Here is a 230,686-nt window from a genome sequence, read left to right as displayed (position 1 = left end):
GCCATACCCATCTCCTCTCCATCCAGCAACCTATTGAGGACGCCCTTGCCGAATCTCCCTGGAATTCCCTTGAACTTAAACCCGATGCAAAACTGGGAGTAATAGGTGCAGGCATTGCGGCAGTGTATGCAAAAGAGGCGCTTGTTGAGCTTGGAATTGAAGCTTCTTTCCTTAAGATAGGAACTTACCCGGTTCCAGGACGGCTCATTCTTGAGCTGCTTGAAACCGTGGATGCCGTGCTTGTGTTCGAAGAACTTGAGCCTGTAGTTGAAGAACAGGTAAGGATGATCGCACAGGAAGCAGGGCTTGCGGTCTCGGTGCTCGGGAAAGCTAACGGGTTTGTGCCAAGGGAAGGGGAACTGGACGTAAGTGCTTTCCTTGAAGCTCTTAAGAAAACCTTCGACCTCGAATCAGAACCCGAATCTCCGGGCACGGAACTTGAGCTTGCTCCCCGCCCGCCTGCCCTCTGTGCAGGCTGTTCGCACAGGGCGACCTTCTATTCCATGAAAAAAGTCTTTGGAAAAGACGCGATTTATCCGAGCGATATCGGCTGTTATACCCTGGGGATCCAGAGCGGTACGGTCGAGACCACGCTCTGCATGGGCTCAAGCATCAGTATTGGCTCAGGGCTTTACCATGCAGGGGAAAAGCGCCCGATCTGCTGTTCCATAGGGGATTCGACCTTTTTCCACACAGGCATGAACTCGCTCCTGAACGCGATTGTCAATAAGGCAAATATCACGGTTACAATCCTTGACAACCGCATTACAGCCATGACCGGGCACCAGCCGAATCCGGGCGTCGGGTTTACGGTAACAGGAGAGCCAACCGTCCAGGTCTCGCTCGCCGAACTCTGCAAAGCAATGGGCGCAGGATTTGTTTCCGTTGTCGATCCGTACAGGCTTGAAGAAATCCAGGAAGCTTTTAAAGCCGCAAAGGAATTTGAGGGTACAGCTGTGGTTATTGCCAGGCAGCCCTGCGTGATTTCAGGGAAAAGGGCAGGCATACGCCGGGTCCCATACATTGTTGACCCTGAAAAGTGTGAGGGCTGCAAACAGTGTATAAAGTTCGGCTGCCCTGCAATTGAGTTTGACGAGGAAAACAAATGTGCTGTGATTACGGCTCTCTGCAGCGGGTGCGGGGTCTGCGCCCAGATCTGCAAGTTTGAAGCTATCCAGGAGGTGAAGCGATGAACCAGGCTGAGCAAAAGAAATTCGACCTGCTTATTACGGGAGTAGGAGGGCAGGGAGCAATCCTTGCCTCGGACATTATCGGAAAAGCTGCCGTTGTCGCAGGGCTCCCAATCCGGGCTGCGGAAACCCACGGCATGGCACAGCGCGGAGGTTCGGTTGTAAACCATATCCGGGTCGGGGAAACCTACGGGTCCATGATCCCGAAAAAAGGTGCAGACCTTATGCTTGCCCTTGAGCCGATGGAAGCCGTAAGGTACCTGGATTTCCTGAAGGACGGCGGAGTTATCATAGTAAATACCCAGCCCGTGTTACCTGTAACGGTTACCTCGGGGCAGGTGAAATATCCTGAGGTCCGGGACATTCTTGACGCCCTTTCCGAGAAATACATAGTCAAAGCCTTCAATGCTGATGAGCTGGCGTTTGAGGCAGGGAGCAGGCTTGCAATGAATGTTGTCATGGTAGGGGCAGTCTCAGGCTACCTGCCGATTTCGAAAGAAACCCTGCTTGAGAGCGTTAAAGCCCTTGTACCGCAGAAAACAATCGAAGTGAACCTGAGGGCTTTTGAAGCGGGAAGGCAAAAGGTAGAGGAAAGCTGATAAGTTAAAATACATGCTAAAAGGTAGAAGCCTGCGTTTTACTTCTACTTTCTTTAACTTTTATTTCTACTTTCTTTAACTTTTAATTCTTTTTTCTGGCTTATTTTTAATTCTTTTTCTGGCTTATTCAACTTTAATTTTCTTTAACTTCAGTTTGCTTCTTCTATTGTTTTGCTCCGGACTGCGCTTAACGCGAGCACGAATACGATTACACAGATTTGCGCAAGTAAGAGCCCAAGCAGGTTCGAGAAGGCGTCTGTCACGCTTGCCGTGCGGTAGGGAAGAAATGTCTGGAAGAACTCGTTCAGGATTCCGTATGAGGTGCCGGTAAGTATGGCAAAGACAGCTGAATATTTTTCCAGGGTTTTTCTTCTTGAGCTTAAAAATACGAAATACAGTAAAACCCCAAGCCCGAAGTATATTCCGATGTGTCCCGGATCCAGAGATTGCCTTTCAACAAAGTGCAGGGAACCTACAAGAAATTTCAGGATAATAGAGAGGTGAGCTTCGGTAAGAAGGCTTATTGCTGCTGCACCCAGGGTGTCATCTATGAGATGTTTGAGGTTTCCTATATTTGAGGTGACTGACAGGTAGAAAACAAAGATTGCATACAGGATCGTAGCCGGGACGAAAACTCTGGAACTTTTTACTCTTAACATTTTATCCATGAGGTTTACGACAATACCTGATTTAAAGTATTTGTTTTGAATACTTCTACTAAATATATTTGGTATGTTTTGCTGGTATGTTTTGCTGGTGTGTTTGCGGTATGTTTTGCTGGTGTGTTTGCTGGTATGTTTTGCTGGTGTGTTTGCGGCATGTTTGCGGTATGTTTGTAATATGTGCTGTATTGAGCGCCGCATAAGTCCGGAATTTTATTCCATTTCAAAATAAATACAAACTTTACGAATTCCCACCGTACTATTGTGAAATATTTCGATAACTATATTTATTACTTTTTTTAAAATGGGTGTGCCGGATATGAAAGTTTGCTTCGTATTTGCAAGAACTTTAACTAACGATAAGGACAGTGAAAAATGGTATTTTTTGGTTCAGTCTCAGCATTTGAAAATTTTATGCTCGCCACCAATATCGGGTTTCCCCTGGTTGTGACTGCGGTATTTATGCCTTCTTTTATAAAAGAATTGCATAAGAACGGGATAGTAGCAAAGGACTTCTATAAAAAAGATGTTCCATTCGTAGCCGACCGGGGCGGAATTGCGATCCTGCTCATTGCCATGCTTTCGCTGTCGCTGAACTCGCTTTTTTTCAGGTTCACGCCCACAAATTACGTAGCCATGATTGTGATTGCGCTTTTCGGGCTCTTCGGGGTGCTCGACGACATGATCAACATCGGCAGGGTTTCCAAGCTGCTCATCATGTATTACTGTTCTTATCCCCTTATCCAGTACACGGGCCATACCTCGCTTTCCATTCCCGAAGTCGGTTATATCTATCTCGGGATAATTTACTTCCAGTTCGTTATCCCGACCTACGTGCTGGTTGCCTCAAACCTTGTCAATATGCATTCCGGGTACAACGGGCTTGCCTCCGGGCTGTCCGTAATCGTCCTCCTTTCCCTTATTATAAAATCCGCGCTCGCACACGATGTCCAGAATATAATCTCGATTGCAGCCATTACCGGCGCCACGATCGGGTTTTACATCTACGACCGAAACCCCTCAAAGATTTTCTGGGGCAATGTCGGCTCCCTTACGGTAGGGGCTGCGATAGGAGCCATTATTGTTATCCAGGGGTTTGTCATAAGCGGGTTTGTCATGCTTATCCCGCACACGGTCAACTTTCTGCTGTATGTCTACTGGAAAATCCGAAAATACCCTGTCGCCAAATTCGGAAGGGACAGGGGAGACGGCATTCTCGAAGTCCCGAACCCCCTTACCCTGAAATGGGTTCTGCCTTACTACTACCCCATGACTGAAAAACAGGCAACCTATGCAATGTATGCGCTGACGTCGGTTTTCTGTTTGATAGGGATTTTTATGCCGGGAAGGATGTAATAAGAATAAAGTAGAAGTGAGAAAAAGTCAATATAATTCTTTTACTAGCTGTAATTTAGCTGCATTAGCTTAAAAATATAATTTTCTAATTATATCTTGAGATTTATATATGTTAATCGAGCGCTTCGAGCTCGATTTTTTTATTATGTCAGCCCTATATATCAGTGTTTTATATTAGAAATTTTGGAATTCTTGCTGACACAACCAGATTTTTTTAATCTTAAAAAAATGTTTTTTGATGCAGTTTTATGTAAGGAATTATAAATCGGAACTGAGTTGGAAAACGTAATAAGATATAATAAATGCAAAAAAATTAAAAACGAACGAAAAGAAAAGAGAATGGTTAGTTCCCTTTTCTACGCTGTGAAATGAAAAGCAATCCCAGTATTGCCACAACTGGAACAGCTACTGAAGGGAACTCTGGTATTTCTTGGACCTCCCCTGTAAGAGGATCATATCTTACTAATGAAGGATCATATAGTGAAGACTCAGTTGGGGAAGACCCGGTCAGGGAAGAATCAGCTGATGAAGACTCAGTTGGGGAAGACTCGGTTGTAGAAGGCTCAGTAGTTGAAGATTCAGTTGATACAAAACCAGCTCGTGAAGAACTGGTTGAGGAAGATTCAGTTGCGGAAGAACTAGTTGATAAAGAATCAGTTGATGAAGAGACAGTTGCGGAAGAACTAGTTGATACAAAACTAATTGGGAAAGATTCAGCTGGGGAAGACTCAGTTGGCGAAGGACTGGTTGATGAGGATTCAGTTGGGGAAGAACTAGTTGATACAAAACCGGTTCGTGGTGAACTGGTTGATGGAGAATCGGTTGGGGAAGAAACAATTGGAGATGACTCAATTGATGAAGGACTAGTTGATGAGGATTCAGCTGGCAAAGATTCAGTTGATGAAGGACTGGTTGATGCGGGTTCATTTGGGGAAGAACTAATTGATGAAGACTCAGTTGATGAAGAATCAGTTGATACATAACCAGTTGATGAAGGACTGGTTGATGAAGAGCCGGTTGAGGCAGAAACAATTGGGGAAGGCTCAGTTGACAAAGAATCAATTGATGAGGCTACGACATTGATTTGAACCGCCTGTGTCGCTGTACTGTATGTTGCAGTATCAACGGGTGTAAACACGACCTGCAATGTCTGTGTACCTGTATTGAGTACAGTTCCACTTACTGGAGTATAGGTAAAAGTTCCCGCTGCTGGAGCGTTAGTTACCGGATCTGCTGCCACTGCATTTAACTGAGCACTGTTTAATGCTGTCCCATAGATTATATCAGCAGGTTTATTCCAGGAGATTGCAGGAATTTTAAGAGGCGCTGCCACGACATTGATTTGAACCGCTTTTATTGCTGTACTGTAGTTTTCAGTATCAGTGGGTGTAAACATAACCTGCAATATCTGCGTACCTGTCTTAAGTACGGTCCCATCTGCTGGAGTATAGGCAAAAGTTCCCTCTACCGGGGCGTTAGTTGCTGGATTTGCTGCCACTGCATCTAACTGAGTGTTGCCCAATGGCGTTTTGTAGACTATGTCAGCAGGGTTATTCCAGTTGATTACAGGAGTAGCTTTGAGGACATTGATTTCAACCGTCTGTGTTACTGTGCTGTATTTTGCAGTATCAGCGGGTGTAAACACGACCTGCAATATCTGTGTGCCTGTATTAAGTACGGTTTCACTTACTGGAGCATAGGTAAAAGTTCCCGCTACTGGAGCGTTAGTTACTGGCTCTGTTGCCACTGCGTTTAACTGAGTACTGTTTAATGTTGTCCCATAGATTATATCAACAGGTTTGCTCCAGGTGATTGCAGGAGTTTTAAGAGGCTCTGCCACGACATTGGTTTGAACAGTTTGTGCTGTCGCGTTGTAGTTTCCAGTATCGATTGGCTCTTCGTAAGCTAAAACCGAAGCGGGGAATAGGGAAAACAGAAGCATTAACGTTACAATTATTGTTCTCAATTCAGTCACTCTGCCTTTTTTCTATAACTTTTAATTTGCTGCCTCTTCCATAATCTTGTTCTGAGATATACTTAGTACGAGCACGAATATGATTACAATGATTACACATAATCGCCCAGGGTATTATCTATGAGATGTATGAGGTCCCCTATGTTTGATATTACTGACAGGTAGAAAACAGAGATTGCGTATAGGACCGTTACCGGGGCAATAACTCTGGAATTTTTTACTCTTAACATTTTATCCATAGAGTTTATGACATATACATGATTTAAAGTATTTGTTTGAATATTATCATTTAAATATACTCAATAAGTCCTCATCAGGTTTTTATCATGTTTTAATCCACTATTTTTTATTAAAACCAATTATGGATAACATATTTTCGGAAGATTCCATCCCTCACACAACACAGAACGTAACTTATAAAGTCCAACGTACTATTGCGAAATCTTTCGATAACTATATTAATTACTTTTCTTAAAATTGGTGTGCCACTATGAAGATTTATTTCATTATTTGCAGGAACTTTAAATAACGAGAAAGGAAGTCAAAAATGATCTTCTTTGATTCGGTCTCACCATTTGATTATTTTATGCTTGCCACTAACATATCGCTTCTATTGATGTGACCGCCGTATCCTAGAGGTCCGAATCCGCTTACTTTGAAATGGGTTCTGCCTTACTACTATCCTGTGACTGAAAAGCAGGCTCTGTAGAAACCCTATGGAACAATGATCTTAATTCATTTGAACTGAATGACCTGATATATTTTTTTATTTTCGAAAAACAAAATTTTTTCACTAATCTCAAGTGGAAAGTTAACCACGGAAAACGCGGAATAAAGGAAATAGGGTACGGTTCGTCGATGCTTTCGGTGTATTCCGTGGTTATGGAATAAGTGAAAGTATTTTTGTTAGAGACTTTAGTTTTAGCCTCTTGAAGCTCATTTTGAAAGGTTTTCTACAAAGCTGAAAAGCAGGCAACTTATATGATGTATGTGTTGACTTCGTTTTTCTGCCTTATAGGGATTTTTATGCAGGGGAGGTGTAAAATGATTAAAGGAAGGATGGGAGAGCCAATATAAGGCTTATAATTACTATAATTTAGCTGCATTAACTCAAAATATCTTATTTAAGTGATTTACTTCCTTTATCCCTCCCTTTCGGAAGGACTTTTTTAAACAAAGCTATATCCTCCTGACCAACCCAGCCCGTGTTATAGAGTATCGCTGCGAACATTAGAACCGATACTGCGGACAGGGGAACAATATTTGCATAATCTCTTGATATCAGCATGAAAGCCGAAATTATTCCAACCCCGATTAAAGGAGAGATTATTTCTTTATACAAATTTTCATGGACAAGCTTTCTGTCAATCCAGTAAATCCCATAAACCATCACAAGAAATTCCGTGATCAGGGTTGCAATACTGGCGCCGGTATAGCTATAAAGTGGGATTAAGGCCAGGTTCAGCCCGATATTCAACAGGGCGGCAAACGCTGAGATTTTAGCCATTACATTCTGGTTTCCGCTTGCAATGTATGTGGAACTCAGAAGCTGGTTTACAAACATTACCGAAGTAGCCCAGATCAGCACCTGTAATGCAGCTATTGAGCCGTAGTAATCTGAGCCGTATATTCCAACTATAATATTTTCAGAGAGAAATGTGATCACGGTTGCAAGCAGCAAGCCCGAAGCAAAAAGCAGCTTGAACGACATTGTGTAAATATAATTGAAAGCTGTATTTTTTTCGTGGAAATATTTCGACATTAGCGGATATATCGAGACCATAAGCACCGAAGGAATAAAAGTCAAAGCCTCAGTCAGGCGGTAGGCGGCACTGTAGAGCCCTACATCCGTGTCGTTTGTCAGAAAGGAGAGCATAACCGTGTCGATCCGGAAATATATCATAACAAAGACTGTGGAGACCGCTATTGGCAGGGCTTCTCGCATGATTTGCTTTATCAGGCTGTAGTCAATTCTGAGCCTGGGTTTTACAAACCGCCCGGAAAATCCGGTCATTAAAATATTATGCACAAAGTCCGCCGCTACGGATACGATAATAAATGAGTATAAACTCGCATTATGCCGGGTCAGGTATAAAACCGAGATGAGGAAAAATAATCTGCCGGTTACGCTGAAAAATAAGGAGTAGTCCATCCTCAGTTTTACCTCATAGACTATGCCAAACCCGCTAAGGCTTACTGCCAGCAAGCCGAACGCTGCAAGATACACGGCGTTTTTCGTGGAAGGCGGATAATCTGTAAGGCTTATGATTAAACAGGAAAATGCAAAAGCAAGTACTGCCAGAACGGATTTGACGACTGTAGCGTTTCCTATAAGCTTATCCATTATTTTCTGGTCTTTCGCGGCTTCACGCACCAGAATTTTATGTATTCCCAGATCCGGAATGAAGCTAAAAAAGTAGATAAATGCAAAAGCAAAGGAATATTTCCCAAAGTCAGCAGGACCGAGATAACGGGCAATATACAATAATATAAAAAAGCTGATTATTTTGGATGAAATGCCGTTGATAAGCAAAAAAGCTGAGTTTCTGGCGACTTTTTTAGCTATTTGCATAATTCTCTTAGGGATCTTTATAAAAAAGGTGAATATAACTCAATCGCTTTAAAGCATATTGTTTGTAAATAATTTTTGCCATTTCTCTTTTTCTGGAAAATTATAAGATATATTTATATCAAGTTCTAAAAAAATAAGGTAAGTAATTATAAAAACATTCGGTATTTTCTCCACGTTTTAAATGTAACTCATTTTTTTGTCTATAATTATGGTGGGCACAGAGAAAGTCATTTTATTTTCTCTATCCATTGAAAATACGGAAATTACAAAAAATATTTTCGCGTGTACTTGTAAAATAAGTCTTTTTGGGTAAATTAAATGTCTTTGCTATAAATCAGTCCGCTTGAACGAGCTAAACAAGTAAAGCATATCCCATGTTCCCGAAGCAGAATTTAGGAATTTTATTAATGAGGTTATTTTTTCATTTGAGATAGTGAAAAAATTAAGTAATTAACTTAGTTTTCTTATTTAATTTACTGCTTCTTCGACGGTCTTATTCTGAACTGAACTTAATACTAGCACAAATATAATTACACAGATTTGCGCGAGCACAAGTCCCAGAATGTTTGAGAACGCATCTGCTACACTTGCCGTGCGGTAGGGAAGAAAAGTCTGGAAGAATTCGTTCAGGATGCCATAACTGGTGCCAGTAAAGACGGCAAAAGCAGCCGCATGCTTTTCAAGGATTTTATTTCTGGAGCTTAAAAACATAAAATATAATAAAACTCCAAGCCCGAAGTAAATTCCTATATGTCCCGGGTCCAGAGATTGCCTTTCAACGAAATGCAGGGAACCGACAAGAAACTTCAGGATAATGGACAGGTGGGCTGCTGTAAGAATCTGTATTATTGCTTCACCCAGGGTATTATCCAGAAGATGTTTGATATTTCCTATATTTGATGTTACTGAGAGGTAAAAAACAAAGATTGCGTATAGGATCGTTGCCGGAACAAATATTCTGGAATTTTTTACTCTTAACATTTTATCTATGAGAGTTTATGACAGTACTTGATTTAAAGTATTCGTTTTGGATACTTCTACTAAAATATATTTAACAAGCCATACGTTATGTGAGATTATAATTCCGAGAATGCGATATTAAGATTAATATCATGGAGATGACTGAGGCAGGCAAAGTAATTGAAACTAACCAAACTGTGGATGGCTTAAATTATTATCAGGTAGCTCATTTACGAATTAGGCAAAAATTGTAAAATATTTAGGTAGCTATATGTTATTTTGAATAAGTGTGAGTGGATATGAGAGTTCGTTTTTCTTATAAGGTTTCTATAAATTAGTTCTGACGCAGGTTTTAGCCTGCGTCACATTTTGAATTTTGATTTAATGTGATTACTATGTTTTTGTCTTTTTAATTTTTATTGTATCTTTCACCAAAGTGATCTTCTGTAATGAGAAGGTCGTCTAGATCAACTGTTCCATTCTGGTTTACGTCCCAATCTAGATAAGGTGCTTTTTTAACGATTCCATAGTTCTGGGCAATCAGGTTTATGTCTGTGAAATTCACCGCATAATCTTTATTAACATCCCATCGAGGGTGGTTGTTGCTCTGGAAGTTCCAGACATGGTTGACAACAGTTCCATCTGTACTCAAACCACTAAACTCGACTGTGCTGACGCTCTCATTTACAGTCCATGTGTAATTAAGAGTCCCTTCAGCTACTTTCACCCCATCAACAGTCCATTTTGACCCTGTTAGGCTTCCATCGGTCCAGATTCTGAAGTTTTTCTTTTCCCCAGGTTCAAATGGATTTTCTGTGCTAGGTGCAAAGCCTATTATGTGAGGACCGTTTGATGAGCAATCAGGAATTATTGCTGTGATGGTGTAGGTTGGAATGTTGGGATCTGGACGGTACCATGAAGAATCAGGATCTATTCCTGTTAATAGTACATTTCCAGAAGATGTTGATACGCTTAAATTATGATTGAAATTAGTTGTTGCCCTACCTAGATAAAAAATGTCGGCAATACCACCTGAATCGTTTCTGCTTTGTGTCGGGAGATACATTCTACCCGATTTTATGTTAAAAGATGCTTTATTTTCGGCGTTTCCATCTGTAGAACTATAAATATCTGAGGGACTTACAGTATTTATTGCTGTAATTATACCGTCGAGTGGGTTACCTGATGCATCTTTTACGGCGATATCAAGATAATAATAATTTGTATGATTGTTTACAGTTGCATCTGTATATCTAGAATTCAGGAATCTATTTCTAGTTCCCTGTTGTGCGCTTATCCTATAGAACGATGTATCAATTATAGAAACATTATAAGCACTTTCAGAGTGCCCCGCCCATATTTGGATTTTAGCTTTTGATTCATTTCCTGAATTTCCTATCATGGTAATATTTTTCAGAGAACAATAATCCGCACTTATTGAGAACACAGCGTTTTCCCCGGTTAAGTTAATGTTTTCAAAATAAAGATGATCTACGCCTGTGTCTATAGCTACAGGCCCATCAATACATGTTGTGTTTTTGACTGTTACATTAGTTGTATGTGGGGAAGTAACATACCCAGCCGTAAATATCATTGTATTTGTGTTTTTGTTTGCGGGATTTGTATAATTTGCAGTTGGGGCGGCTACTAATGTAAGATTGTCAAAATATGAATTGAAGACATTATGACAGTCCAAGTTATTATGTCCTGTGTTTCTTACAGTACAGTTATAATAATATCCATAGTTACCGCCTGGACAGAGAGAACTCCATCCTGTATTATCTATATATATATCGTGAACAGTTGTATGATTACAAGAAACAGTTGAAAATCCTTCGCGCCCCGTATTTTGAGCAAGGTAACTGTCTATTTTTTGGATATCTAATCTATAAGCTTCTGTATAATTGCAGTATTGGATATCCATACCATATTTTGTTGTGTTGTGTAAAATCACATCTCGAGCTATACAATTTGTACTGTTTGAAAGGCAAAACGAGTAGCCAGATGAATGAGTAGGTTGATATAAGTCTCGTACAGTAATATTTGATATTGTTACATTACTAGCGTTATAAACTAGGAGATGGCCGTAACAGTTAACATACGTAATATTGTTAATTATTTGATCAGCAATATTATATAACTTTACACTTCCTACATTCTGAAAAATTGTATTGTTTATATGTCCTTTATAAATCTCCATTCCTTTATTATAAACGTTTGTCATTGGAGCGTCAGCGGTGGAGTTCCAACCCGTAAACGTTACATTATCAATAATAAATCCTGCGTTGCTACCTGCGACTGTGCTATATAGATATTTTACGCCCGTTGTATCCATTCTTAACTCATCAACACCCGTCTCAGGAGAAATGTAAAAATTTGAATTATCACATCCTAAGGCTCTTGTTGTATACCATACTCCGTGACTATCGTTGTATATAATCGAGTTCCCGTAGGTCGGATAGAGATAATCATATAATTTCTGCACTGTATAATTGGATTCATTTTTCACTATAATCGATCCAGTATAAATTGAAACCGAAGCGCATGCGCAACTACATAATAAAGTCATTCCAAAAAAAAGAAAAAAAAGTTTAAAGTATTTCATAACTCCCCCTTAATATCCCAACCTTTTTAAATATACATAAGTTAGTTCATGAATAAAAAACTATCTGCATATTTTTAGATATTATTTAACTTTGTTGGCAAACTCAGTATAAAAATAGATAAATAAGAATGAAGATTTAGGATAGTTGACGATAGGTTTCGTGAAAAAGTGGATAGACGTAAGTAAGCTCATTGTAGAGTTGCAACTTTAATTGAATATTTAATTGAAGCTTCTTACTGAAGATTTTTCAGGATAATTAGTATTATATATACTTCGATGATAAAATTGGCAAATAATTTATCAGACGAGAGTATTTTATTTTACAGTAAGTTAAGAAATAAAGGGAATGTTTAAATCGAAACAGGATATAAAGTTTAATAGAACGAATATGAATAAAAAATGTAATATAATAGGAATAACCTCTGGTGGTTTAAAAGGCTTTTCTGGGGTAAACGCTAAACTATTCGCTACCATTTCCAAAGAACATAATTTAATTGATGTAGTTGACAATAGGCTTTCTGGAATATGGAAATATTATAACGCTTTGTACTGTTTTGTAAAAGTCCCTGGTTTTAGAAAATATATTCATCCGATTAATGAAATTTACAATCGAAGCGTGGCATCTTGCAGATTTCGAAACATGTACTATGTACTGAAAAGAACGCAAGCAGCGGAAAAAGCATTGAACTACGTTAAAGAAGACTATAACATTATTCTTCAGACGGGATGGGTTCCTTGCTTATCAAAAAGAAATAACTCTATTAGATGTATCTATACTGACTTTACAATAAAATTGTCTGAAAGAGAAATTCCTCAATGGGCCAAATTTCTAAATATCCATGATCGCAATAGATGGTTTGAAATGGAAAGGCTCTCTTATCAAAATGCAGATGTCGTATTTACACTCAGTAATCACACAAGACAGTCAATTATCTGTGACTATGGAGTTGATGAAAGCAAAGTCGTAACCGTATATGGTGGTGTGGACCTCAGTAACATACCAAACATCGAGAAAAATTATAGTAATATTATATTATTTGTTGGTATAGATTTCGAAAGAAAAGGCGGATTTGTACTTCTAGAAGCGTTTCAAGTTGTGAAGACACAGATGAAAAACGCTAAATTAGTTATAGTTGGATCTAAGCCGGATATCAGTATTGAGGGTGTGGATGTTCGGGGCTTTGTATCTGAGACAGAAAAGTATAAACTTTACAGTGATGCTTCAATATTTGTTATGCCATCTATAGGAGAGCCTTTTGGGCTGGTATTTTTAGAAGCAATGGCATATAAATTACCATGCATAGGAACAACTGCAGGTGCAATGCCTGAGATAATAGTTAATGGGGAAACCGGCTTTTTAGTAGAACCAAACAATCCTGGTCAACTTGCCCAAAAAATCATCTGTTTAATGGAAAACAAAGACTTAATGGAGAAAATGGGGTCTGAAGGAAGAAAACGTGTGGAAAATTTTACATGGGAAAAAGTTGTTGAGAGAATGACTCTCGAGTTTGAGAAAAGAATTTGATCACTGGACAAAGATTAATTCTGTACTTAACTAATAACAGCTTTCTAATTAACATCGTCATCTGATATCTTCAGTTATACACCAGTTTTGTAAATTTTTGAATTAAATATCCTAAAAATATTTAACCGTATTTGGAAGCTTCATGAAATTACCGTTTTTTAAAAATTAAATTTATTATCTACACCCTCATATAATATAATTGTAGAGAAATATTATCTTATCTTGGCATGAATATTGTTTATTGTTGTAAGCTTATCAAGGATATAGTAAGAATTGTAAATCTTATTATGGAAGGTAATTATTTTTTTATCGGAATAATTTTTTTAAATAACGTTATATCGTCCGAGTCTACCCATCCTGTAATGTAGAGTATTCCTGTGAATATTAATATCGATACTACCGTTAAAGGGATAACATCGATGTAATTCCTTGAAACTATCAAGAAAGCAGATACTATACAAATACTAATTGAAGGATAAATAATTTCTTTAAATAGCCCGATTTGGATAATATTTTTGTTGATCCAGTAAACTCCATAAACCATTAAAATAAGCTCGGTAAAGAATGTTGCAACGCCAGCTCCTGTATAACTATAAGAAGGAATCAAAAGCAAATTTAGTCCTATATTTAATACTGCTGCAATAGCTGACATTTTAGCCATAATGTTTTGATTCCCACTTGCGACATATGTAGAGGTTACAAGATAATTTACAAACATGACTGAGGTAGCCCATATCAATACTTGCAATGCGATAATAGAACCATAGTATTCTGATCCATATATTTTGAGTATTATTTCTTCAGAAAAAAATGTCACAACAGTTCCGATCATCAAACCTGATGCAAATAATATTTTGAATGATTTCACATAAATATAACTAAAAGCCTCGTTTTTTTCGTTAAAATACTTTGACATTATAGGATATGTAGAAACCATAAGAATAGAAGGAATAAAAGTTAAAGCTTCAGTTAGCCGATAGGCAGCACTATAAAACCCTACTTCGGTGTCATTTGTTAAGAGAGAAAGCATAACTGTGTCTATTCTGAAATAAATCATAACGAATGCAGAAGAGATAGCTATTGGTAGAGCCTCTAATATAATCTTTTTTATTAAATTATAATCTATTTTGAATTTTGGCGTTAAAAAGTGTTTAGAGGATATAGTCATTAAAGTGTTGTTTATAAATTCTGCTGCTACGGTCACTCCAATAAATAAGTTTAAGCTTGGATTGTGCCAAGCTAGGTATAAAACTGATACAAGAAGAAACAATCTGTCAGTTATGTTAAATAGTAGAGAATAGTCCATTCTCAGTTTAACTTCGTATACTATACCAAATCCTGTGAGACTTGTTGCTAACAGCCCAATAGCTGCAATGAATACGGCGTTTTTTGTCGAAGATGGATAGTCGGTAACGCTTATAGTTAAACAACACAGTAAAAAAGCAACAACTGATAAAACGGATTTAACAATTGTAGCATTGCCTATAAGTTTATCCATTATTGTCTCATCTTTTGCCGCTTCACGTACCAATATTTGATGTATTCCTAAGTCCGGAATAAAGCTAAAAAAATATACAAATGCAAAAGCAAAAGAATATTTTCCAAAATTAGCTGGACCAAGATAATTTGCAATATATAGTAGTATAAAGAAACTAACTACTTTAGTTGCTACCCTACTGATAAGTAAATAACCAGAGTTCTTCAGAATTCTTTTAGCTATAGACATAATTATCTCAACGTAATTTTGAAATAGAGTTCACCAACTTACTTGCAGCAATAAGTTCGCCTTCTGATTCAGCTCTCTGTTCTGCAACATGAATTATTTCATTAATTATCATCATTTAAAAAAAGATCTTGGTATACTTTTATATATTCATTAACAATTCTATCCCATGTATAATGGCTTGCAAATTCTTTTTGTCTTAAAAATATTTTTTTATCATAGTCATTTTTTAATATTTTTGAGATCATACTTGTGATTTCTTCGATAGATGGATTAAACGTATAAAATTCAAATCCACTTTTTCTAACAAAATCATCAATTCCTATTTTATTGGAATATATTACTGGACCATTAACAATGCTAAACGCTTCTAATACGGAAAGGGAAAAACCATCTAATATTGAAGGGTAAACTGCAATATCTGCTATAGATAAGTAAAATTTTATTTCAGTTTGTGAAAGATTTCCTAAAAAAGTAACATCATTTTCTATTTTTAAGTTATTACATAACTTTTCTAAATAGTTTCTTTGTTTACCATTTCCACCAATAAAAAGCTTTATATTCTCATTTGTTACTTTTAAAACATTACTAAATGCTTTTATTAGTAATTCCACTCCCTTTTCTGGGTCAAGTCTTCCATGATAAAACAAGTATTTTGTGTTTTTTTCATTTTTTTTCAGTTTACTGTTGCTATTAGATGACCATGAAGAATCTATACCGTTTGGAATAACAATTATATTTCTAGCCTTGTATTTAGTTACGAAAAGATCTCTTATCATAAAAGAGTTAACAATAATTACATCAGCACTTCTCATTATATATGGTGTTAATATATAATTTGGAACGTATACTAAACTTTTTAAGTCATGATTTTTTAACTTTATCTTAAATTCAGTGCTAGGTTCTCCATGATAATTTATTATTAGTTTTAGTTTGTTTCTTTTGTTTCTATTCAATAATGCTGCTAAATATAGAATAAATTTTCTATTTGGATATACTAAAGGACTCATAGTAAAATGCATTAATAACTTTTCGTCGTAATTTTGAAATAAGTTATTTATTAAGTATATTTTCGTGTTAGGATAAGTATTCTCCACTATATCTAAAAAATTCTTATTTCTCTTTTGAGGAAAAATGGCTATGTTTAAATGTAGGTTTTTGCTGATTAATGCTGAAAACAATTTTCTTGATACCTCTGACGGTGCGCCACTACCTAAAGGATAATAATACACTAAATTTTGCATTTTTACGCCTAATAAAAAATCTCTTTGTTATAAACTGAACTTATACTCATTTCCATATTGACTAAATATCTTATAGATTCCATATATTTACTCTACCGTTACTGAATATCAAATCCTTTTCATCATTAAGCGAACTTGTCAGTTTTGTAGGACTATACGCTTTATCCTCAACAACGTATTTGATGTTATATTTGTTTATCATACTTTTTACTCTTCCATCATTGATTCCAAACTCAGAATTCCAGTTATAATGTCCCCATACGAGTGTACCTGACTTTTGGGAGTATGCTCCGTCAAAATAATAGTCCTTAGACCATGGGGATACCTCTATGGATGTATTCTCTACATCTTCAAGACTGACATAACCATAAATCAGAGACACTATTGGAAGCAGCGGGACAATAATATGTCCATTTGAAACTGCAGCCATTCTTGTGACTTCAGCATTAGTCGTATAAACGTGGCTATTTTCATTTGTATAATATCTAGACCAGACTCCAGCAGCGTTTGTGTATTCCGACATAGTGAAAGAATTTTCTGATGAGCCTGTTCGGAAGTGGGAGTAAAAACTTGAAAACATAGTTAGTGAACAAATTAATAACACTAGTAAAATATTTAGTGCCATCTTCTTATTAATGACTATATTTCTATTTATTGTCATATTTTTAACGGCAATCGCTACATAAAACACCAATATAGGCAGTGTTATGAATTTTCCATAAATTTCATTATAGAACATAGGTATAAAAAATAAAGTGGAGATTAGAATAAAATTTTCATATTTTGTTTTACTGCTCTTTAGACATAGATATACAAACCCTGGTATTACAAAAATTACTATTGGGCCAAGATATCTTGTCGTAGTTATTACTAAATCAATGACTGCTTTATATTTTGATCCTACGATGAATAATTTAGTGAAGAATGGTATAATGAAAAAAAAACAAGTTAATAGTAAGTACAAATAGTTTTGATATTTATATAAATTTGAGTTTTTAAAAGACGAATTTCCTTTTCCTAAAAGTTCTATGGAAATATATACTAATATCAAAGGTGCTGTAAAGTAACAAAAATTGTGTGTAGCTCTTAAAAACGCAAATAGTAAAACTATTAAGCATAATTTTTTCCACGGTGAAGAAAACTTTTTCAGTAAAATAAAAATAAATAATGGAAATAAAACTAAAAATAGACCCCTAGCGCTAGCATTCCATGATGTAAAAGCTAAAACCCCTGCTGATATAGAATAAAAGAGTGACACCAGATATTTAAATGTAAATTCATTGTAGAAGGTACTCGCCATAATATATGCAGTGCCAGCGCTGAGTAAACCTGTAAATAAAGCATATAGATAAATTGTAATTTCCATATCAATTCCGGTTAACTGAGAGATCCCTGATAAACAAAAGGGGACAGCACTTGCATAGGAATATGTATACATACCAATAACTGATAGCCAGTTAATCCACCATCGTGGTTCACCAAACTGAGTTATTGAATTTGCTATTGTATGCAATTGATAAGTATCTCCACCGATTTCGTGTGGAGCAGAAGGAATTCTTATAACTACATTCAATACTATGAGTAATAAACAAAGCAGTACTCTTTTTTGATGATTGGAATTCACATCCATGTTTTACCCACGAGGTTATTTATAATGAGCGTTTTTTGCTATGGCTGAAATTATTTAAATGTCTAGATGCGATTTCTGTAAATTTTTTGTATTTAAAATAATGTTGTACATCTTTATCCGGAATTTTCTTTTTAAGCGATAATGTATCACCCATATATCCATATACATATGCTAGTCCTGCAATACGCGGGGAGGTAAAACTAAAGTTTATCCCTTTTAATATAGCCAATAATGAGTTATATCCAATATAATAATGGCTTTTTCCCAGTGTAACATACCTCTTCCAATCATTGTCTGCTCCTCTAGCATATCTTGTGGAGTGATGCTCTGCAGAACGAAAACGTTTGACTTCCCATCCGTTTAATCTGGCTTTCACGTTTAAAACGCTATCATACGAATAGGAACAGGGGATTCCTCCGCACACTTCAAAGCAATTCTTACTCACTAACATTGCTCCTCCTGATGGGATTTCTACAGTTTTTGGATAGATTAGTTCCCCACTACATTCTATTACGGGTGTTCCAGATGCAACTCCTAGCTTTGAATTTATTTTGAATTCTTTAATTAAGTTTTCAAAATAATCTTTATCTGGCTGTATATCTCCATCAATATTGCCAACATAATCGAAAGAAAGATTTTTTGATTTACATACTTTATATGCAAAATCAAATCCCTCTTGCATTATCTTAGGAAGGTGGAATCCAAGATCCCTTTCTTTTCTTTCACTAGCTGGTTTTATGCATCTTATCCAAGGGTATTTTTTTTCTGCTTCGGATATATACATGTGTGAATTATCTGTACTGTAGTCATTTATTACAACCCACAGAATAGGGCAAATCGTCTGATTTACAATGGAATTTATAAGTGCATTGATATTTTTCTCCTCATTCTTTATCGGAGTTACAAGTATGTAATTTGACGGCATCTTATTCAGTACTCCATAGGAAGTTTTCCCACATTGAATAATGCATCAATAGCTGACATGTTAGGTACAAACCCAGCGTAACACTGAGGGTACTCGGGATGTTTAAAGTTCTGGAATTGTAACTCTATGTCTTTAAATAAGCTCAAATCCATGTAGTCTTTGCCAGCTGGACCTGATAAATATGTATCTCCTCCAACTGCTCTTACAGTATCAATTATTCTCTCTGTCTTTTTTGAAGGTAGATTAAAATCACTCGAAAAAACTATTTTAATTTCAAGATCAAACGCTTTAATTAAAAATTTTATTATTTCTATGTTAAAATTCGCTAATTTATCATGTTTGGACTCGTATATCTTCCTTAAATCGTCCTTGTAAGTCTCAAAGTAAGGTGCATTTTTGTACCAACCCTGGATAATCTCAAAGTGGGCTCTATTCCAGGATCTTTCTCCAATATTTACATCATTTTTGATCATTATTTTATTAATGGGGATCTCCTTTCTTTCTACTGGGACTGTAATCCACTTCCAGCCTTTATACACTCTTATCCTGTTTCGACGCTGAAAGTCTGAATCATTAAACTGTGCGTCATCATGAATAACAAAAATATCTGACTTTAGAACTTTGTCGAAAAATCCTAAGTACGGTAAATGATTTGGTTGATGAATCGCTACAATCATGTAATCCCCTTAATCAGTCCCCTAATATGCTTTCATCCATTCTTATTACTTCAAAAGACTCTGCATATTCATATCCCATGGCCCAGCCCTGAGTTTTAGCCATGTCTATCATTCTCTCAATAAGTTTTTCTCCTCCAAATTTCTCATACTGACTCTTATATGCACGAATAGACTCTATTTTCGTGTCAATTGTTTCAGAGATATCTACGAAAAACTGAGGTCTGTAAGCAAAAATATTCGGACGGTAAGGCAAAGTAGAACCACTTAGCACATTTTTGACCCGTCCCTGCCTGCAGACAGCAAACATAATTTCAGCCGCAGCTTTATGGTCCTGATGAGAATCGAATGGATGATGAGATATGAATATATCCGGCTTTATTTCATCTACAATATTGTCTACCTGCGTGACGATCTCACCGGTAACTCGAAGATTAGTAACAGGATTATCAAAAAATATAGGTTCTTCAGTTCCAAGAATCTCAGCAGCCCTTCTTCCTTCGGTTTGCAGATCTACCCTCGAATGTTCCTTACCGCTCATATCCATATATTTTCCGTTAGTTAATACAAGTAGGTGTACCTTATATCCTCTTTTAGTAAATTTCGCAATCGTGCCTCCTGCTTCAAATTCCATGTCATCAGGATGCGCACTCATTGCAAGTACCTTTTTTGTCAATCTCATCACCAACAGTTTTTTCGTATAAGTAGTTACAATCCTCTTCTCCGTATATAATGAACCCGTTTTTCTTATAGAACTTGATAGCAACAAAATTGAATTTTTTAACTTTTAATGTAATTTTCTCCCCTGAACCAATTCGGTTTTCCAAGGTCCTAATCAAGTTATTTCCTATATTCATTCGCTGATATTCTTTGCAGATTGCTATCCTGTGTATATGGGTATTATTCTCTTTTTTAGAGCATATCATATACCCAACAGCTTTTCCTTCTACGTATGCAGTAAATGATAGTTCCCATTTATCAGGAAGATCTAAGGAAAAGTTGTTTAAACTCCATTTTTCAAGAACACCATCGAGATCATTATCTATGAGTAAAAACTCGTTAAAAGATCTATTTACGTTTAATCGAGTTAATTTCTCAATATGTGAGCGTTTTTTTTCGAATGATCTTATTTTTACTCCTCCCTTCTAGATGATATCTATAACTCATGTATTTTTTTTTAAAGAGCTTATCTCAACTACTTTTTCTTGCTGAAATTATAACCCAAGGGCTTATAAAAGGGAGATATTTTAATCTCAACAAATCTTCTATCATAGCAAAATATGGTATCAAAGAGTTGTTAGAACTACGATTAGCTGGAATCCAGTTAAAACCAAAAGCTTTCTTAGTATCAAATCCTGCTAGTGCCAGCAATCCTTTAAATTTATTATATGTCGTCCAATAAAATTCCGGTCTTTTTCTACGATTTGGATGAAGCATTTTGTAACTTAACCTGTTTAGTATAGTCACAATCAGAATACCCTCTTCTTTAAGCATTTTATGGCAATCTCTTAGAAAATCCTCTTTGTCTGCAATATACTCTATTGTTTCAATGACAAAGATAATATCAAAAGTGCCTGATTTGAACGGAAGTTTTTCCCCATTTCCTCTAATGGTCGGAAGATCACTTTGTTTATTTTTTAATGATGATAGAGCATTAGCGCTGGAGTCTAATACAACCACTTTTCTTCCTTTTAAATGAAGGGGTATAGCAAATCTTCCACTTCCTCCTCCTATATCTAATAATAATGAATTATTTAGGTGCTCTTTTTCTAAAATGAAATTAATAAATTCTTCCTCTTTTTTAGTTAGATATGTACCCATAAGTGTTGAGTTAGCGAAATCCGGATAATACACTTCATTTTCAGATTGCATCCACTTCATTTTCTTTTTCACACCATTAAATTAGCAGTTTACTTTTCCCCGTACTTTTTGGCAATATCTACAATAAACTCAACCGTATCTGCTTTATCTTTTAACATCTTTTCTCGCTTAGACCGCCATATTCCTTTTAAGTTGTCCTGATTTAGTAGAGATACCGCTTTATTTAGTGCATCATTTTTATCAGGAATTGTATATGCCATATCGTATTTTTCTTCAAGTTCATCGAGATATCCTCTTCTGGTGTTAGAAACATATATGGCAGGCACTCCCAGTATAGCACCTTCAGAGGCAGTTTTTGCTCCCTCTCCGATATACATTGTCGCATAGTAGAGAAAATCATGCCATTTGTCAGAAGGTACATTCAGTTTATATTTTTCGAATTTACTTCCAATTTTAACTTCTGAGGTAATAACTACTCTCTGAAACTCTTCGATCTTTTCTATAAATTCGAGTACTTCGCTCTCATTCTTGAACTCAAATCCCTTTGCTGATAGGTCATGGTGCGAGTTCAGAGCTGAAAATCTGATGAGAACGTAGCGATCTTTTTCAAGCCCTAGCTTTTTTATAATACTCTCATCGGGAGTGAAATAGTTGGGGTGTAAATAGGTTAATTCATTGAAGCTATTGAAGCGTGTCTGCTTTTTGCCAAGGTCTCTTTTAAAAAAAGTAGGGGTGCATATCAGGTCGGTAAAGGGTTTACTTAAGTATATCGCAAGTTTAGCGTGCTCAGTATTGGGAAACGCAATATGAGGTTTTCCTAACATTTTGCTGACCTGTGCAGCATAAGGAGTTCCAGCACTGACAAATACATCAGGGGAGAATTTTTTTGCTACTTTATATACAAAATAGTCAGCTCTTGGAAGCCCTAGAGCTTTGTTCAGCATTCCTTTATAGTGTGGGCTAACTTCATAATCTAAACCATAGGTTTTGAGCAACTCAACAGTATTTTCCTTATCTCTTGCGGTTACTTTTGTTGAGTGTCCTTCTTCCTCTAATTTTTTTATGACATTCCTGAATACATTAACATCTGTTGGATGTCCGACATCAAATAAAACCCTCAAACCTGATTCACCCTGCCATTTTTTATTGCGTCTACTATCTGGTCAAGCTCTTTTTTATTGAGCGTATAATAATTAGGAATCGTGAATATCCTGTCTGCAACACTTTCGGTATTTGGACAGTCTCCTTTATATCCGTAATTTGCTCTCGCTATAGCTGGTGTTTTGCTGAATAATTTGGTTGTATCTATTCCTTTTGTTCTCAAAAGCTCGCAGATTCTATCCCTTTCGGGCTCGTTTTTGGCTTGTACTGGAAAAAGGTAATAGTTACAGTAGGTATTTTTAGTTTCAAAGGGTAATTTTAGACCACTATCTTTCAGGTTTTCAAGCAAATATTGAGAATTTTTTCTCTGCTGTTCTACCTTCTCCTGAAAGTCAAGCAGCTTTTTAGTGACAACCTGAAGATCCGTATTTCGAATTTTTGTAGTCTTAAATGAGTATTTGTTCATCAGGTCAACTTTGTCTTCAACCCTGCTCCCGAGTGGCAGAGATACCATTCCGAACCAGGGTCTGTGGTATAATGTGGAGCGTGCACAGGTTTTTACTGTATGTTTGATTTCATCGCTGTCGGAAGGGTCCGGAAGTTTCTGTATTTCTTCTCTAATGTTTGCTGCAAGCTTCGAATCTCTGGTGATTACCATCCCGCCTTCTCCGGCTGAAATATACTTTCCGGTGCGGAAGCTGAAGAAGCCTGCAGTTCCAATCGTTCCTGCCAGCTTTCCTTTATATCGGCTTAAAAGCCCGTGAGCGCAGTCTTCAATAATCGGTTTTTTGCCTGCGATCTTCTTTATCCTGTCCAGATCCGCAGGCCTTCCGAAAGTATGTATTACAATCACGGCTTCAATTTCATCAATCTTCTTTTCCAGATGCTCAGGACTTATTGTATAGTTCTCAGGATCTGTATCAAGAAAGAGCGGTCTGTGGCCAGCGTGGATTATAGCATCAAATACGCTGGGACAGCAATAGAGCGGCACTCCAACGTTTGAGTTCTCTGGCAGGTTCAACGCTTTCAGTATTACATAAAGAGAAGTTCTTCCGCTGTTAGTAAATGCTATTGATGAGCTACAAAAAAGTTCTGTTAAAGGTGTGATATCGGCTTCAGATTTAAGATTTGTCAGAGAGTGCACGAAATCTTTCATATTATAATCTATGTTGAATCGCGGAATCAGCATTGGATCTGGTTTAATGGAACTCATGCTTGTTACTCCCTAAGATTCTTTAATGCTCTCTCTTGCTCTCTTAACGGGATGATTGTTTTTCAGAATCAGATCCCTATGTTAATGTATTTCCCAACCGTTTTGTAAACTTTTAATCCTGACTTCATAACTTCGTCTCTGGCTTTGCTGTGGATCTTTTTGTATCTCCCGAAATTGACTTCCTCGCCGCCAAAGCGTTTTTTGAATTCCCTTACTCCGTAGGGCTTGTCAGGGTGGCCTGCTCCTCCGAAGTCGAAAACCTTTTCCTTTTCGGCGTATTCCGAGAGCATGTGCCAGACAACGGCTTCGTTTACGTAGTTTATTTCCGGCTTTGAGCCTGCGTACCAGTCGTGCACCAGGCCCCTGTACTTTAAAACCACCCTTGAGCCGACAGCCTCGCCGTCCAGGGCCGCAAGGTAGAAGTCCGCCAGGCCAGCCGGTGCGAGTTTTTCATAGGCGTTCTCAAGCAGGGAGATGTCCGCCAGCGGGAGCCTTACGTTTTTATAGGTCTCCTCGACCACTTTATAGCAATCCGCGACTTCGGCTTTCGTTTCGATTTTTCTTATCGTGATCCCGGCTTTTTCCGCTCGGTTAATCCCTTTTTTGCGGGGCTTGTGGATGTCGGCCCAGATCGCTTTTGCGGGGCGGTTGAGATTTATCAGGTAATTCAGGTGGGGCTCGTACTGGTATCCCAGGGATTCCAGTTCGGTTTTCGAGTTTTCGGTGTCCCACATGTTGCGGATCTGGGTGTAGATTGCCCGGCTGTGCAGGAACTTCTCGTAGTAATTTAACAGCTTTTCAAGGGCTTCAAGCCCTTTTCTGCCTTCCGCAAAAAGAGGGCCGCCGTTGATTATTGATCTTGAGGAAATCGATCCCACCAGGCCAGGGGCATCCCTGATTATAACAGCCTGGAGGACTGCAAGTATATCTCCGTTTTCGGAATCCGTAGCTGCGAGGGAAATGGGCTCGTAATTCTTCGTTGCCCTGTACACGTCAGCAAGATAGCTGCTCTGGAAAATGTTTCCATATGGATGGTTATATACAAACTCATCCCACTTTTCCCGGTCAACCGAATCCGTAATTTCAATCATTTTAAAGCCCCGCAGTCATAGCATCTTTTTTCCGGGTCCTGCTCCTGTACCACACGATCCCTGCCTTCCCGACATTCTTTATGTTCTGGAAAACAAGTTCCTTTGCCCAGCCTCCAGGATCCTCGCACCACCGGTTCGGGTGCACGAGCAGGCAGATCCGGGGAAGTTTCTGGCTCTCTACCAGGCGGATTACATCATCCGTAGAAGCAATGTCTTTAACGCCGGCAGCCGCAAGGGCTGTATCTCTGAGATCCGACCCTGAGCATGAATCTGAACCTGAACCTGTACGCTCAATACCTGCATTTACGCCTTGCCTGGCATTTGCTTTTGACCTGCTGTTTGCTTCAGGTCTGTCAATCGTATCCTTGACCCGGATTTTCAGGTCTGCCCAGGTTCTGCCCGTGTCGGTCAGGTAAAAGACTTTGCTGTAATCGATTGAAAAATAGGGCTCTCCTTCTATCCCGAAATCCCTGAAATCGTACTTTTTCCAGAGGTCACGGTTCGACCAGGGCTTGAGAGGGTTTCCGTGCATGCAGGCTGTGCGGATCTCGGTAACGCCTCTGGTAATTAGCCTGAGGTCTTCGAGTTCCCGTTTGAAGATCTCGATTGCTTTTTCCGGGTTCCCGTTCGCTTTGTCCATCACTTCGTAGTGGAAGCCTATTTCGTGCCCCATGTTTGCGATCTGGAGAATGGCTTCGGGCTTGAAGGTCTCTTCCACATGCCTGAAGTAGTAGGTCGACCTGATGCCGTACCTGTATTCGAGTTTTGCCATTTCGAGGTTCCGGTTGACCGCCCGGTCCACGTCATGCCTCAGGATAATGCATTTTTTCGGGGCAGTTTCCAGGAAACCGTGCACTGTACTTACCGCATAGTCCGTGCTTTTGATCGCCTGTAAAAGAGACTCGTATTTTTGTAAGGTAAAATCTCTCACACTCTGCCCCCGTTGTATTATTTTTTACTTTACACCTGTTTTTGCAGGAAATCCGCTTTTTTTAAGCCCTTTTTAAACCCATACACCGGATCGGTTTTTACGGCTGCATCTGCCTCTTTCTGCCGCGTTCCGAACAATCGTTATGCTGCTGTTCTTACTGCATGCCGTAAGCTGCTATTTTCCAGGTTCCGTTCAGTCCTGCCGCCCGCCAGAAAAGTTTAAAACAGGCTCAGGTGCCGTAAATACTCTTCTTTTTGAATTTTATAAATAGCCAATAGTTAAAATTAGTATATTTAGTTTGTGTTTTTGAACTGATAAATATTATAAAAGTTCCCTTTTCAGAGAAACACATGCCTGAACCTTTTTATACAAAATTTTTCCTGGGATTCCGGGCTTGTTTTTTGCGCTCTATGAGGATAAAATTTAAAAGGATTTACCAAAAAAAGATACATAAGTATAAAAAGAGAGTTATTAATGGCGAAAGAAAACAAAAATCTTGTGCTTATTTTGCTTGTGCTCGCAATGTTCACGGGCATGGCAGTTGAAATCAGCGAGGGCTCAACGACTGTAGGAGTTTTGCTATTCCTGGGTTCGGTTTTCCTCCTGACAAGAATCAACTTCAAAAGCCTTGGCGACCTGGACTCGCTGGAGAAATCAAAGGTACGCCTTCTTGCGGGAATTTTCATAGTTTTCGCTGACCTCTACTATAATTTCAGGAGAGGCGGAGAACTCGGGACTCTTGACATAATGACCGTTTTCTTCGGGCTTTCGCTCATAGGCACTCAGCTCCGCAGCTCCGACATCACCCGGGTGTCCGGGTTTGGAATGTACATTTCATCCGTTTTCATAGTGCTGTACCTTATCTTCTATTCCCTGTTCGCATACCTGGACATTGATTTCCTGCATAAGTTCGACCATTACCTTATCCTTCTCCCAACCGTGCGTCTGCTTGGCCTGGCAGGAATCCCTCTTGAGGTGGTCGCCACCGAAACCGTCCGGGTAAGCGGGGTCGAGGAAATGCTTGTAGTTATCGGAGGACCCTGCTCAGGACTCTATTCCATGTTCCTTTTGATCGGAATCGTCTCCGGATACAGCCGGATCGAAAAAATGGAATTCAACAGGACCCTGAAAATGCTCGGGTTCTGCATAGCCATTGCCTACATCTCAAACCTGTTTCGGGTAATTGTCCTTTATCTGACAGCCTACCTGTACGGTCAGGAAGCAATGATGACCGTGCACACCCACATAGGCTGGATCATATTTGCAGGTGTTGCAGCCCTTATAATGTATTTTATAGACCGCAAGAAGTGAGCCGCCCGGATTTCCTTCCGGATTTCGCTGCCCGAGTCCTGCCTCGGGGAAACAGCCCGAATTCCGCTCTGAGACAGAAAAATCTCTGATTTTTTCTTTTAGTGTGTAACTGTAACAGCACGGGTCCGTTTTACCCGCTTCCCTGCTCAAACACTAATCCATACATAAAGAAACCGAGTTTTGCCCAGGAGGATGTAATGAGGAAGACGAAAAAACCGGGCGTCAGCTTTTCTTCATGAAGTGTTTAAAAAGCTGCTTTGGGTTCAAAGAGATTTTTTTGCGGGCTGGTCTCATAGCATTGAGATAGTGGCCTTTCCTGCGGTTTTGCCGGGTGGAGTCCAGATAATATCCTTTTCTTGAGAGGGCGGCGGTGGAGCACATGAGAAGAAGCACGGCTCCGATATACAGACCTGCAATTATTCCATTAAGCAGGAAATTGAAGTCTTTTATGGCAAAGGTTATCAGGACTATAATCCCGAAGAGGAGTGATATGTAAGAGATAAAGCTCGTTGCCATGGCAAGTTTCCAGCTCCTTAAATCGAAGAAGCTCGGAACTCTGGAATATTTGCTGCCTGGAATTTCTTTTTCAGGCTGGTTTGAATTCTTCAGGATCTGCATGATCCGGTCTTTAATGTCCGGGTGTGTATCAAACAGTGATATAAAAACGGACAGGTATCCTCTTATCTGCTGGGTATGGGTACTGAACAGGTGAAAATGCCCCGGATTGAACTTGCCTGTAACCGGCTGGAGAGGAATATAATTTTCAAGGAACTCAAGCGTTTTTATCAGGGCTTGCGGGTTTCCGGTAAGTTTCACGGCTGTTCTGTCGGCTTCAAACTCCCGTTTTTCAGGGTCTGTCAGGTGTATTATAACTGCTGCAGGAGGAGCTGCAAGGGCTGTTGCCATAAATTTGAAAAACCTCGGAGCCGGGTCTTCAGGCTGCCCGAAACCCGAAAGCATGGAGCCCCACATTGCAAGGTCCGGGAAGGACATTACCAGCCCTGCCAGAAACGCTGTAATGGTGTTCAGGTACACGTCCCCGTTTTTTATATGGCCTATTTCGTGCGCAAGCAGGGCTTCCATTTCCACGCCGTCGAACATCTCAAGCATCGCCGTTGAAACCGTAATAAAGGATTTGCTTCCGCTTACCACGGTAAAAATTGCAGGGACCTCCGACTCAAAACTCAGCATCTCAGGCGTCTTAATTCCTGCCTTCGCCGAAAGCTCTTCAAGTGTCGAATATAATAGAGTTCTCTCATTTCGTTGAATCTTCTGTGCACCGTACCATTTGAGAATCCACCTGCTGCCCCTGAAATATATGTAACTGAACAGTAGAGTTATCAGGAAAGATAAACCCAGTATGACCAGGACGTTTTTAGTTAACGCCTCTAAAATAAAGGCAAGGACTGAAGGAAATTCAGTAGACCCGGATGCTCCAAACGTACCCATTTTTCTATCCCCAGCAATCATCTGGTTTTTCAAAATAATCTATAATTCTATCAACAATCTGTGTGCAGTTTCGTAATTTCTTTTGTTGCCTGTGCTATAACACTGAGCCCAGGAAAGTAAATAATTTACGAATCAAAATTCCCTGGAAGTTCTCTTTCCAAAATTTCACGATCCTGTCTCTTGAACCTTTCTGGAGATGACAATTTTCTACTTTTTCGGGATGTATTGCGTATTGGATGTATCGCGTATTAAGCCTCAAGCAGTCAAAAGTCTGGCTCCTGCCAATTTCTACATAAACCAGGGTTTTCTAAAAAATTCTTTTTATATAAAATATACTCTTCGCATAAAATTCTTCCCTAACCGTTTTTTTTCAGTCCTTTCCCGGAATAATTCTATTATTATTCAAAACAATTATATCTCTTAATGAATTACCTCAGTACAGGATGCCATACTTCAAAAAATGTGTTTATGTAGATGATTTACTTGCGATAACTTTTTTCTCGTGTCTCGCAGCAGTCTTTGTACTTATAGAACCCTTCAACGAAACTTTTTTCAAAATCCCCCTGGCTCTGTCTCTCTTTTTCTTTATTCCCGGTTATGCTTTCATATCCGCGCTTTTTCCGGGAAAGAAGGAAATCAGCGGGATAGAGCGTTTTACGTTAAGTGTGGGCTTCAGCCTCATTCTTACGGTTTTTGACGGATTTTTAATAAGCCTTCTTCCTTCAGGCTACCGCCCGATCCCGATTGTTGTATCCATTGTCGGAATAACGGCATTCTTCAGCATAATTGCGCTTTTTACGCGAAAGCTTCTGGATGAGGATGAGCAGTTCTCGTTTTCAATCCGGGAATTCATACGAAGTCTCAAATCCGATGCTTCTGAGGAAGGTAGCGAAGCTGCCGATTCCGGCGAATCTGAAAATGAAGAACCGCTTCCTGCCGAACAGAGGCGTTTTCACAGGTCGCGAAGCAAGGTTAAAGCAAAGGGCTTAAGGTATAAGCAGCCCGAAACCGGGGTCAAAATAAAGCCTTTGCCTCCGCAGATTGAAAAGGCACTTATAATTGCCCTTATAGGCTCGATAATCATTTCAAGCGGAATGCTTGCATATGCCAAGATGACCCGGGAAAAAGAGACTTTTACCATGCTTTATCTCCTCGGGCCGGATGGAAAAGCCGAGGGCTATCCTGAAGAGAGCCTGCTCTATGTCCCTATCAATGCCACGGTCGGCATCGAAAACCATGAGCTCAGGGATGTAGTCTATGTCCTCCAGATGAGACTTGACGGGGAAGTTATCAAGGAACTGAATGTTCCCTTAACGAACGGGGAAGCCTGGCAGAAGAATCTTACATATACACGCCAGGAATTGAAGAATGGCAAATCCAAACTTGAGTTTGCGCTGTTTAAGCAAAAACCGGATTATTTCCCTTACCGGTCTGTTCATCTTTATATAGAAAACAATAACAGCTTCAATCATCTGAACGATGAGAACTACAGTATAGTTCCCTCCCTAGAGAACGGAGAGATGGAATCTTCAACAGGCTGGAACTTTACTTCGAACGCCGATGAAATTACAGGTTCCTATGTGAGCGGTTTGGGAGTAAACTCTTCCTCTGCGTATGGGATGAACAATTCCTATAATGGAACCCTTTTCGATTCTCCCGAGCAGTCAGGCGAGATCTCCCAGCGCATAAAATGTGATGAAGAAACCATAACCGTGCTGTCAGCATATGTAAAGGACGACTTTAATTCAAGTTCCAGTGGGGCGGGCGCTCAGGTGAAATATCTTACTGTTAACGGAGAGATTGTCTGGACTGACGGGATAAGCGAATACGAAGACTGGCAGCACATTGAGGTTCCGGTTTCCCTGCATGCGGGTGATAATGTGCTGGCATTCGGCTTGAACCAGACCTCAGGAGAACTGGCACCTGTACAGGTACTCTGGGACAGTATTTCCTTCAAGCCCCTTTCCGAACTTTCCGTGTATGTTTCGAATTCCAATACGGTCGAAACAACCCCTCCGGAATCAAGCGTAGAGGAACTTCCGGCTTTCACTAACCAGGACAGCTTTACGGTCTCCTGGAACGGAACGGATGACAACTCAGGAATTGCTTACTATTCCATTGACTCAAGTACGGACGGGGTTAACTGGGAGCCCTGGATTTCAAGGACTACTGACACCTCGTCGGTTTTTGCCGGAGAGCATGACCAGACCTACTATTTCCGTTCAAGAGCAATGGATAATGCAGGCAATGAAGAACCTGCACACCCCGCGCCGGATACAAAAACCAGAGTCTACACCGGCACTCCCGTAGCCACATTGGACATCTCTCCCAATCCGTGTAAAGGCGCCACAAACATTACTGTTACCTATCCCGTGCCTCTCAGTTCAGTCGTGTGCCGGGTTACCAGGGACGGTTTTAAGCCGGAAACCGGTGAACTGACCTCAACGGACGGGATCACCTGGACAGGCGGTTACATAACAAGGTATGGAAATTACTTCATCGTGGAAGCGATATGCACGGATATCTACGGGAATACGGTACCGGTAATGGGTGAGATTTATGTTGACAATTCCCTGCCCGACTTCGAAATTGAAGCGAACCCGCATAGCATTGATACCGGAGACCTGGAGATCAGGGTTACTCCTTCAACCGCATTGAAAAAGGAGCCTTCGGTATCAATATCCGCTAATGAACAGGTTAATGTCACCTATCTGTCGTACTCGGACGGTGACTATTATTACACAGCGGATATAAAATCCGAAATAGACGAAGGAGATCACAAAATCTCAGTAACGGGTACTGATCTGAACTCTGAAAAAGTAGAAGGGAATATTACATTCGTAGTTGACCATCCTGCTTGATCCCGGCAGGCGCGGTCAACCCTGCCAGCTGCATTTAACTTTTAACAGCAGACTGGAAGAATTTGAAGATAGTATTTTGGGTGCAGGATATTTAGGTACGGATATTGAGGTACAGGAATTGAGGTACAGGATATTGAGGTACAGATATTGAGGTACAGGATATTGAGGTACAGATATTGAGGTACAGGATATTGAGGTACAGGATATTGAGGTACAGGATTTTTTCCTGTACTTCTTCCCGTTAATTCTTTGTTTTTAATTCTCTTATCATACTCTGATTTTTTGCTTTATTTCCGGCTTTGGGCTTCCTTATTTTGCATTCTATTCCGCATTTTTTGTTCTTTCTTTAATATTCTGCCTTCTGTGCTCTTCTCATCTTCTATTTCTTTACAATCCATTGACTTTCTCAGTATCTAAATTTATAAATTAGGTATTTTAAAAATAACCTGGTTAACTGACTATAAATTGTTAATGTGATATCTGGTAGCTTTTGAAATATTAACCTAATATTTGCTTTATCATGTTAGAAAGTTATAGGAATAAGGGTAATATTATAAACATCTATTCGATTAAGAATGTAACACTTTATGATTCATAACTCAAAAAAGAAGCTGCTAAAAAATCCTTAATTAGAATACTCATATATAAACAATATATAAGCTATGGCTTAAAAGAAGGCTTCATTACGAGCTTTTCTCAATACTGGCGTTCAAGTTTTTGTTTTTATCCATTTTTATTTATATTGTTGAATTAATGAAGGATTATCTTATATTATATATTTAGCTTGCACATCCTTATATATTTCTTGATAGATATATCCTATGACATTATAAAATGCTTAATTTCAAGATTGGCCGTGGCCCATTAACTTGTTGTTCTTCTGAATGCTTTTCGCTCCCCCGGAAAGTCTGCTTCCCTGACTTGCATATGTACAGAACCTGGATGTACAGTATGTAAGAAATGAGAAACAGACGTGAGTGATCTAATCAGTACTCAGAAAAAAAGCTCTTTTAGTGGTCTCCCCCGAAATTAAGCGTTCATATAGGTCGAGTTTAATTAACTTCCCAGACAGTGGAGTAAAAATATCTGGAAAGTAGGGGTATAGATTATGAGAAAAATGTTAATATCAATAGTGAGCGGTTTATTAATACTTTGTATGGCCGGATCAGCAGCGGCAAGTCCTTGTAATGTAGATTTCAGTAAGTATTCTTTCAATATTGCATCGGGTACAGATGAGGCGACCGTATACATTAATAACTATGCCGTTGCCGGTGATCGAACAATTTCTGTAACAACTAGCGATCCATCTATTGAAGCACAGATTGGTGGAATGAGTGAATGGGCTAGCGGAACTAACATGAAAAGTCTTAACTACGTTATAAGCGGCACCTCTTCCGGTGGTATTATCAAAGACGCGAATAATGAAGTTGTAGAGAAGACCTTTACTCTACGTGTTAGACATGCAGCCAATATGCCATTAAAAGCCGGTACAGTAACAGTATATGATAATGAAGGAACTGTTTACAAATCAACTACTGTTTCAGATTCCCAACAAGGAAGCGTAGCGATTGACAGCGGGTCAGCATCTGGATCCGCAAACATTCCTGAGTTTCCAACTGTTGCCGCCCCCATTGCAGGCATAATTGGACTCCTTTTCGTATTCGGACGCAGGAAAGAAGGGCTGTGATATTTTCCAACCTTTCTTTTTTATTTTTTAACTTTTAACTCCTGATTCACTTTTGATTTCTTATCCGCTTACTACATTTTTATGTGTAAAACTTCTCACATTAAGCAGTAAATAAAAAATAATTTCTTTTATAACCTCTAAAGATATCAGATTTCTCTCGTGTTAGAATCTATATTTGTCTTTCTAAGCTTAAGAGCTGTATGAGCTTTCTGGCTGCCTGTTTTCAGTACTATTTATCAGAAATTATGATTCTTGATACTATTTACCCTTTTGAGCATACTACTTACAGGCGGAGAAATAAATCAATAGACCTACTTGAACAAAAATAGAATGTGCCGCTGATTAGAAAAACCATCCTTTATTAAATGTATTATTTAGCACGTTATTGAGGAGTTCTTTTGTTCTTGCCTCGGATAAAACGCATGATTAAGTTTAGCAAAGAAACAAATGCCACAGTTTAACGTCAAAAAGCGGTGATGTCTGATGGATTATATAAAGAAAGTTTGTCCGGCTTGCGGGAGTGAATTTATCGTCCTGAAAAACAGGGAGGGGAAAGCTGTTTACTGTACCCTGCACTGTCTTTCAAAATCTCAGGCTGATTCGGGTAGAAATATAGTTTCTCCTTTAATGCCTGCATAATCCTGCTGGATTCCAACAGCGGATCAGGCTTATAATCTCATACGCAGGTGACCGGGATTTAAAGTACGAAAGAAATCTGAACAAAATCTGAACAAAATCTGATCAATAATCCGAAAATCCGGAGTAATGACTAAATTAACAAAACCTATCCGGTTTCAAATGTACCCAGTAACTGGTTATGTATAATATACACTTACACACCTATGTATAATTCTGCTTACAGGCAGATACTCACAGACCGGTTGTATAACGCATTCTCAAGCCGGCCTGTGGGTTCCTGCTTGTTTATAAGTAGGACTCGTATTCCTTCGATTGTAATTCCATGCCTCAATGTTCAGATCGGGGAAATACGAGTTCGGACTCTTTAATTTATTTACTTATTTCTCTTCTGAGGTCGATTCTTCTTTTGTAATTATCTTCTCGCCTGCAAAGGCTTTATATATTAGATGTGCTATTTAAAGGCAAAGTACATCAGAGATGGAAATTTCAGGTATTTAGTGCTTGAAATTATCTAATCAGATCAATGTGATGCTTAATGCTAACTTTCCCGGAAGTTTCCGGGAGATGGGTTTTCTGCCGTGCTTTACGGAAGATTTCCTGCATTGAAGATAAATCCAGTGAGAAAAGTCGGATCAACATGAGTGTCAAAGGGCCAATGCTTTGAAACGCCCGCTTTCGGCGTCGTAACGGCGCCTAAAATCGCACGAAACTGTTCAGGTTTTCGATGAGTCGCGGTTGCAGTCACTGACTAATGAAGTTTCAAATCAGGGAACTGAATTCAAAATCAGGTTACCGAATACTGAAGTTTCAAATCAGGCTACGAATGTTTCAAATCAGGGCCGGATGCCTGGATTTGGGTCTGCCAGGATCGTAAATCGGTCCTTTAAGAGTATGCTCCTGCTAGACAAGCTGGGAAGAGGATCGGATATTTGCAGATACCTGAAGGAATTAGGGTACCGGGAGCAATAGAGCTCTGGTCTGCTCGAGGCATAACTGCCAGGCAGGTCTGAAAGACGTCCCTCCCCACCTGGTAGCGTTCGGGGAATCCAGTGCATTTCTCTTTTGCCACTCATGTTGAGCCGACCGGAGGGGCTGGTATTTCAACTGAAATTTACGGAGTAGAAATATGGCAAGCATACACCGACCAAAACGAGGTTCCCTCGCATTCAGTCCGCGCAAGAGGGCAAAGAGCCACATTCCACGGTTCAGATCCTGGCCGGAAGCCACAGGTGAACCAAGGCTACAGAGTTTTGCAGGGTACAAGGTGGGCATGACCCACGTGATCATGATTGATGACATAAAGAACAGCCTTACCCAGGGTATGGAAGTCTCTGTACCTGTAACTGTCATCGAAACTCCTGCAATAAGGGTCGCAGCCTTCCGGGCTTACGCAGAAGACAGCACCGGAGAAAAGGCAATCGCTGAGGTATGGGCAGCAGACCTTGATCCTGAACTCAAGCGCAGGATCCCTGTACCGGCAGCCGGGAACATGGCTGAAGCCCTTGGGAATATCGGAAAAATGATCGAAGAAGGCAAGGTAAGCGATATCAGGGCAGTTACCTACACCCTGCCAAAGAGCCTTACCGGGGTTCCCAAAAAGACGCCCGACGTCATGGAATCCGGAATTAGTGCCAGAGATCTCAACACCAAATTCGAGTACGCAAAGTCAATCCTCGGCACCCTTGTAAGCGTTACCGACGTTTTCAAAACCGGGATACTTGTCGACACAGCCGCTATTACCATCGGAAAAGGTACTCAGGGTCCTGTCAAGCGCTGGGGCATTCAGCTTATGAAGAACAAGCACTCCAGACAGGGCAGCCTGAGGCAGATTGGTACTCTTGGTCCATGGCATCCAGCCCATGTTTCCTGGAGAGTTCCTCAGATGGGTCAGATGGGATACCACCAGAGAACCGAATTCAACAAGCGTATCCTTAAAATCGGATCCGATGGGGAAGAAGTCACTCCTGAAGGCGGTTTCATCAATTACGGCCTTGTCCGTGGAGACTATGTGCTCATTAAAGGCAGCGTACCCGGACCGTCAAAGAGACTTATCAGACTCAGAGATCCGATCAGGGCAAAGAAAGCCGACCTTGGCGAACCGAACATCCTTCACATAAGCAGGGAATCCAAGCAGGGGTGAACAGAATGGCTACAGCAAAAACAATAGACCTTACAGGAAAGGTTATAAGGGAAATCGAACTTCCCGACGTGTTTGATGTGGACTACCGCCCTGACCTGATCAAAAAGGCAGTGCTTGCGGCACAGGCAAACAGGCTTCAGCCTTACGGTCCCCGTCTCTACGCGGGAATGGACACCTCTGCAAGATCCTGGGGTTCAGGACGAGGTGTTGCCCAGATTCCAAGGCTCGCAAACAGCAGCAAAGCTGCAAGAGTTCCGCACGCAAGAGGCGGAAGAAGAGCTCACCCGCCAAAACCGGAAGCTGACAGGAGCGAGAAAGTTAACAACAAGGAACGCCGCTATGCAATTCGTTCTGCAATCGCAGCAACCAGGGACCCAACTCTCGTAAGCCTGAGAGGCCATATCTTTGAAGCCGAGCTTCCGATCGTTACGGAAAACGCTCTCGAAGACCTGGATAAGACCAAGCAGGTAATAGAATTCCTGCAGGCTATCGGAGTCTACGACGACGTGCTCAGAGCAAAATACGGAAGACACATCAGGGCCGGCCGCGGAAAGCTCAGAGGCAGGAAATACAAGCACAAAAAGAGTATCCTTATTGTTGCAGGGGAAAATGCCCCTCTCGTGAAGGCTGCAAGAAACCTCTCAGGGGTAGACGTTGCAACAGTAGATTCACTCAATGCCGAGCTGCTCGCACCTGGCACTCACGCAGGCCGCCTTACTATCTGGACAGAATCCGCAGTTGAGAAACTGGAGGGTGCATTCCAATGAGTTCCATTAATTATCCTTTTGTTACTGAAAAAGCGATGATGCTGCTTGACGAAAACAAGCTCCAGTTTATCGTGGATACCAGGTCAAACAAAAAGCAGATCGTAGAAGATGTCGAGAAAATGTACGGGTTCAAAGTCAAGTCCATAAGGACCATGACTACCATGAAGGGCACCAAAAAAGCAGTCCTGACATTTGAAGATCCCGAATCGGCACATGAAATTGCAACCCGGATAGGACTAATGTGAGGTGTGATGTATGGGTAAAAGATTAATATCACAGAACAGGGGTAGAGGTACTCCAACCTACAGAGCTCCTTCTCATAAGTACAAGGCAGAACTGAAACACCCTCGTGTTGATGAAAATACTTCGATCCAGGGGAAAGTCATTGATATCGAGCACGATCCTGCTCGCTCAGCCCCGATTGCAAAAATTGCCTTTGAAAACGGGGAAGAGCTTCTCCTGCTGGCCTCCGAAGGAGTTGCAGTAGGGAATACAATCGAGTGCGGAGACGATGCAGATGTCAGGCCGGGAAACATAGTTCCTATCGGAAACGTGCCTGAAGGTTTCTTTATCTGCAATATCGAGTCAAAGCCGAATGACGGCGGCAAATTCGTGCGCTCGTCCGGAGTATATGCAACTGTCGTAACCCATGAGCCTAACAGAACTGCAGTGGCAATGCCTTCTGGTAGCATTAAATGGCTTAATCCGAAGTGCAGGGCAGTTGTCGGTATTGTTGCAGGCGGAGGCCGTGTGGACAGGCCATGGCTCAAAGCCGGGAAAAAATACCACAAACTGAAAACAAGAGCTGCAAAGTATCCCAGGGTTTCAGGTGTTGCCATGAACCCGCGTGACCACCCGTTCGGTGGAGGTGCCTGGAAGCACCCGGGCAAGCCCACGACGGTTAGCAGAAACGCTCCGCCCGGAAGAAAGGTCGGATTGATTGCAGCTAGAAGGACCGGAATGAAGCGCTGATGAGGGGTATTCGTTATGGCTAAAAAAGTATCATCAAGATTACCAAAGAGAAAAGGTGAGTATACCTACCGCGGGAAAACCGTCTCAGAACTTCAGGAATTGAGTCTTGAAGAGTTTGCAGAGCTCCTGCCTTCGAGAGAGCGCAGGAGCATCAAACGCGGGTTCACGGACGGACAGAAAAAAGTCCTGCATGAGTTCAAGGAAGGAAAGAAGGTCAGAACTCACCACAGAGACATGATCATCCTTCCGGAAATGATCGGACAGACTATAGAAATCCACAACGGGAAAGCCTTCATAAGTGTGGACCTTCAACCTGAGATGATCGGGCACCGCTTTGGGGAATTCGCACCCACAAGATCAAGAGTTTCACACGGCAGTGCCGGTGTGGGAGCAACCCGTTCAAGCAAGTTCGTGCCGCTGAAATGAGGTGAGAGGGATGGCAAAAATTGATTATTCAGTTAAGGGAAACCCTGAGACAACCTCTAAGGCTATGGGTTCTGAACTTCATATTTCCCCTAAAAAGTCCCGTGAAGTCTGCTGCAAAATTAAGGGCATGAAGGTCGCTGAAGCAAGAAAGTTTTTAGAAGACGTAATTGCTTTGAAAAAGGCTGTACCCTTCAAAAGGCACCATGACGGAACAGGACACCGAAAAGGTCCTATGGCTGCAGGCAGGTACCCTGTCAATGCTTCGAAAGAGATCCTCAAGGTCTTGAAGAATGCAGAAAGCAATGCCGAATATAAGGGTCTTGAGCCAGCAAATATGTTCATTTCCCATGCAGCAATTCAGCGGGGAAGGACAATTCACGGGTTCATGCCAAGGGCCAGAGGAAGGGCCACTCCCAAAGACACAGACACCGTAAATATTGAGATGATTCTTTCCGAGGTGCGCTAAATGGCAATAGAGAGAAAATTCGTCAATGATGGGTATGTCAAAGCCTCCATGGACGAGTACTTCGCAGAGCAGCTGAACAGAGCTGGATACGGCGGCATGGAGCTTAACAGGACCCCAATGGGCACCCAGATTATTATCTACTCCGAGAAGCCTGGAATGGTAATCGGGAAAGCCGGGAAGGTCATCAGAAAGCTTACCAGGGATGTAGCAACCAAGTACAACCTCGAAAATCCGCAGATTGACGCTCAGGAAGTCAGGAAACCTGAACTTAACGCTCAGATGATGGCATCCAGACTTGCAGCTTCAATTGAGAGAGGCTGGTACTTCAGAAAAGCCGGACACAACACCCTTCGGGCAGTCATGAATGCAGGTGCACTTGGCTGCGAAGTTGTTATTTCCGGCAAACTCACAGGCGCCAGGTCAAGAGTTGAAAAATTTATTGACGGGCACGTAAAGCATTCCGGACATCCTGTAGAAGAGGTCGTAGACGAAGGGTTTGCAGTAGCAGTTAAAAAGCTTGGAACCCTTGGCTGTAAAGTCAGGATCATTCAGCCGGACATTGTCCTGCCTGACTCATACAGGATTAAGGAATTGAACGAGATTGTAGTTGAACCGGTTGAAAAGCCTGCCGAAAAGCTGGCTGAAAAACCCGCTGAAAAACCCGCTGAAGCCCCTAAAAAGGAAGGCGCGGCAAAACCCCGTCCTGCAGCAGCACCTGCAAAACCTGTAGAAGTAGCTGAAGTCGCAGAACCTGAAGAAGCCGAGGAAGAGCCCCAGGCTGAGACCGCAGAAGAAGAAGAGGCTGAGGTCATTCAGGTCGAAGGTTCCGAAGAACTCAGAAGGCAGGTCAATGGAGTCTGGCAGCACAAGCACGAAAGCTACGACTACTGGCATCCCATGGCACGGGTTCACAAGGAGGCTAAGGAATAATGGCAATTCTCAGAACCAGCGAAATCCGGACCATGACGGTCGAGGAGCGGGCTGACGAACTTGAGACCCTGAATAATGAACTGGTCAGGGAACGCGCCCTTACCTCCGCAGGCGGAGCTCCTGATAACCCGGGAAGAATCGGGGAAATCAGGAGAACGATTGCCCGGATAAAGACAATTCAGCACGAGCTAAATGATATCTAAAGTGGAAATTCTGCCTTCGACCCTTATCTTCCATGAACTGATAGGGCTCGAAATTCAGGTGATTCGTTCCACTAATCCAGCATTGACAGGAATCCGCGGCAGGGTAATCGATGAGACGAAAAATATGCTGATCGTAGAAAACTCAAAGTCGCGGGAACTGAAGATTCCAAAGGCGGATTCGGAATTTCTCTTCCGGATCCCTGCCGAGCTCTCAGAAAAAGGCCGCAGATCCGATACATTCGTTAAAATTCAGGGAAACCTGCTGCTCTCACAACCCGAAAATCGGATCAAGAACATCAAAAAGTTACGCAAATGGGGCTAAACTCATGGCAAGAGATATTGGATTAAACATACCGGCGCCATCAGAAGAATGTGATGATTCATACTGTCCCTTCCACGGCACACTCCCAGTAAGAGGTCAAATCCTTGTGGGCACCGTGGTCAGCAGCAAGATGGACAATACGGTAGTTATTGAAAGGCAATACATGAAAATGGTGCCGAAATACCAGAGATACGAGAAGAGACGCTCGAAGGTTCACGCACACAACCCGCCCTGCATTTCAGCAAAAGTCGGGGATATCGTCACAATAGCGGAATGCAGGCGTATAAGCAAGACCAAATCCTTTGTGGTAGTTAAAGCGGAGGTGCCTAAATGAAAGGCATACGCTCCAGCATCCCAAGGGCTCTTAATGCAGGCGCCAAAGTTCCCTGTGTGGACAACACCGGAGCCAAGGTCGTTGAGATTATCTCTGTCAAGAAGTACAGAGGAGTCAAGAACAGAATGCCCTGCGCAGGTATTGGGGACATGTGTGTCGTCTCGGTAAAGAAGGGCACTCCTGAAATGAGGAAACAGATTCTCCTTGCAGTAGTGGTTCGCCAGAAACAGGAGTTCCGCCGCCCGGACGGGCTGCATGTGTCCTTTGAGGACAATGCCATGGTAATTACGGACGAAGACGGAATTCCCAAAGGCACGGACATAAAGGGTCCTGTAGCAAGAGAAGTAGCTGAAAGGTTCCCCAAGATCGGGACCACAGCATCTATTATTGTCTGAGGTGGCGAACATGGTATCCAAACAGCCAAGAAAGCAGAGAAAAGCAAGATACAATGCGCCTCTGCATATCAGACAGAAATTCATGGGTGCAAGGCTCAGTGAAGCGCTCTCCAAGGAATATGGCACAAGAAGTGCTGCAGTTGTCGCGGGCGATACCGTGAAGGTCATGCGCGGAGACTTTAAGGGTACTGAAGGAAAGGTCCAGACCGTTTCTCTTCAGGACGGCAAGATTGCTGTGGACGGAGTTATTTCCACCAAGGTGGACGGTACCGAAGTCCCAAGACCTATCTACCCCTCCAATGTTATGATCACAAAGCTGGAACTGAAGGACGGGCGCAGAGCATCAAGCATTAAGAAGTGAGGCAGGTGATTTTGTGACACACCAGAAAAGATTATCAATCCCAAAAAGCTGGAAGGCCGGGAAAAAAGGTTATAAATGGGTCTCCACAACCCACCCGGGGCCTCACAGCCAGGCACGCAGTCTTCCGCTCGGAATCATAATTCGCGACATTCTCAAGCTCGTAAACAACAGCAGGGAGGGTAAGAGGATTCTTTCGGAAGGCAAGGTTCTTGTAGACGGCATTCCGAGAAAAGACCTCAGGTTCCCTGTCGGGCTTTTTGACGTAATTACACTCCCGCTCATAAACGAAACATACAGAATGCTCCAGGATGAAAAGGGGCGCCTGACCCTTCACAAGTTGAGCGAGACAAACGTCAACAAACTGTGCAGGATTAACAACAAGACTTCCCTCAAAGGAGGAAAGGTGCAGCTTAACCTGAACGATGGGACCAATATTCTTGGCTCCAACGAGTACGGCACAAAAGACTCTCTGATTCTTTCCGTGCCTGACAAGCAGGTAGTAAAGCACCTTCAGTTCAAGGTCGGCAACCTGGCAATGGTTGTAGGCGGCCAGCACTCCGGAGAAATCGGAACGATTAAGGAAATCAAGGAAGTTCAGAGTTCCAGACACAACACAGTTGCGATTTCCGGGGAAACCGATTTCGAAACGATTGAAGATTACGTAATCGTCATTGGCGAGGACAAGCCTGAGATTCGGCTCGGTGGTGAGGTAATTGAGTAATTCTATGCGCACGCCGGTTGTTGAGAAGGTAATTGTCCACATGGGTGTTGGAGAAAGTGGCCAGCATCTCGTAAACGCCGAAGAGATCCTCAGGTCTATTACAGGACAGGAAGTTGTCAGGTGCTTTGCCAAGAGGACTCTTCCGGCTTTTGCGATAAAGAAGAACGAACCCATAGGCTGCAAAGTTACTCTTAGAGGCCAGAAAGCCCAGCAGTTCCTTGAGATAGCTCTGAATATCGTTGAGAAAACCCTGGTCCGGTCCCAGTTTGACTCCCTTGGAAATGTCTCTTTCGGAGTTGAAGAACACACTGATTTTCCGGGTATGAGATATGACCCTAACATCGGGGTTTTCGGGATGGACATAACAGTTGTGATTAAGCGCCCTGGAGAGAGAATCTGCAAGAGAAGGATCGCAACCAGGAAGATCCCGACTAACCACAGGGTTACAGTCGAGGACGCAGTTGCTTTCCTTAACGAAAGCTATGGCGTGGAGGTCATGTAAATGGCAGAGACTATAGATAAGTCCGGAAGAGGAGTAAACGTATGCAAGCGATGCGGTAGAAGGCAGGGTCTTGTCCGCAAATACGATATTTACCTCTGCAGGCACTGTTTCAGGGAGATTGCCCACGAGATGGGTTTTGAGAAGTATTCGTAAGGTGATTAAAATGGTATTACTTGATCCTCTTGCAAACGCCCTTACCACAATTAAAAATGCCGAAGTTATAGGGAAGAGCTCCTGTGTTATCAGGCCTGCTTCCAAGAATATCGGCAATGTGCTGAAGGTTATGCAAGATCTCGGATACATTGGAGAATTCGAGTTTATCGATGACGGAAAAGCCGGAGTCTACAATGTTACCCTTGTGGGAAGAATCAACAAATGCGGTGCAATCAAGCCGCGGTATTCCGTGGGAACTGGCAGCTTTGAACGCTGGGAAAAGCAGTTCTTGCCGGCAAAGAACTTTGGTGCCCTTATAGTAACTACTTCAAGCGGAGTCATGTCCCAGTACGATGCCCGTGAGAAGAAGATTGGCGGGCAGCTTCTTGCTTATGTGTACTGAGCTGGAGGGAACAGGAAATGGTTAAGGAAATTGCAAGAACAATAGAGATTCCTGAAGGAGTTTCCGTCTCTTTATCTCAGGATGTGTTTACAGCAAGGGGCCCTATGGGGACTGTAGAAAGAAAGTTATGGTACCCCGGAATCAAGATCGAAGTCAGGGAAGGCGAAGTAGTGGTGGATGCAGAATCCTCCAGGAAAGAACAGAAAGCCATGGTAGGGACTTTTACTTCCCATATCAAAAACCTGATCACAGGCGTAAATGAAGGCTTTGAGTGTAAGATGACTATCTTGTACGCTCACTTCCCAATGCAGGTAAAAGTTGATGGTAAGATCTTCGTAATCGGAAACTTCCTTGGAGAAAAGAAGCCAAGACTTGCAAAAATTCTTGGTGAGACAAAGGTTAAGGTAAGCGGAAATGAGGTAATTATTTCCGGAATCAACAAGGAAGACGTCGGGCAGACTGCCGCAAACATTGAACAGAAGACCAAAATCAAGAGATTCGACCCGAGGATTTTCCAGGATGGAATCTACATCGTGCAGAAAGCCTGAGGTGATTATGATGGCAGAAGAATTAAAATCAGAAGGTACTCTTGATATGGACCCCGAGTCCAGGCGATTATTCAATGTGAGAAAGGTCCAGAAGGGAAAGAAACCCCAGTTCAAGAGAGCAGCTTATCATAAATTTAAGAGGCTTGACAGCAACTGGAGGCGTCCCAGAGGTACTCAGGGCAAACAGCGCAGAAAGTATATTTCAAAAGGTGCGCTTGCCCAGGTAGGGTATGGAAGCCCTGCCGCAGTAAAAGGCCTGCACCCCTCCGGTTACTCGGATGTACTTATTTCCAGCGCTGCTGAGCTTGAACTTGTTGATCCCTCTTATGAGGCTATCAGAATAGCATCGACAGTAGGCGCAAGAAAGAAAGCTCTTATCATCACAAAAGCCGAAGAACTCGGAATTAAAGTGCTGAACCCTGGAAGGAGTGAATAAAAATGTCAGATCTGGCCAATCAGAGAAAGTTAGCCTCTAAAGTTCTCGAATGCGGGCTTGACAGGGTATGGCTAAATCCGGAAGCCTCCGAAGAGATCGCGTCGGCAATTACCAGGGAAGATATCCGTGGGCTCATCGAGAAAGGCACTATTAAGGCCAAGCCGGTAAAAGGAGTCAGCAGAGGCCGAGCCAGAGCTCTTGCCGCCAAACGTAAGTATGGACACTGCAAGGGTCACGGTTCGAGAAAAGGTAAGAAAGGAGCCCGTACTCCGAAGAAGGAACTGTGGATCAAAAAGATCCGGGCTCTTAGAAGAAGACTCAAGGAACTGCGTGCAGATGGCTCACTTGACAAGTCCGTGTACTGCAGACTTTACAGGAAAGCAAAAGGCGGAGAATACAGAAGCGTTTCCCACCTGAATTCCCACCTTGGGTCCGAAAAACTATTAAAGAAATAACCTGGAGGAGCTAAATATGGCAACAGGACCAAGATATAAGGTTCCTTTTAGAAGAAGAAGAGAAGGACGCACTAATTACCACCTGCGGCTCAAGTTACTGCTCTCAAGGCAGGACCGTGTTGTCGTCAGGAAGAGTGCAAGAAATGTTCAGATCCAGTTAATAGCTCCGACCCCCGAAGGGGATATAACTTATTCCTCAGCCGTTTCGAGTGAGCTTGCCAAGTACGGTTACACAGGGGCTACCGGAAATACAACGGCTGCATATCTTACAGGGCTCCTTTTCGGACTGAAAAGCTTGAAAAAGGGGCATGAGGGAGGCATTCTGGATATAGGACTTCAGGCTTCCTCTGCAGGCTCCAGAGTCTATGCTGCTCTTAAAGGCATTGTAGACTCGGGCTTCGAGATCCCCTGCAGCCCTGAAGTTTTCCCTTCGGATGAAAGAATCCGGGGAGAGCACATTGCTGAATACAGAGAAGAGAGCTCAGATCTGCCAGAGCAGTTTGAAGCAACCAAAGAGAAAATCTTTGCTGAATTTAGTTAAGGTGATTAAATGGCATTCGATCAAGATTGGGTTCCGAAAACCAGGCTTGGAAAATTAGTCGTAGAAGGACAGGTTGCTTCCATGGAAGAAGCAATTAAATCAGGCCTGCCTATCAGGGAACCCCAGATAATTGATATGCTGCTTCCTGACCTGGAAGATGAGGTGCTCGATATCAACATGGTCCAGAGGATGACTGACTCAGGACGCCGTGTAAAATTCAGAGCAACCGTAATCGTAGGGAACAGAAACGGCTATGTAGGACTCGGGCAGGCAAAGGACGTGCAGGTAGGGCCTGCTATCCGCAAGGCAATTGATGCTGCAAAGCTCGATATCACCTATATCCGCAGAGGCTGCGGATCCTGGGAATGTGCCTGCGGACTGCCTCACACTGTTCCTTATGAAGTTACAGGAAAGGCAGGCAGTGTAAGCGTGACTCTTATCCCGGCTCCAAGAGGTCTTGGAATCGCTGCAGGGAATACTGCAACCAAGGTGCTGGAAAAAGCCGGTATCAAGGATGTATGGACAAAGACCTTCGGAACTACCCGGTCTACCCTCAACTTCGCAAAGGCAACCTTTGATGCCCTTAACCAGGTCAATGTTATGAGGCTGCCAGTGAACTGTAAGGAGGAAGCCTGAGATGTATGCTGTTGTAAGGTTGAGAGGCCAGGTTAATGTCCGGTATACCATTGAAGATACCATGAAGATGCTCCGCCTGCACAAAGTCAACCACTGTGTGCTTGTGCCAGAGAATCCTCATTTCAAAGGTATGGTTCAGAAGGTAAAGGACTACGTTGCCTACGGGAAAGTTGATGCAAAAACTCTCGCAGAGATCCTCGAAAACCGTGGAAGGCTCGAAGGCGATACCCGCCTGACCGAGGAATACATCCGGGAAAACACAGCCTATGACTCAATTCAGGCTTTTGCAGAAGCTGTAATCAAAGGGGAAACTACCCTTAAGGCGGTACCCAAACTGAAGCCTGTTTTCAGGCTTCACCCTCCAAGAAAAGGGCATTCCGGGATTAAAAGGACCGTACAGCAGGGCGGCGAACTCGGAAATCACGGCGAGAATATTAATGCGCTCCTGCACAAAATGAGATAAGGTGGTTGGAATGGATACAAAGAAGTTCAGAGGATCCAGGACCTGCGGAGGCGGAACTCACAAAAACAGGCGTGGAGCTGGAAACCGCGGAGGCCGTGGAAAATCCGGTGCCGGTAAACACCACTTCGTAAGAGCTATCTTAAGGGGATACAGCTACGGAAAGCATGGTTTTAAGCGCCCTGCTGAGATTTCCAGAGATGTCTCCATAGTAAATGTGGGAGAACTTGACGAGCTTGCTCCTTATCTTGCTGATGAAGGGCTTGCAGAAGTCAAGGACGGAGCATACCATATTAACCTTGAGAACCTCGGAATCGAAAAAGTGCTCGGAAGCGGACGTGTTACGAAGAATCTTGTGGTTACTTCGGAAGAATTCTCCGCATCTGCCCGCGAAAAAATTGCGAATGCCGGCGGAAGTTGCATCGATGCCGAATAAGTAGTGTCACTCTGACATTACTTATTTCAATTCTTTTGGTAACTTTTTCATATTAGATGTACTATATTACCAATGTCTTACGGTAAAATGTAATCTAATATTTCAAACATTTATAAATAAATTATATTTTAATGGTGTAATCGATGACTCTCAGGGATACGTTAGAACCGTTTTTTAACAAGTTACCTGCAGTAGCAAGTCCGGAAAAACACGTCCATTTTAAGGATAAGCTCTGGTGGACTCTGGGAGTCCTTATGCTGTACTTTGCTCTGGCAAATGTACCGCTTTTTGGGATGTCCCAGGATTCGGTTGACCTTTTTGAATCTTACCGTGCCTTTTTTGCAGGCGCGTCTGGATCTCTTATTCTTCTAGGTATCGGGCCTATTGTCACGGCTTCGATTGTCCTGCAGCTTCTTGTTGGAGCAGATATTATTAAATTGGACCTGTCGGACCCCAGAGACCAGGCATTCTTCCAGGGAGCCCAAAAGTTCCTTGTGTTTGTCATGATCCTGCTCGAGGCTCTGCCGCAGCTACTTGGTGGGTATATCCAGCCTGATCCAGGGCTTGCTTCTGTTCTTGGTGTAGGCCTGGGAGTAATCACCTTCCTGCTCCTTATCCAGATCTTCATTGGAGGCGTACTGATTCTTTTCATGGATGAAGTGGTTTCCAAGTGGGGTATAGGCTCAGGAGTCGGGCTTTTCATTGTTGCGGGAATCTCCCAGCAGATTGTTACAGGTATCTTCAACTGGCAACCTGATGAAACAGGACTTCCACTAGGTCTGATTCCTAAATGGGTTTATATCGCCCAGAATGTCGGGGCAGACTACCTCTTCTCAGGTGAGGGTTTGATGTTCATCCTGATCAGAGGAGGAATTCTGGCACTGCTGAGCACAGTTGCTATCTTCCTGCTTGTGGTGTATGTGGAGAGTACGAGGATTGAAATCCCTCTCGCGCACAGTGCAGTAAGGGGAGCAAGGGGTCGATTCCCTGTCAAGCTTATATACGCCTCAGTGCTGCCGATGATCCTTGTCCGGGCCCTTCAGGCTAATATCCAGATGATAGGAATTATTCTCTCCAGCCGGGGGATTAATTTCCTTGGTGAGTTCAGTGGGTCAACGCCGCTTAACGGGATCATGTATTACCTTGCTCCCATAAACAGCCCTTACGACTGGGTTCCGTCTCTCGTGCGGGAGTCCTTTGCAAGTTATGGAGTTGCCGCGCCTGCTATCTGGCAGATTGGACTTCATGTTTTCATGGATGCGGTTATGCTTATCGGAGGCGGGATTATCTTTGCTCTCTTCTGGATAGAAACCACAGGCATGGGTGCAAAGCCTACAGCCCAGAAGATCTATAATTCCGGAATGCAGATTCCTGGTTTCAGGCGGAATATCGGCAGTATTGAAAAGGTCATGCAGCGTTATATTCCGAAAGTAACCGTTATAGGTGGAGCTTTCATAGGGGTTCTCACACTGGTTGCAAGCTTGCTGGGTACCATTGGAAGTGCTGGCGGTACAGGTTTGCTGCTTACTGTGAGTATTGTATACAGGCTCTACGAGGATATCGCGTCTGAACAAATGATGGAAATGCACCCGATGATCCGTTCCTTCTTCGGGGAGCAGTAAGGATTCATTTCGGGCTGCGAAAAGGGCAAGAAGGAATCAAATCTAAGTGTAGCTTAAAAGGCTTTAAATCGAATCCAGTAACATAAACTAGCAACGTAAACAAACTAAAGGATACAGACACAGGGATCTTCGAATGAATATAATAATCTTCGGGCCCCCAGGTGCAGGAAAAGGCACCCAGGCCAAAAAAATGGTTGATTTCTACGGAATCCCGCAGATCTCCACAGGGGATATCCTGCGGGCGAATGTCAGGGAAGGGACCGAACTTGGGCTTGCAGCCAAGGCATATATGGACAAAGGAGAACTTGTTCCCGATGAGGTGCTTATAGGGATTATCAAGAACCGCCTGAAGGAACCGGACTGTGAAAAGGGCTTTATCCTTGACGGATATCCGAGAACTATACCCCAGGCTGATGCTCTTGCAACCATCCTTGACGAGATCGAGAAGCCCATAGATGTTGTCCTCAATCTTGAAGTGCCTGACGAAGAACTTGTCGAGAGGATAAGCGGCCGCCTGATGTGTAATAACTGCGGTGCGAGCTACCACAGAACTTTTAACCCGCCGAAAAAGGAGGGTGTATGTGATGTTTGCGGCGGTGAACTTTTCCAGCGTGCCGACGACAGAGAAGAAGCTGTCCAGAATCGCCTCAATGTTTATAAAAGGCAGACTCAGCCCCTTATTGACTATTATGCAAAACAGGGTATTCTGGTATCTCTTGACGGCACTAAAAACATAGATGAAGTTTTCGAAGATATAAAGGCGATCCTTGCGAAGTTTGCCTGAAAACTTCATTATTTTTTCTTTTAATTTTATTAAGTTTCTGGATTTTCGATATTTTCTTTCACTCAGCTTGTCTAATAAAAAGCCTCTGCTTCTTTCTCTTCTATTTGATTCAAACAATTAATATTTAAATAATATGCGGCTGTTTATGTCAACAAGAACTATACGACGGAGAAGCTGGGTTAATATGACTGAAAACTCAATCGAAGAACTGGTTAACTGGGTTATCAGTGTTGACCGCCGTTTGATTCTTATGGATTCCATGAAAAGGCATACTTTTGTCCGGGCTTCGGATATTGCCCATGAAGCAAGCCGATCCACACAGAATATCAGCCACGCTTTAAAGGAGCTTGAGAGTAGAGGCTTGATCCAGTGTTTAACTCCTGACAAAACGACCTGGAAAAAATATACCCTGACAGATGAAGGAAAAAAAGTTCTGGAAAAACTGGAAGGTAAATATCTTTAATACCTGGGTTACCTGAATCAGGGAATTGCTGGGGAATCCCTAATTACTGGGAACAATAGTCGAATATTAATCGAAAATGAGCAGAATATCTCGATCTGGATATTAACCGACGTATGAACATCCTGTCAATCAAGTATTACCTCGAAGTATAAATTTACTCTATCAATCAAGTATTACCTCGAAGTATAAACATACTCTATCAACCAAATACTAACCCGAAGTATGAATGAATCTGAAGTATGAATGGAATTTGTAAATAAAAATATTAACCGGAAATGTTCTCAAAAAAATTAAACCGGAAACTTTTTAATCAGGGCTTTCAGGGCTTTGAAGCTCGTCGTTTCCTCTTTCCTGCAACAGGCATCGAGGCAGGGCTTTGCCCTCAAATTGTATATCTTGATACCCTTTTACCAGCTCAAGATTTGCTCTGACAACAGATTTTTTAAACTCTGCAAGGTCAGTTGTAATATCATCAAGTACGCCTGTTATTTTCTGGTCTGTGATGACGGCTCCATCAGGTACCATCTTATGCGGAAGAATTTCGACTCCGCGGACGACCGCCCTGTGAAGAACCGCGGTATCTTCTCCCAGGCTGCAGTCGAATACTACGGCTCCGAATCCGATAAAACAGTTTTTTCCTATCTGACAGGGCCCATGTACAATACATCCGTGAGCAAGAGAGGTTCTGTTACCTATCTTCACTTCTGAATTGGAAAGGGAATGAATTATTACATTGTCCTGAATATTACAGCCGCTCTGGATAACAATTGAAGATCCGGGTTCATCTGCCCTGATTACAGCGTTTGGCCCGACAAATACATTTTCCTCGATAGTTACATCTCCGATTATGAGCGCAGTATCGAATATCCAGGCTTTGCTGCTTACTTTCGGGAACTGCCCACCGGGGTTTGGAAGTTGCATTTTTCAAATTCCTCCTGATACTCCGCAGTATGAGCCCTAACTCCGGCTCTACATACGTTATGTATGGTTATGATAACTTATGAGAACCTATTTAAATATACTTTCTCATTTTTCCACCCACAAACTTTTCACAACCCTTTTACAAAAAAAAGGTGGTCGCAAGCCTTTTACAAAAAATCCTTGACCGCAAGCCTTTTCAAAAAAGGCTTGAGCGAAAACTTTTTCAAAAAAAGTTTTATCAAAAACTATGCTTTATCGAAAATAACGTAGCGGCGTGATCGATCGGCGAAACGCAAGCCTTTTTTGAAAAGGCTTGAGCGAAAAAATCCCCACGTAACGGCGTGATAAACCGGCGCAACGGTTTCGGGTCAACGGTTTCAACGCAAGCCTTTTCAGAAAAGGCTTGAGCAAAAACGCATGCTTTATCTAAACCAACATAACCGGAGCGTGATCGACCGGCGCAACGGTCGCGGGTCAACCGAATTTCATCGAATAGTATAACTTATATATACATCGACACTTATTTACCAGAACAACCTTCGTTATCATTTAATGCCAGCTCCGTAGTCGAGCTGATTTATCAGAACTTTACAATACTCTAAGCTTATCAAGCTTTTATCTATCGGAATTTTCTACATTCTAAAATCTCAGAATAATTATTGAACCTGAATGGTGAGGACGACTTGGTTTCAGAGACATTAAAAACTCAAATAGATCGGTTCCTGCTGGCTCTCGGTTTTTCCCTTATGATAGGGATTATGGTTCTTGGAGAGGGTTTCAGGAACGCTGTAGGGGAAGCCGTCGGGACCTTAATGAATCCCGTACTTGCTCTGGTCGGACAGGAGAATTTCCATCTAATTCTTCTGGTAATGGCGGCTATTACTGCAATTTATGCATCCCTTATCCAGAAATATACAATTGACTGGGAACTCATGAGGAATACCCAGGAACGCATGAAGGTTTTCCAGAAGGAATTCAGGGAGGCGCAGCTATCTCAGAATACCTATATGCTGAAAAAACTTGAAGACCAGCGTAAGGAGATGATGGAAGACCAGATGAAGATGTCCAAGCAGCAGTTCAAGCCAATGGCTTACATCAGTATCATTTCGCTTCCTCTCTTTATGTGGGCTTATTTTTTCATCAGCGGGCACGGGAATGCTACTATGGTTTTTCCTTTCTGGGGTGAACAGTTGCTTACTTCTCAGGCTTTTTGGCCTTTCCAGCACTGGATATACTGGTACTTTATTTCATCTCTCGGAGTTAGCCAGCTTGTCAGAAAGGCGCTGAATATCGGTGGGGTCTGATGCGGATAGCTGTTAGCGGGCTTCCGGGGAGTGGAACGACAACAATTTCGAGGCTACTTGCGGAATATTATGAACTTGAATTGATCTCCTCGGGTGAGGTTTTCAGAAGGATTGCAAAGGAAAAGGGAATGAGCCTGGCAGAATTCGGAGCTATGGCTGAAAAAGACCCTTCAATTGACCTGGCTATTGATAAGAATCAAAGGGCTGTTATTAACAGTCAGGAGAATCTGATCCTTGAGAGCAGGCTTGCAGGCCATATGGCTAAAGATGTCCCGAATGTGCTCAAAATCTGGATAAAAGCCCCATTACCTATCAGGGTAAAACGTATCCTGAGGCGGGAGAAATCAATGTCTTTTGATGAAGAGCTTGAAAAAACAATCGAGAGGGAAAAATCCGAAGCTCTCCGTTATATGAGTTACTACAATATCGATATTGGTGACCTCTCGATTTATGACATTGTTATTGATTCGGATAAGTGGAACCAGTACCAGATTCTTGACATTCTCAGGGTCGCTATTGATTCCCTTGTAGGGCCGGAATAATTCCAGAAAGTCATCTCAAAGGCTGGATTTTTATACAAAGCGTAGAGTTTTATTTGCCGGAACCTGATATACAGGATACCGTCCCGATTACATCTATACATCCAATTCAGGAGTTTTTGAAAAACTATGTCATCTGCCGGCAAATTGCCATCCGAAGCCGAGAGGGTTCTGGTCCGGAAGACTGGTGCCTGGACGAATCCCTCCTACGGCACTTATCCGGAAAAGCGACCTATCCTCGAGTATATTGAGAAAGGGGTTGTAAATATTGATAAACCCAAGGGACCTACAAGCCATGAAGTTGCAGCCTGGGTAAAGGGTATTCTTGGCGTGAGTACGGCAGGGCATGCAGGCTCTCTTGATCCCAAAGTTACGGGGCTTTTGCCAGCATTACTCGGAAAGGCTACAAAGGCTGTCCCTGCTCTGCGCCTTTCGGGAAAGGAATATGTCTGCCTTTTGAAACTTCATAAGGAAATGCCTCAAAAATCGATAAGGCAAGTCTGTGAAGAATTTACAGGCCCTATATACCAGATGCCTCCTATCAAATCGGCTGTCAAGCGAGTTATCAGGATAAGGACGATTTATTACCTTGAAATGCTTGAGATTGAAGGCAGTTCGGTACTCTTCCGCGTAGGCTGTGAAGCCGGTACTTACATCAGGAAACTCTGCCACGATATAGGGCTTGCCCTGGGTTGCGGTGGGCACATGCAGGAACTCAGGAGGACGAAAGCAGGCCCTTTTACCGAGGAAACGCTTGTCACGCTTCAGGATGTGAAAGATGCTTATGTGTTCTGGAAGGAAGACGGGGATGAATCCGAACTCAGGCGGGTAATCATGCCAATGGAAACGGCTGTAGCTCACCTTCCCAAGATTATCCTGAGGGACAGCGCGGTAGATGCAGTCTGTTCCGGGGCTGCTCTGGCAGTTCCGGGCATTACAAGCCTGGACGCAAATCTTGAGAAAGGGGATCTTACAGCTCTGTTTACCCTTAAAGGTGAACTTATCGCCCTTGCAAAAGCTGAAATGAATACGGAAGAGATCCTTAAAGCTTCTTCCGGGATTGCAGCGAGCTTGATCCGGGTTATGATGGAAGCCGGGACCTATCCCAAAGGTTGGACTAAAAAAGAGGATAATGTTATACCTTAACCTCTGAAACTCTTTTTTAAATACCTTTGCTTAGAATAAAGTTTATATATCACTATTCCGTTATGGTATAAGTCGTGCCACAAGCCTTTTCAAAAAAGGTTGAGCGAAAACTTCAAAATTGAGACGGCATAATCAACCGGCACAACGGTTGTGCTTAACCAAAGTCCAGATAATTTCTGTCATAAGTGCCGAGGTAGTCTAGTGGTAGGGCGCAAGCCTGGAAAGCTTGTGGGGCTTAGCCCCTCGGGAGTTCGAATCTCCCCCTCGGCGTCAGACTCTTTCTAATTCACGTTCGTAAGTTCGTAAGTATTTTCTTATTATCCTTCAATACTTTCTACGGACATTGCCTGCAAGGGTTTCCTTTTACTCCGCCAGAAGCATATTCAGTAACAAACCCGATGCAGATATCCTTATATACTGGTAATTGCATGTAAATGAACTCATCAGTATATGCTGTAAAGAAGCTCCTTTAGAGAGCTGCTCCTGACTTTTTCGCGTATTCTTTAAGGGTATTCGATCAGGGGCTACAGGATGCTGTATGCATTCCCCTGGAGGGAGTATATGGTAGAAGAAAAGAATAATGAAGAATTAAGGCATCTTGTTCGGATTATGAATACCGACTTGCAGGGGGCAAAACCCGTAGAATATGCCCTTACAGGTCTCCCGGGAATAGGGAGGCGCACCGCTATCCTTATTGCAAAGGGCGCAGGGGTAGACCCAACTGCTACACTTGGATACCTGCCAGATGAAGAAGTGGCAAAACTCGACAGCGCAATCGGGAAGTTTGAGGAGATTGTTCCTTCCTGGATGTTGAACAGGCAGAAAGACCTGGCAACAGGACAGGACAAGCACCTGCTGGGAACGGATATCTTACTGACTTTCAGGGAAGATATTAACAACCTGAAGAAGGTCCGTGCCTACAGAGGTCTCAGGCACGAAAGGGGCCTTAAGGTCAGAGGACAGAGAACAAAATCCACAGGCCGCCGCGGATCAACCGTCGGTGTCAGCAGGAAGAAGTGATTTTCCGGTTGAGGTGATTGAAAATGGCATATCCAGGTAAACAAAGTAAAAGTTTCGAAACCCCTAAGCACCCCTGGCAGGAAGCCAGGATGGCATCCGAAGTCCAGCTCATAAAGGCATACGGCCTTAGAAATAAGAGAGAAGTCTGGAAAGCAGCCAGTATGCTCAGGATGTACAGGACCGAAGCCAGGAAATTACTCGCAAGCGCTGCAAACTCTCAGGAAGGAGGACTTGAGGGACATCAGAAGACTCAGTCCGAAGAAATTCTTTCAAAGCTTATCCGCTATGGTATAATCAAACCGGATGCAGATGTTGACGACATCCTCTCCTTGAAAACTGAAAATATCCTTGAAAGGAGACTCCAGACCCAGGTTCTCCGTCTCGGGCTTGCCAGGACCGTCATTCAGGCACGCCAGTTTATCACTCACGGGCACATCGCAGTAAACGGCAGAAAGGCTACCATTCCGGGAATGCTTATCTCAAAGGAAGATGAGATGCATATCGGGTACTATGGGACTTCTCCGCTTGTTAGTGAGTCTCACCCTGAGAGGCCTGTGCAGGTGGCATCTTTCCTTGCAGACAGCACAACTACTTTGAAGGCAGTCGCAGAAGCAAAGCAGGCTAAAGAGAGACCTCCTGAAAGAGGCGGCGGAAGGAAAAGGAGAGGAGGGAGGAGATAACCATGGCAGACATGAAATGGGCCGTAGCTCACATCAAATCTTCATTTAACAACACAATTATTACTGTAACTGATATCACAGGGGCTGAAACCATTGCAAAGTCCTCAGGTGGTATGGTTGTAAAAGCTGCAAGAGATGAAAGCTCTCCATATACTGCCATGCAGATGGCAGGCCAGCTTGCTGACCAGCTAAGGGATAAGGGCATCAATGGCATCCACATAAGGGTAAGAGCCCCAGGTGGAAACAAGCAGAGAAGCCCGGGTCCTGGCGCTCAGGCTGCAATCAGGGCTTTTGCAAGAGCAGGAATCCGGATTGGCAGGATCGAAGACGTCACTCCTGTCCCGCACGACGGCACTCGCCCGAAAGGCGGAAGGCGTGTATAAGAGAATTTTTCAGGGAATTCTTTTAAAATTCTCTTTTTTTGAATGCATTAAAATATAAGGGAAATTAAGGTATATGACGATGGAAGTAGACATTCTGGAGTTATCGGACAGATCTGCAAAATTCGTGCTATCAAAAGTTAGTACCTCTTTTGCCAACGGCATTCGGCGTGCCATGATCGCAGATGTACCAACACTTGCGATCGAGTATGTGAACCTTTATGACAACACCTCGGTACTCTATGATGAGCAGCTGGCTTTACGTCTGTCCTTAATCCCGATTGTAACGGATGCGGAGACGTATGTGCCACAGGCAGAATGCGATGTCTGCGGCGGAGAAGGCTGTCCTGCCTGTGAGGTTTCCTTAACCCTCAGTGCAGAAGGACCGGGCACGGTTTATTCGAGAGATCTGATCTCATCTGATCCGAAGATACAGCCTGCTGACCCTACCATACCTATTGTCGAGCTGAAAAAGGGGCAGAAACTTGTGCTTGAGGCTGTAGCTCATATGGGTTACGGCAGGGATAGCGTTAAATGGCAGGCAGGAGTCGCTTGCGGCTACAAGAATGTACCTGTTATAAACATTCAAAATTGTGACGCATGCGGACACTGTGCAGCCGAATGTCCTAAAGGCATTATACGGTTCGAAGAATCAGGGGCTAAAGTTTCAGAGGAAGATATCCTCAAATGCTCGCTTTGCAGACTCTGCGAGCAGGTCTGTGATATTCATGCGATAAAAGTCGACTTCGATGAAAACGCTTTTGTGTTTACAATGGAGTCCGATGGTTCTTATACAGCCAGAGATCTTGCAATTAATGCGGCAAATGTGATCAAAGGCAAAGCCGAAGAAATTTTGAGCATTCTGGACCAGTTCTGAGCCGAAGCTCGGACACGGGCCCAAACCTAATTTTTTTCTGAGGCACCGTAGAGCCCTGAACATTTCAATACATAGTTATATCTATGGACTTTTTACCTCTGATTTATTACCTTTTCTATGCATGTTCTGCGGCTGAGTAACATCGGGGCTGTTTGTCTTAATGGCGTTCTTTTAAAATTTTCTTTTCCTGACTCATGTGACTCGAAATGTTTATATATTATCCACGATATTGTGGGGGAGTGCAAGGCGTAAAGCGCGCCGGATTATCAAAATGAAACCGCTCTGAAACAGGATTAAAACGAGATGCGAGGGTTGCCCAGCCAGGTCAAAGGCGCTAGGTTGAGGGCCTAGTCTTGTAGGAGTTCGTGGGTTCGAATCCCATCCCTCGCACCAAATTTCTTAATCTGTTCGCTTAAAAATCTATTGACTTTAAAAACTTCAATTTTCGTACATTTCTATACGTCCTTTTTGTAAAGAATTTTCACGATTCTTTATCTGTAAATGTCGCTATGCGAGGGTTGCCCAGCCAGGTCAAAGGCGCTAGGTTGAGGGCCTAGTCTCGTAGGAGTTCGTGCGTTCGAATCGCACCTCTCGCATCAAATCTTCTATTCTTTCAATTTAAAACTTTTAACTTATATACCTATTTTTAAAACTTCCCGGATGCTCTTTTTAATTTAAGCGGGGCTCTCGGTTTGGACAATTCAGTTAGAAGCCTTAGATTATAAGAAAAGGGCTGCAGAAAAAAGTATGTATCGGGATACTTTTATAACTAAAAGTAGATAAAAGTAGAAAAATAGAATTAGTTTTATAAATATATGTATATATTAAATAAATTTGCAAGCTTGTTTAGCACAAGTATTAAGACAAGAACTTTTCACTTTTACAGATGTGGTAGAAGGGTATGAGAAGTAACAAGTAGGAGCTCTGTTATTGATTTTATAGGGGAGCCCCTGGGAACAGACTTCTGCCAATTCTACTGGACAAAAGCAAATTTGATGGATTTACCAGTTCCTTTTTTCAAAGTAAATATGGTGGACAACGAGCTGTGCATATTGCCACATTCAAATCCGCCGGAAGCAAGAGAAGCTTTTAGATGGGCTGTCCCTGATCTTGATATTAATCTGGAGTGGGATGTCGCCGAGAGCAAGCGTGCGGAGGATGAATCCGGAAGCGTGTTGAAAAACTCCGTGCAGCAAGCGTGGAGTTGGCTCACTTCAATTGCGCATGGCAGCAGGGAAGTGTGGATAATTGAGTTGAAAGAGGAAACGAACAAACTCTGCAATAAGCTCGGTGAGCCTTTTCTTTGTTGCATCAAAACAGCTTTCAGTAATACGAAGTCCGGATAAAGAGATGTAATGGGCTTAAAATTTTTTACGTCAAACTCTTTTTTGCTTAAAGACAATTTTTGATATAATTAATTTAAAGTAATTTATGTCATTAGTATATTCTGGAGTTGGGGAACAGGAAATAAGGGGTATCATCTATCAATAAAGAATTGCCTGGAGGTCTCTGGTCCTTCTTCGGATCAATATGCTTGGGGGAGCATAATTTGAAGAGACTGTATTGGGGGATACAGTAAACGGATGCAGCGTCTCCGGGCTTCTCTATTAGTTTTTATGATCAGTGGGGCTATTGCCCGGGCATAACGAAAAATACTGAAATTCGCTAACTGGCTGATTTTCTCCTTTGATAAAGAAAATGTACTTCGTTCAATATCTTTTTTCAAAAAGTATCTTTTAGTATTACATTGCAAATATATAATCTTGGGAGATATTGGTTTTAGGAATTAGCGCGGGTTAAAGAAAATCAATGCAGGTTTAAAAGCCAGTGAATTTAGCTGGGTATGGGATTAAGTAACTAATTTTTGATAAGTAAATTATCGGGTCCTGGTGTTATGGCTGAGGCAGATAAAGATCGTGAACTCATGCAGTCCGAGAGAAACCCCTTGCATGAAGAGGAATTTCCCGGATCATGGATAAATGAGGAAAGACAAACTAATCTGGAAGTTATTGAGATCATCGGGTCTCTAATGCAGGATGAGGAATTCTCATTAGAAGATGAGAGTAGCCTTACCATTAATAAAATATTGTCTTTTCTTAACAAAGAAATCGATGAAAATCGAAACTTTACCGAAGCGCTGCTTATCAAAGGCACAGTCCTCTATAAAACCGGCAAATATAACGGTGCAATAGAAGCTTTTGACCGTGCTCTGGAAACTATACCGGAAGAAACTGATGGAAACTTGTCCCTCTGGACAAAAAATGATAGTATAAATTATAAATATGCGTTGAAGTTTAAGGCGCTTGCCCTGTTCAAGCTCGGAAGATATAAAAAGGGACTGGATGCACTTAACGAGATCCTGGCAGTCTATCCGGATGACCTGGAGATTCAGGAATATAAAAATATAATATCTGTACTTGAAGATGAGAGGTTAATCAAAGAGTTGAATAATCTTCCATATATTTATCCAAATGTGTCAGACAATCGGGAGCGTAAAAGTAGACCGGTTTATGATCCTGATAGGTATGTGAGAGCGCTGGAAGAACTTGATAAAGGTCTTGAAATTAATCCGCAAGATGCGGAGATCTGGAGATACCGGGGCTCTGCCCTTTATATGCTTGGTAGGTATGAAGAAGCACTGGAAGCTTTTGATAAGTCCCTGGAAATTAACCCTAAAAATGAAACTGTCTGGAGCTTTAGAGGTTCTACTCTTTATATGCTCGATAGGCCTGAAAAAGCATTAAAAGCATTTGATAAGGTGTTGCAAAAGAATCCGAATAAATTTGAGGCATGGTTTAACAAGGGGTCTATTCTCTTTGAACTCAGAAGATACAAACAGGCACTTTCTGTAGTAGAAAATGCCTTAAGAATTAACGCTAAAGACACAGATGCTTCAAATCTCAGGGATTCTATTCTTTGCAAACTTGACAGAGGTGAAGAATCAATTACCTGACCAGGACGAGGAACCAGTTACCTGACCAGCACAAGGAATTAATATTTCTTAAATAAAGTCCAAATCGACTCTGACAATATTTGAGTTCTAAATTCAGGAATCCTATTCTTTTTCTAATTTTATGTGCTGTTTGTTGTACTGTTTGTTTATTATACTGTTTAAGGGAAAATTCGAGGGAATATTTGCCCCTCAAAACTCAGGATATGAGCTGATCCAGGCCGAAATCGCAGTTTTTTTCTTTTTGTTTCTGATCTTTTTATTTTTGATCTTTTCGTTTCTTGTCTTTTTTCTTTTGATACTGTTTCACTCTAAACAAGAATTATCTGCTCTGAAGCCTGGTTCTGCATTCGTTGATTACATCATCTGGACTGGAATACTCTTTGTCCGGACAGGCTTCAAGAGCCCTTATTATTACGTCGCGGATGTGAAGATTCCTGGCATCGTTGACAAGCTCCTGCTTCGATGCAGGATATTTCCTGGTATGGAAAGCCTCTACAGCCCTTTGAAAGCTTTCGAATTCATCGACGACATCGTCAGAACTGGAGTATTCGCGGTCTGGAATATTCTCAAGAGTTTGCATTGTGTCGCCACTAATATTTTGCCTTCTGGCTTCGCCGATTACTTGTTTCCTGGTTGCAGGATATTTCACATTTCCTAAAATACTCTGAACCTCGGTAACACTTGCTTGCATAACTTTTCTCTCCCACGTTTGATCCTGTTTTCTCATGTGTCCCTCGCTGGTATCAGGTGTTATTTTCTCCTGAACTGCTAAGTTCATCTTCCGGTTTTGAAGCTAAATTTATACTCATCGCCTTGCCCGATTTAATTGCCCACCCTTCATACATTATTACTCTAATATAATAAAAAGAATTCAAACCAAATCTTTACTAAAAGAGAACTCTTCAGGCTGAACTTCGAATTTTATCAATGTTTAAAAACTTCCTGGCTGAGGATTGACGCACATATTTTGCATTTTGAAGGAAGTTCAATATTTAAAAAAAGTTATCCTGAAATGGGTGCATGCATTCCAGGATGTATGTATTTTACCTTTGCCAGTGAGTTTCTTCCATGTCAATAGCCGCAAAAATCTGTACGAGGGGGTGCCTTTTTATAGCTCTCATCAAATCTTCCGGGGTATACTCCATACCATATTCGTAACACGAAAAAAGTCCCATATGATACAGGATTACATCCCGTTCTGTGCGTGTAAGTCTCATGTATTTCTTAATTCTTTCAATGGAAAGAATCGAGTGTTTATTATTCGCAGGATGTCCTTCTAACGTCTTATAGTTACCATAATCCCCAATGTATAACCCTTCCTTGCAGACGTCATGACATAAAGCAATGATTATTAGAGAATCTTCAGGAAGCTGTTCTTTCCTCTTCAGGCGGGAGTTTGATAATTTCAGGGGCTCCAATAAGTTTAAACAATGTTCTGCGAGTCCGCCAGGATAGTCCCTGTGATATTTTGTACTTGCAGGTGCAACAAAGAAATCCGACTTTTCAAGATACTGAATATAATCTCTAATTCCTTCTCTTCCTATCTCCTTCAAAAGCTCGATAATATAGGTCTCGTTGGCAAAAACTTCACCCTCAGTTAACATTCCAACCCCTTCAAGTGCCGAAATATAGAGATTTTACACTCTTATTTTCAGATCAAAGATATTATTTGTTAATAACTGAGAATATATTTAGACTTTAGAGCATACATAAATATAATAGAATAAATTTTCCTTAAATTTAATAATTATAGAAAGCTAAGGAAAATATACAGAAGGGGAACAGGTTTGTTCTAAGATTATCTGGATAAATTTATTCAGGTCTCGTTCATTAATTAACTACCTGTCCTTTATCTTAGTTTCTTTTTTAATGGGTTGCCTTATGAAGGTTTTGAGTTTCTCCGGCTTTTAACTGAGAGAGCACCTTTTCAGATTTCCTTCACCAATTATTACTTTCTACCTGACTTTTATGTCTCAGCATTCTATTAAATCGCCCGGTCTCCATTAAATCAGATACTTATCTAAGCAAATCCTCAAACAAGTTAATGCCCGGATGAATTTAAACATACACATAAATCAGGTTTCCGGACAACATAGGCAACTGCGCAGTACAGGGGGAAATCTGTAGTAGATCAACCGATTAAAAAGCAGGAAATGTGAAATGATTAACTGCTGCAGTAGCAGACAGGATATCCTGTATGACCTTCTAAACTTCCGGCTGGTATCCGAAAGTTTATAGTTTCTCTCAAATACGATTATTTAGAAAACTTTAAGCATCGAAGATACATATTTTTAATTGCTGTTTAACGTGCTGTCCCTGAAAAATTGGGATTAAACGGTATCCTGGGCTGAGTCCGGAAAGATATATCTGCATTTTTACAAATATCCTTTTATTGTAGTCGTGAAAAGTCTAAGCCCATGTAACGAGGTGAACTTCCCACTTATCGTACGGAGGAGTTAGAATCATGCGTGATGCGAAACTGATGAGAGTGCTTGCAGAATATCTCGCAAAATGTACAGAAATCCATGCAAGGAATGAACCGATACCCCCGGAAACTCTGGAAAGGTTTATGATTGATATCGTAAGCTGCCTGGAGGTTGGCGGCATAGGTGATGTAGGAAAAGAGCTGGTTCCGCTTAAAAAAGCACGCGCAACTATCAGACTTGCAAGACGTGAATTTGAGTGGCAATGCGATAATATAGATCATCCCGAAGACTGGGAAACCTGCCTGAGGAATGCAGTTTCCGGAAACGTATAATTTTTTAATTCTCCATGAAGCCCGCAGAATCGCAGGGAATGTTCAGGTTTTACCTCCTCCAAAACGAGGAGTGAATTTCCACATGGGAAATAGAGAAAAATAAGTGAACCAGAAATAAGGAAAAATTGTTTCCGGTATTTCTCACTTCTATGAGGTCATACATTCTTTCCTGGGTTTCGCTGTTCTTTCTTTTTACCATTCTGTAAGGCAAGTTATGCAGTTTAAGTCATAGTTCTCGGTTTACGAATATCAGCATTTTATAATAGCTTATTTCTCCATTTTTCTCCATTTTATAATAGCTTATTTTTCCGGCTCCTGCAGTAATTCGCTTCCTCAGAGCTTTTTCTTGCTTTTCATTTCCTCACTGTATTCCCTGACAAACTCCACATATTCCGCAGCATTTTCCGCTATGGTTTCAATTTCGGATTTCTCGACTTCCCTCTTTACCTTCCCTGGAATTCCAATTATCAGGCTGTTTTCAGGAAACTTCTTTCCTTCGGGGACCAGTGCATTTGCACCTACTATGGAATTTTTTCCTATTTCTGCCCCGTTCAGTACTGTAGAATTCATTCCTATAAGCACATTGCTTTCTATTTTACACCCATGCAGTACAGCTCCGTGTCCCACACTTACCTCATTCCCGATCTGAACCCCGTTTTCAGGGTCTGCATGAATTACCACATTATCCTGAATACTTGTCCGGTTCCCGATTTTTATCCTGTTCCTGTCTCCCCGAAGAACGGCGTTAAACCATATACTTGAGAAATCCCCTATCTCAACATCCCCTATTATGTCTGCAGAATCCGCGATGAAAGCCGTTTCTGAGATTTTCGGGCTTTTACCTTTAAAGTCCATTATCATAAATTTTCTCCTTCTTCCCATATCTTTTATTTACTTTCTGCATTACGTCCTGTAAGGTCTTCAAAATACCGCTTTAACGGTCTTCATATACCAGTATAATGTTATTTGATACCTTTTAATCCAAAAAGCCTGCTCTGTAAGAAGGTGAGCAGAATTAAAACAACCAGAAAGATAAGACAATACTTGATTAAAATCAAAAATAAAAATCGGCACAAAAATTAAAAAGAAAAGAAAGTTTAAGGAAAAGTAAAATCAACAGGAAGTATTAATGTAATTTCTTTTTTAACACACTCTGGGAATAGGGTCTCCTGCAGGCACATCGACATAACGCATGCCTCCAAAGCGGTTTTTCAGGACTACTTCTCCTTTGTTATCTGAAGTAACTTCTCCTATAACGGCTGCGTCCCTGCCGTAAGGATGCTCTCTTAAGATTGAAAGCACTTCTTCTTCAAAGCCGGGTCTGACACCGATAACTGCCTTTCCTTCGTTTGCAACCTCAAGGGGGTCAAGGCCCAGCATCTCACACGCTGCAGAAACAGCTGGCTTGAAAGGAATCCAGTCTTCTTCTATAAGGATGCCTGTTCCGGATTTTGCTGCCATCTCATTCAGGGCGTTCGCAAGCCCCCCGCGTGTTGGGTCTTTCATTGCCGTGATGACGGGCTCCCCATCAGGGGTTCTGAGTCTCAGGAGCGGTTCTATTAGTTTCCAGAGCGGGGCTGAATCCGAGACCAGGTCGGTATCAAAGTCAAAACCTTCCCTGTGAGCCATAAGCGAAATTCCGTGATCGCCAATAGTGCCTGTAACAAGGATCTTATTTCCCGCCTGAAGCCCTGAATCCCTGACAGGGCTATCCGTAATCCCAAGGCCTGCAGTGTTCAGGATAATCGAATCAAGCGCAGTTTTTTCCACGGTTTTTGTATCGCCTGTTATTATGGGCACGCCAACCTCTGCAGCCGTTTTGTCCATTGTCTTGATTATTTCCTCAAATTCCTTGAGTGGAAAGCCTTCAGGAACTACGACCGCACAGGTGAGAGCAAGGGGTTTTGCTCCCATAACCGTAAGGTCGTTAATAGTGCCTGCAACTGCAAGCCTTCCTATATTCGTATTAGGGAAAAAAGCAGGCGTTATTACATGACTGTCAGTGGTCAGTACGAGCTCGCATCCGGCATCAAAGCCCTCAAGCCTGACCGTGGAGCCGTCATCAAGGCACTCAAGCCCGATCGAGCCTGCGCTTTTATTGTGAAAATTTTTAAGAATTATTTCTCCGATCAGTGCCTGCATGACCTCTCCGCCTGCACCGTGTTCAAGAGAAATGGTATTGGGTTTCATATGAGTCTCCTTTTTTTCTCTTTTTAAACCCTCTGGATCTTCTCAACCTGTCGCTACTTTTTACAATTTACTTTTACTTTTTTCAGCCTGGTTCTTATCTTAACTCTCTTTAACCAGCCTTACTTCTTCTGAGCTTCTTTAACTCCAAGCTCGATAAAGCCAATCCAGGTCTCCAGGCTCTCCCAGTCATGCTTCGAGGTCAGGATAACCGGTACTTTCGGGTTTAAGGAAAGGATATCTTCTCGCATTTTCTCAGCATCGACATCGACTGCGTGTGCAATGTCAACTTTGTTTATTATCGCAAGTTCCGCTGTCTTGAAAATCATTGGGTGCTTCAGGATAATGTCGTCTCCCTCGGTCACGCTCACGATTACAACCCTCAGATGTTCTCCCAGTTTGAAGTCTACAGGGCATATCAGGTTGCCTACGTTCTCAATTAGCAGGAGATCCGTATTATTGAGGTCGATTTCATCCAGGGCTTTCTCCACCAGTCTTGCATCCAGGTGGCACTCTTTTCCGGTATTAACAGGGATAGTAGGGACATCAAGTTTCCTGAAACGGGAAGAATCCATCTCTGCGATTACGTCCCCTGCAACCACAGCTATTCTATACTTTTCTTTGAGGTGCCTGATTGCCTCCTCAATAAGCGTGGTCTTTCCTGAGCCGATGGCTCCCATAACGTTTACTGAAAAAACCTTGTGTTTGTCAAGTTTCTTTCTGTTTTTTTCAGCAATTTTGTCATTTGCTTTGTAAACGTCGTGTCCCATATGGATTACATGCATTAACATAAATATCACTTGGGGAATTACTTATTATTACTATCTGCGGTTTGATCTTCTTCCGTTTCTATTTCAATACTTTTGATTACCAGTTCTCTGCCGCCTGTAATATTGGCCTGTTTTCCACAGATAGGGCAATCCATCGCTGCCACATAAGCAAGAAGTTCACTTGTAAGTGTATCGCTCTCACGTATCTGTTTTTCGTCTATCTCTCCCTCATACCCGCACTCGCACTCAAGGGAAGGAGCTACCATTTCTACAACAAAATCGGCATTTTCTGCAATGCTTCCCTCGGCAAGAGTATTGAAGCAGAAGCTGAGCTGTTCAGGATTTGTATGAGCCAGCCTTCCCATTTGAAGCGTTACTTTCTTAACTTCAGTGGCTCTGTTGGCTTTGGCAGTATTAATTACCTGATCAAAAATTTCACAGGCTATAGAAAATTCATGCAAGCTTGCCGCCTCCTTCTCTGGAGTATCTGAACCAGTTGTAGCACATGCCTTCCTGGCTGACCATACATGGGCCTGCAGGACTTTTTGGGGTGCAGTCCTTCCCGAAGTTCGGGCATTGAGAAGGTTTTGCTTTTCCTGTAAGGATAGCTGCACAGATACAGCGTTTTTTATCTTTTCTTCCTGCTTTCTTTCGGACTTCCTCAAGGGCAGAAGCATATAGACCTTCGTGCTTCTTTGCTGCGTCTTTTTCCTCAAATTCCTTCCTGAGTGCAAGCCCCGAGCTTTCGATTCTTCCTATGCCTCTCCACTCCGAATCCGAAGTTTCGAACACCGTTTCCATTATTTTCAGGGCAATCTGGTTTCCTTCAGGCTTTACGGCTCTCGGGTAACCGTTATCCACTGCTGATCTGCCTTCGTCTACCTGCGCCTGCAGAAGGCTTATACCCAGGAGGATATCTGCCGCCTCAAATCCGCTAACAACGACAGGGAAACCCTTTTCGGCAAGCGGTTCAAAAGGTTTCGTGCCTATTATGGTTGCCACATGCCCTGGAGCTATAAAAGCATCAACATTTGAATCCCTGGCGAGGAGTTCAATCGCAGGAGGGGTTTGTTTCTGGGAGGCCAGCAGGCTGAAGTTCTCAGGCGTTTTTCTTAAGAGGGCAGCCGCATTTGCAGGAACTGTGGTTTCAAAACCTATTCCGAAAAATACTACTTCGAGATCCGGTTTTTTCTCTGCAAGGGCAATCGCATCGTCAATGCTGTAGACCATTCTCACGTTTGCCCCTTCAGACTTTGCATCCAGCAAACTTTCGGCTGAACCGGGAACCCGCATCATATCCCCAAAGGTGACAACAGTCACTCCACTTTTCGCAAGGGCGATTGCAAGATTTACATCCTCTTCAGGAGTAACACAGACAGGACATCCGGGACCGCTTATTACCTCTATATTTTCTGGAAGGACACTCCTTAACCCGTATTTTGCTATGGTCCGCTCGTGCGTTCCGCAGACATGCATTATGCGTAGTGGTATTTTGGAGCCCCTGATTTTTTCCAGTAGTCTTTTTTCAAATTCAGGAATATCCGGCTTTGAAGAAGAATTCCCGTTTTCCATTTTTATCAGCGTCCGTTTTTCAGGGGGATTCACTTTCCAAGGTGTCGATCTCTTCAAGCCCTGCGATCTGTTTGAGAAGGCGCATTGTCTCTTCACTTTCTTCTTCGGAGATTTCCGCAATCGCGTATCCTACATGGACAAGGACATGCTTTCCCATTACGGATTCACTGGCACCTCCCAGAAGATCCATGTTTACGTCTCTGCGTACTCCGCCCATATCTACAGTTGCAGTGTTTTCATTTACGATAGACACTATTTTTCCAGGAATAGCTATACACATGTTACCTCGAAATGTTTTCTTTTAAAATTCTGTTAATTATAATGGTAATTATTTGTTTTCCTAATATAAATTCCTGTATTAAGATATTTGCAAGAATTATTTTACAAGAGATATATATTTGTAAGGTATATATATCTACAGGTCTCAACCGGGCAAAAAATCTATCCAGTCTATTTTCTTAACTGGTTAAACAACCTTTTTCGCTTACTGTTTTTAATTTACATTGTGCTGCTTTTAATCGCTCGTTCTTCTTTTCTCGACTTGCCGCAAATAGAAGAATAGAGGTTTCATAAACAGGAACCGAATTCTACGTTTTGAATCAGTATATTGTCGAAAATTGTTTTTTAAAATTCTATGGTTCTATTTTATATTCTTTTTGTTTTCTTATTTCACTTGTATTATTTAATAATGTTTTTTTCGCGATCTTGAACTTGCTTTAGAGGTTTTTTGGAAATGGTTCCGGAATTGCTCTATCTATTTATGAACCCTGAAAGTTTTAAATTGTATGAATAACTGTAACTTGTGTGAAGAATTGTAACTTAAGTGTTACTTCTTCTACAGCTTCATGGAAAAAATAGATTTTTTAGTACTTTCTGGTTTCCATCTTCCTTAACAGCTCTCTTCAGAGCATTACAGTTAAAGTTTATAGGGGGTGTCCAGAGTTATGACCTCTCCATCCTTTATCACGGATAGAATAATCCTGTTTCCAGAAACATAAAACAGGACCATTAGAGACGCTACGATTTAATGTGACGAAATTTCAGTCCCGGTTGAGAAGGCTTAATTAATGAAATGTTCCCTGCGAATGAAGTGACTTCTATTTTTCTTTTCAAAATTCTCTGTATTTACTCAATTTTTATGCATTTTGTTATAATACAGGCAAATTTCTAAATATGAATTATTACTTCACCGGCTGCTTTTAACTCTTGAGATTTAGTTTATTTTTTTAATTCTTTTTCTTCTTCGGAATGCTTTAATTCCTCATATATGTACAATGTTGTCACTCTTCGTACATTTGATTGTTTATTTATTTAGAAAGCTCGATATATTTGTCACCGAATCATAAACTTACAATGCAGCCAATTAATATAATTATCGTATCGTGTAAAAAACCTTAAATACTATTCACACATTGAAAACATTAGTGGTAAATTTATGTATATATTTATATAATTACGGTGGATAATTATTCAAAATTTTCTTCGTATGTATAATTTGGGTAAAATTAAGATGTGGTAGAGATGAGTACTGGAATAAAAAATCTTGTCCGTACACTGGACGGTGTGGACTTTTTAAAAATGGACCGCCGCACTTTCATGAAAGCAGTAGGTATAATGGGAGCATCTGCGTTCCTCGGCACCTACAAGACTGACATTGTAAAGGCGCTTGAATTTGCAGAGACAAAGGTTCTTTGGATCCACGGCTCCGAATGCACTGGCTGTTCCGAATCTGTCTTAAATGCAGGCAATCCTGACCTTGTACAGGCACTCGAAAAGCTCAATGTTAACCTTGCCTTCCATGAGACTCTTTGTGCACAGCAGGGAATCTGGAATGATGGTAAGCTCGTAAACACCTCCGAGCTTAACTCCGAAATCCTCCAAGAAGAAATTTACGAAGAAGGCGGGTATATCCTGGTCGTTGAAGGCGCAATCCCGAACGGTCCTGATGGTTCAGGACGCTATCTGGTGATTGGAAACAAAACTTTCAAGGATACGCTTGGAGAAGCTGCAAAGAACGCAGCTGCTATCGTTGCAGTCGGCACATGTGCTTGCTATGGAGGAATAACCTCTGCAGATAGCGATGTTGCCAAGGATACGGACTACAGAGGAGTAGCCTTCGCAAAGACCGACAAATCAAAAGGTATGCTGCAGGAGTTAAACATCGATAAGCCAGTAATTAATATCCCTGGTTGCCCTGCTCACCCTGACTGGGTTCTTCTGACCCTGGGTGCAGTGATTCTCGGAAAGATCAAAGTACCTGACGATCTTCCGGCCCTTCTTGACGACTATAACAGGCCAAAGGTCTTCTATCCCCCGGACCACACAGTGCATGAAAATTGCCCACGCCGCGGATACTATGACCGTGGAGAATTCGATGAACAGGTAGGCGGAGAAAAGTGCCTGTGGAAACTAGGCTGTAAAGCTCCTTATGCCCACGCAGACTGTGGAATTCGCAGATGGAATGGCTCAGTAAGCATGTGTACTCAGGCAGGAGGACCATGCATTAACTGCGTAGATCCCGGATGGCCAGACACCTCAAGACCGCTGTATGTTGAACGTGAAGATATAGGAGTCGCTGGAGCAAACATTGATACAGTAGCCAAGGTTGCTGTCGGTGCAGCTGCAGTTGCTGCAGGTGTACATGCTGTAAGGAGAATGAAAGGAGAGTGAGTGAAAAATGGTAAACGTTACAGTTGATCCCCTAACCAGAATTGAAGGCCACCAGCGCATATCCACTGAAGTAGATGCTAACGGTGTTATTACCGATGCTCAGTCATCGTCCCTTATATTCAGGGGTTTTGAGCGCATCCTGCAAAAGCAGGACCCGAGAGATGCAGCTTTTCTAACCCAGAGAATTTGTGGTGTTTGTCCCCTTTCTCATGGATTGACAGCCACAAATGCTCTTGACGACCTGTACGGTGTCGCTGAGCACGTTCCTAAAGATGCTCTTGTAATGAGGAACATCTTTCAGGGACTGAACATGATTGCAAGCCATGCGACCCATATCTATGTGCTCTTTGGCCCTGACCTTGCAAACCCGGCGTACAGAAATGTCCTTACTACACTGGGAGATACCGGAAACTCGGTCTGGAAAGAGATGGTTGGAAGGTTTGCCCCGATCAGCTACAAGATGGACGGCGCGGCTGTACCTGCGGGAAGTTCCTACCTTGCAGCACTTCCTGAAAAGAAGCGTCTTCAGGAGGCTATTGCACTTATTGGCGGTAGAATGCCCGGTCCTTCATCCCTTTATCCAGGTGGATATACCTACCCGGCTAATGTTGCAGATATAACCAAACTTTCCACTTATTATCTGGAGGTCATGGACTTCGTATCCAGCCATACTCTGAAGGTTCCATTCGATACCTGGATCGAAAATACCTACAAGGCAAGCTCTCCCCAAAAAGCAGTAAGCTTTGTTACTGAACACCTCCAGGGGCTTGTCGACAAATCAGTGGCTTCAAATGATTTCTCCAAAGAAGCAGGTTGGGGAGATGTGGAATTCTATGCAGCTTTCGGTTCCGAACTCGTAGGAGAAACTCTGCTCGGTCTTCCAGCAAGCCTTAAACATGATACAATCGGTGGGTACAAAGATCCCTCAAAGATCTGCTTCGTTGCATACGGCGGATATTACAAGCCCAAAGACGGATACGACCCGAGGAGCCCGGAAGGAGATCGTATTTTCACCTCAGGTGTAGTATCAGGAAACCTCGAATATCTGAAATTTGATCCGGACAAGATTACGGAGAGTACTGCTCACTCCTTCTACAAGAACAGTGCCGATGACTTCGCACCAGCAGAAGGCGAAACCGTTCCGTTTACGGACCCAGAGAAAATCGTATTCACCGGAGGTTCGGATAGCCAGTACAGCTGGGACAAAGCTCCCAGATACGATGGAATTCCGGGTGAAGTCGGACCCCTTGCACGTATGCTTGCAATTAAAGAGCCACTGGTAACCGGTCTTGCTCTGGCTTTCAATGAGAAAGGATACTCTGCAGCTAATGTTTACACCAGAATGCTGGCTCGTATGCAGGAAACCGCAATTCTCGCATATGAACTGCTTAACTGGGTGACAGTTGACTATGAGCCCGGGGGTAAGATTTCCGTGCCTGTAGACCTTAATGCAGCTAAGAACAACAAGGGAATGGGCCTATGGGAAGCACCTCGTGGAGCTCTCGGTCACTGGATCTCTGCCGGCGGCGACGGAAAGGTCACCAACTATCAGTGTGTAGTTCCGGGTACCTGGTTAATGTCCCCAAGAGACAGCAATGGCGTTCCTGGCCCGCTCGAACAGTCTCTCATTGGTTCAAAAATCAACCCGGTCGGAGATGTCGATTATACCAATCCAGTTGGTATCTACCATATGGGTAGGTCCTACGATCCTTGCATTTCATGTGCAGTCCACACCATTGACCTGACTGGGAAACGCGCTCCAAATACTCTAAGAATACTCTAAGTATAGTACAGGGAGATGACCCACAATGAAATCTAACAACAACCGGTCAATGGTTGTTGAGCGCTATACCGTAACTGACAGGATAGCTCACACTGTCCATGCCGTTGCGATGATAGTGCTCATCGTTACCGGGCTAAAGATCTATACCGGATGGGACTTTATGAGTTTCCATTCTGCCCGTGCCCTTCACATGATAATGGTTCCGTTCCTGCTTGCAGTGAACTGGATCCTTATCCCGTATAACATTTTTTCCGAAGGTCACGGGGTTTTTGGAAAAATTTCACACTTTACGGACCATTACATTTTTGGTCCAAAAGATGCAACTCGTCTGGGCGGTATAATTAAAAACTTCTTCAGGAAGGGCAGGTATCCTGCATTTTCCATCTATGATGAAGAAAAAGGCCACTACGAGACCAAACTTCATCCTGTAATGAAGGTCCTGATTGTGCTTGAAGGTACAGCTATCTTCCTGATTGCAGTTTCAGGCATTGTGCTGTACAAACTTGACTGGTCAGTCCTCGGCCTGCCAATAGGGTCATGGATTCTCTCGATTGGAGGCTTGATTGCGCCTTTATTCGATTTGACTGCTATCCAGTTCTACAGGATCCTTCACCTGCTGATGACCTACTGGTTTGTCTTTGAACTTGTGGTGCATGTTGGTATTCTGGAGTTTGATCCTCATGTCTGGAAGTACTACAAAGCTATCTTCCTGACAGGAAAAGAAGACCTCTCAGACACTCACTATTCAGAGTTTGTTGAGAAATATTCAAGGTTTGATGCTAATAAGAAGGAACACAAGCACTGAAAACTGAGAGTCGCTAAGTAAAAATCTAAACTGGAAAAGGTAATATAGGCATACTCGAAAAACCTGTACGCCTTTTAATTAAGTGAGAATATGTCTATATTACATGCTCCAGTCCGCATCCTGGGATGCGGAAGCCCTTTAATGGGAAACGATGGTGTCGGCCTCAAAATTATCGAGGCTCTTCACAAATCCGAACTCAAAGACCTCAAAAACCTCGATATCGAGGATGCAGGGGTCTGCGGGCTTGATCTTTTAAACCTGATCGAAGGTGCCAGGAAGGTCATTATAGTGGATGCAATTCTGGCAAACAGCCCTCCGGGTTCCGTACACCGTATAGAAGGGAAAGACTTACTCGGAGGTATTGAATTTCACCCTCTTACTTCGATACATGACCTTACAATTACCGATGTATTGAAAATTGGGGAACAGATTCAGCAGCTCCCGGAAGTCGTGGTTATAGGAATTGAAATCGGCTCTCCCGCCAATCAGGTTACACAGGAAATAAGTCCAGAGGTCCTTAAAGGCGTGGACAGGGCTATAAAGCTTATCAGGGAAGAGGTTTTTTCCTCACTCTAATCCTATTTGTCAATTCGCTTTGATTTCGGTTTCGTTCCATTTTTTCCCTGCTTTTACCTGCGTCTCCTTATTATTATTCCCTTCCTGTCTCTATCTTTAATTCCTATTTTCCTCCTGATTTCTGGCTCGTTCCTGTCCCTTTTTAGTTTCACTTTACCTCAGATTTGCTAATTAATCAATTTCGAGCCTTTGCTTGAGAAAGCTATATCTTAAAAAAGGTCCATTTCAATAGAATATATTTAAATTAATTTATACCTCGGGGTGGGAGAATTTCAAAGTTTTTTAATCGAATAATACCTGGGATACTATCTTTTATAGCAATTCTCTATGCAGCGGCACTTATTGCTTCGTGTACATCAATTACCCGGAGGGCTCTTCAAACTGAAGTTATCATCTACTCATCTGCCGCCAGGGTATGGAAAGAGCTTACCGATTTCAGAGCATATCCCCAATGGAATCCGTTTATTCGTAAGGTAACCGGGGTTGTCGGCGAGGGCGAGCGATTAAAGATTCAGATGCATGCAGGAAACCGTACTATGACATTTCGGCCGGTCATTCTTGCAATTAAGCCCGAGAGAGAGCTGCGCTGGCTTGGACACCTTTTGATTCCCGGAATATTCGATGGTGAGCACAGTTTTGTAATCGAGCCTCTTGGCGAAGGTCGGGTGCGTCTGGTTCAGAGCGAAACCTTCAACGGTCTTCTGGTGCAATTTTCGGGCCCTCTGCTTGACGATACTGAGCGAAGCTTCAATCTGATGAATCTGGCACTTAAAGAACGCGTTGAGCAAGCAAGTTGAGCTAACTCTGATATCCTGCCGGTCGGAAATCTGTAAAAAAGGCTGTATATGATTCCAGAAAAGGAGCGAGTTAAGTTTCTGTCTTTTAAGGCAAAGTTCAAAAGAGTCTTCAGTCTAAGGAAAATTTTGTAATCGGGAGTCCGGAACCCAAAAAATCCGATTACTTAAATCAATACAGCTTTGGATTTCAATCCTTATTCCTGTTTAATCGGTTAATACAATCTCTTCTTCCCTCTACGGATTATTCGGATTCTCCCGGCACCCAGTTGCTATAGAGTTTCCACTCGATTAAAGAGTCCTCCTTATCGGTTTCAATATAAAACCTCCAGATAAATGGTTCACCTACTGCGGAAAATTCCAAATCCACAAGGGTGTCAGGTAGAAGCACGGATTCTCTAGTTTCCCCTGTATTTGTTTTTATCCGGACGCCTGATTCAGTGGCATTGAGGTTTCTCACTTCAAGACGTACTGATTTACCAGCCTCCGCTTCAAAAGAAGAATTATTCCCACGCCAGGTTCCTGCAGTATGGAATTTGCGTCCCAGACTATCAACCGTATGGGGTAGTCGGGTTACAGGTGGAGTTATGGGTTTGGTTACCCGAGCCGGGGTTTGTTCGAGCGGAACTGCCTGCGTCGCCATAATTGGAGGTTCTGCTACCGGGGCTGCCGGTGCTTCAGGAGGTTGAGGTATTTGAACTGGTGGTGCTCCTACTCGCGGAGCCCGGGGCGCACGTACTGGCGGGACTTCAGGTGCCCTTACAGGCTCAACCGGAGATGCCCTTGGTGTTCGAACCGGGGATTCCGGGAATAAAGGACTCGGAACATCCGATATCTCTGGTTCAGTTGATGGTAAAACCTCAGGTGCGCCCGCGACAAATTCTTTATCCAGACTTCCTATTGTATCTGGCCCTACTATACCGTCAACCTTCAGTCCGCGTGCTTCCTGGTAGCTTCTCACTGCCAGTTCGGTTTCCCCATCAAAGGTACCACTGGCTCCAGCTCCGGGCACAGGAATACCCAGAAATATCAGAGCCTGCTGGATTTTCCTTACCGCAGAGCCGCTATCCCCTCTCTGGAGAACTCTTTCATTGTCATAACAAGCCTCCAGAATCTCATCGCCTGCAAATCTCGGCGATCTTAAGTCGTGACCATCCCCAATAGTCATATTCTATCCCCCATATTTTGCGGCACATTTCTTCCCTTAAATATGCAGCATTGTTACTAAATGTTACTAACCTTAAAATTTCGATAAATAAACTAGTGGTATTAAAATATATAAGTTTTTAGAAATATTATATTTATTTTAAGTGTATTCTGATGGGTCTTCATCTGAATTTTCATTTTTTATTTTAAAAGCTGGAATCTTTAAGGAACCGGATCTGAACAAATCCTGCTGCTGAGACACAAAAAGCTTTCCTGCAAGGTGGGTTCTTGAAGTTGTGATAGTCTTTAATATATTGGACTCCTTTTTTTATATGTCTTTATATAAAATTATCTGCGATGGGGGAAAATGGAACGAATAATGACGGCTTACTTGAAAAGTTTAAAAATCTTGACTTCATGAAAATGGACCGGCGGACTTTTATAAAGGCTGTGGGGGCACTGGGAGCTTCGCTATTTCTGCAGACGTACAAAAGCGATATCGCAAAAGCCGTTAACGGGCTGCCTGAGACCAAGGTACTCTGGCTTCACGGGGTAATGGATTCGGGATGCAGCATCTCAATGCTGGACGGAGAAAATCCCGATATACTGGAATTTCTCCAGCTTTTTAACCTCAACCTGCTCTATCACGAAGTGCTGATGATGCAGCAGGGCATCTTCGTAGATGGGCAACTTGCAAATACGAGTGACCTCAACTCTGAAATTCTGCTGGAAGAAATTCTGGAACATGAAAGAGGCTATGTACTTATCGCGGAAGGCGCAATCGCAAATGGGCCTCATGGTTCTGGAAAATACATGGTCCTCGGAGGAAAGATTTACAGGGATATTTTTGAGATAGCTGCGAGAAACGCCTCAGTAATTGTTGCAATAGGTCAGTGTGCAACTCACAGTGGAGTAAATGCCGCTGAAAGTGAGATAGATGAACTTATGGACCACCGTGGGGTTGCTTTTACCCTGGAAGACTCATCAAAGGGAATTGTAGACCTGCTCGGGATAGACACTCCCGTTATTAACGTTAACGGTTGCCCTGCCCATCCAGACTGGGTATTTTTAACTGTAGGAGCGATCGCCCTGGGAAAAATCAGAGTGCCTGACGATTTACCTGAAGTGCTGGACAGGTGGCATCGTCCGAAGGTTTTCTATCCCCCAGACCACACCGTGCATGAAAACTGTCCGCGGCGTGGATTTTACGACCGCGGAGAGTTTGAAACGACAGTAGGCGGACCCAAATGTCTCTGGAAACTCGGATGCAAGGGACCTTATTCACATGCCGACTGTGCCACACGCCGCTGGAACGGCCATGTTAACTTCTGTCCGCAGGCAGGCTCTCCTTGTATAGGTTGCGTACAGCCAGGTTTTCCGGACAGCACCAGACCCTTCTATGTGGAGATTGAAGATGCCGGGCTTGCAGATACCAATCTTGACACCGTGGCAGGAGTAGCAATAGCAGGAGGGCTTATTGCTGCAGGTGCCCACGCCTTAAGAAGGACGGTTTTGAAAAAGCCGGAGGAAAAGGAAGGCATTACTGAAGAAGGCACATCAGAGAGAGCTGGAGGTGAAAAATAATGGTAGAGGTAACAGTAGATCCTCTTTCAAGAATTGAAGGGCATTACAGAGTCAATACTGAGGTCAGTGAGGATGGTGTGATCACTGATGCCCAGAGCAGCGGTCTGGTTTTCAGGGGTTTTGAGAGGTCGCTTCAAAACCATGACCCCAGGGATGCAGCCCTTTTTACCATGAGAATCTGTGGGGTCTGTCCGGTTTGCCACAGTATAGCTGCAGCAAATGCTCTGGATGACCTTTTCGGGGTCGCGGACCAGGTTCCCAAAGATGCCCTTGTTATGCGGAATATACATCAGGCAATGAATTTCATAGCCAGTCATGCAGCGCATATTTACATACTCTGGGGTCCGGACCTTGCAAACCCGGCCTATCGTGATATCCTCACACAATACGGGGATGTGGGAAATGCCGTATGGGGTGAGTTATCCGGACGTTTTATGCCTCTTGTAAACCAGGATAGAGGTACACGTTATCCTGCCGGATCTTCTTATGTTGCTGCCCTCAGGGAGTTCCGCCGCCTCCACGAAGGTATTGCTCTTATTGCAGGCAAAATGCCTCATTCCGTCCTGCAGCATGTCGGAGGAGTGGTTTATTCTCCAACTGTTGCAGATATTCAGAAACTTATCTCGTATGTTTCACAGACTTCAAAATTCGTTGAGAACTTTACGCTTGGGGTTCCTCCCGAGACCTGGATTGAAAATACCTACAGGGCTTCCTCTCCGGAAAGTGCTGTGAATTTTGTCATTGAACGCCTGCAAGAGCTTCTGGATGATTCTCTTACAAGCAATGATTTTTCACACGCTTCAGGCTGGGGAGATGTACCTCTTTTTACGGCTTTCGGTTCTGAGCTGGTTGGAGAGACGCTGTTAGGCTTACCGGTTAGTCTGAAGCTGGACCGTTCGGGAGGCTATAATAATCCTGACCAGATTGGTTTTCTTTCATACGGGGTCTTTTTCAAGCCTGAGAACGGGGACGGGTATGATCCAGCAAGCCCGGCAGACGAAAAAGTCATTCCCTCAGGCTATATGAACGGGAGTTTACAGCTTGAAAGCTTTGACCACACGAAGATCTCGGAAAATATCACTCACGCGTTCTATATTGATGAAGAAGCAGACCGTCCTCCCTGGAATGGGGTCACAAATCCTGAGGAAGACCCTGATGAAATTGATTATACAAGGGGTTCGGAAAGCCGCTACACCTGGGTAAAAGCTCCTCATTATGACGGAATTCCCTGTGAGGTAGGTCCCCTTGCCCGTCTTCTGGTTATGCGAGAACCTCTTGTTACGGGACTTGCGAGAGCTTTTGAAGAAAATGGCTACTCTCCTGCAAATAACTATACCCGCATGCTTGCAAGGATGCAGGAGATTCTGGTAGTAATTCCCGAGTTGTTAAAGTGGCTCAGACAGGACCTCGAAGCAGGCGGAAAGGTTGCGGTGCACACTGAACTTTCCATGGCAAGAGATTCCGAAGGAATGGGACTGTGGGAAGCCCCGCGTGGAGCTCTGGGACACTGGGTAGCTACAAACTCGGATTCAATGACAACCCTGTACCAGGCCGTAGTTCCAAGCACCTGGAATCTTGCTCCGCGGAACGGACAGGGAATCCCAAGTCCTGTTGAGCAGGCACTTATAGGGACAAAGATCTCGGCTGCCGAAAATGCCCTTGGAGTAGACTATTCAAACCCTCTCGGAATCATGCATACGGCACGTTCTTATGATCCCTGCCTTGCATGTGCGATCCATACCATTGATAAAACCGGAAAGCACCCGGATCGTATTTTCAGGGTGGTTTAAAAGGAGGCTGGAATATGGTACGATCGGCTGAAAGACCTGCTTCCAGAAGAAAGATAGTTGAACGCTATACGTGGCTTGAGAGGGTCACTCATCTGGTGCATCTCGTCTCCATGTTTGTCCTTCTTATTACCGGATTTAAAATATATTTTATGTGGGGTTTTATGTCCTTCGAAGCAGCCAGAGCCTGGCATATGATTGCAGTACCTTTTTTCCTGGTTTCAAACTGGCTTCTGGTCCCCTATAACATATTTTCTTGCAAAGGAGAGAAATGCAGCGTCAGACACCGTATAGAGCATTTCAAAGAATCCTATATGTTTGGAAAAGACGATGCAGAACGCCTCATCGGTACAATAAAAAATTTCTTTGGAAGGGGCAGGTATCCGGCTTATACGATCTATGACGAGCGTGAGGAGCACTATGTCACGAAACTTCATCCTGCGATGAAAATCCTTCTCGTTTTCGAAAGCCTGGCAATTCTCCTTGTAGCAGTTACCGGAATTGTGCTTTACAGTCTTACCTGGGCTCCGCTTGGAATCCCGATCTCACAGTGGATTTTGTCTGTATTCTGGTTTATCGCATCTCCATTTAATATGAATGCTTTAGCATTAATCCGCATACTGCATCTGCTTGCAGCCTACTGGTTTGTCCTTGAGCTTATAATTCATGTGGGAATCATTGAATTTGATCCGGACGCCTGGAAGTATCATAAGGCAATCTTCTGGTCCGGAGATGAAGACCTTTCAGACAGGCACTTTGTCAAAGTAATTGAAGAGGGCGATCAAAAAATAACAACGGGAGAACGCTGACGCTAAACTTCAGCAGTACAAATATTTGGATGTATATAGATTTACAAATGATTATATACTGTCCATTCATATTTATATATGGGAATCAGGATGTATGAACTGGCAACGGTTCGGACAAAAGTTGGCCAGATCATCCTCAATCTCTTGATTCTTTCTTCAGTAGCAGTGCTATGGTTAATTGTGATTGAGGTTGTTCTCAAATGTTTGGTAATTGAGGGCCTTTTTTGAGAATTCTCGGCTCTTTTTTTATTCCCTTATATTTCCTATTTTTCAGATATTTCCATCCAGAAAGAAAGCCTTCGTTTTATTAACCTGCTGTCTGACGGGTCTCTATTTTCTTGAACTTCTCCTGCAACCGAAATCCTTATTGTAGAGCCCGCGCTATGGCAGGACTATGGAAATGCAAAGGGAAATCCAGATAATCTGCGGGAATATAAATATTTCAAGCCTTTCTGACTTTCTCAAGTCAGTAAATTCGGTAGCTTCCGAGAATGAGGTCATTATCCAGGGCTTGAACGCAGACCTGATCGCAGGTGAAGGACACCTTCATTTTGCAGTGGGAAAGGCTCTCCGGGCAGTTGCTGCGGGCAGAAACATAGCAAAAGATCCCGGAATTGAGATCATGCGTTATGCCTCCGGAGAAAGGCAGATTGAGAGAAGCTTCTCGATAGGGCTGCGTGAAGGAGAAAATAATGCAGTCTTTGTACTGCTCGGAAAAATGGATAATCTGGTTCTGGCTCTCTCTGCAATCCGAAAACTCATTATAGAAAAGCCCTGTTCCGAACTCCTTGCTTATTCGGATTCCAAAAGGCAGGAAATCCTTTCCCTGTTTGGCATTACGGATGCCGAAATCGAAGCCTCAGGGGAAGAACATATTCCCGAACTCGTAATTGAAAGGGTGGCGCTGGCAGATTTCGTAAAGTAAAATCTTATTTCAAGCTGCGTCCGCAGTATCTTATTTTTCACTTACATTCTCTTCAAACCAGTCCATGAGGGAGAAAGCCAGGCTTCCTGAACTTTCAAAAAAGCATTCCTGTCCGTATATCTCTTTCTCGGATTGGATATATTTTCCTGAAACAAGCTCGTGCCCCGAATCCCTGATAAGGTTTCCTACCCACTGCCTGTTTGCCTCGGGATGAAACTGCAGCCCTAGAACGTTTCCATTGTAGATAAATCCCTGATTCGGGCAGGCCTCACTTTCAAAAAGTCTCATTGCGCATGCCGGAATTTCGAAAGTGTCCCCGTGCCACATAAAGCCGGTAAATTCCTGGGACATACAGGCTGGAAGTTTCGGGTTTTTTACCTTGCCAGGATTTTTCCCTTCCACGGACCGTACCGTATGCCATCCTATTTCTTTATAAGGATTTTTCCTGACTTTTCCGCCCAGCACGTCTGCAATCATCTGTGCCCCAAAACAGCTTCCGAGCACTGGTTTGCCGGTTTCTATCACTTTTTTAACAAATTCCTTTTCAGGCTTCAGCCAGGAGTATTCCTCTTCATGGTAAACGCTCATAGTGCCGCCCATTATCAGGAGCAGATCAAACTCCTCCGTATTGGGAAAAAGCGGAGCTTTGCAGGGCAGGGTTTTCGTAAGCCTGTGGCCTTTTCTGGTTATCCACGTCCCTATGTTTCCGAGGGTCTCGTTTTTCAGGTGTTGAAGACAGTGAATTCTCACGTGCTTTTCCCCTTTAAATAATATAGTAAGACTCCATTTTCAACCATGTTTAAAGCTTTTTTTCAGGTCAGGCGTTAAATTAATTCTTTAATAATTTTCTCAGGTTTTTGGCAGCTCAAACCCGGCTTTCCTGTGCTTTAAAGCCAGGATTTTTCAGCCATTTTTTTATACTTCCTATCTGTATGCTTTATTTCAAAGCCTGCGTGAAGGTCTTCCACTTACAGGACTTTCTTTGAAGAATGCTTATAACATAAATACCTGATTCCGGTTCGGCCAATAGATTCTTTAATATAGTATTGAGTTAAGAGATCACATAAACATACAGAGTCTGATGGCGTAAAAGAATTCCGTTATCAGGAAGCAGATCATCGCAAGCAGAAAATGGGAGTTGATTATTATACCTCATCCGAAAACCGTAGAAGAAATGATCGATTGTGCGGGGCCTATTGAGTGTGAGTTATTGCCCAGACTTATTCAGGTAACCGAAGCTGCTGCCATTGCCGCGGCCTACCAGATGGGACGTGGAAATAAGAGTTTTGCCGATCAGGTAGCAGTCGCCTCTATGCGAAGAATGCTGAACAAGCTTGATATGAAAGGTATAATCAAGATAGGGGAAGGAGAAAGGGACGAAGCTCCCATGCTTTACATCGGGGAGCGGGTAGGCACAGGAAAAAGAGACCTGGAAGTCGATATTGCGGTAGATCCCCTCGAAGGAACGAACCTTACGGCAGACGGCAGCCCCGGATCGGTTGCAGTCATGGCAATGGCGGAAAGGGGGGGAATTTTCCACGGCCCTGATATTTACATGGACAAAATTGTTGTCGGGCCTGATGTAGTACAATATGAAAAAGAACATCCCGGTGAAAGAATTGATCTGGATGCTCCTGTCAGGCACAACCTTGAGATAGTCGCCAAGGCTCTCGAAAGAAGTGTTGAAGAGCTCGTTGTTGTAATTCTTGACCGGCCAAGGCATGCCCAGAAAATAACCGAGATCCGGGAAGCAGGCGCCCGCGTAAAGCTGATAGGCGACGGAGACCTCATGCCCGGAGTTTCAACCGCGATTCGCGGGTCAGGCGTTCATATGGTAATGGGTGCAGGCGGCTCAGGCGAAGCTGTGCTTACAGCTGCTGCAATCAAAATCCTTGGCGGAAAGATTCTGGCAAGGCTTGTGCTTCCCACGGTTGCAAACGGAAAAACTCAGGATAAGATCGATAAGGAAATCGAGGAAAAAATGCCAAGGCTGGAAAAAATGGGAATTACTCCTGAGAGCTTCAGTGATATCCTTGATACCGACAAGCTTGTACCCGGGAATGACGTGATTTTTTCGGCAACGGCTGTAACTCCAGGTCATTTTCTGCGGGAAGTCCGCCTGTTCGGCAGTGGAGATGCAAGGGTGCACACGATTTCTATGGGTGCGTCCGGAGCTGTGAGGTTTACGGACAGTATTTATATAAAGGATAAGCAGGACACTCCTCTTTACATGTAATCCTTTATCTTTTTCTTTTTCGTTCTTTTTTAAAAAACATTTTGAAGAAATATAAAATTAAAAAACATAGGATTTAGAGTTAGAGTATGAAGGTCTATCTTGAAAGTTTTGGCTGTTCGGCAAGCCAGGCATCAGCTGAGATAATGAAGGCAAGTATTGAAAGGCTCGGACACAAACTGCTGGGTCCGGAGGCTGCCGACCAGGCAGAGGTCTATATCTGCAACTCCTGCACAGTAAAATACACCACGGAACAAAAGATCCTCCATAAACTCCGCAGGATGGGTGAGCGAGGTGCACAGGTAATTGTATCCGGGTGCATGCCCGAGGTGCAGCTTGAGGATATTCTTCACGCAAATCCCGAAGCCCATATTCTGGGGGTAAATGCGGTTTCCCGGCTTGGTGAGCTCCTTTCCTCGCTTGAGCAGAGAAAAACAAAGTGTCTGTCCGGAGAGGCACGCCTTGAGTTCCGGACTTCCGAGCCTGTTGGCTTCCTCAATGTTCCTCGCGAGCGCTCCAATCCGAATATTCATATCTGCCAGATTTCCCAGGGCTGTAATTTTGCCTGCTCTTACTGCATTGTAAAGCATGCAAGAGGTAAATTGCGCTCTTTTCCGCCGGATGAGATAGTTGAGGATATCCGGGCGGCTGTTGCAGACGGGTGCAGGGAAATCTGGCTGACTTCCCAGGATGACAGCCAGTATGGTATGGATACGGGTGTCAAACTTCCTGAACTCTTGCGCATGATTTCGGAGATTCCCGGTGACTTCAAAGTGAGGATCGGAATGATGAACCCCTTCTCTGTCCTTCCTATTCTTGATGATCTTGTAGATGCATTTGATTCCGACAAGATCTTCAAACTTCTCCACCTCCCGATTCAGTCTGCTTCCCACCCGGTTCTGAGGAAAATGAACCGCCTGCATAAAATGGACGCTGTGGACACTATTATCCGGAAATTCCGTGAGCGTTTCGAAGATCTCTCTCTCTTCACCGACATAATTGTTGGTTTTTGCGATGAAACCGATGAGGACTTCAGAGAAACTGTCGAATGGGTACAGAAATACCGCCCCGAAAAGGTTAACATATCAAGATACTCTCCCCGCCCGCACACGAAAGCTTTTTCTTTCCGTAATCTTGACTCCCGGATTTCTGTTAAACGTTCACACGATTTACATAAAGTTTGCGAGCAGGTCAAGCTTAAGTCGAAGCAGGCGATGATAGGCTGGAAAGGCCGGGCCTTTGTCTCGAAATATACGGAAATAGGGGATGTTCTAACCCGTACGGATTCCTATCGCCCTGTTGTGATAAGCGGCTCAAATCTAAAACCCGGTCAGTATGCTGATGTGGAAATCGTTGCTGCAAAACCCGGATATTTCCTCGGAAAGCTGGTTGGGGATTGATCGGCTTCCGAAACATAAGGATTCGATGAAGGACTGGATACAGGTCTATAAATATAATTTCTATCCTGGCAGTTTAAGGTCTTTCAGGAAACTCTTCCTGAGATCTCTACCGAAAGAGTTTGTTTTTGAATCAAAACTTAAAACCCAGGGCTGAGAACTTTAGCTTCTGCGCTGGCAGGATACAAAACCAGTTCCAGTAGCGAAACTCTTCATGGTTTTGTTCCTGGATTTGATAGTTTTATTTTTTTAATATCCTGTTTTTAAAAGAGAATCGAAGATTTCGGACTTATTCTTTACTTTTTTGTCAGGGAATTATATGCAATCTCGAATAAATGCAATAATTTTCTGCCCAAAAGGAAATATATAAATACTTTCACTCATATGAGAGAAAATAGACTTTCAGAACTCTCGGATATAAATGGTCGCAAGAAAATAGGAGGAGTAAGAAGAATGAAGATTTGCGTAACAGCCAGTAGTGAAGGTCTCGACTCCGAAGTGGACCCCAGGTTTGGGAGATGCAGTTACTTTATAATTTATGACCCCGAGACCGGATCTGTAGAATCCATATCAAATGTAAATGCAGCAGCTTCCGGCGGCGCCGGTATCAAAGCAGCCGAGGTTGTTGCGAATGCAGGGGTCGGTGTACTCTTAACAGGCGGTGCAGGTCCCAACGCTTTTTCGATTTTCGCAGAACTCGGTATTGATGTTCAGGTTGGGGCAAAGGGTACGGTTGGGGAGGCTATCAGGCAGTATGAGGCTGGAGAACTTCAATCAATCCGCAGTCCCAACAGCACTCCGGGTTTTGGTATGAGAAAAGGAGACGGTAAGGGAAAAGGAATGAAGGGGGGTGGCATGGGAAGGGGAATGGGCAGAGGCATGTAAGTGCCAGTCCTGGCAAAGTTAGCAAAACCGAATCTAATAGACACGTTCCTCCATGTATGAAAAACGGCATAATTTTTTTGCATCTTCATAATCTGATAGTTGTATAATATTGAGAATAAAAAACAGTGCAATAATAACACCACTGATTGATAAGGATAATAAGAAATGCAGGTGATTCTATGAAAGTAAGTATTCCTACAAGAGATGAAAATGGTCTGGAAGGAATTGTTGAGCCGCACTTTGGAAAAGCTCCCACCTACACCATAATAGATACGGAAACCGATCAGGTCACAGTAATTCCCAATATCAGCGAGCATATGGAAGGTGCCGGACTTCCTCCTGAATACCTTAACCAGAATGGAGTTGATATCATGCTCTGTGGCGGGCTCGGGTTCAAAGCTGTTTGTATGTTTGAATCCTACGGAATTAAGGTTTTTGTAGGCGCTGGCGGCACAGTAAGGGATGCGTTTGAAGCCTGGAAAACAGGAAAGCTTCAGAATGCAACTGATGAGAATTCCTGTTCCGAGCATGGGCATGAGGAGCATCACCACTGAGATGCGAGTACGGCTTCCAGAGAGTGCCGGAAATGCTTTAATTTTCTGCAACTTCAGTATTCTATACTACGGGATAAACCGAGAATTCGTCTTTAAACGGTCTTCAAATGATTGTACAGGAGAACTTAAAACTCGGGGTTAAAGCATCCAGAAACGCGACTCTGGCGCTTGCATTCCTTGCTTTTCTTAAAGGGGCTGTGGGTATTTACTCCGGGAGTACGGTTTTGCTTGCGGATGCTGTCCATACTGGACTGGATATTTTTGCCTCTCTGGCAGTCTGGGTCGGACTCAAGATAAGCCTTAAAAGCGGCGGAAAACATTTCCCTTACGGCTATTACAAAGCAGAAAACATTGTAGCTCTCTTTGTATCCCTATTAATCCTGTTTTCTGGCTTTGAGCTGCTGAAAGAGGGCTTTACAGGCGTAGATACCACCTCCGAATTTGAATTTCAGGGACTTGCCCTTGCAACAGCCGTCTTTTCCGTGCTTATGATCTATGGGCTTTCAATATACAAACGAAATGCAGGAATCAGGATCAACTCTCAGGCCCTGATAACTGACGCAAGGCATTCTTATACGGATGTTTTTTCTTCCCTTGTTGTGGTTGTGGCAGTGCTGGGCTCCATGCTGGGGTTTTCGAAACTTGACAGCCTCGGCGTTATCGTAATTTCTCTTTTGATCTTCAAGATGGGGATCGAAAGTGCCAGAGATGCCGTGCTTACCCTGATGGATGCCTGGCTTGATGAAGAGGAAAGCGAGAGGATCAGAAAAAACATATACAATATCCCTGGCTTGATAGAGCTTGAGGACCTGAAACTCCGAAAGTCCGGACTTGTGGTTTTTGGGGAAGCCACAGTTGAGGTGGAAGGCGAAACCGACCTGCAAAGAGTTGAGTTGCTTTCGGAGGATATCAAAACGGCTGTTAAAAAAGAAGTGGAAAACCTGGAACATATTGTTGTCAATGTGAAGCCAGTACGCAGGAAGAACTTAAAGCTAGCTCTACCTGTTCTCGAAAGAGGCGGGTTTCAAGCGAAGCTTTCGGAGCACATCGGAAAAGCCCCTTATTTTCTCCTTATAGAGCTTGAAGAAGGCAGGGCGGGAGATTGGAAAATTCTCGAAAATCTGTTTTCCAATTCCGAGAAAAAAAGAGGCGTAAAAGCTGTGGACTTGGTCATCAGGGAAAAGGCAAATGCTATTGCGGTAAAAACGGTTGCCGAGGGTCCCTTCTACATGCTCCGGGATAATTTTATAAAAATTCTGCGAATCCCTGAAGGGGCAGCTACTGTCAGAGATGTCCTTGACAGGTTTCAGGATCTTGAAGAAATCACAGCTCCTATGGAATAAATGGAGACCGAATATGAAGATTGTAATTGCAAGCGGGAAAGGGGGGACAGGAAAGACCACGGTTTCCTTAAATCTCGCCCTTGCCCTCTCCGATGTACAGCTTTTTGACTGTGATGTGGAAGAACCTAATTGTAATCTCTTCCTTGGCTTTGACCTTGAGAAAGTAGAAGATGTTGTTTGCCCGGTGCCTGTAATCAATCAGGAAAAATGCAGCATTTGCAGGCAGTGTTCGGACTTTTGCCGTTATAACGCCCTGGCTGCACTTCCTGGCAGAATTCTATTTTTCCCTTCTCTCTGCCACGGGTGCGGGGGATGCACAGTTCTCTGTCCGGAAAATGCAATTCGGGAAGTTCAGAGGCCCCTTGGAGTGATAGAGAAGGCAAAAGGAGAAAGTTACCCGGAGTTTTACAGGGGGCTTTTGAATATCGGGGAAACTATGACATCGGCTGTTATCAAAAGACTCAAGAAATACATCGATGACAGGAAAATTGCAATTCTCGATGCTCCCCCAGGGACTGCCTGTCCGGTTATCGCCTCTGTAGAAGGCATGAGTTACTGCGTGCTTGTGACGGAATCAACTCCTTTCGGTCTCCATGACCTCAGGCTTGCAGTAGATGTTGTAAGGACGATTAAGATTCCTTTTGGGGTTATCATTAACCGGTATGGGTTAGGTGACTCAAGAGTTGAGGAATACTGTAATGCCGAAGGGATCCCGGTTCTCCTCAAGATTCCAAACGACCGCAAAATTGCAGAACTCTATTCTCAGGGCATTCCCTTTGTTCGAGAAATGCCGGAATGGAGAGAGAAGTTTCTCGGCGTGTCCGAGGCAATAAAACTCCAGCTTGCGGTTAAGGAGGAACTAACAATATGATACAGCTTACTGTAATCAGTGGGAAGGGCGGGACTGGAAAGACAACCCTTACGGCAGCTTTTGCCTCGCTTGCTGAAAACGCAGTTATTGCAGATTGCGATGTGGATGCAGCTGACATGCACCTTATTCTGGAACCCGGAATTCTCAAAAAAGAAGACTATTTTGGCCTTGAGGTCTCCAGGATTGACCCGGAACTCTGTATCGGATGCGGGAAATGCAGAGAATTTTGCAGGTATGGGGCAGTAAACGAAAATTTCGAAGTTGATCCTTACAGATGCGAGGGCTGTGCAGTCTGCACCATTGTTTGTTCCGAAGGGGCGGTTTACATGGGAAAAAGAGTCTCAGGTCAGGTTTTTTATTCTGAAACCCGTTTTGGACCAATGGCTCACGCACGGCTGGGTATCGGGGAAGAGGCAAGCGGAAAACTTGTAAGCGCCGTCCGAAGCAATGCAAAGAAACTTGCAGAACAATACCATAAGGGTCTAATTATTATCGATGGGCCTCCAGGCACAGGCTGCTCAGCTATTGCAGCTATTACAGGGGCAGACCTGGTTCTGGTGATAGTCGAACCAACGGTCTCAGGAATCCATGATCTCAAAAGAGTCCTTGAGCTCGCTGCACATTTCATGATCCCGACCCTTGTCTGCATCAACAAATATGATATAAACAAAGAAAATACCCGCCTGATTGAAAAATTCTGCACCGAGGCTGGTATTCCGGTACTTGGCAGGCTTCCGTATAATGATATCGCAACAAAAGCAATGCTTCACAAACAAACCGTGATAGAGTATGCTGACAACAATGATTACGCAAACGAGAATGAGTTTGCAAATCAGGTCAGGATAATCTGGGCAAGTATAGAAGAGATACTTGCGGATGTTCAGGATAAGCAGGACGGGCCTGAGCCCCTTAAAATGAAGAATTTATAATTTCTGGTAAATCCGGATACGAATTATTATTTCTGAAATCCTGGAGATATTTTCCGGAAATGTCCGTCATTACGCTGATATGGAAAATTATTCCTGCAAAGTCTGGCTGTTTCTGTGGAAAACTTATCAATCAGGCCTCCGGACTTTAACTCCTTTTTCTGATTGAGCGCTTTTGAAATTATACATTTTTATTTTTTGAAATACTCAATTCAGTTTGAAAATTCCAGATTTTTTTTCGCGGGTCATGCATTTATATAATAGCATTTGTATATAAACTTTAGGTATAATATTGTGTAATTTAAGTAAAATGACCCGTAAATCCGGTTATGATAACCGTGAATTTAAGTAAATTAACTGTAATTTGAATATTTGAATAGGAGTATCTAGAATCTGAATGTGGAATAACTACCTTTACTGTAGTTTTGATAAAAGGGTTCTTGCCCATATTCCTTTGATTTAAAGTGATTTACTGCATATGAGGGGGGTTTAAGTACTGAAAGATATTTCTGTCGGAACATGTGTACATCTGCTTTCCCGGATGGATAACGAGGCTCTTAATGAGTTCTGGGGAGAAGTCTCTACAGGAAATTATCCGATAATTGATTTCGAGGGTAATCTGGGTTATTCGCTTTTGAGCCAGGAAGGCCTGTTGTTTATAAGGAATGATTTTACGGCTCCGACTTATGAACATTTTGAGCTGGTCTTCGGAGACCTTTTCCTTCCGGATACGGTCCAGGAACTTCTTTTTAGCGACAGGACGCTGCTTCTTATGGTCTACAGAAAGGGAATGCAGAACTTCCTGTTATCCGAAATTCGTACGGACGTCAAGTTCATGCTTGACCTTCCTCACGGGGAATACTTCTTTTTTGCATTTATTCTTGATGCGGGGGCAGAATCTCTCTTAGAATCCAGAATTTATACCATAGGCTTTCCTTCCAGGAAACATTCGAATGATCCCGAGCTTGAGACCTTCTATCTCAACCACCCTGCTGATACCTGGGAATTCGTCGACCCTTCCCCTGTGGACATTAAACGCGGAGGACCTTACTACATTAATTTGATTATGATAAATATTGAGGAAATCCCGGACTGTTCCATGCTCTTTTCCGAACTTCTGCGGGAAGACGAGTCGACTCCTTCTCTTTGAAGCGGAAAACACCACAATTACACTTTTGCCTCTTCTTTTCTATTTTTTCCTTTTTATCGCTTCTTTTCCATTTGTTTTTTCTTTTTCTTCCTTCTTTATACCTGAAAACGGCAGTAACTTCTCAAAGATGGCTGAATGTAAAATATAATTTAGTTCTATTATTTGAAAGATAAACTCAGTTCACAAATATCTTATTCTTTTAAAGCGCAATAGAGTATAAAGCGATATTCCGGCTTATCTCAAAACTTCTTTTACCTCTCTAAGCCATTAGCGGAGGCGAATATAAAAAACAGGCTTACAACACGCCTACTCCACTGAATTAATTCAATTGTTAAATAAATTCAGGTAAACATGATAGATAAACCGTCTATAGATGAAGATACGACAAAAGAAGGTGTGAAAAACGAAGTTGCGACAGACAAAGAGAGCTTTGCACTCGAGGAATACAAAAGCCTGAGAGGAGAGATCCTGGATAAAATGGAAAAGGACTTTAGAACTCTCAGTCTCGGGGTTGGCGGGATCACTGTTATTTTAGGCTTTGTTTTTCAGTATGAGATCTATGAATTATTTTACATCTTGCCGCTTCTCATAGCTGCAAACGCTTATCGTTACAAGGCGGAAACGGCTTCTATCCTGAACGCCGGTGAGTATATTTGCAGGCTTGAAAATTCGATTTACAGGTAAAACAGCCGCCTCAGCAAATGCGATACTGATAAGGTCTTTGGAGATCTTGGCTGGGAGAATTATCTGCGAAGGGAAGGAAAGAGGAAAATCTATAAACCGCACATGTATACCGCCGATGCCATTTTTGGTAGCCTGTACCTTTTATGCTTAATCGAGTCCTGGGGTAGAAATTTTCAACCGCACCCATACATTACTGTTTTTTCTACGATTTTGTTTTTAATTATAGGTTTTTTCTGGGTACATCTGACATTTCTTGAGTGGAAAATCAGGAATGATAAATAGAAAGTCTCTCTTTCGAACCCGATGGCTTTCTATCAGGCGTTTTAATTTTTAATATATATTCCGTAAAGCTAATGTCTTTTCCATTTTAGTATTGACTATTGTAAGAAGCAATGTTCTCTGGACATTCCCACAGTCGGGTTTTCAGGATTTCCTTCATTTCAATGCCTTCCAGGATCTCAAAAGCTAAATTTGCCACAAATTCGTTTTCTGAGTCAAGTAGAGCCTGCAGGCGTACTTCGTCCTCTTTAGCACAAACTCTTTTGAGAGCTCCTGCTGCTTCGGCTTTTACAAAGCGGTTCCAGTCATAAAGGGTGTTTATGAGAGGCTCGATGGCACTCTTCGCTTTTATCCTTCCGAGTGCTTTTGCGGCAGCCAGCCGCGTGAAGTCATCCGGATCCTCAAGAGCAGCAATAAGTTGATCCACTGCATTTCCGGCTTTAATCCGGCCGAGAGCTTCGGCTGCCCCCGACCTTCCTTCATTGTTTCTATCCATCAGCGCGTCAATAAGGGGCTCTATAGCTTTTCGGGACTTTATTTTTCCAAGGGCTTTTGCAGCTTCCTCTCTCACGGAGCCGTTGTTATCCAGAACCAGAACTTCTATAAGGGGCTGAAGGGCTTCTTTTGATCTTATCCTGCCCAGGGTTGCGGCTGCAAACCGGCGCACAGTTGCGTCTCTGGATTTGAGGGCATTAACCAGTTGGGAAACTGCACTTTCGCAGTCAAAAAGCCCAAGGGACTCGGCTGCAAGTCTCCTGACCTCACCATCTTCATTATCAAGAGCGCTGATAAGGGACTCAAATGCTCTTTCGAGCCTGCTTTCAGATAAATTTCTCAGGGCTTTTGCGGCTTCCCTCCGCACAAGCTTATCTTCGTCTTTAAGCGCGTTATCAATGAAATCAAAGACTTTATCCGATATCCAGTCAGGCACCCCATCGGGATTTATCTGTCCCAGGGCTCTTACTGCCCCCTGCCTTGTAAAACTATCTCCGTACTTAAAAACACGGATAAGCGGTTCAAGGACTTTCTCAGATTGGAGCTGCCCGAGTGCACTTGCAGCTTCCCTCCGGACAAAACGGTTTTCATCCCCCAGTGCAAAAAGAAGCGGTACGATGGCTTTGCGGACCTTGAGCGCGCCCAGGGCTTTTGCAGCTTCCAGCCGTACTAAATGGCTTTGATCGTGGAGTTTATTTATAAGGGTTTTAGCAGCTGTCTCAGCCTTTATCTCTCCGAGGGATTCAGCGGCTGTCTTTCTTACAAACTCATCTTCATCCGAGAGCGCGGAAACCAGAGGATCAAGTGTTCTTTCCGAGCCTACCATACCCAGCCCCTTTGCGGCCTCCCTTCGAACAAAGCGACTTTTATCTCCGAGCATATTGACGAATGTGCCTGACGTTTTGTCCGATCTTATTTCCCCGAGCGCCTTTGTAGCAATCCAGCGTACAAATTCGTCATCGTCCTCCAGAGCATTTATGAACAGTTCAACAGCCTTTTCCGATTTCATCTGACCCAGAGCTTCGGCGGCTCCTAACCGGACAAGCCGGTCTTCTTCCTTAAACGCTTCTATAAGAGCTTCTGCCGCTTTTCTGGAATTTGTCCTGCCAAGAGCCCCTATAGCCCCAATACGGACGAAATCGTCACTGGCTCCAAGTGCAGAAACAAGGATTTCCAGGGCTTTCTCAGATCCTATCTGCATCAAAGCTTCGGCGGCTTCCAGACGAACAGCCCGGTTCTTATCCGCAAATGCGTTCCTGAGAATCTCGATAGCTCTCTCGGACCCTATTATCCCGAGAGACTTTACAGCCTCTATCCTCACAGAGTAGTCTTCGTCTCCAACTGCGGTCTCAAGAGGAGCAAGTGCCATCTCGGACCTTGTTTCTCCAAGCACTTTTGCGGTCTCTCTTTTTACCCCTACATCCTTATCCCCAAGTGCTCCTAAATTGGCTCTGATTCCGCAGGTTCCCAGCCTCCCCAGGCTCTGGACAGCCCTTACTTTCTCTACGGTGTATTTACTATCAAGGTTCCTGGCAAGTAAGGCACACAATTTTCCCTTTGTCTCAGTGCTGGCTCTCGCAGCACATTTTGAAGCTAAATGCAAATTCCCACTTGAAACGATTGAATTTACGAACTCTTCTCCTGATTCTACTAACTCCGAGGTAAGCACTATTACATTTTCCCATCTCGGGTGCCTGAAAGCCTTTGAGATATCCATTCCGCTTTCAAAGTATGTTTTAAGCTTTAAAGCCGCAAAATATTCCTGAAAGGACCGGTTTATTCCAAGCCTTACCTCAGATCTCTTTCTTATAAGGAGCCCGAGCCCCAAGCAGGCCTGAAGGAACCTTGTGGCTCTTGTTTTTCCGGATCTGCTGCATTCCGTGTATTCTTTTGCCACCTCAAGGGCATAACTGTACTTACATGAAACCTTGTTCCTGCACTGGAGCCTGAAAGATAGGTTCATAAGAATATTTTCTATGTCCGTCTTTCCAGTATTCAGTTCCTGAGGATCTATTCTTCCGCGAGGTATTCTTTCAGAGCCTGCCCTTTCATAATCTATTTTCACAGGTAGTCGGCTTCGAGACCTGAAAAATTCCTCTCTTACCCTGCAGCCCTTAAAAAGCTCTGAAATGAATGCCTGGTAGATTTCTGCCCGGCTTGAGGGGATAGAATCGTCAAGGGTAAAGTATTGAATATCTTCAGCTTTTTCTCTCAACCCCATGTGAGCCATTGAAATTTTGATCCAGATATAGAGCAGTAGAGAGTTTCGAAGGATTGGTTTTAAATGAATCTCGTTTAAACACCTGGCTGTTAAAAGCTTTGCCTGTCGCTTATTAGGGACATTCTTTGCTATAAACAGTTTGATTTTTTCATCGGTCAATTTTTCAAGTTCGGAAAGTGCAAATGTACCTTTTAAGCCATCAAGAGGGTCGGGTCTCGAGGCAACAACGTATCTGCAGTCTTCATACTCGGAAATAAAATCCGAGACCTCATCAAAAGGGGAAAAGTTATCAGAAGGTGTGAGCAGGTCAAGCCCGTCCAGCAGCAGCAGGGCTTTTCCTTCGAGCAATTTCTTAAATTCTGCCTCAGAAATGCCTTTTTCCGTTACTTTTGCTTTCAGGTAATTATAAAAAGAGCCTTTAGCATAGGAATCGAGTGCCACATAAATTGGAACACATCCTTCTTTTTGTACAAGGTATTGCCTGGCATATACAGTACTCAGCCACTTAAGAGTGCTTGTCTTTCCCGAACCTGCTTCCCCGTAAATTATCAGGTGCCTTTCTTTTTCCACAATTTGAGAAATTTCGAAGTCGTAGGCGAGGGTAACTCTTTCTTCGAAAAGCCTGCGCGTGATTGGCAATATCTCTCTGGCAGATAGTTCTGCATAGTTACAGATTTTATCCCTGTTTTCCAGTATTACATTTTTCAGGTACTTTTCCAGATTTCCATTTAAGCCGCTTTCAATTACAGGTACAGACATAAGGCCCCCACAATTCATAAATAGTATTACCTATCCCGGTTCTATTCTTTTGTCAGGGGACCTTTTTTATGTTTACTGTTTTCAGCATGTATCCGTGAGCTTCCTGATGATAGAATATGCGTGCTAAGCGTAATAAAGACTAAGCATCCGGCATGGGCGCATCGAGAAATCTTGTAACCAGGGAAGCAAGTTCGGGGGAGGAGAGTAAGTTATAGTGTGTCGTTCCCGGCAGAATGGTTAACCACGCAGTCGGCCTGAGAGAGTCGTCGAGACCTGCGTCCTGCTTGCCGCCCCCGAGCAGTGCGAAGAACTCCGCCATATGTGTCGTACGGACAGCGTCCGCATCCGCGAAGGCGAGCATTATAGGCGCCCTGATCGTTGCCACATCTCTCGACCAGTTGTAGTCCTGCCTGAGCAGATCCTTCAGTTTAGTGAAGAGCACCTCCCACTCAATATCGGGATAGAGCTGGTAGAGTGGAGTCTGCTTCATAGATTGTGCGGCTTCGGGACCCATATGCGCCATACCCTCAAGGACTTCGGGATACCATCCATCCCTGCTGAAGGGTGCCGAGATGACCACAAGTTTGCGAATCGTCTCAGGGTGCCGGATGGCAGTCTGCAGTGCTACGCCTGCGCCGAGCGAATATCCCAGGAGGTCGGCTTTCCCGATTCCAAGAAACTTAATCAGCGCTGCGATATCATCAGCCATTAGCTCGAAGCTTAATGGCCGGTCGATATCTTCAGTCCGTCCGTGAGCCTGCAAATGAACTGTAACAACCCGGGTGTTTTCGGCAAGTTTCGGCAGGATGGGACCGAACATCTCACTCGCGCCGACGCCGCCGTGGAGTAAAATAAGCGGTCTGCCCGTGCCGTGAATTTCATAGTACATGTTTAAACCATTCAACGGTGCAGCACTGCTCTTTGCGCTTTTTCCAGAATGAGTGTGCACAATTTCTCTGTCCTGGTTGGCAGGGGCAGTATAACCCGGATGTGCAGTGAAATCTTCAACTTTAGTTAGCTTCACCTCCATCAGGGGCAGCCAGTTTAAACCGTTATCTGAATGCTCCCAACTGGCTGTTATGGTGTTGCCGTCATCACTAAATGTAACTTTTGAACGTTCTGATCCCCCTAAAAATGTCCAGATGCCGTCGCGTACACTTGCCTGGTATGTGCCTGAGTTTCCCTGGTTGTCGAAGTAGTGCATGGGATAGGTCTGGCTCAGGGCATCATAGCCGATTATCTCAATAGTTTTTATCTCCTCATCGCCTATTTGAACATCTGCGCGGTGGAGCAGGAAAAATCGACCTGGCAGCCACTCGTAGGTATCCGTTCCAGTTATCCTGAGAGCCGGGCTGGAAGAGGTCGCCCAGGTATGTCCTTCCGTAATCCATCTGCCAACAAAAATATCCAGTCGCTTGAGTGCGGAATCTGGCGCCCTTGACTGTTGTATCTCGCTCTCTGTCACGATTATTTCCCCTCTGATTCTGATTGTATGGTTCTCCGGCTCTGAAACAGACCCTCTCAGCCGAAGCCGTATTGTCTTCGATTTCCCGCTTAACCGAATCTTCTTATCCGCTTTCGAGCTCTTACTTCAGGCTTTCGGCTAGCTTATCAAGGGACTCGTTCCAGCCGGCTTCGGCCTGCTCCCGCATCTCTCCTTCAGGCATTCCGGAATGCTTTAAAGTCAGCTTTGTACTGCTGTCGTACTCCTCAAATGTCACGGTCACCAGTAACTCCAGCGGAAAATCCGGACTCATCCCGTAGTCTGTCGCAGGAACCACGTTTCCTTCTGCATCTGCGAAGGAATCGGTCATAACTAGCCGCTCCGGCATAAGAATCTCACGATAAGTACCCGTACTCCAGAAATCTTTGCCTTCGGGACTGCGCATGGAATAAAGATATCTGCCTCCGACACGGAGATCTATCTGGCATACAGGTGTCGTGAAACCTTTTGGTCCCAACCATTTTTTCATGCGCTCGGGATCAGTCCATTCCTCCCATAAACGTTCTCTCGGTGCGTCGAAAATCCTTGTAATGACAAGTTCCTGTTTCTCAGCATTTGTTGTAGTTTCACTTTTTGCCTTGTTTTCCATCCATTAACCCCTCTTGCTTTTGATAGTTTCAATTAGTTCTGGTCAGTTTTCCTTTGGTAAGTTTTCCTATATGCAATCCTGGCTTGTCTTCCCCACTGAGTCGTATCCGTCTCCGATAATTCAAATATCTCTGACCTTCTCCCCCTGGTAAATCCCAATGTGCCGGACCCCATTATTATATTACAGCATCCTGCAAAAAAGCTACTGCTAAAAGAAGGGATTTCAGGCATCTAACGTTAAAAGTTTAAATATCTGTCACAGCCCACCGGGGAGCCCGATTCCGGCTGGAATAGGACTGACCTCGAAGATCTGCTGTCACCTTTCCTGCAAAAAAGTAAATTTCAGCTTTTGGGCTGAATTGTGGACAAAATTTGTTAACAACTTTTTAGTTTTATTTGGTTTAAATGTTTTATTTTTTTGCGATAAGCTCAAGGACATCGCATAACTTTTTTGCGGTCTCAAGCACAGTCTGCATTCCAGTGCTGTCCTCTTCTACAGGATTGCAGGCGATTCCGCCGAAGTGGGCATTGTCCCCGGTAATTATCATCCCATGAATGTGCATCCAGTCATGGATTGACTGAATTGTCTTTTCCTGCCCTCCGTTTCTTGAACCTCCCACTGAGAGAGCTGCTCCGACTTTATTCTTAAGTGCCAGATCTTTACGGCGCAGGAGAACGCTGCGGTCAAAAAGGGCTTTGAGCTGGGCAGGGTAATTCCCCATATACACCGGGGAAGCCACGATTATACCGTCCGAACCTCTCATCTTCTCATAAATCTCTTCCATATCATCTTCAATTATACATGAATCATTTTCTCTGCACGCCCCACAAGCTTTGCAGGGGCTGACTTCGGAAACGGATATAAAAACCGTCTCGGTCTCAAAACCTCTTCCCCTTGCAAGTTCAAGGGCTGCTTCGATCATTTTTTCACAATTCTGGCCCTTTCGCGGGCTGCCTGAAATTCCAAGTATCCTCATTGAAATCATTCCGGAATTCTTTTATATTAATTTATCATTTATATTCAGTAATATTGTCTTAAGTTTGCATGTCTACTATAAAATTATCCCGATTGTTATTTATCTCATGGAAATAACTTTGTATCTAAAAATCTGCTGGTAGTCTAAATATATATCTTTCATTTTTATATATATTACTACGCATTTTACGTAAATTTATATATCAAGACCCAGCTAACTTAAGCTACTCTAATTATATAGGAGGTTGGTTGATTGGTAACATTTTTAGAAAAAATCAGTGAAAGAGCAAAGGTACTTAACAAGACAATCGCTTTACCTGAAACCGAAGATATAAGAACTCTCCAGGCAGCTGCCAAGACCCTCGAAAGAGGTATTGCAAACGTTGTCCTTGTCGGTAAGGAAGAAGATATTAAAGCACTTGCAGGAGATCTTGACCTCTCAAAAGCAAAGATTGTAAACCCTGAAACTTATGAGAGAAAAGATGAATATGTTCAGGCTTTCTATGAGCTGAGAAAACATAAAGGTGTTACACTCGAAAGTGCAGCCGAAATTATGAAAGATTATGTTTACTTCGCTGTTATGATGGCCAAACTCAATGAAGTCGACGGAGTAGTATCAGGTGCTGTTCACTCCTCTTCAGACACGCTTAGACCGGCTGTCCAGATCGTCAAGACTGCTCCCGGTTCAGCGCTTGCATCTGCCTTTTTCATTATTGCCGTGCCTGACTGCGAATATGGGTCCAATGGAACATTCCTCTTCGCTGACTCGGGTATGGTCGAAATGCCCAGCCCCGAAGAAGTTGCACACATTGCTGTGAGTTCTGCAAAAACCTTTGAACTGCTGGTTCAGGACGTGCCGAAAGTTGCAATGCTTTCTTACTCCACCAAGGGAAGCGCAAAGAGCCCCCTGACCGCCGCGACAATCGCTGCCACAAAGCGTGCACAGGAACTTGCCCCTGATGTAGCAATAGACGGTGAACTGCAGGTAGACGCAGCAATTGTTCCCAAAGTTGCAGCTTCAAAGGCACCGGGAAGCCCTGTTGCAGGCCAGGCCAATGTCTTTATCTTCCCTGACCTTAACGCCGGAAACATCGCATATAAGATTGCCCAGAGACTTGCCAAGGCGGAAGCTTACGGTCCTATCACTCAGGGACTTGCCAAGCCGATTAATGATCTGTCCAGAGGCTGCAGCGACGAAGATATTGTCGGTGCCGTTGCAATTACCTGCGTCCAAGCCGCAGCACAGGATAACAAATAATCTCAGACATTTTTATAATTACGAACATTTTAGGAAGCTTTTTATTAACTCCACACATAAAATGTTCTATCATAAAAAAAGATGTAAATCAAAAGCAATGTATGAACTGGGGTTTACATATGAAGGTATTGGTAATAAATGCAGGAAGCTCGTCCCTGAAATATCAGCTAATTGATATGAGCAATGAATCCCCCCTTGCAGTGGGGCTTTGCGAAAGAATAGGTATCGACAACTCCATCATTACTCAGAAGAGGTTTGATGGCAAAAAGCTGGAAAAACAGACTGACCTCCCTACCCACAAGATCGCTCTCGAAGAGGTAGTCAAAGCTCTTACTGACTCGGAATTTGGTGTCATTAAGGATATGACAGAAATCAACGCAGTCGGGCATAGGGTTGTCCACGGTGGCGAAAAGTTCACAGCTTCAGCTTTAATTGATGAAGGTGTAGAGAAGGCTATTAAAGATTGCTTTGAACTGGCTCCTCTCCACAACCCTCCAAACATGATGGGAATCGAGGCATGTGCCGAGATTATGCCTGGAACGCCAATGGTTGCTGTTTTTGACACAGCATTCCACCAGACAATACCCAAATACGCTTTCATGTATGCTCTGCCATACAGCCTGTACGAGAAACACGGGGTCAGGAAATATGGTTTCCACGGCACTTCTCACATGTACGTTACCAAAAGGGCTGCCGCCATGCTGGGAAAACCACTAGAAGAAACAAAGATTATTACCTGCCACCTTGGAAACGGTTCAAGCATTACGGCTGTTAAAGGCGGAAAATCCGTTGAAACCACAATGGGCTTTACCCCGCTTGAAGGGGTCTGCATGGGTACCAGATGCGGTTCCATTGATCCTGCAGTCGTTCCTTTCGTTATGGAGAAGGAAGGCCTGTCAAGCAGGGAAATTGACACCCTGATGAACAAGAAGTCCGGTGTACTGGGTGTTTCCGGAATCAGCAATGATTTCAGGGACCTGGACGAAGCAGCGTCCCACGGCAATGAAAAAGCAGAGCTTGCCCTTGAAATCTTTGCATACAAGATTAAGAAGGTAATAGGTGAGTACACAGCCGTGCTCGATGGTGTGGATGCAATAGTCTTTACCGCAGGCATTGGAGAAAACAGCGCAAGCATCAGGAAGAGAATCCTTTCCGGTCTTGAAGGCTTTGGCATAAAGATTGATGAGGAAAAGAACAAGATCAGAGGCCAGGAAGTCGATATCAGCACTCCGGATTCGAAGATAAAAGTCCTTGTTATCCCAACCAATGAAGAACTTAGCATTGCAAGAGATACAAAGGAAATTGTTGAGACCGAAGCTAAACTGCGCAGCTCAGTACCTGTCTGATAGTAAAGGAGATCTCTCCTTTACCTTTTTCTGTTTTTAATTTAAACAATCTCCTCGGTTTAGAAGCCTGAATAATATTTCCTATTGAAACAAAATTTTTATTAAATTTCATTTCTGCTATTTTTTCTTCTGTCTTCTGCTATTTTGCCGTATTTTAAAGAGTTATCTCCTTAGTTTTTCAGGGCTCAATATCATCACACATTAATACCCTTACAGAGTTTATCACAAAATTAATACCCTTAAGGAATAACTGTCCTCAGGCTATAATATGATCATGGAGCAGGCAGGTATCGTCCCTCATCTACCCGGACAGGATCAGGTTCCGGCAGCAAGGATCTTTGAGGCTGCCAGAGCAGAAAACCGATATGTACTGGGCCTTGAAGCTTTTGATATTCTGAGAGCTTGCGGCATTCCTGTAGTAAAGACAGCATTTGCAAAAACTGCAGAGGAAGCTGTAAATGCCGCAGAAGAGATAGGCTATCCCCTTGTAATGAAGGTTGTTTCTCCGCAGATCTCCCATAAGTCCGATATTGGAGGAATCAAACTCTCCCTGCAAAACGCTGCCGAAGTGAAGGCTACCTTCCTGGATATGATGGAAAGCATCTCAAAGAAAATGCCGGACGCATCCCTTGAAGGCGTCCAGTTGCAGCCAATGCTCTCAGGGGGCAGGGAGGTAATTCTCGGAATGGTCCGCGACCCCACTTTCGGACCTGTGCTGATGTTCGGGCTCGGCGGGGTATATGTAGAAATTCTCAAAGACGTCAGGTTTGCAATCGCCCCGGTTGACGAAAGAGAAGCCCGAGAGCTTATTACTGGAATTAAAACCTATCCGCTTCTTGCCGGAGTCAGGGGGGCAAAGCCTTCGGATATCAACGCGCTTGTTGATGTAATCCTCAGGGTTTCAAAATTTGTTTGCGACTTTCCGGCGATTGAGGAATTCGAGATCAATCCCTTAATGGTTTTTGAAGAAGGAAAAGGTGCTCTTGCTGTGGATATGAGACTGGTTTTGAAACACTGAATCAAACCTGCAGCTTAAAATTGCCTTTTCCGGAAAAATCCTTATTCTCTACCCGATTTATTCTCCGAAAGCCTTAAAATACCCGGTGTCCCACCGGTCAATTCTGGTTAGTTTTATTTTTAGCTTAAGCTTTATTCTCAATTTAATCTTCAATCAGTTCAATAGCATCTTCCGGGCAGGCATCCACGCAGTATTCGCACTCTATGCAATTTTCCGGGCGGGCTACAACTGCCCTTTTTACCCGGTCGATTTCCTCTACATCAAAAACTTCTGCAGGACAAACTTCATAACAGGCAAGAGCTCCGGTACATTTTTTATAATCGATTACTGGGTGCATTTCTTCCTCCGTCTGATCCATTACTTTCCCATATAACCATTTCCTTTCCATATTATCCATTTTCCAGATTGGAAAGCTCAATCCATATTGCTAATAATACTAACTTATGGCGATTTGTTAATCCGGTTTCTTACTGGATTTCAACATTTACAGTTTCTGAGGACTCCATGTAAGGCACTATCACTACGAGTTTCCCCTCACAGTATCTAGCGACCGCTTTTTGAGGGACAACCGGGCAGCAGAATGCATAAGTTCCTGCGTATTCAACCCCTGTTTCTTCTCTTTTTGCTCTTATGAAAAAGCCTTCCTCGACCATCTTTAATTCGATATTCTCTTTCTTCACTCCAGGCAGATTAATTTGAATCTCCATATTTCCCTTGTCATCAGAACATGAAAGTATATCAGGTGTCATTTTTACCATTGCCATACTACCTCTCCCAAAGAATCTTCTTCCGGTTAATTATAGAATAATCAGATGTTATTTGTATATTCGGGAATCTGGCATCAGGCGTTAAGGCATCTGCATTCCAGGCATTTATTATGATACTGGCTATTGATACTGGATGTTTCAATCATTATATATCCATATTGAGCTCTTCACTACCGGATTTCTCGATGCCGGATGCTTTGATTTCAGATGCTCTGATCGTTTTATTTGAATCCTTATCCCTTACCGCCATACAACCCCAATAATAGAGTAAGGATCTCGATATTTATAATTTATGAATCGATATATTACTCATAAACTCCATGAGTAAAATTGAGAAACGTAGCCAGGGTGACAAAACTTGATTCAAGGACCTTCCAGGTGAGGGATTATGAATTGGTTATTCCTGGTCTGGTAAGTTTTTATTACTGTTTTGCAGGGTCGTGGCTATTATCCGGAACTTTTAGCTCCATAAGTCTCTGTTTTTGTCAATGAAAGCACGCTGAACTTCTTTCTTCGAAGCTGTGTAAATGAGGGCTGCAGGATGATAGAATTTCAGGATAGTTCGTCCTTCTTGCTCGACAGGTACTCCCCATTCGAGTTTTCTTCCGGGACAAAAAGACTTTTCGGCTGTATTGCCAAGAAGAATTATAATTTTCGGGTTAAGCAGGATTATCTGGGAAAGGAGAAAAGGCTTGCAGCACTCGATCTCGTTTGTCCTGGGCTTTCGGTTTTCCGGAGGATGGCACTTGACCGTGTTTGTTACCATCCAATCCTCTGCGGAAAGTCCCATATACTCAACCATCCTGTCAAACTTTTTTCCTGCCCTTCCGTAGAACGGGATTCCGGTTTCATTTTCATTTTTTCCGGGGGCTTCCCCTATGAAGAAAACTTTCGGGTTACATGACCCTCTTCCTATAACTCTCCTGATTGCACTTTTATGGAGCGGGCAGCGTGTACATTTAATTATTTCCCTTCCAACAGTTGTATACCCTGCCTCCACCATCATTCTGATCCTTTCCTCAAAATCTCTACGGTTATCTTTTTCGTATGACATCTGGATCTACCCATTAAATTATTTTATTCCGTAACTCGATAGATTCTTAAATTATATAGCTCCTTTCTGCTACTGGCTTTTATACAGAATGCGTAATCCATCTCATGAGATCTGGATACAAACAAACTTATTTATGGAAAAAATCCCATGACAAAGATAACCACTATTTAATGAAAAGAAATTCTTTAAAATTATCTTTAAATTTTATTCTTCAATATATATAAAATCTTATTCACAAAGGTGCGCTGAGGGTATGACTTCTAGAAACTTTCTTACAATTGACGATTTTGACACATACGGAAAGACAATTCTTGTAAGGGTTGACCTTAACTCTCCTATGGATCCACAGGGTAATATTCTGGATGATATGCGGATCCGAAGCCATATTGCCACCTTGAAGGATCTCGAGGATGCAAAAGTTGTTTTGCTTGCGCACCAGAGCAGGCCCGGGAAAAAGGACTTTACTACAATGAAGCCTCATGCCCAGTTGATGTCTAAATACCTGGGCAAACAGGTTCTTTATGTGGACGATATTTTTGGAACTTACGCAAAGACCAGGATTGCTTCGATGGAAAATGGGGATGTCATTCTGCTTGAAAACGTAAGGTTTTATTCCGAAGAAAGCCTCGAAAGAACTCCGGCAGAACAGGCAAGAACGTTTCCTGTTACAAAACTGGCACCCTTTGTGGATATTTTCCTCAATGACGCTTTTGCCGTATCTCACAGGTCCCATCTTTCCGTAGTCGGATTCACTGAGGTTCTTCCTACCGGAGCCGGAAGAGTCATGGAACGGGAGCTCGTATCCCTTGACCGGGGAGTCAAAGGAGGAGAAAGGCCAACAATATTCGTGCTCGGGGGAGCGAAAGTGGATGACTCGCTCCGGGTGGCGGAAAATGTGCTTGTAAAAGGAGGAGCTGACCGGGTACTCCTAACCGGAGTGGTAGCAAATGTGGCACTTGCGGCATCCGGTGTAGATATCGGGAAGGTAAACCTGGACTTTATCAAATCCCAGGGCTATGAAGATCAGATCGAAAAAGCAAAAGGTCTGCTTGAGAAATTCAATGATAAAATCGGTCTTCCCAGGGATGTGGCTTTGAACGATAATAAGAAACGGATTGAAGTGCCTGTATCGGAGCTTAATTCCGATTCTCTCCCTATAAATGATATCGGGCTTGAATCTATCGTAAACTTCACAAGCGAAATCGAAAGTGCAAAAACCGTTGTCTTAAACGGCCCGGCAGGGGTTTCCGAAATTGATGATTTTGCCCTTGGAACGCACGAGATTATAAGAGCTGCCACCAGGTCTGAGTTCTCGATTATTGGCGGTGGGCATATTTCGGCAGAAGTCGATCATCTCGGGCTTGCACACCGTTTCTCTCATATCAGCACAGGTGGAGGGGCATTGATTGATTATCTATCCGGGGAAAAGCTTCCGGGTGTTGAGGCTCTGAGGACTGCAGCTAAAAGATATCAGGAAGCTAAGAAACTTTAATTGTCCTGCTTCCTGTAAGTCACCGCATCAGCAATAATAACTCTTCTATTCGGCAGTAATCTTCTGTCGAATCTTTTAACTTTACTCTTAAAAATCATTTCTTCTCTTTCTCCTCTGGTTCCTATACGCGAGGGTCAGGAGTCTACTTTGACCAGCTCCTACAGACATACTGTTATACTGCTTCCACGTACATATTATCATAATAACCGGTAGCTGATACACAGCCGGCACTTGCGGCAATACTGGTAATGCCGGTAATGTTTGCAGGTTAATGCTGGTTAAGATTTACATGCCGTTGTATCAAAATAAAAGACGAGGTGTTGGTTCATACATGCTTACTGATATCGAAGGCAGGGCTGCGGTAAAACTTGCAAGGAAAACTATCGAGTCGTTCCTATCCGAAGAAAGGCTTCCAGAGCCTCAGGAACTGGATTTTGAGCTTTCGCCGGTTTTCGGGGAGAAAAGGGGAGTTTTTGTCACGCTTACGAAAGATGGGCTCCTGAGGGGTTGTATAGGGCATCCGTTTCCGGATTCCACGCTTCAGGATGCAATTATGGATTCCGCAATTTCTGCGGCAACTCGCGACCCGCGCTTTCCGCCGGTTGGAGAAGACGAAATTGATAGTATAGTTGTCGAAGTAACGATTCTTACCCAGCCTGAGAAAATTAATGCTCCTCCGGAAGAGCTTCCTGAGCGTGTAGAAATCGGGAAGCATGGGCTGATCGTCAGGCAGGGTTACTGTCAGGGACTGCTGCTTCCTCAGGTTGCTCCCGAACACGATATGGACTCTATCGAGTTTCTGGGCCATACCTGCCTGAAAGCCGGTCTTTCGCCTGACGCCTGGCTTAAAGGAGCCGAAGTTTCCTGTTTCGAAGGGCAGATTTTCAAGGAAAAAGAACCAAAGGGCGAGGTTATCGAGGAAAATTTGCATTGAAACCGGATTTTAACTGTTATTATTTGTTATGGCCTGACAGCTATAGAAGGCGCAGATTGAAAAAGAAGCTCTAAAAAAGAGTGCGGGTTATTGAATGGGAGAATAACCCGGCTTCTCTCAATAATTTACGGTTTATAGGAAAGTATTATTCAAAGTTTAGAGGTCACAAAGATTAACCTTTATAGATTAACCTTTATTTTTTTCTTTTGCTTCGTATGATCAGCGATAATTGAGCAGTGAAATTTAAATCGGATTTAAGCAGTTGCCTTCTTTCAGGCAGACCTCTGATTTTTCTTATTATTTTTATGCTAATACATATTTTGGATAGTTATTATTCTTATAATTCTTATAACCTTTATAATATTTATAATTCTTATAATCTTTATAACCCTTATAAATTTTATACCCTTTATAATTTTTATACCCTTTATAATTTTTATATTCCTTCTAATCCTTGCAATGCAAACTGGAAAAACTCTGGTTACCTGTCTCATCCCAAACTGATACAAAATATTTATATTGTTTAAAAGTATCTGTTTTTTATAATGTTAGCAGATTTCCTGAGGGTTCTCTGGCCGAGCCTTTCCAAAAGCAAGTTTGTTCTTAATTATTAAGAGCTTACAGAGTTGCTTCGATATTCATGAATCTAGCTGCTTTTTCAAATACAGGTTTTGAGGAGAAAATTTTGACCTTTTGGATTGGATTTAATCTTAGTAGTAAAAAAAGCAGATCTGACGATATACTATCCAAGTTACAGATTACAACAGTTAATACTGTAAACCTAGCCTGGTAGGCCAGCCAACATCAGTATCTTTCTGGTTAATATGCTTATAAAGGAGATAAATAGATGAAAAATCGAAAGCTGATGCTCTCTTTCCTGATGTGTCTTTCTATACTTATAAACATCCCTACTGTCTTATGTACATCCCCCGCGCCAATTGTCTATATTGCGGGAGATGGTAGTGGTGATTTTAATTGCAGTGGAATAAATGATCAAATACAGATTAATCAAGCCCTTCAGTTCGTAGCTGAAAACCCTGATTATACGACTGTCCACCTTAAAGGACCATTTACGTACACTGTTAGTGATACGCTTTTAACCGGTAACGATACCATTCTTGAAGGAGATTCCACTGCTGTGATCAAACTGGCTGATCATGCTGGCTGGGCGAAGCAAAAACCCTTAATTACACAGATGGACAGCGTCGGACAGAATATTACTATTAAGGGCTTTACAATTGACGGAAACCGGGAAGGAAATACTGACGTTACCAGCGGAAGCGATTACTACGACCTCATTAGCTTGATCAATTGTAAGAATATCAATATACATGAGATGTATCTAACTAACAATCACGGAAACGGTCTGAAAGCTAAAACCTGTTCTAATATAAGTTTCCATGATAACGAGGCATATTTACTCGGACACGACGTTTTATACGCACTCAACAGCCTGCATGTAGAGGCTTACAATAACAAAATAACCTGCCGGACAAACAGCGGGCTAAGGGTTTACAACACTAACAACGTGAGTTTCTACAACAACGATATTACATCGAAAGGCTTCGGGGGTTCAGGAATTGAAATTCAGAAATACAATGATCCTGCAATTGAAATGAATGATATTGAAATCCACAATAATACGATATACAGGACTGCACTTGCTGGAATCTGGATTTTCGGTTCAGGTTCTTATTCCCCTTCATCAGCAAATGTGTCGGTCCACCATAATCAGATTTATGACACCGGAACGAACTCCAGCAATAACAAAATAGGAGGAATCGTATCCGATGGTTTTAATGTCCTTGTTGAAAACAACGTGATTGACGGAGCCTATGGGGCTGGCATTGCACAGAAGAATGTGTATTATTCTGAAACTCTGAATGGCCTGGGATATGTTGTTACAGCAAGAAATAACATTATAACAAACACTCGACGCTCATCGGATGGAATGAATGCAACTGGGGTATCCAATTTCCTTACAGGGACCCACTCTTTTGTTCTGGATAATAATTGTTTCTATAACAACTCCGGCGGCGACTATTGGAATGTAGACCCATCGACTACGGATATACAGGCAGATCCCCTGTATGCCGACAGAGACAGACATGATTACCGGTTAAAGTCAAAAGCCGGGCGGTGGAGCGGGAGTGCCTGGGTAAGTGACAGCATGAACTCCCCATGCATTGACACTGGATATCTTTTCTCAGACTATTTTAACGAACCGGAACCCAACGGAAATAGAATTAACATAGGTCCGGACGGAAATACGGTTTATGCCTCAAAATCAGAAGCTTATGCGCCAGCACCTATTCTTCCTGTAGCGAATTTTAATGCAAGTCCGATAGAGGGTTATGCTCCACTGACTGTTCAGTTTTACGACAGCTCTGAAAACGCAACTGAATGGTACTGGGACTTTGGAGACAAATCAAACTCAACTGAGCAGAATCCAATGCATACTTACTTTGCAGCAGGAAACTACACTGTTAACTTAACAGTAAGCAATGAAAATAGAAAAGCTTCAACGTCAGCTACTGTAACTGTTTTGATACCAGTACTTCCTGTTGCAAATTTCAGCTCCAATATCAGTGAAGGTTCTGCTCCTCTTACGGTTCAGTTTAGTGACAGTTCAGAGAATGCAATCTCATTGAGCTGGGACTTTAACAGTGATGGAATCAGTGACTCTAACGTAACTAATCCAGTTTATGAGTTCACAACTTCGGGAACCCATACCGTTAACCTGATAGCAAGCAATGAGAATGGTACGAATTCGACGTCAGCCTCAATTAATGTTTCAGATAGATCCGTACTTCCTGTAGCGAATTTCAGTACCAATGTTAGTGAAGGTTACGCTCCTTTAATTGTCCAGTTTAACGATCTGTCAGAGGGTGCAGATACAATAAACTGGGACTTTAACGGTGACGGAATCACTGATTATAATGAAACTGATCCAGTTTATGAGTTCACAACTCCAGGAACCCATACAGTTAATCTGACTGCAATCAATGAAGACGGTACAGATTCAGCATCAGCTATAGTAACTGTCTTAAAACTGGAATCGCCAGTTGCAAACTTCACTGCAAATGAGACAGTAGGTTATGCTCCCCTCAATGTCCAATTTAATGACAGTTCTGAAAATGCAACTTCACTGAGCTGGGACTTTAACGGTGACGGAATCATTGATTCTAACGAAACTAATCCAGTTCATGTGTTTACAACTCCTGGAAATTATACCGTCAATTTGACTGCAAGCAATGACTATGGTAAGAATTCAAAGTTGAGTACAATCAATGTTACTAAGAAAGATATCCAGTGGGAATTCTCCCCTCAGGAACCTTTTTGCGGGGACGTCCTTATTATAAACGGGAATGCTGTTCCGGAAGAGAAAATCGACATATCTGCAGCTTTTGAAAAAACCGTTCCTTCCACCAGAGGGAAGTTTGAATATATTCTTGAGGATGTGACAATTCCCGAGGGTCTGGGTAATGCTTTTACGGTTGAAGCCAGGGGAGTCAACAACCTGAACGTGAGGGTAAAAATGACTCTCTGGGTGACAAAAAGCTCAGAAGCTTCAGGGGATACTGCAATCATATCTCAAACAAATATCCCTGCAGGAACTTATACGATAAAAATCGACGGAAATGCGAGAGAAGGGGTTTCAGAGGTTAATCTGAAGATTAAAGCTCTTCAGGCTATAAAAGCTGACTCAAACGGAGTTTTCACCTGCTCCTATAATACGACACCTGTTCCTCCCGGAAACTTCGAGGTAAAGGCAGGAGATCTCGCGAAACAGTTAACCCTTAAACTAAGGGAAACCGGGGAGCCTGCATTAATACTTCCTGTAGCGGATTTCAGCAGCAATGTAGGTGAGGGTTATGCACCCCTTTCTGTCCAGTTTACCGACCGGTCTGGAAATGCAGATACAATAAACTGGGACTTCAGTAATGACGGGATTGCTGATTCTACAGAAAGAAACCCGGTTCATGTGTATACGGATCCGGGAACCTATTCTGTTAATCTGACAGCAGGCAACAAAAACGGTACAGATTCAAAATTAGCTACAATAGCTGTTTTGGAGAAACAAGCCATATCAGTACCTCCTGTTGCGAATTTCAATACCAATATTAGTAAGGGTTACGCTCCACTCTCAGTCCATTTTACGGACTATTCGGAGCATGCAGTTTCATGGAGCTGGGATTTCGATAATGACGGACATGTTGACTCTTCATATCAGAACCCGGTTTATTCGTACGCAGTTCCGGGAATCTATAAGGCTAAGCTCACTGTCGCCAATGCAGACGGTGAAAGTTCAAAGACTGCCACAATAAAAGTTCTGGAACCGGGAGAGCCGATTCTTCCTGAAGCAAACTTCAGCAGTAATGTCAGTCAGGGTTATGCTCCTCTCTCAGTTCAGTTTACGGACTATTCGGAACATGCAGTTTCATGGAGCTGGGACTTTGATAATGACGGAGAGGCTGACTCAACGTTAAAAGATCCGGGCTATGTGTACTTAACTCCGGGGATTTATACAGTTAAGCTAACCGTTACCGGCAAAGACGGTACGGATTCAATGTCTGCTACTGTAAAGGTTTTAGAGCGGTTCAGTACAGTGCCTCCTGTTGCAAATTTCAACAGCAGTGTCAGTCAGGGTTATGCGCCCCTTACTGTTCAGTTTACCGATTCTTCGGAAAATGCGGCTGGGGTAACATGGGACTTTAATGGCGACGAGACAGTCGACTCTACTTCCCGAACGCCGGTTTATGTGTACACTGTTCCGGGAACCTTCAGGGTTAATCTGACTGCATTCAGTGAAGACGGCAGTACAGCAACAAAGACTGCTTCAATCACTGTGCTTGAAAGAAGCAGTTCCAGCGGCGGCAGCAGTAACGGTGGAAGCGGTTCCAATGGTGGCAGCTGCGCAGGCGGGTCCCCTGAGCCTGCAAAAAACGTTGAAATAAAGGAACTTTCCAGGGCCTTCATTACAGGCGGAAAGCCTGTGAGGTTCGATTTCACAAAGAATGCCACTTCGATTCTATCTATCGCTTTTGATTCCAAAAAGACATCCGGCAAGACAACAACCATTGTTGAGGTACTGAAAGACAGATCTACGCTTACGTCTGATACTCCCGAAGATGAGGTGTACGGTTACCTCAACATCTGGGTTGGAAACAGTGCGCGTGGAATTGAAAGTAATCTCGAAAACGCGGTTATACATTTCAGGGTTGAAAAATCCTGGATAGAGGAGAATGATATTGACCAGGCTTCAATCGTCCTGAACAGGTACAATGATAGTAAGTGGAACCCATTGTCAACCGGCCTGTCAGGGGAAGATGACAGATACCTGTACTTCACAGCCGAAACCCCTGGGTTCTCTCCTTTTGCAATAACCGGTAAAACAAAAGCATCACTAACTGAAATACAGTCTGAATCCGGCACAGAGGTTCCTGAGCAAAATAATGAAAATAAAGGAGCAAATGTCGAATATACCTCTGATCAGAAAGAAAGCACAGGAATACCCGGCTTTGAGATAATTTACGGTATAACCGGTCTACTCGCTGTGCATCTGTACAGGAAAAAACAGAAGTGAAATAGAAGATTAGAGTGAAAATTTCAATGCAGAAAAACTAAAGGTGCAGGTCCGATACCTTCACCTTATTTTTTAGTTTTTCCGTATCTTTTTATACTTAATTCCGGCTGGCACTGAGGTATTTTGTGAATTTTCCAGGCTTTCTCTTCTCCAGCTCCTAACTTCCGGAATGGTAATGTGTCAATTGCTTTGAATAATTCCGTTTTTCGGGTGGGTTCTGTTGTCCGCGTCCAGATTTTCCGAATTCTGTAAGCCAGGCGGGGAATGCCCGAATAAAAAAGATACACGAGAGGACTTTTATTTTTCAGCCCGGGAAGCCTGTAAGCTTCAGAGCCCGGTTTCTGAGCCTGTCTTCAGACTTCTCAAGTTTCAGATCCTCAGTGCCATTTTACCGGTTTGAATCTTTTTTCCGGTTATTACTCAATCTGAATCCTTTTTCCGGTTATTACTCAATCTGAATCTTTTTTCCGGTTACGGATTTTGTTTTCGGCAGTGTGACGGTTAAGACCCCGTTTCTGAGCTGCGCGGTTGCCCCTTCTTCGGTTACGCCGTCCGGAAGAGGAATCTCACGGTAGTAGCGCATGAAAGACCGCTCTTTTCTCAGGTAACCTTCTTTTTCGGTCTCCTCTTCTTTTCCTTTGCCTGCACTGACTACGAGGATATTATCCCTGAGATTGAGCTCAACGTTTTCCCTGTCAACCCCCGGAAGGTCAGTTGTCACAACTACCTTATTGTCCTCTTCCGCAACATCGGTTAGCGGGGAAAGAGTCCCGGTTCCGAACCGGCTTTCCAGAACAGGGAAATTCCTGAACATCTGTTCCATATAATCCTGCATTTTCCTGATCTCGTCAAACGGGTCCCAGCTGTATATATCACGGTCTGTTCTCTTTGCTGGCAGTTTCATATACAGATTCCTCCTTATCCGATTACAGGACTTCCTGATTTCAAGCTTCCCGATTCCAGTTTTCCCTGATCGTCGGGCTTGCTTTTTTCGGTTTTCCTGCTTTTACCTGGTTTTATAGTGGTCTGTGATCTGTAAATCTGGCACTGGTCCAGAACACTATTCTCCTTCTCCTCAGAGCACTGCCTGAAAGGCAAGGAAAGTAGTGTGAGAGTTCAGGACTCTCATACTCTTCCGGAGGAGGAAGTAATCCGTTTTTTACAGGCGGTACAGGTTCCGCCTTAGGTCTATCCGCAGGTTATTTATACTGTAACTTATGGTCAGCAGCACAGTCTATATTTTATAGCTCTGTATGGTGGTTATTGCTGCTCAGTTACTATCTTATAGTTAGGGGTAACAATATTTAAATTTTTCGCTCGCTTAGCGTTTAACTTTTATAACCGCTGGTATATTGTCAGGAAAATTACAGGATTTCCAGCCAAAAAGAGTTCTGAAGCCGATTGAAATGGCTAAAATATTTTATAAATTCCCCTGGAGATTCGACAAGTGGAGTAAAGTCTGTACAGAAGAGGTAAAGCTAGCAATTTAAGCCTGGAAACTTATGCTGCTGAAACTCCCACATCCCTGCAAAGAAGCTCAGCCTGCTTGAGTATATTTTCAGCAGCTAATTTTTGTTTGTCTGGAGGATATCCGTACTTTTTCAGGAGCCGTTTTACGCTGACCTTTATCTTCGCCTGAATATTTTTCCGGAGAGTCCAGTCAACGCCTGCGTTTTGCCTTATAATCTTAACAAGTTCCGCTGCCATGAGTCTTAATGTTTCATTGCCCAGGATTTCCAGAGCACTTTCATTGTCAGCAAGAGCGTCATAAAAAGCAATTTCTTCATCACTCAGGCCCAGTCCTTCGCCTCTTTTGTCAGCTTCACTTATCTTCCTTGCCAGCTCAAGGAGTTCTTCTATAACCTGCAAGGTGTCAATGCCCCGGCTTTTATATTCATTTATTGCCCGCTCAAGCATTTCGGCAAAAGACCTGCCCTGAATCAAATTTTTACGGGATCTTGTTTTTATCTCATCGTAAAGCAACTTTTTCAGAACTTCATAAGCAAGATTCTTTTGAGGCAGATCCCGGACTTCAGCGAGGAACTCCTCTGAAAGGATTGAGATCTCCGGCTTCTTTACTCCAACCACATCAAAGATATCTATTATCTCCTCGGTTGCAATTGATTTTGAGACAAGTTCTTTTATTGCCGAGTTCATCTCATACTTTGATTTTGCATGTCTTCTTTCCAGTTTTACAAGAATTGCTCTTACAGCCTGGAAATATGCAAGTTCGTCCCTGATCCGCTCAGCTTCAGGATGCGGCACTGAAAGAGCAAAGGCTTTGGAGAGCTCGGTCACATGCTGAATGAGACGTTTCTTTTCCTGGGTTCTTTCATCCTCAGTACGGCCGTGTGAGAGGATAAAATCCGCTCCCTCCCTGACAATCGTAAGTTTCTCTTTTGGGGAAGCAGAGAATACTCGCATGTAATCAAAGCCGTAGAAAAGGTTCTGTACAATTTCGTACTTTTCGAGCATTAATGCAATAGCTTTTTCCTTATAGTCTGCAGGGTTGCCCCGGCCTCCGTTTCGAGTGTAATTTGCCATAGCAGATTTCAGGTCGTAGAGGAGGCCCACATAATCAACGATAAGCCCTCCCGGCTTATCCCTGAAAACACGGTTTACACGAGCTATTGCCTGCATTAGATTGTGCCCCTGAAGCCACTTCAGGAAATACATGGTGTGCAGGCAGGGGGCGTCAAAACCGGTAAGCCACATATCGCAGACAATAACAAGTTTCAGGGGATCATCCGGGTCCTGCATCCTGTCCCGAATCTTCATCCTGCGGCCTTTATTCCGAATATGAGGCTGTAACATCTCGTCATCAGCCGCACTGCCGGTCATAATCACTTTTATCTGGCCTTTCAGGTCGTCATTGTCATGCCATTCCGGGCGAAGGGCTGTGATTTCATTATATAAGTCGACGCAGGTCTGCCTGGTCATGCAGACGATCATGCCTTTCCCTTCCATAGCTTTTTCAAGCCTTTCCTCAAAATGGAAGACAATATCAGCTGCCAGCTTTCTAAGGTTATCCTTACTTCCGACCACGGCTTCGAGTCGAGACCAGCGAGACTTGAGTTTTTCTGCTTCGTATGAGTCCCAATCTCCGGTTATCTTAGAGAAATCAGTATCCAGCGTTTCCCTTGCTTCTTTGACCAGATCGAGCTTTGAAAGGCGGCTTTCATAGAAGATCTTTACAGTTACTCCATCATTTACAGCCTGCTCAATATCATAAACATCGATATAATCCCCGAAAACCGCAGGCGTGCTCCTGTCATTGAGTTCAATGGGCGTACCGGTAAATCCGATGAACGAAGCATTCGGGAGTGCATCCCGCATGTGTTTCGCAAAGCCGTAGGAAATCTCTGCAATCTTTTCGCCTTCTACTTCCCTTTCCCTGAATTTTGCATCAAAGCCGTACTGGCTGCGGTGGGCTTCGTCAGCGATCACGACAATGTTTCTCCTTTCGGATAGGATCGGGAACCTGTCTTCTTCATCTTCGGGAGAGAATTTCTGAATTGTCGTAAATACAATCCCTCCTGAAGCGACTGAAAGAAGTTCCCTGAGACGAGCCCTGGTTTCAGCCTGAACAGGCTGCTGGCGCAGGATTTCGCTGCATCGGGCAAAGTTATCAAAGAGCTGCCCGTCAAGGTCGTTTCTGTCCGTAAGCACTACAATTGTCGGATTATCGAGTTCAAGCGCAAGCTTCCCGGTATAAAACACCATTGAAAGGCTTTTCCCTGAGCCCTGCGTATGCCAGACAACCCCGCACTTCCTGTCCCCGCCAGGCATGCAGGCAAATTTTGTTTTCTCTACCGCCCTGTTAACTGCATGGTACTGGTGGTAGCGGGCAAGTTTTTTGATAACCTTTCCCCGGTCGTCCTCAAAGACGATAAAATGCCTGATGAGGTCAAGAAGGATTTCCTGACTGCACATCCCCCTTAGAAGCACCTCCATAGGCGGGATCTTAAAATCTGCGGCTTTTTCTCCGTCAATTGTCTTCCAGGGCACGAACCATTCCCTGTTGTTTGAAGTGAGTGTCCCTACCCTTGCGTCCTGCCCGTCACTTATCAGCAGGAAAGCATTATACCGGAAAAGCCCTGGAATCTCTTTTTTGTAAGTCCGGAGCTGCTTGTAGGCGTCCCAGATAATTTCGTCATCTGCAAACCCGTTTTCTTCGTCCGGCCGCTTTAACTCAACAACAACAAGCGGCAGCCCGTTAACATAAAGTATAATATCCGGCCGCCTGTTGTTCCCATCTTCTGCAATGGTGAACTGGTTGACTGCAAGAAATTCGTTTTCCGCAGGTTCCGCAAAGTCAAAAAGCCAGACCTTATCATAAACGGTTTCCCCGTCCCTGCCCTGATACTCCACATCAACCCCGTTTACCAGCATATTGTGAAAAGCCCGGTTGTTATGTACGAGATCCTGGCTTTCTTCCCGCAGCACCTTTTTTATTGCCTCTTCCCTTGCCCCTGCCGGGATTTTGGGATTCAGTTTGTCAATAGCAGCCCTGAACCGGCGCGGTAGAATCACGGTTCCGAAGTTTTCCCTTCCCGCACCATCCGCTCCCGGCGCAATGTCCGGACCGTAAAGGTAACCGTAGCCAAGTTCTGAAAGGATGTCAAGAGCTGCTTCTTCAACTTCGGATTCGGGAATAAAGGTGGGAATGGGTATTTCTCCTCTCTTTTTTTGCCTGCTTACTTTTTTGTCCGTTTTGCCTGCTTGCTTTTTTGTCCGTTTTGCCTGCTTGCTTTTTTGTCCGTTTTGCCTGCTTGCTTTCTTGCCCGTTTTGCTGCTTGCTTTTTTGTTCGTGTTGTCCGGTTTTGCTCTTATGGGGAAGGCTTATGTTTAATGTTTAAATTAGAGTTTCCCGCATTAAAACAAGAGTCTAAAAATCAAAAGTGTGTATCCCGGTAAATTTATTTAAGCATAGCTATTTTGTTATCAATTATATTTTTCCTGACAGCCTGTTAAGGAACAACTCTGCCATAAAGTAGACTAGGTGGCACCTCAATGCAAATGTATAAATATTCTAATTCATTACATTACTCGGGGGTATTATTATGGCGGAAGCATTGAGACTATCACCGGTAATTAGCGCATTTCCTGACGACAAATACGAAAACCTTGAAATTGAAGTAATTCTTCCCGGAGTGGAAAAGAAAGACATTTCTTTTAAACTCACCAGTGACAGCTTTTTTGTAAGCGGTAAAAAAGAGGGAGTTACATATCTGGACAGCTATCCAACCGGCTGCCCGGTTGTCCCGGAAAAAGCCGTTGCCAAATATTTAAACGGTATACTTAGAGTCACTGTACCTTATCAGATGCCTCTAGAAAAATTAGTTGACGTGAAAATCGAGTAAAACCGGGTAATCTGCATAGCAAATTTCTCTAAAGGAAAAGCAGTAAACGAAAGTCGGGAATCAGAGTTTGCAAAACATCAGTATATCACTTTTTTCAGATTATATAATTCCCGATCTTCACACTTTTTATAACTTCTCAGGGTAAACCTTATTCGCTGTCCGGCGTCGTTCTTGTCACGCTCGACGAAGGAGAGCGGTCATTCCGAAACAGAGAAGAAAAAGAATAAAGTGCGGAGCTAAACCTCGCCCTCAACTTATTTAAGTCTGAACACGAATTTTCCCTGACATGAGTTTGGGAAGGAGGGAATCACGAATTTCAGCAATTCTTTTTGTTTCTAATCCATTATGGAATATTTTCTCATAAACAGAATCTGCAATTTCATCGAATTTACTCATTATATTCTTAGGTGGCAAAATTATTTTTATGGATCTGAAAGAAGTTTTATTAATTTCAAGAAATGTACTACCACCAGCCAAATTCTCAATTTCTTCCATATTATTTTTAACCGCATTTAATAGATAATAATTGGAAACTCTGTCATTACAAACCATAGAAATAAAACCCTGATTAGTAGAAATTGGAACTTTTGTGATGGCAAAATAACCCAAAGTTGCCCTGCTTGTCATCAGAATAGACCCTACTGGAAGCAACTTGGCAGAGCTATTCTGAAGTCCCCTTTCTGTGATTTTCCTTGAAGTGTAAAAAATAACCGGTGAATTAAGAGATGTCATATCAGTAGGTGTTGCCCAAAAAACATCTCCTCCTTCCCAGTAAGAAGGTTCGCTGGTTTTCGGAGTTCCTCCTCCAAAGGTCTCGCAAATGTCGCTAATCCGCTTAACTTCCCACCCTTCCGGTATCTCCCCCAATTCCGAATCTACCATCCTGCCGCCGCTTGATTTGTAAGGGTTTCCATTCTCATCCGGGAACTCGAACTCGATGAACCATCGTTTGAAGAGGGTTTGGGCGATTTGTTCTAAGGTGGAGTTCATCTGGCGGTTGAGGTCGATTTTCTGATCTATAAGAAAAAGAGTATTTCCAATACTCTGTTGTTCCTCAAGTGGAGGTATTATCATGTGGCATCTTTTAAATTGTCTGTGAGTTAGATCTGACTGGACACTACTTGCTAAACATCCATTGACAAAGTTTTGAACGTATTTACTTTTTAGGAAATAAAAAAGAAAATACCGATCTATTTGTCCTGGATTTGTTATTATTTTAAAGCAGTTATTATGTAAAACGCCAACTAAGTTTGTATATACCAGCCCAACTTGGCCAGTTCTGGTAAAGATTATATCTTCTTTAGATGTGACATATTTTATTGGAGGGTCAACAATATACTCTGAAAAGTTGTTAGTACCCATATCTGTAATTTTTAATAGGGGGTGACTGTTATCTAAAAATTCACTTTTACGTTGAGACTTAGCTATTTGCAGCCCTTGTCTAAACTCTGCAATTTCACCAATCTCTTTTAAATCCCAATCTTCAGGAATCATCCCAATCTCAGTTTCTTTGAATTTTGTTTCAGAGGCCAATTGCTTTTCCCCATCTCATTTTATTGTTTTTACGGATTCCTTGCTTAAAAAGTATAAATCATAGTGGATCTTTTTGCTTGATTTAGCATACTTGCTTTAATTCAATTATTTCTTCTATTGTGGTTTCCGGAAAAGACCGCTCGCTTGGCGAGCGGGCAAGACGCGCGAAAGACGGCTATTATGGCTCCTCTGTGTTTGATTTGCCAGATCTCGTTTCCGGCTATTCCATTTATTTCTTGCCAACAAAAATTTATATGATTTCTGCCGGGATTTTCCCGAAAAATCAATCTAATTTATCTATCAGGTTGAGGAACTTAGCTCTTAATGCTTCTCTGGTAGAATCCGAAAGTTCATCGAGTTTATCCAGGGTTTCCAGAGCTTTTTCGAAGTAGGATCTAGCAAGGAAGGGGTCTTTTTCGATATAGATTCCTCCCATGTAAACATACAGGTAGAGGAAGTCATCATATCTTTCAGTAAGTTTTTCGTAAAGGTCCTGAATTTTATCAAATTCGCCTCTTTCGGACAGGTCTGAGATATAGAGACCTACGAGTTCATAGAATTCAGGGCCGTTTTCCAGCAGGAAATCAAATTTTTCGTCCTCTGGCAGTGAGAGGAATTTTGTTTCCATTTCGGCTACCAGCTCTTCCTCAGTTAGTTCATCTGTGCCCTCTGCTCCGTAGCTTTCTACAAATTCGAAATAATCTTCCTCATCTCCTTTCATAAGCATGAGGTCTGCATGTTTGCTGGACAGGCCCATCCTGGCAGCGAACTTTCTAACGCTATTTTCGTACTCTTCACTCTCTTTTCCGGTAAAAAGCCCCATAACATAGGCTGCCCACTTCAGGTACGCCTGTTCGTCTTCCATCCATGACCTGTTGTCGATAACCTCCAGAACGTAGTCGATTGCCAGTTTGAACTCGTGATGGCTTATCGGTTCCTCTTCAAGAAGTTCTATCAGGTCTTCAATTATTTCTATCTCAAGATCCTGCTTAAAAAAAGAGATCTCTTTATCGTAGTTCTTTTTGATGTTATTTAATGCTGCTACTGCGTCTTTGTCCCTTATTTTCAGGTCATTTTCATAAAAATACCTTGCAATCGAATATTCAATAGTTCCCAGATAAACACTGTATTCGTACTCATTTCCTTGCAGGCTTTTGATTTCCTTTATTTCCGGAGTATCGGGTTTAAGATATCGGGAAAGCGAATCATCTCCCCCTTCAGTAAATTTGTTCCCAGTATCAGGACTCATGGTATGCCCTCCGCTTATCTGCAATTTTATTTTTTTCTTAATATTCATTGTAGCAGCACGTGTTTAAACTTAGTTTTTAAGCTTCGTTTGCAAGTCCAGTTTTATACTTTCCGTGGAAACCTCTCATAGCTCAAGGGTTTCAGATTCTACTGACCTTAGATTAGATTTCATACCCTAGCCCTGCCAGATTTCCCTTAATCTTCTTCTCCAGCTCCTCTGACTTCCTGAACTGTACCGAGAGTTCTGCGGTCAATCTTTCCATCTTCTCTTCAAATTCCTCATCGTCATCTTCGGTCTCCTCAAAACCCACATAACGGCCAGGCGTCAGGATAAAATCGTGCTTCTTGATTTCATCAAGAGGAGCAGCCTTACAGAAGCCGGGAATATCTTCATATTCTCCGCGATTGGTTTTTTCCCCGCGCCAGGCGTGGTAGGTATCGGAAATCCTCCGGATTTCTTCGTCGGTTAGTTCGCGATGGGTACGGTCCCGCAAAACTCCCATGTTCCGGGCGTCAATGAAAAGAACTTCGCCGCGCCGGTCGCGAAAGCCGCTGTTCTGTTTGTCGCGGGCGAGGAACCAGAGGCAGGCTGGAATTCCCGTATTGTAGAAAAGCTGGCCCGGAAGTGCGATCATACAGTCCACGAGGTCAGCTTCAATGATATTTCTCCGGATTTCGCCTTCTCCGGAGGTGTTTGAGGACATGGAGCCGTTCGCAAGGACAAATCCGGCGATCCCGGTAGGAGAGAGATGATGAATGTAGTGCTGAACCCAGGCGAAGTTGGCATTACCTTTTGGCGGGACCCCGAATTTCCAGCGGGCGTCTTCGGCAAGAAGTTCGCCTTTCCAGTCCGAATCGTTAAAAGGAGGATTTGAAAGGATAAAATCAGCCTTCAAGTCTTTGTGCAGGTCGTTATGGAAAGAGTCTCCCCATTTGATCCCGTCGTTATCTATACCCCGGATTGCAAGGTTCATCTTGCAGAGGCGCCAGGTGGTCTGGTTTGACTCCTGGCCGAAAATGGAGATATTTTCAAGGCGGCCGTCGTGAGCTTCAATGAATTTCTCGCTCTGGACAAACATTCCGCCCGAACCGCAGCAGGGGTCGTAAATTCGGCCGCGATAAGGCTCAATCATCTCGACAAGAACTCGGACTATGCTTCTCGGGGTATAGAACTGGCCGCCGCGCTTGCCCTCCGCATCTGCAAACATCCCGAGGAAATACTCATAAACCCGGCCGAGTACGTCTTTACTCCGGCTCTCCTTATCGCCAAGGCCGATTGTGCCTACAAGGTCAATCAGTTCACCAAGACGCTGCTTGTCAAGCCCCTCCCGTGCATAGTTTTTTGGGAGCACTCCTTTCAGGGTATTATTGTCCCGCTCGATTGCGGTCATGGCATCGTCTACGATTTTCCCGATAGTGGGCTGCTTTGCACTTCTTTCCAGATGGTTCCAGCGGGCTTCAGGAGGGACCCAGAAAACATTCTCTGCAAGATATTCTTCCGGATCTTCCGGATCAGCCCCGTCCACAACTTCAGCAAGAAGTTCGTCGTGCATCTCCTCAAAAGCATCCGAGATGTATTTCAGGAAAATGAGGCCGAGTACTACATGTTTGTACTCTGCTGCATCCATATTGTTTCGGAGTTTGTCTGCTGCCTGCCAGAGTTTTTCTTCAAAACCTAAATTTGCACCATTTCCATTTGAGCCTGCTGTGTTTTTTGCCATAGATTCTCAACACTTAAATGATAACTCAGGATAGTAGGTATACTGTGATAAAATTGTTGATTTAAGTGCTGATCGCTATTTCTCTCTTATAGCAGATTTCACTAAGGATATGAACTTTCAATAAAGTCAGTAGATCCTGTATTCCTTATCTGGGCTGCTGTACTGTATTATGAAGTATTAATTCGCCAAAACCGGGCCTTGCAGATTAGAATAAACTCAAATTCTTTCCCATTCCATCAAAACCTGCATGCAGCCTGTATATTCATCGATTTCTTCACCGGCTGCAACAAACCCGCACTTCTCATAAAAATGAAGGGCACGCTCGTTTTCCCTGTAGACTTTGAGGCAGAGCCTTCCCTTCAGGGTCTTCGCGTATTCGAGGAGAGTCCTGCCAATCCCCCTGCCCTGCATCTCCGGCGCAACGAAAAGAGCGCAGACTTTCTCCCCAACAAGGGAAATGAATCCTGCGGGTTGCCCGTGCTCCTCAAAAATAAAGTTTTCGGCAAGTGGGAGGTATGTTTCCTTCATCGCATTCTTCTGTGAAGCCCAGAAGGAAGCCGGGACGAAGGAATGGGCTGTAACGGAAGCCTCATACCAGATTTTTACCATTGCTTCTAAATCGTTTTTTCCGTAACTCCGGATCAATTTATCGACTTTCCTTTTTAATTTCCTTTTCTAAGGTTGTTTTATTTACATAAAATAAAAGCATATCCTCGTAAGCCCGGTTTTAAAATATGAAGGGTTTGACTGAGCCTGATTGAGCCTATAAACTTCCGGTGGGGGGAACTTTATACAAAAAGTTAAGGCAAGAGCAAGCTATATATAGAAAAAAAATATTCTAAAAAACGCCAGACCGAAAAAGCTTCGGCCTGAAAAGGGGCTTTCATCAGGAAGGGTCCGAATTAAAAAGGAAATGTCGGGAAAAATTTCTATTATTTCACTCCATTGACTCGATTTGGCGGATCAAGTCTGTGGTATATCTTTCGGAGAACTCCACATGTGGACTGAATGGTACGATCTTTACCAGTTTCCCATATCTGGACACGTACATGTCAGGCCCATGTGAAGTTTTCACTTTTCTAAAAGTGTATCCGTTCACAAAGGTCACTATTTTAACCTCCAGTAGTTATTATGTCAGGCATTCTATATTAAAATTTTTTTACTTAATAATCGTTATAAATTCGGGCTTCTGTTCCCGAATCGAACCCCTAACTTATCTCATTTGAGATATAATTATATAATAATAAAAAAAGAAAATTATAAAGAATTTTGAAAGGCACAGGTCATTATTAAAACCCGTTACGAAAGCTCGCTACACACAATTCTTTAACAAGAACTCTTAAGGATAACTTCCTGACAGAAGCCTGTTAACAAAAGCTCGTTAATGCTCTCTACCTGGCATTTTTCTCGAATCGTATTCTCTGGCGGCTCTATTTCAGAGTAAGCTCTGGTGAATAAAAATAGTTCAGGATCATAGTTTTTCAAACTAAAAGTGCTGAGAACAAAAAATAGTTCTGGACTGACAAGCTCAGAGCCGGAAATATTAGAGCCGTTCAGGAGTTACCGGTATTTTTCCAATATTTTTAACAGCTCTTCTTCATCCCTTGCAAGTGCATCTATAGCCATTTCTATCATCAGGTTAACAATCCCATCCGAGAGAGCCCGAAAATCAGTCCGAAGTCCTATAACAGGCTTTCCTTTTGCACAAGCGTAGCCTATCTCCCAGGCGGTTCCTGAGTCCACGTCCACTCCGTCGAGGACTGCAACTACAAGGTCTGAGTCGTCCACGCCCCGCACACATTTCTTGAAAATCGACTCCTGATTCTGTTTCTCACGCTCGTCTGTGGTCTCCTCTGCGTCTTCCTGGGGCAAAAAAACCAAAAATCCTTTGAGCAGCAAATCCTTCAGTTTACGGTTATATTCGAGCTCTGCATGGCTGAAAAGGGGTCCTGCAAGGTAAATTTTCTTTTTTCCGTTCATATTTTTTTCGTCCTGCCACTTCAGAAGGTATGTATAACAAATTTTCTTATAGTAACAGAAGCTCCAAAAGTAGAATAATTTATCTATAGTGTTTTCCTTTCCGGCGCTAGAGACTTTAGTCTCCTCTGTGTGGAATACGCTTATATATCTAAAAACTCAAGTTTTACTGATTAAAAATTAAAAATATGATTCGCTTTATAGAAAACTGCAAATCACAGGCTCAGAGAATCAGGCTTCCTGATAATTGGGGTCAGTTACGGTTGACGAGCTCCCTTGACCCTCAGCGACTTCTTGACGGAAACTACGAGCCGGGAAAAGTAAACTCCTGATTCTTAATGGGAGCGTGCTGCCAGCAATGGCTTAGGGAACAGAGCAAATCCTCCAATCCTGTTTCCATGAACAAATTTAATTATTTGTATTGATATTACACAGGCAGTGACACTTATGATCAAGGCTGGAATAATCGGAGCTTCAGGATACACAGGAGGAGAACTCCTGCGCTTGCTAGTCAATCATCCCAATATAAAGCTGGAGCTGGCAACTTCCAGAAGCCTTGCCGGGAAGCCCGTAACGGGCACTCACAGACATCTTCAAGGTTTCCTGGACCTCAGGTATGAAAATCCTGATTCTGAAGATATCAGGGAACGCTGCGACGTTGTCTTTCTGGGAGTACCTCACGGAACTGGCATGAACTATGTACCTGAGCTGCTTGACGGCCATACCAAGGTTATTGACCTTAGCGCGGACTACAGGCTCGAAACTTCGGAATTTGAAAAGATTTACGGCTTAAAGCATACCGACCCCAGAGATGCCGTTTATGGGCTTGTGGAGCTCCATCCCGAAGCTGGAAAAGAGAATTTCGTGGCAAATCCCGGATGTTTTCCTACAGGCGCAATCCTTGCAGCAGCCCCTCTTGCGGCAGCTGGACTTATTGATATTGCGGTTTTTGACTCCAAGACCGGAATTTCAGGAGCTGGCATCTCGCCTACTGAAACCTCACATTACCCTAACCTTGCGGAAAATATCGTCCCATACAAACTTACAGCCCACAGGCACCGGGCTGAAATTGTCCAGGAACTGACTGCTCTGGACGGAAAACTCAGGAATATCAGTTTCACACCCCATGTAATTCCCTCTATCAGGGGGATCTTTACAACTGCTCACCTCTTTACAAAGGAACCTCTCTCCACGGACGATTTAAAGACAATTTATCAAGGATTTTATAGGGATAGGCCGTTTATAAGATTCCCTTCAGGAGTTCCTTCCCTTGCCTCAGTCAGGGGTTCTAACTTCTGCGATATAAGTTTTGAAGCGGATAAGGAAAATAACAGGGTTGTGGTGCTCTCGGCAATTGATAACCTTGTGAAAGGTGCATCAGGACAGGCTATCCAGAATATGAACCTGATGTTCGGCCTGGACGAGACACGGGGGCTCTGGCTGCCTGCAGCGGCTCCGTAAATAAAGCCCAAGCAAGAAAATATAACTGGTAACGGATTTAAGTAAATAATGGAATTTGTCTCAAGGGGTATAGTCAGATGAAGGTAAAAGATGTCATGAACCCGAACCTTATTTTCTGCAAGCCTGAAGATTCAGTCCGGGAAGCGGCAAAAATTTTGAAGGAAAACAATATCAGCGGAGCTCCTGTCCTTAAAGGCGAAAAGCTTGTGGGAATAGTAACCGAGGCGGATCTTCTGAAACTGCTGATAATTCCTGAAAAAGGGGAACTCTGGCTTCCAAGCCCCTTTGAGGTTATCGAGGTTCCTATCAGGGAACTTCTCGGCTGGGAGGAAACAAAGAAGATGCTTTCTGATGTGGGTTCCACAAAGATAGAAGAGATCATGACAAAGGATGTGCACATAATTTCTTCCGAGGCATCAGTAGAAGAAGCTTCCGAGCATATGATAAGGCACAGGATTAACAGGCTTCCTGTAACTGAAGATAGCCGCGTGGTAGGAATTGTTACGCGCGGCGATATTATTAAAGGTCTTGCAAAGCTCTGAGGGAGAAGGAGAGTCTTTCATGAAGCAAATAGAAGGTGGAATCTGTGCAGTGAGGGGTGTATCCGCAAACGGGATCAAGAATGGAAAAATGGGGGTGGCTGTCATCCATGCGGAGGGTCCTGCAGCAGGTGTCTTTACAAAGAATAAGGTAATCGCAGCCCCGGTTACCCTGAGTAAAGGAGTAATCGAAACACAGCACCGTCTTTCAGCTATAATTGCAAATAGCGGTAATGCTAACGCCTTTACAGGTGATGACGGCTTTCTGGATGCTATGGAAATGGCAACCGTGCTTGCCCAAAAACTTAACCTTAAGCCTGATACGGTTGCAGTTGCGTCAACAGGAGTAATCGGCAGAAGACTTAACGTCTCCCTGATCAGTGAACGCCTTCCTGAAGTCCTTGAGGGATTGGGCAGTTCTCCGGAATGCAGCCGTAAAGCTGCAAAAGCGATCATGACCACGGATAGGGTTGTAAAAGAAGTGGCTATTGAGATGGACTGCGGGATCAGGATAGGGGCAATTGCTAAAGGCTCGGGAATGATCGAGCCCAATATGGGAACAATGCTCTGTTTTGCATATACTGATGCAAAAGTGCCTGCCGACGTTCTGGATGCTGCTCTCAGAATAGCCGTGGATAAGACTTTTAATATGGTCGTCGTGGACGGGGATACCAGCACGAACGATATGGTACTTCTTACCTCAACCTGTAAGTCCGGGGTCAAGCCCTGCATGGATTGCCTGGATGATTTTGAGGAGGGTCTGATTTACGTATTTACAGAGCTTGCAAAGAAAATGGCGAGAGATGGCGAAGGCGCTACAAAACTCATCGAAGCGAGGGTAGTCGGCGCAAAAACATACGAAGATGCTAAACTTGCTGCAAAAGCAATTGTACGTTCTCCGCTGGTCAAATCCGCAATTTTCGGAAAAGACCCTAACTGGGGAAGGGTTGTAGCCGCTGCAGGATATTCTGGTGCTGAGCTTGAGCAGGAAATTCTTTCCCTTTCGTTTTCAGGTGGAGGAGCGGAGGTCGAACTTGTAAAGTCCGGGGAGATTTCCAGTTCTTCCGATCTCGACCTTCTGAAAAAGATTATGGCAAATGAAGAAATTGTCATTACGCTTGATCTCAATATGGGAAATGAGCAGGCGACTGCATGGGGTTGCGACCTTACCTACGACTATGTCAAAATCAATGCTGAATACACGACTTGATACAATGTCAAAAATCTGAAAGGAAATAGAGGAAATATTAATAAGATTACTTACACGCAGGATCACTTATAAGTGAAACAATTTCGAGAAAAAGAACCGGGTTTCCCCTATTCCTGAAAATTATTTTTGGTTCAGATAAGTATCTCCAGGGGGTTTATTAAGTGGATATACAAGAATGGGAACAGCGCCATACCGACGCTTTTTACAATGTCAAAAAGTCCCTTCCTTATCTGGAAGGTATGTTTGTAGCTTACAACAGCAATATCGATGCTATAAAACACCTTACGGATGAAGACCTGTGCAGGCTTATGGAGCTTTTTGACGAGGTTGACATTCAGAAAAGAGTTGAAACTTATCCGAGGGAAATAAATGAGCCCCTGGATTTCATGGCTCGCCTGCTGATTTCCATGCGAGAGGGAAAAGCCGCTGAAATCCCTACCCATACGTCAGATATTCATGAGTGGTTAAAAGCTCACCTGGGTTTTGACTATGCGCGCATGGGCGGCCAGGCAGGAATAATTTCGAACCTTCTTGCCCGCCTCGAGCTAAAAAAAGTGGTTGCATATATTCCCTGGCTTTCTGAAGAACAGGCAGACTATTTTGCAGCTTCTGACAATCTTCTGCATCCTAAATTAGAAGACGGAAAGGTTGTGCTCAAACCTCCTAAGGAAGCCTTCAAACCCGGAATCGAGTCAAAAGTCAACTGGATCTTTGAGTATTCCAGAGGTCTGGAAGTAACCTGTAACGGGAACAATTTCACGGTGCCAAGAGATAACCGCCTGATAATTTCCTCACGCCCGAAATGGATTCGTCTGGACATGGACAGGGAAATCTATGAGCAGCTTGAATCGCTCTACCCGATTGACGGGGCGATGCTTTCAGGTTATCAGATGATAAAAGAGGAATATGAGGATGGGTCTACGTATAAAGACTATGTTTCGCATTCCGTGAAAGTTATCGAGAAACTCAAGGCTTTAAATCCCGAACTCCGCATCCATGTGGAGCTTACATCCATCCAGAACCGGGTTATAAGAAAGGCCATCCTGACTGAGATCGTTGCCAGACATGTCCATTCCCTGGGCCTTGATACTGTGGAGGTGGCAAATGCCCTGAACGTCCTGGGGCATGAAGAACTCTCTTATTCCGTGATAAGAAAAGAGGAGAACGGGATAACCTCGCTTTATCATGGAGCTGTTCAGCTTTTAAAAGACCTGTCGCTTGAAAGGGTTCACGTGCATTCTCTCGGGTTTTACATCTGTATCCTTGCAAAAGGTCATCCTCTTACACTTAAAGAACACAGGGACGCCCTGCTCTTTTCCTCAACCCTTGCCGGGGCTAAAGCCCTCACGGGAGATATTGAAAATCTTGACGAGGCAGCCGCAGGGCTGGAAGTTCCGGTTTCAGGTAAAGGCATTGAAGACCTGGAAAACTTCAAGCTTTACTGTGTAGGGAAGAGGCTCTGCACTCCTGAGGAATTCGAGTTCGGATATCTTTACGGGGCAGATCATAATGCGGTTATCATTCCTTCCAAAGTTGTCGAGAAACCGAAATCTACGGTGGGAATAGGGGATACTATCTCAGCAGGAGCTTTTGCAGCCATGCTTGCAACAATGAAGCAGAAGTAGGCAGGAAAATAAATTCCCTTTATTTAATCCGAAACCTCCCATTCCGGACACAGGAACTGGTTAGATGAATGTACTTTGTGGCTATAATGTTAATATAGACTCGGTATACCGGATCAGCGGAACCGAGATTTCGGAACTTCTGGACACTTTCCAGGCGGCTGAGATCCTTGAGAAAATCGAGAATCCCCCGGGAATAATAATCTCGGAGTCGGATTTTGTTGCAGGGCTTGCCTATTGCATGAAAGAGGGGAGCGGAGCCGAATGGCTTGTTTTTGAGAAATCCGTTTTTGAGTTTCTTAAAAGCCGGTATTTTGGAAAATCCATCGTAAGGATGGGAGGAAACGCCGGAATAATGGCAAATGCCCTTTCCCAGCTGGGCGCGTCCAGGGTAGTTCCTAACGTTGCAGTGCCTTCAAAAACCCAGATTTCCCTCTTCTCAAAAAAAGCAGTCTACCTTCCGGAAGCTTCCAATTCTTTCAAGAGAGACGGCGGGACGACACCTGAAGAAAATAATAGCAACCTTTCCAGCAGCCAAGAACCTATACATTTCGTATTTGATTTTTCAGAGGGTGAGGTTTTTTCCCTGTACGGGACTGAGGTAAAGGTTCCGAGGGAAAACCGCTTCATAGCGACCTGCGATCACCTGAATCTGAGGCTCTTTGTCAGCCCTGCATTTGAGCAGTATGCACTTCAACACGCCTGCGAGTTTGATGGTGTACTCATATCGGGTTTTCATCTCCTTATTGAAACCTATCCGGACGGCAGTACCTATAAAACAATTCTTGATAATACCCTCTCCCGGCTCAGGAACTGGAAAGCCAGGAATGATAAGCTCAGGATTCACCTGGAGTTCGGGCACTTCGCAAGCAAAGAAATTGCAAATTCAGTCTTTCTACGTTTTGCAAAACTTTCCGATAGCCTCGGAATGAATGAAGATGAACTTGCAATATTTTACAACTTACACGGAGTGCCCGGAGAAGGGCTCCACAATATGGAAGCTGAAGCCATAGCCGATGCAGCGTTCAGGCTGGCTTCGCGGAATGGGCTTAAGAAAATTTTTATTCACACCAGGGAATTTGTGCTGACCGTATTTAAACCGAATTTTACTTCTAATTCCGAACCGGATTCCGAAAATCCTGTTAATGTCCGGACCTCGGGAGAAGTGGATAATCCTGAAAATCCTGAAAATCCTGAAAGTCCGGCTTTGCAGAGGGAAGCCGGAGAAAAACTTGAAGCTCTTGATTTCGGAGTCAGGTGTGCAGCCGCGTATGCGGCTTCAGGCCGGCTTGAAGGGCGGGAATTCGTGGAAGAAGAAGCCTCGAAACTTCAGGAAAGTGCATTCGGAAGAGAGCAGCTTGAAGCCTTCCTTAAAGCTTTCAATGGAAAAACCCTCGGACAGGGGGCTTATGCTTTCAGGAAGGGCTATGTCTTCTGCATACTCCCCACTCTGCTTTCCCGATATCCTGTAACCACTGTCGGGCTCGGGGATACATTAGCCGCAGGAATTTTCCTCAGGGGGCTTGAGCTGGATGTACAGACTTAAACCCCAGCTTTTTGATCTCAATTATACACTCGACTGCGGGCAGGTTTTCCGCTGGGAGCGTAACGGGGACTGGTGGACAGGAGTTGTCGGAAACCATGTCATCCGGCTTTCGCAGGACAATGGACATCTGATTGTCGATTCAAACCTTCCGCCTGAGTTTTTTTCCCGCTATTTCCGCATGGACGACAACCTGCCTTCAATCTACCAGAGCATAAATCGAGACCTGCTTATCGACAGGGCTATCCGCAAGTACCGGGGCTTGCGGCTCATCCGGCAGGACCCCTGGGAGTGCCTGATTTCCTATATGCTAGCAACCGCCTCAAGCATCCCTACAATCCAGAAACGGATCTGCCTGCTCAGCCAGACTTTCGGGCAGGAAATCGAACCCAACTATTTCAGCTTTCCAGAGCCTGAAACCCTTGCAAATGCCAATCCCGCCGAACTTGACAAATGCAAACTGGGCTTCAGGACCCAGAACATAAAAGCTGCAGCCGAAGAAGTGGCTTCCGGCGAGCTTGACCTTGACGTCCTTTTCCGCCTGGAATACCGGTACGCGCGGGAACGCCTCATGAGGCTCCGCGGAATCGGGGAAAAAGTTGCCGACTGCGTGCTCCTATTCGCTTTCGAGAAAATGGAAGCCTTCCCCGTAGACACCCACATCAGGCAGATAATCCAGCACTACCATATCGACGATAATTTCTTTGAAAACTGCACGAACCTGAGCCGAATGGGAGACTGGGGAAGGGAATACTTCGGGCAATATTGCGGGTATGCACAGCAGTATTTATATTATCAGAAAAGGGTTGAGGGGTTTGTAGGTCTTTATTGAGTTTTGTTTTTTGACGATTATATTCAGGATTTTAAAGTAGAAGCAGAAAAGACAGAGTTCAAGTCAGCTTATCAAGAAAACTCCACATATTTTTCTGGATCAAATAATCTCTAACTTTACCAGCTAAACCTGAGGGCATCTTGGATAATTTGTCTATCTTTTTCCCCATTATCTTCTGGAGGTCCTCTTTCAGTTCAGGATATGAAATATCCTGTAAAGGTATGGTCAAAGTGTATTCAACTCCTCCCCATTGAGAAATAGGACCAACATGTATAATGAGTTCTTCACTGATTCCAGGTTTAAGGGAGATTGTTATTTCCTCAAGTTTGTCGCTGACCTTATCAACTTTTTCTCCGATATCCTGTAATTTTTGTTCCAGACAAGAATTGATAATAAGTGTGATTATGGAACTTAACATATTGTATTGCTTTGACACATCTTTCTGCTCAGGAATTTGTTTAATTCTGTCAAGAAGGAAATTATTTTGAGGATTATGTGGAGTATTTGCTTCTAAAGTAAAAACTAAGTTCTCCACATTAAAAGTCATTTCTTCTTGATTGCCGATTTCCCATGTTTGGATTTCTCTATTAATGGTGCACGCAATTTCTTCTGCATCAGTCCCTTTCGATTCATTGCACGCAATCCTTGCTTTCCTTTGAATCTCTTCGAGAAGTTCTTTTAGATTTCTGTCAAGAATAGGCAGCCCTTTTCTCATTGCTATTGTTGCAAAAGGTGCTGTTTCTTCAGTATCTCTCATTAGTTCTACTGCACGATCACAGTATTTTTTATAAAATTTAAGCTCATCTTTTTTTGCCTCTAAATTCAGGTTTTCTGAATTCTGGACTTCTTTTAATGCATTTGCAAGGTTTTCAACAGCTTCGAAGAGCAGTTCTTTACTTTTAGAACCTCTAACGGCTTCTTTAGCTTCTGCTAGGTATTTCCCCACTTCTTCTTGTGCTTCCTGCCTTTTGAAAATTATTGTGTGGAAAGAACGGTAAAAGGGAAGACAAAATTGAGATGGACTACCCCATTTATCCTCCTGTGCTGCGATTTCAAAAAACTCAATTGCTTCTTCTAATTCTCTCTTGTAATCTTCTTCTTTTTCTGCTTGGGAAGCCTTGAATATTGAAATTTCCCCAAGAGAATGATTTGCGTAGGCCTTAACACCCGTATCTTGATCGTTAGTTAGTCTATGTAATTCATTCCATGCCTGCTGTTTATCTGGTATATGGTAAAATATAGAACCAATGGCAGAGGCTGCTCTAAGTCTTACACCACGATCTTTGTCATTGGCCAGGCTCTGCAAGTCATTCCAAGCTTGTTCTTTACTCGATAATTGGGAAAAAACCAAACCAAGAGTATAGGTAGCTCCCCTCTTCACCCTACTATTTCCGTCAGTGATCAGTCTATGTAAATCATTCCAAGCTTGTTGTTTATCTGGTAACTGAGAAAAAACTGCACCTAGAGAGTAGGCAGTTCCCTGCCTCAAATCACTATCTTGATCATTGGTCAATCGATGTAATTCATTCCATGCCTGTTGTTTATCTGTTATTTGAGAAAATACCGAATCAAGGGCAGAAATTGCATTCCGCTTCACATGAATGTTCCGATCAGCTGCCAGTCTAATGAAGTCATTCCAAGCCTTTTGTTTATCAGGCAGTCGTGAAAACTTATACATTAGCTGCTTTAATGCCTCAATACGTTCTTTCGGATCATCGCTAAGGCATTTATTATGAATTTTCTCTTGGTTTATCAACTGCCTAACACCACAAGTTTCAATAAGATTAACCGTTAAAATGGTTTTTTTATTTTAGGGGCAAAAAAGTTTTTTAAAAATAACTTTCACGGAAAAGTCTCACTTTATTCAATCAAACAGCTAATTGAATACATTCTTTATCCCATAGCAAATTCTTTTTACATCCATCCCCTCAAAAAAACCCTGAAATCAGTATCCTTTAACCTGCAAATCCCTGCATCCTCTATAATCTCAAAACCTTCACTCACGCTCTGGCATACGCTTTTCCCAAGTGAGCAGGTCATGAGCCGATCCTCTAAAAGCCCTTTTGCAGTCGGGTATTTGCGCCGGATTTCAAAGACGTATTTTCCGTTTTCGATATAGCCTCCGAAGACGCCGTCAGCTGCCTCCTGGTACTTTTCCTTGAACTTTTCGGCGTGGGTTTTGACCCAGACGGGGGGGCCGACGTGCTTTTTCACGTTGGGGAGGGTGCCGGAGATCAGTTCCAGAAGGACTGCGGTTTCGGATTTGCCTGACCAGATCCCGGTTTTTATAACTGTAAAATCATATTCTTTCAGAAGGGCGGCTGCGGCTTGCTCCATTTTATAGAGCTGGGGGTAGAGCACGTCTTCTACTACATCGGGGGTTTTGAAGACGATTGCAAGCTGGGTGCTCTTCCGGGCTTCAAGGCTTGCCAGGATTTCTCTATCCTTCAGGGGGAGAGAAGTAGCTGGGAAGAAGAAGCTGAGCTCAGGGCTTTTCAGGAATTCCCGGCAGTGGTCTATGAACATGCAGAATTTGTCAAGGGAAAGGGCTGCTGCTACGTTCCGCCTGGGGTCGGTAGGGTCGACCATTACAAGCGGTTCGATGTGCTCGATTTCCGCGTGTCGCATTATGTCGATTTTCTGACCGGGCTTCCAGGAACAGGCTGCACGGACAGTATTTTCAAAGAAGCCGTAGTGAATTATAAGGAGTTCGGTCAGGTAGCCTGAAAAGCCCTGGGTCTTCAATTCCGAGCCGTAGACCCCGCCTCCGCGCATAAACTGTTTCAGGAGCAGGACCTCGTCTTCACGCCCTTTTACGCGGGGCTTGACAAAATCGTTATGAAAAGGTGTCCTGTCAACTGCGGATTTGATCCTGGAAGCCGAAGCGACCCTGAAGCAGGGCACAAGATCCACATCAAAGCCTTTGTAAATGATATTCAGGTAAGGGTGTTCAGCATGGCGATCTTCGGCATGTTCGGCATGTTTTGCCACTTCCCTGGCAATTGCCATGCCCAGGGTTTCGAGTTCCGTTCTGGCTGTCTCTTCGGGAAAACTTATAAAGACATCAATATCGTGCGTGCCTGAAAGCCAGGTGCCTCTGGCAGCAGAGCCTACCATCTTCACAAGCACGTCCGGGATGCCAAGCCTCTCGGCTGCTGCTTCTACCTGCGAGACAAGTTCCTTCTGGATCGCCAGAAGCTTTTCTCTCTCAACCGCTGTGGGTTTTATTCTCTCAAGGACTGCCAATTTTAATTCTTCGGGAATGACTGTATACGTTTCCATGCCAGGGACGGCTCCATATTTTACTCGGTCTTACAATGCAGAATAAATCTGAGTTACGCTGATTTCCTGCTTATAAGTGTCAGAAATCCCCTCCTCAAACTTATAACTTGTGGAGTCACAAATATTTTCAAAAAATAGCTTGATCGCAAGCCTTTTCAAAAAATCCTTGACCGCAAGCCTTTTCAAAAAAGGCTTGAGCGAAAACTTTTTCAAAAAAAGTTTGATCAAAAACTAATGATTTATCTAAACCAACATAACCGGAGCGTGATAAACCGGCGCAACGGTTTCGGCGCAACGGTCGCGGTTCAACGCCCGGATCTTAAAAGGGACAACTAAAAAGATTTAGCAACAAGACTACAAATTTTTTCGAGGGGGAGATTCCTGTCTGTTGCATACTCTCAAGCTAATTTATGAATGTCTACGTCCGAAATATGATTTTCCACTCTCCGTCCTTTCCTGAGTCTTAACAAGCCTGGTTGTAATAAAGGTATTTTCCGGTTTTATTTTTCTTTCATCCTGAAACTTACAATATATGGATCTGCTATGTTATCAAAAATCCGTTTTAAAGGGGCTCTAACATTTTTATGGCATAAAACTCCTTCTTTTAGAACCTTCAATTTTTTTATTACTTGATTTCCCAAAAAAAATTTATCCAATATCCAAAAATTTTTTATTTCATGCCCGAGATATTAGAAAATGGATATAGTTGAATACCTTTGATATAACTCAGATAGGCGGGGTATCTGGACTAAGGACATATTCCGGACGTTGAGGAAACTATTTTTTTCCTGCTTTTTTCTTTCGGAAACCTGAAAACTGCACTCCCGCCTCTTAAAACATAGAGGAGGCCTTATTTGGGGATTAAAAACTACATGAAGATTTTATGCTTATTTCTGGTGCTCGGGCTGCTGCCTGTAAATGCGGCTGCTCAGGTTTCGGATTCGACAGGCAACCGTATCTGGGACGAAAATACAAACCAGAACCTTACCTACACCTGGACGCCTCAAACCTATTCGGGCTTTTATTATGATCTGGACACCGGAGAAGGCTCCGAGAATCTGACAGTCCAGCTTAGTGAGGGCAGCCGGTCAATTGAAGAGAACAACCTGCGGTATGAAACAGTACCCATACAAACGGCTTTTGAGTATACTGATTGGGGTTCTTATGAAGTTATCGGGTTTATGGCTGAGCGCTACTTTGCAGGATACAATGAAAACTCAAGCTTTGCAGATGACGAGATCAGCGTTATCTCGGACGGGCAGCTTTCAAAGGTTCTGACCGATAACGATGATAGGAGATCGCTATATACGGGCTCTTCTCTCATTCTTGAGGAAGGGTATTCCCTGAACATAGTTGAGGTTGATATAAACGGAGATACCGTCTGGGTACAGCTTGAAAAGGACGGCAACATAATTGATGACGCTTTCCTCTCCTCCAATAATGACTATGTGTACACGGCCGACCTCGAGGATGCTGAAGATGTGCCGCTGATTGCAGTCCATTTCGACCAGATTTTCAGCGGTAGAGAGACCAATGCAGTTTTTGTGGAAGGGATTTTCCAGATATCGGACCAGTACGTGCAAATCCAGAACGGGGATGAATTCGGAGAAATGGAGGTAAGTTCTACTTCTAGCTCGGGCATAAGAATGAGGAATAGCGATTCTATCTCGCTTGGCAGGGGCGACACTATCGATATCATGGGTAAGCTGAGTTTTGTAGTTGCTGATGCCAGTGAGCTTCGTTTTGCTCCTATAGTCGAAACCTCCGAGCCCGGAACCTATGAGTTAAGGGGAACCGTACACGATGATAGGTTTGATACCACGGTATGGACGCCTTTTAACTTCGAAGGTTTCTATTATAATATCGACGAAAATGTCTCAACTGAAAGCCTTGTTATTGAAGAGCTCGATGGCAGGACAATTGATGATGAAGCCCTCGTGTATTCTACAAGGCCGGCACGTGTTGAATTCGAGCATAATGACTGGGGGAGCTATGAGGTTGTCGGCTTCATGGCAGAACAGTATTTTGCAGGATATCCTGAAGACACTCTTGGCAACTCGAATGGTGTAAGTGTGCTTTCGGACAATGTCCTTTCAAAAGTCCTTATTGATGATGACGATAAAAAGTCCCTTTTCACAGGCTCCTCTCTAGCCCTTGAGAATGGCTACTCTCTCAGGGCAGCCGAGGTCGATGTTAACGGGGAAAGAATACTCTTTGAGCTTTACAGGAACGGAGAACAGCTGGATTCGGGAATAATTCCCTCAAACGGAGACTATGTGTATGAAGCCGATATCGGAGGCGCTGAAGATGTCCCGGTCATTGCAGTCCATGTAAGTACGGTCTTCCGTTCCCGCGAGACAGATGCCGTATTTGTGGAGGGCATCTTCCAGATCTCGGACGATTATATAGAAATTTCCGAGGGAGATCTTTTCGGTGAGATGGAGATCAGCTCAATTTCCGATTCCGGCATTACAATGAGAAACGAGGACTCAATCTCCCTTTCAAGAGATGATGTTGTTGACCTGATGGGCAATGTCAAATTCAGGGTTGCCGATGCTTCAGTCCTGCGCTTTTATCCCTTTGTTGAAATCGAAACCGGGGAAGGCGAACAACTGAATATCGAAATGCCTGATGTCCTTGAGGTAGGAAGACAGGCTAATATCACGGTAACCGCGAGAAATGTTTCTGTCGGCGACGTTGAAGTCTTTGTTGGAAACAACAGCATAGGCACTACCGGCGATGACGGTAACCTGACTTTCACACCGAGCAGCGAAGGCAGCTTCACTGTAACTGCAAGCCGGGAAGGTTATGTTTCCGGAAGTAAGAGTATTGATGTTGTTTCGGAAGGGGTCCTGAAGCTTCTGGTTGCAGTCTCGCCTGAAACTGTACGGGAAGGAGACCAGATCAGCATAACGGTTACCGATTCCGTAGAAAACCAGCCTGTTGCCGGGGCGGATATATTCTTCGGCGGACAGAGAATTGACGAAAAGACTAACGCAAACGGTACCGTGTCACATTGGGTTACTGCTCCGGGCACATATACGGTAAATGCTACAAAAGAAGGTTATGAAGAAGGGGAAACCGTAATTGAGGTGATAGAAAACGTAGCGGAGTTTACTTTCTCGAACCTCACAATAGAACCTGCTTCAATTGAGGCAGGAACTGCGGTAAGCATAAGAGCGGATGCCACGAATACCGGAAATGCGGCAGGAGAATCCAGAGTGGATTTACTGGTTAATAACGAACCGGTTGATTCCGAAAATATAAGCCTTGGTCCGGGTGAGAGCACCGCAGTCGAATTCTCACATACCGAGGACGAGCCAGGAACATATACAGTTGAGGTAGGGGGTCTGAGTGAAAGTTATGAGGTAACTGAAGAAGCTCCCTTCTTCAGCGGGATGGCCACACTTGGAGTACTCGCCGCAGCATTTGTTATCCTCCGGAAAAGGAGAAACTGATTCAAAACTGATATGCGCTTCTGGCTCTGGTGTTAAAGCGTACTGGCTCATACCAGAACATGAAAAAAGGGCTTTAATACAGTTTCAGTGCCTGTACGGCGCATGAGCTGGAATCCCAATTCGGGACTTCCGGCTCTCCAATTCTTTTTTACGTCACTTTGCCGTTATTCTGTCGCTATCCTGACTGAACTTCCTCTTTGCTTTAACCAGCAATTTCTACCGGTATCTCGTGCGATTATTGCCTGAGACGACAGCTTAAAATACCGTACTACGATTGTTGAGTATAATGCTTGAAGCCCTTACTTCCTTTCTTGCCGATTACGGCTATCTTAATCTCTTTGTCCTGAGCTTTCTGGCTTCCACGGTTTTGCCTTTAGGGTCGGAAGCGCTGATAATAGCTCTCATTTACCAGGGTTTCAATCCTTATTCTGTTGTTATGGTGGCGACGTTGGGCAATTTTCTCGGGTCCTGCACAACATACTATCTCGGGCTAAAAGGGCGTCCGGTACTTGAAAAATACCTTTCTCCCTCTCCTGAGCAGCTTGAGAAAAGTGAAAGGCTCTTTAATAGATATGGCGTTTACACCCTGCTTTTCACCTGGGTTCCAGGCATAGGAGATGTAATTACCATGGCTGCCGGGCTTATGCAGCTCCCTTTCCGTTATTTTTCGGTTCTGGTTTTCCTTGGAAAGTTCGGGCGTTATTTTGCAGTTGCGTATCTGACAGCTTTTTTTAGTGGTTAATTTAAGCTTCTCAAGATAAGTTGAATAAATTGTCTTTTAATTTAGCCAATTCACATAATTTACTCAAATTTTTCCTGACGTTTAGTTTCTTTTTCTGTTATTACTTACATTTCTGAACGATCTTTCCAAAATTATTTTTTGTACGGAAAAAATAGATATATTTATGTAATACAAAGTACAATAGTAAGTTACTAAAGCAAATTTAGTTGATCTACATTGCTTTAATTTGTTTTTTTCTTGCCCGTCTTCCAGGGTTTTAAAACGGAAACTGTATTTGATTATAACCTCCATTTTTCTATTTTTTTCCCTTTTCTTTTTTCTTCCCTTTTTATCGATTCTACACAATTTAGCTTTTCATATTTGGGTGTAGCCTGTCCTTTAAATAGTAATATTTAGTTTCCCTGTAAATTCCGGTTTCTTCCAGATGTTAAATCCGTTTGATTGCCTTTTTTATAATATTATTATATATTGGATATAATTATCTGCCTGGTTTATGCCCAGTATTGATTCAAGTTTACTTGTTCTACTCTATACTTCCTTCATTCTAAGAATATTATTACCTTTTAATTAATTTGATTCGCTCTCACGCACTCGCTTCTGCCTCACCGTAACCTTTATCTATAAATGAACTCAATTTAACTTGCCTTAAGCCCACTAATGTTTACTTGATATCCCCATGGTGATCCTATGCATATAATGGAAGGTTTTTTAGACACCCCCTGGTGGCAGTTATGGTTTGCAGTATCCATACCGGTGATACTGTACGGGATTTATAAAATGAACAGGCTGGTAAGTGAAAAACGTGAAATACTGCCTCTCCTGGCTGTTGCAGGTGCATTTATTTTCGTGCTCTCTGCCCTCAAATTGCCTTCTGTTAGCGGAAGTTGCTCTCACCCGACCGGGACCGGGATTGCAGCAATCATGTTCGGGCCGGCGATTTCTGCAGTGCTCGGGACAATAGTGCTTCTGTACCAGGCTCTTTTCCTTGCCCACGGCGGGCTGACAACCCTTGGAGCAAATGTATTTTCCATGGGTATAGCAGGCCCTCTGGCAGCATATATTGTTTACAAAGCAGGAATGAAAGCCAGAATTAATTTTTATTTCGTTGTCTTCCTTGCTACAGCTATTGGAGACTGGGTAACTTATGGTGTAACTTCCACACAGCTTGCTCTTGCTTATCCTCAGGGAGGAATCCTTACCTTTGAAGGATTTCTGGCTCAGCTTAAGGTGTTCGGGGCTATCTTTGGGCTAACGCAGCTGCCTCTGGCAATTATGGAAGGCGCGGTCAGTGCTCTGCTCTTCAAGTATGTGGTTAATGTCAAGAGTGATATTCTTGTAGAAATGAAAGTAATTGAAGCTGCAGTTGTTAGAAAACTTAGAGGGAGCTCCGCATGAGCAAAAAACTGGAAATCATTGTGCTTGCCATAGTCCTGATTTTTGCAATCCAGTTTATCTACATGTCTTCGACAACAGATGCAGAATATATGGGAGCTGACGGGCAGGCTGAAGACGCAATAAAAGAAGCTACCGGCGGAACTTATGAGCCTGTAGCAGAACCCCTCTGGGAGCCTCCAAGCAGCGAAATCGAAAGCCTCCTCTTTGGGCTTCAGGCTGCTATAGGTGCAGGTGTCCTGGGATATTTCCTCGGGTATTACAGGGCCAAAAAGAGATACGAAAACGACCTTGCCCGCAAAGGAATAAACAAGTCCGAAGGGGATAGCCAGTCCCTGTAACCTCTTTTTATTCTTTCTCTATGTTTCCTTCTTCTCAGGTAGGAAGGTTTTTATCTTTTGCCTTTTATTTTTAACCTTTAATTTTCAGGTTTCATCTACCTTTCTGCGGGTTTTCAATATGACCAATATCCTTGACGACTATGCCCTTATGAGCCCTCTCAGGCACCGAAACAACTGGCTGAAACTGGCAATAGTGCTATTCGGTTTGCTTGCAGGAGTCTCTTCGAGGTCTCCTATCCCTCCTTTTTTCATAGCTTTCTGCATGAGCTTTGCAACCGTTACTTTTGGCAAAGCTCCCCTTTCGCTTTATGTAAAACTTCTGCTGGCTCCCCTGAGTTTTGCGGCTGTCGGGGTTTTTATAATAGCCTTTTTTTCAGGCTCGGGACCTGAAATTCTGTCTTTCGAACTCCTGGGTTATCCTCTCGATGTAAGGGCAGATGGGTTTGAGCTTGCGCTGCTGGTACTTGCGAGATCAGTAAGCGGGATGTGCTGCCTTTACTTCCTGGCGCTGACAACCCCGATGATCGAGCTCTTTGCGGTACTTAAAGCTTCCAGGCTTCCAGAGTCCTTTATAGAGCTCTCCATGTTGATTTACCGCTACATCTTCGTCTTCCTTGACATGGCTCTCTCCATAAGGTATGCCCAGACCGTAAGGCTGGGATACTCGAGTTTCAGGCGGTCTATCCGCTCCCTGGGCATGCTTGGGAGCACCCTTTTCGTCCGCTCCTGGGAACAGGGAGACAAACTCTTCCTTGCCATGAATTCAAGATGTTATGATGGGAAAATGGCACTTTTCGAAGTGCACAGGCCTGTAGGGGCACCTGAACTGCTCCTTACTTCAGCCTATTTTCTCCTGACTCTCGCACTTCTTTATCTAACAAAAAACGCATCTATTGTCTGAGGTAAAAGTTTATGATTATTCTTGAGACCAGGGGCCTTAAGTACGCTTATCCTGACGGAACCGTGGCTGTTCAGGATCTGAATATTGAAATCATGAAAGGAAAGAAAATTGCCTTTGTAGGGCAGAACGGCTCCGGTAAGTCCACCCTTTTCCTGCTTCTTAACGGGACCCTTAAGCCGAGCCAGGGGGAAGTTCTTTTCCACGGCGTTCCTTTGGAGTACGATTCAAAATCCCTCCGTGAAATCCGGAGATCTATAGGGATAGTCTTTCAGAATTCCGATGACCAGATTTTTGCGCCCACGGTATTCCAGGATGTAGCTTTCGGGCCTTCAAATCTCGGTTATTCGAAAGAGAGGGTCGATACTTGCGTTCAGCTTGCCCTTGAGCAGGTTGGACTTTCACGGATTAAGGACAAGCCCCCCCACCATCTCAGCGGAGGGCAGAAAAAAAGGGTTGCAATTGCCGGAATTATGGCAATGGAACCCGAAGTGATTATCCTTGATGAGCCGCTCTCGAATCTCGATCCTGTAGGGGCAGACGAAATAATGGATCTGATCAATGAATTTAACCACTTCGGGAGCACTATCATTATCTCAACGCATGATGTGGACCTGGCATACCGATGGTCTGACTATGTGTTCCTCCTGTCGAACAGCAAGATCATAGGCCAGGGCACGCCGGCAGAGGTTTTCAAAGATCCCGAACTTCTTAAAAAAGCCGGGCTCAGACAGCCCACCACCCTTGAAATTTACCATGAAATCGAGAGAAGAGGGCTTGCGTACGGTAGAAATTCCCCCAAAACCATACCTGAGCTTGTCAATACCTTAAAACCTCTTGACCTGATGTGGGTTGAAGTTCCCCCTGGCGTAAGAGAGGGGGATAACCTGAACCTTGGGGTCATGTACGGGGAATATGCAACCCAGTCGCCTTACGAGGCAATTAACGCCACTGTGCTGCATATTCATTCGGACGGAAGGGCTATTGTTGAGTTAAAACGTAAAGGAATTAAAGCCGGAGGAGTCCTGCTTTATGACACTGACAGCTATTCCCTGCCTGAAATAAAGCAAATCATTAAGGAAGGGGAAATTGTCTTTGTCGGGGCTATGGGCAAGAAAAGTAAAATCCTTGCCGAGCAGGACGGAGTCCGATTGGACGTTACCTCAGGCGTTATAGACAAATCCATCCTGATGGCGCTCTGCGGAAAACGCTGCCTTATCCTTACAGCCGGCGGGATGGTGGACCATGCCCTTAAAAGGATAAAGGAATACGTGGAAAAAAGCGGGATAGAATTTACGGTCGGAGTTGTTAACAGGGAAGAAGGTTGCCCCTGGCTCGAAGAGAGTGGGAACAGCCCTGAAACGCTAAAGATATAATCTCTCCTCCTTTTTCCTTTTTTCCCCTTTTCTTAGCTTTCACTACAGCTCTTTTGAGTATATTAAAATCGAGGGTATAATCTGAAAATTCATTTATTTTTTATACAAGATAGCAAGGTTAGGGAATAGATTCATAATCTCTTAGCTCTAACACTATTTACGAGAGCAAATCGCTGGATCATCCGGAAGCCTGGAGTTTTCATTCCGGGAAAATGATCTGTCGTTTATAAAGCTCTGTTACAGTGGGGAGGTTTGACAAAGATGCATCATAAAATGCCCGATGTGCCGGATAATCTATACATCCCATCTAAGCTGCTAGCGATAATAGGCGCTCTTAACTGGGGTTTTGTAGGTTTACTGAACTTTGATCTGGTAGCGGCTATATTTGGAAAGAGATCTTTTATCTCGCGGCTGATCTACACTTTTGTTGGCCTGGCTGGAGTCTACCTGTTAATAAAATACAAGGCAAAATTAGCTATGAAAAAGCACGGGGAAGCAGCAGAGGGCGAAAAACGCTATAGTGGTAAGCAATATAGCTGGAGTGGGATTCAATAAGATAGGGAAATTGCTTTTCCTTCCTGATTTTCCCGGAATCTTTCCTTGAATACCTTGAATAATGTTTTGAATAATATGTGCTTGCAACACCAAGTACATATTAAGTTTTTAGTAAGTAAGCTTTTTAGTAAGCTTTTCAAAGAGTTTAAGTAATAAGTAAGAAATACTAAGTAAGAAATACTTTTTTTCATCCTGATCTTGAGCCCCCAGGCAGATTTTATAACTAGATCATGGAATTAAAATTATATCCTGTCGTAAAGTTCCCTCAGCATAAGTGCATCCTGTTCAAGAACAGGGCTTTCAAGTATTACGCTCCCTCTGGTTCTGAATTCCTTTAAGGCTTGCATAAGGTCGGGGTAATTGAAATCCGATTCCTTGAGATTCAAATGCTTTTTTTCCCCATTCAGGCCATATTCCACTCCTGCGACGTGCATGTGCATATTTGAAAGCCCTTCTTTTCCAAGGCTTTCCTCGATCTGGGAGAGAATTTCCGTAAATTCGGGATGGGAATTTTCCTTTCCTTCTCGTGCGTGCAGGTGGCAGAAATCAAGGCAGGGCATAACTCCTTCAATCTCTGCACTAAGAGCAAGCACTTCTTCAAGTGTTCCAAACTGAGTGCGCTTGCCCATCGTCTCAGGGCGCAGGATTGCAGGGATTCCTTCTTCCCTGAGCTGTCCGGTAATCGCTTTCAGGGCTTTCGAAACGCTTTCAAAGGTATGCTTTTTGCTGCTTTTCTGATAGAAACCTGCGTGTAGCACAATAGATTCGGCCCCGCAAAGGCTGCCTATCCTTGCAGCCTGGTAGATCCTCTCAAGGCTTGCCTTTAATTTTTCTTCATCATAGGAATTCAGGTTGATATAGTACGGGGCATGGACGCTCAGGGCTACTTCTTCTTTCTTTGCAGTTTCCAGGACGTTTTTTGCCCCTTTTTCACCCATGCGTACGCCCTGGACGAATTCAAGTTCCATACAGTCAAGGCCAAGTTCCCTGATCCTCTTGATGCCTGAGATGCTGCTTGTTCCTTTTGTGCTTCTCGGAATTCCCCCGGTCCCGAAAAATAGATGTTTTGGAGGCATTTTCAGCTGTCCTTTCAGAAAACTCCCACGAAGTCCTTTAGCTGCTTTGCTCTCTCAGGAGACAATTTTTCGGCAACTACTGTAGCCAGCTCTTCAAAATCCTCGTCCAGAGACTGAACGTCTTCCTTTCCTTCCAGAGCAAGCCCTACCAGGTAATCAAGCTCATCAGGGCTCAGCTTCTCCAGCCTTTTCCTGAAATCTTCCGACGATTCGGCGAACTTGTGTGAGACCGGGCGCAGAATAAAGGGAAACTGATGCCCTGCTTCCCTGGATGTCAATCTTCCTCCGGCTTCAGGAGCAAGCTTGTTAAATATCTCAATATCCTTTCGTGTAAATTCTCTGGGCATACTATCACTTATGGTTCCGTCCCATTTATAACTGCTTAGATACAGATAATGCAGGAGTGGGACTGTTTATTTCTCGCTTTTTTTCAATCAAAGCGTGGATCAAACGAGCGTTTGCAATCAAACCCGCGAGCGTTTGTGATCAAGCTTTCGCCCGCTTGAGGTTGAACTATCAGTGCTTGATGTCTTTTTTCAGCCTGCCGTGCCTGTCAATCTCCCCTTCTGCAATCCTTGTAGAAGAAATCGGGATTCCGTCTTCAGCCATTACATATTCGACATATACGATTTCCAGAGGTTTCTTTCCTTTCTCTTCCCTGACGAGGTTAATTTTAAGGGCAACCGGATAGGTCTCAGGAGAGACGGTGATAAAGTCAAAATCCTCTTCGAGTGTAGGGCCATAGGGGTCATTAAGCTTTGTAATCTCATACCTGTCATCCGGAAATCCCATAGCTTTTATGAACTGCAGCAGCCGGTTCCTCCTTTTTTCATAATTATCTACGCTGTGGTTTTTACTCAGCATCTCGTCCGAGGTAAGACCTATGTGGACTTTTCCATCCTCTGCGATTTCAAATGCTTTTTTAATCAGTTTGGCGTGCCCGTCATGAAAATACTGAAACGTACCGCCGACTGCGACCTTTGGCATGATGGGTGATAATCTACCAAGTAAAAAGAAGTTTTTGGTTTTTCTCCGCTTTTCAGGGAATTTTCGTATTTTTTTCCTTTATCTCTCTTTCTTTTCACTTTCTTTTCGCTTTCTTCCATTCTTTTTTTGAATGTGAGTGTCAGAAAAAACCTTCCCGGTTTATCCCCTTTTTGCGGGGTTCCCCGGCAATAAAACCGCGTTTTACAGGCACTTTAGAATACTTTCACCCAGCCTCCTCTAGTTATATATACCTGCAAAACTATTGTGGAGCAACTGTTATGCACCTTATACAAACATGTGCATCTTAGGAGAATTAGTAATGAGCGAAATAGCACTCGAAGAGCTGCCCGGAGTTGGCCCTGCAACCGCAGAAAAACTCAAAGAAGCCGGATTTAATACCATTGAAGCAGTGGCTGTTGCCTCTCCTTCTGAACTTGCAACTACAGCCGAAATCGGGGAATCGACGGCTGCAAAAATCATTAATGCTGCAAGACAAGCTGCTGATATTGGGGGCTTTGAAACCGGAGATGTCGTGCTTGAAAGGCGGAAACTTGTAGGCAAGCTGACCACCGGTTGTACGGAATTTGATGAAATGATGGGCGGGGGCGTAGAAACCCAGGCAATTACCGAACTGTACGGAGAATTCGGTTCCGGAAAGACCCAGCTGGCTCACCAGCTTGCAGTCAATGTCCAGATGGACAGGGAGCAAGGAGGGCTTAATGGTTCGGTTATCATCATAGATACTGAAAACACTTTCAGGCCTGAGAGAATTGCCCAGATGGTAAAAGGGCTTTCCGAAAAATACGGCATGGGTCTTGACCCGGAAGAGTTCCTCCAGAATATCCATGTCGCCAGGGCATACAATTCCAATCACCAGATGCTTCTTGTTGAGTCTGCAACAGACCTGGCAAACGAGCTCAAGGAAATGGGCAAACCTGTTAAGTTGCTGATTGTTGACTCGCTTATGGCTCACTTCAGGGCTGAGTACGTAGGAAGAGGAACCCTTGCTGACAGGCAGCAGAAGCTAAACAAGCACATGCATGCCCTGCTCCGTTTCGGGGACCTGTTCAATGCCTGCGTGGTCGTAACAAATCAGGTCATGGCAAAACCCGATGCTTTCTTCGGCGACCCCACCAGACCTGTCGGAGGACACGTTGTGGGACACACTGCAACCTTCAGGCTTTACCTGAGGAAATCCAAAGGCGATAAAAGGATAATACGCCTTGTGGACTCTCCCAACCTGCCCGAAGGAGAAGCTGTTATCGCAGTCACCACTGACGGACTCACAGACCAGTGAGATTTAGAAACCTCAGGCAGTAAGATTAAGAAGCAAACAACGTTGAAATAAACATACCAGAAGTAAACGGTAAACCGTAGAGATGTTCAAAAGCGGGTAGGTAAATCTTTTATCTACCCATCCCCAATCTTTTTTGATGAAATTCAAAGCTATTGTTGCTGATATTGACGGGACAATCACCTGCGAGAAAAGGGAACTTCATCTGGGGGCCGTTGAAAAAATCCGCACACTTAAACTTCCCTTCGTGCTTGCTACAGGAAACATTCTCTGCTACGCAAGGACAACATCAAGGCTTATCGGCCTGGAGGGTGCTGTGATTGCAGAAAACGGGGGAGCTATAACTGTCCGCTACGACCTGAAAGGCACTTATGAGGAAAGCCTTGAGGAATGCGAAAAAGCCTTTGCTTTTCTTTCCCGGCATTTCAAGCTCACCAAGCTTGACCCTCTCTACCGGAGAACTGAGATTGCCCTGAGAAGGGATTTTAACCTCCAGAAAGCCAGAACTCTGCTTGAAACCCAGCCCTTTGACGTTGAGCTCATTGATACCAAATACGCTATCCATCTCAAAAGCAGGAAAATCAACAAAGGTATAGGCCTTAAGAAACTGGCAAGCCTTATGGGCTTAAAACCCGGGGATTTCGTAGCCCTCGGAGACTCTGCAAACGATGTTGAAATGTTCGAAGTCTCTGGCTTTGGAATTTCTGTCGGAAACGGCGACGAAAAAATAAAGGAAGCTGCAGATTATATAACAGAAGCCACTTATGGCGACGGAGCCATCGAAGCCTTCGAATTTCTTGAGGGAAAAGGCTGGATTTAAGATTTCTCAGCCAGATAAATCTTTCAACCCGAGTTCCCACTGTGCCCATAATTCTTCCATGTTACTACTTTTCTTTAATACCTGAACTACAGTCGGATTGGGCTCCATGAAGATTACGGGATTATCTTCTTCCCCAAGCTCTTTGCGGACCGGCTTTGCAATCTTTTCTTCATATATCGAAAACTGAGCATCAATTCCTGGCTTATTGCCTCTGGCATCCAGTCTTATCCATTTGTTTAAATCTTTTAAATATACAGCGTTTAAGCCGTGCAGGAACTTCTTATTAATGTCACGGCTTGAAGAAAGTTTTTGATAACAGAATCCGGCAGGTATCCCGAAAAACCTCAGCATGGCTGCAAACAGGTGAGCTTTAGCACAGCATATCCCGTGACCGAACTCCAGAACCTCCGATGCCGTACAGGTAACCTCCTGTGCGTTTATATCGCCTGAATGGTGAATCTCATCCCGGACAAACTCATAAACCTTCTAAGTAAGACAAATTTCGTCTTCAGTGCCTCTCTGCAGTTCAAGACACTTCTCAATAATCAGCCTGTGGTCATAGTTTATGACCTCACTCTTTTTGAGGTAGTCCTGAAGATTGTTGCTTTCGGTATGCATTTTACTCATCTGCCAGTGAACACTACAAATCTTCTTATTAAATTTAACTTTAATGCGAAATCTCTTTTTATTGACTCACATATATAAATGTGGATAAACCGTAATTCAAAACATTTATTTAACTGAGAATTTTCGTTAGTTTTATCTTAAAAATTTACTAATTTACAATTATATATTGTTACTAAACTAGAAAAATATGTTAATATTTAACACATTTTTATAGAAAAATGCTAACATTTAAATAGTATCATCATTATATTCATACTGACGAAAGAAGTTAAGCTTCTTTCAAGAGACTTTAAAAAGTATCCATTTCCTGCTTTGCAGGAAAATATCGTAAACGCTATGGATAATGATTCCGGGAATGGCATCAGGCAGAATATGAAAAGTCTACGGAAAAGGAGAATACAAACGCCCCAAATGCCGCCAGGGAATTTGAGAGGGAATAGACAAAGTAAAGGGGAAATATTATGGAAAATGAGACTAAAAGCGGATTTATTACCGAACTTCCTATGGAAGCCCAGAAGATATTACAAAGTATGGATTTTCCTGTAAAAAGGAACGAGATTATTGCCCAGGCAAAGAAGAGCGGAGCAATCCCTGACATCCTTCGGGAATTCGGCCTGCTTCCGGACAAGCAATACAATAGCGCTGAGGAGGTCGCCGGGGAACTTCACATTGTTTATATGGGAGTTCCTTCCTGAAAACGTAAATTAACTTTTCTCATTCAGCCCAATACCCCGCAGCAAGCTGCCGGGGTGGAAATCTTTTTTCTTTCTTAAATTTTTTTCTTTCTTATAATACCCTCTAAGATAAGCTCTTTGATTATCCTTAATACTTTACAGGGAATTGATCGTTTATACCTCATTAATTCCCTTATTTTTCGCTACTAAAAGATCCTTTACATGGATCTGGTTGGAAAAATTCAAGCTATCTGTTTGGACTTCCACGCATACCAGACAATCAACGCCGAAGCCACAACTGCTGAAAGCGTCATTAGTGCCCCGCCCCAGTATGCGGACTGTACCGCATCAACTACGCCAACTAACCAGATAACAGCAAAAATTGCACCTACAATGATATTTACCCGGCGATTCATCAAATCTTTCAGGATGAGGGACAGGAAAGCCATCAACATCGGAACCAGCATTAAGATTGCAAAGAACAGTATAAGTTCAGGCACTATTTTCTGACCTTCTGCTTCTCCCGCCATTAGATTTGCTATTATACCAGGCTCCATAAGCAACAGTATCTGATGAACCAGAAAGGCAATCGATGCAAAGAGCCAGAGCACGGAAATCTTTATCTTCCAATCTTCCAAAACCTTATGCCTCCTGAGATGTCACTAAACCATACCATTTACAATTGGATAGCGGGGAATATTAAATCTAATGATTAAGTTACTATCCTGATTGTATGAATTCATTTTAAGACAAGCTCTAGTCTGTACCTACCAGAATTTTGCTCAAGAATCGACGGCATAAAGCAGGAAAATTCGCTGACCGACAACCAATGAACAAGGCAACCGTTTCAAATCATTAATCCTCTTGTAATCACTAAGTAAGAAATAAGAATTTTCCCAGATTTTTTAAAAATTGAAAGAAATGTCTAGTTTTCAGCAAAAAGCTCCACGTCTTCACTTCTTTTTAAATAGATAAGAGAGACTTAACGCTAAAATTGCCAGTACAATCAAGTTTACTGCTAGTGATAAGTATGCTAAAACATGCAAATGTGCACCTATTAATGTGAAATATGCAGGAAAGCTGTTAACGAGGATTAAGCACAAAAGTAAAAGGCTGCTGCAGAATAAGTTAATCCGCAAAGCATTGTACCTGTGTTTGTTAATCGATTCTTTCTTTATTACATTATCTTCATTCTTTCGTATCACAAAGTAATAAATTACTAAAAGTCCTGCTGACAATTGATACCAGACTGGCAGTAAACTCATGAGACCGTTCTGGTTAAAAAGTTCCGGGTTTCTCAAGTAAGTTTCAGTGCTGGCAATGAGAAAATTGATTATGATAGTAAAGAAAATAATTTCACTTATTCGGGAAGAAATGTTTTCATTTATTCGGGAAGAAATGTTTTCATTTATTCTGAAAGACATGAGGTAAAGTAAGCTATTCAATATTTATATTTTTTTAAAACTATTTTTCAATAAAGCATATAAAGTTCAGGTTAAACTTATGTAAAGTTCAGGTTAAACTTATGTAAAGTTCAGGTTAAACTTATGTAAAGTTCAGATTAAACTTATTTATTATTCTTTATAAAAGCAAAACTAAACTATTCTTTATAACGGCAAACCCAAACTATCCAGCCTTTTTACAAATTCCTTATTCTTCAGCTCTCCGAATGCGTTTCCCACCAAATGCATGAATGGTTCTCGTTCCGGCAATACATTTTCCCCACTGTTCTATCCCTTTCGGAATGAATAATTCGTTCCCCGGAGTAAGAACAAACTCCTCGCCGTTTAAGACTGCCGTGTACTGCCCGCTGACACAAACCATGTATTCATCGAATTCATGCGCATGTTTCCTGGAAACCCTGTCGGAATAACAGGTCCAGAAAGCCATCTGGCTGCCGTCTGCACCTTCAAAAAAATAACCGTCAATATCCTCAGTATTTTGCTCCTTACTGCTGATATGATTCATTTTATTCTTCATAAACTCAGGAAAATCTTCCACGTCCGGACACCTTCTGCAAAAATAAAAATTGAGTCTTAAAATCTCCTCTCGATTTCTTAGCTATTATTGAAACCAGATTAAAGTAATTTACGCCTTTTGATTCCCTCATTTCAATATCCCTGCGAGCATAATCGTTATCGCACTTCGCCATAAGGGGAAAACAACTCATTAAGAATCTGTATTTCCTGCTCACAAGTTAAGACAACATAAAGCAGTAAATAACAAAAACCTCGTAGTATTTACTGATATTGATTCTGTATTTAACATAAACGCAGGTTTATATTGACCAAAAAACAATTTAGCATCAACAGGGTTTTCAATATACTTATAACTCCATCAGACATCAAACTATTGAGGTAAACAAATGCCTGCAAGAAAAGTAAAGAATGATAATAAAGAAAAAGAATTAATGGAAAAACTGGAATCAATAGAAGAAAAAAGAGGAGATACAGCAGAACAAATAGACATAGAAGAGGAACCCGATGAGAGTAAAAGGCCTAAATAAACAGCATATTAAGGACAAATGTTTTTATTTAATGTTCTTAATGAGTTGAATCCATTCATATTTATATATCTTTTTTGAATTGAATCAATACAGAAAGAAATGGATAGCGATTTTTTCGGATTATATAATTTATAGGATTCTGGACTGATCATAGATACCTTAAATCCTGTCGGAATAACATGTCCAGAAAGCCGTCTGGCTGTCGCCTGCACCTTCGTAAAACCGCCGTCAATATCCTCATGCTCCTTACTGCTGATTTGATTCCTTTTATTTTTCATAAGCTAAGGAAAATCCTCCACGCCCGGACAACCTGCAAAAAATAAAAATTGAGTCTTAAAATTTCTTCACGATTTAGTAGCTATTATTGAAACCAGATTATAGTAATTTCCACCTTCGGCTTCCATCATTCCTATATCCCTGCGTGCGTAGTCGTTGTCGCAGGAAAGCCAGTCCTGCCAGGCATCTTCAAGACAGTTTAGCTCTTTGCACTCCTGAATACTTACTGAATCAGATTTTTTCCACAAATCGTACCACCAGTCGCGTGAGTGTAGAGTCAAACTCATATCCTCAATCCAGTATGGCTGTAATTCTGCCGGAACTCCGTCTGTAAATTCCTTTTTCAGTCCCGGGACTGCAACTGCTATTTGCCCTCCTTTCTTTACAGGCGGAGCAAAATGGTCTGTCAGATAATTTTCCTCGATCCCGAAATAGTGATAGGCATCCACACATATGGCGAGATCAAAATACTCATTGGCAAACGGCAGGTCATGCGCCTCGGCATGTATTGGGATTATTTTATCTTCCAGTCCCATCGACCTGATTCTTTCATAATTTTCCGTTGCACTGATCCATAGGTCGGTTGCAAAAACCGTAACATCATATTCTTTTGCCAGGAAAATTGAAGTGAGTGCCCGCCCGCAGCCCAGATCAAGTATCCGCATACCTTTCTCAATTTTTAAAGACTCTGCCATCTCCTCAAGAATTTTTATCGAATTTGGGCCCATCATATTTTCTTTAAGAAAATCAGTACCATACTTACTGCTTTTTTTAAGCGCCAACCTTACCACCTTTGATTTATTTCTGTTTCTTACTACTCTATACAGTCTGGCTTTATAATTGCCATGGGTATGTCATCGATTGTAAATGTTACACACATTTATCTAGATTTCACTTTTAAGAGAAAAACAAATAGAATTTTCTCCACAGGAGCGATTTAAGAAAAAAGATATACCTAAAACCAATCACGCTGGATGAGCAGAGTGAGCTACGAACTCTGCACTTTTGAAGCAACATCAGGGTGATATAAGAAGAGTTCCTCCGGGCTGAAATAAATACAGGATAAAAAGAGACACACAGGATAAAAAGAGATATACAGTATAAAAAGAGACAAAATATGAGAGGAGAGAAACTCCCTCTCTTCGTTTTAATTCGTCTTTGCTTTCATCTTGTCAATTATTATGTAGTCTTTTATGGCACTTACGGAATCGAAAGGAATGAGGATAAAGTTGTCCGCTTTCCTGTATCTGGAAGTGTCAAAATTCGGATTAGGGGTAATCATCATGTCAATAATGTTTCCTCCCCTGATCTCGACTACAACATTGCTCAGCGTTCCTATCTCGGTTCCGTCGGTAGCCATTACCTGCTTGTTAAAGAGGTTCCTTGCAAATTCCTTCGACATTTTTATCGTATCTCCGTCGCAGCGTGTTATGAGAGTTATGGGTAAAGCTGGATTTTTCATTTCAAATATTTTATTCCATTTGAAACCAGGTTCTTTAAAACTTTTTCCTTTTAAAAGTTGTTCCTTTAAAGCATTACCCGTTCAAACTCTTACCTGTACCCGATATAACCGGCTGTTTCTGTGAGTTTCTGGCCTCCCCTGAACTGCGCCTCGATCTTTTCGTAGAACTGAGCAATATTCTCCGTAATTGTTGGTTTTACCTTCTTGAGAGCTTCCCTGAAGTGCCGCATTTCCACGTTTTCGACATCGAAGTTCTCCCTGAGAGCAATCATCACGGCTTCCCTGCATACGGACTCGATATCAGCTCCCACGTACCCCTCAGTTATATCGGCAAGTGTCTCAAGATCCACATCCTCAGCGAGGGGCATGTCATTTGTATGGATCCTGAAGATTTTGAGCCTGCCTTTCCTGTCAGGAGAACCCAGGTACACCAGCCGGTCAAAACGTCCGGGTCGCAGGATTGCAGGATCTAGCAGGTTAGGGCGGTTAGTTGCGGCAATTACCACCACGTCCCTGAGGGATTCAAGCCCATCCATTTCGGTCAGGAGCTGGTTGAGCACTCTCTCGGAAGTGCGGCTATCCGTAGACTCCATTCCTGGCATAGAGGCAACCGAATCGATCTCGTCAAAGAAAATCACACATGGAGCGACCTGCCGGGCTTTTTTGAAGGTTTCTCGGATAGCTTTTTCCGATTCCCCAAGCCACTTGGAGAACATTTCAGGACCTTTGACGCTTATAAAGTTAGCATTGGACTCCCTGGAAACCGCCTGGGCTATCAGTGTCTTTCCAGTTCCTGGCGGGCCGTAAAGCAGAATCCCCCTTGGAGCCTTTATACCCATCCTGGCGAATTTCTCCGGGCTTTTAATAGGCCACTCCACAGCCTCAATAATGGACTGCTTTGCTTCATCCAGCCCTCCCACATCATCCCAGGTAACTGTAGGCATTTCCACAAAAATCTCTCTGAGAGCTGAGGGTTCGGCTTCCATCAGGGCATCCTCAAAGTTTCTCCTGGTTACAATGATTTTTTCCAGCCTTTCAGGTGGAATTGCTTCCTTTTCGAGGTCAAGGTCAGGCAGATTTTCCCTCAGGCACCGCATGGCAGCTTCCTGCACGAGAGCCAGCAGGTCAGCGCCTACAAAACCCTGAGTCCGTTCAGCCAGATACATGAGGTACTTATCCGTCTTTTCCTTTCTCTCCCTTTCCAGGGCAGCCTCATCAACCCCAAGTTCGGCTTCTCCGCCTTCCTCGGTGCCTGAGTGCCCCTCTATGGGCATACCTCTTGTATGGATCTGCAGGATCTCGTACCTGTCCTTGGTATCAGGCACACCTATATGGATTTCTCTGTCAAAGCGGCCTGGCCTCCTGAGTGCCGGATCAATGGCGTCCACACGATTGGTGGCGCCTATAACCACAACCTGGCCTCTCTCCACCATCCCGTCAAGCAGGGTCAGAAGCTGGGCTACCACACGCCTTTCCACTTCCCCTGTAACGTTTTCCCTTTTCGGGGCAATGGAATCGATTTCATCAATGAAAATAACCGATGGCGCGTCCTGGGTTGCCTCTTCGAAAATCTTCCTTAGCCTTTCTTCGCTTTCTCCATAGAACTTTCCTACAATTTCAGGGCCTGCAATGTAATGGAAACTTGCTCCTGACTCATTAGCCACGGCTTTTGCGATCAGGGTTTTTCCGGTTCCGGGCGGGCCATAGAGGATAACTCCTTTCGGAGGCTCGATATTAAGGTGCCCGAAAAGCTCAGGATGCTTCATGGGCAGCTCTATCATTTCCCGGACGCGCATGATCTCATCCCCAAGCCCTCCTATGTCTTCATAGGTGGTTACGCCCCGGGTTGCTTTTTCGTACCCCTGTACCGGCTTTTTGCGAAGCTCGATAAGCGTTGCTTCCGTGATAAGGACAATTGTGTTTGAAGGTTCGGTCTCAACCGCAACCAGAGGGATTACCTGGCTTGTAGTCAGGGACTCTGTCATTGGCTGTGACATCGAATTTATTATAGGAATAATGTCTCCCCTGAAAACCGGCCTTTTTAGGATATGCCGTTTTATGATCTCATTTGCATGTTCCCCGAACTGAAGTTCAGGCCCCCCCTGCATCATACTTTCCGGAAGCGCAAGAATAAGTTTCTTCGCCTCCGGGGCTTCAACCTTTTTAATCGTTACCTTCTCTCCTATGGAAACACCTGCATTTTGCCGGATGAAGTTGTCAATTCTCACAAGTCCCTGATCCCAATCCTGCCTGTCGGCTCTCCATACCTTTGCCGTGGTCTTTTTCTTCCCCCTGATTTCCACGATATCGCCTGGCGAGAGCTGAAGTTTCAGCAAGGTTGTAGGGTCAAGTCGGATAATTCCTCTTCCAAGGTCGATAGGATATGCCTTTTCAACCTTCAACTGTATTTCTTCCATAGATCATCCCGAAAATAGTTGTCTTTTTGATTGTAACCTTTATTCAATAATCACATAAAATAAACGGATACCGGATTTTTTAGATTCTTCCGGTCTACGTATTGCGGAACTACCTGTTTTCTATATTAGATGTCTTTTTATTTCAATGCCTTTGATAAGGGAAATTTTTGTCCCGGAGGGTTTGTTGCGGAACAACCTGGATTTTGAATTTTCTATCCAGTCTTCCTATCCTAATACACCCCCTTTTATGCCTGTACCCTATCCGGACAATGATTTTGTCGGTTAGAGGTACATTTGATAATCAGTTATTTATATTATATTGCCCGGGATATATTACTCCCTATATCTTCCATTTCTTAAATAAGTTTACCCTATCCACGTTTTCCTCTGAGGATTTATATATTTAAAGCTTCTGTGTATAAAATTATTTAATTCTCTTAATTAGCCACTTAAACCCCATATCTTTCAAATCTGCCATTGTTAAGATCTTGAGCTATCAGGAGCGTGAGTTCTCAGGATCTTGAATCCTTTCGAATTATGTGCCTGACGAATACCCGGGAATTGACAGCATGAACCTTGAAATCGCACAGAACAGAATTATTGATTTTATCCGTAACGAGACTCTTAAAGCAGGTGTGAACGGAGCCGTTGTAGGTATCAGTGGGGGAATAGATTCAGCCCTTGCCGCAACGTTTGCCGTAAAAGCTCTGGGAAATGATAAAGTGCTCGGAATCCATATGCCCGAGCCCGGCCTTACTCCTGCCGAAGACAGCGAAGATGCAAAGGCTCTTGCAAGCTGGCTGGATATTGAGTTTCGGACTATTGACATTTCAGGAATTATTTCGGCTTTCACGGCTGCAGCCGCTGGCAGTGAATCCGCAGACCGACTCTCAATGGGTAACCTGAAAGCAAGGATCAGGATGTCCCTTCTCTACTTCCATGCAAACCGGATGAATCGTCTGGTCATAGGAACCGGCAACAAAACTGAGATCTTGCTTGGCTATTTCACGAAATATGGCGATGGCGGCGTTGATCTCGAACCCATAGGCGGGCTTTATAAAACCGAAGTCTGGGAGCTCTCCCGCAGGTTTGGGGTTCCTGATTCCCTTATCACCAAAAAACCCTCAGCAGGGCTCTGGGCAGGCCAGACCGATGAAGCCGAGCTCGGAATTTCCTACGTAAAAGTAGATCAGGTACTCAAAATGCTTGAGCAGAATGAAGATCCCGAAATCATCCTGAGCACGCTCGAAATCTCTCCAGAACAACTGAATTCAGTAATGAGCCGTATTGAAAGAAGCGAGCATAAAAGAAAAACCCCCCCGCAGCCCTTTTAAAATGGCTTGCCCGCAAGCCTTTTACAAAAATCCTTGCCCGCAAGCCTTTTACAAAAAGGCTTGAGCGAAAACTTTTTCAAAAAAAGTTTTATCAAAAACTATGCTTTATCGAAAACGTCACAATCGGCGTGATAAACCGGCGCAACGGTTTCAACGCAAGCCTTTTCAAAAAAGGCTTGAGCGAAAACTTTTTTTGAAAAAGTTTTATCAAAAACTCATGATTTATCTATACTGGTGTAACCGGAGCGTGATCGACCGGCGCAACGCAAGCCTTTTACAAAAAGGCTTGAGCGAAAACTTTTTCAAAAAAAGTTTTATCAAAAACTAATTATTTATCTAAACCAACATAACCGGAGCGTGATAAACCGGCGCAACGGTTTCGGGTCAACGGTTCTTCTTAGCGGGCAGGGTGAATATTTAAGTCCGATTTTTGTTCCCTGACCAGGGGTTTTGCGAGATGTCGGCGGGCGCAGGGCGGGACTTCGTATAGTCCTGTGGTAAGGTCTCTTTTGACTTCACAGGTAAGCTTTGAGGCGGCATGGGTTCCACATTTTTTACAGCGGAAGCCCTGAACCTGGCCTGAGGATTTCATGTGTTTTCCACAGTTAGGGCACTCCGGGTTTTCTTCTTTATAGAGGGAAGCAATCGCTTTTACCTCGATTTTTTCGATGTTGAGAGTTCCGGAACTGACACTTCCCGACAATGCAACCCTATCTCCGGGCCTGAGCTTTCTTATAAGCAGCCGGAAATTCTTTGTAGGTTCAAAGGCTGCGCAGTCGATTTCATTTCCTTCCTTATCCCGGATTGGAAAGATAACATGCCCACCGGAAATAGTTCTCGGAGTTCCCGAAACTACGCCTTCGAGCCTGTAAGAATGCATATCCTGAATGTATGCGATACTCGATACGGAAAGCAGGTGCATGTCAGTGCCCTGGTTTGTCCTGTATACGGCAAAACGTTCCACAGGCTCAGCTCTGATCAGGGCTGCGGCTTCGGTAACTATTGCAGGGTTTTCTCCCCTGATCCCGAAAAGCACGGGGTCGGCTGAGTGAGGTACGCAGACAACAAGCCTGTTTTTGATGTCCACGGTATCCCAGGTTCCAGGATACGTCTTCCTGTCGGCTTCGAAGAAGCTTTCCTTTTCGACCTCTCGTGGCGTTCCCCAGCTTTCTTTTTGCCTGTATGCCAGGTGTTCGAAAGTGTGATCCCATGTTTCGAGGTTCAACATGGCCCCGCAGGCAGCAAGGGCGCCTATAAGGCCCCTTCCGTTTTTAAAGCCTTTTGAGGAAATCCCGAATTCCAAAATAAGGTTTTTTGCCTCTTTTATTTCGATCACATCCCTTATGGCTTTCTCCAGAAAGCTCTTCAGGACAGGGCTGAGTCTTTCGTAATCTTTTTCCAGAATAAAGACCGTGCCGGGATTGGTTTTTTCGCACTCCATGTGCGCAAGTTCTTCTATTCTGGATACTACATGAGCCCTTATCTTCTCCGGACAGTCAGTCCTGATCTTCAGGGCTACTGCAGCATTTCCTCTTGTTTTGTATGGGATGGTCGGATTCAGGCGTATAAGGAGCGGGAGGGTCTCCACGGTTCCATAAGCCTGAAGTTCGTCCAGCAGCAGAGCTCCGAGATATGTCGTGCACATTCCGTCGTTTGAGTCAGTATCATCAATTCCTATAATCATTTTTTTTCGGTTCCATTTCGCCTTTTAGTTTTCCAGATGCGTTTCCGATAAATACGGTTTTCGCTATTCTCCGGCGTATTTCTATATTATCAGGTTTCTCAAAAGTAAAGGAAAATATATATAGATGATCAAACAGAGATTGATACCGGAATGACAAAAGAAGTTCTCATACGTCAAATAATTGATGTATTGGCACGTGCAGGTTTTGCACTTTCCGATCGCTGTAATATTCGTCCGAGGAGTTTTGACGTTGCCGCACGGAAAGGCGAAACACTATTACTTTGCAAGGTTTTATTTAATATTGACGGCCTGAACGAAGAAACCGCCAGGGAGATGAAGTACCTGGCCGAATATCTTGGAGGCTCTGCTATTGTAGTGGGGGCAAAGACCAGAGACCAGATGCTTGAGGACAGCGTTGTTTACATGCGCTACGATATCCTTGCCCTGAACGTGCAGACCCTCCATGACTATTTTATTGAAAATGTTCCTCCCCTGGTTTCAGCAGCTCCAGGCGGGCTGTATGTTTCCATAGAAGGAGATCTACTGAAAAAAGCCAGGATGGATCAGTCAATGTCTCTTGGCACCCTTGCTGGTATGGTAGGGGTTTCAAGGAGAACTATCAGCAAGTACGAAGAAGAGGGCATGGACGCATCAATAGATGTCGTGCTTCATCTGGAGGATATTTTCGGAGTGGAGCTTGCAAGGCCAATTAATATCCTGAAATCCTGCGGAAGCAGAAAGCCCCGGAAGAAGATGGAAGCCAGAGCCGAAGGTCAGGAAAAATCCTTCATGCTTTTGCCGGAAGACCTTATCCTTAATACTATTTCCATGCTCGGATACGATGTTCTACCTACTGCGCAGGCTCCTTTCAAAGCCATTTCACGGGACAAATCCACAGTTATCCTTACGGGAGTCAGCGAATTCAATACGACCGTAATTAAAAGAGCTCATCTGATGAGCAGTATTTCCTGCGTTACCGAGACCCAGTCCGTATTCATTATCAACGGGCGCTCCAAAATAAAATCCGTAGAAAATACGGTCCTGATCGAGAAAAAAGAACTTGACAGGATAAGCGATTCAGAGGAACTCCTTGACTTTATAGAGGAACGCAAGGACAATCACGAAGGGGCGTAACACAAGCCTTTTCAAAAAAGGCTTGAGCGAAAACCTTTTGAGAAAAAGTTTTATCGCAAACTTTTTTAAAAAAGTTTGATCAAAAATGCATGCTTTATCGAAAAAGGCTTGACGGCGTGATCAACCGGCGCAACGGTTGTGCTTGAGTGAAAACCTTTTGATAAAAAGTTTTATCGCAAACTTTTTTAAAAAAGTTTGATCAAAAATGCATGCTTTATCGAAAAAGGCTTGACGGCGTGATCAACCGGCGCAACGGTTGTGCTTGAGCGAAAACCTTTTGAGAAAAAGTTTTATCGAAAACAACGTAACACGATTTTTTAGAAGAGTTGTGACGCAACTGTGACTACTGCAAGGATCTTAAATTATAGGATGCCCGGATATTTTTCCGGTTAAATGCTCTTGCCCTGACAATTTTCCGGGCTCTTCATTTTAGCCTGGTTCTGTTTAACAAATTTCCGGTTTTTCTTTATGGTATCGGGCAGAAACCGGCTGGTTATTTAGGGCATAGTTCCAAAAACCTAATATAGCACTGTTTCAATCTAAAAGCTTCGATGACGGTAAAGATTGCAGTGCTGGTTTCTGGAAGGGGTTCGAATCTCCAGGCGATTATGGACAGCATTGAGAAGGGTTACATAAAGAATGCGGCAATTAATGTAGTTATTTCCAATAAGGCAAATGCCTATGCACTCGAACGTGCAGGGAATTACGGAATAAGCACGGTTTTCCTTGACCCGGAAGAATATGACCGGGCTGAGTATGATAAGGCGATTCTGGATATTCTTAACCGGTACGATACGGACCTTCTTCTGCTTGCAGGTTATTTCCGGCTTTTGGGAAACGAAATAATTGAGGTCTACAGGAACAGAATTATGAATATTCATCCTTCTCTTCTTCCGGCTTTTAAAGGACTTCACGCCCAGAAACAGGCCTTTGAGTACGGGGTAAAGGTTGCCGGTTGTACAGTGCACTTTGTAGATGAAGGTCTGGATTCAGGGCCGATAATCCTCCAGAGGTGCGTACCTGTGCTTCCCGAAGATACGGAAGAGGCTCTTACTGCCAGAATTCTGGAACAGGAACACGTTATATATCCTGAAGCAGTCAGGCTCTTTACCGAGGGTAAACTTAAAATTGAGGGCAGAAATGTAGTAACCCGGACTTAAGCAGACGTTTAAAAATAATACAAAACCGGAACAGATTTTACCGGGTAACAACTTCATTAATCCCTGATAATTATAAATAATTCAAACTTATAGGTATCCCACGAAATCTCACAGCCAGAAGGGCTTTCCAGGTTTCGAAATTTCCTATCTTCAAGATATTCAGGAGTTTTTTGCCGGAAGTTCTGAAATTTCAGTATGAAAAATCCACCCATCAGGAAGGTTTAGAGCCTGTTTGATTACACTCCCGCTTATCCGGCGGTTCTCACCGCTGAATGCCCCTGCCTCTTGAGAGCTTTCCAGGCTGTCAGGCAGCTCCTGCATATATGCGCACGTTAGCGTTAAACAACCCATCAATCCAAGCCACAAAAAATCTTGATTTTGAACAATTTTAAGTGAACAGGTGACAGTAATGTCTTATATTGAAAAAATTGATCCGGAATTGTCCGAGGCTATCAAGAACGAAGCCGAGCGCCAGGAATTTAAATTGAACCTTATCGCATCCGAAAATTATGCGAGCAAAGCCGTTATGGAAGCTCAGGGTTCCATTCTGACCAACAAGTATGCTGAAGGATATTCCGGCAAGCGATACTACGGCGGCTGCGATTTCGTAGACGTTGCTGAAGACCTTGCAATTGCCAGGGCAAAGGAAATTTTTAACGCAAATTATGTAAACGTCCAGCCTCACTCGGGTTCAGGGGCGAACATGGCTGTATATTTCTCGGTTTTGCGGCCAGGAGATACCATTATGTCCATGGACCTCTCGCACGGCGGACATCTTTCCCACGGCAGCCCGGTAAGTTTTTCCGGAAAGCTCTATAATATTGTGCCTTACGGGGTCAGTAAAGAGACTGAAATACTGGACTATTCCGCACTTCTGGAGCAGGCAAAGGAATGCAAACCTCAAATGATTGTTTGCGGAGCCTCAGCTTATCCTCGTGAAATCGATTTCAAACAATTCCGTGAGATTGCTGACGAGGTCGGAGCATATCTGCTTGCTGACATTGCCCACATTGCAGGACTTGTAGTTGCAGGTGTGCACCAGAGCCCTGTGCCTTACGCAGACTTCGTCACCAGCACAACCCACAAGACGCTGCGGGGCCCGAGAGGCGGAATGATTATTTCAAAGACAGAAGAACTTGCTGCCGGTGTAAACAAGGCGGTTTTCCCTGGCATTCAGGGCGGTCCTCTCATGCATATCATAGCCGGAAAGGCCGTAGCTTTTAAAGAAGCCATGAGTGCGGAATTCAAGCAGGACCAGATGCAGACCGTAAAGAACGCGAAAACCCTCTGCAAATGCCTGAAAGAAAAGGGCTTTGATATCGTGTCTGGCGGCACGGACAACCATCTTATGCTTGTCAACCTCAATAACATGAATATAACAGGTAAAGACGCAGAAGCCGCCATGAGCAAAGCCGGAATTATTGCAAATAAAAACACGGTACCCTTTGAGACCCGCAGCCCATTTGTCACGAGCGGAGTAAGGCTCGGAACCCCAGCCTGTACCACAAGGGGTATGAAGGAAAAGGAAATGGAATTAATTGCCGACTATATTGAGATCGCGATCAAGAATGCAGATAACGATAATCTCCTGTCGGAAACAAGTGGCAAGGTCAGGGAACTCTGTTCAAGGTTCCCGGTCTATTGCTAATTGAAGAGGTTGGGGTGCTTTTACCAATGTCAACTGAAGGCTATGAATCAAAGATCATAGACGGGAAAGTTCTTGCAAAGCAAATTGAAGACGAGGTGGAGTCAGGAGTTGAAGCCCTGGAAAGCGGCCGCGGAATCACGCCTGGGCTTGCAACCGTTCTTGTAGGCGACGACCCTGCTTCCAGAATGTACGTCCGCCTGAAACATAGAGCCTGTGAACGTGTTGGCATCCGGGCAGAAGACCACTTCCTGCCGACAGAGACCACTCAGGAGGAACTTCTCTCCGTGATCGACAGTCTTAACGGAAATAAAGATGTGCACGCAATCCTGCTCCAGCTTCCGCTTCCGAAACACCTTCTTCCTCAGGAAGCAATGGAAGCTATAGCCCCTGAGAAAGATGCGGACGGTTTTCATCCATACAATATGGGAAAGCTGATGATAGGGGACGAAGGGCTCGTTCCCTGCACTCCGCATGGGATTATCCGGGCGCTTGAAGAATATAATGTGCCTGTCAAAGGCAAAAACGTAGTTATTGTCGGGCACAGCAATGTTGTTGGAAAACCCATGGCAGCAATGTTCCTTAACCGGAACGCAACCGTTTCAGTCTGTCACGTATTTACCGATGACCTTAAAAAATATACTCTCGGCGCAGATATCCTGGTGGTTGCAGCTGGAGTGAAACACCTTCTCAAAGCCGATATGGTAAAGGAAGGGGCAGTAATCTTTGACGTGGGCATTACCCAGGAAAAAGATGGCGTGTACGGAGACGTAGATTTCGAAAATGTGGTTAAGAAGGCTGCCCTGATTACACCTGTCCCTGGCGGGGTGGGTCCTGTAACCGTTGCCATGCTGATGAAGCATGTACTTAGATGTGCAGAAAAGAATTTTTGAAGCTTTTTTATTAAGGCCTTTTTACCAGGCCTTTTATTAAGGCTTTTTTACCAGGCTTTTTAATCTTCTTTTTTATCGTGATAGCATTTTTTAGATTTCCGTGACATTCGTATAGCTATTAAGTAAACTTTGTGACACCGGATATCACATTAAAGCACTGTGTTGTCAGGTTTTAAAGCATCAGAAGCAGGTTAAGGTGCCGGATTGTAAGGTTAAGGTATGGGACTATCAGTTCGTATACTTCTTATCTTGCCCATTTCACATTAAAGCAAGCAAAGTTGTCTTTCCCAATTGTGCCAGATCAGGAAATCCGACCCTGTTTCCTCCTTCTTGCCGGTTTACGATAACAGCAGTTGGTTTTTATAGATAATTCCTTAATTAATGTACGATATTGCTTTCCCAATTGTATCAGACTAATTCCACACATCAATATTTTTATGTATTATTGAAGCTTATTTAACTACAGTAACAGTTTCCTGCCCGTAATACTCGAAATGATCTTTTGAGTTTAATTCTATGGATTTAATACTATAAAATGTTCGGCCGGTAGAATGAGGTCCAATGTAAATTTTGAAACGTGTTCAGCCCTTTCTTAAACAGGTCTTAATCAAATCTACCTGATAAATTCAGCTGATATGTATTAATTAATATATGATTACAGTGATTATTCACTTAAGCCTTATAATTCTCCATCAATTAAATTCCCCCTATCCGGAAATTTCTGGTGACGGAATAAAAAACACTTTCATAGAATCTCCCGGAAAACGAAATAAATTACACCTCTGCGATGAGTGTCGTATTGTTAAAATATATGGCAATTGAAAAATCCCTGTGAATCCGGCTTCCGTCAATGCCTGTTTACAAGTGTATATTAAGTGTCTGCTGGTGTTAATTCATTTAAAACCCATAAATCTGGTTGTCAAAAATGGTTGTTGATACTGATATCTGCGGTATGAAATTAGGAGACCAGTACCCCTCACATGTAATGGGTATTATTAACCTGAGCCCGGAATCATTTTACGAAAGCTCGGTTATAAGTCCGGACTCTGCGCTTGATATAGCTCTGAAAATGGTTGAGGATGGAGCAACTTTTCTTGATCTTGGAGCCCGTTCAACCTGGCGCTTCTCCGAACCTATAAGCAGGAAAGAAGAACTCAAACGTCTTTTACCAGTGCTCGAAGCTCTTGAAGGTAATGTGGATGCCGTGATCTCGGTGGACACCATGTTTTCCGAAATCGCGGAAGAAGCTCTTAAAAACGGAGCTCAGCTGATTAATGACGTTTCCGGGTTTACGGCAGACCCCGGAATGATTAAGGTGGTAGCAGACTACGGATGTCCTGCTGTTGTCATGGCCTCAAACAAGGTTCCGGGTGATCCTCTCGGAATGGATGCCATTATCGGATCGCTTGACTCCATAATACAGGCTGCTGAAGCAGGCGGTATAAATCCGAAAAATCTTATACTTGACCCTGCAATAGGCAGATGGACGGAAGAAAAACTTCCCATCTATGACTTCGAAACCCTCGACGATTTCGAACGTCTTAAAATTTTTGAAAAACCTTTGCTAGCGGCCCTCTCAAGAAAATCTTTCATAGGAGATGTACTTGGAAAACCTGCTACTGAAAGGCTCTACGGCAGTCTGGCTGCAGCAGCTATTGCAGTTTACAAAGGTGCTCATATTATCCGTACGCATGATGTGCTTCAGACCTCCGATGTTGTAAAGCTTTCAGGTGCTCTCAGGAGCCGGCCAAGTGTAGTAAAAGAAGGCAGGTATGAGGTCTCTGTAGTTGAAGTAAAGTCTCCACAGGACGCAGCCATTGTAATGCGGAAACTTGGGGTAACCAGGACCGGTTCACAGGTGATGCAGGACAAAAGCGTTCATCTTATGCTGAAAATCTCTAACCTTACAACCACCGAGGCTTTGATAATAAAGCAAGAAATGCTCGCTCGGGGAGGGGATGCAGCCCTGACAAGAGATGCGGTTTCCCATGAAACAGAGGCGACTGATGTGCTCGTAATGGGCACTCTGCTTCAGCTTGGGCGCCTTGCCAGGAAACTTGAAGGGCAGGCGCGTTCTCTTCCGCTTATTGCCGAAATGATTCGTGAATGTATTGCAAACCGGAGCGATCTGGAATATCGATATTTGAGGTAATTATGATTATAACTTCAGCAAAACCCCTTGAGGAAATCCTGGCTCTGTTAAAGGACGAGGACTATATCTTCGTAATCGGATGCAATGTCTGCGCTGCAAAACTGAAGACCGGTGGAGAACCCGAGGTGCTTGAGATGTGCAGACGGCTTGAGGAAAACGGAAAGCATGTAGTGGGCTGGGCTCTCCCCACCGCAGCCTGCAGCGTCCGGTCTTTTGACGCCCTGGTCCAGAAGAATGAAAAGATCAGAGAGGCGCGCTGCATCCTGGTTATGGGCTGTGGTAGTGGAATCTCAACGGTTGCAAGTGTAACGGAGGTGCCTGTATTAGGTTCAAATGATACTCTCTCTCTGGGAGGCTCAAGTGAAGGTAAGCTGCTCTCAGATCAGTGTGTAATGTGTGGAAAATGCACAATTGGTGAATTCGGGGGTCTCTGCCCCAAAGCCCAGTGTCCAAAAAGTCTTCTGAATGGACCTTGTGGAGGATCTATTGACGGGATGTGTGAAGTCAATAGAGAGAACGACTGTGTGTGGACTCTGATTTATAACAGACTGAATAAAATCAACAGGCTTGATCTTCTTTACACGGTTCATGCCCCACAGGAGCATGGAATTAAGTAACTCTTTTTAACTCTTTTAATTTACATAATTTACCTCTTTTTTTCATTTAATAATTAACTCGATTTCCACCCAGTTCGAATAACTAACTTCCATTTTTTATTCATTACTTTTAATAAGGTTGAAAACTCTCTCCAGGCCGTTTTTTATATACGGAAATTCTGCGAACTGAGATTAAAAACCCTAAAACCCTTTGTCCTGGATCTTAACGGTAAAGAGATAAAGGCGGTTTGAGAATCCCATTCTTCTTATCCTTAAATAAAGGCCGGTCTTATTTTAAACCTGCTGAGTTAGTCAAAGTTGCTAATCCCCTGAATCTGATTCTGTTCCATACAGGCTAAAACCGGCTGGTGCTAAAGAGCCGCAGGTTAATCTGCTAGCCCGAAAGAAGCTTGATCCTGGTCTGAAGAATAGTCTGAAGAATATTATCTTAAACTGAAGAAAGACTAACTCTGGTTTAGATATGATTAATTTTGATCTTGAAAACAATTTAAATTAACATAATGCCGGGAACCGTCCTGAGGCATAATTACCCGAAGGACGGTTGAGTGAGGCTATGTGAGGGAGCCGTTGACGGAATCAGTCAGGGGCTGACCGGAACAAAGCTAGAGGAACAATTACATTATTTTTCTCCTCAGCACTTAAAATTAGTCAAGAAATCTGGTGTTCCTTACGTTGTCGTGCTCCTGAGGAGCATGGTTTAAATAATTTCATTCCTAATATTCTTATTCAATGCTTTTTAATTTTCGTGAAAAACTGAATTCCAGCAAATTTCTGGTTACTGCTGAAGTCTCCCCTCCCAAGGGCACAAGGTTTTCAGCCCCCCTGGAAGATGCTCGTCAGCTCAAAGGCATTGCAGATGCTCTAAATGTTACAGACAATCAGTGCTCGATTATGCACATGAGTTCTCTGGCTTTTAGCAAGCTTCTGCTTGACGAAGGGCATGAGCCTATTATGCAGCTTACCTGCAGGGATAGGAACAGGATCGGGCTTCAGTCAGATCTTCTGGGAGCATATGCTCTGGGTATCCGGAATATCTGCTTGATGACAGGGGATTTTCCTTCTTGTGGGGATCACCCTGGTTCAAAGCCCGTATACGATCTCGATTCCGTGCAGTTTCTTCAACTTGTCCGAAAGCTAGATTCAGGCATAGATTTCGCAGGAAACAGGCTGGACGGAGGGACTTCTTTTTGTGCAGGGGCGGTCTCTGGCATAGATCCCGAGAAAACAATCCAGCTCATAAAGCTTGAAAAGAAAGTCAGGTGCGGAGCTGACTTTATTCAGACTCAGGCTGTCTATGATGTGGGCATGTTCGAAGAGTTTATGGAGGCTACCAGCCACCTTGAAGTACCTGTTATTGCCGGGCTGATTCCCCTCAAATCCCTGGGCATGGCAGAATTCATGAACAAAAATATTTCGGGAATTAATGTGCCTGAGGAGATTATGCTCCGCATAAAAGACGCACCTGACCCGGTGGAAGAAGGCCTTTCCATAGCTTCGGAGACTATAAAAGAGCTTATTAAACTCTCAAGAGGAGTCCACATCATGCCTGTAGGTTCGCATAAGAATACTCCAAAACTGCTTTCTCTGGCTGGACTTTCCGGAAAATAATTACTGTGGGGGGTTTAAATAGGCTCTGCACCGGAAGAATCTTTTTTCCACTTTTTCAGCGGTAGAGTTCTGTATTACCCTGTGTCCCGTGCCTGAGTCTTTTATTCTCCCTGAGCATTTTATTTGCTGATCGCCTCGCATCTTTTTTAAAGCCTTTGGATACCTTTATCAATATCCTGCAGTATTTTACGCTTTGATTTCGCATCTATTTTTGATTCAGCAAAACAGGCAAATTATTAGCTTCTAAAGGCAATAGAATATGAGTTCAGAAAACACTTCCATCCAGATGTTCGGGATAAAGACCCCTGTAATCCGGGAAGGGGACGATGTGGTACAGATTTTAGAAACGGCTCTGGAGGAATCAGGTCTTGTCCCGGTTGACGGGGATATTTTCGTGCTTGCCGAATCAGCGGTCGGCACGGCAGAAAAAAGAGTCGTCAGGCTTACAAGTGTCACTCCCGGCAAAAGGGCAAAGGAGCTTGGGGAACGGTATGGTATTGATCCCAGGGAAATGGAACTCATACTTCAGGAGTGCGATGAGATTTTCGGGGGCGTGCCCGGAGCTGCTCTTACAATTACAAAAGGTGTTCTGGCTCCCAATGCAGGCATTGATGCTTCCAATGCACCTGAAGGCCATGTAATCCTGCTTCCGGAAGACCCTCGAAAAAGTTCCGACAATATCCGGCACAGGCTTGAGCAGCGTTACTCATGCAGGCTTGGGGTAATCATCGGAGATAGCAGGACGCAGCCTCTCAGGCTTGGCTGTTCGGGGATCGCGCTTGGAGTCTCAGGCTTTGTGCCTGTGGAAGATGCCCGGGGGTCTAATGATATCTATGGGAGACCTCTGCGTATTACGTATAAGGCTGTAGCAGATAACCTTGTCTCGGCTGCCGAACTTCTTATGGGAGAAGCCGGGGAAAGAGTGCCCTGCGTGCTGGTCCGTGGCGCTCCTGTAAGTATGGTGAATGAGTCTCCGGATATGCCAACGATCTCTATGGAGGGTTGTATGTATTTCGGCAACGTAATTCGGGGCAGGACCGGAAACAAATATACGGGGAAAAATGAATAATTCCTTAGTTCAGTTGAATTCAGTGAGGCTTTCTCTTAGAATATGTTTACAGTAAAACCCGCTAGCTTGAGATAAGCGTTATATATTCTCGAAGATAATATATACAATTATTAAGTCCCGACCCTGTATTTGGTAAATCCAGCTTTCAGGTCGCTTATCATCAGGATTGGGTTTCCGGCAGCTTTATCGTACAGGCCTTACAGCCAGCATATGTATGATTCTTCTGTAAGCTTCCCGGAGTGGATTAAACAAAAAAGAAAGTCTCAGACGTTTCAAAATATACAGGTGATTTTATGAAACCGATGTTATTGGACTTTTCCGCAACATGGTGTGGACCTTGCAGGATGCAAAAACCGATTCTTGAAGAGCTCGAGAAAAAGTACGGGGATAAAGTTGAGTTCAAAGTTGTCGATGTGGATGAAAACCAGGAGATGGCATCCAAATACGGCATACACGCTGTCCCCACCCTGATCATTGAGAAAGACGGGACTGAAGTAAAACGCTTCATGGGGGTAACTCAGGGCAGTATACTGGCATCGGAGCTCGATAGGCTCCTCTGACCTTCAGTTCTTCTGACAAAGACCGCCCGGGGGACTCCAGAACCCGGGTTAATCTTTGCCTGCTTTTTAAGCTTTCTTATAGCTCATGCGACTGAAAATTTAAGTGAAAATATATCTCCAGATCTGACTATTTCTTTACGAGCTTTTATTTGCTTATGGGTAAATCCTATTTCCTTTGTAGCAAGTTTATTTCTTTTTCAGTGATCTTTATTTCTTTCACAGATGAGCCTTATTTTTTTTCAGATAAATTTCATTTCTTTTTCAGATAAATTTCATTTCTTTTATGTGAAACGTTTAGGTAGCTCCTTTCTGTGCTCCACTGCCCACTGCGGGCCATTTTTAACAAACTTATCCGTAACCGAATTTCCCTCATTAAGACTGAAAATGTCTTGCTGAGGCTACCTGGTGAAAAGATATGATATCTTCATAAGAACAATAATAATTATATCAGTTACTAAGAAAAAATTCTATAAGTAGCAATGGTGAAAAGGGAATCAAAATAGAAAACGATTCGTAATAATTGCATGCGCTCCATTTTCCTTTTCTGTGTTGGAGGATCTAAAAAATATTTTGCGGATAGAAAATCGAGAATACTATCTAAATAATGTTAGTTGAATGAGATAAATATTTATAGTCAGTATGTCCTACTTATATCAATGTAAAAACGTAAAAAAATTTACAGTGGGAAGAGAAAAACATGAAAATCCGAGTGGTTAGTTCCAGAGAAGAAATCTTTACACTTAACCCTAATGAGCGTGTTGTTCACCTGGCTTTCAGGCCGTCGAACAAGGATGTTTTGGGACTGGTTGAGACCTGCCCGAGACTTGAGGTAATTCAGTTACCCAAATCTTATATGGCCACAGTTTCAAAATCCATAGAAATGTTCCTTCAGATGCAGAGAATCCAGCTCATCGAAGGTGATGTATGGGGTCACAGAAAAGATATAAACGAATATTACACCATTCCGTCCTCGGTTACTGAAAAAATAAAGGAGATGAGGTCAGAAGGCAGATCCACTGAGGATATTGAAGCAAGGGTCTCAAGGGAAAGCAAGCTTAATCCCGAACTGGTTGCTTATATCATCACCAAGGAAGCCTCTGCCTGATCCGGGCAGGGTAAGGATGCTATCGGATGCTTTACTGGGGATCGACCGTAAAGATGTCGAAGCTTTCGCGCTTTTGCGGTCCGATCTCCGGCTTAATTTTTTTTGGAAAAGGCTGATTTCAGGAGGAAGTAAAAAACATTAAAGCATAACTGAGGTTTACTTTTCAAGATCTCGAGACTTTTTCTTATTTATTAAGTTCTTTTACGCTCTTTTTAAAAAGGCTTGCATCCGGGGAATAACTGATCTCCCGTGGTTTTGAATTTCTCAGGTATTGATTTTATTTTAGAGATTCCGGCTCTATTTGAAACAAGTCTGATCTGGCTTCAATGCTAATTTCATATTTTTATGTCTCAAGATGTATACGAATCTACAGCTTTTCCCTAAGCTTAAATATCTTAAGTATTATTTCCTCAAGGATTTACGTGATTTCTAAAAAACTTATTGATCTTGGTGTGCTGGCGCTCAGGCAGCGCAACTCTCGCGGGACTTTTAAACCGCATATTTCCATCCGGTTCAGGGACTGTGCCGGGGACTTGCGCACCTTTTCCGTTGACACTACCCGCACGCCTGGAAAGCATCTCCAGCCCGATGCCTATCTCATTACCCATGCCCATTCCGACCATCACGGAAAATCGGCTATGCTCTCTCCCAATGCCGTCTGTTCGGAAAAAACCGCAGTGGCGCTTGAAATCCGGCATGACAGGAAATACGCGGGCAGCACGTTCAGGCTTGGGAATGAAATCGATATCGAAGGAACAAAAGTAAAGACTTTCCCCACGGAACATACGGTAGGAGCAACGGCTTTTTACTGGGAAAACGACGTAGGTACAAGGATTCTGGTTACAGGGGATATCAAAGATGCAGACGGGCTTCCTCCCTGTGACGTCCTTATTACTGAGGCTAACTATGGAGACCCGGCCGATCCCTCATGCCATTTTGCAGATGATCTCGAAGGCATGAAATCTGCGCTTTTTCAAAACGGGCCGGTTGCCTTCGGAGCATACGAATTCGGGAAAGCCCAGCGCGCAGTTGAACTTATAAGAGGCTTTGGATACGACGGGGCGATCCGCATGGAGGCCAGGACAAGAGCTCTTACCCGCAGCATGCTTGAGAATGCCGGGGAACTGGCAGGGCTTGACTCCGGAGAGGAAGACGCAGTTTTCGTAGTCGCTCCCTGGGACCTTGACAAGCTTCCCTGGAATATGAAAAAGTATGTGCTCAGTTGCCGCATGGATTATCCCTATCCCACAATCCGGATAAGCGACCATCTTGATGCCTGCGGGCTTGAAAACATGGTCAGGAAACTTTCGCCCGAAGTTACGCTTGTCTATCACCCTGGAGGGCATAGGCCTTCAAAGTTTTCAAAACATTTAAATTCAATAGGAATCGATTCGATATCCATAGATCAGATCGGTAATGTTTTAAGCAATGGATTTATTTAAAGCTGTGAAATCCAGTTTTTAAATCTCATAATTTGATCTCAATTATCTGCTTTCAACAATTTATTTCGTTATCCGATCCATTTATTTATTCAAAATAGTTCAGTTGTGAGAATCTTATTTCAATAATTTAATTCTAATAATTTAAATATAATGATCTTAATCTGATAGCACGGATCTGCGAGTTCAGATCTTAATATTCAGGTCTAATTTTAACTGAGATTAGATCCTGACTACGATTACATCCCGGGAATGTTAATTGCCGTTCAGGAGAGTATACAGCTTGAGTAAGCAAACCCCCAAGTCAAAGTCCAGAAAAGAACCCGCAAAAATTACACAGGCTGCTGCAGAAGGGCCTGTCGCAAAGGTTGAGACTCCGGAAAAGAAGAGCTTTATTAAGGAAAGGACACCTGAAGAAAAGCAAAAGGAGCACAGGGACGGAATTGTAAAAACAATAGTAGCGGGAGTACTTGGCACAATCGCAGGAATTTTATGTTTCCGCCTCTACGGAACCGGAGAAGACAGGCTCTGGTATGCCATAATTATGATCGTTATTGGGGTTACGTACTACCTACAGAAACTCATCTACCCTCAACTCAAGATCAACACAAAGGAATTCAAATTCAAGGACTGGTTTTACGTAGAGTTCGTAATTCTTGATTTCTTCCTTGTTGTCTGGACTCTCCTGCTGAATTAAAATCTTCTTTAAATCTTCTTTCCTGAACTGCAAAAGGCTTTCCTGAAATTGAAAGCCTTTTATACAGGTTTCTTTACTACAGAGCTTTTTGTTACAGATTTTTCTATTTGATTTACAAAATTCCTGTGAGATTGGTTTCTCCTGTAAGATTGATTTGCCCGTTCACTTTGCCAAATCCGCCTGTTTACTCAATTAAACTCCGGGGCGATTCCACGCCCGCAATCGTCCAACGGTTCATATACCAGAGCAGGTATTTCATAACCGAAACTGCTGTATATGTACAATAAATTTTTCAATAGGGTACCTTTACATTATTATATTGCCCTGCCGTGATAATTGCTCTCTACTATAGCAAATATCAATATTGTCACGCGCCTCTCTTGAAAATTTCAGCAGGTACGTATTCCATCTTATCTGATAAATCAAGGAAAAAATCAAGGAAAAAACGTAATTTTCGGGGACTATTATGAGAATAGCTATACTTAATAAAGATAGATGTCAGCCCAGACGGTGCAGCAAAGAGTGCGAGAAGTACTGCCCGAGGGTTCGGACAGGGGACGAGACGATTGTTTTTGAGGACGGCGGAAAACCCGTCGTTTCCGAGGAACTCTGTGTAGGCTGCGGGATTTGCGTTAACAAATGCCCTTTTAAAGCTATTATGATTATAGGGCTTCCTGAAGCTCTGAAGGAGCCGACTCACAGGTATGGACCGAACGGTTTTGCCCTTTTCGGGCTGCCTGTGCCCAGGACAGGAAAAGTAACAGGAATTCTCGGCCCTAACGGGATAGGAAAAAGTACCTCCGTTCAAATTCTTTCAGGAGCTTTAATCCCGAACTTCGGACAGGAAAAAGGCGATTGGGATACTGTGCTTGAGCACTACGCCGGAAGCGCGCTTTACGACTATTTCAAGGCTGTAGCGGACGGAAAGGTCCGGGTTTCCCAGAAGCCCCAGTATGTGGACCTGATACCTAAGGCTTTCAAAGGAAAAACCTCCGAACTGCTTGGAAAAACCGATGAGAGGGGAATTCTTGATGAGCTTATTGATTACCTTGACCTGAGAGGAGTAATCGACAGGAAAATCTCGGAGTTGAGCGGTGGGGAATTGCAGCGTGTGGCAATCGCAGCATGTGCAGCCAGGGATACCCAGTTCTACTTCTTTGACGAAATCAGTCCTTATCTCGACATCTACCAGAGGATTAATGTTGCCCGCCTGATCCAGAAGATTTCAAAGGACAGGGCTGTACTTGTGGTAGAACACGACCTTGCAATCCTTGATATGCTTACAGATGTAATCCATATTGCTTATGGAGAGCCTGCAGCTTTTGGTGTGGTCACTCTTCCGAAGAGTGTACGTGTTGGGATCAACCAGTATCTTAAAGGTTACCTCCCCGAGGAAAACATAAGGATCCGGCCTGAAGCCATTAAATTTGAAGTCCACCCTCCAAGAGAAGACTACCAGTTAAGATCAATGGTTACTTTTAACGGTTTTTCAAAGAAATTCGGGGACGGCTTCTCCCTGAAAGCCACAGGCGGCAGCCTTCGGGAAGGCGAAGTGCTCGGAATAGTGGGCCCGAACGGAATAGGAAAGTCTACCTTCGTAAAAATCCTTGCCGGGGAAATCAAGCCTGATGAGGGTGACCCAGGCATAGATGTCAAGATTTCTTACAAGCCTCAGTACATTAAAGCCGATACTCCGGTTAGCGTACAGGACTTCCTGCGTGGGATCTCAAAGCAGTTCGGGACAAGTTACTACGAGGTCGAGATTTCGAATCCGCTCCAGCTTGAAAAGATCTATGACAGCCTGCTTACGGATCTAAGTGGCGGAGAACTGCAAAGGGTAGCAATTGCAGCCTGCCTTTCTCAGGAAGCCGACCTCTATATTCTGGACGAGCCCAGTGCCCACCTGGATGTGGAACAGCGTTCCATGGTCACAAAAGTCATTAACCGCTTTGCTGAAAGTAATCAGAAAACAGCCCTTGTTGTAGACCATGATATCTACATGGTAGATATGTTGAGCCAGCGCCTAATGGTTTTCGAAGGCAAACCCTCGATATACGGTGAAGCGCATGGCCCGTTCAGCATGGAAGCCGGCATGAACAGATTCCTGAAAAACCTGGGCATAACCTTCCGCCGGGACGAGGAAACAAGGCGTCCGCGTGTGAATAATCTTGGCTCAAGGCTTGACAGGGAACAGAAGGAGAGTGGAAATTACTATTATTCGGCTGGTAATTAAATTCTCCAGACCATTAAATCAGTTAGACTAACATTAATATTATGTCAGTTTGAAAAGTTCCTGAATCTGGTTCCCTTAACCGGGAACCCGGAACTTTGCAGAGTCTTTTGCATATGTTTTGAAGAGATTGTGCAGAAAATATTTTTTCGTTAATGAGAGCAATTTAAAAATAGTATTTTATCCAATGTGTGAGTTGCTGGTTTTCAATGAATATAGAAAGTCTCGATCTGCCCGACGAAGTAAAACGGTTTTATCTCGACTCCGGGATTCTGGAACTTTACCCCCCTCAGGCTGAAGCCGTTGAAAAAGGGCTGCTTGAAGGAAGAAACTTGCTTGCTGCAATCCCAACGGCTTCGGGAAAGACTCTCCTTGCCGAGCTTGCGATGCTGAAGTCCATCATGGCAGGAGGAAAGGCGCTTTATATCGTGCCTCTCAGAGCTCTCGCTTCCGAGAAATTCAGGCGATTTCGGGAATTTTCGGAGCTCGGTATAAGAGTTGGAATCTCTACGGGAGACTACGACCTGCGGGATGAAGGACTGGGGGTAAATGATATTATTGTTGCGACATCGGAAAAAACCGATTCCCTGCTCAGGAACGAGACTGCCTGGATGCAGGAAATTTCAGTAGTTGTAGCAGATGAGGTGCATCTTATTGATTCTGCGGACAGGGGGCCCACGCTTGAGGTTACCCTTGCAAAGCTCCGGAGAATGAACCCTTCCTGCCAGATTCTGGCGCTGTCTGCAACTGTCGGGAACGCCGATGAACTTGCAGCCTGGCTGGAAGCTGAACTTGTAGTAAGTGAATGGAGACCTACCGAACTTCGGGAAGGAGTATTCTTTAATGGTACATTCTACTGCAAGGATTGGGAAAAGCCTGTTGAGAAGTCTACAAAAGATGAAGCTGTAAATCTTGCACTGGATACCCTCAGAAAAGGCGGACAGTGCCTGGTTTTCGAAAGCAGCAGGAAAAACTGCATGGCTTTTGCGAAAAAAGCAGCTTCCTCCGTTAAAAAGACGCTTTCTGTAGAGGACAGAGAGGTTCTGGCAGGAATTGCGGATGAAATCCTTGAAAACAGTGAAACCGATATTTCAATGAACCTTGCAGCCTGCGTCCGCTCAGGAACGGCTTTTCATCATGCCGGGCTTACCACACCTCTAAGAGAGCTTGTTGAGGATGGGTTCAGGGCTGGAAAAATAAAGCTGATTTCAAGCACTCCAACTCTTGCAGCCGGGCTCAACCTGCCTGCGCGGCGGGTAATTATCAGGAGTTATCGGCGCTATTCCTCGGAAAGCGGAATGCAGCCTATTCCTGTGCTCGAGTACAAGCAGATGGCAGGCAGGGCAGGAAGGCCGAGGCTTGACCCTTACGGAGAGGCTGTACTTGTTGCAAAATCAAATGAGGAATTTCTATTTCTTTTTGAGAACTATATCGAAGCCGGTGCCGAAGATATCTGGTCCAAGCTCGGAACCGAAAATGCCCTCCGAACCCATGTGCTTTCTACGATTTCCAATGGCTTTGCAAGGACAAAAGAAGAATTAATGGATTTTCTGGAGGCAACATTCTTCGCTTTCCAGTACTCGAACTTCGGGCTTTCTACGGTTGTGGATGAGTGCCTGAACTTCCTGCGCCAGGAGGAAATGCTTGAGAAAACCGATGCCCTTATTTCTACAGGCTTCGGAAAACTTGTCTCAAGACTCTATATCGATCCACTGTCAGCCTCCCGCATTGCAAAGGGTCTTAAAGAAGCGGAAACCCTCACGGAGCTCACTCTGCTGCACCTTATTTGCAGTACGCCTGATATGCGCCTGCTCTATATGCGGAATCAGGATTATCAGGACATTAACGATTATGTAATGGCTCACGCCGGTGAATTCGTAAAGGTGCCCAGCCCTTTCAATATTACGGAATATGAATGGTTCCTGGGAGAGGTTAAGACTTCTCTGCTTCTGGTTGACTGGATCCATGAGAAATCCGAAAATGAAATTTGCTCAAAATTCGGCACAGGAGAGGGGGATATTCATGCAATTGCGGATATTGCGGAATGGATAATACATGTCACTGCCCAGCTTGCCAGGCTCCTTGGTCTCAAGGGGGCAAAAGAAGCCGCAGAACTTGAGAAGAGGATCCGCTACGGGGCAGCCCCGGAACTTATGGACCTGCTCGATATCAGAGGCATAGGGCGCGTGAGAGCAAGGAGACTTTACGAGGCAGGCTTCAGGTCTTCAGCAGAACTTGCAGGGGCAGATCCTGCAAAAGTCGCCACTCTTCTTGGGCCGAAGATCGCAGAAAGGATTTTTAAGCAGATAGGCGTCACAGAAGCAGTTAATGAAATTGTTGAGCCCGAACCTTCTGAGAAAAGTCCTTCCGCTGGGCAAAAAACAATCAGTGATTATTAATTCTACCTGCCTCATTCCTTTTATCTCCTGATAATTCAGGTCTTTTTTAAGGTCTTCTCTGCTTTGTTAACCGGCTCAAGAAGGGATAAAATATTAAATGAGGGCAGGGATTTAATGGGATTGGATTATCAGGTTAACAGGTTTATATTAAGTTTTCAGGTTTCAGGTTTTATAAGGTCCTGTCAGGTTATTTCAGAGATGGTCACGATGTTATTCAAAAAGTTATCTGATGTTTCGGAAGCTGAAATGCAGAAATTGCTCTCCCGGGGATCCGGGCTTGAGGATGTAGCGAAAACCGTTTCAGCCGTGCTTTCGGATGTGCGTGCTGAAGGCGATGCCGCACTCAGGAAATATACGGCTAAATTCGATAAAGTCGAACTTGAAAATTTTGGGGTCAGTGAGGAGGAGTTCGAAAAGGCCCTTTCCGATATAAGTCCCGAACTTCTGGATCACCTTAAATCCGCAGCCTCAAACATAAAGGCTTTCCACGAAGCTCAGCTCCCTGAAGCTACCTGGTTCATGGAACTCAGGCCGGGAATTGTGCTGGGCCAAAAAGCAACACCTCTGGAAAGCGTGGGTGCGTATGCTCCGGGAGGGCGGGCTTCCTATCCCTCAACCGTGCTCATGACTGTAATCCCCGCCAGGGTTGCAGGAGTGGAGCAGGTAATTGTATGTACGCCCCCAAGGCAGGACGGTTCCATACACCCGCTTACGCTTGCTGCCGCAAAGGTTGCAGGAGCCGATAAAGTCTTCAAACTCGGCGGCGTGCAGGCTATTGGGGCATTGGCTTATGGGACCGAAACGGTTCCAAAGGTGGACAAAATTGTAGGGCCTGGAAATGTTTTTGTCACATCTGCAAAAATGCAGATCAGGAACGTTGCAGAGATTGATTTCCCTGCGGGCCCAAGCGAAGTGCTCATTATTGCAGATGAGTCGGCAGATCCTGTTATGGCTGCGTCGGATATTATAGCGCAGGCTGAACATGATCCAAGTGCAGTCTCGATACTCGTCACGTGTTCGGATACGCTGGCAGAAGCTGTAAAAAAAGAAGTGCTTGTTCAGGCTGAACAGGCTGCAAGAAGCAGCATTGTAAAAGCTTCTCTAGAAAATGCCGCAATTCTCACGGCAGACTCCCTGGAACAGTGTATCGGTTTCAGCAATAAGTTTGCGCCCGAACACCTTGAGATTATGGTCTCGGACCCGGATTCCGTACTGAACAGAATTAAAAATGCAGGATCGATTTTTATAGGAAATTATTCTCCTGTCCCAGTCGGGGATTACGCCTCAGGAACCAATCACGTGCTTCCTACTGCCGGATACGCCAGAGTGTATTCGGGTTTGAATATCAACCACTTTATCAAGTACTCGAGTATCCAGAAAATCAGCAAGAGTGGGCTTGAAAGTCTGAAAGAAACTATAATCGCATTAGCCGAGGAGGAGGGTTTACAGGCACATGCTGATGCTATTAGAACTCGCTTTGGGTACAAACCCTGTAAATAATATTTCTGCTAATCGATATGTATATAAAATGTAAATGCGTAAACAAAATTTGATTTTTAAATAAATGAAAATTTAATTCTTAAAAAGAGAGTGGGGATGCGTATGAAAATCAGAGTAGTTAGTTCACGGGAGGAAATTCCTACCCTGAATCCGAATGAGAAGGTTATTCACCTTGCTTTTAGACCATCTAACAGGGATGTATTCATGCTTGCGGAAACATGTCCGAAAATTGAAGCGATACAGCTTCCTAAATCTTACAGAAGGACTGTTTCCAAGTCAATAGAGATGTTCCTGGAGATGCAGAAGATAAATCTTCTGGAAGGAGACGTATGGGGGCACAGGAAGGACATAAACGAATATTATAATGTATCTCAGAATGTTCTGGAAAAGATTCAGGAATTAAAAGCCGACCGCTTTACCAATGAGGTCATTGCCGAAAAGCTTTCGCGGGAAAGCAAATTAAACTCGGACATGATCCTTTATATCCTGAGCAAGAAAATCGTGGATTAATCCGTAAATTCTTTCGCCATCCCTCCGGGATACGCCTTTATGCCATTTTCAGGTTGTGTCCTGTGAAGGATGGCGAACAGGAATAAACGGACCGGCCTCAGAACAGGAATAAAATGGATTTATCTTCTAACAGGAATAAACAGGAATAAAATGGATTTATCTTCTAACAGGAATAAACAGGAATAAAATGGATTTATCTTCGACAGGAATAAACAGGAACAGTATCTTTAAAAAGGTCCTGGAAGTTTTCTAAAAGCTTTTCCTTAAGATACGAATCCTTCTTTCAGGATGGAGTTCCGCTGGAACTTCCATCTAATGTATACTTTTCTTAACCTTTTCTGGATTTGCAGTACTGGATCAATTATTTAGCTTTTGTTAGATGTAGGACCTTTATATGCTCTTCTACTGTGCATAAATAATAAAGAACCTTTACAAAACAATAAAGAATTTTACAAAACCCTCTTTTTATATTTAGTAAGACCGGTAAAATTAATTTATAAACATTTAAGGTTTAAATGTATTGTTTTTTCTTAGTTGTTTTATTTTTGCTTTCCTATATGCCTTTTTTTCAAGTATTCTAAAACTAACGGGAGAAAGCCAACGAGTATACATAGGAAAATTATTTAAATAAAGTCGTGTAACTTATTTTATTGATTCTTTAATTAAGTTTTGGGTCGGGGGATCTGTATGAAAATAAGAGTTGTCAGTTCAAGAAATGAAATTCTGTCACTGAATCCGAATGAGAAGGTTGTACATCTCGCATTCAGACCGTCAAATAAAGATGTTTTCCTGCTTGTTGAGACCTGTCCGAAATTGGAGGTGATTCAGCTTCCTAAATCATATAGAAGGACAATTTCAAGAGCTATAGAGATGTTTCTGGAAATGCAAAAGGTTCAACTCCTTGAAGGGGATGTATGGGGGCACAGGAAAGATATTAACGAGTACTATACTATTCCTCCTTCCTTGATTTCAAAAATAAGAAGTATGAAGGCTGAAGGGACTTCAGTTGAGAAGATTGCTGAGAAGGTAGCGCAGGAGAGCAAGCTCAATCCTATGATGGTTTCTTACATTCTGAGCAAGAGAGATCCGGAGTAGAGCCACCCGAGTTCCGCTTCGGATTACGAAAAATCGGAGAATCTCTGGGGTCGCCATGTGATCGCAGCAGTACGGGATCAGTTTAGTTTTTATTGACGTTTTCTTCTTTACTCAGTGTCCAGAGATTCCCGGTTTTATGAATGGATGCTTTAAAAGCATCCTGCTTGAATCCTGCACAATTTTAGTTCTTTTTCCGGCTGTTTCAGGTGAGTTCTTTGTTGAAATATTTATCGTAGGAACTCATGTCGAAATGCCCGTGTCCGCTCAGGTTGAAGAGTATAGTTTTTTCTTCCCCGGTTTGTTTGCATTTGAGGGCTTCGTCAATTGCACAGCGGATGGCATGGGAAGATTCCGGAGCAGGAACTATGCCTTCGGTCCGTGCGAATTGCACACCTGCATCAAATACCGGATACTGATCATATGAAACAGCTTCAATAAACCCTTCAGCGCAGAGTTTACTTATGATTGGGGAGTCCCCGTGATAGCGGAGGCCGCCTGCATGAATGGCAGGTGGCACATGCTTGTGACCCAGGGTATACATTTTCAAAAGTGGGGTCATCTCTGCAGTATCTCCGTAGTCGTACCTGTATTCCCCTTCGGTCAGGGTCGGGCATGCCGAGGGCTCAACTGCAATTACTCTTGTATTGCCCTTTCCTTCCAGCCTATCTTTAATAAACTCAAGGGAGATTCCTGCAAGATTGCTTCCTCCCCCGCAGCAGCCTATAACTATATCAGGATAGGTTTCAACCTTCTCAAGCTGTTTTTTGCTTTCAGTCCCGATTATTGTCTGGTGGAGTATGACATGGTTAAGCACGCTTCCGAGAGAGTATTTCGTATTATCGTGCGCGATTGCATCCTCTACGGCTTCACTGATTGCTATTCCCAGGCTTCCCGGGGTTTCCGGCTGTTCTTTAAGAATTTTTCTCCCAAACTCCGTGTCCGGGCTGGGTGAGGGAACAACATTTCCTCCCCAGACTGTCATCAGGGATTTTCGGTAAGGTTTCTGGTAATAACTGGAACGGACCATATAAACTTTGCAATCGAGGTCAAAGTAGTTGCAGGCAAGAGATAATGCACTTCCCCACTGCCCTGCCCCGGTCTCGGTTGTCATTCTCTCGGTTCCTTCTTTCATGTTATAGTAAGCCTGGGCGATTGAGGTGTTCGTCTTATGGCTGCCTGCTGGACTTACCCCTTCATATTTATAGTATATTTTCGCAGGGGTTTTGAGAACTTTTTCCAGCCTGTGAGCCCTGTAGAGTGGACTGGGTCTCCAGAGTTTGTATATCTCGAGTATCTCCTCAGGGATATCGATAAACCGTTCTTCGCTCATTTCCTGCTTGATAAGCGCTTTTGCGAATATCGGCTCAAGAGCTTCTGGACTTATAGGCTCCCAGGTTCTGGGGTCAAGAGGCGGTTCGATAGGAGAAGATAAGTCTGAAAGGACATTATACCACTGTCCGGGCATTTCGTTCTCGTCAAGGATTATCTTGGTCTGTTCCATAGGTTTTCTCCTTCATTCGTTTATGCACAAAATCGCACCTCGATGTATATAAGTGTTACTTATCTTACACTTCAGGCATTCGAATCCCATCTATGTACTTTCAAGAAAACAGGATGACCTCAGGAAAACTGCTTATCAAAAATAGGAATGGAAAACGGAAAACAGTTAGATGGAGAAAACCGGAGAGGAAATAAGTGGTTAAAACCAGGGATAGAAAAAAGGGAAAGCAGCCAGAACCAGAACAGGATTTAAATATCCTTATTCGTCTCCGGGAGCTTCATTCAGTTTCAGGATGTCCGCTCACTTGTCTGAAGCAACTGATTTCCAGCCTGATTCTTACCGTATCTTTTCAGCAAGCTCTACAGCAAGCGTTGCCACTTCAACCGCACCTGCGCCGAGCAGGTATATCATTGGTTCTTTTCCGGAGCCGCTTTTATCATATATGATTTTTGGCACGCCTCCATATTTTCTAATTGCTTCGGCTGTGCCCCAGTCCATAGTACCTGTGTTTTCCGGTTCTTCAGCCCTGTCAAAGAAAGAAATCCCAAGCTTCATTTCCCTGCTGGCTGCAAGAACCTTTTCGGAGTATCTCACGTTGATTGCCGCCTTTATTTCAGGCTTATAGCGAAGGGCAGAAAGAATAATCCCTGCTACATGCCTGCTGGCTCCGAAATCTACACAACCTACCGGAACTGTCCGGCCTCGTTTTCTAACTATCCTACCTTCGACTGCCGCAACATCCTGGTAATTGTCAGCTTCGGGAATAGCCATTGCTAAGTTGCAGCCTACTTCAGGAATGAGTTCTGGAAAATCAGGGCTGTCCTCAAGGATTGAAACCGCCTCTTTTAATTCCCTTAAGACCAGGTAGCGCTCTTTTTTCTCCAGAATTACTCCAAGCTGGTTTACAGGGCTTACTCCCCTGCCCGCAGGACGGCTCTTAAGGATCGCCTGCTTAACGAATTCCTTTGCTTTCCTTGCAGCCCCTTCCAGACTCTCTCCGGTGGCTAAGAAGGCGGTCAATGCCGCAGAATAAGTGCAGCCCGACCCATGTGTTCCCCCTTTAACGAAAGTGCCCCGAACACGGGTAAAAGTGTCAGAAGCTGCTTCATAAAGCAGGTCTGTGGCATCCAGGTGCCCTCCCGTAACAATAACAGCCTCTACCCCGAGATCCGCAATTTTCCTTGCTGCTCTTTCCGCATCTTCGGAGGTTTTGACCGCTATTCCGGCAAGTGCGCCTGCTTCGGATGCATTGGGCGTGGTAACCCTGCAGAAGGGCAGCAATTCTTCGGTAAGGACAGAGAGGGCTTCTTTTCGCAGCAGGTCACCTCCTGCCTCCGCAGCCATAACAGGATCCACTACGAGGAAAAGTCCATGCTTCCTGACCTCTTTTGCAACCTCTCTTATAATCTCCGATGAGGCAAGCATGCCGGTCTTTGCCCACCTGACTTCCATATCGGAACAGACAGCCTCGATCTGGCTGGCGACCGCTTCAGGAGCAAGGTCGAAGGTCTCCAGAACACCTGTAGTATTCTGGGCAGTAACCGATGTAATGGCACAGGTTCCGTGCACTCCAAGGGCTGCAAAGGTTTTCAAATCCGCAGCAATTCCGGCTCCTCCTCCTGAGTCCGAGCCTGCAATAGTCATAACAACCGGGGTTTTTACTGCTAGGTGTTTTTCTGTCATATGTTTCTCTCTTTTATCAGATCGTTTTCATGAACTTTTTTCTGGCAATGAGCTTAACTAATTTAATATTGTGCCCTCAAAGAAAATTTTTTAAAGTTTTGATGAGATTGTTTATAAAAAATATTGTAAGTATCTTTGCGTAGTGCTTTAGTTTTCTCCCTGAAGGGGTTTTGAAGAGAATTTTCTGTTACCTCGGGGTTTTTTTGAGGAGAATTCTCTCTGATTTAAGTATTTTTGAAGAAAATCTCGTTCGGATAAGGATATTTTTTATATGAAAACTTAAAAAATGATATATTGCTTCGATACATTTATATATTGTATTTGCGACTTTGATGCAAATAAGCAAATTTAAGCGCGGCGATCAGTTTAAATCTGGATTAACTATTTATATTGATATAGATAATGACTTGATTTATAATGTTTTAAGGGGATTGTAAGGATGGCAAACCGACCTCTGGATATTTTGAACAACGCACTGGATACACCTGTAATCGTTAGATTGAAAGGCGCACGCGAGTTTAGAGGCGAGCTGAAAGGATACGATATTCACATGAACCTCGTGCTTGACAATGCTGAAGAGCTGAGAGACGGAGAAGTCGTAAGCAAGTTCAGCAGTGTAGTTATTCGCGGTGATAATGTAGTATACGTATCTCCGTAATCTATATCAAGCCCTTCATCTATTATCGTTAAACCTCGGTGAGTAACAGGACTTATTGTGACTGGCCGCAGAGAGTGAATTCAGAAAAACATAACCGCTTCAGATTACGAATATTGCTCTAACAAATTAATTTTTATCAGGAGATTTAGGAATGAGTAAAGGTACGGCATCAATGGGAAAAAGGCAGAAACGCACGCACGCCAAATGCAGGCGCTGCGGCAGTGTTTCTTTAAACGTGCATACAAAACAGTGTACTTCATGCGGCTTTGGAAAAACATCTCGCATGAGAACCTACAAGTGGCAGGCAAAGTGCAAGTATTGACCCTGTCTGTTCCACTTTTTCTATTTTTTACCTGCACCGGAGGTCAAAATTGAAAGAAGAGTGCGGCGTTGCAGGCATAATTCTACCAGGCGACAGGCCCCAATCCAATTCTGTTGCATTCAAGCTGTATTACGCCCTGTATGCCCTCCAGCATAGAGGACAGGAATCCACTGGCATAATGGTCTATGACGGTACGTCCCCTCATTCCATAAAAGGCATGGGTCTTGTTCCTGATGTGTATAACAAGGATTCCCTGGGACGTCTGATCGGTAACATAGGAGTAGGGCATGTCCGCTACTCAACTACCGGAGGATCAAAAATCGAAAACTGTCAGCCCTTTGTCCTGAATTTCAAGGGCGGGACAGTAGCAATTGCCCATAACGGAAACCTGGTTAATGCCAAGACCCTTAAGGACGAACTGGAGTGCGAAGGACGCATTTTTATCAGCGATTCCGATACCGAGGTCATTGGTCATCTTCTCGTAAAAGAACTGATAAGACACGGGCCTGTAGAATCAATCAGGAACGTCATGCGTAAGCTTGTCGGCTCTTTCTCCCTGGTAATCCACATCGACGGCAATCTATATGCCGTGCGGGATCCTTTCGGATTCAAACCTCTCTGTTTCGGGGAAGTCGATGGTGGATACGGAATTTTCTCTGAAAGTGTAGCCATTGATACTCTCAATGGCACCCTTATAAGGGATGTGAGGCCAGGCGAGGTAATGGTCTTTACGGGTGACGGCTTTGAGAGCCACCAGGTCGGATGCGAACCCCATCCTGCACACTGCGTGTTTGAGTTTATTTACTTTGCAAGGCCCGATTCCGTGATTGACGGAAAGCTTGTCTATAAGGTACGGGAAAACATAGGGCGTGAACTCGCCAGAGAACATCAGGTTGACGCAGACATTGTTTCTCCTGTTCCGGACTCCGGGATTACGTCGGCAATCGGCTATGCCAGGGAATCAGGCATCAAATATCTGGAAGGCCTGATGAAGAACCGTTATATCGGACGAACATTTATCCTGCCTGGCCAGGAACTGCGTGAAACCGCAGTAAGGCTCAAAATGAATGCCATCCACGATAACGTTAAAGGCAAACGTGTGGTTCTGGTTGACGACAGTATTGTCCGGGGTACAACCTCCAGGCGGATTATAGATATGGTCCGCAGGTCAGGCGCGTCAGAAGTTCATGCAAGGGTGGGAAGTCCTGCAATTATTGCTCCCTGCTACCTGGGTATAGATATGGCTACCAGGCAGGAACTTATCGCTTCTTATAAGACCATTAAAGAGGTCGAAAGCCTGATTAACGCAGATTCCCTCGGATACCTGAGTATTGACGGGCTCATGCGGGCTCTGGAATGCGATAAGAACGACATGTGCATTGGCTGCCTCACAGGTGAGTACCCGGTGGAAATCCCTGGAGAAAACTGCAGAAGGAAGCAGATGCGCCTGGACGATTTTAACAACTCGGAAGATTCCCGAATAGCTCCAGGCAATTCGTAAGGAACTTCCCTCACTATTCTTTCATTATTTTTGATCCTTGCTGTATTAAGCCCTTAAAAGCGTAATATTTACGGTCCTGAATCTTGGCCCGTCCATTTCTGCAAAAAAAATTCTCTGCCAGGTTCCAAGCTCAAGCTTTCCTCCCGAAACAGGCAGCGCCTCGCTTGCTCCAAGCAGTACAGCCCTGAGGTGGGAATCGGCATTGTTATCTATGCGGTCATGGCTGTATCCCGCGCCTGCGGGCACCAGCTTGTTTAAAAGATTCAGGATATCTTCTTTTAGCCCTCTTTCATTCTCGTTTATTATTATGCCCGCGGTAGTATGCTGCGTGCTGATAAGGCATATGCCTTCAGATATTTCGCTCTTTCTTATTTCTTCCTGGATTTCTGAAGTAATGTCTATAAGTTCAACGCGCATGGAAGTCTCAATTTTAAGTTTCACTATCTTTCCCTCTGAAACTTTCAGGTTTCATTCTGAGTTTTCTCTCAATTCTGTTATGGTTAAGCAGGCTCTTTTACCTGTGCATAATAAATAGTTGTTTAAATGAACTAAAAACCGCTGTTTGCAGTTTAAAAGAAAGAAAAGCTTTATTCCAGTAAAAAGTCAGGTCCGGGTGAACTCAAAAAGGAGGGGTTCAGTAACGATAGTGGGTATTGCCAGATCGGGTCTCGATTAAAGAAAGTTCCCCGGGATCGGGTATAATAGAGGCGGTAAGCCTGAGGGTAGTTCTCCGTTCCGGTTACAAAAGGCGGATTAGCCCGCCTGCCAGAATTAGATCATTAACCCTCACACCCTACTATAATTTATATTGCTTTATCTTTTTTTACTATGCAAGAAGATAAAGACTAAACATACAATCCCGCTAATTATACTGAATCCCGGAGCGTTTTTGTTTTCTTCGGGAATTTTGTTTTCAACCGTGCTTGCATTACTTCCTGCAGTACCGTTAGTAGCGGTTTTAGCAGGCTCTGCAGCCATTGTATTGCGTTCATCTTCTGCACAGGTTATTGCGAAGGAAGAATAACCGGGCACGTTTGCTGTAAAATGCAAAAACTGATAATCTTCACCTGTAAGTTTCACTGGCAGCTTCACCCATTCTTCTTTCCTGTCATCATACTTATTCAACACAACAGATGACCTGTTTATATTATTCTCATGTACCCATGAGGTATTGACTTTAAAATTTACAGATGCATTTTCAATGCTTTTTGAGTTGCCATAACCGCCATTTCCGAGCCAGATATTGAATGACCTGTAGACTATACCTTCAGGAAGCCCGGGAATCAGGCTTGATTTATTTTTCAGTTCCTCTACTATTGTAGTGGTTTTTCCGGCGGTTTTTGTTGATCGGAAAGTTATTGATTCAATACAGGTTTCGTTCTTTATAAAATTAAAACTTACATCCTTTCCATTGGGAATAAAGATCTGTGAGATCTCTTTTACCCGGACGTTCTTCGCAGGCTCGGGAGATCCGCCACTGCCGCCTCCACCGCCAGAACTGTGATGTCTGCCGCCGCCACTGCTGCTATCGCCACTGCTGCTGCTTCCACTGCTACTGTCGCTGGAACCGCTTTCCTCCATCACATTTATTGTACTAATTTTTGAGGCAATTTCGGTTCCATTGCTCACCATCAGGTTGACATTATAGTTTCCTGCTGAGTAATAGGTATGCGCTGGATTTCGGTCGGTTGAACTTTCTCCGTCTCCGAAATCCCAGTTCCAGGCTGTTGCGTTTCGGGATAGGTCCGTAAACTGAACCGAAAGGGGAGCATAGCCGAAGGCAGGATCTGCATTAAAGTCTGCTAAAAGAACAATTTTTTCCTGGCTCTGTGTTCCCCGCACAGGTTCTGCCTGCACACCTTCTTGACTCCGCTCTGCCTGTACAACTATATTTAAAGTTTTTGAGCTCGAGCCACTTTCATTGTTTGCGGTCAGGACAACGATATAGTTTCCTTCTGAAAGATAATTGTGCGCTGGATTCTGTTCGGTTGAAGCACTTCCATCTCCAAAGTCCCAGGCCCAGGAAGTTGCACCTGTACTGCTGTCGGTAAATGCTACTTCCAGTGGTGCTTTTCCAGAGGTAGGGGATACAGAGAATGCAGCGACTGGCAGCTTTGGACCGCTATTATTGGCATTTGGACCGCTATTATTGGCAATTACAGGTTCTTCCTTTGTACTCGTTTTATCTCCGTCAGTGATCCACTTTGCATAATACGGCATTCCGTCCTTATACACACCGCTAACACTTTCTATGGCAACTGTTTTCGTATCAAAAGACGTGTCTATGAACTGTTCATTTCCGATGTATATTCCCACATGGCTTACAAGCCAGTAGGTTCTGTTGTTTTTTGTGATGTCTTTTTTCCAGAAGATTATATCTCCCGGGGTAGGAGAAGTTGTATTAACATAATTCGAATTCTTTTTCATATTGGGTACAGTTTGGAACACTATGTCGCTGGCTCCGGCCTGTTTGTAAATTTCAAATACCAGGTGAGAGCAGTCAATGCCCGATCTGTTGCTGCCGCCATGTACGGATTTGACCCCAAGCCAGCTTTTTGCGGCTTCTACTACTGTGGTTTCTGATGTTCCTGAAGGAGCTGCTGATACAAGGGGTATGAATGCTATCAGGCTAGCTACGAGAAGTATGGCTATCAGTTTTTGTCTTTTTGTCTTCATTTCCACTCAATATCCATGTTTTTACTATCTAGTTACACTGTCCACACTTTATCATAATTAAAATAATATATTGAGCCAGTTGCATTTTTAAAAGCGTATCTGGTTTTGAGTGCTGGTACTTTATAGAGCCCAGCTACGTATGCAAAATTGAATATATTGGCTTTGCGCTTATGACCATCTCACATTATTTATTTAAAATCTTCCTCATCAAGAGTCTGGATTCGAATTCATGAATCTGGCTTTCTTATAATATCGATGGCAGCGTTTTGTTCTGAAATACAGTTATTCCCGGCAGCGCAGAGGGTCAAGAGCAGTGTTCTTCCAGGTGGGGATGGAGCTGAACCTTCCATTTTAAAATCAACTTTCCTGGCGCCGGAGAACAGAAACGGGATGGAATTCTATGCTATGGAAATCCTGTTTGAGAATACTGCTATTTCTTTAAATTGAGCGGATATCCCGAAGCATACCCTATCCTATTGGCTTTCCAAAGACTCGGTTTGTAGACAACAAATTAAAAGCAAAGGCGTTTAATGCTTTTTGATTGGAAAAAAAGTTCGTTTATTAATGCAGTTTATCTGGCAATCTCTTCAGGCTGGGTGGCTTTATACAACCAAGTTTTATAAATAAGTTTAAAATAAGATAAAAATTCTGAATGAGACCCGGTTTTCATTTTTAACCGAGAGCAGAATTTTATTTCCTGGATTTATGCCTTCCAGGAAAACACTCCCAAAAGCTAAGATTTATACGCTTTAAGGTGCAGACTCCAGTTTCATAGCGTTTGTCTTTTGATTGCCTGTGGAATTAAGTTCTTTTAAGGTCTCATTCAGGGAAAAAAGGAATTCAGCTTTGAGCCTTTCGGTCAGCCTTTCAGGGTCTATGCTTCTAAAACAGGCTGGAGTTCCTTTTTTGACTTCCACATACCCTTTTTTTGCCATCCTTTCCAGCACAGAATAAATTTTTGGCCTGGGCACATGGGTAAATTCATGTATTTCCCGGGCAGTAGCTTCATTCAAGCTAAGGAGTCCGACGTAGATTTTTGCCTCATTTTCCGTAAACCCCAGTTTCTTGAGTTTGCCTATGAGTTTGGTATGCATTGCAGGCCTCCGGCACGATTTTTTACTCAGGCGGTTTCATCAAGCTTCTTCAGTAGTGCAAGCATTGTTCTCAGGCTTTCCTGATATGCAAGAATATCATCCTCACCAAGCCTTCTGAGAATCTCGGAAACACTTTTTCCAAGTTCTCTCATGAACCATTCCCTGTAAGCTTTCCCCTCTTCCGTGAGAGAAATAAGCGTTTTTCTCCGGTCCTCGGGGTCTCCTTTCCTGCAGACAAGCCCCTCTCTTTCCAGGGCATCGATCATGCTTGTGAGGCTTCCCTTCTGAAGATCAAGGCACTTTCCCAGGGTTGTAGGCATAATATTATCTATTGCCCCGATGATCATAATTGCTCGATTCTGGTTTTTATTCAGGTTATGCGGGCTATTTCCGGTTTGGTGAAAAATTCTGGCAAAGTTTTTATGAAACAGATGAACCATTTCAAACTGAAGTTTTACTGTTTCGGTTATGCTTTCTTCCTTCATTAGTATCACAGTCAGGGTTTTTTCCAGTCTGGATTAAGATGATGAATTGAAAGGAATTCTAATGAATCTTTAAATCCAGAACTCACATGAAGAGTCCTGAGCATAGTTGTTTCAATTTCATCTTCAGAATAGTATTGTTCAGTATCTTATTATTCAATTATCTAATTGTTTGATTTCTTACTAGATATCTAAATTCTATTTATATTTTATGATTCGGGTTCGGTACTTTCAATAAAATCAGTGATTCTTTAATTCTTATCCGCTCTCATCAGACAGTTCAGGTAGGTCTGTGCCCATGCAAAAGTAAACATTGAACCAATCACAGTACCCGCAACAAGCCCCCACCAGACGCCGGGAAGTCCCCAGCCGAATCCGAATGCAAAAAGTGAGGCAAAGAGGGGGGTCATAACAAGGCTTCGCAAAAGCGTAGCTATAAGAGCGCTTGTGCCTTTTCCTGCGCCCTGGAAGAAAGAAGCGGAGAGCATCCCGAAGGCAACTGCGGGATAGAATACTGTCATTATTTTAAGAAGTTTTGTCAGCTCAGGTGCGATTCGGGCGGCATCCTCAGTCTGTGTAAAGATTGCGGCGATTTCCGGAGCAAAAATGAACACAAGAGCCGCAATTGCGGCTTCTACCAGAAAACCGATTTTAACTGCATAAAGAAAGGCATTTCGGGCTTTTTTAAAGTTCTTTTCCCCGAAAGCAGCTCCGCCAATTGAGACCATGGATATTGAAATTCCTATCAGGGGTGTAACGGCTATGCCTGTTACTCTCCAGGCTGTGGCATAGACCGCAACTCCGTCCGTACTGTTAACAGTAGCAATTATAACATTCATTATAAGTGCGGTCAGCGCCAGGGCGAATTGCTCAACCGAGGAGGGTATTCCTACCCTGAAAATATCCTTTACTATCGCCCTGTCGAATTTGAAGGAACTGAACCTGAAAGCTACATAAGTATCTTTTTTGATGAAGAACCAGTAGAACATCAGCAATCCGGAACTGGCGTAAGCGACGACTGTTGCCAGGGCGGCTCCTGAAATCCCGAACCCCAGGGTATATATAAAAATCGGATCGAGTATCACATTTAAGCCTGAGCCAAGAATCATTGACTGCATAGCTCTTTTTGAATCCCCTTCACTTCTCAGGATAGAATTTGCCACATTCGTAAAGAAGAATACAAAACTCCCTGCAAAAAACACCCTGGCATACTCCACTCCGAGTTCTGTCGTTTCTCCGGCGCCACTATACATAAAAAGATCTTCCACGAAAGCAAGTCCGAGCGCGGTAAGTGCAACTGTCAGGGTAAGCATTATCACTAAGGTATGCAGGGCAACGTTGTCCACGCCTGCCTTATCTCGGGCTCCGATCCGCCTGGAAATCGCAGATCCCCCGCCAACTCCCAGCCCGCTTGTAAGCGCCATCTGGATCAGAAAAAAGGGAAACGCAAATCCGACAGCAGCCAGCGCATCAGCTCCAAGCCCTGCAACCCAGAAGGTATCGGTAAGGCTGTATATGGTCTGTACTGACATGGCGACTATGATGGGAACTGAGAGTTTGACAACGGCTTTCCTGGGATCTCCGAGGAGAATATTCACTCCTTCTGTTGTTTTCTGAAGGATTCCTTCTTTTTCGCCCCTGATTTCCCCTGAGTATTCTTCCGTTCCTTGGCTTCCGGTTAATGGCTTCCTGCTCATTTTTTCCCGCCGTTTTTCCCGCTATCTCTAAACTTCAGTCCCTTTGTCTGTTCTTTTCTGGTTTCTTCTGTCTTTAATATTTCCTTACTATTTCCTCACTTACCGGATTTTTTCACTTTTTACCCGGATTGAATACAGTGAAGGAAATATCTACGGGTAAATACATATTTATCCGTACGGTTTAGGATACGGATAAATAAAAAAACAGAATTAGTTGATTGGAAATCGACTTAACATACAGAATAATAATCTCCAGCATAATGAAATATACGCAATATTTATTCTATCATACACAATATTTATTCTATCATACGCAATATTTATTCTATCATACGCAATATTTATTCTATCATACGCAATATTTATTCTATCGGATTAAGTAATAAAGTTTGCAGAAATTCAAATTAATATTTATAATCTAAGTAAAAAAATAATAATTTCATAACGAGTCAAAAGTTATATAAATCTTCTTTGTTTTTCTACTCTTTTTAAACGTGAAAATTGCAACTTATAGCCTCATGTTTACACGTTTATGATCTTTTGTTAAAAACAGATTTATCCAAATGAATCACAAAACACAGAGAATATAATATGTCTGGTAACCATAATTTCAGGGGAGTAATCAACTCTATGGGGCTTGTTTTTGGAGATATCGGGACAAGTCCTATATATACCCTGACAGTTATTTTCCTCCTAACAAGACCTACAGAAGCCCACGTAATAGGGGTTTTGTCCTTAATTATCTGGACACTTATCATACTTGTGACCATGGAATATGCCTGGCTTGCCATGAGCCTGGGTAAAAAAGGTGAGGGAGGAACGATCGTCTTAAAAGAACTGCTTCTCCCGCTTCTTAAATCGGGTAGAAGTGTGGCTTTTGTCACTTTGTTAGCGTATATAGGGACATCTTTTCTTATGGGAGACGGAGTGATTACACCTGCCATAAGTATATTGAGCGCGGTCGAAGGACTGCGGATTATTCCCGAGTTTGAAGATATAGGACAGGGCGTTATTGTGCTTATTGCCGGCGCAATTGCAATAGCACTTTTTTCAATTCAGAGTAAAGGAATAGAAAAGATTACATGGGTCTTTGGGCCTATAATGGTTTTATGGTTTGCAGTTATTGCATTTTCAGGCATTGCTTCGATTTTTTATACCCCGGCTGTGCTTAAAGCCATTAATCCTTATTATGCTATCAGTTTTCTCCTGGATAACGGGATTACGGGATTTTTTGTGTTATCGGAAGTAATCCTGTGTGCTACAGGGGGTGAGGCATTATATGCCGATATGGGTCACCTGGGGAGAGAGCCTATTTTGAAAGCCTGGAGATTCGTGTTCATAGCACTGTTATTGAATTATCTCGGGCAGGGTGCATTTCTTATCCGGAATCCGGATTCCAGAAATGTGTTATTCGAGATGGTAAATCAGCAGGCACACCTGATATATATCCCATTCCTTATCCTGAGCATTATAGCTACAATTATCGCTTCTCAGGCTATGATAAGCGGCATGTTCTCCATAGTATATCAGGGAATAACTACCCGGGTAATGCCAATGCTAAAAATTGATTATACCTCCGGGGTACTTAAGTCACAGATATATATAAGTGCAGTAAACTGGATGCTTTTAATCGCTGTATTATTTATGATGCTTTTGTTTAAAGAATCGAGCAACCTTGCGGCTGCATATGGACTGGCAGTTACGGGAACTATGTCGATAACAGGTATACTGATGACCTCGATATTTTATTACAGAAAGCATATGACCAAAGCCGCGATTTCGCTATTTATAACATTTATCGACATAGTGTTCCTTCTCTCAAACAGCTACAAAATCCCACATGGAGGCTACTGGTCCATTATTATAGCACTCTTTATCTTCTCCCTCATAATTATATACACATCAGGACAGAAGAGACTCTATTCACTGATGAAGCTCATGAAGGCTGAGGATTTTCTTGAGAAATATAATCGTCTATATGTCACTCAAAACAAAATTAAAGGGACTGCACTTTTCTTTACACGGGATATAACCAGAGTTCCTCAATATATTTCCCATGTAATGTTTAAAAATAACATTATTTACGAAAATAATATTTTTATTTCAATTATTAAGTCTGACAGTCCTTTTGGAGTAGAAAGCTCGTTTACGGCAGAACCGGCAAAAGGATTAAAAGTTTTTGAAATAAGAGCAGGATATATGGAAATCGTTGACGTCGAACAGATTCTGAAAGACCAGGGCATTTATGAAAAAACAATTTTCTACGGAGTAGAAGATATATTTACCAGTAATATAGTCTGGAGAATCTTTTCCGTAATTAAGAAGTTGTCACCCTCGTTTGTTCAGTTTTACAGGCTCCCTACTGACGAACTGCATGGAGTTATGACAAGGTTTGAGATGTAAAAACGGAAAGGTACGCTTCGGTCTTAATCCGGTCTTTAGCCCTGAACTAAGGACAAAGGCTGACAATGAGGTATTTGAGCATTAATTGAAAACCATAGGTTTGTGGTAGTTATGGTTTTCAATTTATTCTTGTGAGAAAAGTCCGCTTTTTCCCTTTTCTTCTTTCTTTTTTCTCTTTTCCTCTTTCTTTTTTCTCTTTTCCTCTTTCTTTTTTCTCTTTTCCTCTTTCTTTTTTCTCTTTTCCTCTTTCTTTTTTCCTTTTTTCTATCATGATTGTTCTTTCTTTTTATGAATCTCATTGTTCCTGTAATGTTCTACTTCTTATTTCGTTGAAGTGTAAAATCAATCAATAAGGAAAATATATTCTACTTCTTACTTCGTTGAAGTATAAAATCAATCAGTAAGGAAAAGAATTAATCTGGTCTTAAAATTAAAAAAGATGATGCAAGTTGGTATACTATCTAAAGATTTCCCATCAATTAGATAAGATCTCTGAATATACTATATAACCGGAGTTGTTCAGATAAAATAAAGACATCTCAGGCGATCCATAAACTAAATCTGTTATATGAAACAATTATTCATAACAATATATATGTTTTAAGCTAACACATCCTATTTTATTAATATCCGGATTTTGGGTTCTTGCTTTTTTGTACCAATCAATTGTACAATAATGATAGTTGATACGTACATATCTGTATGGTATCGGCAAATAAAGTAAATAATCTATACTTATGGATACTACTTCCGACTATGGACTTTAATAATAGTTAGTCTGTTTGAATAAATAGCCCGCTCTGGATAACTACTCAGGTCTGGGCGTCAGTCCGCTTTGAGTAATTATCCAAAAAACTCAAAATTCAGGTGTATATAACTGGATAAAATGGAGGGATTTGATTGAATAAGCAGTATTTACCATATCTTGCTGCAATTCTCTTTGCTTTTCTCATAATCGCACCAGGTGTTGCAGCAGCCAAGGATATTACGTACACGAATGTCGGTGTTAATGATACTAAGAAAATGATCGAAGAGGATAGTGTCTTCATTCTTGATGTACGTACCCCTGATGAATTCCATGCAGCGCATATCAAAGGAGCGGTATTGATACCGGTAGCGAGCCTTAAGAACCCACCCGGAGAGCCAGTTTTGCCGTATGAGGAACTGCTGGCAAATCGAACGAATGATCAGTTATTACCCAAATGTAATGCAAAGATACTTGTCTATTGCAAGACCGGAACCCGAAGTGTCAACGCAAGCAAAATTCTGGTAAATGCTGGCTACAAGAACGTTAATAATATGGAGGACGGGATCAAAGCCTGGATAGATGCAGGATATCCGGTTGAAAGCAGTTTCGTTGATGAGCTTGACTGTGTAGATAAACCAGTCAAAACCGCTCTCAATGCGAAAATCAGCAACATACTCTGTTATCTTGAAAAAGGAAACGATGCTAAAGCTATAGAGAAAATTGGCACTTTTAATGATTTCGTTAATGAAACGAAAGCTGAGGGCAGGCTGGATTCTGCTCAAGCCGATTACCTGATCCATGAATCCACAGTCCATCTTAAAGACCTTATCTGATTTAGAATTCATGCAGTTGCCTGTTCTACAGGCAACTTTCAATTTTATGCTCTCACAATAACAAAGCCTGCCTTCTAAAAATAACTTTAACAACCTTTTCTTGCAGGACGGATTAAATTTACAGACTTTCCGCTTTTTACGGAATCTGAGGCAAATGTGCTTTTTTCAGGCACATTGATCTCATATTCTGAAAGATAGCTTATGTAATTTTTAACGCAATTTAATTACTTTGTATATCCAGCGTGTTTATTATCTTCAGCGATTTATTGTTTTAACGTCTTTTTAAGATAAATACGGCAATGAATATGAATGCCAGGCTCGCCAGTGTGAATCCTGGCAGGCTTTCTTCCACAGTGAGGGGTTTTGCTTCCACCTGTATGGGGAGGTCGAGCGTATTATCCTCTGCATTCCCAATATCGTCGCCGAAATAATAGACTACTCTGCCTTTGACATTAAAGTCTCCAGGCTGGTTGGTTTCAATCCTTACTTCAATATCTCTGCCCTGTCCGGGATCCAGCTCATATGTTGTCGTATACTGGCCTGCGCCCGACTGGACAAACTCCGAGGAAGAAACACTCATTCCTGAAGGAGGGATAATAATGACCTGAACATGCATGGCAGGTTTTGTGATAAGATTAACGGCTGAAAGCCTAAGCAGAATATCTTCTCCGGAAACAACCCGGGTCTTTTCACCGTGGAGACTGACACTCGCAGAGGTTGGTACAGGCTTTGAATTTTCGTTTGATCCTGAGTTTTCTGGGACTGCTTCCTGCGCAGGTTCAGACTGTACGTAATTGTTCTCGATCTTAGTATACTCTGAGCGTTCTATGTGGTATGAGTTTCCTCTATGATATGAAGATTCGCTTTCGGTATCCTCTGAGACCTGTGCTTCTCCTGATGTTTGCGTTCCTGTCTCTTCAGGCATTTCCGCATCCCACGAAGAATGGGTTTCCGTGTTCTCTGAAGCCACAGTTTCATTATTCTCTGAATTTATTCCGCTTTCTTCAGCGGATTCCACTTCAGCATTTTCCGGGAGATTTGCTCCGTTTTCTTCAGAGGGTTCCACTTCAGGATTTTCCGGGGAACTTACTTCGGTTTCTTTAGCAGGTTCTACTCCCGCATCTTCAGAGGTTTGTGTATCTTCGCCTTCGAAAGGCTGTACGCCTGTGTCTTCGGTCTCATCGTTTTCTAAGGTTTGTGTGTCTGTATCTTCTGAGGGTTGTAACTCCTCTCCGGAATTCTGTGCTTCCTCCTCTGGAGACTGCATTTCTTCTTTTGAGAGCTTCGTTTTGTTCTCGTAAGAATCTGCCGAAGCTTCTGACGCATATACACACGAAATGTTGCTTACAAGGAAACAACCGATTAAGAGACAAATTATTAGAGTTTTTAAAATAGCCCTCTCAGACATTCTACCACCTTTTTTGGGCTGCCATCTGTAAACATCCGGTCAACTTTAAGTGAAAGGTTTTCCCAGATTGGGGATGACTTTCTGTAACTTTTTGAAATAATAAAAAGCAGGAAAAATGTATTTATTTTTTCCTGAAATTGCGTTTAAAACTCTCTTTTAACCTGAATTATTTCCTCTTAGCAGCATAAACTCCTAACAGGCCTATAGCAGCGATCAGTAATCCGAACCCTGGCGCACTAAACGAGCCTTCTCCTTCGGCTTTTACTCCTCCGTTATCCTCAGAGCCGGGGTTTTCGGGGCCGGTTTCCTCAAGGTTTGGAGCTTCTCCGGGATTTCTGGATGCCTGCTCAACTACAAAGGGATGGCTGAGCGAAATCGGGTTGTAATCATCCTTATTATCTCCAGGCCAGTACAGACCGCTGAAGTGTACTGTAGAGCTGCCTACTTTCTCTCCTTTAATGTTAATGTAGATTGTCCGGGCGCTTCCCGGGGGCACGGAAAATACTCCATAGACCGTACCTGCGGCACCAGTCTGAGCAAAGCCCTGTCCGTAAACGTGAATTCCAGCGGGTACGCTGATCCTTGCGTCTACGTTCAGAGTTACTTCATTGAGGGATGGGTTATCAATATAAAGTTCAACAAGACCATCTTCGTTTTCGGTTATAACATCATTAACCGGCCTCAAAACGACTGTAGGGCCAACCCTGAACTTCTGTTCAGCTACGGGAACGGTTGCGATGGGTTCTGCTGTAGTATTGCTTACATTGGTAAGGCACGTCTCGTTCACGGATACTGAATTATTGATGGACTTATTTACGGATTGATTGGCAGATTTATTTACGGATTGATTGGTGGATTCATTGGTTTTTAATATCTTTGATGCCGTATCACTCGCTATTGGGCTATTATCGGTCGCACCTGCAACCGCGCTGGATAATATAGCCCCAAGAATAAAGATCGACATCAATAGTGTGGGCAAATATTTTTTCAACTTTTATACCTCCTTTTAGGGGTATTAAATTACCTGTACAATAGTTTTTTGAAAAATGTTTTTTCAAAATTCTTAATATTGATTTCTACCAAGCAGGTTCAATTCAAATCAATATTTTCCAGCAGGTATTGAACATTTTGGTTTAATTCACTTTCGCCCTTTTTGATAATATCCTGAAAATTCTACTAACAGTAACAATAGTTTTAAAGGAGGGTTGAGCTAATAGGGCAATATTGCTTCCCGAGCCTGATTCTCCTGTGTTTGAATCGTACTTTTTGTATCCGGCTAGCGGTTTGAATATACCTTTTTATTCCTCTCAATATTTGAATTACACATTATCATGCTGGGCAGTTAACATCCTGATAGAATTTATCCCAAATCTCAAGTCACAATTCCTGTCTGTATAATATTATATGCTAATACCACGTAATATTTTCAAGACCCAGGGTGCAAAACGAGGAATTGAATGACTTTATCCGGCCTTCATCGGATTGGCTTCATGGCGCCCGTTGATGTCACTATCAGGTACAAGCCTGACTATTCTGAGTTAATACTGGCTCAGGTACAGGAATTTAGCATCATCTCCGGATATATCGAAAACACGACATATAATGGCAGTAGCATGGCTGCCCTGATGCAGATAACCAGTCTGAATGGCATATCGTGGCTGCCCTGATGCAGATAACCAGTCTGGCTTTAACCTGACCTGACAGGAATCCTCCTCTTCAATGCAAGCCTTTTCAAAAAATAGCTTGACCGCAAGCCTTTTCAAAAAAGGCTTGAGCGAAAACTTTTTGGAAAAAAGTTTTATCAAAAACGCATGCTTTATCGAAACCGGTGTAACCGGGGCGTGATCGACCGGCGCAACGGTCGAGGCGCAACGGTCGCGGAACAATAGTTTTGGTCCGGAAATTGAATGAATTAACCGTGAATTAGTTTGGGAAGGCAGCGGGTACATACCCACAGGCTTTGCATGTTGTGCCTGAGGGGGAGAAGGTAGCTGGTATCTTCGCCGGCCCCGCAGGAGAAGCACTGGATAGAGATGTCCTTTTGTCTGGGCTGGGCTTCTGCTTTTTCACGGTTAAACTCGACGGTATATCTTTCTTCGACCGAGAGGGCGCCTTCAGGACAGACCCCGAGACAGAAGCCCATGCCGTCACAGAGTTCTTCGGATACGACCTTTGCTTTTCCATTAATGATTTTAATAGCACCTTCGGCACAGGGTGCGACACATTTTCCGCAGCCCGTACATTTTTTCTCGTCAATTTTTACTATCATTCGTTTTACCATTAAACTGACCCCCTTCAGGATTTTTGTGTAAAAATATTTTGTTTATATTGTATGGCGAAATCCCAAACTCAGATGTCGCTCAATGACAGTTTAATCCTAAGATCCGGCAAGTAGCCTTCCCTGTATAGCATTTTCTTGTAATCGTTTATTAGTTTGCACATCTTACGAGTATAACCTATAAAGTCTATACCTGTTTCTCCTCTAGACAGCAGTTTTTCAGCTCTTTCCAGAAGCTCCGGGTAAATAAGTACCATTTCTTCTTTGGTATGCAGGAGCAGGGCTGAGAAATCCCTGTGAATACTCATGCTTCTCTGGAGCAGTTCCGCATCCAGAGTGTTTTCAGAAAGATAGTCCCTGAATTTCGTATAAGCATAAAAATTTGCAATATTGTGGTTTAAAGAATTTAGAATTGAATACAGGATATTGCCCGTGTTTGGAAGGGGAATGTCCCTGAGTTCGAGGTCTGCGCCCTCGTAGTTCTCATCCTCTTCGATTTTCCGGTCCCGAGTTACATCATGGCTCATTTTATCGACCTGGCATATTTTCGAATTATATGTGTAAATTCGTTTTTAATATCATAAATTTTCATCAAAATTCTATTCATTTCATTAAAATTTATTCTCGCAGATATATTCTTTAAAAGCTATATCTGCGAAAAGCTTCACAGGTGAAAACCCGGTCTCTATCTCGCAACCATTTTCAATTACGAGAGAGCCAGGGCACAGAATAGCGCTTCTATCTTTACTCCCCGTGCCTGGTGCCCTGATAAGCGGGTACGTATTGCTGAAAATGCTTGTGTGAACTTATTTAAGCGATTAACAGGTTAAAATTAATTTTCAGTGGTGAGTGCCTTCTACAATCTCTATGCCCGCGTCCCTGATTGTCTTTCGGATACTATCCAGATTGGGGCATTTCGGGTAGCTGTCTTCCAGAAGCATGCAGGAACTGAGATGCACAGCATCCAGCCCATGCTTTTTCAGGGCTTTAACCAGCCGGTAGACTCTCCTTCCCGAGCAACCCCCACACGTGAAGAATGCAATCATCTGCGTATCCATCCCATACCCCTCAAAGCTGGATTTTCTTTCGTTGAAGGCTTTGAAGCAGCCCACGCCAGGGCAGGTCTCCGAGACCAGGTCACAGCGAACAACGGCTATCTTTTCAGGCTTTGTTTTTCCAGTCACGTTTGTACAACCCTATCGGCTCTTACAGCAGGCGTGTAGACTCGGTTTGCCTTGGAGCTTTAACAACGAGCACCCTGAAAATCCCATCTCTGGGATTCAAAAGGCGGTGAGGAATTTTTGCAGGACTTTCTATCAACATATCCCGGCTGACTTCCTGCGTCTCATCCCCGATCTCAACAACCCCCTTTCCTTCAAGCACGTAAAAAAATACGTCTACAGGAGTGATATGTTTCTTTAAAGCTTCCCCGGATTTGAGTTCTATGTGTACTGCCTGGGCATGTTCGGTATCGTAGAGCGTCCGGACGCTCACATTGTGAGGGTTCGGCTTTTCAGGTGAGGATTTCATCTCAATAACTTTCATTTATTTTCCCCTTTGACCATAATTTGTTTATCTTCCGGCACTGAGCCGGGATAGCCTGTATCAGAAATTTCCAGGCTAACCTTGATTCCTTCATTACTTTTCGATTGTTCTTTCTCCCTGTACATTCCATTCTGACATTCGTCCCATATATGCCTGATCAGTACAAACTTTTCCATTACTTCAGGAACTGACTGCTAACCGGTATAAATTTTAACCCCTGAGACCCCGGGTAAAATCAGGGGTTAGGGGCACTCACAGAATGAACTTTTTAAAGGCAGCAGCCCAGGCTTTCTAAACACTGTATGAAACGATTTAAGAACTGTATGTACGAGTCCAGGTTTACCCGGTTTTACAGGTCTACCCGGGTTTTGAAGCTCTCAAGTCCCATATCTTCAATGAATCTTCCAAGTCTCTTTTTCGTGCCGGAATTTTTATAGAAATTAATGATTCTATCGATTGCCTCAAGCACTTCTTCTTCGGATAACTCTTTTGCGACAACCTCGGCAAGTCTTGGAGTCGCCGCCGCAGAACCTCCGACCATTAAGGTATACCCTCTGGCAGTGCCCATTACCCCTATATCTTTGATAGCAGGTTCAGCGCAGGAATTAGGACAGCCGGAAACCGCCATTTTTAATTTGGAAGGCATGGGCATCCCGTGGTACTTCTCATCCAGTTTGAGACCCAGACTTACTGCATCCTGTTTTCCCTGCTTGCAGAAGGTCGTTCCCGGACAGAACTTTACGCTTCTTACGCAAAGCCCTATAGCTGCGCCGGGCTTAATGTCAAGCTCAGCCCACACATTATCAAGGTCTTCCTCTTTCAGGCCCACGATTGCAATTCTCTGGGCAGAAGTCATCTTGAGGGCAGCAGCCCCGTACTTTTCCGCAACTTCAGCGATCTTCATGAGGGTTTTCGGGTCCACAATTCCTCCGGGGAGGTGAGGAGCTATTGCATAGGTTTCACGGTCTCTCTGAACGATTGCACCTTTTTCCGGTAAGTTGTCTTTCATAGCTGATCTCTCCAAACTCGCTGGACTTTTCCAGTATACTTCATACAGATTTTATAAAATAAAATTTATAATAGTATCCTTTTGATACCAGTATATAAGAGATACTAATTTATATATTAGACAGTTTCTATGTTTATACTATGAAAGACTGCACAGTCTACAAGACCATGAATATCATTGGTAAAAGATGGACAATCCATATCCTTCTGGAACTGCACAAAGGGGAAAAGAAGGAAAAACGATTTAACGAACTCAAAAGAAAACTCGGCTACATAACTCCGAAAATCCTCTCAGAGAGGCTGACAGAGCTGGAAACGGAAGGTTTGATTGGAAAGAAGGTTGATGACTCGACAAACCCCCCGAAATCCGAATATTACCTGACCGAGAGCGGGATGGATTTCGTGAAAATAATACAGGCGATCAAACGCTGGGGATTAAAATGGAAATTCGAGAACGAGGAATGTGAAAGGGCAGTTTGTATGTACTGTGACCGCTGAGCGCACCTGCGGAGGAAAAATTCGGTTTATTCAAGAAATAAAAGGCAGAGTAAAGGGAATTTCCGTGCTTTGAGTCTCTTCCGGCTCAAGGCGGGTAATCCTGTAATGAGTTATTCCCTATCTTCTGGCACCTTCCATACTTTCTCTATTTCCGAGGATTATGAAGCCGAAATTTATTAAGTGTAGATATTTAAGCTCAGAACTGTAATCTGGATATGATCTGCAGATTACTCGGATGGGCATAAATGATCACTGAAGGACATATTGGTTTTTTCTTCAAGCCTGAAAGCATAGCTCTGATAGGAGCATCGCCAAATCCCGAAAAACTTTCTTACACTATCCTGGACAGCCTTTTGAGAATGGGGTTTCAGGGAAAGATATATCCCGTAAATCCGGGCTACCAGGAGATCAGGGGGCTTAAATGTTATCCAGGCCTGGATGAAATAAAGAACAGAGTCGATATAGCAGTTTTTGCAGTGCCAGCACCTGCTGTTCTTGAAATCCTCAACGGCTCTGTGGAGAACGTAAAAGGAGCGATAATTATCAGTTCCGGATTTCGGGAAATCGGACCCGAAGGAAAGGAACTGGAAATCCGTCTGAAAGAAATTTTAAACGAGAAAGGGATAAGGGCTATGGGCCCTAACTGCCTTGGGATCTACGATACGATTACAAAAGTGGACACCTTTTTTATAACCAGCGGTAAGGTCGAAAGGCCTGCCAGAAACGGGGTTTCGGTACTTACCCAGAGCGGGTCCTTTGCCGCTATGATTATGGACGAACTGGCTAACGAGGGGGCAGGGGTTGCAAGGGTAGTAAGCTACGGAAATAAAGTGGATGTGGACGAGAGCGACTGCCTTGAGTTCCTGGCAGGTGACGACGCAACAAAAGCCGTCGCCCTTTACATAGAGTCTGTGGGAAACGGACGCCGGTTCATTGCCGCTGCTTCCGGATGTGTACAAAAAAAGCCTGTCATAGCTCTCAAAGTCGGAAAGCGGGAACCAGGTGCAAGAGCGGCCAGTTCACATACGGGGGCTGTCAGCGGGAGATATGAAGCTTATGAAGCCGCTTTCAGGAAAGCAGGTGTAATAGAAGTTGCAAGTTATGAAGAATTAAAAGATGCCTGCAAAGTCCTGAACAGGTATCCGCTGGCTCAAGGAAAGAGAATTCTCATTATAACTGACGGAGGCGGAATAGGAATTTCCATCGCCGATGCCTGTGAAGAAGCAGGGCTCAGGGCTCCGGAAATAGCCAGCCGGACCGTAGAAAAGCTCAAAAAGAAACTTCCGGCTTTTGCTTCCGTAAAAAATCCTGTAGACCTGACAGGCAGTGTAAGAAATGAGCATTATATTGCTGCCCTTCAGGAGGCTTTCGGAGAAGGCTATGATCTTGCAATCGTCAGCCTGCTCTGGGGCCCGCCCCTTCTTACCCCGGACGTTGCGGAAAAGATCCGGGACTTTGCAGACAGCTGCGGAAAGCCGGTTCTTATCTGTTCTCCGGGAGGAAAATTCAGCCGGGAAATGGCTTCAGCTTTTACAGCCGCCGGGATGCCGGTCTTTTTTACCCCGGATAGCGTGGTCAGGGCGGCAGCAGTTCTGTGCGGAGGAAAAAATAAGCCGGAATCCAATTTAAGGTGAAAAAGAATCCTGGACAGCCGGAGACTTAAATGGTTTAGAGAAATTATAGATTATATGAAGGTTATACAAACCCGGGAGCCGAAGAAAAGATTGACCAGCGCCTGTATTTCATGGCTTGCTTAATTCTTTTTACAGCAAGCTGGACTGCAGCTTCCCTTGGCAGGATACCTTTCGTTTTTGCAGTTTCCAGCACCTGAGCCGTATTGTTTCTCACCTTCTCTTCAATTGACCCGAAAGCTGCGCACTGGGTAGCTCCCTGATACTCCGATGCCGCACAGATTACACCGCCTGCGTTTGCGATAAAGTCCGGAACGTAAAGAACACCCGCCTCATAGAGAATTTTTTCCGCTCCTTCTGTGATCGGAATGTTTGCTCCCTCAATAACCAGTTTAGTATTCAGAAGATGGACATTGCTCTCGTTGATTATATCTGGACGGGCTGCCGGGATCCATATGTCGCAGGGAATGGAGATAACTGCATTACTGTCGAGCTTTCTTCCCTCCGGATAGTCAAGCACATTTTTTCCTTCGTTCTTTAGCCTTATCAGAGTATCCGTGTCAATCCCGTCGGGATTGTAGACTGCACCCCGGGAATCAGCAACTCCTACAAGAACAGCTCCCTTCTTAGTGAGGAAACGAGCAGCATGTTTCCCAACTGCCCCAAAGCCCTGAACAACAATGCGAGCTCCATTCAGCTTAAAATTACAGTACTGCAAAGCCACTTCGGTAGCCTGTGCAAGTCCCCAGCCTGTAGCCCCGACTTCATCAAGAGGAATTCCCCCAACCTCACAGGGAAGACCTACCACCCTTCCGATTTCATCTTTTATGCAGGCCATGCAGAACTCATCCGTTCCCATATCAGGGGCGAAAATGTACTCCTTCATGTATCGGAGAGAACTGGCAAGGGCTCGAAGCATCTGTATTTTCTTTTCCCGAGGCATTCGCGGGTCACCGTACATAACAAGCTTCCCGCCCCCGTAAGGAAGGTCTGCAGCTGCATTCCTGAGGGTCATAGCTCTTGCCAGCCTGAAACATTCCTCGGTACTTACATCCAGAGCTATCCGAACCCCTCCGAGAGCAGGACCCCGCGCAATATTGTCTACTACAAGAACCGCTTTCAGGTCAACTGACGGTTCGTAAATATGGATGATCTTAAATGGCCCAAGCTCATCTGCAAATCTGAACATATCCTCCATTTAATCTTATCCCCTGGATTTATCAGTATTATTCTGAACTTCATTTATGTATAATTATCATTTCAATACTCTATACATCATTTCAATGCTCTATACATCATTTCAATGCTCTATACATCATTTCAATGTTCTATACTGGATTATACAACTTGAAACGACTTACGTTCTCTGCCTGCATAACGAAAGGCACAACTCTTTTTATAAGTTGATACCCCTGGGATTAAAGATTCCTGTAATTCTTCATATGAGCGGTAAGATAAATATATTTTATAGAATCCAGATTATATATCCTATAGTTTTACGTTAAGTAATACAGCTTCCGATAGTAGTTCATGACTCATTTTCAGGGCAAATGTTTCAATAGCTAGATAAAATAACGTGATATTGATAATACCAGACATGTTTTTCTAGATAGACTTCAAAGAGATGTAATCATTTTTCACCTTCATCTAATTGCAAATATACATCAGTGAAGTGGGGAAGACAAAGCAAAGAGGGTTACTCGGAATGGAAATGGCATTTAATAAACCGAAGTTTTCCTGCACAGAATATTTTTCGGATAAAAAAAATGGAGGCCACAGGTATCCTATAGAGGAATTTCTTTACAAAGAGGCTAAAGAGAAACTTTTTCACTTAAGCGGAGGGAAATCTCTGCTTGATTTTGGGTGTGGTGCGGGAGAGCTTCTGATATATTACGTGCCAAATTATGAGAGAGTAGTAGGCGTAGATTTCTCAAGTTCGATGCTTTTTGAAGCGGAAAAGAAGATCTGGGAACAAAATTATAAAAATGTAGATTTAATCCTTGCCGATGACAAAACAATGTGGAAAAGATTAAATTCATCGTTTGACCGGATTACGGCAACGGCAGTGGTTCAGTACCTGATGCCCGAACAGATAGATGCTTTTATCCGTAATGCCTCAGGTTATCTGAATGATGGAGGAAAGATAGCCTTTTTTGATATAATCGATCCCAGGCTTTATTCTTTGTGGAGAATGGGGTGGTTCTCACAGAACTTCAAACTCCGGAATACCTTGCCTAAAATTGGTTTCGTGTGTTTAACGCAACTGTCGGTGATCCTGAGAAACCGTCCCAGGGATATAATCGGGGACGCCCACAGTCCGTACCTGATTGGAAAAATTGCCAGGAACAATGGTTTTACTATGGAATATATAAAATCAATGTACTACGAGTACCGATATCATGCAATATTATCGAAGATCTCGTAATATTTTCCCGGATCGTGACCACAGTACGAAACCTTTCTCAAATTATAACCGCATATCAGGTACCTTTATCATGACCTGATATCAGATATCTTTATTATAACCTGAGATTTAAGGAGAAGATAAGTTTATTGTTTATAATCTTATTACAGATTCCTTTCGGGAAAGAGAAGATTATGAGATCCTGCAAATGAAAATCGAATCTGAGGGTTTGAGCCCGGCATCGACTTAAAAACTTGAAAGACCTTTCACCGAAGGGAAGACTTTTATCCTGATCTTCATCTTTATTTTTCGTGCATCCTGACCAATTTTTTATGAGAGGCTTTTAATAAACTTGGAAATGCCGGAAACTTTTGCACGATGAGCTACTTAATCATTGATTTGTTACTATTTTTTATACTGATTCAAAAGGTATATATATTATCCACGGTATTTAGTTAGAAATCGAACAATACGAATTTGAAAAATTAAGTAATCAAGCCCGAACATCCGGTTACTTACATTAAAGAGTGGGGAAAAACGTCATTTTAATTATGTTCTCCAACCCTGATCACGTCCTCAATGTGCTTCAGGAATTCTGTGAGAGTTTTACGGGGCTTTTGAGGGTTATAGTGAAAAAACTGCACAAAGACGCAGGCATTGAGTCATACCGTTGCAGCGCATTAAAGTATGAATATGTGTGCCAGGAATGAATGGAAGAAGGATTGTTAAAGGGCTGTCGGTCCTCAGGATATCTGCCAGTAATCGGAATATAAAGGGCAGAAGATTACAGGCAATGGACTGCAAATTTGAAGAATTGTTTTTAGTGAGTCATTAAGGAAGATGTAATAAATGAAACGTAAGCAAAATAAAAATAAAACTTCTGCCGGGCATACAGGGAAAAAAGAGACAACTGGTGTAAAAACACTACAGGGAGACCCTAAAAAAGCTATAGTGAAGCTGTCAATCCCGATGGTTATCGCCATGTCCGTGCAGACAATATACAGCCTGGTTGATACTTACTGGGTTTCCGGGCTTGGAGCCGACGCCCTTGCAGCAATGGGTTTCGTGTTCCCTTTTTTCTTCATCAGCATGGCTTTATCCAACGGGATAGGTATAGGTGGAGGGTCTGCAATCTCCCGTATGATAGGAGCAAAAGATAAAGCCGGTGCAGACAATGTAGCTGTGCATACCATAATCATAATTACGCTGCTCTCGATTGTATTTACAATTCCGTTTTATATCTTTGCCCCTCAACTCTTCGCCCTAGCAGGAGCTGGAAAAACTACAGGACTTGCAGTTGGATACGCCAGGGCTATTTTCCTTGGAAGCATTGTAATCTTCTTTTCCAATGCCGCCAATGCGATTCTCCGAAGCGAAGGGGACTCGAAGCGAGCGATGCAGGCTATGATTGCTGGAGGAGTCCTGAATGTCATTCTGGATCCGATATTCATTTATACCCTGGATATGGGAATTGAAGGAGCAGCCTGGGCAACTGTATTATCTATAGGGATATCTAGCCTTATGATGGCAAACTGGCTGTTCTTCAGGAAGGATACCTATGTAGCTTTCGATTTCAAGGATTTCCACTTTGAAAAAGGCATTGTAAAAGAGATCTTCGGTGTTGCGCTTCCGGCTTCAGCCCAGCAGCTATCCATGTCTCTGTCAATGCTATTCATAAACTACATTATTGTGCTTGTAAGCAGTACAGACGGAGTTGCAGTTTATTCAACTGGATGGAGAATCGCGACAATTGCAATGGCTCCCCTGATGGGAATATCAACTGCCGTTATTTCCGTGAGCGGAGCCGCAATAGGAGCCCATGATTACATAAAGGCAAAGATTGCTCTTTCCTACTCAACAAAGATCGGAGTCTTTATAGAGTGTGTAGCCGGAGCTTTCATATTTGCCTTTGCCATGCCTATCGCGTCCATATTCACACAATCGGAAGGGGGAGCCCATATAACCGCCGATCTTGCCCATTTCCTTCGTGTGATGTCTATCTTCTATCCCACAGTTGCACTTGGTCTATTTTCCTCTTCCTTTTTCCAGGGCGCAGGAAAAGGCGTGAATTCTTTAATTGCAACCCTCCTAAGAACTATTGTCTTTACCCCGTTCTTTGCAGCGCTCCTGGCCTTCACCTTTGATATGGGGCAGGTCGGAGCCTGGTGGGGAATAGTCATAGGCAACGGAATAGGCTCACTATTGATGTATCTCTGGGCAAAATACTTCCTGAGAGCCCTTTTAAAAACCGAGCCCTTAACAAGAGTAGAGGGAATCTTAGCCTCAAGCAGGCAGGACTCTTCTCTCTAACCTTTTCTGATCTGAATAAACCGTTGACCCGAAACCGTTGACCCGAAACCGTTGCGCCGAAACCGTTGCGCCGGTTTATCACGCTCCGGTTACACCGGTTTCGATAAATCAGAGTTTTCGATAAAACCTTTTCTCAACAGGTTTTCGCTCAAGCCTTTTTTGAAAAGGCTTGCGTTTCGCCGGTTTATCACGCTCCGGTTACACCGGTTTCGATAAATCAGGATTTTCGCTCAAGCCTTTTTTGAAAAGGCTTGCGGTCAAGCTATTTTTTGAAAAGGCTTGCGGTCAAGCTATTTTTTGAAAAGGCTTGCGGTTCTGCTGCTTACTCTGATGTTGCATAGATTTCTTCCATAGTGTGCAGCCACCTGTGGAACTCTTCATGTTTGCCAGGGCCTATTATTTGGGTTTCCACAGTTTCAAAGTGTTCGAGCAAATCTTTCTGTGCAACTTCCGGGAGGTAGGTATCAGCCAACGGGAAAAGCTTATTGTCTTCTTTTTCGACATGAGCGGTCAGAAGTTGAATGTAAGCTCTCGAACTCTCAATTATGGTCGGCAGCTTTCTATCGCCTTCTTTTCCCAGAAGTGCATTTTCTATTCTGTTTACATGCTGTCTTCCCTGTTCGTGCTCTTTCTTGAGTGAGCCTACTAACTCTTCTGAGCCTGAAATTCCTGCTTTTTCCATCTCCGGAAAAAGGTAAGCCTCCTCCTTTGTATGGTGGCATCTGTCAACGAATACTCTCATGAATTCTATAAGCCCGTCAAGGTGTTCTTGCCTGACATTTTTCCCGGCTTCTAGATTTGTGCATATGCCATCAAGAATTCTCAGCATCAGTTTAACAGCTCTGTGCTCCTCTCTTAAGTCATCCGTCGGTTTCGTCTTACTCCCCCGTATATTCGAAAATAACTTTATCTCTCTCGCTTAATAACTATGATAATCTTATCCGGATAAACCTGTGAGGGTTTACCCGATGCAGTTTCACTATCCGGGCACTAATAGAGTTGTCCGTCAATAATACTGTATATACCAAGTTAATATCATCCCAGAATTTATAATAAAACCATTATATTTTTATTTTTCAAGTTGCATATATCTCCATTTCTGTATATTATTGAATTTCAACTCCCTATACTGATCAAATTTCCAGGACACCTGACCAAAATCAATCCTGTTGACCAGGCACGGGAAAAATACCTAGCTGCTGCATTAGTCCAAGAAGATTAACCTCGCCCCATAACTCAGCAATCTTACCATCTTTAATGCGGAAAATCTCTATGCCAGTCATGGTTACCGGCTTTCCTGTAGCCGGTAAATTCATGAAATTGCCTTTATGTACACCTCGAGCTGTAAAACGGGCAACCACCTTATCACCTTCAGCAACCATGTCCTCAATTGTAACATTGAGATGCTCGAAGGCTGCCCTGCATGTGGTAATCACTTCATTTATTCCTTCAATCCCCGAAGATGCAGGCAGAGGTACATGCATTGAAAAATCAGGTGACAGCAATTCATCAGCAGCATTTATATTTCCCTTAGAAGGTCCTTCTTCGAAGAATCGGCAAACTATTGCTTTGTTCTCTTCTGTATACATATTTTTACTCATCTCTTTTTCTTATAAAAAGGTATATTGACTATTTCAAATTTAGTGTAAGAATTATGCTCTCATTAAATAAATAAATAAATAAATAAATAAACAAATAAATAAATAAATAAATAAATAAATAAATAATTAAATTTTGAGAAGAAATATCAAAAAGCATTTCGAGTTATGGAAAATAAAGATTTCCGGATTAAATTTTATTTTTAGGAATGTTTTTAAGTTCTTAATTGTTGAGTTACACATGCAAAAGAAAAGGCTTCTTCAGGATATCGGGCTGACGGCTTATGAGGCAGCTGCATATCTTTCTCTCTTAAAATTCGGGGTCTGTGGGGCAAATATTATCTGCAGGGATGCTGACGTGCCCTATGGTAAGATCTATACAGTGCTCGAGTCTCTGGCAGGAAAGGGTTTTATAGAAGTCCAGGTTTCAAGGCCTAAAAAATTCAGGGCAATTGATCCTGAAATGGCTTTAAGTTCCTTCTTTGAGAGGCGAAAAGTCGAGATCGAAAGAGAAATTTCTGTCCTGGAAAACTCTGTCAGGGAGGCAAAACAGATTCTGAAAAATGTGCCGATTCAAAAGCAAAAAGACGAAATTTTCTGGACGACTGCTGTAACTGAGTCTGAAATCAGGAAGTTTGCGATTTCTGTATATGGGGAGGTAAAACAATCGGTGTGTTTAATTCCTCCTACCTTTGCAATGCCCATCGTTTCAAGCTTGCTGCCTGAAATCTTAAAAGCCATTGACCGGGGCATCAAAATCAGGCTGCTAATATCTCCCCGCTTTACAGCACTTTCCTCCTTGCTTTCAAGGCAGGGAGAAGAAAAGTTTGATAAATTCAAAAAAGGCATGGAAATAAGGCTTGCCGAGAGCTTTAACTCCTGTTTCGGTATCATTGATGAGAATGTCGTGGTGCTGTTTCAGCTTCATCCCCACGACAGTGACCGCATCCTTTCGGTCGTAAAAATCTGGGACACAGGGCTTGCAAAAAATCTGGGTAAGGAATTCGAACTCCTCTGGAACGGGGGAGTAGAGTTTGATCTTGAAAAATTGTCAAAAGACGAGTTCAGCAGCTTCAGGAATAGATAAATAACATACATACAGATACAATATTACCATATAATTAATAGCCGATTAATTGCCATGGGGGTTAACAAATATGGAAGAACATGGGAAAGGATGTTGTGGGGGAGGACGCCGGGAAGAACACAAGGATTTAGAACACGAAGAGTTACTGGAAAGTATGAGTAGCAAGCTGGGTTTTACGCCGCACATTCTTGAAATCCTTGGAGAACTTGACAGTGAGTCACTTAAAAAATATAACCGGTGCGATAAAAAGTTACTCTCGGACGGCGCCCTGCCTGCAAAAACTAAAATCCTTGTAGCACTTGCGGTCGTTGCATCCAAGCAGTGTGAAAGGTGCACGGTTGTGCAGATGCAGAGTGCACTCAAGAACGGGGCAACCAAAGAGGAAATAATGGAGCTTATGGATGTTATATTCATAACCTCAGGAGCGCCTGCAGTCGCAGCTTGCAGGGATGCATTAAAGCTGCTGAAATAAAACTTGATCTTTCGCTTACAAAGATTTCTTAAATGCCTGTAAACCCGGGTACTGGCTTTTAAGGAGTAGACTATGACAAAATTTGTAAAATTCTCTACTTCATTTTTTTACTAAAAATTATTATTACCGTTGCAAAGGCAATTGTAGCCTCGGTTCTGGAATCAATTAGTTATTCTGTATTTAAGATCTTTTCTGCTGGAATTTAGTGTATAGCCCTGCTTTTTTGCGAAACTTGTTCGAGAATCATAAACATAATTCACAGTTTGGGTAAACATGAAGTTTCAAAAATATTTATGTTCATCCTGCTTCCGGTAAGTACATTTATTTACGATATATCTTTCTGATGCCATTTTTCCTATCTAACGAAAAATGGACCGATCATACTTCAAAGAGATTCGGGATTTCGTCACTTATATACAGGTCTGGTTTCGTTGGCTTCCACTTGCACTCTTACAGGATAGCAGAGATATGTTAAATGTTTTTGATAGAGGACATGGAGAACTAACAAGCTCATGGATAACCCGGATTTGAATGCCAGTAAGAAGCCGTATTATCTTAATAGACAATTCTCCAGGGACTTCAGTGAATTTGCTCTGACTTATTATATCAACGAGATGGCGGCAGCAAAAACGTTATCTCTTCAGTTGTTAAGATCGAAACCTTTTTTCAACCAGGAAGAGCGACCCTATCATTGAGTCACCTGAGAAGCTTGAGATTTTCAGTTTAACCACTTTTTCATATAAATCCAGAGGGTTACATGTAGCTCAACTAAGTATAGATTATAACGAACTTATTCGATGTTTGAGAGATAAAAAAGACCTTAAACAAGTTCCTGATAAAAATGTCACGATTGCTTTCCAGGAGGCGAATCGGAAGGGATTGGAAATCGATGTTCAAGTTTTAAGCCCCCTTTCAGAGGAACTTTTGAATATGTGTGATGTAAGCCGCACTGTTAACGATATTGTTTCCCAATCTTCCTCCCTGAAAGCACAGATAGATGGAATCCCATCTGGAAAAGTATGTTATTTTGGATTAAGCCGACTTTTTGAGCAGGGATTAATTGAAGTTTCATCTCAATCAATTATTAAGATGGATTCCAATGCTGGCAGTGTCCTGCAGTCAGGTTCTTAAATTGTAATACTTAACCAAACTCACACTTAACTTCCCCTGAATTCTCGATAAAATCACATATATAAAATTGAATTACATTAATAGTATGGGAGTGAAGAAACTTTTCGTCTGGCTTATACTGGGAGTTCTTGGGGGAATACTGCTTTTTTCAAACTGGATTCCCCAGAGTACGGGAGTTATGGCTCAGGAATATGAGCCAGCAAATGAGCCCGTAAGTAATACAACTGCAATTAATACAAGTGCAGTCATTGAAACCGTAATCAGGCCACCGGGGGTCGCAGAAAATCGGGTCTCAGATATTTCTGGAAATTTAACCTCAGAAGCTGGTGGCGGGGTTGTGGAAAATTCTGAAGTTACGGTTTATGAACAGGGAATCGCCCTTGTGAAGGAAAGACGGGAGATCAGGCTGCAAAACGGGATAAATCAGGTTGCGTACACGGATATTCCTTCCGGGATCGACCCCACTTCCGTTATCATTGAGGACCCGGAGAATGAGGATACTGTTATACTTGAGCAGAACTATGAATACGACGTTTTGAACAGTTCGAGTTTGCTTGAGAAATATCTTGGCAGGGAGGTCAATGTAACTGACAGGAACGGTGAGATGTACACCGGTATACTGTTGAGCCATGCAGGCAACAGCGTTGTCCTGAGTACCGAAGCAGGAGAAGTTGTGGTACTTGAAGATTTCTCAAAAGCCGAGCTTGCAGATTCGTCGGGGCTTTCGGTAAGACCTGCTCTCATCTGGCAGATCTATTCTCCTGTATCCGGGACCCGGGAGCTTACAATCTCCTACCTGACGAGCGGTATGAACTGGGAAGCGGCTTATGTCCTTATTAGTAATGCGGAGAACACCGAAGCAGATATTCGGGGCTGGGCCAGTATTGACAACAGGGCAGGGCTGACTTACGAAAATGCAGTCCTGAGGCTTGTCTCGGGTCAGATTAACCGTGTCTCGCAGCCAATAACTCCTGTTATGGAAGAAAAAGCCGTGGCTGATGAAACTGTGTCGCAAGCGCCTTTTGTAGAAGAGCCATTTTTTGAGTATCATTTTTATACTCTTGAAAACCCGGTAACTCTGGAAAACAACCAGGCAAAGCAGATTTCCCTGCTGTCTGCCGATTCCGTGCCTGTAGAAAAGAAACTAATCTATGATATTTCTGTGAGCGAGAAAATCCTGGCTTACCTTACTCTTCAAAACACAAACGAAAGCGGGCTTGGAATGCCTCTTCCGGCAGGAGTCGTTAGAATTTACAGTGATAATGCTTCAGGAGGGCTTCAGTTCATCGGGGAAGACAGGATAAGACATACTCCTGAAAGCGGGGAGTTAAGAGTTACTGTAGGTTCGGCCTTTGATCTGACAGCCAGGCGGAACGAAACCAATTACCAGCGCATTAGTGACAACGTAGAGCGGGTCACCTATCAGATTGAACTTAATAACAGTAAATCTGAGGATCAGGCTGTCACGGTTGTGGAACACCTGTACGGAGAATGGGAAATTCTGGAAAGCTCGGACAGTTATGAAGAAATTGACGCCTTTACCGTCGAATTCAGAGTAACGGTGCCAGCCAGAGGCACGAAGCTCGTCTCTTACACCGTAGAGCGCCGTTTCTGAGAATATACTTCATTTCTGAGGATATATCCGGCGATAAAAAGGACGTTCGGCGGTAAAAAGGATATCCGGCGATAAAAGGGGGGCAAAATTTGTAGAGATGCTGGCGGAGAATGCGTCTGAATTGACGGCCTCCGGCAGTTTCCTCAAAATTTGCATTGAGGGAAAAAGGATATTCTGAAATAAAGAAGTGAAAAAGAAGTTTGCAAGACCGGGTACAGAGGGTTTCTGTAACCTGTCTTTTTTCTCGTTTATCCTTCGAGTACGATCTCGATATTGATATCTTTGGGAACCTGAATTCTCATGAGCTGGCGAAGTGCCCTTTCATCGGCTGCAATATCGATGAGACGCTTGTGTACGCGCATCTCCCAGTGGTCCCAGGTTGCAGTTCCATCACCACTTGGGCTTTTTCTTGTTGGAACTACAAGTTTCTTTGTGGGAAGCGGAACAGGTCCTGAAATATTAACTCCTGTCCTTTCCGCAATAGATTTTACCTGATTGCAGACTCCGTCCAGATCTTTGGGACTGATGCCTGACAGTCTTATTCTAGCTTTCTGCATACCTTTTTTCTCCTTAAAAAATGAAAAGGAGAGTGTTATTTCTGTTTAACACTCATGCACATGCCGGCTGCAATGGTCATACCCATATCACGGATAGCGAACCTGCCGAGCTGTGGAATTTCTTTTACGGGCTCGATAACCATCGGCTTTGTCGGTTTGATGGTAACGATTGCTGCATCTCCTGCTTTGAGGAAGGTCGGGTTTTCTTCCTTTGTCTGCCCGGTCTTCGGGTCCAGCTTCTTGTTAAGGGCAATCAGCTGGCATGCGATCTGGGAGGTGTGGGAGTGGAACACAGGAGTGTATCCTGCAGTAATTGCGGAGGGGTGCTGGAGAACGACAATCTGTCCGACGAACTCGTCAGCGACCTTTGGTGGGTTGTCAACGTGGCCACAAACGTCTCCTCTGCGGACATCGTTCTTGCCGATACCACGGACGTTCCAGCCGATGTTGTCTCCGGGGACTGCCTGCGGAATTTCTTCGTGGTGCATCTCAATGGACTTAACTTCACCGGTTGCTCCGCCTGGCATGAAGACTACCTTGTCACCCTTCTTCATGACACCGGTTTCAACTCTGCCTACAGGTACAGTTCCGATACCGGAGATGGTGTATGCATCTTCGACAGGGATCCTGAGTGGAAGAGTGGATGGCTTTTCTGGCTGTTTCAGGTTGTTGAGTGCATCCATCATGGATGTGCCCTTGTACCAGGAAGTCTTGTCACTGAGTTTGACGATGTTGTCACCGTAGAATGCAGAGGTTGGGATGAAGGGGATTTCGCTAGGCTTGAACCCGATCATTTTAAGAATGCCGGATACCTGTTCCACTACTTCCTTGTACCTGGCTTCGCTGTAGTCTACTGCATCCATTTTGTTGACTGCGACAATAAGCTGGTTGATACCGAGGGTTCTGGAAAGGAAAATGTGTTCCTTGGTCTGGGCCATTACACCATCAGGAGCTGCAACGACAAGGACAGCTGCGTCAGCCTGGGAGGCACCTGTGATCATGTTTTTAACGAAGTCACGGTGACCAGGACAGTCTACGACTGTGAAGTAGTATTTGTCGGTGTCGAATCTCTTGTGAGCGATATCAATTGTAATACCTCTTTCACGCTCTTCCTTAAGAGAGTCCATAACCCATGCGAAGGCGAAGGATTCCTTACCTTTCTGCTTTGCTTCTTCTCTGAACTTGTCAATGATGTGTGGAGGTACAGCTCCTGCATCATACATTAAGCGTCCTACGAATGTTGATTTTCCATGGTCAATGTGACCAATCACTGCTAAATTCATGTGTGGTTTTTCTGCTGCCATATTATAATTCTCCTGTAATTCGGATGAGTTTCATTCGTATATCAAATATTTACTATATTAATATTAGGGCGGATCTCAATATTGATTCACTCAATTCTATATTCTTGTGTCCGATCAGTATTGTCAGTTTCCTTTTCCGGACTCTTTCGTGAACCGCCACTCTGTGAATTCCAGTGGCCTGGACGTTTTCCCCAATATAGGCATACCTTGTCTTAAAGCTTTCCGATTGGCCGTATCTCCGAACCGATAGGGATTCTCTTCCCTTCCAGATCAGTCGGGTACTTTTTTTCTTCCTGCCTGAAGACAGGTATAACCTTAAAAATATTAAGGAGAAGCGGAAAATTCCGCTTACATTGAAAGGTAGTCAGAAGCTTTGGGCAGTTCTTTCTTCAGGCCCTTCCTTTCTCTGATCTGGCCAACAATTTCGTTCTGGATGCTGGTCGGCACAATGTCAAAGCCTCCGAATTCAGTGCTCCACATTGCACGTCCTTCGGTTGCAGATCTGATCTCGCCGGCGAATCCGAACATTTCAGCAACAGGCACTCTTGCCTCGATAATTGCCAGGTCTCCTTCCGTAGTCATGTTAAGAATAATTCCACGGCGGCCCTGAAGTTCCTTTGTTGCACCACCCATTAAAAGCTGTGGCACCTGGACGAAAACCTTCTGGTAAGGCTCGAGCAGGGTGTCATCTGCCATAAGCATACCTGCCTGAATAGCCTGCCTTGAAGCAGGAATGACCTGAGCCGGACCTCTGTGGATTGCGTCTTCGTGAAGCTTGGCATCTACGAGCACGCATTTCAAATTTGCCACAGGCTCCCTTGTGAGCGGGCCTGCACGCATAACTTCTTCAAATCCGTCAAGCACGAGTTCCATTGTCTCATTCAGGTACTGGATACCCTTGGTCACATCAATGAAGATATTGGAATTGAAGATCCCGACAATGCCTTTTGCTTCGTCTTTTTCCATCCCGAGCTCGATGAGCTTCTGCCTGCGTTCAAGTTCGGGCATGTTCATGCTGACATCGCCTGCCTTGATAGCGCTGACAATTTCAAGGTCAAGAGGCTCCACAAAAATATAGAACCTGTTGTGCCTGTTCGGGGACTTTCCTTCTACAGGTTCGATCTTCTTCTTAATGGTTTCCCTGTAAACGACAATTGGCTTGCTCGTGGTGATTTCCACGTTCTTGTCCCTTTGAATCCTGTGGGCAATAACCTCAAGGTGAAGTTCTCCCATGCCTGCCATAAGGTGTTCCCCGGTTTCCTCGTCAAGAGTGATCTGAAGGGTCGGGTCTTCCTTTGCGACCTGTCTGAGCACTTCAATCAGTTTGGGCAGGTCTTTGGTGTGCTTGGCTTCTACAGCCACAGTCACCACAGGTTCGCTTACGTGCCTTATGCTTTCAAAAGGCGTCATGCCGTCAAGAGTTGTTACGGTGGAACCCACGATTGCTTCTTTCAGACCTGTAACCGCGGCAATGTTTCCTGCAGGAATCTTTTCCACTTCAAGCCTCTCAGGGCCCATGAAGATACCTACCTGCTGGACTCTGCTCTTCTTTGCAGTGCCTGAAGTGTAGACTTCCATACCACGGGAAAATGAACCGCTGAACAGCCTTCCTGTTGCAACTTCTCCTGCATGCGGATCAACGGAAATGTCAGTTACCATGAACGCAAGATCTCCGTCCGGATTTGCATGGGTCATGGACTCTCCGATTTCAGATTTCGCATCTCCGTGCCATATAACAGGTACCCTTCCCTTCTGGGCGTCAAGTGGGTTTGGCAGGAAGTGAATAACCATGTCAAGAACAGCTTCGTGCAGCGGGCACTTTTCTGCCAGAGTCTTCATATCTCCGGCTTTACAGTAATTGTATACATCATTAAAAGAGATCCCGGTTTTCTTCATCATGGGCACACTGATTGCCCAGTTATAAAGGGCTGACCCGAAAGCAACAGTTCCGGCTGCAGCATCTACTCTCCAGCCTGCCTTGTATTTTTCAGGGTTCATGTTCTTGATGAGCTTGTTCACGTGATCAATGACTTTCCCAAGACGGACCTGCATTTCCTGGGCATCGACCTGCAGCTCATTGATCAGCCTGTCTACTTTGTTAACGAAAAGTACGGGTCTGACGTGTTCTCTGAGAGCCTGCCTCAGTACGGTTTCAGTCTGGGGCATAGTACCTTCGACTGCATCCACGACCACGACTGCCCCGTCCACAGCTCTCATGGCACGGGTAACGTCCCCACCGAAGTCAACGTGTCCCGGGGTGTCAATCAGGTTGATAAGGTAATCTTCATTATCAAAACTGTGAACCATTGAAACGTTAGAGGCGTCAATTGTGATACCTCTTGCCTGTTCTTCTTCATCGGAGTCCATGAATAACTGTCGGCCTGCAAGTTCCTTTGAAATCATGCCGGCACCGGCTAACAGGTTGTCCGATAATGTAGTTTTTCCGTGGTCAATGTGCGCAACGATCCCGATATTTCTGATTTTTGTCGGCTCATTCATGAGCGTCGTTACGCGCTCGACCATCTTCTTTCTTCGTCCCATGCTAATACCTTTTTAGTCAAATGTAATTTGTCATATAATGAATTATTAAATCGGGCAACCCGCAGAAGCGATTAGCGTGCTGCCTTTGCAACTCTTTCCTTTGCATCCTTCCTGTTAATAGAGAAGGCTTTTGTATCACGGTTTGCAGCGCCTATTAATTCGGTTGCCAGACATTCTGCAACAGAGCGCTTGGATTTGAAGGCTGCGTTACTGGTTCCCATACTGATGTAGCGCAGAGCTGTGTCCACACGCCTCTGGGGTGCGGTATCCACTGCCTTTGGCACGGAAATTCCACCGTACTTCAGCCTTACTACTTCTTCCCTGGGGCCTGCGTTGGCAATAGCATCCACAAGCACCTGGATTGGGTTCTGCTGAGTCTTCCTGTTCACGATGTCGAAGGCCTCTTCAACTGCGCGGAGGGTGGTCTGCTTCTTTCCCGTGTTTACTTCGTTTCTCATCAGGTTGTTTGCCAGACGTTCTACAATGGAAATCTCGGATTTGTTAAACTGCTGCCTGGCATGCTTTCCGCTGCTGTGTGGAACAATAACAGGAGTAAGGCTGACATAGCGCTTAATTCCGAGGTCTCTGACGTCCACCTCAGTCGGGTCCCATTTACCGAATATTTTGTACAAGAAAAATCATCTCCTGGGTTTTTCCATTCTGCCGATGACCAGCTCGTTCAGGGACACGTTGTTTACGGCAATCACTTTGAAGCGTACGCCCGGAATATCACCCATAGCACCACCCATGCGGCCTCCAATCCTTTCTACGGTCACTTCATCGTGTTCATCGATGAAATTCACTGCACCGTCCCCTGGACAGAAAGCAGTTACCTGACGACCGTTTTTGATGAGCTGGATTCTCACGCATTTGCGGATAGCTGAGTTTGGCTGCTTGGCTTCAACTCCTACTTTTTCTAATACAATACCCCGACCCTGCGGTGCACCACCTAACGGATCGGCTTTCACGTTCAGCCCAAGAACACGCCTGCCGTAGTATGAATCTTTCCAGCGGGCATCTTTCCTGTTTTGTTTTAGGATATTAGCTGCATATTTTCCTTTAGCCATTTTAATTTCTCCAAGTTAAAAATTGATCTCAGTTTTCTGGAGGCATACTGGATGCCAGATATCTTTCAACGCCGGATTAATGGATCAACGTAAATTAAGGTAGATTACTGCAGGATCACATCTTCTATATTATGATGGCGACGGGCAAGCATCTTTACTTTTTCAATGTTTTTCCCGTTGCGGCCTATGGCAAGCCCCTTCTCTTTATTGGGTACCTCTACATAAGCTAATCGCTTGCCATTTTTGTTTATGATGTTTACCGAACTCACGGACACGGGTCCGAAGGCGTTCTTCAGGAAGGTGACAGGGTCATCTGAATATTCCACAAGTTCTATGGGTTTGTCGAGGGCTTTTTTAACGCGGTTTATATTCTCCCCATTTTTGCCTATAGCAAGTCCCATATCACCCTGTTTTACGACATATACGAGCCTCTCCTCTTCAGAGATACAGTCGAGAATTTTGGCCCGTGTCATATTTTCAAATAACGCAATGTACTGGATGCTTTCTGCAGTAAGTCTTATTTCACCCAAGACGTTGCCAACTCCTTTATCAAACTGTAGCTGCCAGGATATCGGATTCTCCTACATCGAGAATTGCCATGGCTGCAATCGTAAAAGGCTTACCGCATACTGGGCCGAGCTCTACACTTGTGCCTTCGTATTCCAGAACAGGGACATTTGTTGCCTGAACTTTCTTTTTAATATCTTCTGGGCAGTTTGATGCCAGGACTACCATTTTTGCAGAGCCTTCTGCAGCTGCATCTATGGTTCGGTTGGCTCCAATAATTACTTTTCCTGTTTTCACAGCCTTGATAAGAGATTTATCAACATTGATCTTCATTTTCATCAACTCTGTCTCAAATGAGCTCGTCTACTCGATCTCTTTCTTAATAAAGATTTTCCAAGCTCGGTGAATATATGGTACTCTAAATACCTGATGCCTTATATTTATTTTCTGGTTATGAGTCCCGCGGACTCAAGTTTCTGCAGCAGGATTTTTTGAGCTTAATAAAGGTAATGTATACCTGATCTGGACTGGTGTTCTATCAGGCTACACATTTAAATAATTATAGGTTGAGACTCAGGTTTTTGCCCTGAAACCTCATTCTTCCTCGGCTTTGATTTCCTCTTTTCTTCGACTTATAAGGTGTACGTCCCCGGTACCCATGCGGATCGGCTGGCCGACAATAATATTTTCCGTGACACCCTGAAGCTGGTCCACATCCCCGCGCATACCTGCATCAAGAAGGTGATTGACCGTAACTTCGAAAGCCGCACGGGCAAATACACTTGCCTTCTCGCCTGAAATTCCATGCCTTCCGATCTGTTTTACTTCTCCGTCGCAGGTCATGAGATCGGCTACAAGCATAATATGCCGGATATCCACGGTAAGACCCTGTTCACGCAGGGTATCGGTTGCTTCCTTGATAAGCGCATTTCTTGCAGCTTCTACCCCGAGGACTTCATAAATTTCGTTGATATTATTCGTGCTTGTTCTTGTCCTGTCCACACCTTCGAACTGAAGTACCTCACGCAGGGCCGAACCTTCGGTGTAGAGGGTATATTCTTCCCCTTCCTTCCTGACCACTACACGCTTGATCCCTTCTATACCCTTCAGGGTGACGTTATGGATGCTTTTTGCAAGCTGGAGAAGTTCCCTGTAAGAAGGCTCTCCCGGGGCAATGATAATCTGGTTATCTATGTTCGGGGAAATGGTAACCATTACGTTCAGTTCTTCATTGAACTTTTCCTTTACCTGGTCTATAGTAATGTTCCTGCTTTCCATTGCTTTTTCATGCAGGTCTATTATCAACTGCATCTGGGAAAGGTCAGTTGTCACGTCAGCAATATGATCGATTTTGGTTGCCTCAATTTCCCAGGCAAGAGCCCTTGTTTTCTCCCTGTTGTAAGCGTAATCTTCAGGATCTTCCTTGGAAAGGGCAATTGTCATCATAGGAGTGCTCGGGATTTTCCGGGCATCTACGATTTCGATAAGACGGGGCAGACCGAGAGTAACGTTAATCTCAGCCACACCAGCGTAGTGGAAGGTACGCATCGTCATCTGGGTACCCGGCTCTCCTATTGACTGGGCTGCAATCACACCGGCAGCATCACAGGGCTCAATGCATGAAATCTGATATTCTTCCATTACCTTTTCTATAATCTCCTCCATTTCCTTTTTGCTTACTCCGGCCTGGATGACGTCTTCCCTGAGCGCATTAAGGATATTTGTAGGAATAGGCAGGTCTTTTATCATGCTATCGATTGTAGCTTCACTGATACTCATCAAGCCACCTCTTTGTTTACTACCGAGCGGACAATCCTGTGGATTGTATCGGGTTTGCTGAAATCACTTTTTGTGGGGTTGATCCCATCTTCTCCGAACTTAAACTGCACGAGCACGCCTCTTGTATCCCGGACTGTAAGGTCATACTGAACCTCCAGGTCCTGAAGAGCGTTAACAAGCCTCCTCTGCAGGTACCCTGACTGCGACGTCCTGACCGCAGTGTCCACAAGACCTTCCCTACCACCGATTGCGTGGAAGAAATACTCTGTCGGGTTGAGCCCGCTCTTGTAGCTTGCCTTAACGAACCCGTGAGCGTCCGAACCAAGGTCTCCCTCTTCGAAGTGGGGCAGTGTCCTGCCTGCATATCCTCTGCGGATGCGCTCACCACGCACAGCCTGCTGTCCGACACAGGCTGCCATCTGAGTAAGGTTCAGGATAGAACCTCTGGCTCCTGAGCGGGCCATGATAACCGCAGGGTTCTCAAGCCCCATGTGGCTGTCTGCTATGTTACCGGTCTCGTCCCTGGCTTTTCCGAGCTTCTGCATGATGCTCATTTCAATTGTCTCATCAAGGGTTCTTCCAGGAAGGGGTTCAAGCTCCTTGTTCTGGTAAGATTTAATGAGATTCTGCACGGCATCCTCAGCTTTGCCGAGAACTTCATTGATCTGGATCCTGGCTTCTTTCGGAATGTCTTCGTCAGCTATTCCGAAACTCAGGCCTGTACGCATGATAGACCGAATTGCAAGCATCGTCATGTTGTCCACAAAACGGGATCCGGCTTCGGGACCAATTTCTTTGATAATACGGTCCTGGATCTTTCCCTTGAATGCTCCGATGGCTGCCTCGTCTATGGTACCTGCAATAAGCTCTCCGTCCCGTATCACCACATAGGCATCGTTCGGGCATTCTTCCTTCTTACAGGTGTCACAGTGTGAGCAGACCTGGGCTGCGAACTGCGTATTCAAGTTTTTGGGTAGGATCTGGCTGAAAATCTGCTTACCTGTCCAGTAGGGCTTTCCATTAGAATCATACCCTGCAGGCGTGGGCAGGCTTCGGGCACTGCTCTTTCGGAGAATATCGTAAGCGTCGTGAGCGGGGATCTGATTCTCAAAACGTGTCAGCAGGAAAAGCCCTGAAATATGGTCGTGAATCCCGCCTATAATGGGACCTCCGAAACGCGGGGAGAGAATATTTTCCTGAACCTGCATGAGGATCTTTGCCTCAGCTCTGGACTCCTCGGTTTGTAAGGCGTGCATGTTCATTTCATCCCCGTCAAAGTCAGCGTTATACGGAGGACATACTGCAGGGTTCAGCCTGAATGTTTTATTCGGGAGCACCTTTACGGAATGAGCCATAATGCTCATCTTGTGCAGAGAGGGCTGCCTGTTAAAGAGAACGATATCCCCATCCTTCAACTGTCGTTCAACTACCCATCCGAACTCCAGTTTTTCGGCAAGGTCCTCTTTATTCATATTGGTAACTTTTATACGCCTGCCGTCAGAACGCAGTACATAGTTTGCTCCGGGGTGTATATCCTCGCCATTGCGTACATAAATCTTGAGCTGCTCTATGTTCCTGGGTGTTACCACAGCGGGCATTGTCAGGGTCCGGGCAATAGGCATAGGAACCCCTACCTCATTAATGCTCAGGTTCGGGTCCGGGGAGATTACGGTACGGGCAGAGAAATTAACACGTTTACCTGATAAACTTCCTCTGAAACGCCCTTCCTTACCCTTCAAACGCTGAGAAAGAGTTTTTAAGGGTCTTCCTGACCTGTGCCTTGCAGGAGGTATTCCCGAAACGGAGTTGTCAAAGAAGGTTGTAACGTGATACTGAAGAAGCTCCCAGAGGTCCTCAATAATAAGCTGAGGGGCACCCGCTTCCCTGTTTTCCTGGAAACGCTGGTTAATCCTGATGATATCAACAAGCTTGTGGGTAAGGTCATCCTCACTGCGCTGCCCGGACTCAAGGGTAATCGAAGGGCGGACCGTGACAGGAGGTACGGGCAGGACTGTAAGAATCATCCACTCAGGCCTTGCATTCTTGGGGTCCATCCCGATAACCCGGATATCCTCATCAGGAACATTTTCGAAACGGTCTCTTATCTCGGTAGGGGTCAATTTCTCCCCGTTTTCAAGATATTCGCTGGGCTTTTCGAATTTAATTTCGAGCTGTTCCTCATTACAGTAAGGACAGGTCTTTATTTTGCTGGCTTCCTTATATGCCTCGTTAATCAGGTCGTCGGGCATATGTCCGATTTCCTCAATGCCTGTAAGCTGATCCAGAAAATGCTGTTTCTGTGCAGGTTCAAGCAGGATCCTGCTGCATTTCCTGCAGGTCGCCCTGAGGAGTTTTCGGATTACTTTGTTGAAACCTACGTGGACTACCGGGGCAACAAGTTCGATGTGCCCGAAGTGTCCCGGACATTCGCCTGCTCTACCTGAGCAGGTTTTGCAGCGAAGCCCGGGGTCAATAACCCCGAGTTTTGTGTCCATAAGCCCCATGTCAATCGGAAACCCGTCATCATCATAAGTGTCAGCCGTGATGATGGGTGTTGCACTCATTTTACGGATCTCTTTCGGGGACATTAAGCCGAATTTGATAGAAGCAATTCTTTTCGGAATAGGAGGTACGTTTGCCATATTTACCTCACCTCATACCGCATCTTCAAGATTTAGCCTGGGTGCGACTCCCAGGGATTTGATTTCGTCCAGCAAGAGCTTGAATGCGTAACTCATCTCCACAGGATATATATCCGTGTCAGCCCCGCAGGCAGAGCAGAAAGAGACATTCCGCTGCTTGTCAAACGTTGCAATCATTCCGCAGTGAGAACAGACAAGTTCTACGACTTTGTCCGACTCGTCGAGCAGCCTCTCTTTCAATGACATGGCAGCTCCGTGCCCTACCAGCACATCACGCTCCATTTCTCCGAACCTGAGACCACCTTCTCTGGCACGTCCTTCGGTTGGCTGGCGGGTAAGCACCTGTACAGGCCCACGTGATCTTGCATGCATCTTGGAAGTGACCATGTGGTGCAGTTTCTGGTAGAGAATGACCCCAATAAAGACATCTGCCGGAATCATCCTGCCCGTTGCTCCGTCATAGAAAACCTCTTTTCCCGTATGGGCAAACCCGTGCTTTTTAAGGGCTTCCCTGAGGTCCTCTTCATTTTCCCCGGAGAAAGCTGTTGCATTAACTCTTCGACCTTCCATTGAACCGACTTTCCCGCCAATCATTTCCAGAACATGTCCTACAGTCATACGGGAAGGAATTGCGTGCGGGTTAATCATCAGGTCCGGAGTCAGGCCGGATTCCGTAAAAGGCATATCTGCAATCGGAACTTTAAGACCTATAACTCCTTTCTGCCCGTGCCTTGAAGCGAATTTGTCGCCTATGTCGGGAATCCTTTCGTCTCTTACCTTTACCTTGGCAAGCCTGGTCCCGTTAATGGATTCAGTCAGAATAACCGTGTCAACAATTCCGGTTTCGTTTGACCGCATGGTGACTGAGCTTTCTCTTCTCTGCTCGACTGCAATCCCGAAGTCTGAGGGCTCTTCAAGGAACCTTGGAGGGCTGGTTTTTCCTATCAGTACATCGTTAGGTCCGACCGGGGTTTCGGGATTTACAAGCCCGTCGGTATCCAGGTTAGCGTAAGCTTCTGCACTGCGGGCTCCGCGGTACTCAGAGTCGGGAATCTCGAACTTATCTTCCTGCCCGCCCGGATACCTTCTTTCTTCACCTTCAAAAGTCCTGAGAAAGTGGCTTCTCCCGAGACCTCTGTCGATTGAGCCTCTGTTGAAAATCAGGGCGTCTTCAATGTTGTACCCTTCATAGGACAGGACTGCAACGACAAAGTTCTGGCCTGCGGGCCTGTCATCAAAACCTATTGCTTCCGAGGTTCTGGTCCTGGTAAGCGCCCTCTGAGGATAGTGAAGGACATGGGCACGGGTATCAGGTCTGAGTTTCTGGTTTGCGGTTGCAACTCCGATACACTGCTTTATCATGGCTGCACCCATGGTGTTACGCGGAGATGCATTATGTTCCGGATAAGGCACCATTCCCGTGGAAATTCCCAGAATAAGTTCTGGATCGATCTCCATGTGTGTGTGCCTGGGACCAATATCAGCCTCGTAAAGTGCGATGTAGGCGTTTTCCTCTTCCTCAGCGTCGAGGTATTCTACACAGCCTTCTTTTACCAGGTCGTCAAAATTGATTTCTTTGTTCTTTATTTTCTCTACGTGCTCAGGAGTTACCTTAAGAGCTCCGTTCTCTACAACCAGAAGGGGTCTTCTTGCTCTGCCCATATCGGAGTTTATAATTACTTCCCTGGTGCTATCGTTAAGAGCGACATTTACCTGTCTGGATATGAACCCCTGCCTCCTCATTTTTCTAAGCTCGTCTACAAGCTCCGCAGGGTTGTCATGGGTTCCGACAAGCTCCCCGTTTATGAATACTTTTGCTTTAGTCATATAATCTCGACCCCTCAATCTCCGAACATTGATCCGGAATCGTCCATATCTGAATAATCGTAGAACTCATCGTCTTTGTATTTGGTTTCAACTTCCGTGGTCTCTTCAAACTCTTCAACAATCTCTTCCCCGAATTCATCAAGTAAGGTTTCTTTCAGCTTGGCAGGAAGTTCAGGCACCTTTACAACCACACGCTCGACGTTCAGGTCATGGAGTATTTTCTTCATGCCGTCTGTCTCTTCTATTCCTGTGGAAAGCTCAACCATCTCGGCAAAATTTTTCACCAGGCCACAGTTCGGGCCTTCAGGGGTTTCTGAAGGACAGAGCCTTCCCCACTGGGTTGCGTGCAGGTCTCTTGCCTCGAAGTGAGGCTGGGCACGGGAAAGCGGAGAAATTACACGGCGCAGGTGGGAGAGTGTGGAGATATAGTCGTTCCTATCCAGAAGCTGGGATACACCTGTTCTTCCACCAACCCAGTTTCCGGTTGCCAGCGGGTGTTGCAGGCGGTCAGTTAACACGTCTGCCCTGACTATCGTGGCAACGTTCAGTTCCCTGTTCCTCATGTTTGCACGCTCGAGCTGGTATTTTATATCTCTTGCAAGCCTGTTGAAAGATACCCTGAAGAGGTCTTCCATCAGGTCGCCTGCGAGTTTCAGCCTTTTGTTTGCATAGTGGTCTTTGTCGTCTTCCGAACGCTTGCCAAGAGCCAGCTCGAAGCAGGATTCAGCCATTCTTGCCAGGAAGTGAGCCTTGGAGACCCTGTCCCTCATGTCGTTTCCAAGGTGGGGGAACAGGTACCTGTCAATGACATAGTTTGCTCTTTTTATCTGGTATTCCTTAGCCTGACCTGCAGCAACCCTTGCCCCGATTTTCTCGATTGCTTCTTCCTGGGTCTCAACCTCGGCTTCTTCCAGGTTTTCCAGCATGAACTTGATAATTTCGGGATCACTTGAAACTGCATTTACTATATCTTCGTCAGTTACAATCCCGAGAGCTCTCATAAGGGTAATGAAGAATACTCTGCCTGAGATCGAAGGGAAAGAAACTTCAAGCAGGGACTTTCTCCCTCTTTCTACGATTACGAGAGCCCTGTATCCGCGTTTCTGGGAGAAAACCTTTGCAACCTCTATGGTATCGCCGTACCTCTCCCCATACTCTACAAGAATTTTATTAGGAGCAAGGTCTTCAAGGGTCATAACCACCCTTTCAGTACCGCCGATAATGAAATATCCCCCCGGGTCAAGAGGATCTTCCCCATAGCGGACTTTTTCGGTTTCACTGAGCCCCGGAAGATTACAGATCTTGGATTTGACCATGATAGGAAGCTGACCGATTTTTGCTTCCATTACGTCAGACTCAACTCCTTCTTTCACCACGCTCATTTCAAGGTAGAGAGGGCCTGAGTACGAAAGGTTCCTGAGCCTTGCTTCGTTGGGATAGAGTTTTTCGATTGCCCCGTCTGCTTCCTTTACCACAGGATGTTCTACCCGGATCTTGCCGAGTTTCAGGTAGGTATCCTCGATATCGGTTTCTATTATTCTCTGTTCATCTATGATTTTTTGCAGCCCGTAATCTATAAACTTGTTAAATGAGTCTATATGGTGCTGCACTATCTTGTCCCGCGTAAAATAAGCCTGCGCTAGTGTACTGGTTTCTACTACGATGATAGCACCCTCTTTGCTTTGTTAAAATGAAAACCAAAAAATTGTGATCTTCAGATCGATGTGCAGTTGTTGAATTTTTCCGTACGATGGTGCATGGAATTCAAAAAGACATTCCTGAAAAACATGATCATGCAAGCGGTTTACTCCCCTCCGCTTACTCGATCACAAGTCTGTAATACTCTGCCTCCCCTGCAGTTTGACTCTTTCTTGTGATTTTCACTACGTCTCCGATAACAGCTCCTATTTCTTTACTAACAGGATCCTGCACTTTGATTTTCGGAAGTTGTTCCTTTTCAATAGAATACTTGCTTAAAACAGACTTTAACTCGCCCTCAGACATTATTTCATGTTTAGGGACCGACTCATGGTCGAGCAGGCTGAATTTTGTCAAATCCTTTCCTCCAAAAATAAAGTATTAAAAAAACTTGGCTAAACTTTCCCGCGAATGGCCTTTCCGCCGGGTATAATAAAGAATATGGCGGGCCCGTAGGGATTTGAACCCTAGGCCGACTGGTTAAAAGCCAGTCGCTCTGCCTGACTGAGCTACGGGCCCAGTTACTTTTTCGACATCTTTACTTCTTTACACAACGGTGTTTTTTCATGGCACCCTGCTGCCCCGCTGCATCAGGGAGCACCTCTTACACCGGTGCAACCCTCTAATTATAGCTATTCTATAAATAGTTTATGGTAAGATGATTTTTTCTCCCCGGTTTTCTGTGAATTTAAGCTAAATTTCTTTCTTACGTGCAGGATTTTTCGGGATTTTGCCCCGATTTTGCCGGAAAGCTATATGTACGAGGATTTTCACTTTTTTAAAAGTAAGGCCAAAAACTAATTTGTTTCTCCATATATCCGGGTAAACGGAGACTTTTGCCCCGATTCTGAATAACGTCCCGATTTCCCGTCAGTCACCCTCTCCAAAAATGAAGTAATAATTAATCCGGAATCCCATATAATCCATACCTGACCTATTCTGGTAGAGCACGTAATTGATAGATCACTTAATCGATAAAACACCTTGTCTATAGATCACTCTATTTATCTTGATAGATCACTCTATTTGTCTTGATGGTTACTTGTTGGATGTACCACTTATCTATTGATAGGTCACTTGATCGATGATCTTTTGATGAAAGCCAGTTTAAAAATTAAAGTTTTCTGTAGCAAAGCTTTCTGTAGCCTCAAAGAGTTCCTGAAACGCTTTTACTGATCTTCCTCAACTGTAAGTTCTATAACAAATTCAGTTCCGGACTCCCTGTTCAATTCGAGTATTCCGTCTAACTGGTCTACAAGGATCGTCACCAGTTGTATTCCAAGCGTGTCGGAATCTTCTATACTGACACTCTCAGGTATACCTGCTCCGTTGTCCGAGACGGTCAGGGTATAACAGTTGTTTTTGCACTCTTCGTTTTTTCCTCCGGTCTTGCCATTGACGGATTTTCCGTTTCCTCCACTGGAGAGCTTGATCCGGATCTCTCCGGTACTCTCACCTGGAAATGCGTGTTTGAGAGAGTTTGATACAAGCTCGTTAACAATCATCCCCAGCGGGACTGCGGTATCCATATTAAAAAAAATATTTTCCTCGATTTCCAGAAGCAGGTGGACTCCGGAAGCTCCGACGCTATAACACCTGAAAAGCTCCTCGGTAAGCTTTTGCAGGTATGCTCCGAAGTTAAGCGTACTGACTTCTCTTGACCCGTACAGTTCTTCGTGAATCAGGGCCATAGAAATAACCCGATTCTGACTGTCCCGGAAGGCTGCAAGGACTTTTGAAGTGTTATAGCTGTCATTGCCAGCGAATTTTTCAGCCTGGAGGTCGAGCAGGGATGAAATTACCTGCAGATTATTTTTTATTCTGTGATGAATTTCTTTTTTCCGGGCTTCTTCGATCTTTTTCAGGACATTTTCAGCCTTTTTTCTCTCTGTGATATCCTTCATTATCCCAAGGACTTTGTTTGTGAGATAATTCCCCTTCTGAAGACAAACTCCATGATCTTCTATATGGATATATTCTCCGTCCTTCCTTCTAAAGCGATATTCCAGATGAAAATTTCTCTTATTTTCAATGTCTTTTATGTTCTGGCTGCAGTCTATTATTTTCTGATCCCAGACTTTCCTCTGGTCATCAGGATGAACATTATTTGCCCATAGCTTGATGCCGGTATTCAGCAATTCTTCCTGAGCATATCCCGTAACTTTCTCTATGTCACCTGCCCAGTAAATCTTATTTTCCTCAGTATCGTACTCGTAAATGAGCTGACCTGTCTGCTCCGTAACGATCCTGTACCTTTCCTCACTTTTCTGAAGTTTTTCTTCAGCCTTTTTACTTTCCGTTATATCTCTGGCAATAACCGAGATAGCTATAAGCTCTCCGGAGACATCGAAGATCGGAGAAAGGGTCATTGACACATCTATTATCCTGCCGTCTTTTCTTAACCGTGAAGTCTCATACTGGCGAATTTTCTTTCCCCGCTTAATCAGTTCAATTAATTCTTTCGGTTCCTGGACCAGTGAGAATGGTATCAGGAGTGCTGCGGGCTTGCCCAGGATTTCCTCAGCCGGATACCCATATACATGCTCTGCCCCTTTATTCCAGCTTGTAATAATACCATCAAGAGATTTTGTTATAATAGCATCATTTGACGACTCCACGATATTCGCCAGATTCTGGACCTTCTCCTCGGCTTTTTTGCGCTCAATGGAATACTGGATAGAACGTTTCAATAACCTGCCGTCTACCTGCCCTTTGACCAGATAGTCCTGGGCGCCCTTCTTTACAGAATCGATTCCTATTCTTTCATCATTTATCCCGGTCAGGATTATAATGGGAATTCGTGAATTCCTTGCATGGATTCCTAGAAAAGTATCGATGCCATCGCTGTCTGGCAGTCCCAGATCAGATAATATTACATCAAACGTACTCTCCTTAAGAAGGTTTAAACCTTCACTAAGGGTCTCAACGTTTCTAAGTTCATATAGAAAATCGGCAAACTCTTCAAGCATCTCTTCAATCAGACCTGCATCTCCGGGATTGTCCTCAAAAAGCAGGATTTTGATCTTTTCATCCATTTCAGGCCGTCCTATCCGGATTATTCTGGTGTTATTTCGATGGTAATTTGACAATCTCAAGCCAGAAACTTTCTATGGATTTAACTACTTTTATAAACTGATCGAAGTCAACAGGTTTGGTGATGTAGGCATTGGCATGAAGATTATAAGATTTCAGTATGTCTTCTTCGGCTTTGGAAGTCGTTAAGACCACAACAGGTATATTTTTAAGTTCATCATCGCCTTTCACTTCCTCAAGAACTTCGCGACCGTCTTTTTTTGGCAAATTCAAGTCCAGAAGTATTATATCCGGACGCGGGACGCCTGAAAATTGCCCTTCGCCGCGTAAAAAGGCGATTGCTTCTTCTCCGTCCTCTACAATATGAAGAATGTTCCCGATTTTCGCATCTTCAAAAACTTCTTCAATTAAACCTATATCGCCTTTACTGTCCTCTACTAAAAGGATCTCTATGGATCTGGCTGGTATGTGAGTTCTCATTTTTATGTCCTTCCTGGCTATAAATAAAATTTTCAGTTCTTCCAAAGTTAGTTATCGAATCTGAACCGGATATTTAAAAATTAAATTTTTACTTTAAAGTCTCTGGAATTTCCGCAGGGACTAATGGCAAAGTGAAATAGAAAACCGAACCGTTACCCAATTCGGATTCTACCCAGATACGCCCTCCGTGTCTTTCTATGATCTTTTTACAAATTGAAAGTCCGATGCCTGTTCCTGGATAATCTTCCTTTTTGTGAAGCCTTTTAAAAACCTCAAAAATTCTCTGAGAAAATTTGGGATCAATTCCAATTCCGTTATCCCGTACTGAGAATAGCCATTTATCTGCCTTTTTCTTTGCAGAAATCTCTATTTCCGGGACTTTCTCACTGCGGAATTTTATCGCATTGCTGATAAGGTTCTGGAACACCTGTGCAAGCTGCATGGAATCAGCCATTACCACGGGCAGAGTACCATAAGATACGCTGGCTTCATTTTCTTTTATAGATATTTCTAAATCAAAAACTACCTGATCCAGAAGAGATTTGCAATCCGTAGGCTCGAATTCTCTGGCTTTGGTGGTTACTCTCGAAAACTCTAAGAGATCATTTATCAGGTTTTGCATGCGGGAAGCCCCGTCCACAGCAAAATAGATGTATTTATCAGCCTTATCGTCAAGTTCTCCCTGATATTTTCTCTGTAAGAGCTGCAGGTAGCTTGCTATCATTCTTAAGGGCTCCTGCAAGTCGTGGGATGACACGTAAGCAAATTGCTCCAGTTCGGCATTTGAGCGAGCAAGTTCATCTAATTTCAGATTTAGCATTTTTTCTGCCTTTTTCCGCTCAGTAATATCACGTGCTGCAGCAAAAATCCCTATAACCTCACCATATTCATTCCTGTAAATCGATGCGTTATACAGAACCGGTGTAACATATCCATCCCTGTGATGGATTTCAAGCTCATAATCCAGTACCAATCCTTCCCTGAACACCTGTTGATAACCCTCTCTGGCTTTTTCGGGCTCGGTAAAATAGTCCGAAAAGTCCGTTCCTATCAACTCGTTCCTGGAATGCCCCGTAAC

General features: G+C 43.6%; 211 protein-coding genes, 4 tRNA genes and 1 pseudogene (1 of these 216 cut by a window edge). 122 read left to right on the top strand and 94 right to left on the bottom strand.

The genetic code is table 11. The features are described from left to right. Both iorA and EQO05_RS04290 read left to right on the top strand, forming a co-directional pair. Window positions 1-1,193: the 3' portion of an indolepyruvate ferredoxin oxidoreductase subunit alpha gene (iorA, locus tag EQO05_RS04295; protein WP_128504090.1), read on the top strand. Its footprint begins 610 nt before the window's first position; the window shows 1,193 of its 1,803 coding nt (coding positions 611-1,803); its start codon lies beyond the left edge, outside the window; the stop codon is at window positions 1,191-1,193. Then, the gene (locus EQO05_RS04290) at window positions 1,190-1,789 is read left to right on the top strand and encodes an indolepyruvate oxidoreductase subunit beta (protein WP_128504088.1); all 600 of its coding nucleotides are present in this window, start codon (window positions 1,190-1,192) and stop codon (window positions 1,787-1,789) included. Before iorA ends, EQO05_RS04290 begins: the two co-directional genes overlap by 4 nt. Before the next feature lie 149 nt (window positions 1,790-1,938). On the opposite strand, the gene EQO05_RS04285 is transcribed toward EQO05_RS04290, so the two are convergent. Then, complete coding sequence (locus EQO05_RS04285; protein ID WP_164888461.1) at window positions 1,939-2,448, bottom strand: VanZ family protein; 510 nt, start codon at window positions 2,446-2,448, stop codon at window positions 1,939-1,941. 378 nt (window positions 2,449-2,826) lie between these two features. On the opposite strand from EQO05_RS04285, the gene EQO05_RS04280 reads away from it, so the two are divergent. After that, the gene (locus EQO05_RS04280) at window positions 2,827-3,807 is read left to right on the top strand and encodes a glycosyltransferase 4 family protein (protein WP_128504084.1); all 981 of its coding nucleotides are present in this window, start codon (window positions 2,827-2,829) and stop codon (window positions 3,805-3,807) included. A 343-nt stretch (window positions 3,808-4,150) separates the two neighbouring features. Here the strand turns inward: EQO05_RS04280 and EQO05_RS16205 are convergent, their stop codons facing one another. From EQO05_RS16205 to EQO05_RS04260, 4 genes are all read right to left on the bottom strand, one after another. Continuing rightward, window positions 4,151-5,203: a PEF-CTERM sorting domain-containing protein gene (locus EQO05_RS16205; RefSeq protein WP_370273571.1), complete on the bottom strand. Its 1,053-nt coding sequence runs from the start codon at window positions 5,201-5,203 to the stop codon at window positions 4,151-4,153. A 1,699-nt stretch (window positions 5,204-6,902) separates the two neighbouring features. Further along, a complete protein-coding gene (locus EQO05_RS04270) occupies window positions 6,903-8,354 on the bottom strand; it encodes a flippase (protein ID WP_128504080.1) in 1,452 nt (483 codons plus the stop codon). Between the two features lie 468 nt (window positions 8,355-8,822). After that, on the bottom strand, window positions 8,823-9,335 hold the full coding sequence (locus tag EQO05_RS04265; RefSeq protein ID WP_128504079.1) for a VanZ family protein: 513 nt from the start codon (window positions 9,333-9,335) through the stop codon (window positions 8,823-8,825). A gap of 388 nt (window positions 9,336-9,723) precedes the next feature. Beyond that, window positions 9,724-11,823 carry a hypothetical protein gene (locus tag EQO05_RS04260; RefSeq protein ID WP_164888460.1) on the bottom strand — a complete coding sequence of 700 codons (2,100 nt, stop codon included), beginning with the start codon at window positions 11,821-11,823 and terminating at the stop codon, window positions 9,724-9,726. A 484-nt stretch (window positions 11,824-12,307) separates the two neighbouring features. On the opposite strand from EQO05_RS04260, the gene EQO05_RS04255 reads away from it, so the two are divergent. Beyond that, window positions 12,308-13,444 carry a glycosyltransferase family 4 protein gene (locus EQO05_RS04255; RefSeq protein WP_164888459.1) on the top strand — a complete coding sequence of 379 codons (1,137 nt, stop codon included), beginning with the start codon at window positions 12,308-12,310 and terminating at the stop codon, window positions 13,442-13,444. A gap of 298 nt (window positions 13,445-13,742) precedes the next feature. Here the strand turns inward: EQO05_RS04255 and EQO05_RS04250 are convergent, their stop codons facing one another. From EQO05_RS04250 to EQO05_RS04195, 12 genes are all read right to left on the bottom strand, one after another. Further along, window positions 13,743-15,170, bottom strand: coding sequence for a flippase (locus tag EQO05_RS04250; protein WP_128504073.1), 1,428 nt, complete (start codon window positions 15,168-15,170; stop codon window positions 13,743-13,745). 101 nt (window positions 15,171-15,271) lie between these two features. Further along, window positions 15,272-16,411 (bottom strand): glycosyltransferase family 4 protein, encoded by a 1,140-nt coding sequence (locus EQO05_RS04245; protein ID WP_128504071.1) that lies wholly within the window; start codon window positions 16,409-16,411, stop codon window positions 15,272-15,274. A gap of 70 nt (window positions 16,412-16,481) precedes the next feature. Further along, window positions 16,482-18,041, bottom strand: a complete 1,560-nt coding sequence (locus EQO05_RS04240; protein WP_128504069.1) for a hypothetical protein — start codon at window positions 18,039-18,041, stop codon at window positions 16,482-16,484. A gap of 19 nt (window positions 18,042-18,060) precedes the next feature. Beyond that, complete coding sequence (locus tag EQO05_RS04235) at window positions 18,061-18,966, bottom strand: glycosyltransferase family 2 protein (RefSeq protein WP_128504068.1); 906 nt, start codon at window positions 18,964-18,966, stop codon at window positions 18,061-18,063. A 5-nt stretch (window positions 18,967-18,971) separates the two neighbouring features. Next, a complete protein-coding gene (locus EQO05_RS04230; RefSeq protein WP_128504066.1) occupies window positions 18,972-19,643 on the bottom strand; it encodes a WbqC family protein in 672 nt (223 codons plus the stop codon). Between the two features lie 13 nt (window positions 19,644-19,656). Next, complete coding sequence (locus tag EQO05_RS04225) at window positions 19,657-20,316, bottom strand: PIG-L deacetylase family protein (protein WP_164888458.1); 660 nt, start codon at window positions 20,314-20,316, stop codon at window positions 19,657-19,659. After that, the gene (locus tag EQO05_RS16200) at window positions 20,279-20,686 is read right to left on the bottom strand and encodes a GNAT family N-acetyltransferase (RefSeq protein WP_370273570.1); all 408 of its coding nucleotides are present in this window, start codon (window positions 20,684-20,686) and stop codon (window positions 20,279-20,281) included. Before EQO05_RS16200 ends, EQO05_RS04225 begins: the two co-directional genes overlap by 38 nt. A gap of 145 nt (window positions 20,687-20,831) precedes the next feature. After that, entirely contained in the window at window positions 20,832-21,521 is a 690-nt protein-coding gene (locus tag EQO05_RS04215; RefSeq protein ID WP_128504062.1) for a bifunctional 2-polyprenyl-6-hydroxyphenol methylase/3-demethylubiquinol 3-O-methyltransferase UbiG, read from the bottom strand. A gap of 29 nt (window positions 21,522-21,550) precedes the next feature. After that, window positions 21,551-22,582 carry a DUF354 domain-containing protein gene (locus tag EQO05_RS04210; protein ID WP_128504060.1) on the bottom strand — a complete coding sequence of 344 codons (1,032 nt, stop codon included), beginning with the start codon at window positions 22,580-22,582 and terminating at the stop codon, window positions 21,551-21,553. Then, on the bottom strand, window positions 22,579-23,775 hold the full coding sequence (locus EQO05_RS04205) for a DegT/DnrJ/EryC1/StrS aminotransferase family protein (RefSeq protein ID WP_128504058.1): 1,197 nt from the start codon (window positions 23,773-23,775) through the stop codon (window positions 22,579-22,581). Before EQO05_RS04205 ends, EQO05_RS04210 begins: the two co-directional genes overlap by 4 nt. Window positions 23,776-23,843: 68 nt before the next feature. Next, entirely contained in the window at window positions 23,844-24,866 is a 1,023-nt protein-coding gene (locus EQO05_RS04200) for a lipid II:glycine glycyltransferase FemX (RefSeq protein ID WP_128504057.1), read from the bottom strand. Window position 24,867: 1 nt separating this feature from the next. Next, complete coding sequence (locus EQO05_RS04195) at window positions 24,868-25,797, bottom strand: hypothetical protein (protein ID WP_128504055.1); 930 nt, start codon at window positions 25,795-25,797, stop codon at window positions 24,868-24,870. 474 nt (window positions 25,798-26,271) lie between these two features. Between EQO05_RS04195 and artC the strand changes: the two genes are divergently transcribed. Then, window positions 26,272-27,108: an archaeosortase C gene (gene artC / locus EQO05_RS04190; RefSeq protein WP_128504053.1), complete on the top strand. Its 837-nt coding sequence runs from the start codon at window positions 26,272-26,274 to the stop codon at window positions 27,106-27,108. Window positions 27,109-27,330: 222 nt separating this feature from the next. Here artC and EQO05_RS04185 read toward each other — a convergent pair whose 3' ends face one another. Further along, on the bottom strand, window positions 27,331-28,557 hold the full coding sequence (locus EQO05_RS04185) for a M48 family metallopeptidase (RefSeq protein ID WP_128504051.1): 1,227 nt from the start codon (window positions 28,555-28,557) through the stop codon (window positions 27,331-27,333). A gap of 443 nt (window positions 28,558-29,000) precedes the next feature. On the opposite strand from EQO05_RS04185, the gene EQO05_RS04180 reads away from it, so the two are divergent. From EQO05_RS04180 to EQO05_RS04045, 29 genes are all read left to right on the top strand, one after another. Beyond that, window positions 29,001-31,418: a DUF1616 domain-containing protein gene (locus EQO05_RS04180; protein WP_128504049.1), complete on the top strand. Its 2,418-nt coding sequence runs from the start codon at window positions 29,001-29,003 to the stop codon at window positions 31,416-31,418. A 1,108-nt stretch (window positions 31,419-32,526) separates the two neighbouring features. Further along, window positions 32,527-33,105 carry a PEF-CTERM sorting domain-containing protein gene (locus EQO05_RS15910; protein WP_240664319.1) on the top strand — a complete coding sequence of 193 codons (579 nt, stop codon included), beginning with the start codon at window positions 32,527-32,529 and terminating at the stop codon, window positions 33,103-33,105. Window positions 33,106-33,588: 483 nt separating this feature from the next. Next, the gene (locus tag EQO05_RS15420; protein ID WP_164888457.1) at window positions 33,589-33,744 is read left to right on the top strand and encodes a hypothetical protein; all 156 of its coding nucleotides are present in this window, start codon (window positions 33,589-33,591) and stop codon (window positions 33,742-33,744) included. Between the two features lie 1,126 nt (window positions 33,745-34,870). After that, window positions 34,871-35,884, top strand: coding sequence for a 50S ribosomal protein L3 (gene rpl3p / locus EQO05_RS04170; RefSeq protein ID WP_128504047.1), 1,014 nt, complete (start codon window positions 34,871-34,873; stop codon window positions 35,882-35,884). 5 nt (window positions 35,885-35,889) lie between these two features. Next, on the top strand, window positions 35,890-36,651 hold the full coding sequence (gene rpl4p, locus EQO05_RS04165; protein ID WP_128504046.1) for a 50S ribosomal protein L4: 762 nt from the start codon (window positions 35,890-35,892) through the stop codon (window positions 36,649-36,651). Next, entirely contained in the window at window positions 36,648-36,896 is a 249-nt protein-coding gene (locus EQO05_RS04160) for a 50S ribosomal protein L23 (protein ID WP_128504044.1), read from the top strand. Before rpl4p ends, EQO05_RS04160 begins: the two co-directional genes overlap by 4 nt. 10 nt (window positions 36,897-36,906) lie before the next feature. Further along, window positions 36,907-37,623: a 50S ribosomal protein L2 gene (locus EQO05_RS04155; protein WP_128504042.1), complete on the top strand. Its 717-nt coding sequence runs from the start codon at window positions 36,907-36,909 to the stop codon at window positions 37,621-37,623. Window positions 37,624-37,638: 15 nt separating this feature from the next. Beyond that, window positions 37,639-38,049 carry a 30S ribosomal protein S19 gene (locus EQO05_RS04150; RefSeq protein ID WP_128504040.1) on the top strand — a complete coding sequence of 137 codons (411 nt, stop codon included), beginning with the start codon at window positions 37,639-37,641 and terminating at the stop codon, window positions 38,047-38,049. Between the two features lie 10 nt (window positions 38,050-38,059). After that, entirely contained in the window at window positions 38,060-38,515 is a 456-nt protein-coding gene (locus EQO05_RS04145) for a 50S ribosomal protein L22 (RefSeq protein ID WP_128504039.1), read from the top strand. Beyond that, a complete protein-coding gene (locus tag EQO05_RS04140; protein WP_128504037.1) occupies window positions 38,516-39,445 on the top strand; it encodes a 30S ribosomal protein S3 in 930 nt (309 codons plus the stop codon). Continuing rightward, window positions 39,445-39,648 (top strand): 50S ribosomal protein L29, encoded by a 204-nt coding sequence (gene rpmC, locus EQO05_RS04135; RefSeq protein WP_128504035.1) that lies wholly within the window; start codon window positions 39,445-39,447, stop codon window positions 39,646-39,648. The genes EQO05_RS04140 and rpmC overlap by 1 nt, the downstream gene beginning before the upstream one ends. Next, complete coding sequence (gene rnp1 / locus EQO05_RS04130; protein WP_128504033.1) at window positions 39,638-39,970, top strand: ribonuclease P protein component 1; 333 nt, start codon at window positions 39,638-39,640, stop codon at window positions 39,968-39,970. The genes rpmC and rnp1 overlap by 11 nt, the downstream gene beginning before the upstream one ends. A 4-nt stretch (window positions 39,971-39,974) precedes the next feature. After that, a complete protein-coding gene (locus tag EQO05_RS04125; protein WP_128504031.1) occupies window positions 39,975-40,304 on the top strand; it encodes a 30S ribosomal protein S17 in 330 nt (109 codons plus the stop codon). Continuing rightward, the gene (gene rpl14p, locus EQO05_RS04120) at window positions 40,301-40,699 is read left to right on the top strand and encodes a 50S ribosomal protein L14 (RefSeq protein ID WP_128504029.1); all 399 of its coding nucleotides are present in this window, start codon (window positions 40,301-40,303) and stop codon (window positions 40,697-40,699) included. Before EQO05_RS04125 ends, rpl14p begins: the two co-directional genes overlap by 4 nt. Before the next feature lie 10 nt (window positions 40,700-40,709). Beyond that, window positions 40,710-41,060, top strand: coding sequence for a 50S ribosomal protein L24 (gene rplX / locus EQO05_RS04115; RefSeq protein WP_128504027.1), 351 nt, complete (start codon window positions 40,710-40,712; stop codon window positions 41,058-41,060). A gap of 13 nt (window positions 41,061-41,073) precedes the next feature. Then, window positions 41,074-41,781, top strand: coding sequence for a 30S ribosomal protein S4e (locus EQO05_RS04110; RefSeq protein ID WP_128504025.1), 708 nt, complete (start codon window positions 41,074-41,076; stop codon window positions 41,779-41,781). A gap of 4 nt (window positions 41,782-41,785) precedes the next feature. After that, window positions 41,786-42,283 carry a 50S ribosomal protein L5 gene (locus tag EQO05_RS04105; RefSeq protein ID WP_128504190.1) on the top strand — a complete coding sequence of 166 codons (498 nt, stop codon included), beginning with the start codon at window positions 41,786-41,788 and terminating at the stop codon, window positions 42,281-42,283. Further along, window positions 42,284-42,436, top strand: a complete 153-nt coding sequence (locus EQO05_RS04100; protein WP_128504023.1) for a 30S ribosomal protein S14 — start codon at window positions 42,284-42,286, stop codon at window positions 42,434-42,436. 10 nt (window positions 42,437-42,446) lie between these two features. After that, window positions 42,447-42,839, top strand: a complete 393-nt coding sequence (locus tag EQO05_RS04095; RefSeq protein WP_128504021.1) for a 30S ribosomal protein S8 — start codon at window positions 42,447-42,449, stop codon at window positions 42,837-42,839. A gap of 17 nt (window positions 42,840-42,856) precedes the next feature. Beyond that, window positions 42,857-43,387: a 50S ribosomal protein L6 gene (locus EQO05_RS04090; protein ID WP_128504019.1), complete on the top strand. Its 531-nt coding sequence runs from the start codon at window positions 42,857-42,859 to the stop codon at window positions 43,385-43,387. A gap of 10 nt (window positions 43,388-43,397) precedes the next feature. Further along, window positions 43,398-43,823 carry a 50S ribosomal protein L32e gene (locus tag EQO05_RS04085; protein ID WP_128504188.1) on the top strand — a complete coding sequence of 142 codons (426 nt, stop codon included), beginning with the start codon at window positions 43,398-43,400 and terminating at the stop codon, window positions 43,821-43,823. A gap of 2 nt (window positions 43,824-43,825) precedes the next feature. Beyond that, the gene (locus EQO05_RS04080; RefSeq protein ID WP_128504017.1) at window positions 43,826-44,278 is read left to right on the top strand and encodes a 50S ribosomal protein L19e; all 453 of its coding nucleotides are present in this window, start codon (window positions 43,826-43,828) and stop codon (window positions 44,276-44,278) included. A 16-nt stretch (window positions 44,279-44,294) separates the two neighbouring features. Then, the gene (locus EQO05_RS04075; RefSeq protein WP_128504015.1) at window positions 44,295-44,819 is read left to right on the top strand and encodes a 50S ribosomal protein L18; all 525 of its coding nucleotides are present in this window, start codon (window positions 44,295-44,297) and stop codon (window positions 44,817-44,819) included. 9 nt (window positions 44,820-44,828) lie between these two features. Then, window positions 44,829-45,455, top strand: a complete 627-nt coding sequence (locus EQO05_RS04070) for a 30S ribosomal protein S5 (RefSeq protein ID WP_128504013.1) — start codon at window positions 44,829-44,831, stop codon at window positions 45,453-45,455. Between the two features lies 1 nt (window position 45,456). Continuing rightward, window positions 45,457-45,918: a 50S ribosomal protein L30 gene (locus EQO05_RS04065; RefSeq protein ID WP_128504012.1), complete on the top strand. Its 462-nt coding sequence runs from the start codon at window positions 45,457-45,459 to the stop codon at window positions 45,916-45,918. A gap of 10 nt (window positions 45,919-45,928) precedes the next feature. Then, window positions 45,929-46,351: an uL15m family ribosomal protein gene (locus EQO05_RS04060; protein ID WP_128504010.1), complete on the top strand. Its 423-nt coding sequence runs from the start codon at window positions 45,929-45,931 to the stop codon at window positions 46,349-46,351. A 143-nt stretch (window positions 46,352-46,494) separates the two neighbouring features. Next, window positions 46,495-47,973: a preprotein translocase subunit SecY gene (gene secY / locus EQO05_RS04055; RefSeq protein WP_128504008.1), complete on the top strand. Its 1,479-nt coding sequence runs from the start codon at window positions 46,495-46,497 to the stop codon at window positions 47,971-47,973. Window positions 47,974-48,106: 133 nt separating this feature from the next. Continuing rightward, on the top strand, window positions 48,107-48,757 hold the full coding sequence (locus tag EQO05_RS04050; RefSeq protein WP_128504006.1) for an adenylate kinase: 651 nt from the start codon (window positions 48,107-48,109) through the stop codon (window positions 48,755-48,757). 184 nt (window positions 48,758-48,941) lie between these two features. Beyond that, the gene (locus EQO05_RS04045; RefSeq protein WP_128504004.1) at window positions 48,942-49,220 is read left to right on the top strand and encodes a sugar-specific transcriptional regulator TrmB; all 279 of its coding nucleotides are present in this window, start codon (window positions 48,942-48,944) and stop codon (window positions 49,218-49,220) included. A gap of 306 nt (window positions 49,221-49,526) precedes the next feature. On the opposite strand, the gene EQO05_RS04040 is transcribed toward EQO05_RS04045, so the two are convergent. Continuing rightward, window positions 49,527-50,141 carry a DapH/DapD/GlmU-related protein gene (locus tag EQO05_RS04040; protein WP_128504002.1) on the bottom strand — a complete coding sequence of 205 codons (615 nt, stop codon included), beginning with the start codon at window positions 50,139-50,141 and terminating at the stop codon, window positions 49,527-49,529. 683 nt (window positions 50,142-50,824) lie between these two features. Here EQO05_RS04040 and EQO05_RS04035 point away from each other — a divergent pair. The 12 genes from EQO05_RS04035 (at window position 50,825) to EQO05_RS03980 (ending at window position 59,040) form a co-directional block, all read left to right on the top strand. Next, window positions 50,825-51,445 (top strand): DUF106 domain-containing protein, encoded by a 621-nt coding sequence (locus EQO05_RS04035; RefSeq protein WP_128504000.1) that lies wholly within the window; start codon window positions 50,825-50,827, stop codon window positions 51,443-51,445. Then, complete coding sequence (gene cmk / locus EQO05_RS04030; RefSeq protein WP_128503998.1) at window positions 51,445-51,987, top strand: (d)CMP kinase; 543 nt, start codon at window positions 51,445-51,447, stop codon at window positions 51,985-51,987. The genes EQO05_RS04035 and cmk overlap by 1 nt, the downstream gene beginning before the upstream one ends. Before the next feature lie 126 nt (window positions 51,988-52,113). Beyond that, window positions 52,114-53,130 (top strand): RNA-guided pseudouridylation complex pseudouridine synthase subunit Cbf5, encoded by a 1,017-nt coding sequence (locus tag EQO05_RS04025; protein ID WP_128503996.1) that lies wholly within the window; start codon window positions 52,114-52,116, stop codon window positions 53,128-53,130. Between the two features lie 187 nt (window positions 53,131-53,317). Next, a tRNA-Ser gene (locus tag EQO05_RS04020) sits at window positions 53,318-53,400 on the top strand. 261 nt (window positions 53,401-53,661) lie between these two features. Then, a complete protein-coding gene (locus tag EQO05_RS04015; protein WP_128503994.1) occupies window positions 53,662-54,150 on the top strand; it encodes a 30S ribosomal protein S13 in 489 nt (162 codons plus the stop codon). Window positions 54,151-54,173: 23 nt separating this feature from the next. Then, entirely contained in the window at window positions 54,174-54,830 is a 657-nt protein-coding gene (locus tag EQO05_RS04010) for a 30S ribosomal protein S4 (RefSeq protein ID WP_128503992.1), read from the top strand. 2 nt (window positions 54,831-54,832) lie between these two features. Beyond that, a complete protein-coding gene (locus EQO05_RS04005) occupies window positions 54,833-55,213 on the top strand; it encodes a 30S ribosomal protein S11 (protein ID WP_011034088.1) in 381 nt (126 codons plus the stop codon). Window positions 55,214-55,286: 73 nt separating this feature from the next. Further along, entirely contained in the window at window positions 55,287-56,087 is an 801-nt protein-coding gene (locus tag EQO05_RS04000; RefSeq protein WP_128503990.1) for a DNA-directed RNA polymerase subunit D, read from the top strand. A 305-nt stretch (window positions 56,088-56,392) separates the two neighbouring features. Then, window positions 56,393-56,480: transfer RNA gene (locus EQO05_RS03995), tRNA-Leu, on the top strand. Between the two features lie 118 nt (window positions 56,481-56,598). Then, a tRNA-Leu gene (locus EQO05_RS03990) sits at window positions 56,599-56,683 on the top strand. A gap of 399 nt (window positions 56,684-57,082) precedes the next feature. Next, complete coding sequence (locus tag EQO05_RS03985) at window positions 57,083-57,433, top strand: hypothetical protein (RefSeq protein ID WP_128503988.1); 351 nt, start codon at window positions 57,083-57,085, stop codon at window positions 57,431-57,433. Window positions 57,434-57,981: 548 nt separating this feature from the next. Further along, window positions 57,982-59,040 (top strand): tetratricopeptide repeat protein, encoded by a 1,059-nt coding sequence (locus tag EQO05_RS03980; protein ID WP_128503986.1) that lies wholly within the window; start codon window positions 57,982-57,984, stop codon window positions 59,038-59,040. 319 nt (window positions 59,041-59,359) lie between these two features. Here the strand turns inward: EQO05_RS03980 and EQO05_RS15415 are convergent, their stop codons facing one another. Then, entirely contained in the window at window positions 59,360-59,731 is a 372-nt protein-coding gene (locus EQO05_RS15415; RefSeq protein ID WP_205793682.1) for a DUF2795 domain-containing protein, read from the bottom strand. A 352-nt stretch (window positions 59,732-60,083) separates the two neighbouring features. Beyond that, complete coding sequence (locus tag EQO05_RS03970; protein WP_128503982.1) at window positions 60,084-60,644, bottom strand: hypothetical protein; 561 nt, start codon at window positions 60,642-60,644, stop codon at window positions 60,084-60,086. Between the two features lie 860 nt (window positions 60,645-61,504). On the opposite strand from EQO05_RS03970, the gene EQO05_RS03965 reads away from it, so the two are divergent. Further along, window positions 61,505-61,798, top strand: a complete 294-nt coding sequence (locus tag EQO05_RS03965) for a hypothetical protein (RefSeq protein WP_128503980.1) — start codon at window positions 61,505-61,507, stop codon at window positions 61,796-61,798. Between the two features lie 333 nt (window positions 61,799-62,131). On the opposite strand, the gene EQO05_RS03960 is transcribed toward EQO05_RS03965, so the two are convergent. The 6 genes from EQO05_RS03960 to EQO05_RS03935 all read right to left on the bottom strand — a co-directional run bounded on the left by EQO05_RS03960 (window position 62,132) and on the right by EQO05_RS03935 (window position 66,607). Further along, window positions 62,132-62,659 (bottom strand): gamma carbonic anhydrase family protein, encoded by a 528-nt coding sequence (locus tag EQO05_RS03960; protein ID WP_128503978.1) that lies wholly within the window; start codon window positions 62,657-62,659, stop codon window positions 62,132-62,134. A gap of 282 nt (window positions 62,660-62,941) precedes the next feature. Then, on the bottom strand, window positions 62,942-63,988 hold the full coding sequence (hypE, locus tag EQO05_RS03955) for a hydrogenase expression/formation protein HypE (protein WP_128503976.1): 1,047 nt from the start codon (window positions 63,986-63,988) through the stop codon (window positions 62,942-62,944). Window positions 63,989-64,107: 119 nt separating this feature from the next. Beyond that, window positions 64,108-64,770: a hydrogenase nickel incorporation protein HypB gene (gene hypB, locus EQO05_RS03950; RefSeq protein WP_128504186.1), complete on the bottom strand. Its 663-nt coding sequence runs from the start codon at window positions 64,768-64,770 to the stop codon at window positions 64,108-64,110. A gap of 23 nt (window positions 64,771-64,793) precedes the next feature. Continuing rightward, window positions 64,794-65,216 (bottom strand): hydrogenase maturation nickel metallochaperone HypA, encoded by a 423-nt coding sequence (gene hypA / locus EQO05_RS03945; protein ID WP_128503974.1) that lies wholly within the window; start codon window positions 65,214-65,216, stop codon window positions 64,794-64,796. Then, window positions 65,209-66,327: a hydrogenase formation protein HypD gene (hypD, locus tag EQO05_RS03940; RefSeq protein WP_128503972.1), complete on the bottom strand. Its 1,119-nt coding sequence runs from the start codon at window positions 66,325-66,327 to the stop codon at window positions 65,209-65,211. Before hypD ends, hypA begins: the two co-directional genes overlap by 8 nt. A 19-nt stretch (window positions 66,328-66,346) precedes the next feature. Further along, entirely contained in the window at window positions 66,347-66,607 is a 261-nt protein-coding gene (locus EQO05_RS03935) for a HypC/HybG/HupF family hydrogenase formation chaperone (RefSeq protein WP_128503970.1), read from the bottom strand. Between the two features lie 1,241 nt (window positions 66,608-67,848). Between EQO05_RS03935 and EQO05_RS03930 the strand changes: the two genes are divergently transcribed. From EQO05_RS03930 to EQO05_RS03910, 5 genes are all read left to right on the top strand, one after another. Further along, complete coding sequence (locus tag EQO05_RS03930) at window positions 67,849-68,997, top strand: hydrogenase small subunit (RefSeq protein ID WP_205793680.1); 1,149 nt, start codon at window positions 67,849-67,851, stop codon at window positions 68,995-68,997. A 7-nt stretch (window positions 68,998-69,004) separates the two neighbouring features. Then, entirely contained in the window at window positions 69,005-70,780 is a 1,776-nt protein-coding gene (locus tag EQO05_RS03925; RefSeq protein WP_128503967.1) for a nickel-dependent hydrogenase large subunit, read from the top strand. Between the two features lie 25 nt (window positions 70,781-70,805). Continuing rightward, a complete protein-coding gene (locus tag EQO05_RS03920; RefSeq protein ID WP_128503965.1) occupies window positions 70,806-71,585 on the top strand; it encodes a cytochrome B in 780 nt (259 codons plus the stop codon). 90 nt (window positions 71,586-71,675) lie between these two features. Next, a complete protein-coding gene (locus tag EQO05_RS03915) occupies window positions 71,676-72,161 on the top strand; it encodes a hydrogenase maturation protease (RefSeq protein WP_128503963.1) in 486 nt (161 codons plus the stop codon). A 251-nt stretch (window positions 72,162-72,412) separates the two neighbouring features. Beyond that, window positions 72,413-72,958 (top strand): SRPBCC family protein, encoded by a 546-nt coding sequence (locus EQO05_RS03910; protein WP_370273569.1) that lies wholly within the window; start codon window positions 72,413-72,415, stop codon window positions 72,956-72,958. 241 nt (window positions 72,959-73,199) lie between these two features. On the opposite strand, the gene EQO05_RS03905 is transcribed toward EQO05_RS03910, so the two are convergent. Then, window positions 73,200-74,123, bottom strand: coding sequence for a peptidoglycan-binding protein (locus EQO05_RS03905; protein WP_128503959.1), 924 nt, complete (start codon window positions 74,121-74,123; stop codon window positions 73,200-73,202). Between the two features lie 335 nt (window positions 74,124-74,458). Between EQO05_RS03905 and EQO05_RS03900 the strand changes: the two genes are divergently transcribed. The 4 genes from EQO05_RS03900 to cgi121 all read left to right on the top strand — a co-directional run bounded on the left by EQO05_RS03900 (window position 74,459) and on the right by cgi121 (window position 79,206). Then, window positions 74,459-75,685 (top strand): hydrogenase small subunit, encoded by a 1,227-nt coding sequence (locus EQO05_RS03900; protein ID WP_128503957.1) that lies wholly within the window; start codon window positions 74,459-74,461, stop codon window positions 75,683-75,685. Continuing rightward, window positions 75,685-77,475, top strand: a complete 1,791-nt coding sequence (locus tag EQO05_RS03895; RefSeq protein WP_128503955.1) for a nickel-dependent hydrogenase large subunit — start codon at window positions 75,685-75,687, stop codon at window positions 77,473-77,475. Before EQO05_RS03900 ends, EQO05_RS03895 begins: the two co-directional genes overlap by 1 nt. A 14-nt stretch (window positions 77,476-77,489) precedes the next feature. Further along, window positions 77,490-78,281 (top strand): cytochrome B, encoded by a 792-nt coding sequence (locus tag EQO05_RS03890; RefSeq protein WP_128503953.1) that lies wholly within the window; start codon window positions 77,490-77,492, stop codon window positions 78,279-78,281. Between the two features lie 400 nt (window positions 78,282-78,681). Continuing rightward, window positions 78,682-79,206: a KEOPS complex subunit Cgi121 gene (gene cgi121 / locus EQO05_RS03885; RefSeq protein WP_128504184.1), complete on the top strand. Its 525-nt coding sequence runs from the start codon at window positions 78,682-78,684 to the stop codon at window positions 79,204-79,206. Between the two features lie 30 nt (window positions 79,207-79,236). Here cgi121 and EQO05_RS03880 read toward each other — a convergent pair whose 3' ends face one another. Continuing rightward, on the bottom strand, window positions 79,237-79,956 hold the full coding sequence (locus tag EQO05_RS03880; RefSeq protein ID WP_128503951.1) for a type 1 glutamine amidotransferase: 720 nt from the start codon (window positions 79,954-79,956) through the stop codon (window positions 79,237-79,239). Between the two features lie 397 nt (window positions 79,957-80,353). Between EQO05_RS03880 and glpX the strand changes: the two genes are divergently transcribed. The 9 genes from glpX (at window position 80,354) to EQO05_RS03835 (ending at window position 89,249) form a co-directional block, all read left to right on the top strand. After that, on the top strand, window positions 80,354-81,442 hold the full coding sequence (gene glpX / locus EQO05_RS03875) for a class II fructose-bisphosphatase (protein ID WP_128504182.1): 1,089 nt from the start codon (window positions 80,354-80,356) through the stop codon (window positions 81,440-81,442). Window positions 81,443-81,528: 86 nt separating this feature from the next. Beyond that, the gene (locus EQO05_RS03870) at window positions 81,529-82,839 is read left to right on the top strand and encodes a tRNA (N(6)-L-threonylcarbamoyladenosine(37)-C(2))-methylthiotransferase (RefSeq protein ID WP_128503949.1); all 1,311 of its coding nucleotides are present in this window, start codon (window positions 81,529-81,531) and stop codon (window positions 82,837-82,839) included. 450 nt (window positions 82,840-83,289) lie between these two features. Beyond that, entirely contained in the window at window positions 83,290-83,721 is a 432-nt protein-coding gene (locus EQO05_RS03865) for a NifB/NifX family molybdenum-iron cluster-binding protein (RefSeq protein ID WP_128504180.1), read from the top strand. 179 nt (window positions 83,722-83,900) lie between these two features. After that, window positions 83,901-84,275, top strand: coding sequence for a NifB/NifX family molybdenum-iron cluster-binding protein (locus EQO05_RS03860; RefSeq protein ID WP_128503947.1), 375 nt, complete (start codon window positions 83,901-83,903; stop codon window positions 84,273-84,275). 107 nt (window positions 84,276-84,382) lie between these two features. Then, the gene (locus tag EQO05_RS03855; protein ID WP_128503945.1) at window positions 84,383-85,618 is read left to right on the top strand and encodes a cation diffusion facilitator family transporter; all 1,236 of its coding nucleotides are present in this window, start codon (window positions 84,383-84,385) and stop codon (window positions 85,616-85,618) included. Window positions 85,619-85,631: 13 nt separating this feature from the next. Then, window positions 85,632-86,489 (top strand): ATP-binding protein, encoded by an 858-nt coding sequence (locus tag EQO05_RS03850; protein WP_128503943.1) that lies wholly within the window; start codon window positions 85,632-85,634, stop codon window positions 86,487-86,489. Continuing rightward, complete coding sequence (locus EQO05_RS03845; protein ID WP_128503941.1) at window positions 86,486-87,418, top strand: ATP-binding protein; 933 nt, start codon at window positions 86,486-86,488, stop codon at window positions 87,416-87,418. Before EQO05_RS03850 ends, EQO05_RS03845 begins: the two co-directional genes overlap by 4 nt. A gap of 538 nt (window positions 87,419-87,956) precedes the next feature. Then, the gene (locus EQO05_RS03840; RefSeq protein WP_240664318.1) at window positions 87,957-88,565 is read left to right on the top strand and encodes a hypothetical protein; all 609 of its coding nucleotides are present in this window, start codon (window positions 87,957-87,959) and stop codon (window positions 88,563-88,565) included. Between the two features lie 351 nt (window positions 88,566-88,916). Continuing rightward, the gene (locus tag EQO05_RS03835) at window positions 88,917-89,249 is read left to right on the top strand and encodes a hypothetical protein (RefSeq protein WP_128503939.1); all 333 of its coding nucleotides are present in this window, start codon (window positions 88,917-88,919) and stop codon (window positions 89,247-89,249) included. A gap of 367 nt (window positions 89,250-89,616) precedes the next feature. Here the strand turns inward: EQO05_RS03835 and EQO05_RS03830 are convergent, their stop codons facing one another. The 4 genes from EQO05_RS03830 to EQO05_RS03815 all read right to left on the bottom strand — a co-directional run bounded on the left by EQO05_RS03830 (window position 89,617) and on the right by EQO05_RS03815 (window position 96,072). After that, window positions 89,617-93,003, bottom strand: coding sequence for a HEAT repeat domain-containing protein (locus EQO05_RS03830; protein ID WP_128503937.1), 3,387 nt, complete (start codon window positions 93,001-93,003; stop codon window positions 89,617-89,619). A 139-nt stretch (window positions 93,004-93,142) separates the two neighbouring features. Beyond that, the gene (locus EQO05_RS03825) at window positions 93,143-94,468 is read right to left on the bottom strand and encodes an alpha/beta fold hydrolase (RefSeq protein WP_128503935.1); all 1,326 of its coding nucleotides are present in this window, start codon (window positions 94,466-94,468) and stop codon (window positions 93,143-93,145) included. A gap of 121 nt (window positions 94,469-94,589) precedes the next feature. After that, window positions 94,590-95,096: an SRPBCC domain-containing protein gene (locus EQO05_RS03820; RefSeq protein ID WP_128503933.1), complete on the bottom strand. Its 507-nt coding sequence runs from the start codon at window positions 95,094-95,096 to the stop codon at window positions 94,590-94,592. A 409-nt stretch (window positions 95,097-95,505) separates the two neighbouring features. Next, entirely contained in the window at window positions 95,506-96,072 is a 567-nt protein-coding gene (locus EQO05_RS03815; protein ID WP_128504176.1) for a flavodoxin family protein, read from the bottom strand. Window positions 96,073-96,324: 252 nt separating this feature from the next. Between EQO05_RS03815 and pta the strand changes: the two genes are divergently transcribed. The 3 genes from pta to EQO05_RS03800 all read left to right on the top strand — a co-directional run bounded on the left by pta (window position 96,325) and on the right by EQO05_RS03800 (window position 99,693). Then, window positions 96,325-97,329, top strand: a complete 1,005-nt coding sequence (gene pta / locus EQO05_RS03810; RefSeq protein WP_128503931.1) for a phosphate acetyltransferase — start codon at window positions 96,325-96,327, stop codon at window positions 97,327-97,329. Window positions 97,330-97,448: 119 nt separating this feature from the next. Continuing rightward, window positions 97,449-98,675 (top strand): acetate kinase, encoded by a 1,227-nt coding sequence (locus tag EQO05_RS03805; RefSeq protein WP_128503929.1) that lies wholly within the window; start codon window positions 97,449-97,451, stop codon window positions 98,673-98,675. A 268-nt stretch (window positions 98,676-98,943) separates the two neighbouring features. Continuing rightward, window positions 98,944-99,693, top strand: a complete 750-nt coding sequence (locus tag EQO05_RS03800; RefSeq protein WP_128503927.1) for an acetate--CoA ligase family protein — start codon at window positions 98,944-98,946, stop codon at window positions 99,691-99,693. A gap of 142 nt (window positions 99,694-99,835) precedes the next feature. Here EQO05_RS03800 and EQO05_RS03795 read toward each other — a convergent pair whose 3' ends face one another. From EQO05_RS03795 to EQO05_RS03785, 3 genes are all read right to left on the bottom strand, one after another. Further along, entirely contained in the window at window positions 99,836-100,030 is a 195-nt protein-coding gene (locus EQO05_RS03795; RefSeq protein WP_128503925.1) for a ferredoxin family protein, read from the bottom strand. 130 nt (window positions 100,031-100,160) lie between these two features. Beyond that, the gene (locus EQO05_RS03790; RefSeq protein WP_128503923.1) at window positions 100,161-100,457 is read right to left on the bottom strand and encodes an Hsp20/alpha crystallin family protein; all 297 of its coding nucleotides are present in this window, start codon (window positions 100,455-100,457) and stop codon (window positions 100,161-100,163) included. A 463-nt stretch (window positions 100,458-100,920) separates the two neighbouring features. Beyond that, entirely contained in the window at window positions 100,921-101,514 is a 594-nt protein-coding gene (locus EQO05_RS03785) for a uracil-DNA glycosylase (protein ID WP_240664317.1), read from the bottom strand. Window positions 101,515-101,767: 253 nt separating this feature from the next. On the opposite strand from EQO05_RS03785, the gene EQO05_RS03780 reads away from it, so the two are divergent. The 3 genes from EQO05_RS03780 (at window position 101,768) to EQO05_RS15905 (ending at window position 109,527) form a co-directional block, all read left to right on the top strand. Beyond that, on the top strand, window positions 101,768-103,006 hold the full coding sequence (locus EQO05_RS03780) for a phosphoglycerate kinase (protein ID WP_128503921.1): 1,239 nt from the start codon (window positions 101,768-101,770) through the stop codon (window positions 103,004-103,006). 331 nt (window positions 103,007-103,337) lie between these two features. Continuing rightward, a complete protein-coding gene (locus EQO05_RS03775) occupies window positions 103,338-103,940 on the top strand; it encodes a TIGR00296 family protein (protein WP_128503919.1) in 603 nt (200 codons plus the stop codon). Between the two features lie 847 nt (window positions 103,941-104,787). Beyond that, window positions 104,788-109,527: a PKD domain-containing protein gene (locus tag EQO05_RS15905; RefSeq protein ID WP_240664316.1), complete on the top strand. Its 4,740-nt coding sequence runs from the start codon at window positions 104,788-104,790 to the stop codon at window positions 109,525-109,527. A 445-nt stretch (window positions 109,528-109,972) separates the two neighbouring features. On the opposite strand, the gene EQO05_RS03745 is transcribed toward EQO05_RS15905, so the two are convergent. After that, the gene (locus tag EQO05_RS03745) at window positions 109,973-110,431 is read right to left on the bottom strand and encodes an Hsp20/alpha crystallin family protein (protein WP_128503917.1); all 459 of its coding nucleotides are present in this window, start codon (window positions 110,429-110,431) and stop codon (window positions 109,973-109,975) included. A gap of 596 nt (window positions 110,432-111,027) precedes the next feature. After that, window positions 111,028-114,183 carry a type I restriction endonuclease subunit R gene (locus EQO05_RS03740; RefSeq protein WP_205793690.1) on the bottom strand — a complete coding sequence of 1,052 codons (3,156 nt, stop codon included), beginning with the start codon at window positions 114,181-114,183 and terminating at the stop codon, window positions 111,028-111,030. A 407-nt stretch (window positions 114,184-114,590) separates the two neighbouring features. Between EQO05_RS03740 and EQO05_RS03735 the strand changes: the two genes are divergently transcribed. Further along, window positions 114,591-114,890: an Hsp20/alpha crystallin family protein gene (locus EQO05_RS03735; protein ID WP_128503913.1), complete on the top strand. Its 300-nt coding sequence runs from the start codon at window positions 114,591-114,593 to the stop codon at window positions 114,888-114,890. Between the two features lie 258 nt (window positions 114,891-115,148). Here EQO05_RS03735 and EQO05_RS03730 read toward each other — a convergent pair whose 3' ends face one another. The 6 genes from EQO05_RS03730 to EQO05_RS03710 all read right to left on the bottom strand — a co-directional run bounded on the left by EQO05_RS03730 (window position 115,149) and on the right by EQO05_RS03710 (window position 121,372). Next, entirely contained in the window at window positions 115,149-116,423 is a 1,275-nt protein-coding gene (locus EQO05_RS03730; RefSeq protein WP_128503911.1) for a restriction endonuclease subunit S, read from the bottom strand. Between the two features lie 283 nt (window positions 116,424-116,706). Further along, complete coding sequence (locus EQO05_RS03725; RefSeq protein ID WP_128503909.1) at window positions 116,707-117,672, bottom strand: hypothetical protein; 966 nt, start codon at window positions 117,670-117,672, stop codon at window positions 116,707-116,709. A 160-nt stretch (window positions 117,673-117,832) separates the two neighbouring features. Beyond that, window positions 117,833-119,392: a class I SAM-dependent DNA methyltransferase gene (locus tag EQO05_RS03720; protein ID WP_128503907.1), complete on the bottom strand. Its 1,560-nt coding sequence runs from the start codon at window positions 119,390-119,392 to the stop codon at window positions 117,833-117,835. A gap of 216 nt (window positions 119,393-119,608) precedes the next feature. Further along, entirely contained in the window at window positions 119,609-120,037 is a 429-nt protein-coding gene (locus EQO05_RS03715; protein ID WP_128503905.1) for an N-acetyltransferase, read from the bottom strand. A gap of 292 nt (window positions 120,038-120,329) precedes the next feature. Beyond that, entirely contained in the window at window positions 120,330-120,500 is a 171-nt protein-coding gene (locus tag EQO05_RS15410) for a hypothetical protein (protein ID WP_164888456.1), read from the bottom strand. Window positions 120,501-120,952: 452 nt separating this feature from the next. After that, window positions 120,953-121,372, bottom strand: a complete 420-nt coding sequence (locus EQO05_RS03710) for a nucleoside 2-deoxyribosyltransferase (protein WP_128503904.1) — start codon at window positions 121,370-121,372, stop codon at window positions 120,953-120,955. A 444-nt stretch (window positions 121,373-121,816) separates the two neighbouring features. On the opposite strand from EQO05_RS03710, the gene argC reads away from it, so the two are divergent. The 6 genes from argC (at window position 121,817) to EQO05_RS03680 (ending at window position 128,576) form a co-directional block, all read left to right on the top strand. Next, complete coding sequence (gene argC, locus EQO05_RS03705) at window positions 121,817-122,830, top strand: N-acetyl-gamma-glutamyl-phosphate reductase (protein WP_128503902.1); 1,014 nt, start codon at window positions 121,817-121,819, stop codon at window positions 122,828-122,830. Between the two features lie 77 nt (window positions 122,831-122,907). Further along, window positions 122,908-123,372, top strand: coding sequence for a CBS domain-containing protein (locus tag EQO05_RS03700; RefSeq protein WP_128503900.1), 465 nt, complete (start codon window positions 122,908-122,910; stop codon window positions 123,370-123,372). Window positions 123,373-123,391: 19 nt separating this feature from the next. Further along, window positions 123,392-124,579: a bifunctional ornithine acetyltransferase/N-acetylglutamate synthase gene (argJ, locus tag EQO05_RS03695; protein ID WP_128503898.1), complete on the top strand. Its 1,188-nt coding sequence runs from the start codon at window positions 123,392-123,394 to the stop codon at window positions 124,577-124,579. A gap of 161 nt (window positions 124,580-124,740) precedes the next feature. Then, window positions 124,741-126,204 (top strand): ADP-specific phosphofructokinase, encoded by a 1,464-nt coding sequence (gene pfkC / locus EQO05_RS03690; RefSeq protein ID WP_128503896.1) that lies wholly within the window; start codon window positions 124,741-124,743, stop codon window positions 126,202-126,204. Window positions 126,205-126,268: 64 nt separating this feature from the next. Continuing rightward, complete coding sequence (locus EQO05_RS03685) at window positions 126,269-127,747, top strand: ADP-dependent glucokinase/phosphofructokinase (protein ID WP_128503894.1); 1,479 nt, start codon at window positions 126,269-126,271, stop codon at window positions 127,745-127,747. Continuing rightward, a complete protein-coding gene (locus tag EQO05_RS03680) occupies window positions 127,734-128,576 on the top strand; it encodes a DNA-3-methyladenine glycosylase (protein WP_128503892.1) in 843 nt (280 codons plus the stop codon). The genes EQO05_RS03685 and EQO05_RS03680 overlap by 14 nt, the downstream gene beginning before the upstream one ends. Window positions 128,577-128,634: 58 nt before the next feature. On the opposite strand, the gene EQO05_RS03675 is transcribed toward EQO05_RS03680, so the two are convergent. Both EQO05_RS03675 and cca read right to left on the bottom strand, forming a co-directional pair. Then, on the bottom strand, window positions 128,635-130,332 hold the full coding sequence (locus EQO05_RS03675; protein WP_240664315.1) for a HEAT repeat domain-containing protein: 1,698 nt from the start codon (window positions 130,330-130,332) through the stop codon (window positions 128,635-128,637). A gap of 158 nt (window positions 130,333-130,490) precedes the next feature. Continuing rightward, window positions 130,491-131,858 (bottom strand): CCA tRNA nucleotidyltransferase, encoded by a 1,368-nt coding sequence (gene cca, locus EQO05_RS03670; RefSeq protein ID WP_128503890.1) that lies wholly within the window; start codon window positions 131,856-131,858, stop codon window positions 130,491-130,493. Between the two features lie 854 nt (window positions 131,859-132,712). On the opposite strand from cca, the gene EQO05_RS03665 reads away from it, so the two are divergent. The 7 genes from EQO05_RS03665 to EQO05_RS03635 all read left to right on the top strand — a co-directional run bounded on the left by EQO05_RS03665 (window position 132,713) and on the right by EQO05_RS03635 (window position 140,620). Then, the gene (locus EQO05_RS03665; RefSeq protein ID WP_128503889.1) at window positions 132,713-135,316 is read left to right on the top strand and encodes an S-layer protein domain-containing protein; all 2,604 of its coding nucleotides are present in this window, start codon (window positions 132,713-132,715) and stop codon (window positions 135,314-135,316) included. A gap of 286 nt (window positions 135,317-135,602) precedes the next feature. Beyond that, window positions 135,603-136,058 carry a YqaA family protein gene (locus EQO05_RS03660; RefSeq protein ID WP_128503887.1) on the top strand — a complete coding sequence of 152 codons (456 nt, stop codon included), beginning with the start codon at window positions 135,603-135,605 and terminating at the stop codon, window positions 136,056-136,058. 687 nt (window positions 136,059-136,745) lie between these two features. Beyond that, window positions 136,746-137,453 carry an energy-coupling factor ABC transporter permease gene (locus EQO05_RS03655; RefSeq protein WP_128503885.1) on the top strand — a complete coding sequence of 236 codons (708 nt, stop codon included), beginning with the start codon at window positions 136,746-136,748 and terminating at the stop codon, window positions 137,451-137,453. Continuing rightward, window positions 137,450-137,791, top strand: coding sequence for an energy-coupling factor ABC transporter substrate-binding protein (locus EQO05_RS03650; RefSeq protein ID WP_128503883.1), 342 nt, complete (start codon window positions 137,450-137,452; stop codon window positions 137,789-137,791). Before EQO05_RS03655 ends, EQO05_RS03650 begins: the two co-directional genes overlap by 4 nt. 118 nt (window positions 137,792-137,909) lie before the next feature. Beyond that, window positions 137,910-138,692 (top strand): cobalt ECF transporter T component CbiQ, encoded by a 783-nt coding sequence (gene cbiQ, locus EQO05_RS03645; protein ID WP_128503881.1) that lies wholly within the window; start codon window positions 137,910-137,912, stop codon window positions 138,690-138,692. An 11-nt stretch (window positions 138,693-138,703) separates the two neighbouring features. Beyond that, window positions 138,704-140,065: an energy-coupling factor ABC transporter ATP-binding protein gene (locus EQO05_RS03640; protein ID WP_128503880.1), complete on the top strand. Its 1,362-nt coding sequence runs from the start codon at window positions 138,704-138,706 to the stop codon at window positions 140,063-140,065. A 261-nt stretch (window positions 140,066-140,326) separates the two neighbouring features. After that, window positions 140,327-140,620, top strand: a complete 294-nt coding sequence (locus EQO05_RS03635) for a DUF378 domain-containing protein (protein WP_240664314.1) — start codon at window positions 140,327-140,329, stop codon at window positions 140,618-140,620. A gap of 242 nt (window positions 140,621-140,862) precedes the next feature. Here EQO05_RS03635 and EQO05_RS03630 read toward each other — a convergent pair whose 3' ends face one another. The 3 genes from EQO05_RS03630 to EQO05_RS03620 form a co-directional block, all read right to left on the bottom strand. Next, on the bottom strand, window positions 140,863-141,696 hold the full coding sequence (locus tag EQO05_RS03630) for a TIM barrel protein (protein WP_128503878.1): 834 nt from the start codon (window positions 141,694-141,696) through the stop codon (window positions 140,863-140,865). A gap of 14 nt (window positions 141,697-141,710) precedes the next feature. Beyond that, window positions 141,711-142,043, bottom strand: coding sequence for a hypothetical protein (locus EQO05_RS03625; protein ID WP_128503876.1), 333 nt, complete (start codon window positions 142,041-142,043; stop codon window positions 141,711-141,713). A gap of 169 nt (window positions 142,044-142,212) precedes the next feature. After that, entirely contained in the window at window positions 142,213-142,683 is a 471-nt protein-coding gene (locus EQO05_RS03620; RefSeq protein ID WP_128503874.1) for a phosphopantetheine adenylyltransferase, read from the bottom strand. A 319-nt stretch (window positions 142,684-143,002) separates the two neighbouring features. On the opposite strand from EQO05_RS03620, the gene radA reads away from it, so the two are divergent. Beyond that, window positions 143,003-143,980: a DNA repair and recombination protein RadA gene (radA, locus tag EQO05_RS03615; RefSeq protein ID WP_128503872.1), complete on the top strand. Its 978-nt coding sequence runs from the start codon at window positions 143,003-143,005 to the stop codon at window positions 143,978-143,980. A gap of 136 nt (window positions 143,981-144,116) precedes the next feature. Then, the gene (locus EQO05_RS03610) at window positions 144,117-144,797 is read left to right on the top strand and encodes a phosphoglycolate phosphatase (protein ID WP_128503870.1); all 681 of its coding nucleotides are present in this window, start codon (window positions 144,117-144,119) and stop codon (window positions 144,795-144,797) included. A gap of 6 nt (window positions 144,798-144,803) precedes the next feature. On the opposite strand, the pseudogene EQO05_RS03605 reads toward EQO05_RS03610, so the two are convergent. After that, window positions 144,804-145,268, bottom strand: a pseudogene (locus EQO05_RS03605) (transglutaminase family protein); the annotation flags it as partial. A gap of 15 nt (window positions 145,269-145,283) precedes the next feature. Continuing rightward, on the bottom strand, window positions 145,284-145,415 hold the full coding sequence (locus EQO05_RS16080) for a hypothetical protein (protein ID WP_255420824.1): 132 nt from the start codon (window positions 145,413-145,415) through the stop codon (window positions 145,284-145,286). A 470-nt stretch (window positions 145,416-145,885) separates the two neighbouring features. Here EQO05_RS16080 and EQO05_RS03600 point away from each other — a divergent pair, with 470 nt between their 5' ends. Then, window positions 145,886-146,119, top strand: coding sequence for a DUF2795 domain-containing protein (locus EQO05_RS03600; RefSeq protein WP_128503869.1), 234 nt, complete (start codon window positions 145,886-145,888; stop codon window positions 146,117-146,119). Between the two features lie 221 nt (window positions 146,120-146,340). Here the strand turns inward: EQO05_RS03600 and EQO05_RS03595 are convergent, their stop codons facing one another. Together EQO05_RS03595 and EQO05_RS03590 are read right to left on the bottom strand one after the other, a co-directional pair. Then, on the bottom strand, window positions 146,341-146,736 hold the full coding sequence (locus EQO05_RS03595; RefSeq protein ID WP_240664313.1) for a DUF6326 family protein: 396 nt from the start codon (window positions 146,734-146,736) through the stop codon (window positions 146,341-146,343). Window positions 146,737-147,748: 1,012 nt separating this feature from the next. Further along, window positions 147,749-148,066, bottom strand: coding sequence for a cupin (locus tag EQO05_RS03590; RefSeq protein WP_240664312.1), 318 nt, complete (start codon window positions 148,064-148,066; stop codon window positions 147,749-147,751). Window positions 148,067-148,463: 397 nt separating this feature from the next. On the opposite strand from EQO05_RS03590, the gene EQO05_RS15405 reads away from it, so the two are divergent. Further along, window positions 148,464-148,604 (top strand): hypothetical protein, encoded by a 141-nt coding sequence (locus EQO05_RS15405; protein WP_164888455.1) that lies wholly within the window; start codon window positions 148,464-148,466, stop codon window positions 148,602-148,604. Between the two features lie 8 nt (window positions 148,605-148,612). Here the strand turns inward: EQO05_RS15405 and EQO05_RS15900 are convergent, their stop codons facing one another. The 4 genes from EQO05_RS15900 to EQO05_RS03565 all read right to left on the bottom strand — a co-directional run bounded on the left by EQO05_RS15900 (window position 148,613) and on the right by EQO05_RS03565 (window position 152,759). After that, window positions 148,613-148,882 carry a hypothetical protein gene (locus tag EQO05_RS15900; protein ID WP_240664311.1) on the bottom strand — a complete coding sequence of 90 codons (270 nt, stop codon included), beginning with the start codon at window positions 148,880-148,882 and terminating at the stop codon, window positions 148,613-148,615. Window positions 148,883-148,948: 66 nt separating this feature from the next. After that, window positions 148,949-149,662, bottom strand: a complete 714-nt coding sequence (locus EQO05_RS03575) for a cyclopropane-fatty-acyl-phospholipid synthase family protein (RefSeq protein WP_370273550.1) — start codon at window positions 149,660-149,662, stop codon at window positions 148,949-148,951. 365 nt (window positions 149,663-150,027) lie between these two features. Continuing rightward, window positions 150,028-150,282, bottom strand: coding sequence for a PRC-barrel domain-containing protein (locus EQO05_RS03570; protein WP_128504163.1), 255 nt, complete (start codon window positions 150,280-150,282; stop codon window positions 150,028-150,030). Window positions 150,283-150,431: 149 nt separating this feature from the next. Beyond that, entirely contained in the window at window positions 150,432-152,759 is a 2,328-nt protein-coding gene (locus EQO05_RS03565; RefSeq protein ID WP_128503866.1) for a CDC48 family AAA ATPase, read from the bottom strand. A 569-nt stretch (window positions 152,760-153,328) separates the two neighbouring features. Here EQO05_RS03565 and EQO05_RS03560 point away from each other — a divergent pair. Further along, on the top strand, window positions 153,329-154,093 hold the full coding sequence (locus EQO05_RS03560) for an NAD+ synthase (RefSeq protein WP_128504161.1): 765 nt from the start codon (window positions 153,329-153,331) through the stop codon (window positions 154,091-154,093). 397 nt (window positions 154,094-154,490) lie between these two features. On the opposite strand, the gene EQO05_RS03555 is transcribed toward EQO05_RS03560, so the two are convergent. After that, window positions 154,491-155,777 (bottom strand): tRNA(Ile)(2)-agmatinylcytidine synthase, encoded by a 1,287-nt coding sequence (locus tag EQO05_RS03555; protein ID WP_128503864.1) that lies wholly within the window; start codon window positions 155,775-155,777, stop codon window positions 154,491-154,493. 150 nt (window positions 155,778-155,927) lie between these two features. On the opposite strand from EQO05_RS03555, the gene EQO05_RS03550 reads away from it, so the two are divergent. Together EQO05_RS03550 and purN are read left to right on the top strand one after the other, a co-directional pair. Beyond that, a complete protein-coding gene (locus tag EQO05_RS03550) occupies window positions 155,928-156,911 on the top strand; it encodes a transcriptional regulator (protein WP_128503862.1) in 984 nt (327 codons plus the stop codon). Window positions 156,912-157,462: 551 nt separating this feature from the next. After that, window positions 157,463-158,071, top strand: a complete 609-nt coding sequence (gene purN / locus EQO05_RS03545; protein WP_128503860.1) for a phosphoribosylglycinamide formyltransferase — start codon at window positions 157,463-157,465, stop codon at window positions 158,069-158,071. Window positions 158,072-158,230: 159 nt separating this feature from the next. Here the strand turns inward: purN and EQO05_RS15400 are convergent, their stop codons facing one another. Then, complete coding sequence (locus EQO05_RS15400; protein ID WP_164888454.1) at window positions 158,231-158,392, bottom strand: hypothetical protein; 162 nt, start codon at window positions 158,390-158,392, stop codon at window positions 158,231-158,233. A gap of 88 nt (window positions 158,393-158,480) precedes the next feature. Between EQO05_RS15400 and glyA the strand changes: the two genes are divergently transcribed. The 15 genes from glyA (at window position 158,481) to EQO05_RS03470 (ending at window position 177,590) form a co-directional block, all read left to right on the top strand. Further along, on the top strand, window positions 158,481-159,719 hold the full coding sequence (gene glyA, locus EQO05_RS03540) for a bifunctional serine hydroxymethyltransferase/L-allo-threonine aldolase (RefSeq protein ID WP_128504159.1): 1,239 nt from the start codon (window positions 158,481-158,483) through the stop codon (window positions 159,717-159,719). A 26-nt stretch (window positions 159,720-159,745) separates the two neighbouring features. Further along, entirely contained in the window at window positions 159,746-160,609 is an 864-nt protein-coding gene (locus tag EQO05_RS03535) for a bifunctional methylenetetrahydrofolate dehydrogenase/methenyltetrahydrofolate cyclohydrolase (protein WP_128503859.1), read from the top strand. A gap of 925 nt (window positions 160,610-161,534) precedes the next feature. Next, window positions 161,535-162,761 (top strand): dihydropteroate synthase, encoded by a 1,227-nt coding sequence (gene folP / locus EQO05_RS03530; protein WP_128503857.1) that lies wholly within the window; start codon window positions 161,535-161,537, stop codon window positions 162,759-162,761. A 2-nt stretch (window positions 162,762-162,763) separates the two neighbouring features. After that, on the top strand, window positions 162,764-163,378 hold the full coding sequence (locus EQO05_RS03525) for a methylenetetrahydrofolate reductase C-terminal domain-containing protein (RefSeq protein ID WP_128503855.1): 615 nt from the start codon (window positions 162,764-162,766) through the stop codon (window positions 163,376-163,378). A gap of 729 nt (window positions 163,379-164,107) precedes the next feature. Continuing rightward, window positions 164,108-164,986 carry a methylenetetrahydrofolate reductase gene (locus EQO05_RS03520; RefSeq protein WP_128503853.1) on the top strand — a complete coding sequence of 293 codons (879 nt, stop codon included), beginning with the start codon at window positions 164,108-164,110 and terminating at the stop codon, window positions 164,984-164,986. A gap of 259 nt (window positions 164,987-165,245) precedes the next feature. Further along, window positions 165,246-166,055, top strand: a complete 810-nt coding sequence (gene cofE, locus EQO05_RS03515) for a coenzyme F420-0:L-glutamate ligase (protein WP_128503851.1) — start codon at window positions 165,246-165,248, stop codon at window positions 166,053-166,055. Window positions 166,056-166,348: 293 nt separating this feature from the next. Then, complete coding sequence (gene trxA / locus EQO05_RS03510) at window positions 166,349-166,615, top strand: thioredoxin (RefSeq protein ID WP_128503849.1); 267 nt, start codon at window positions 166,349-166,351, stop codon at window positions 166,613-166,615. Window positions 166,616-167,312: 697 nt separating this feature from the next. After that, window positions 167,313-167,720: a DUF1699 family protein gene (locus EQO05_RS03505; RefSeq protein ID WP_128503847.1), complete on the top strand. Its 408-nt coding sequence runs from the start codon at window positions 167,313-167,315 to the stop codon at window positions 167,718-167,720. Between the two features lie 422 nt (window positions 167,721-168,142). After that, the gene (locus EQO05_RS03500) at window positions 168,143-169,162 is read left to right on the top strand and encodes an MBL fold metallo-hydrolase (protein ID WP_128503845.1); all 1,020 of its coding nucleotides are present in this window, start codon (window positions 168,143-168,145) and stop codon (window positions 169,160-169,162) included. A gap of 280 nt (window positions 169,163-169,442) precedes the next feature. Continuing rightward, entirely contained in the window at window positions 169,443-169,856 is a 414-nt protein-coding gene (locus tag EQO05_RS03495) for a hypothetical protein (RefSeq protein ID WP_240664309.1), read from the top strand. A gap of 466 nt (window positions 169,857-170,322) precedes the next feature. Further along, window positions 170,323-172,089 carry a ribosome biogenesis/translation initiation ATPase RLI gene (locus EQO05_RS03490; RefSeq protein ID WP_128503841.1) on the top strand — a complete coding sequence of 589 codons (1,767 nt, stop codon included), beginning with the start codon at window positions 170,323-170,325 and terminating at the stop codon, window positions 172,087-172,089. 206 nt (window positions 172,090-172,295) lie between these two features. Further along, window positions 172,296-174,485 (top strand): ATP-dependent DNA helicase, encoded by a 2,190-nt coding sequence (locus EQO05_RS03485; protein ID WP_128503840.1) that lies wholly within the window; start codon window positions 172,296-172,298, stop codon window positions 174,483-174,485. A 198-nt stretch (window positions 174,486-174,683) separates the two neighbouring features. After that, window positions 174,684-175,985 carry a histidinol dehydrogenase gene (gene hisD / locus EQO05_RS03480; RefSeq protein WP_128503838.1) on the top strand — a complete coding sequence of 434 codons (1,302 nt, stop codon included), beginning with the start codon at window positions 174,684-174,686 and terminating at the stop codon, window positions 175,983-175,985. A 102-nt stretch (window positions 175,986-176,087) separates the two neighbouring features. Beyond that, window positions 176,088-176,495 carry a DUF1699 family protein gene (locus EQO05_RS03475; protein ID WP_128503836.1) on the top strand — a complete coding sequence of 136 codons (408 nt, stop codon included), beginning with the start codon at window positions 176,088-176,090 and terminating at the stop codon, window positions 176,493-176,495. Window positions 176,496-177,182: 687 nt separating this feature from the next. Beyond that, window positions 177,183-177,590: a DUF1699 family protein gene (locus tag EQO05_RS03470; RefSeq protein ID WP_128503834.1), complete on the top strand. Its 408-nt coding sequence runs from the start codon at window positions 177,183-177,185 to the stop codon at window positions 177,588-177,590. 202 nt (window positions 177,591-177,792) lie between these two features. On the opposite strand, the gene EQO05_RS03465 is transcribed toward EQO05_RS03470, so the two are convergent. Together EQO05_RS03465 and thiD are read right to left on the bottom strand one after the other, a co-directional pair. Next, the gene (locus EQO05_RS03465) at window positions 177,793-179,091 is read right to left on the bottom strand and encodes a TrpB-like pyridoxal phosphate-dependent enzyme (protein ID WP_128503832.1); all 1,299 of its coding nucleotides are present in this window, start codon (window positions 179,089-179,091) and stop codon (window positions 177,793-177,795) included. Window positions 179,092-179,427: 336 nt separating this feature from the next. After that, the gene (gene thiD, locus EQO05_RS03460; RefSeq protein WP_128503830.1) at window positions 179,428-180,774 is read right to left on the bottom strand and encodes a bifunctional hydroxymethylpyrimidine kinase/phosphomethylpyrimidine kinase; all 1,347 of its coding nucleotides are present in this window, start codon (window positions 180,772-180,774) and stop codon (window positions 179,428-179,430) included. A gap of 439 nt (window positions 180,775-181,213) precedes the next feature. Here thiD and EQO05_RS03455 point away from each other — a divergent pair, with 439 nt between their 5' ends. The 3 genes from EQO05_RS03455 to purF all read left to right on the top strand — a co-directional run bounded on the left by EQO05_RS03455 (window position 181,214) and on the right by purF (window position 183,255). Next, complete coding sequence (locus EQO05_RS03455; protein ID WP_011023130.1) at window positions 181,214-181,432, top strand: LSm family protein; 219 nt, start codon at window positions 181,214-181,216, stop codon at window positions 181,430-181,432. Window positions 181,433-181,583: 151 nt separating this feature from the next. Then, on the top strand, window positions 181,584-181,754 hold the full coding sequence (locus EQO05_RS03450) for a 50S ribosomal protein L37e (protein ID WP_011032294.1): 171 nt from the start codon (window positions 181,584-181,586) through the stop codon (window positions 181,752-181,754). 49 nt (window positions 181,755-181,803) lie between these two features. Next, entirely contained in the window at window positions 181,804-183,255 is a 1,452-nt protein-coding gene (gene purF, locus EQO05_RS03445) for an amidophosphoribosyltransferase (protein ID WP_128503828.1), read from the top strand. Between the two features lie 45 nt (window positions 183,256-183,300). On the opposite strand, the gene EQO05_RS03440 is transcribed toward purF, so the two are convergent. From EQO05_RS03440 to EQO05_RS03415, 5 genes are all read right to left on the bottom strand, one after another. After that, window positions 183,301-183,696: a secondary thiamine-phosphate synthase enzyme YjbQ gene (locus EQO05_RS03440; RefSeq protein WP_128503826.1), complete on the bottom strand. Its 396-nt coding sequence runs from the start codon at window positions 183,694-183,696 to the stop codon at window positions 183,301-183,303. A gap of 372 nt (window positions 183,697-184,068) precedes the next feature. Continuing rightward, window positions 184,069-185,931: a PGF-pre-PGF domain-containing protein gene (locus EQO05_RS03435; protein WP_128503824.1), complete on the bottom strand. Its 1,863-nt coding sequence runs from the start codon at window positions 185,929-185,931 to the stop codon at window positions 184,069-184,071. A 749-nt stretch (window positions 185,932-186,680) separates the two neighbouring features. Beyond that, a complete protein-coding gene (locus EQO05_RS03425) occupies window positions 186,681-187,025 on the bottom strand; it encodes a TrmB family transcriptional regulator (RefSeq protein ID WP_128503820.1) in 345 nt (114 codons plus the stop codon). A gap of 26 nt (window positions 187,026-187,051) precedes the next feature. After that, a complete protein-coding gene (locus EQO05_RS03420; RefSeq protein ID WP_128503818.1) occupies window positions 187,052-187,510 on the bottom strand; it encodes a MarR family winged helix-turn-helix transcriptional regulator in 459 nt (152 codons plus the stop codon). A gap of 248 nt (window positions 187,511-187,758) precedes the next feature. Continuing rightward, entirely contained in the window at window positions 187,759-189,204 is a 1,446-nt protein-coding gene (locus EQO05_RS03415; protein ID WP_128503816.1) for an MATE family efflux transporter, read from the bottom strand. Window positions 189,205-189,795: 591 nt separating this feature from the next. Here EQO05_RS03415 and EQO05_RS03410 point away from each other — a divergent pair. Beyond that, the gene (locus EQO05_RS03410) at window positions 189,796-191,607 is read left to right on the top strand and encodes a KUP/HAK/KT family potassium transporter (RefSeq protein ID WP_128503814.1); all 1,812 of its coding nucleotides are present in this window, start codon (window positions 189,796-189,798) and stop codon (window positions 191,605-191,607) included. Between the two features lie 118 nt (window positions 191,608-191,725). Here the strand turns inward: EQO05_RS03410 and EQO05_RS15395 are convergent, their stop codons facing one another. Then, window positions 191,726-191,878, bottom strand: coding sequence for a hypothetical protein (locus tag EQO05_RS15395; RefSeq protein WP_164888453.1), 153 nt, complete (start codon window positions 191,876-191,878; stop codon window positions 191,726-191,728). Between the two features lie 629 nt (window positions 191,879-192,507). On the opposite strand from EQO05_RS15395, the gene EQO05_RS03405 reads away from it, so the two are divergent. Continuing rightward, entirely contained in the window at window positions 192,508-193,188 is a 681-nt protein-coding gene (locus EQO05_RS03405; RefSeq protein WP_128503812.1) for a rhodanese-like domain-containing protein, read from the top strand. 271 nt (window positions 193,189-193,459) lie between these two features. Here EQO05_RS03405 and EQO05_RS03400 read toward each other — a convergent pair whose 3' ends face one another. Together EQO05_RS03400 and EQO05_RS03395 are read right to left on the bottom strand one after the other, a co-directional pair. Then, window positions 193,460-194,596, bottom strand: coding sequence for a hypothetical protein (locus tag EQO05_RS03400; protein ID WP_128503810.1), 1,137 nt, complete (start codon window positions 194,594-194,596; stop codon window positions 193,460-193,462). A gap of 166 nt (window positions 194,597-194,762) precedes the next feature. Further along, window positions 194,763-195,587, bottom strand: coding sequence for a PGF-CTERM sorting domain-containing protein (locus EQO05_RS03395; RefSeq protein WP_128503808.1), 825 nt, complete (start codon window positions 195,585-195,587; stop codon window positions 194,763-194,765). Window positions 195,588-196,053: 466 nt separating this feature from the next. On the opposite strand from EQO05_RS03395, the gene EQO05_RS03390 reads away from it, so the two are divergent. Continuing rightward, a complete protein-coding gene (locus tag EQO05_RS03390) occupies window positions 196,054-196,263 on the top strand; it encodes a hypothetical protein (protein WP_128503806.1) in 210 nt (69 codons plus the stop codon). A 245-nt stretch (window positions 196,264-196,508) separates the two neighbouring features. On the opposite strand, the gene EQO05_RS03385 is transcribed toward EQO05_RS03390, so the two are convergent. The 6 genes from EQO05_RS03385 to EQO05_RS03360 form a co-directional block, all read right to left on the bottom strand. Continuing rightward, window positions 196,509-196,877 (bottom strand): ATP-binding protein, encoded by a 369-nt coding sequence (locus tag EQO05_RS03385; RefSeq protein ID WP_128503804.1) that lies wholly within the window; start codon window positions 196,875-196,877, stop codon window positions 196,509-196,511. A gap of 68 nt (window positions 196,878-196,945) precedes the next feature. Further along, a complete protein-coding gene (locus EQO05_RS03380) occupies window positions 196,946-197,401 on the bottom strand; it encodes a hypothetical protein (RefSeq protein ID WP_128503802.1) in 456 nt (151 codons plus the stop codon). 312 nt (window positions 197,402-197,713) lie between these two features. Further along, window positions 197,714-198,058 carry a CGGC domain-containing protein gene (locus EQO05_RS03375; protein ID WP_128503800.1) on the bottom strand — a complete coding sequence of 115 codons (345 nt, stop codon included), beginning with the start codon at window positions 198,056-198,058 and terminating at the stop codon, window positions 197,714-197,716. 22 nt (window positions 198,059-198,080) lie between these two features. Next, window positions 198,081-198,419 (bottom strand): cupin domain-containing protein, encoded by a 339-nt coding sequence (locus EQO05_RS03370; RefSeq protein ID WP_128503798.1) that lies wholly within the window; start codon window positions 198,417-198,419, stop codon window positions 198,081-198,083. Then, window positions 198,416-198,595 (bottom strand): hypothetical protein, encoded by a 180-nt coding sequence (locus EQO05_RS03365; RefSeq protein ID WP_128503796.1) that lies wholly within the window; start codon window positions 198,593-198,595, stop codon window positions 198,416-198,418. The genes EQO05_RS03370 and EQO05_RS03365 overlap by 4 nt, the downstream gene beginning before the upstream one ends. Window positions 198,596-198,768: 173 nt before the next feature. Continuing rightward, complete coding sequence (locus EQO05_RS03360) at window positions 198,769-199,428, bottom strand: NAD(P)/FAD-dependent oxidoreductase (protein ID WP_128503794.1); 660 nt, start codon at window positions 199,426-199,428, stop codon at window positions 198,769-198,771. A gap of 140 nt (window positions 199,429-199,568) precedes the next feature. Between EQO05_RS03360 and EQO05_RS03355 the strand changes: the two genes are divergently transcribed. Both EQO05_RS03355 and EQO05_RS03350 read left to right on the top strand, forming a co-directional pair. Further along, window positions 199,569-199,925 (top strand): helix-turn-helix domain-containing protein, encoded by a 357-nt coding sequence (locus EQO05_RS03355; protein WP_128503792.1) that lies wholly within the window; start codon window positions 199,569-199,571, stop codon window positions 199,923-199,925. A 245-nt stretch (window positions 199,926-200,170) separates the two neighbouring features. Beyond that, window positions 200,171-201,559 carry an acetate--CoA ligase family protein gene (locus EQO05_RS03350; protein ID WP_128503790.1) on the top strand — a complete coding sequence of 463 codons (1,389 nt, stop codon included), beginning with the start codon at window positions 200,171-200,173 and terminating at the stop codon, window positions 201,557-201,559. A gap of 61 nt (window positions 201,560-201,620) precedes the next feature. Here EQO05_RS03350 and EQO05_RS03345 read toward each other — a convergent pair whose 3' ends face one another. Next, a complete protein-coding gene (locus EQO05_RS03345; RefSeq protein WP_128504157.1) occupies window positions 201,621-202,745 on the bottom strand; it encodes a Glu/Leu/Phe/Val dehydrogenase in 1,125 nt (374 codons plus the stop codon). Between the two features lie 516 nt (window positions 202,746-203,261). Between EQO05_RS03345 and EQO05_RS03340 the strand changes: the two genes are divergently transcribed. The 3 genes from EQO05_RS03340 to EQO05_RS03335 all read left to right on the top strand — a co-directional run bounded on the left by EQO05_RS03340 (window position 203,262) and on the right by EQO05_RS03335 (window position 206,270). After that, window positions 203,262-203,981, top strand: a complete 720-nt coding sequence (locus EQO05_RS03340; RefSeq protein WP_240664308.1) for a class I SAM-dependent methyltransferase — start codon at window positions 203,262-203,264, stop codon at window positions 203,979-203,981. Between the two features lie 530 nt (window positions 203,982-204,511). Then, window positions 204,512-204,670: a hypothetical protein gene (locus EQO05_RS15390; RefSeq protein WP_164888452.1), complete on the top strand. Its 159-nt coding sequence runs from the start codon at window positions 204,512-204,514 to the stop codon at window positions 204,668-204,670. Between the two features lie 139 nt (window positions 204,671-204,809). Continuing rightward, window positions 204,810-206,270, top strand: coding sequence for an MATE family efflux transporter (locus EQO05_RS03335; protein WP_128503788.1), 1,461 nt, complete (start codon window positions 204,810-204,812; stop codon window positions 206,268-206,270). A gap of 322 nt (window positions 206,271-206,592) precedes the next feature. On the opposite strand, the gene EQO05_RS03330 is transcribed toward EQO05_RS03335, so the two are convergent. Both EQO05_RS03330 and EQO05_RS03325 read right to left on the bottom strand, forming a co-directional pair. Then, on the bottom strand, window positions 206,593-207,162 hold the full coding sequence (locus tag EQO05_RS03330; RefSeq protein WP_255420825.1) for a hemerythrin domain-containing protein: 570 nt from the start codon (window positions 207,160-207,162) through the stop codon (window positions 206,593-206,595). A gap of 268 nt (window positions 207,163-207,430) precedes the next feature. Beyond that, window positions 207,431-207,859, bottom strand: a complete 429-nt coding sequence (locus tag EQO05_RS03325; RefSeq protein WP_128503784.1) for an ester cyclase — start codon at window positions 207,857-207,859, stop codon at window positions 207,431-207,433. A 250-nt stretch (window positions 207,860-208,109) separates the two neighbouring features. Between EQO05_RS03325 and EQO05_RS03320 the strand changes: the two genes are divergently transcribed. From EQO05_RS03320 to EQO05_RS03305, 4 genes are all read left to right on the top strand, one after another. Beyond that, window positions 208,110-208,955: a TrmB family transcriptional regulator gene (locus EQO05_RS03320; protein WP_128503782.1), complete on the top strand. Its 846-nt coding sequence runs from the start codon at window positions 208,110-208,112 to the stop codon at window positions 208,953-208,955. A gap of 70 nt (window positions 208,956-209,025) precedes the next feature. Then, entirely contained in the window at window positions 209,026-209,427 is a 402-nt protein-coding gene (locus EQO05_RS03315; protein WP_128503781.1) for a carboxymuconolactone decarboxylase family protein, read from the top strand. Window positions 209,428-210,228: 801 nt separating this feature from the next. Further along, complete coding sequence (locus tag EQO05_RS03310) at window positions 210,229-210,558, top strand: hypothetical protein (protein ID WP_128503779.1); 330 nt, start codon at window positions 210,229-210,231, stop codon at window positions 210,556-210,558. Between the two features lie 85 nt (window positions 210,559-210,643). Next, a complete protein-coding gene (locus tag EQO05_RS03305; RefSeq protein WP_128503777.1) occupies window positions 210,644-212,173 on the top strand; it encodes a DUF4139 domain-containing protein in 1,530 nt (509 codons plus the stop codon). A gap of 248 nt (window positions 212,174-212,421) precedes the next feature. Here EQO05_RS03305 and rpsJ read toward each other — a convergent pair whose 3' ends face one another. The 16 genes from rpsJ to EQO05_RS03225 form a co-directional block, all read right to left on the bottom strand. After that, entirely contained in the window at window positions 212,422-212,730 is a 309-nt protein-coding gene (rpsJ, locus tag EQO05_RS03300; protein WP_011021276.1) for a 30S ribosomal protein S10, read from the bottom strand. 35 nt (window positions 212,731-212,765) lie between these two features. Continuing rightward, window positions 212,766-214,034 carry a translation elongation factor EF-1 subunit alpha gene (tuf, locus tag EQO05_RS03295; RefSeq protein WP_128503775.1) on the bottom strand — a complete coding sequence of 423 codons (1,269 nt, stop codon included), beginning with the start codon at window positions 214,032-214,034 and terminating at the stop codon, window positions 212,766-212,768. 348 nt (window positions 214,035-214,382) lie between these two features. Next, complete coding sequence (locus EQO05_RS03290; RefSeq protein WP_128503773.1) at window positions 214,383-216,575, bottom strand: elongation factor EF-2; 2,193 nt, start codon at window positions 216,573-216,575, stop codon at window positions 214,383-214,385. 71 nt (window positions 216,576-216,646) lie between these two features. Beyond that, window positions 216,647-217,207, bottom strand: coding sequence for a 30S ribosomal protein S7 (locus EQO05_RS03285; protein ID WP_128503771.1), 561 nt, complete (start codon window positions 217,205-217,207; stop codon window positions 216,647-216,649). Between the two features lie 6 nt (window positions 217,208-217,213). After that, complete coding sequence (locus EQO05_RS03280; RefSeq protein WP_128503769.1) at window positions 217,214-217,642, bottom strand: 30S ribosomal protein S12; 429 nt, start codon at window positions 217,640-217,642, stop codon at window positions 217,214-217,216. Window positions 217,643-217,746: 104 nt separating this feature from the next. Beyond that, complete coding sequence (locus tag EQO05_RS03275) at window positions 217,747-218,172, bottom strand: NusA-like transcription termination signal-binding factor (RefSeq protein ID WP_128503768.1); 426 nt, start codon at window positions 218,170-218,172, stop codon at window positions 217,747-217,749. A 19-nt stretch (window positions 218,173-218,191) separates the two neighbouring features. After that, window positions 218,192-218,488: a 50S ribosomal protein L30e gene (locus tag EQO05_RS03270; RefSeq protein ID WP_128503766.1), complete on the bottom strand. Its 297-nt coding sequence runs from the start codon at window positions 218,486-218,488 to the stop codon at window positions 218,192-218,194. Window positions 218,489-218,743: 255 nt separating this feature from the next. Beyond that, window positions 218,744-219,898 (bottom strand): DNA-directed RNA polymerase subunit A'', encoded by a 1,155-nt coding sequence (gene rpoA2, locus EQO05_RS03265; RefSeq protein ID WP_370273567.1) that lies wholly within the window; start codon window positions 219,896-219,898, stop codon window positions 218,744-218,746. A gap of 29 nt (window positions 219,899-219,927) precedes the next feature. Next, window positions 219,928-222,570, bottom strand: coding sequence for a DNA-directed RNA polymerase subunit A' (locus EQO05_RS03260; RefSeq protein ID WP_128503762.1), 2,643 nt, complete (start codon window positions 222,568-222,570; stop codon window positions 219,928-219,930). 12 nt (window positions 222,571-222,582) lie between these two features. Further along, window positions 222,583-224,397, bottom strand: coding sequence for a DNA-directed RNA polymerase subunit B (rpoB, locus tag EQO05_RS03255; RefSeq protein WP_128503760.1), 1,815 nt, complete (start codon window positions 224,395-224,397; stop codon window positions 222,583-222,585). 14 nt (window positions 224,398-224,411) lie between these two features. Further along, on the bottom strand, window positions 224,412-226,007 hold the full coding sequence (locus EQO05_RS03250) for a DNA-directed RNA polymerase subunit B'' (RefSeq protein WP_240664307.1): 1,596 nt from the start codon (window positions 226,005-226,007) through the stop codon (window positions 224,412-224,414). A gap of 208 nt (window positions 226,008-226,215) precedes the next feature. Next, window positions 226,216-226,452 carry a DNA-directed RNA polymerase subunit H gene (locus EQO05_RS03245; RefSeq protein WP_128503757.1) on the bottom strand — a complete coding sequence of 79 codons (237 nt, stop codon included), beginning with the start codon at window positions 226,450-226,452 and terminating at the stop codon, window positions 226,216-226,218. A gap of 85 nt (window positions 226,453-226,537) precedes the next feature. Further along, window positions 226,538-226,614: transfer RNA gene (locus tag EQO05_RS03240), tRNA-Lys, on the bottom strand. A 650-nt stretch (window positions 226,615-227,264) separates the two neighbouring features. After that, on the bottom strand, window positions 227,265-229,130 hold the full coding sequence (locus EQO05_RS03235) for a PAS domain S-box protein (RefSeq protein WP_128503755.1): 1,866 nt from the start codon (window positions 229,128-229,130) through the stop codon (window positions 227,265-227,267). A gap of 31 nt (window positions 229,131-229,161) precedes the next feature. Then, the gene (locus EQO05_RS03230) at window positions 229,162-229,608 is read right to left on the bottom strand and encodes a response regulator (protein WP_128503753.1); all 447 of its coding nucleotides are present in this window, start codon (window positions 229,606-229,608) and stop codon (window positions 229,162-229,164) included. Between the two features lie 88 nt (window positions 229,609-229,696). Further along, the coding region (locus EQO05_RS03225) for an ATP-binding protein (RefSeq protein WP_128503751.1) at window positions 229,697-230,686 on the bottom strand (990 nt) is incomplete at its 5' end.

The organism is Methanosarcina sp. MSH10X1 (assembly GCF_004099695.1).
GTDB lineage: Archaea > Halobacteriota > Methanosarcinia > Methanosarcinales > Methanosarcinaceae > Methanosarcina.
Note: the sequence above shows the minus strand (reverse complement) of the source record. Positions and strands in the feature narration are given on the sequence as shown.

Excerpts from the sequence above, each read along its gene's own strand:
- EQO05_RS03525 (WP_128503855.1), top strand. The coding sequence starts at position 162,764 with ATGATTATAACTTCAGCAAAACCCCTTGAGGAAATCCTGGCTCTGTTA.
- EQO05_RS04045 (WP_128504004.1), top strand. The coding sequence starts at position 48,942 with ATGACTGAAAACTCAATCGAAGAACTGGTTAACTGGGTTATCAGTGTT.
- EQO05_RS04180 (WP_128504049.1), top strand. The coding sequence starts at position 29,001 with ATGCCATACTTCAAAAAATGTGTTTATGTAGATGATTTACTTGCGATA.
- EQO05_RS03835 (WP_128503939.1), top strand. The coding sequence starts at position 88,917 with ATGATAGATAAACCGTCTATAGATGAAGATACGACAAAAGAAGGTGTG.
- EQO05_RS04000 (WP_128503990.1), top strand. The coding sequence starts at position 55,287 with ATGACGATGGAAGTAGACATTCTGGAGTTATCGGACAGATCTGCAAAA.
- EQO05_RS15400 (WP_164888454.1), bottom strand. The coding sequence starts at position 158,392 with ATGCAGGAGCTGCCTGACAGCCTGGAAAGCTCTCAAGAGGCAGGGGCA.
- tuf (WP_128503775.1), bottom strand. The coding sequence starts at position 214,034 with ATGGCAGCAGAAAAACCACACATGAATTTAGCAGTGATTGGTCACATT.
- EQO05_RS04240 (WP_128504069.1), bottom strand. The coding sequence starts at position 18,041 with ATGGATGTGAATTCCAATCATCAAAAAAGAGTACTGCTTTGTTTATTA.
- EQO05_RS15905 (WP_240664316.1), top strand. The coding sequence starts at position 104,788 with ATGAAAAATCGAAAGCTGATGCTCTCTTTCCTGATGTGTCTTTCTATA.
- EQO05_RS03370 (WP_128503798.1), bottom strand. The coding sequence starts at position 198,419 with ATGAAAGTTATTGAGATGAAATCCTCACCTGAAAAGCCGAACCCTCAC.
- EQO05_RS03860 (WP_128503947.1), top strand. The coding sequence starts at position 83,901 with ATGAAAGTAAGTATTCCTACAAGAGATGAAAATGGTCTGGAAGGAATT.
- EQO05_RS03840 (WP_240664318.1), top strand. The coding sequence starts at position 87,957 with ATGGATAACGAGGCTCTTAATGAGTTCTGGGGAGAAGTCTCTACAGGA.
- EQO05_RS03315 (WP_128503781.1), top strand. The coding sequence starts at position 209,026 with ATGGAAGAACATGGGAAAGGATGTTGTGGGGGAGGACGCCGGGAAGAA.
- EQO05_RS04185 (WP_128504051.1), bottom strand. The coding sequence starts at position 28,557 with ATGGGTACGTTTGGAGCATCCGGGTCTACTGAATTTCCTTCAGTCCTT.
- EQO05_RS03620 (WP_128503874.1), bottom strand. The coding sequence starts at position 142,683 with ATGCCAAAGGTCGCAGTCGGCGGTACGTTTCAGTATTTTCATGACGGG.
- EQO05_RS03380 (WP_128503802.1), bottom strand. The coding sequence starts at position 197,401 with ATGAGCCATGATGTAACTCGGGACCGGAAAATCGAAGAGGATGAGAAC.
- EQO05_RS03725 (WP_128503909.1), bottom strand. The coding sequence starts at position 117,672 with ATGAGTCCTGATACTGGGAACAAATTTACTGAAGGGGGAGATGATTCG.
- EQO05_RS04150 (WP_128504040.1), top strand. The coding sequence starts at position 37,639 with ATGGCTAAAAAAGTATCATCAAGATTACCAAAGAGAAAAGGTGAGTAT.
- EQO05_RS03415 (WP_128503816.1), bottom strand. The coding sequence starts at position 189,204 with ATGAGCAGGAAGCCATTAACCGGAAGCCAAGGAACGGAAGAATACTCA.
- EQO05_RS03630 (WP_128503878.1), bottom strand. The coding sequence starts at position 141,696 with ATGCCTCCAAAACATCTATTTTTCGGGACCGGGGGAATTCCGAGAAGC.
- EQO05_RS03455 (WP_011023130.1), top strand. The coding sequence starts at position 181,214 with ATGGCAAACCGACCTCTGGATATTTTGAACAACGCACTGGATACACCT.
- EQO05_RS15390 (WP_164888452.1), top strand. The coding sequence starts at position 204,512 with ATGTTCTCCAACCCTGATCACGTCCTCAATGTGCTTCAGGAATTCTGT.
- EQO05_RS03660 (WP_128503887.1), top strand. The coding sequence starts at position 135,603 with ATGCTTGAAGCCCTTACTTCCTTTCTTGCCGATTACGGCTATCTTAAT.
- EQO05_RS03565 (WP_128503866.1), bottom strand. The coding sequence starts at position 152,759 with ATGGAAGAAATACAGTTGAAGGTTGAAAAGGCATATCCTATCGACCTT.
- EQO05_RS03360 (WP_128503794.1), bottom strand. The coding sequence starts at position 199,428 with ATGAAAGACAACTTACCGGAAAAAGGTGCAATCGTTCAGAGAGACCGT.
- secY (WP_128504008.1), top strand. The coding sequence starts at position 46,495 with ATGACTCTCAGGGATACGTTAGAACCGTTTTTTAACAAGTTACCTGCA.
- EQO05_RS04025 (WP_128503996.1), top strand. The coding sequence starts at position 52,114 with ATGTCATCTGCCGGCAAATTGCCATCCGAAGCCGAGAGGGTTCTGGTC.
- EQO05_RS04230 (WP_128504066.1), bottom strand. The coding sequence starts at position 19,643 with ATGATTGTAGCGATTCATCAACCAAATCATTTACCGTACTTAGGATTT.
- EQO05_RS04070 (WP_128504013.1), top strand. The coding sequence starts at position 44,829 with ATGGCATTCGATCAAGATTGGGTTCCGAAAACCAGGCTTGGAAAATTA.
- EQO05_RS03570 (WP_128504163.1), bottom strand. The coding sequence starts at position 150,282 with ATGTCGAAGGAATTTGCAAGGAACCTCTTTAACAAGCAGGTAATGGCT.
- EQO05_RS03520 (WP_128503853.1), top strand. The coding sequence starts at position 164,108 with ATGCTTTTTAATTTTCGTGAAAAACTGAATTCCAGCAAATTTCTGGTT.
- trxA (WP_128503849.1), top strand. The coding sequence starts at position 166,349 with ATGAAACCGATGTTATTGGACTTTTCCGCAACATGGTGTGGACCTTGC.
- EQO05_RS03270 (WP_128503766.1), bottom strand. The coding sequence starts at position 218,488 with ATGAAAATGAAGATCAATGTTGATAAATCTCTTATCAAGGCTGTGAAA.
- rpl3p (WP_128504047.1), top strand. The coding sequence starts at position 34,871 with ATGGCAAGCATACACCGACCAAAACGAGGTTCCCTCGCATTCAGTCCG.
- EQO05_RS04280 (WP_128504084.1), top strand. The coding sequence starts at position 2,827 with ATGGTATTTTTTGGTTCAGTCTCAGCATTTGAAAATTTTATGCTCGCC.
- EQO05_RS03925 (WP_128503967.1), top strand. The coding sequence starts at position 69,005 with ATGGTAAACGTTACAGTTGATCCCCTAACCAGAATTGAAGGCCACCAG.
- EQO05_RS03790 (WP_128503923.1), bottom strand. The coding sequence starts at position 100,457 with ATGGCAATGGTAAAAATGACACCTGATATACTTTCATGTTCTGATGAC.
- thiD (WP_128503830.1), bottom strand. The coding sequence starts at position 180,774 with ATGACAGAAAAACACCTAGCAGTAAAAACCCCGGTTGTTATGACTATT.
- EQO05_RS03390 (WP_128503806.1), top strand. The coding sequence starts at position 196,054 with ATGACTTTATCCGGCCTTCATCGGATTGGCTTCATGGCGCCCGTTGAT.
- cca (WP_128503890.1), bottom strand. The coding sequence starts at position 131,858 with ATGGAAACGTATACAGTCATTCCCGAAGAATTAAAATTGGCAGTCCTT.
- EQO05_RS03465 (WP_128503832.1), bottom strand. The coding sequence starts at position 179,091 with ATGGAACAGACCAAGATAATCCTTGACGAGAACGAAATGCCCGGACAG.
- EQO05_RS03260 (WP_128503762.1), bottom strand. The coding sequence starts at position 222,570 with ATGGCAAACGTACCTCCTATTCCGAAAAGAATTGCTTCTATCAAATTC.
- EQO05_RS03845 (WP_128503941.1), top strand. The coding sequence starts at position 86,486 with ATGATACAGCTTACTGTAATCAGTGGGAAGGGCGGGACTGGAAAGACA.
- EQO05_RS03555 (WP_128503864.1), bottom strand. The coding sequence starts at position 155,777 with ATGATTATAGGAATTGATGATACTGACTCAAACGACGGAATGTGCACG.
- EQO05_RS03865 (WP_128504180.1), top strand. The coding sequence starts at position 83,290 with ATGAAGATTTGCGTAACAGCCAGTAGTGAAGGTCTCGACTCCGAAGTG.
- EQO05_RS04250 (WP_128504073.1), bottom strand. The coding sequence starts at position 15,170 with ATGTCTATAGCTAAAAGAATTCTGAAGAACTCTGGTTATTTACTTATC.
- EQO05_RS03930 (WP_205793680.1), top strand. The coding sequence starts at position 67,849 with ATGAGTACTGGAATAAAAAATCTTGTCCGTACACTGGACGGTGTGGAC.
- EQO05_RS03590 (WP_240664312.1), bottom strand. The coding sequence starts at position 148,066 with ATGAATCATATCAGCAGTAAGGAGCAAAATACTGAGGATATTGACGGT.
- rpoA2 (WP_370273567.1), bottom strand. The coding sequence starts at position 219,898 with ATGATAAAAGACCTGCCTATTCCTACAAATATCCTTAATGCGCTCAGG.
- EQO05_RS04080 (WP_128504017.1), top strand. The coding sequence starts at position 43,826 with ATGTCAGATCTGGCCAATCAGAGAAAGTTAGCCTCTAAAGTTCTCGAA.
- EQO05_RS04145 (WP_128504039.1), top strand. The coding sequence starts at position 38,060 with ATGGCAAAAATTGATTATTCAGTTAAGGGAAACCCTGAGACAACCTCT.
- EQO05_RS03600 (WP_128503869.1), top strand. The coding sequence starts at position 145,886 with ATGGAAAATGAGACTAAAAGCGGATTTATTACCGAACTTCCTATGGAA.
- EQO05_RS03700 (WP_128503900.1), top strand. The coding sequence starts at position 122,908 with ATGAAGGTAAAAGATGTCATGAACCCGAACCTTATTTTCTGCAAGCCT.
- EQO05_RS03900 (WP_128503957.1), top strand. The coding sequence starts at position 74,459 with ATGGGGGAAAATGGAACGAATAATGACGGCTTACTTGAAAAGTTTAAA.
- rnp1 (WP_128504033.1), top strand. The coding sequence starts at position 39,638 with ATGATATCTAAAGTGGAAATTCTGCCTTCGACCCTTATCTTCCATGAA.
- rpoB (WP_128503760.1), bottom strand. The coding sequence starts at position 224,397 with ATGACTAAAGCAAAAGTATTCATAAACGGGGAGCTTGTCGGAACCCAT.
- hypB (WP_128504186.1), bottom strand. The coding sequence starts at position 64,770 with ATGCATGTAATCCATATGGGACACGACGTTTACAAAGCAAATGACAAA.
- EQO05_RS03685 (WP_128503894.1), top strand. The coding sequence starts at position 126,269 with ATGAATGTACTTTGTGGCTATAATGTTAATATAGACTCGGTATACCGG.
- EQO05_RS03470 (WP_128503834.1), top strand. The coding sequence starts at position 177,183 with ATGAAAATAAGAGTTGTCAGTTCAAGAAATGAAATTCTGTCACTGAAT.
- EQO05_RS03905 (WP_128503959.1), bottom strand. The coding sequence starts at position 74,123 with ATGACTATTGGGGATGGTCACGACTTAAGATCGCCGAGATTTGCAGGC.
- EQO05_RS03305 (WP_128503777.1), top strand. The coding sequence starts at position 210,644 with ATGGGAGTGAAGAAACTTTTCGTCTGGCTTATACTGGGAGTTCTTGGG.
- cofE (WP_128503851.1), top strand. The coding sequence starts at position 165,246 with ATGAGTTCAGAAAACACTTCCATCCAGATGTTCGGGATAAAGACCCCT.
- EQO05_RS03915 (WP_128503963.1), top strand. The coding sequence starts at position 71,676 with ATGTCTATATTACATGCTCCAGTCCGCATCCTGGGATGCGGAAGCCCT.
- EQO05_RS03350 (WP_128503790.1), top strand. The coding sequence starts at position 200,171 with ATGATCACTGAAGGACATATTGGTTTTTTCTTCAAGCCTGAAAGCATA.
- EQO05_RS03655 (WP_128503885.1), top strand. The coding sequence starts at position 136,746 with ATGCATATAATGGAAGGTTTTTTAGACACCCCCTGGTGGCAGTTATGG.
- EQO05_RS04160 (WP_128504044.1), top strand. The coding sequence starts at position 36,648 with ATGAGTTCCATTAATTATCCTTTTGTTACTGAAAAAGCGATGATGCTG.
- EQO05_RS03475 (WP_128503836.1), top strand. The coding sequence starts at position 176,088 with ATGAAAATCAGAGTAGTTAGTTCACGGGAGGAAATTCCTACCCTGAAT.
- EQO05_RS04005 (WP_011034088.1), top strand. The coding sequence starts at position 54,833 with ATGGCAGACATGAAATGGGCCGTAGCTCACATCAAATCTTCATTTAAC.
- EQO05_RS03815 (WP_128504176.1), bottom strand. The coding sequence starts at position 96,072 with ATGAGGATACTTGGAATTTCAGGCAGCCCGCGAAAGGGCCAGAATTGT.
- EQO05_RS03710 (WP_128503904.1), bottom strand. The coding sequence starts at position 121,372 with ATGAACGGAAAAAAGAAAATTTACCTTGCAGGACCCCTTTTCAGCCAT.
- EQO05_RS03920 (WP_128503965.1), top strand. The coding sequence starts at position 70,806 with ATGAAATCTAACAACAACCGGTCAATGGTTGTTGAGCGCTATACCGTA.
- cgi121 (WP_128504184.1), top strand. The coding sequence starts at position 78,682 with ATGCAAAGGGAAATCCAGATAATCTGCGGGAATATAAATATTTCAAGC.
- EQO05_RS03775 (WP_128503919.1), top strand. The coding sequence starts at position 103,338 with ATGCTTACTGATATCGAAGGCAGGGCTGCGGTAAAACTTGCAAGGAAA.
- EQO05_RS03965 (WP_128503980.1), top strand. The coding sequence starts at position 61,505 with ATGCGTGATGCGAAACTGATGAGAGTGCTTGCAGAATATCTCGCAAAA.
- EQO05_RS04215 (WP_128504062.1), bottom strand. The coding sequence starts at position 21,521 with ATGAAGTGGATGCAATCTGAAAATGAAGTGTATTATCCGGATTTCGCT.
- folP (WP_128503857.1), top strand. The coding sequence starts at position 161,535 with ATGGTTGTTGATACTGATATCTGCGGTATGAAATTAGGAGACCAGTAC.
- glyA (WP_128504159.1), top strand. The coding sequence starts at position 158,481 with ATGTCTTATATTGAAAAAATTGATCCGGAATTGTCCGAGGCTATCAAG.
- EQO05_RS03895 (WP_128503955.1), top strand. The coding sequence starts at position 75,685 with ATGGTAGAGGTAACAGTAGATCCTCTTTCAAGAATTGAAGGGCATTAC.
- EQO05_RS04125 (WP_128504031.1), top strand. The coding sequence starts at position 39,975 with ATGGCAAGAGATATTGGATTAAACATACCGGCGCCATCAGAAGAATGT.
- argJ (WP_128503898.1), top strand. The coding sequence starts at position 123,392 with ATGAAGCAAATAGAAGGTGGAATCTGTGCAGTGAGGGGTGTATCCGCA.
- EQO05_RS15415 (WP_205793682.1), bottom strand. The coding sequence starts at position 59,731 with ATGCAAGCAAGTGTTACCGAGGTTCAGAGTATTTTAGGAAATGTGAAA.
- EQO05_RS03400 (WP_128503810.1), bottom strand. The coding sequence starts at position 194,596 with ATGTCTGAGAGGGCTATTTTAAAAACTCTAATAATTTGTCTCTTAATC.
- EQO05_RS03850 (WP_128503943.1), top strand. The coding sequence starts at position 85,632 with ATGAAGATTGTAATTGCAAGCGGGAAAGGGGGGACAGGAAAGACCACG.
- hypD (WP_128503972.1), bottom strand. The coding sequence starts at position 66,327 with ATGGAAAACGGGAATTCTTCTTCAAAGCCGGATATTCCTGAATTTGAA.
- EQO05_RS04285 (WP_164888461.1), bottom strand. The coding sequence starts at position 2,448 with ATGTTAAGAGTAAAAAGTTCCAGAGTTTTCGTCCCGGCTACGATCCTG.
- EQO05_RS03235 (WP_128503755.1), bottom strand. The coding sequence starts at position 229,130 with ATGGATGAAAAGATCAAAATCCTGCTTTTTGAGGACAATCCCGGAGAT.
- EQO05_RS04245 (WP_128504071.1), bottom strand. The coding sequence starts at position 16,411 with ATGCAAAATTTAGTGTATTATTATCCTTTAGGTAGTGGCGCACCGTCA.
- EQO05_RS04105 (WP_128504190.1), top strand. The coding sequence starts at position 41,786 with ATGCGCACGCCGGTTGTTGAGAAGGTAATTGTCCACATGGGTGTTGGA.
- EQO05_RS03485 (WP_128503840.1), top strand. The coding sequence starts at position 172,296 with ATGAATATAGAAAGTCTCGATCTGCCCGACGAAGTAAAACGGTTTTAT.
- EQO05_RS03340 (WP_240664308.1), top strand. The coding sequence starts at position 203,262 with ATGGAAATGGCATTTAATAAACCGAAGTTTTCCTGCACAGAATATTTT.
- EQO05_RS03795 (WP_128503925.1), bottom strand. The coding sequence starts at position 100,030 with ATGCACCCAGTAATCGATTATAAAAAATGTACCGGAGCTCTTGCCTGT.
- cbiQ (WP_128503881.1), top strand. The coding sequence starts at position 137,910 with ATGACCAATATCCTTGACGACTATGCCCTTATGAGCCCTCTCAGGCAC.
- EQO05_RS03855 (WP_128503945.1), top strand. The coding sequence starts at position 84,383 with ATGATTGTACAGGAGAACTTAAAACTCGGGGTTAAAGCATCCAGAAAC.
- argC (WP_128503902.1), top strand. The coding sequence starts at position 121,817 with ATGATCAAGGCTGGAATAATCGGAGCTTCAGGATACACAGGAGGAGAA.
- EQO05_RS04140 (WP_128504037.1), top strand. The coding sequence starts at position 38,516 with ATGGCAATAGAGAGAAAATTCGTCAATGATGGGTATGTCAAAGCCTCC.
- EQO05_RS03935 (WP_128503970.1), bottom strand. The coding sequence starts at position 66,607 with ATGTGTATAGCTATTCCTGGAAAAATAGTGTCTATCGTAAATGAAAAC.
- EQO05_RS04060 (WP_128504010.1), top strand. The coding sequence starts at position 45,929 with ATGGATACAAAGAAGTTCAGAGGATCCAGGACCTGCGGAGGCGGAACT.
- EQO05_RS04270 (WP_128504080.1), bottom strand. The coding sequence starts at position 8,354 with ATGCAAATAGCTAAAAAAGTCGCCAGAAACTCAGCTTTTTTGCTTATC.
- EQO05_RS03335 (WP_128503788.1), top strand. The coding sequence starts at position 204,810 with ATGAAACGTAAGCAAAATAAAAATAAAACTTCTGCCGGGCATACAGGG.
- EQO05_RS03970 (WP_128503982.1), bottom strand. The coding sequence starts at position 60,644 with ATGTTAACTGAGGGTGAAGTTTTTGCCAACGAGACCTATATTATCGAG.
- EQO05_RS03640 (WP_128503880.1), top strand. The coding sequence starts at position 138,704 with ATGATTATTCTTGAGACCAGGGGCCTTAAGTACGCTTATCCTGACGGA.
- EQO05_RS03960 (WP_128503978.1), bottom strand. The coding sequence starts at position 62,659 with ATGATAATGGACTTTAAAGGTAAAAGCCCGAAAATCTCAGAAACGGCT.
- EQO05_RS03230 (WP_128503753.1), bottom strand. The coding sequence starts at position 229,608 with ATGAGAACTCACATACCAGCCAGATCCATAGAGATCCTTTTAGTAGAG.
- EQO05_RS03320 (WP_128503782.1), top strand. The coding sequence starts at position 208,110 with ATGCAAAAGAAAAGGCTTCTTCAGGATATCGGGCTGACGGCTTATGAG.
- EQO05_RS04100 (WP_128504023.1), top strand. The coding sequence starts at position 42,284 with ATGGCAGAGACTATAGATAAGTCCGGAAGAGGAGTAAACGTATGCAAG.
- EQO05_RS03610 (WP_128503870.1), top strand. The coding sequence starts at position 144,117 with ATGAAATTCAAAGCTATTGTTGCTGATATTGACGGGACAATCACCTGC.
- EQO05_RS04090 (WP_128504019.1), top strand. The coding sequence starts at position 42,857 with ATGGTTAAGGAAATTGCAAGAACAATAGAGATTCCTGAAGGAGTTTCC.
- cmk (WP_128503998.1), top strand. The coding sequence starts at position 51,445 with ATGCGGATAGCTGTTAGCGGGCTTCCGGGGAGTGGAACGACAACAATT.
- EQO05_RS04010 (WP_128503992.1), top strand. The coding sequence starts at position 54,174 with ATGGCATATCCAGGTAAACAAAGTAAAAGTTTCGAAACCCCTAAGCAC.
- EQO05_RS03345 (WP_128504157.1), bottom strand. The coding sequence starts at position 202,745 with ATGTTCAGATTTGCAGATGAGCTTGGGCCATTTAAGATCATCCATATT.
- artC (WP_128504053.1), top strand. The coding sequence starts at position 26,272 with ATGGCGAAAGAAAACAAAAATCTTGTGCTTATTTTGCTTGTGCTCGCA.
- EQO05_RS03425 (WP_128503820.1), bottom strand. The coding sequence starts at position 187,025 with ATGCATACCAAACTCATAGGCAAACTCAAGAAACTGGGGTTTACGGAA.
- EQO05_RS04075 (WP_128504015.1), top strand. The coding sequence starts at position 44,295 with ATGGCAACAGGACCAAGATATAAGGTTCCTTTTAGAAGAAGAAGAGAA.
- EQO05_RS04015 (WP_128503994.1), top strand. The coding sequence starts at position 53,662 with ATGCTGTATGCATTCCCCTGGAGGGAGTATATGGTAGAAGAAAAGAAT.
- EQO05_RS04205 (WP_128504058.1), bottom strand. The coding sequence starts at position 23,775 with ATGAGTTCCATTAAACCAGATCCAATGCTGATTCCGCGATTCAACATA.
- EQO05_RS03450 (WP_011032294.1), top strand. The coding sequence starts at position 181,584 with ATGAGTAAAGGTACGGCATCAATGGGAAAAAGGCAGAAACGCACGCAC.
- EQO05_RS15420 (WP_164888457.1), top strand. The coding sequence starts at position 33,589 with ATGGATTATATAAAGAAAGTTTGTCCGGCTTGCGGGAGTGAATTTATC.
- EQO05_RS03635 (WP_240664314.1), top strand. The coding sequence starts at position 140,327 with ATGCATCATAAAATGCCCGATGTGCCGGATAATCTATACATCCCATCT.
- EQO05_RS03560 (WP_128504161.1), top strand. The coding sequence starts at position 153,329 with ATGAACCTTGAAATCGCACAGAACAGAATTATTGATTTTATCCGTAAC.
- purN (WP_128503860.1), top strand. The coding sequence starts at position 157,463 with ATGACGGTAAAGATTGCAGTGCTGGTTTCTGGAAGGGGTTCGAATCTC.
- rpsJ (WP_011021276.1), bottom strand. The coding sequence starts at position 212,730 with ATGCAGAAAGCTAGAATAAGACTGTCAGGCATCAGTCCCAAAGATCTG.
- EQO05_RS03290 (WP_128503773.1), bottom strand. The coding sequence starts at position 216,575 with ATGGGACGAAGAAAGAAGATGGTCGAGCGCGTAACGACGCTCATGAAT.
- EQO05_RS04265 (WP_128504079.1), bottom strand. The coding sequence starts at position 9,335 with ATGTTAAGAGTAAAAAATTCCAGAATATTTGTTCCGGCAACGATCCTA.
- EQO05_RS15910 (WP_240664319.1), top strand. The coding sequence starts at position 32,527 with ATGAGAAAAATGTTAATATCAATAGTGAGCGGTTTATTAATACTTTGT.
- EQO05_RS04235 (WP_128504068.1), bottom strand. The coding sequence starts at position 18,966 with ATGCCGTCAAATTACATACTTGTAACTCCGATAAAGAATGAGGAGAAA.
- EQO05_RS03365 (WP_128503796.1), bottom strand. The coding sequence starts at position 198,595 with ATGGAAAAGTTTGTACTGATCAGGCATATATGGGACGAATGTCAGAAT.
- EQO05_RS04200 (WP_128504057.1), bottom strand. The coding sequence starts at position 24,866 with ATGATTGAAATTACGGATTCGGTTGACCGGGAAAAGTGGGATGAGTTT.
- EQO05_RS03785 (WP_240664317.1), bottom strand. The coding sequence starts at position 101,514 with ATGTCATACGAAAAAGATAACCGTAGAGATTTTGAGGAAAGGATCAGA.
- EQO05_RS03535 (WP_128503859.1), top strand. The coding sequence starts at position 159,746 with ATGTCAACTGAAGGCTATGAATCAAAGATCATAGACGGGAAAGTTCTT.
- EQO05_RS03720 (WP_128503907.1), bottom strand. The coding sequence starts at position 119,392 with ATGGCAAAAAACACAGCAGGCTCAAATGGAAATGGTGCAAATTTAGGT.
- EQO05_RS03800 (WP_128503927.1), top strand. The coding sequence starts at position 98,944 with ATGATCATGGAGCAGGCAGGTATCGTCCCTCATCTACCCGGACAGGAT.
- EQO05_RS03280 (WP_128503769.1), bottom strand. The coding sequence starts at position 217,642 with ATGGCTAAAGGAAAATATGCAGCTAATATCCTAAAACAAAACAGGAAA.
- radA (WP_128503872.1), top strand. The coding sequence starts at position 143,003 with ATGAGCGAAATAGCACTCGAAGAGCTGCCCGGAGTTGGCCCTGCAACC.
- EQO05_RS03385 (WP_128503804.1), bottom strand. The coding sequence starts at position 196,877 with ATGGTAAAACGAATGATAGTAAAAATTGACGAGAAAAAATGTACGGGC.
- EQO05_RS03830 (WP_128503937.1), bottom strand. The coding sequence starts at position 93,003 with ATGTCTGTACCTGTAATTGAAAGCGGCTTAAATGGAAATCTGGAAAAG.
- EQO05_RS03355 (WP_128503792.1), top strand. The coding sequence starts at position 199,569 with ATGAAAGACTGCACAGTCTACAAGACCATGAATATCATTGGTAAAAGA.
- EQO05_RS15395 (WP_164888453.1), bottom strand. The coding sequence starts at position 191,878 with ATGATAGAAAAAAGGAAAAAAGAAAGAGGAAAAGAGAAAAAAGAAAGA.
- hypE (WP_128503976.1), bottom strand. The coding sequence starts at position 63,988 with ATGAAACCCAATACCATTTCTCTTGAACACGGTGCAGGCGGAGAGGTC.
- rpmC (WP_128504035.1), top strand. The coding sequence starts at position 39,445 with ATGGCAATTCTCAGAACCAGCGAAATCCGGACCATGACGGTCGAGGAG.
- EQO05_RS03680 (WP_128503892.1), top strand. The coding sequence starts at position 127,734 with ATGTACAGACTTAAACCCCAGCTTTTTGATCTCAATTATACACTCGAC.
- EQO05_RS03985 (WP_128503988.1), top strand. The coding sequence starts at position 57,083 with ATGGATTTACCAGTTCCTTTTTTCAAAGTAAATATGGTGGACAACGAG.
- EQO05_RS03890 (WP_128503953.1), top strand. The coding sequence starts at position 77,490 with ATGGTACGATCGGCTGAAAGACCTGCTTCCAGAAGAAAGATAGTTGAA.
- EQO05_RS03650 (WP_128503883.1), top strand. The coding sequence starts at position 137,450 with ATGAGCAAAAAACTGGAAATCATTGTGCTTGCCATAGTCCTGATTTTT.
- EQO05_RS03980 (WP_128503986.1), top strand. The coding sequence starts at position 57,982 with ATGGCTGAGGCAGATAAAGATCGTGAACTCATGCAGTCCGAGAGAAAC.
- rpl14p (WP_128504029.1), top strand. The coding sequence starts at position 40,301 with ATGAAAGGCATACGCTCCAGCATCCCAAGGGCTCTTAATGCAGGCGCC.
- EQO05_RS16080 (WP_255420824.1), bottom strand. The coding sequence starts at position 145,415 with ATGCATACCGAAAGCAACAATCTTCAGGACTACCTCAAAAAGAGTGAG.
- EQO05_RS03490 (WP_128503841.1), top strand. The coding sequence starts at position 170,323 with ATGAGAATAGCTATACTTAATAAAGATAGATGTCAGCCCAGACGGTGC.
- EQO05_RS04040 (WP_128504002.1), bottom strand. The coding sequence starts at position 50,141 with ATGCAACTTCCAAACCCCGGTGGGCAGTTCCCGAAAGTAAGCAGCAAA.
- EQO05_RS15900 (WP_240664311.1), bottom strand. The coding sequence starts at position 148,882 with ATGAAAAATAAAAGGAATCAAATCAGCAGTAAGGAGCATGAGGATATT.
- hisD (WP_128503838.1), top strand. The coding sequence starts at position 174,684 with ATGGTCACGATGTTATTCAAAAAGTTATCTGATGTTTCGGAAGCTGAA.
- EQO05_RS03505 (WP_128503847.1), top strand. The coding sequence starts at position 167,313 with ATGAAAATCCGAGTGGTTAGTTCCAGAGAAGAAATCTTTACACTTAAC.
- EQO05_RS04155 (WP_128504042.1), top strand. The coding sequence starts at position 36,907 with ATGGGTAAAAGATTAATATCACAGAACAGGGGTAGAGGTACTCCAACC.
- EQO05_RS03420 (WP_128503818.1), bottom strand. The coding sequence starts at position 187,510 with ATGAAGGAAGAAAGCATAACCGAAACAGTAAAACTTCAGTTTGAAATG.
- rplX (WP_128504027.1), top strand. The coding sequence starts at position 40,710 with ATGGTATCCAAACAGCCAAGAAAGCAGAGAAAAGCAAGATACAATGCG.
- EQO05_RS03325 (WP_128503784.1), bottom strand. The coding sequence starts at position 207,859 with ATGTATACAGAAGAGAACAAAGCAATAGTTTGCCGATTCTTCGAAGAA.
- EQO05_RS03780 (WP_128503921.1), top strand. The coding sequence starts at position 101,768 with ATGACTTCTAGAAACTTTCTTACAATTGACGATTTTGACACATACGGA.
- EQO05_RS03625 (WP_128503876.1), bottom strand. The coding sequence starts at position 142,043 with ATGCCCAGAGAATTTACACGAAAGGATATTGAGATATTTAACAAGCTT.
- EQO05_RS04255 (WP_164888459.1), top strand. The coding sequence starts at position 12,308 with ATGAATAAAAAATGTAATATAATAGGAATAACCTCTGGTGGTTTAAAA.
- rpl4p (WP_128504046.1), top strand. The coding sequence starts at position 35,890 with ATGGCTACAGCAAAAACAATAGACCTTACAGGAAAGGTTATAAGGGAA.
- EQO05_RS04065 (WP_128504012.1), top strand. The coding sequence starts at position 45,457 with ATGTATGCTGTTGTAAGGTTGAGAGGCCAGGTTAATGTCCGGTATACC.
- EQO05_RS15405 (WP_164888455.1), top strand. The coding sequence starts at position 148,464 with ATGCCTGCAAGAAAAGTAAAGAATGATAATAAAGAAAAAGAATTAATG.
- EQO05_RS03550 (WP_128503862.1), top strand. The coding sequence starts at position 155,928 with ATGACAAAAGAAGTTCTCATACGTCAAATAATTGATGTATTGGCACGT.
- EQO05_RS04095 (WP_128504021.1), top strand. The coding sequence starts at position 42,447 with ATGGTATTACTTGATCCTCTTGCAAACGCCCTTACCACAATTAAAAAT.
- EQO05_RS03410 (WP_128503814.1), top strand. The coding sequence starts at position 189,796 with ATGTCTGGTAACCATAATTTCAGGGGAGTAATCAACTCTATGGGGCTT.
- EQO05_RS03735 (WP_128503913.1), top strand. The coding sequence starts at position 114,591 with ATGGCGGAAGCATTGAGACTATCACCGGTAATTAGCGCATTTCCTGAC.
- EQO05_RS16205 (WP_370273571.1), bottom strand. The coding sequence starts at position 5,203 with ATGTTTACACCCACTGATACTGAAAACTACAGTACAGCAATAAAAGCG.
- EQO05_RS04290 (WP_128504088.1), top strand. The coding sequence starts at position 1,190 with ATGAACCAGGCTGAGCAAAAGAAATTCGACCTGCTTATTACGGGAGTA.
- EQO05_RS04050 (WP_128504006.1), top strand. The coding sequence starts at position 48,107 with ATGAATATAATAATCTTCGGGCCCCCAGGTGCAGGAAAAGGCACCCAG.
- EQO05_RS03745 (WP_128503917.1), bottom strand. The coding sequence starts at position 110,431 with ATGAAACTGCCAGCAAAGAGAACAGACCGTGATATATACAGCTGGGAC.
- EQO05_RS03435 (WP_128503824.1), bottom strand. The coding sequence starts at position 185,931 with ATGAAGACAAAAAGACAAAAACTGATAGCCATACTTCTCGTAGCTAGC.
- EQO05_RS03805 (WP_128503929.1), top strand. The coding sequence starts at position 97,449 with ATGAAGGTATTGGTAATAAATGCAGGAAGCTCGTCCCTGAAATATCAG.
- EQO05_RS03820 (WP_128503933.1), bottom strand. The coding sequence starts at position 95,096 with ATGGAAAACAAGGCAAAAAGTGAAACTACAACAAATGCTGAGAAACAG.
- EQO05_RS04085 (WP_128504188.1), top strand. The coding sequence starts at position 43,398 with ATGGCAGAAGAATTAAAATCAGAAGGTACTCTTGATATGGACCCCGAG.
- EQO05_RS03870 (WP_128503949.1), top strand. The coding sequence starts at position 81,529 with ATGAAGGTCTATCTTGAAAGTTTTGGCTGTTCGGCAAGCCAGGCATCA.